Genomic DNA, 226,769 nt, shown 5'->3' with positions numbered 1-226,769 from the left:
CAAAACCTCAAAGGTTCGAGGGTGATTCACACTGTCGCTCATAGGATTCTCCGCATGATTCATGCAGAAAATCGCCGATCAGCAGTCCTAAAGATACGTGGGATGGCCTACGCGCTTACAGTCGAATGCCTTTCTCCGCATCTGATCCCTGCCGCGTAACCGGCTGCGTCGGCGCCATTTTTGGGGTCATCCAATCCTTGCGAATAATCGATCTTGATCGGCCGTTTCACCTTCGCAAGATCAGCCGGACAGATGCACGGCACAGGGAGAAGAACGAAATGTCGAACTGGAAACGCAATGCCAAAGCGGCGATATCGGCTTTGGCTTTCCTCGGCGCCAGCGTCGCGATGGCCCATGCCGACAGTTTCGGGGCGATCTCGCTGTCACCCGAGACGGGGGCCACCGGCTGGTCGCACGACTACAGCTCACGCTGGGAGGCTGAAGAGGTTGCACGGTCGCATTGCGACAGGAATGCCGACGATTGCCGCACCGCCATCTGGTTCAAGAATGGCTGCGGAGCGGTCGCACGCGGGGCAGACGGCGGCTGGGGTGCCAACTGGGCAGCGGGGCGCAGGCAGGCGCAACGCGCAGCACTCGCATCCTGTTCGAATCATTCCGACAGCTGCCGGGTGATCCGCTGGCAATGCTCCGGTGCGAACTGACACTTCAGAGCAGCCACCCCTGGCGGATCACGAACGGCTGCAGAACACCGCAGTCCAGGGAATGCGCGGAATAGGCCTTGAGACCCTGTCCGCCCGCGGTGCGAAGCGACAGGGCAAACCGCTCGCCCTCGAACACGCAGGATGTCACCTGCAGCAGGATGCCTGCGGGATGGGCAATCACGTGTTCGGGGCGCACGAGCACGGGACGGCTCGGCCCATCTGTTTGCCGGAAGGCAATTTCCAGCACTGGCCATGGAACCTGGCGCGGCCCGTGAGCAGGCAGTGGCAGATCAAGAATGGCACCCTGCCCGACCAGCCCGCCGACGACCCGGCCTTCAGGCCGTGCATAAATCTCCTGCGGCGATGCGACTTGCATCAACCGCCCCTCCGACATCACGGCAATGTCGGTCGCCAGTGCCATCGCCTCACCTTGGTCATGGGTGACGTAGATCATCGTCGCTCCGGACCGGGCATGGAACGCGCGAAACGTTTCCTCCATCGCCGACTTCAGGTGACGGTCAAGATTGGCCAGTGGTTCGTCCAGAAGTACCACGTCCGGTGACGTCACGAGGCAGCGGGCTAGCGCCACACGCTGCCTCTGGCCGCCGGAAAGATCGGCGGGACGGCGATCGGCGAATTCTTCGAGTTGGACGACCGAAAGCGCATCCTTGACGCGGCCCTCCCACGCGGCGCCTTTGATGCCACGCACCTTCAGGGGATAGCCGACATTCTCAGCCACAGTCATATGCGGCCAAAGCGCATAGGACTGAAAAACCATCGCCATGTTGCGCTTTTCCGGCGGCAGCGCGCCGCCGGCATCGGCCAGCGTGCGCTCACCCAGCATGATCGACCCATCGCTCGGCTGCTCGAAACCGGCGATCATGCGAAGCACCGTCGTCTTGCCGCAGCCGGATGGTCCGAGCAGCGCCAGGAAGCCGCCTTCGCGCACCGTCAGCGACACGTCGGATACGGCGGCGCGTCCGGTACCAAAATCCTTGCTGAGATGATTGAGGATCAGTTGCGCCATGGCAGCACGCCTATCGGAAGGTGTTTCGCCAGCAGTTCCAAGAGCAGCATCAGGATGACGACCATGATGACAACAAGCACGGACAGCGCGGACGCCAGATCGGAACTGCCGCTGTCGTCGAGATTGAAGATCGCCACCCCGAGCGTCTGGGTGCCCGCCGACCAGAGCAGCGCCGAAACGGTCAATTCGCTGCAGGCGATAAGAAAAACGAGAATGACTGAAGCACCCGCCGCCGGTGCGATGAGCGGAACGAGAATGTCACGCATGCGACGGCCAAAGCCTGCGCCGGAAAGACGGGCTGCTTCTTCCAGCGACGGATCGAGTTGCAGGAAGGCACTTGCCACCGGCTTCAGGCTGATGACAAAGAAACTGGAAAAATAGGCGATCAGGATGATCCAGATCGTCCCGTAGATCGACACGTTCACGAACGGCAACGGTGCTGCAAACAACAGGATGAAAGCGACGGCCAGCACGATGCCCGGAAGCGCATAGGGAATTTCGATCAGGCCGGTGATGATGTTGGCGAGCTTTCCTGGGCGTCGGGTCAGCAGATAGGCGGTGAGAACGGTGAACAGCAGCAGTCCGCAGGCCGTGGTCCCGGCCAGGAACAGCGAATTGGCAAACGCCGTCAACGTGACGGACTGGCGAAACAGGATTTCGCTGTAGGCACCGAGCGACATGGTCTGGAAGTTCAACGGCACGCCATAGGTCGGTACCAGCGAACTGGCGGCGAGAGCCGCCAGTGGTGCAACGAGAACAAAGAACAGCACCAGCGAAAACCCCGCCTCGGCGATCAGGCCCCAGGGGCCGAGCGAAAAGGCCGCATTTTGTCCCGACAGCCCGATAATGCGGTAATCCCTGCCCCTCAGCGCCCTTTGCTGGATCACAAGGCCAAGCCCGGCGATGACGGCGATCACCATCGAAAGCTGTGACATCTCGGCAAACGTACCCGCGCCAAAACTTGAAAGGCGGCTGTAGATCAGCGTCGGCAAAACAAAGATCGACGCGGGGATTCCGAGAATGGCCGGAATGCCGAAATTACCGACGCCGGAAACGAAGGCAATCGCCGCACCGGCGATCAGGCCCGGCACCGCCAGCGGAAAAATGATATCGCGAAAAACCCGCATCGGTGCGGCACCGGCCAGACGCGCCGCCTCGACACCATCGCGCGGCAAGGAAGCAAGACCGGCCTTCAGCGCCAGATACACCAGCGGTGCGTGCTGGACACCCAAAAGCAGCGCGATACCAGCAAGCGAATAGAGCGGCTGTGGACTGCCGAGCGGCGGCGCGAGGCCGAGCGTCTTCAACAAAGGGCTGGCCGGACCCGACATCTGCACCCAGGCCAGCGCCGTCACCTGCGGCGGGATCATCATCGGCAGCACGAAGGCGAAGCTGAAAAAGCCTTTTGCGCGGATATCGGTGAGCGTCACGACAAAGGCAAAGGTTGCGCCGAGCAGAACGGAAATCACCATTCCTGCGGTCGCGGTCATCAGCGTGTTGCGGATGGCAAACCAGGTGGAAGGCTCCGAGAAGAGGCCGGTGGCACCGCCCTCAAGCGAAAATCGCAATCCCGCATACAGCAGCCGTGCGAGCGGCAGCCCGCTCAGCAGGCAGACGGCGATGATGACGAAAGGAAGCAGCCAGGCGGGCTGGCTGCTTCGATTGGCAGAAAGTCTGGGCATGGCAACCGATCAGTTGGTACCGAAGATGCCGGAGAACGTCTTCAGATCGCCTTCGGAGTTCTTGACGGCTGCGGCCGCATCGATCGGCAGAACCTTGATGCTGTCACGCGCCGGAAAACCTTCCGGAAGGGCTACGCCATTGCGGGCCGGAATGTAGCCGAGCTTGACGGAAACCTGCTGGCCCTGTTCGGACAAAAGGAAATCGACGAATTTCTTCGCCGTATCGACGTTCTTGGCAGTCTTCAGGATGGCTACCGGTTCGGTCACCGCGCTGACACCCTCGGCCGGGAAGACGAACTCGACCGGTGCACCCTTGGCCTTTTCGCGGATCGCCATGAAATCGACGACCATGCCATAGGCCTTTTCGCCGGTGGCAACCGCCTTCAGCACGCCGCCATTACCGCCCGAAGCCGTCGCACCGTTTTCGGCCAGAGACTTGTAGTAGTCCCAGCCGAAACCATCGATGCCGGTCAGTGTCTGCGCGTGGATCAGCGCGGCACCCGAGGTCAGCGGGCTCGGCATCGTCACCAAGCCCTTGGCTTCCGGCTTGGTCAGATCCTTCCAGCCTGTCGGCTTCATCGTGGCGGAGGTGTTGTAGATGATGCCGGTGGTGATCATCTTGGTGGAATAGTAGGCACCATCGGCATCGAAGAGCGCTGCGTCGTATTTGGCAGCCTCCGGCGACTTGTAAGCCAAGAGCTGGCCGGCTTCCTTCATCCGCTGCAGCGTCACGGTGTCGGCGATCAGCAGAACGTCGGCGACCGGATTGCCGGCCTCGATCTCGGCCATCAGCTTGGCCATGATCTTGGTGGTGCCATCGCGCACCCACTCGACATCCACGCCCGGATTGGCGGCCTTGAAGGCATCGACGGTCGCCTGCGCGTCTTCGTTCGGCTGGCTGGTATAGAGCACCAGGTTTTCGGCATGCGCCGAAACGGCGATCAGGCTGGCGGCAACAAGTGCGGTAAACGCACCAAGCAACGTCTTCATCGTTCTTCATCCCAAGTGAACAGATGGACCGATGGATAGTGGCGGCAATTGACAGGCATATGACACTGCCGGCGCAGCACGCCGAGAATAAACAGTGTCGGACAAAACAATTGCGATTCAGCCAACTAAATGAAATCACATGTTCCCACTAAATTGTTCGATTCTTCAGTGGGCTCTAGCACCGATTTGTTGGGCTTGGCCGCTCGTACCCTAGGAAGTGTGGACAGTTATTTGAGCCATAGTATTGTTGCTGCCAGAGCGATCATCGCTCGATAGTTTCGGGCGGTTTTCTCGTATCGGGTGGCTATGCGCCGAAATTGTTTGAGCTTGGCGAAGCAGCACTCGATCAGATGCCGCTGGGCGTAGAGCTGTTTATCGAGCGGATATTTCCGGGCGCGAGACGGATTGTTTGGGATGACGGCTTTCGCGCCTTTGCCGGTGATCGTCTTGCGGAACCGGTCACTGTCGTAGGCTGTATCGGCCATGACGACCTCGGCTGGAAGCTCTTCGATCAAGGCATCGGCTTGCGGTGCATCGCCTTTCTGACCAGCGGTGAGCACGAAGCGCACAGGGCATCCCAGACCACGCACCGCCAGATGGATTTTGGTGCTCAGGCCACCGCGAGAGCGGCCAAGGGCTTGATCTTCAGCCCCTTTTTTGCACCGGAGGCGTGTTGGTGAGCGCGAATGATAGTGCTATCGACGATCAGGTATTCGAAGTCGGTATCATCCGACATCGCCTCGAAGAGACGCCACCAGACCCCCTTTTGGCTCCAGCGGCTGAAGCGGCGAAAGACGCTGTTCCAATCACCGAACACATCCGGAAGATCACGCCAGGGCGAGCCTGTTCGCACGATCCACAGCACCGCTTCAACGAACATGCGATTGTCACGGCCTGAAGAACCGCGTGTGCGATCGTCACCGATAATGTGTCGCGACATCCGCTCCCATTGATCATCACGAAGAATCAAACGGTCGAGAACACCCATGACGGTCTCCAAAAGACAGCCTTGAATCATATCTGCGCTAATTTGGGAATCCTAAGAGTCCACACTTCCTAGAGCTTTAAAGCAAGTTCCCATCGCGTCACGCTCCCGCACCGATGGACGCGAAGGGACAGGTTGAATACCCGCATCCAAAATCGCGGAGAAATTTACAGCCACAAGCGATCTCTTCTTCTGCTCGATACCGCCCAAGGCGGCGCTGGTGAGCGCCTCTATAGACGCCTGGGATGGCAAGAAATGGGTGTGGTTCCGCACCATTTCGTTGACCCGTGGGGCAGTCCGACGGCCTCGGTGTACATGATGCGCTTTATCGAGTGACGGTACCGTCGCCCGAATAGCGGCTGCCGAGTTCCAACCTGACACCGCGCCTGAGAACCAAAGGGATCGCGAGAAAAGCAGCCGCTCCAATGAGAGCGATACAGGCCACGACCCACAACGACGGAACGACCCCCATTTCCGCCATCGACGCCGACATTGCGAACGGCGCTGTTGCCGACGTGAACTGCTTTGCAGACGTGCACCATCCAAGCCGTCTACCGTAGCCCGCCTTGCCGAATAGTTCCAAAGGAAGCGTTCCCGCGACGATGCTCGTCAGGCCAGACCCCAGTCCTGTGAGGAGCGCGAACAGAACTGCACCCACCATCCAGGGCGACGTCGGCAGTAGAACCATCAGGCCTGCGGGAAGCAAGAGAGCTGCAATTACCGCCAACCAGGTCTGCGAAAGCCCGCCCCCGAACAACAGGTTTATGAAACGACTGGCGACCTGCGCCGGCCCGAACAGAGCGGCGACGTAGAGGCCAAACCCGCCGAGGCCGAGTGCCAGCGTCAGCGGGACCATATGAACCAGCACCGCAGACAGCGCATATCCTTCGACCGCAAATCCGATGAGCATCAAGGCGAATACAAGTTGCCCTGCCCGCCCCCGAGCGGCCGAGATCGGTTCGCTTACCGCTGCCGTGACAGCGACGTCGACGGCAGTGTTTCCCCGGGACAGCCTGGCGAGCCAGAGATGGATCGGAACACAGACCAAAACGTTCAGCAACACATAGAGCAGGAAGACCTGACGCCATGTCATCCATTCGTGTAGCCATGATGTGAGGGGCCAGAACAGGGTCGAAGCAAAACCTGCGATCAGAGTGAGGTGGACGATCGATTTTTGCGCAGAGCCTCCTCCCAGCTGGACGATGGCAACGAACGCAGTGCTGTAGAGGACCGTGGCAGAGACAACCTGCATCAGGGCAAGCGCAAGGAAAAAGGTGATCGGACCAGGTGCTAAGGCGGTCAGAAGGAGCGAAACGGCCGCGGCGGCAGACCCTGCCGCCATCAGCCTGCCGGCACCAATGTGGTCCGCCAGCCGTCCGGCGGTGGGTGCGGCCAAGCTACCCGTCAGGAGGGATGCGGAAAACGCACCGAATACCCATTGTTCGGTCCAGCCGAACTCGCGGGCGATATCCGGCACGAGGATGCTGAAGGCGTAGTACAGCGTGCCGTAGCCGACAATCTGCGTCAGCCCCAGTCCCCAGATAGCAGACGCGGGCATTCTCCGGTCATCCATGTTTCAAGCGCCTTCTGTCACACGAATGGACCTGTCTATTTCGGGACCACATCCGCATCCCGCCTGGCCTCCAACCTTGGCGACGGCGTCAGCAACACAGCATGCGTCAACCGTCGCGGGGGCAGGACCGCCGCAGCAGGCGCTCGACGGCTTGCCGCCAGGATCGGCGCTACACACGCCTGTCTCAGGAAGCACAAGCTGCACTTGGCGCGCGGCAACATGGTCCCCCGCGATTTCAGCCACGACCGAGCGAACCTGTTCATAGCCAGTCTTCATCAGGAAGGTCGGCGCGCGACCATATGACTTCGAGCCGACGATGAAGAAGTCCTTCTCGGGGTGCTTGAGTTCCTCGACACCATGAGGCGGCACGGTCCCACAGGAATGGAAGTTGGGGTCAATGAGCGGTGCCAAAGCTGGCGGAGCTTCGACGGTGGGGTCGATGTCGACCCTCAGTTCGCGCAGGAACGAGAAATCCGCCCGAAACCCCGTGGTCACCACCACGCGATTGACTTCGACGTCTCGCGGTGTACCGTTAACAATCGAACTGACCACAAGGCGGTCCCCGTCGCGCACGATGGTTCGTGCCGAGAACGATGTCAGCATCTGCAGCCGCCCGTCGTCCATAGCCTTTTTGGCGGCGAGGCCAAGCGCGCCGCGTTCCGGCAACTGATCATTCAGGCCGCCGCCGAGAAGCCGCTCGACGCCGTGGTGGCGGAGCGCCCACAGGACTTCGGTCTTCGGGTCCGATGCTTGAAGCTCCATGAGCGCCAACGCGACGTTGATCGCCGAATGTCCGCTACCGACCACCAATGTCCGTTTACCCAGATAGTCGGCACGACGGGAGCCGATGACATCGGGAATCCCATAGGAGACGAGGTCGGATGACGTGACCTCGCCAGGCACCGCAAGGCCATTGAGGCCGATCGGATTGGGTTGGCTCCACGTGCCGCTGGCATCGATGACGGCCTGGACGACGACGTCATGTTCTCCTTCCGCATCGGCATATCGGACCACGAACGGAGTATTATCCCTCTTGTCGGAGGAAACCTTGTCGAGGCCATCGCGGGCGACCGCCAACACCGTCGCGCCCAGTTTCAGACCGGAAGCGATCTCTGCCACTGATGCCAGCGGCAGAAGGTAGTCCTCGACGATCTCGCGACCGTTCGGCAGGTAGTCAGGCGCAGGTGCTTTCCAGCCGCCGCGCTCGAGCAGCGCGCAGGCCGCATCATCGATGTTGTATTTCCATGGAGAGAAAACCCGTACATGCCCCCAGGAGAGCAAGGCGGAGCCAACGCTTTCGCCCTTCTCGAAGACAATCGGGTGGAGATTTCGGGCGACGAGGTGCGCGGCGGCGGCAAGTCCGACTGGTCCTGCTCCGATGACTGCGACGGGCAATTCATTCTTCGATATCATCATGCATTCCTTCGGTATTTCCAGAATGATAGAACTTTAAAGTCAAAAAAAGGGTCAGGCAGCGACCTCGTCCGCCTTCGCCACACACTTGGCATCCGCGCAGCATTCGTTCACGAGGTAGCCGATGAGCGTATTCATGTTGCCATAGTTGGCCGTGCAGATGAGCGTGGTCGCCTGCCGTTCCTGTATGACCAGGCCCGTATCGACGAGCTTCTTCAGGTGATGGGAGAGCGTCGAAGCCGCGATGTCGATCTTCTCCTGAAGTCGACCGACAGGCATGCCCTCTTCACCCGCTCGAACCAGTGCACGGTAAATCCGCAGGCGGGTTACGTTGCCGAGCGCTTCAAGCTGGGATGCTGCTTTTTCGATAATCATGGAAATAAGTTAACGCCTCTTTCGGCTACGGGTCAACAGTGTATTTCGACTATCTTCGAATTACAGGAGACGGGGAAATGAAAACAACTCCGCCGGAATGTTGACAACATCATCATTTCCACTATTCTCGACACATGGATACAAATGACGCTATCGCGGCGCTGGCCGCCCTCGCCCAGTCAACAAGGCTCGACACCTTTCGTCTACTGGTTAAGAACGAACCCGATGGAGTGCCTGCGGGCGACCTGGCTCGCGCTCTGAACGTGCCGCACAACACGATGTCATCGCACCTCGCGACGCTATCGCGCGCCGGACTGATCAAGAGTGAACGCCAGAGTCGATCGATCATCTACAGGGCAGATGTCGATGTCCTTCGCGACCTCACGCTATTCCTTGTCAAGGATTGCTGCGGCGGTAGCCCTGAACTCTGCGGCCCGCTGATCGCAGACCTGACGCCTTGTTGCACTCCAGAACCGCTACGGTCGTGAGCCACAGGTCCCACTTTCCACTCACCAGCGTCGGGGTATCTCCCCGTCACAGGCGAACATGATGAAACTCGTCAACCCTCCGATCTAACCAACGGACAACGCGCCATGACCGATAAGACCTACAACGTGCTGTTCCTCTGCACGGGCAACTCCGCACGCTCTATTCTCGCCGAATCCATCCTCAACCAGGAAGGCAAAGGACGCTTCCGCGCCTTCTCCGCGGGCAGCTATCCCAAGGGCGAGGTGAACCCTCACGCTCTCAAGGAACTGGCCGCCCTCGGCTATCCGACTACGGGCTTCTCGTCGAAAAGCTGGGATGTCTTCGCAGGACCAGAAGCGCCGCAGATGGACTTCATCTTCACCGTCTGCGACAGCGCCGCCGGCGAAGCCTGCCCCGTCTGGCTGGGCCATCCGATGACCGCCCACTGGGGTGTCGAAGACCCGGCAGCTGTTGAAGGCACCGAAATAGAGGTGCAACGCGCCTTCGCCCAGGCCGCGCGTTTTCTCAAGAATCGCATATCCGCATTTCTCAGCCTGCCGCTTTCATCGATCGACAAGCTGGCCCTCGAACAGCACCTTCGCCAGATCGGCAAGATGGCTGGCTCCACAACTCCCCACGGGAAGGCAAGCTGATGTCCGCGTTTGAACGATACCTTACCATATGGGTCTTCCTCTGCATCGTCGTCGGGATCGCACTCGGCCATCTGATGCCGGGCGTGTTCCAGGTGATCGGCGCGGCCGAGGTCGCCAAGGTGAACATTCCCGTTGCCATCCTGATCTGGCTGATGGTTATCCCGATGCTCCTCAAAATCGATTTCGGATCGCTGTCCAAGGTAGGAAGATACTGGCGTGGGATTGGCGTAACCCTGTTTATCAACTGGGCGGTCAAGCCGTTTTCCATGGCCCTCCTCGGCTGGCTGTTCATTGGCTGGCTCTTCAGGCCCTTGCTGCCAGCCGGCCAGATCGATTCCTACATAGCTGGCCTGATCATCCTCGCCGCCGCCCCGTGCACCGCAATGGTTTTCGTCTGGTCGAACCTGACGAAAGGCGAGCCTCACTTCACATTGAGCCAGGTCGCGCTCAACGACGCGATCATGATCGTCGCCTTCGCCCCGATCGTCGGCCTTCTCCTCGGCCTTTCGGCGATCACGGTGCCATGGGATACGTTAATGATCTCGGTGGCGCTCTACATCCTGATCCCGGTGGTCATCGCCCAGGTTTTGCGAGGCAGGCTAACGGCAGGCGGAAAGACAGCGACCCTCGACGGCCTCTTGGCCAAGCTCCAGCCGTTGTCCCTCGTTGCCCTGCTGGCGACGTTGATCCTGCTGTTCGGCTTTCAAGGTGAGCAGATCATCGCACAGCCTACCATCATCGCATTGCTGGCCGTCCCGATCCTGATCCAGGTCTACTTCAACTCGGGCCTCGCCTACGTCCTCAACCGCATGTCAGGCGAACAGCACTGCGTCGCTGGCCCGTCGGCGCTCATCGGAGCGAGCAACTTCTTCGAGCTTGCAGTCGCCGCTGCCATCAGCCTGTTCGGCTTCCAGTCCGGAGCGGCGCTTGCCACTGTCGTCGGGGTCCTCATTGAGGTTCCGGTGATGCTCTCGGTCGTCTGGATCGTGAACCGTTCCAAGGGCTGGTACGAGAGCAGCCCTTCCGTTGCCAGAAATACCGTCACTCCAGACATCGCCACCGAAAGGGCATGACCATGGACGTTACCATCTACCATAACCCAGACTGCGGCACGTCGCGCAACACCCTCGAGATGATCCGAAACGCTGGCATCGAACCGACGGTGATCGAGTATCTGAAGGAACCGCCGTCGCGTGATACTCTCGTGAGGATGATCAACGACGCCGGAATGTCGGTCCGCGAAGCCATCCGTGAAAAGGGCACGCCCTATTCCGATCTCGGCCTCGATAACAAGGCCCTCTCTGACGAACAGCTTCTCGACGCCATGTTGGAGCATCCGATCCTGATTAACCGTCCCTTCGTCGTGACACCCTTGGGCACCCGTCTCAGCCGTCCGTCTGAGGTCGTCCTCCATATCCTGCCGGATACACACAAGGGCGCATTTGCGAAGGAGGACGGCGAGCAGGTCCTCGATGCGGAAGGAAACCGTATTGTCTGAGCTTTCTGCGGCTAGCCTCCGCCACCTCCGCGTGCCTGATGTCGAAGCAATTCGTCCGGCGTTTTCGACGCACAAGCCACGCATCCTCGTTCTATATGGGTCGTTGCGCGAGGTCTCGTACAGCCGCCTCCTCGCCCACGAGGCCCGTCGTCTGCTCGAGCATTTCGGTTGTGAAGTTCGTCTATTCGATCCAAGGGGCCTCCCGCTCCCGGATGAAGCCCCGCCGGGCCACCCAAAGGTTCGGGACGAGACCAGTACCCGCAAGTATGGGGACGACGACTTCAGTTGCGCGCTGTGGCCTTCAACAGGAGTTCCAGCGTCCGCGCATCGGCTTTACCGCCAAAGTAGCGCTCGATCGCTGTCCGGAACGGCCCGGGGTCGTTGGCCGTCTCTCGAAACAGCGTCATCGACGAGTGTAGCTTCAGATCGTCGGGCGAGCCGAATATCTCATGGGCGGTGCGATTGCGCGCGGCGTTAATCGTGCGTGTACACTGGACAAGGCGGTCGCCGAGCAACGGGTGGGCAAGATAAGCATAGGCCTCGTCCAGCCCGGAAATGGCAAACCGGATCGCGGTTGGAGAATGGCCGAGGCCAGCGAGCTGCGGGAAGATGAACCACATCCAGTGGCTTTGTTTGCGTCCCTGCTCTAGCTCGCGAAGGGCAGTGTCATAGACGGATGCCTGCGCGTCGATGAAGCGTAAGAGGTGGTAGGGGTCGCTCATGGCTGTACTCCAAGCCCGAGAATGAGCCTTGCGGTGCTACGGCGCGGTCCGCAGATATTACCACTTCTGATGTGTATGTCAGAGAGTTGAATCAAGGAATCATCCAAGTGCATCGCGACCCGCAGCTTGTTTAGCCACCAAAAGCCTTCCGCGTTCAGCGAAGCCGACGGAATCGCTTCTTGGAAAGCTATAGTTTCATAAAGCGCGATCTACTCCTGAAGCCCGACGCAAACCGCCGCCATTGTCGTCCTCGTCTAGCTTGGCGTCGTTTCTGGCACTGAGACGCTTATCGGTTGAAGGGGAACGGCCGAATGCTTTAAGCCGTGGCTTGTATTGCTCGCGTAAGGTTCTCAACCTTGCCACCTGGCTCCACGAAAAGCAGCGGACCGGACACCACTGGTGGGCGTCAAAATTCTTGATCGTGGAGTTGAAAAGCTTATCGGGACCTCTAGCTCTTGAGCATTCTGAAATGGCATCGGGAATGATGGATATGACGGAACAAAAGAAACCCCGCAGACCCAGGGGATCATCTCCCCATGGAGATATTGCCACATCGAAGGCGGTGGCGACGGAATTGATCGCAACCCAACTCGAGGCTCGGAACAATAAAACTGCACGGCTGCGGGCATTGCGTCTTGGGCAGCCCACAAAAATCGATGAATTGCACCGTAAGGGCGATCCCACCGAAGAGTAGCGATCCGGCGGGGCCTACAGTGACAGACGGTTCCCGTTGAGACGCAGGGTTATCAGCGCGCCACTGCTCGACCATTCGTAGGTTATCGTGCCCCCGAGATGCCCGGACATGGTGCGGTCCAAAAGCTTGCTGCCATAACCGCTTTTACCTTCCGGGGCGCTGACTTCGGGTCCACCTTGCTCAGTCCACACGACCTGCACGTCTTCGCCAATCATAATGCCAGAGACGTCCAAAGTTCCTTCCCGGACAGAGAGCGCGCCGTATTTCAACGAGTTGGTGGCGAGTTCGTGGATTACAAGCGCTAATCCCGTGGCCGCGCCTTCTCCCACACCCATCCGCGGGACGGCAACCCGGATGCGGCCTGCGAAGGCCGCCTCGTCATCGTAAGGAGCGAGCAGTACTGTAAAGAGATCGCCGAGTAACGCGGCGTTTCCCTGCTTGCCAGGGAGTGGCCGAACCAGGTCGTGAGCGCGCCCGAGCGCTGTAAGACGCTGCGTCAGTTTCGTTGCCATGTCGTCGATCGACTTCGACGATCGTGAAGTGATCTGCGTCAAACCCGCCGCTATCGCCAGCAGGTTTTTGACCCGGTGGCTCATTTCGCCTGCCAGCAGTTCATGCCCCTCTTCGGCTTGCTTTCGTCCTGTGACGTCCAGAAAAATACCCGTCATGGCTCGTTGCGCAATATCGGCATCGTTTCCTTGACCACGGGCGGAAACCCACCTGACGTCAGGACCAACCATTATTCGGAAGTCTATTTCGTAGGGACCGACCACCGCGCGTGTGGCTGAGAACGCCGCCCTTACACGATCACGGTCCGCAGGATGAATTTTCTCCGACAGATGTTCGAACGTAAGCGGCTTTTCCCTCGTCACGTCCCAAAGCTTGTAACCCTGCTTGTCCATCACAAGCATGTCGGTGTCGACGTTCCAGGACCACAACGCCACTCCGGCTGCCTCAATCGCACGTCGAAGCTGCTCTGGTCTCCATTCGGGATGATCAATATCCTTGTCGGTCACGTTACCTCGGCCCTTTTATCGAGATCAGAAGGGTGAAAAGCGCGCTTTCGGATTAGGCCTTCTTAGCACGCTTCGTCGTCGGAGCTTGGATAGCGTCAGCACGTTCCTGTTCTTCTTTGGCAAGTCGGGCTTCACGCAGTCGTGCTGTCTTTGCCTCTCGGGCATCAATGATCGATTCCAATTCTTCGACGGCGTGACCGCGCGCGAAGAATTGCGACTGAGAATGACTAAACGCGATTTCAGCCTGCTGCCGTGAGTGCAAGATGGTGTGAGTCATGAACTATACCTTAAAAACTTCGACAGAATGAACAAAAAAAGGCCAGGCTATTCGCCCGGCCTCGCAACAACATGATTTCGACAGAGCCAGTACATCCGTGGTCAAAGACGAAACTACGTCTCGTTTAGGCAGCCTGGAGATTGGTAGCGGACATTTTGCCCGACTTCTTATCGCGCTCAAGTTCGTAGCTGACCTTCTGGCCTTCTACGATTTCGCGCATGCCGGCGCGCTCGACAGCGGAAACATGAACGAATGCGTCTTCGCCGCCGTTGTCGGGCTGGATAAAGCCGAAGCCTTTAGTGGCGTTAAACCATTTAACTGTGCCTGTGGTCATGATGAACCCTTTCAAAGCATATTGGACGACCGCGAAAGCCGAAGCGCCGCGGATGGTGAAAGCGATTGTTTTGAAGGGGAAGTTCGTCAGGCGCGGTGCTAATCGCGCAGTAACCAAAGCTCAGCAAGCAAAATATCGATAAACCACTGATAGAGGTTCACTCACGTTTGGTCAACCTTTAGTTTTCGCGCGCCAGCTCCTACCTTGTAATAGTGCAGTGCAGCATTACGTTTAGATTGGGACGTCATTTGGCTTTCCGGGATAACCAGAGAGCCTACCATGAAAACCATTTCCGATACAATCGAGAGACTGTCCCGCTACCGTTCAAACCCGTCGGGGCGTGCTAGCCAGCCAAGCGAGCTGAAGAAACGGGAAGACCGAGGTCGCAACCCCGGACAGTTGACTGGTTGGTACAAGACGCCGAAGGACCCGGAAAATCACCCTGCCCTTGTCGTCGTCCTACACGGATGCACGCAGACGGCGGCGGGGTATGATCATGGATCGGGATGGTCGCGGCTCGCCGATGACTATGGCTTCGCCGTCCTTTTCCCCGAGCAGTCCCGACAGAATAATGCCAATCTGTGTTTCAATTGGTTTCAGGCCGATGATGTGACCCGCGACCGGGGCGACGTCCTTTCTATCCGCGAGATGGTGGACGGAATGATCACCGAGTGCGGTATCGATCCCAAGCGTGTCTACGTGACTGGACTTTCGGCGGGAGGCGCGATGGCGAACGCCCTTTTGGCGACATATCCCGATGTCTTTGCTGGCGGCGCGATCATCGCTGGCCTTCCTTTTGGAGCAGCCTCGACCGTGCCCGAAGCATTTGACCGGATGCGTGGACATGGACTTCCTTCCCCGACAGCTCTTGATAATGCGGTTCGCACGGCCTCTCAGCACAAGGGTCCATGGCCGACCGTCTCCATCTGGCATGGAACGACGGACACTACGGTCGTGGAGGCTAACGCCCGAGCCATCATCGAGCAGTGGTGCGGCGTGCACGGGGTCGGGGCGAGAGCGAACACAACACAAGTCGTGGACGGTCAAGCGCTCGAGACATGGAAGGACGCGTCCGGCCGTGATGTGATCGAACATTATCGAATTTCTGGAATGGGCCACGGAACGCCGCTCGACACAAGAACGGGCTATGGCCACTCCGCGCCGTACATGCTCGACGTGGGTATTTCATCGACTGTGCACATTGCTCGCAGTTGGGGACTGACACCATCGTTTGAGCGGAGGGCGGCTTTGGACAGCTCGGACGCTGCGCACTCATCCTCGGCTGAGCAGTCTCGACCAGTAGGTCAGGGAGGAATTCAGGACGTCATCGAACGGGCTTTACGGTCAGCTGGTCTTATGAAGTGAGTCAACGGCGTGGGTATGCCGGGACCTCTCGCAGTCTATTGCTCTACTTTCTGATTGAAGGCTCATTCGCTAGCATCGCCGCCACTGAGAGTGCGATTGCCTTTGCTTCGCGACGTGCCTCGAGTAAGTAACTTGTCAGGCTTGGCTTCATCCCCACAAACCAGAGGCCTGCAACGTTATGAGGATTTGTCTGGGCAATATCAGAGGGGTAGACGTTTTCATCTGTCATTCCCAGCGAAGCCGTGTTTGTCTTGAAACTCTCGAAGGTGCGCGACAACGCTATCCCGCTTGGGGAACGCGCCCGTCCCAACCGGATACTTCAGCCCGGGTAGCGAGGAAAGAACACGGTGTGTGTTGAGGGTGAGCTGAGGATGCCGTCGCTCCCGGCGCCCCCCCAAGTCGCTCTCTTTCTCAAGTATCAGCGTGTCGATCCCGTGCATCTTCAATACGTGGGCTGCTGTGAGACCCGATAGTCCGGACCCAATCACCACGACGTCGCGAACTGAAGTATCGATGGTCATTATTTCCCATTCGCTGGAGAATTCGCTTTATCTCTATCCATTAGCTGTCAATTTAAAAGCCAAATACTACCTAGCCCTGATCTACCCGGTCGATGGGTTTATATAGGCAAGCACGTAGATATCACCACGGGAACCGCAGTGCATGCCAAGTCTGAGGAAGATGTTGGACGCGTTTCTCGATGCGCGCCTCCCCAAAACGCCAAACTTCGAACCCAATCTGGCATCGAAGCTTGAACTCTGTCGACGGCATGGAGATTTCACCCTCGCCTATTCGACGGCCGTCCAACCCGATCTTCAGTACTTTGGTGACGGAGAGATGGGACATACCTTTGTGCTCGGTGACCCCGTCGCTAGCGCGGAGCTCAGGGCGGACTACATCCGACGTTTCGTCGCGTCCTCGGACCGCCCCTGCTTCGTGCAGATTGGTCACGAGACAGCGCGCGTACTCTCAGGAATGGGTTATCGCATCAATCAAATGGGTGTGGACACCCGGCTCTCGCCGGACACACACACTCCTTCTCCGGCAAACGTAACGAGACCGTCCGCTATTCTGAAAAATGGCTGCTGAAAAAGGATTATCGGATCGTGGAATGCGACGGCACGATCGCTCACTCCGATCAGGTCCGCCATATTTCGACAAACTGGCGGAACGGCCGTATCGTCAACCGACGCGAGATGCGTTTCCTGAACCGTCCCTTTGAACCTGAGCTCGCGCCGCACATGCGGCGGTTTCTGATCATCGATCCGGGCGGGGTGCCAACGGCAATACTCGATTTTGATCCCATCTTCCGGAACGGAGATGTCATCGGCTACACGGCGGCGTTTAAGCGAAAGCTGACAGGAACGACCCCGCATGCGGAGATCGGCCTTACAAAGTTCGCCACAGACCGTTTCAGGGAAGAAGGCCGCTCCCATGTGACGTTTGGGCTTTCACCGTTGGCGGCCATCGCGGCCATTGGGTTTTCAGAGAGCAGGGTCTGGCGAAGCTTTTTCGAGCGGGCTACCGTTCCAAACGCATCAACGAGAAAATTTTCAACCTTCAGGGCCAGGCGGCCTTCAAGCGTCGATTTCACGGCGAGGAACTTGCCACCTATATCGCGTTCAAGCGTCGCAGTCCCTTGAGATGCTGGCTCTCCTGCGTCTTCTGAAGACGTTGTGAAGGTCTGTGAGGGCAGAAAAGGAAGGGAGTTTGAAGTTTATCGTCGGTGATTGGCGGACGGCTACCGGGCCGTCGAACTTTCATCCTGTTGCCGCGTTCTACAGTAGTACTCCGTACATAAAAGTGAGGTTCTCATGGCTGCCACTACCATTATTGCAATCGGGGCGTCGGCTGGGGGTGTTGGAGCCTTACGTTCATTGGTCGCGGGACTACCACCGTCATTTTCAGCGCCCATTTTGATCGTGTTGCACATCGGCGCACATCGGAGCGAATTGGCTGCCATCTTGACTGCCGCCGGCCCTGTGGCAGCTAAGCAGGCCCATGACGGCGAAAAGATCGCGCCCGGTCAAATCTACCTTGCACCACCTGATCGACACATGATTGTAGTTGACGGAGTGATCCGCCTCTTGCGCGGTCCGAAGGAAAACTGTTCTCGACCAGCCATCGACCCGTTGTTTCGAAGCGTCGCGGAAAATTATGGTCCGGACGCTATCGGCGTCGTCCTGACGGGGAATTTGAACGACGGGACCGCTGGCCTCTATGATATTAAGCGCCGCGGTGGGATCGCCGTAGCCCAGGCCGCGCACGATGCGGCTTATCCCGAAATGCCGACAAGCGCCGCTGCCCATGTTCAACTGGATTATTGTCTGCCTCTGGCGGAGTTAGCGGGTCTGCTTGTCAAATTGGTAGGAGGGAAAACAGCAAAGGAGCCTGTAATGGCGAACCCTATTTCTCCAAGAGAGCACGGACAGGGGCCAGAGATCGTACCCAGCGGGTTCGAGCGCCCATTCACCGTGACCTGTCCGGACTGCGGCGGGGCGCTCAAAAAGTTCGAACACGGATCGATCATAAAGTTTGGCTGCCATATTGGGCATACATATACAGCCCAGATCATGGCCTCGGCTCAGTTTGAGGAAATGGAGAAAGTCATGCGCGCGGCCGTGAGGTTCTTAAATGAGCGCGCTGAATTCTGCCTGCAGATGGCCGAGTACTCCCATCGATCGGAGCCTGACATTTCTTCTCAGTGGCATGAGGCCAGCAAGCAAGCGCTAGACCGCGCCTACAAGCTTCGCGATCTGGTGGAGCAGGACTGGCTTACGCCCGAGGCTTCGACGACGGGCCGTTCGGCTACGGATAAGCGTTTACACCCGAACTGAAGAGTTCAAACAGGAGAAGCTAGCGCCCTTTCGATCGCCCGTTGCAACTCGCGAGGTTCGTACGGCTTACGAAGTGTTGGATGGTCGCGATATCTATCAAGGAAACCCTCTGCACCATAACCCGTCGCGAACACAAACGGTATGGCTCGGGCAAGGAGAACATCCGCAACAGGAAAGGATTGGCTTCCGGCCACATTGACATCGAGCACGGCAAAGTCGAGATCGGCCTGCCGTGCGAACTTTAACGCTTCGACAATGCGGATCGCAGGCCCCACGACTTCGTGCCCCATTTCGATGAGCAAGTCTTCTAGGTGCATTGCGAGCAAAACCTCGTCCTCTACGACGAGAATCCTCTTCATTTTCGATTCGCTCACCTGTTGTATCATCTTCCCCTCAACGCATTGGCGCGTCGATTGTACATACGACGCCGGCCGGCTCGTATGTAACGTTCACCGTGCCGCCAAGTTCCTGCGCCAGCGCACGCTCGATCAGGCGGGAGCCAAAACCCTTGCGCTTTGGAGCGTCAACAAGCGGCCCGCCACTTTCCGTCCAGGTAAGTTTCAAACGACGATCCTCACCAACGCCTTCCAGTCGCCAGACGATGGCGACCTTCCCTGCCTCCGTGGATAGGGCTCCGTACTTCGCTGCGTTGGTGCACAGCTCATGCATTGCCATAGAAATTGCCAGCGATGCGCTTGGCCCCAAACGGACGCGTTCACCCACGATCTGGAATCGATTACCTTCTGCATGGGGTTCGACAGTGTCGGTGACGATATTGACAAGGTCCGCTCCATCCCAGTTTTCGCGGGTCAGCACGTCGTGCGCATTCGCGAGGTTGATCAGTCGCGCGCTAAACGCGGTGCGCGCTCCCTCGATAGTGGAAGCTTGGCCGAGAGTCTGGCTTGCGATCGACTGGATGACCGCCAAGGTGTTCTTGACCCGGTGATTTAGCTCGCCGACGAGGATTTCCCGATGTTCCTCCGCGCGTCTGCGCTCGGTGATGTCTTCGATCGCCACCAGGATCAATTCATCCCGCCCCCCATCCTGTGGCAATCGACATGCGGTGAGCAACATAGTGCGCCTTCCGGACAGGCGGAACTCCTGTTCAATCTCGAAATTGTGGATTTCATCACCGGCCGAAAGGACTTTGTCCAAAAGCCCGCGAAGCGGCGGATTATTCCATTCACCTGTCCCAAGTTCAAAGATCAGACGTCCCTTTGGTTCTTCCTCGAATACCGCAAACAATTCTCGAAATGCGGTGTTAGCGGTTCGCACCCGCATGTCGCGGTTCAGTACGAGCAACGGGTGTTGAACAGTACGCACGATGGTTTCGGAATAAACGCGAGCGTCGTTGATCGCGTCGGCGTCACGCTTGCGGTCCGTAATATTGTGAAAGGTGATCACTACGCCCGCAATCCGATTATCCTGCGTGCGGTAGGGAAGCATTCGCCGCAGATACCAGCGACCGGAATCGCTTGGAACCTCTGCCTCAATGGTCGATAGCTTCTTCAATACCGTCTCGGCATCCCGTAGCAGGTGTTCATCTGAAAATTTCTGTGCGAAAGCTGAAATCGGACGACCGATGTCTGAAGGGGCCAGATCGAACAGGTCTTTGGTGGCCGGCGCGAACCATCGAATGCGGAACTTGTCGTCCAGAAACACTGTCGCGGTTTCCGAGCCCGCCAGGAGATTGTTGAGATCGTTGGTGGTGCTTTCCAGTTCGCTAATCTTGTACTGAAGCTGACTGTTGACTGTGTTCAACTCTTCATTGAATGACTGCAACTCCTCCTTCGAGGTCTCGAGTTCCTCGTTGGTGGACTGAAGCTCCTCGTTCATGGAGGTCGCTTCCTCGTTGGATGCCTTCAGTTCCTCATTCGTGGTTTCCTGATGCTCGATCGTGCTCTGCAACTCGGCTCTGGTCGCGCGCAACTCATCAAGTAGCGCTTGTTCGCGCGCAGACGCATCGTCAGTGTTGTCGCGGATCGGTATGCGGGGAAGATCGGGGTGCAGCTCAGCAGTTGTAAAACTGACGAGGAGGTAGGTGCCGCCCTGCCCCGAGGCGGGCACGGGTGCAACCGTGATCGTGACAGAAACACCTGGCTTTCCTTCTCGTCGCAAAGCGTTGACGGTCACGCTGCTGTTTGCTTTGGACGCCTCCCGTATTGCGGCGCGTAGGGCCGGGGCGAGGCCCTCGCGGGCCATCATGAGCAAATCTCGGGTCGGCTCGCCAGCTGGATGCTCCAGATAATCCCTTGTCGTCCCATGAAAATACAAAATACGCGCCTTTTCGTCGATAAGCACGGAGGCTGGCGCGTAGCGATCGAGGAGCGCACGACGCGCCAGTTCTGCAGTCGGGAGATTTGGTTCAACAGACGGCGGAGTAGATTTATCCATGGTTTGTGATCCCGTTGGCGGTCGCGTCGTCGGATACTCGAGGGAATTATGCCGACTGGAACCGCGCTTCCGGTAAATTCGCCATTTCTTCGATTCAGTTATGAATAACTCGTCATGCCGTCCAATCGTTTCGGCATTGCCGAGAAAAAGATGCCCACCTGGCCGCAACGCGAAATGACACAGGGAAATGATCTGCTGTTGGGCTTCCGTTTCAAGGTAAATCAGAACATTGCGGCAGGTGACCAGGTCGAGACGCGAGAACGGCGGATCGCGCAACAGGTTCTGGGAAGCGAACACGACCATGTCGCGTAGCTCCTTGCTGACCTGAAACGTGCTGTCGTGCTTTTCGAAAAAGCGGTTCACGCGATCCGGTGGAAGCGCCGACAGCGCAGCCGCCGGATAAATACCCTCCCGTGCCTTCCGCAAATTCTCGTCCTGGGCATCTGTTGCGAACACTTTAAGTTCGAAACGCTTTTCTGCCGCTGCGGCTAGTTCCGTCACCAGCATGGCAATGGAATAGGCTTCCTCCCCCGTCGAGCAGGCAGGCGTCCAGATACGAACCGAAGCGCCTGTCTCGCGCTCCGCGATGATCGGGGCGACGACAAGTTCGGCCAGAGCCTTCCACGCCTCCGCGTCTCGAAAAAATCCTGTAACGCTGATCATCAAGTCACTAGCCAGCGTTGTCAGCTCATGGGGATTGGTTCTGAGTTCCTCGACGTAGCTATCCAGCGTGTCGAAGTTTCTCAGACCGAGGCGACGGTGGACACGCCGACCGAGCGTCGCATGCTTGTAACCACGGAAATCATATCCGCCGCGAGTGCGAAGAAGCTCAAGGACATTTCCCAGTGTGGCTCGACTATCAGAGACCGCGTTTAGTTCGGAGGGATGGGCGACATATCCATGCGTTACAAAGGCAAGCAAGGCCTCCGGCATTTTTTCGGGAGCGAGGACGTGATCGGCCATACCAGCGGAAATTGCGCTCCTCGGCATGCCGTCGAACTCCGCGGTCTCGGGCGCTTGTACCAAGCTCATTCCGCCTTCAGCCCTGATGGTCCTCAGCCCCTCTGTACCGTTGCTTCCCGTGCCGGAAAGAACGATTGCAATCGCCCGCTCACCCTGATCCCGTGCAAGTGAATTGAAGAGCACATCAACCGGGTGGCCATGCGAGGCGGAAGGTTCGGCGACGTGCAGCCTTCCGTCTCGAACCAGCAGATCGGTGTCAGGAGCAATCACGTATACGTGGTCGGGAGCTAGTACCATCCCGTCCATAACCTGGCGGACGGGCATAGTTGTGTGTGAGCTCAAAACGTGGGCGAGTTCGCTTTCACGCTTTGGATCGAGATGTAGCACGACAACGAACGCGCAACCATTGTCACAGGGCGTGGCATCAAAAAATCGGCCGAGCGCTTTGATCCCGCCAGCCGATGCACCAATCCCGATCACTGGAATCTTCGAGATTTCAAGCGGCCGGATATCTGACCCCGTAGCCTGCACGCTCGAAGGGCCGGCGGCCTTCTGTTTCGACTTGCTACCGTTAGGCATATGGCTGTCCGATCGTTCTTCAATCATAGCGCGATTCGCAAATTCCCCCGTCGAGCCGACGGGTCACCATTTCTGGTATATCGGACGGTGTCGGCGAAGCCGGATTTACATTCGCACACACCCACTTAGCCCGCAATTCAATCCTGCAACTAGTGGGCCATGCTTCGCAGAGCATGTAGGTGTTCGCCCAGTTACTTTTTTTGGTTGAATTTACCTGGCGATAGGATCGCTCCGGCTTGGAAAAGCAGCGGGATGTGATTTCTTCCTCGGTGATCGGTCGGCTAAACATATACCCCTGAAGCAGGTCGCATCCGCAGAGATGGGCGACGGTCGCTTGCGTTTCCGTTTCTATGCCTTCCGCGGTAACGGGTATTTCCAGGGCCGTCGCAAGCGAGACGGTAGCCTGGAGAACTCTGGGAGCCTTCTTGTCGCCGTCAAGGCCCAACACAAGGGACTTATCGATCTTCAGACGGTCGAAACCGAATTCGCGCATCGCTTCAATACTCGCAAATCCAGCACCGAAGTCGTCGAGTGCGATTTTTACGCCAAGCCGCTTTAACTCGACGGTCAACCTGGCAGGATCAAAACGGGCTTCCTCAATTGCCAAGGCCACCTCCCTGACGAAACCCTGATCCTAAAGCTGCACCGGGGATACGTTGACGCACACTCCTATTCCAGGCCACCTACTTGTCGCAGCAATTGCCTTGCGCAAAACCTGGAGGCCAAGCGCGTCGAGAATGCCGACCTTCTCCGCAAGCGGGATGAACATGTCCGGCGCACATTCCCAGCTGTGGGGCTTGTCCATCTCGCCAATGCTTCGACGGCGCAGATTTAATGGAGACCACCCGTCACGAGCGGTTGATAGAAAACATCCATCTCGTTCTTGGAGATCGACCGGCGCAGTTGGCCTTCCAGAATCGCGTCCTCTCACCGTTTCACGGCCTTCAATTGGAACCGTCTTCTGTGCCGTTGCCCGGCACCTCCGCCAAAGCACTCTCAAGGCAACTCTTCAGCCCCGTCGCGACCTGCCGCCGGATGAACCAACAAGTTTGGCAGGTATGTTCCGCTGATCTCGCTCGGCACAACGCAGGCTTTCTCACCGTCGTCGCAAAGTTAATGCTTGATGGTATGATCGACGCTGACAGCCGCGAGCACCTTCACACGTTATGCGGACAGGCGCGCCTCGAGAACCATGTTGAACGGGCCGGTGAAGGCCCTTCTGACCTGGTCGAAGCCACCTGAGCGGATAACCTCCGTGAGCTTCGCCTCGCCCGCCTGCGCACCCAATCCTTCGCCCACTTCCTGATCGAGCGAGGTGGGCACGCATATCATGGTCGACGCGTTGTAGTAGAGGCGGCCGACGGGGTTCATGTTGTCTTCTGGACGGTCGCCAGCAATCGGCTCCACGATCATCCATGTGCCGTCCTTCTTGAGCATGCGGCGCATATTGTCGGCGCAGCCTCGCGGATCGCCCATGTCATGCAAGCAGTCGAAACTGGTCACCAGGTCGAAGTCCGTATCCCTGATGTCTTTTGCGGTTGCCGCGACGAACCTGACCCGGTCTCCGACTCCGTGAGCTTTGGCATGGCTATTCGCCTCTTCAATCGACGGCTCGTGGAAGTCGTAGCCTATGAAGCTTGCATTGGGGTACGCCTGCGCCATCAGGATCGTCGAGAATCCGACGCCGCATCCGACGTCGGCAACCTTCGCGCCTGCCTCAAGTTTTTCCTCGACGCCTTGAAGAGCCGGCAGCCACGTCTGGACGATATTGTTCACGTAGCCCGGACGGAAGAACGCTCCGGTCGCGCAGAACAGGCATCCGGCAGAATCCCCCCAACGAACTCCAGCGCCAGTCCTGAAGGCCCGCTCGACCTTCGGTTCTCCCTCGATCATCGCCGCTACGAGATCGAAAGCGCCTTCGAGGTACACGGGACTGTCCTTGTTGACGAACACCATGGCCTGTTCAGGCGATAGGGTGAACATCTGAGAGCCGCTGTCGTAGTCGATGTATCCGTTGGCGGCCTGCGCCAACGCCCACTCCCTGACGTACCGCTCATTCAGTCCGCCTGCCGCCACCGCCAGGTCCGCGGGCGTAACCGGACCGACGCGATGCAGAGCGTCAAACAGCCCCAGTCTCAAGCCGACCCTGACAGTCGGGACGCTAAACGCTCCGCCGAGGTCGCCCAGCATTTTCCCGACAAATGAATGAAGTTTATCTTCATCAAGCTGTACCATGTCAGTCCCTCCCAAGACCTATTCATTGGCGAGCAAAATGGCTGGGCGCGCATGGCGCTCCGGTGAACGCTCAAACAGCCGGGAATGTAGCAGATTGAGGGTTTCGTGTCACGTCAGCACCCATGGGACAAGGCTTGCGCGAAGCCAGGAATGATCAGAGGCAGAGCCTGAGGTCAGGTTTGCAGGTCACCCGTGCTTGGACACTTTGTCGATGCAGACTGTCGCCGGTTCCGGAGCCACGATCATTCCGGTTACGCGACGGCTCAAAGCATCCGTATCCAAGGCATTGACCCGCGGAGCGATGATAGCGATGGGACGCGCTACTCGACGGGCGGCGGACCAATCCACACGCCTGGAGGTACTACGGGAATACTATTCGCCAATCCCTCGAGCATACCTTGCATCACGCTTTCGCTCAGTTCGTCGGCCTTGTCAGCGGGTCCGACAAGGCGGTCGACAAGCAATAACGTAAGACCGTGCATCTGTGACCAAAACACGAGGATCGCGCCATTGACCGTCGGCGCACTTGCGGTTCCGGAAACGACGGGTCCGAGTGCACCGTCGCTGATCGCGTCGACCAGCAGCGCTTTCATGTCCTCCGCAGCGGTTCTTTCGATAGCGGGACGCCCGCTGACCTGTCCTGAGAGATAGCCGCCGAACATCAATCTGTAGAGCGCAGGATTGTCGACACCGCCGCGCACATAGGCGCGCGCCATGGCCGCAAGGCGCTCGCGCGGGTTCTCCAGTTGCTGCATCGCCTCGGACATCCGTTTCGCAAGAAGCTCGAACCCCACAGCCGATACGGCCGCCAGCAAATCGCGCTTGTCGGCGAAGTGCTTGTAAGGCGCGTTGTGGCTGACACCCGCCCGACGCGCGAGTTCGCGAAGCGAGAATTCGGTGCTCTGGGATTCGCTGAGCACGTCGAGTGCGGCAACTACAATCGCCCTTTGCAGGTCACCGTGGTGATAAGGGCGCTGTTCTGTCGTGGAAGTGGCTCTGGTCATGATTGTCCATTTAGGTGCTGATGTTGCGCATGTCAACTTTTCCCCATCAGGCATATTGACAATGCCCACACTAACCTTTAAGTGGGCGATGTCAACATCGAGTTTCGGCTCGTTGGACGTATCGGATTGAGCGCCGCCGCTTGAACGGCGCGGCCCCGTACAAAGCTACCGGAGAAGAACGCATCGAAAAGAAGCTGCAGGAACTCGATAACCTGGAACATACAAGAAGCATCACGACCGCTGGTGAGACGATCGTTTTCGTCGATCTGCTTCCGAGTACGGATGCGCGGGATGTGAAGCCCACCTGGTCACGCGTCCGCAATTTGATCGACGACATCAAGCACGAGTTCCCCCAAGGCGTCGTCGGTCCGTTCTTCGACGACCAGTTCGGCGATGTATATGGCAATATTTTTGCCCTTACCGGAAACGGTCTTAGTCAACGGGAACTGCGCGATTTCGCCGAGAGCGCGCGCACGAAGGTTCCCAAGATTCAAGACGTCGGCAAGATCGACATCGTCGGTGCGCAGGACGAGGTGATCTTCCTCGAGTTCTCCACCCGCTAAATCGCGGCCCTCGGCATCAACCGCGCCGACATCATATTCACGCTACAGGCGCAAAACGCCGTCACCCAGTCCGGGTTCGTCGAGGCGGGCCCGGAACGCATTGCCCTGCGCGTCGGCGGACGCTTCATCTCCGAAGACACCCTGCGTGGAATCAATCTCAAGGTGGACGATCGCTTCTTTCCGCTGACCGACGTCGCCAACATCAGCCGCGGCTATGTCGATCCGCCCTCCTCGCTCTTCCGCTTCAACGGCAAGCCTTCGATCGGGCTCGCGATTGGCATGAAGACGGGCGGCAACCTGCTCGCCTTCGGCGAGAAACTCGAAGAGACGATGACCGAAATCATCCAGGACCTCCCCCTCGGCGTTTCGGTCGAACGGGTATCCGCGGTATGCTCGGCTGGATCAGTGTCCCCTTTCAACGAAGTAGCGAGACCCTCAAAATGGCGGCGTGAATTCTACTGACGAGTCCCATTAACAACGGGGGGATTACCACTTGTCCCGATAAACAGCCCGCCACAAGCGTGATGTGGATAGATAACCGGATGACCAGATGAACATTACTGGGTGCATTGGCACTCAGCCACGTAAACCTGTTGAATATATTGGTAATATCTGCGATCCGCAGCGAAACGCATATGGCGCGGCCAAGGGAAAATCGATGAGCAAGAGTACGACATGGAGCGCACGGCTGCGTTATGAATTCGACAAGAGCATGGCCGGGGGAGCAATCGCGCTGATCGGCTGGCTGACAGTCATTTCGCTCATCGTCATCGTTGTCGCCGGCGCCTTTCTCGCCATCACCCAGATCGCGCCGGAAGGTGGCGAGCCCGTCAGCTTCATCGAAGGCACATGGGAATCCCTGATGCGGACCTTTGACGCCGGCACAATGGGCGGCGATACTGGCTGGGGTTTTCGCGGCGTGTCCCTGTTCGTCACGCTCGCCGGCATCTTCGTGTTCTCGGCTCTGATCGGCGTGCTCAGTTCCGGCCTGGAAAACAAGCTTGATGAACTGCGCAAGGGCCGCTCCCAGGTACTTGAGAACGATCATACGATCATTCTCAACTGGTCGCCCTCGATTTTCGACGTCATTTCCGAACTGGTCATCGCCAATGCCAGCCGCAAGAAGCCGCGCATCGTCATCATGGCCAGCAAGGACAAGGTGGAGATGGAGGACGAAATCGCCACAAAGGTGGCCGACCTCAAGAACACCAAGATCATCTGCCGCAGCGGCGACCCGACTGATCTCTACGACCTGAACATCGTCAATCCGGAAACCTCGCGCTCCGTCATTGTGCTGTCGCCCGAAGGCGACGATCCGGACTCGCAGGTGATCAAGAGCGTGCTGGCACTGGTGAACGCCCCCAACCGCCGCGCCAAGCCATACCAGATCGCCGCGGAAATCCGCGACAGCAAGAACGCCGAGGTTGCCCGCATCGTCGGCGGCAAGGAGCTGCAGCTGATTCTGGCCGATGACCTGATTTCCCGCATCGTCGTGCATTCCAGCCGCCAGTCTGGCTTGAGCGCCGTCTATTCCGAACTTCTCGATTTCGATGGCTGCGAGATCTACACGCTGGAACAGCCTGATATTACCGGCAAGAGCTTTGCCGCAGCCGTGATGGCCTACGAAACATCGACGCTGATCGGCCTTTGCGAGGAGGACGGCAAGGTGCATCTCAATCCACCGCCTGGTCGTATCTTCAAGCCGGGCGAACGTGCCGTCATCATCGCCGAGGACGATGCCGCGATCAAAGCCGGCGGCAACGACATCCATATCGAGAAGGACGCCATCCTTCCGGCGGAGGTGCGCGAGCAAGGCCCCGAACGGACGTTGTTGCTTGGCTGGAACCGCCGTGGACCGATCATCACCTTCGAACTGTCGCGTTACGTCGCGCCCGGTTCGCTACTGACGATTGCGGCCGATACGCCGGAGCTTGAGGATGAAATCGAAGCCCTCAAGGTGGCCAACGGCAACATGGCCGTCGATTACCGCGTCATCGACACCAGCAATCGCGCCGAGCTCGATGCGCTCGACATTCCAAGTTACGATCACGTGCTCGTTCTCGGCTACAGCGACCATATGGCGCCGCAGCCCGCCGACACCCGCACGCTGGTCACCCTGTTGCAGCTGCGCAAGATCGCCGAACAGGCAGGCCGCCATATCAGCGTCGTCAGCGAGATGACCGACGTGCGCAACCGGGAACTGGCGGAAGTCACCCGCGCCGACGATTTCGTCGTCAGCAACAAATTGGTCAGCCTGATGCTGGCACAGGCATCCGAAAACGAACGCATGGCCGCAATCTTCGACGAGCTTCTCGACGAGGATGGATCGGAAATCTACATGCGGCCGGTCAGCGACTATGTCGCCATCGGCGAGCCTGTCACATTCTACACGATCTGCCTTGCCGCCCTGCGGCGCGGCGAGGTGGCGATCGGCTACCGCCGCCAGCGCGACGAGGGCCCGGACCAGCGCCGGCTTGGTGGCGTCACGGTCAATCCGGCGAAGTCCGAGAAGCTGCTCTATAGCGCGGCCGACCGGGTCATCGTGCTGGCAAAGGATTGAACGAAGATTGCAAAATCGGCGTGCGGCCATCCGGCCGCCCCTTTCCTTTTGATGGCCCACGACTAGCTTAGCTTGCGCTGCGCACGTCAAACGAATCGGAAAATCGTCATGGAATATCGTCTTCTCGGCCGCTCCGGCCTCAAGGTTTCGACATTGACCGTCGGCACCATGACCTTTGGCGGCAAGGGCTGGGCGAAGACTGTAGGCGACCTCGGCGTCAATGAGGCCAAAAAACTTGTCGACATGTCTCTCGACGCCGGCGTCAACCTGATCGATACGGCGGATGTCTATTCGCAGGGCGTGTCCGAGGAAATCGTCGGCGAGATCATCGACGGCAAGCGCAAGAACGGCGTCCTGATCGCAACCAAGGCCCGCTTCCCGATGAGCGATGGCCCGAACGATGCGGGGTCCTCACGCCATCATCTGGTGCGCGCCTGCGAGGCAAGCCTGAAGCGCCTGAAGACCGATGTCATCGACCTCTACCAGCTGCATGAATGGGATGGCCAGACGCCGCTGGAAGAAACGATGGAAGCGCTTGATATGCTCGTGCGCCAGGGCAAGGTTCGCTATATCGGCTGCTCGAACTTTTCCGGCTGGCACATCATGAAGGCGCTCGGCGTCAGTGCGACTGAGCATCGCCAGCGCTTCGTCAGCCAGCAGATCCACTACACGCTCGAAGCCCGCGAAGCCGAATACGAGCTTTTGCCGATCTCCATAGATCAGGGTCTCGGCGTGCTCGTCTGGAGCCCGCTGGCCGGCGGCCTGCTTTCCGGCAAGCACCGCCGCAACAAGACGGCGGAAGGATCGCGGCAGCTGGCGGGCTGGGACGAGCCGCCGATCCGCGACGAGGACCGCCTGTGGAACATCGTCGATACCCTCGTCGATATCGCCGAAAGCCGTAATGTCTCGGGCGCGCAGGTGGCGCTGGCCTGGCTGATCGGCCGCAAGGCCGTAACTTCCGTCATCATCGGCGGCCGTACCAAAGCGCAGTTCAAGGACAATCTCGCCAGCACCGACCTGGTCCTGACGTCCGAAGAGCGCCAGCGCCTCGACGAGGTCAGCGCGCCACCGATCCTCTACCCCTACTGGCATCAGGTCCGCACAGCCAAGGACCGGCTGGGCGAAGCCGACCTGTCGCTGCTCGGGCCGCATACTTAGGCGAGAGACCAGCCTCAAATCGTCGTCAGCAACAAGCTCGTTTCCGATTTGGACACCCCTTCCAGCGCCCGGACATAGCGTAGGACGCGGTCGAACTCGGCGAGATTCTCCGTTTCGATTTCGGCAACGAGATCCCAGGCACCATTGGTCGTGTGCAGCGCCCGGATCTCCGGAATACCGCGCAATGTCTTCACCACCGAGACAGTCTTTTGACCGGTGATCTCGATCAGCATGACGGCGCGAACGGCATGCGGGTCCTCCGCTGCGGCGATACGGACGGTGAAGCCGGCAATAACGCCATCGGCGGTTAGCCGGTCGATCCGGTTTTGTACTGTGCCGCGCGATATTTTCAAGAGTTCAGCCAGTTTCGAAATCGAGGCCCGGCCATCGGCTCTCAGAATTGCCAGCAAACGGCGGTCGGTATTGTCCATGACATCAACCTTTGATCATTATGCCAACATACCCTGCCATTTCGTCAAAAATATCAAGCAAATTTCCATATTATTGCCATTTCGCTTTATGGAGCCGGGGGCTAGAGTTCGCCAGCCTCGTCACAGGGGTCCATTCGAATCGTTAGAGGATCGCCCGAAATGCCGTCTGCCGACCGCCCATCTCTCCGCAATTCCCTGTCGCGCACCGGCGAGCTTTCCATCGAAATGACCCGGTGGCCAAGTGTCACGGAAAGCGACAGCGAAGCGGCATTCTCTGGCCGTTTGATGGAGCTTCTTGGCGGCACACCCTATTTTCATAAGCACCCGGAAAATCTGCTGGCGCTCGACAGCCACGGCACGCCCGCCCGGCAAAATGTGCTGGGGCTGGTACGCGGCAAGGGCCGGCGTTGCCTGGTTCTGGCGGGGCATTTCGATACCGTCTCAATTGCCAATTACAGTTCACTGGTATCACTTGCCTGTGAACCGGAAGCCCTCACTGCGGCGCTGATCGACGAGCTCACGGCCAAAAGCCGCAATCCGGCTGAGGATAAGGCACTGACCGACCTCATGACCGGCGATTTCCTTGCGGGCCGCGGCCTGCTCGACATGAAGAGCGGCCTTGCCGCCGGTATCGCGGCGCTGGAGCGCTTTGCCGAACTCGCTGAGCCGCCAGGTAATCTCCTGTTCGTCGCCACACCGGACGAAGAGAACCGCTCGCGTGGCATGCGGGCCTTACGTGACGCCCTACCCGCCATCGCCGAGAAATTCGACCTCGACATTATCGCCGGCATCAATCTCGATGCCAGCGGCGATGATGGCGATGGCGAGGAAGGCCGGGCTGTCTATCTCGGCTCGGTCGGCAAATTCTCGCCGTTCGCCTTCGTCGCCGGCCGCCCCACCCATGCCGGCTATGCCTTCGACGGCGTCAGCGCCCACCTGATCGGTGCCGAGATCATGCGCGCCATGGAGATGAACAGCGCTCTTTGCGACGAGGCGCATGGCGAGGTTTCGCCGGCACCGGTCTGCCTCGAAGCCAAGGATGTGCGCCACGGATATGAAGTGACGACACCGGCGCATGTCTGGCTGTCGTTCAACTGGCTGACGCACAGGCGCACACCGGAAGACGTGCTCACCGAGTTCAGCGCGCTTGCGGCAACCGCCATGCAAGCAGCGCTCGACACTCAGGCACAGAATGCAAAGGCCTTCTTCGAGCGCCAGGGCTCAGGCCGTGCAGAATCCCATGCGGGACAGGTCCTCACCTACGCCGAATTGTACGCGCTTGCCGTCTCCCATGGCGGACAGGCTGCAGCCGAACGTCTGAAGGCGCTCGATCAGTCCCTGTCGAACGGCGAAGATCCTCTGTTGATTACCCGCCAGATCGTCGCGGCCACGCTCGCAGAGGCCGGTCTCGAAGGCCCGCTGGTGATCGTCGGTTTTTCGACCCTGCACTACCCGCGCGTCCACCTGGACAGTGCCGGAGATATGGGAAAAACCTTCGAACGAAACATCATGGCCGCCGCCGAAACCTGCGCAAAACGGCATGGGACAAGCATCAAGGCAAAACAGTTCTTCGCCGGTATTTCGGACATGAGCTTCTTCGGCCATCGCCCGGCCATCGGACAGACGCAGCTTCTATCCGACAACACGCCCTGCTCGGCCTTTGTCGACAAGGCACCGAACGGCCTTCTGTCCTATCCGGTGGTCAATATCGGGCCATGGGGGCGCGACTACCATCAAAAATGGGAACGCGTTCACATGCCCTACACCTTCGAAGTCCTACCCGACGTGATCTACGAAGCCGCCCTCGCCAGCCTTTCAGAGGAAGGATAGGCGGCCATAGAAGCTTCACGCCCCGTTGAGCACGAGCCCATCAGAGCACAAAGAATTTGGTCGATTGCAATCAGCATACCCGGCCGGGCAAGGCTATCCATCGGGTCTGCCGTATGAAGGCCTGGGATGCGCGCAATACCTTTTTTTAACTACCCTTCCAGCGAGGCAATATCGCCGACCGTAAGTCAACCTGTCGTTAGGGATCGCCTTATACACCTCTGTAACCTTGGTACTGCGCCAAATTGCGGAGAATTTCAGTATGCTCAAACTGTGGAGATCCGATCGCGCCGAACCGACACGTCCTTACTGGATGATTTGGGCTGCAGTTTTTGCAATCACCCTCCTGAACATCGCCGTGAAGGTCACCGACGAAGACCCGACGCTGATCCTTTTTGGGTTCCCACCGCTTTTCTTGATGCTTCTCGCGCTGGGCTTTGGCCGCCACTTCGCCAGCGGACGGCCGGCCATGGGATGGTGGCTTCCGCTCATCCCAATGGTGATGCTGATGATCTGGTGCGTGTTCATCCAGGTTTTCGGTCAGTTCTCCCTGGCACCCATTCTGTTTCACTTTCAATATGAAATGGAATCAAACGGCGTGATGAGTTTTGTTGCTCTCCAAGTCGCGGTGGAATTGCTTCCGTTCCTTCTGCTTTTTGTCTGCTGGCGGCAGGCCGCGCGTAGACATCGGCGGATGCAGACGCTTGGCGCGCTGTTGACCGTTCCGCTTCTTGTCTTCAATCCCTTTACCTACGGCATTGGCAACCATGTGATGCGGGCATACGCCTCGGATCAACTGGACCTCACACGCCATTTCAGCGATCCGGCGGTGGCGCTGAAGCCGGAAGACCGGCAACCGAATCTGATCCATATCTACTTGGAAAGTACCGAGCGAACTCTTTGGGACGAAAGCCTTTTTGGAAAGACCGCAGCGCCCTTGAAACGTCTGGAAGCCCGCGGGTTCTCAGCGGCCGGCATCGCTGAATCGGAGAAAACGAACTGGACGCTCGCTGGCCAAATCGCCAGCAATTGTGGAGTGCCGCTGCTCGGCTTGGGCATGACCGGCCGCTATGATTTCGCCCATGTCAAAGCCCTGCTACCAAAGGCGGTCTGCCTCAGCGATATTCTCGCCCGAGACGGCTACACGCTGACATTCATGCAAGGCGCCATGCTTGGGTTCGCCGGTACCGATGGTTTTGTGGCTGCACACAACTACCAAAAGGGTGTTGGATACGCAGAAATCGGCGCGAATTATCCAGCCCCGGTTACCGCATTCGGAACCCGGGCCAATCCGTGGGGTATCGACGACGAGGATCTGTTCGATGCCGCATTCAAGGAAATCGTCGCTCTTTCGAGCGGCGAAAAGCCCTTTGGCCTAACGGTATCGGCAATTGGCGGGCATAGCCCTCACGGCTTCGTCTCGCGCAGTTGTCTTGCCGATGCCGATGTCATGTCGCTTCCAAATCAAACATTGCAAGCATTTTACTGCACGAACAAGCTGGCTGAAGCCTTCATCAAGAAAGTAGAGGAGGCCGGCCTTCTTGAAAATACCGTTGTCGTTGTGCAGAGTGACCATCTTGCCATGCGCAACCAGATTTATCGTCAGTTGAAGAGTAAAGAGCGTCGAAATACCTTCATTATCCTTAAGGATGGGCTTTCCCCGAGATTGAGTACAACCGCAGCGACAATGGTCGATACATATCCGACGATTCTCGAGGCTCTGGGCTACACACTTCCGGACAGGAAGGCGGGGCTCGGTGTTTCGCTGCTGTCAGGCAACATCACACTTGCCGGTGAAGTGGGGCTCGACCGCCTGAACGATGCAATTCTGTCGGATTCCACCTTGCGTGACAAGCTGTGGGGTATCCACCCCGGTACATAGGAAGGGTCGCGCGGCTCAAAACGGTCGCGCGACGCCTCTTATGCTTGTACAATTACCGTCTCTGCTTCCCCCGCAGAAACCCTTTGGACAACTAAGCAGCAATCGCCGCCGCCTCCTGACCAATGAGGTTACCGAGGCGGGAAATCCCCTCCTTGATCATCGCCTCGTCGGCGCAGGAGAAGCTGACGCGAAGCGTGTTGGCGCCGGAACCGTCGGCGAAGAAGGCCTTGCCCGGTACGAAAGCGACCTTTGCCGAGACCAGCGATTTTGCAAGGAGATCGGCTCCGTCCATGCCGGCCGGCAAGGTCAGCCAGACGAACATGCCGCCTTCCGGAACCGTCCAGCTGACGCCCTTCGGCATGTATTTCCCGAGCGCTGCCAGCATGGCATCGCGGCGCTTGCTGTAGACGGCACGGATCTTGTTGACCTGCGCGTCGAAACCGCGCTCGGCGACATGGCAGATCGCCATCTGGTTGATGGTCGACGAATGCAGGTCGGCCGCCTGCTTCATCAGCACCAACTTGCGGATGATCGGCATGGCCGCAACCACGAAACCGACGCGAAGGCCGGGCGCCAGCGTCTTGGAGAAGCTGCCGCAATAGATCGTCCGGGTGTCGTTGATCGAACCCTTGCGGGCAATCTCGAGCGCCAGCATCGGCGGAACGGCTTGCCCGTCATACCGCAGCGACTGATAGGCGGCGTCCTCGATAACGGCGATATCGAGTTCCTCGGCCAGATCGAGAACCTTTTCACGCGCCGCCAGATCCAGCGTTTCGCCGGTCGGATTGGCGAATTCCGCCGACATATAGGCAAACTTCACCCGGCCGCCAGCTTCCGCCGCGACATCGCGATAGGTCTGCGGCGTACGGTTGCCGGCTGGCGACAGCTGATCATAGGACGGCTCATAGGCATTGAAGGCTTGCAGCGCGCCAAGATAGGTCGGCCAGGTGACCAGAGCCGTATCGTTGGGCGACAGGAACAGCTTGCCGAGATAATCGAGCGCCTGCTGCGAGCCCGAGGTGATCAGGATGTTTTCCGGCTCGCACGGGATGCCGATGGCGGCCATGCGGCCGGCAAGCCATTGGCGCAGCGGCAGGTAGCCTTCGCTGACCGAATATTGTAGCGCGGCACTGACCGTCGGGCCGCCGAAGATATCGGCATAGGCGGCCTTGAATTCCTCATCCGGAAACAGCGCCGGATCCGGAATGCCACCGGCAAACGAGATAATGTCCGGCCGGTCCAAAAGTTTCAGCAGTTCGCGGATTTCCGAGGCGCGCATCCGTGAAGACCGCGTCGCGAAGATATTTTCCCAATCGAGCATGGACGTTTCCTCAGATTATGCTTTTTCCGGAGCACATCACGCCGTGCTTATTAAGTCAACAATGCTGACCTATACTTCGGTGCAAAGATGCATTTTCTGCGATCATCCGGCCACCGGCATCGACTTCAGGCGTTCGACGATAGCTGTCCCCAGACTATTCTCCGTATAACGCGTAAGCAACTGCTTGCCCTGCGACAGGCTGATATCCGCATCAGAATGCCCACGACGCAGCCAGATTCCGTCGAGCATAGCGGCAAAACCGAGCACGAACGGATCGATTGCGGCCCCTTCAACAGCCGGCACAAGCGCCGACGCCAGATTGGAATGAAGCCGCCGGTAGAACAGCCGCTGCAGCCGGGCGTAGCGCTGATTATGCGCCGCCTCGGCGTAGAACGACACCCAGGCATTGGCCGTATTGCGCTCGAAGCGGCTCTCCGGAAAATTGCCGTCGATCACCGCGATGATCCGGTCCCAGCGGCTAGCGGCGGCGCGTAGCCGCACGACCACATCGTCCATCAGGATACGGTTTGCGTGGCGGACCATCTCGAATAGGACCTCGTCCTTATCCTCGAAATAATAGGTAAGAATCCCCTGCGACATGCCAGCCTCCTGGCATATGCGCGTGGTCGTCAGCCCCTTCAGCCCATCCTTGATGAAAATCCGGTAAGCCGCCTCGATCAGCTCGATGCGGCGGATTTCCTCGATGCGTTTCTTCTGTTTTTTCGGTTGTACGTTCATGTATTTTTAATACCTGAAAGATTTTTTGTACGCTCTAACAAATTTTTATTTTGACAAAAAATATTGTTGACCTATCGTTTCCCTCAATACCTAAAAAAGGGGAATGGATATGAACGCATGCAAGCTTGCTCTCGCCGCGCTCGGCGTTACCCTGTTGCCGCTTACGGCCAATGCCACGGATGCGGAATCCTGTCGTACTGTTCGCATGTCGGATCTTGGCTGGACGGATATCTCGCTGACCAACACCACAGCGGCGGTGATGTTGACCGCACTCGGCTACCAGCCAACCCAGACGCTTCTTGGCCTCAACGTCACCTATGAAATGCTCAAGGGCAAGCAGCTGGATATCTTCCTCGGCAACTGGCGGCCGGTCCAGGACGAACAGTTCAAGGCCTATTTCGACGACAAGTCGGTCGAGCCGCTGGTAACCAATCTCGAAGGCGCCAAGTTCACACTCGCCGTGCCGAAATACGTCGCCGACGCCGGCGTGACATCCTATGACGATCTCGCCGCCCATGCCGAAAAATTCGACCGGAAAATCTACGGTATCGAGCCGGGGTCGAACCAGCCGCTGCTCGACATGATCACCGCCGGAAACCATCAGCTTGCCGGCTGGGAAGTCGTCGAATCGAGCGAAGCAGCGATGCTGATGCAGGTTGCCAAGACCACCAAGACCAAGGACTGGGTGGTGTTTCTCGGCTGGGAACCACACCCGATGAACCTGATGTACGACCTCACCTATCTTTCCGGCGGTGACAAGGAATATGGCCCGAATTTCGGCGGCGCGACGGTGCGCACCATTGCCCGCGGCGGTTATGCGGCGGAATGCCCGAATGCAGCCAAACTGTTTACCAATCTGGTGTTCGACCTGAAGTACGAGAATATCGGCATGGACATGATTTCCAACAAGGGACTGTCTGCCGAAGACGCCGCCAAACAGATGATCAAGGACCATCCGGACAAACTCGACCGCTGGCTTTCAGGCGTCACCACGTTCGACGGCGCGCCCGCCCTTTCCGCTGTTCAGTCCGCTCTGGGACTTCAACCGTGAGCATCATTCAGGATTTCATGAACGCGGCGGTGGTTGAAACATATGACGCGCCGCTGCAACAGCGCAAAGTCCCTGTCCCAAAACCCGGCCCCGGCCAGATCCTCGTCAGGCTGAAGGCGTGCGGCGTCTGCCACTCGGATGTACATATCTGGAAGGGACATGTCCGCCCGCCGTCGGATCCCGTCCCCTTCATCCTCGGCCATGAGGGTGTCGGCACCGTCGTCGCCACCGGGCCGGATGTGACAAGCTGGGAAATCGGTGCCAGTGCCGGCGTGCCCTGGCTGCACGACACCTGCCGCCATTGCGACGAATGCGCAGATGGCATGGAATCTTTCTGCCAGAACCAGCGCGCGCATGGACTGAACGTGCCCGGCGCCTTTGCCGAATACGTGGTGGCTGATGCCGCCTACGCCGTGCCGCTGGCCGATGGTCTTGATCCGATTGCCCTCGCACCGATCATGTGTGCCGGTGTTACCGCCTATGGCGCCGTCAAGCGCTCTGCCCTGCGCGCGGGGGAAACATGCGCCATTTTAGGCTGTGGCGGAGTTGGTCTCTATGCGATCCAGATTGCCGCCCGGCTTGGCGCCCGCGTTATCGCCATTGACCGCGACCCCGCCAAACTCGAGCTTGCTTGCCGCTACGGCGCCGCAGCAACGCTCCTGGCCGATGACACACTCACGGAAACGCTCGGAACCGAACCCTACAGAAGCCATGTCTGCATCAACTTTGCCCCCACCACCGCCACATGGGCACCGATGATCGCCGCCATCCGGCCGAGGGGCCGTATCGTCGCGGCAGCGCTGGTGCCGGACCCGGTTCCCGTCAGCCAGGAATGGCTAACCGCAACCGGCGTCGTCATCACGGGAACAAGCGTGGGAACGCGGCAAGAGATGCGCGAAGTCGTGGAGCTTCATGCGGCAAAACCGCTGGAGAATGACATCGTGCCGATTACGCTCGACGGCGTGTCCGGCGCACTGCGTGAACTCGACCAGGGCAAGGCCGCCGGCCGCTTCGTCATCGCCTACTAACTTTCCGGAATTGCGTCAATTCCGAAAGCAGGGTGTCAGGCTTCGTGATGTCCGAACATGCTCAAACCAACGAGGAGCACAATGGCACCGACGATGAAAGCATCGAAAATGGCGAAATGATAGAAGAACGTTGTCATTGCAGTATCCTCCTGACGAATAGAATACGCCAAAAACGGCAATGTTCCAAATATTACTTGCCAAAACGAAAAAGACCGGGAGATATCTCCCGGTCCTTCAGTATTACGCTAGTGCAATATACTAATTTTGCTCTGCAGCAATATTAGTTCTTGGCCTTGTCGACCAGCTGGTTCTTGGCGATCCACGGCATCATGCCGCGCAGCTTGGCGCCGACTTCTTCGATCTGGTGGTTATCGTTCATGCGGCGGATACCCTTGAAGCGGGCAGCACCCGAACGGTATTCCTGCATCCAATCGGAGGTGAACTTGCCAGTCTGAATGTCGGTGAGGACGCGCTTCATTTCAGCCTTCGTTTCAGCCGTAATGATGCGCGGACCCGAGACGTATTCGCCCCACTCGGCCGTGTTCGAGATCGAGTAGTTCATGTTGGCGATGCCGCCTTCATAGATCAGGTCGACGATCAGCTTGACTTCGTGCAGGCACTCGAAATAGGCCATTTCCGGCGCATAGCCGCCTTCGACCAGCGTTTCGAAACCGGCGCGGATCAGCTCGACGAGACCGCCGCACAAAACAACCTGTTCGCCGAAGAGGTCGGTTTCGCACTCCTCTTTGAAGTTGGTTTCGATGATGCCCGAACGGCCACCGCCGACGCCGCAGGCGTAGGACAGAGCGAGATCAAGCGCGTTGCCGGACGCATTCTTGTCAACGGCAACGAGGCAGGGAACGCCGCCGCCCTTCTGGTATTCGCCGCGAACCGTATGGCCGGGGCCTTTCGGTGCGATCATGACGACGTCGAGTGTCGACTTCGGCTCGATCAGGCCGAAATGCACATTGAGGCCGTGTGCGAAAGCGATCGCAGCGCCGTCGCGGATGTTGCCGGCGATTTCGTCCCGATAGATGTCGGCCTGGAGTTCGTCCGGCGTCGCCATCATCAACAGGTCGCCCCACTTGGCAGCTTCTGCAACGGTCATGACCTTGAAGCCATCGGCTTCGGCCTTCTTGATGGTTGCGGAACCGGCCTTGAGCGCGATGACGACGTTGGTGGCGCCCGAATCCTTAAGGTTCAGCGCATGGGCGCGGCCCTGCGAACCGTAACCGACGATAACGACGTTCTTGGACTTGATGAGGTTGAGATCAGCATCACGATCGTAATAGACGCGCATTGTAATTTCCTTCCCTTTGCTTGTCTTATAAAACTCTTCCGGCCGCCCTCAGGACTGTGCCGAACTCTTTTCACTGCCGTAGAGACGGAGGAAAGCAGACACCGCCTTTTCTCCCCTACGGCCGAAATCCTTGACCAAACGGCCACTGTCCTCGCCGAGCAGCATCCGCAGATGCAGGTCGGATACGATCAGGCCGTACAGCGTATCATAGGCGTCGTCGCGGTCGCCGAATACCAAAAGCCCGGCTTCGCGCCCCGCTTCCAGCAACGCGCCAGCGCGTTTGCCGATCTGCCGGCGGCCGCGTTCCTGCAGCATCGATCCGAGCTTGGAGCCGTCGCGGCTCGCCTGTCCGATCGCCAGACGGTTCAGCGCCAGCGAAACATCGCCGGCCAGAACCTCCAGCAGGTCGCGGGCGAACAACACCAGGTGCTCCTGCAGCGTCGCCGCCGTCAGCGTTTCGGCGGCATCGTCGAAGGTGCGGACCTTGCTCGCCTGGAAGCCGATCATCGCCGACAGCAGACCGTCGCGATCGCCGAACCATTTATACAGGCTTTCCTTCGAGCAGTTAGCGGCTCGCGCCACCCCCGCCGTCGTCAGCGCCTTCTCGCCACCATCAACCAGCAGGCGCAGCGCGCTGTCCAGAACATCGTTCTGGCGCGGCGAATAGTCCGGCTGGTGTGGGTGGGCGGCAAGCTGCAAGAAATCATCTCCATTCACAGTACCGTACGGTACGGTTCGCCGCTTATGCCGCAAAGCGGGGAAGCGGTCAAGCCTGTTGGCGAAGGATTTTGAGGCACCACATGGAGCGCAAACAAACCTTCGTCATCGCGAATATAAGCAGCCCGCCAAACGTAGAGAGAATAATGGCCACCAGCACCAAAAATGGACACCTCCACGCCATCCGATCCCGTTCCGTTTCAAGATGTGGTCAGCTAGTGTGCGGCTTCAGACACCCCATATCCCGGAGTTTTCATGCCCCGCCTGCGTACCCTTGCCCTTCTCCTGTTCGCCACGCTTGCTTTTTTCCCCATGACTGTTGCCGCTCAATCCGATGAGGAAGTCTACAACCGGATTGAGTCCCTGCATGGCAATGCCGGGGACCTCAGTGAGCCGTTGCTCAGCCTGGTGGAAGCGATGGGCAACAGCGATGCGGCCACGATCGCCGGACTTGCCAAATATCCTCTGCCGGTGGCGGCCAATGGCGAAAGCTTTGAGATTCAGAGCGCTGACGATTTCATCGAGAATTTCGACACGCTGGTGACGCAAGACACACGGGATGCCGTTGCCGGCCAGACCTTCGGCCAGCTATTCGTCAACAGCGACGGCGTGATGTTGGCGGATGGCGCGGTGTGGATGAGCAATGTCTGCGACAACGGCGATTGCAGTTCATCCCACTGGGCAGTGATCAGCATCAACAACTAATCGGCAGAGGGGAAATCATGCGTCTTGACGTCATTGTGGTTACAGCTGTGATTGCAGTTGCAACAGTAACACCAGGCGCAGCTGCCGACGAAGTGCCCTACGTAGGCAGCTGGGATTGTGGTGTTGCCACCTTCAGCTTCACCAAGGACACCTATGATGCCGGCGAAGGGCCGATGCCGATCCGCAAGGTCGAAAAGGAGGATGGCAACTACATCCTGTCGTTCGACGACAACTACCAGATCGGCCTGTCGAGCGTGACGCAAACGTCGATGCAATGGTTGTCGATGGCAAGCGGCGACACGTTCGATTGCAAGCGCCTGAAACCCTGATTTTTCGTCGCCTGCCTGGCGAAGGACGTACCCATGAAGCTCGCCATCGCAACATTCTTGATTGGTATTGCCGCCGCCTCGCCGCTGCTGGCTGCCGAAACCCGTTGCGGCTGGCTGCAGAACCCGACACCAGCCAACTGGTGGCTGGATGATGCCGATGGCAGCTGGACGATCATGTCGCAAGGCGGCCGCGAAGGGCCTCCCGGCATGGATCTGATCCCGGATATTTCCGGGCGCGACTATGTCCAGACCAACGGCAATTACGGCTATGCCTGCGCCTGCCTTTCGGTCGAGACCGACGACAACGAAGGGTCGATCACCGAGATCCTGTCGTTCCGGCAGCTGGCGCTGTCGAAATGCAAAAACGATGGCAACCTGTCGGCACCGCAATAGTGTCAACTGACCCGGCAGCGCTCGGCGAGGAAATCGAGGAACACCCGCACCCGCGCCGGCATATGGCCGCCCTGGCCGAGAAAGATCGCGTGAACCTCCTCGCTATCTGACACCGTGAAGCTCTCCAACACCGGCACCAGCGCGCCGCGGGTTAAATCGCCTCGCACCTGAAAATCTGCCAGCCGCGCCAGCCCCGCACCCGCCAACGCCAGTTCCCGCAACGCTTCCCCATCGCTTGCCTGAATACTGCCCACCGGCTTGATCGTCCTATCCACACCATCAACACTGAACGGCCAGCCGCCGCTGGCGCGGACATAGTTCGGGCCGAGCATATTGTGCCCGGCCAGATCATCCGGATGTTTTGGCATGCCCTTGCGCTGAATATAGGAGGGAGCCGCCGCGATATGCAGTTTCACCGTGCCCAGTTTTCGCGCCATCAGTGCCGAACTCTTCAATGGTCCCGCCCGTACGGCGACATCGGTGCGATCTTCCAGCAGATCGACGACATGATCGGTGAGCGACAGGTCGAGCGACACATCCGGAAACAGCGCTAAAAAGTCCGGCAGGACCGGCAAAAGCAGGTGCCGGCCGAAAGGGACGTTGGCGCTGACGCGAATGCGCCCGCTCGGGCTGTCGGCCGCCGCGGCCGCCCGTTCCGCCTCGTCGAGATTGGCGAGAACCTGCACGCCATGTTCGTAATAGCGGCAACCCTCCGGCGTCAGCTGCAGCTTGCGCGTCGAGCGATTGACCAGCCGCGCATTCAGCCGGCTTTCCAGCCTGGTCACCAGTTTGCTCACCGCCGAGGGCGTCATGGCGAAATCACGGGCGGCGGCCGAGAAGCCGCCGAGATCGACAACCCGCACGAACACTTCCATCTCGCCGGAGCGATTGATATCCAGCCGTGCCATCGTGCCCTCACCTCACAAATCCTGTGCCTTATCGTTGTCTAGTTCTCAAATCGGCGCGCGTCCATATCTGATCCATCGACACATAGGAGACTGTCATGGACAAGCACAAAACCGCCCTCATCGTCGGCGCTCAAGGCGTCATCGGCGGCAATCTCGCCCGCCATCTTGAAACATTGGAGGATTGGTCGGTCATCGGCCTCTCCCGGCGCGGCGGCACCCCGACGGACAAAATCCGGCATATATCCGTTGACCTGCTCGACCCGGCAGATTGCTTCAACAAACTCGCCGATCTCACCGAAGTGACACACATTTTCTACGCTGCCTATCAGGACCGCCCGACCTGGGCCGAGCTGGTCGAGCCCAACCTGGCCATGCTGGTCAATGTCGTCACCGCCATCGAGCGGGTAGCGCCAAACCTTGCCCATGTCAGCCTGATGCAGGGCTACAAGGTCTATGGCGCCCATCTCGGGCCCTTCAAGACACCGGCGCGCGAGGACGAAGACAATCATATGCCGCCGGAATTCAACATGGACCAGCAGGCGTTTCTGCAAAGCCAGCAGCAAGGTAAAGCCTGGACGTGGTCGGCGCTACGGCCCTCCGTCGTCATCGGCGTTGCTACCGGCAATCCGATGAACCTGGCGATGGTCATCGGCCTCTATGCCTCGATGTCGAAGGAGCTCGGCCTGCCGTTGCGGTTCCCCGGCAAACCAGGCTCCTACGACACGCTGCTCGAAATGACCGACGCCGACCTTCTGGCAAGGGCAACCGTCTGGGCGGCCACCCATCCGCAATGCGCCAACCAGGCTTTCAACATCGCCAATGGCGACCTGTTCCGCTGGAACGAGATGTGGCCGAAGATCGCCCGCTTCTTCGAGATGGAAACGGCTGCACCACTGCCGATGTCGCTCAACGTGGTGATGGCCGACAAGGCAGCCCTCTGGTCGAAAATGAAGGAGAAATACGGACTTGCCGACCACCCGTATGAAACCGTCTCCTCCTGGGGTTTTGGCGATGCGGTGTTCAGCTGGAACTATGATTTCTTCGCCGATGGCACCAAGGCACGGCGGCTGGGGTTCCATGATTATGTGCAGACCGACGAGATGTTCCTGTCGGTGTTCCGCGAGATGCGCGCACAACGGATCATTCCGTAATCGAACGATTGGCTTCGACTAAGTGGTACCGGATGGCCCAGACTGCTGACAAACCCTGATTACCCTTATCTGACGAGAGCGGCGCCCCACTCTCCGTCATGTCAGACCTTGTGGCGGGGATCCAGCGACCCGACGTCCGTCGGGTCAAAAGACTCTTTCAGCTCAATGACTTGAGCTGGGTGGATTCCTGTGACAAGCACAGGAATGACCGAGGATTTGGCAATCGCACAGTTTCTGAAATACTGCAAAATGGTGAGAAAATGACTGGTGTCAGCAAGCTGAACCATCTGGTACCGGATAGCTGAAAATGCTGCAGCCCATCAGTGATGCGGTTACGCGGCCTTGTCACCTTCGGTCGGACTAGCCTGCAGCGTTTCCTTCTGGGTGATCAGCCGTGCGGTATGCTGACCGCTCAGATAGATCCACAGCCAGCTCCAGGCGACGACGAAGCGGCTGCGCGTGCCGATCAGGAAGTAGATATGGGCAATGCCCCAGATCCACCAGGCCAAAGCGCCTTTCAGCTTGAACCGGCCGAAATCGATGATGGCCGACCGCCGGCCGATCGTCGCAAGGCTGCCGTGATGACGATAACGGAAGGGCAGCAACGCCGGCTTCTGCGCCAACCGCGCCTTGATGACCTTGGCCACATAGGCGCCCTGCTGCTTGGCGGCAGGTGCGATGCCCGGCACCGGCTTGCCATCCTCTTGGATCACGGATGCCGTATCGCCGACAACAAAGACATTTGGCAGGCCCGGCGCGCTCAGGTCCTTTTCGACGATGACCCGACCTGCCCTATCAGCCGCAACGCCCAGCCACGCGGCAGCCGGAGAGGCCTGGACACCAGCTGCCCAGACGATCGTCCGGCTGCCGATGAAGCGCTCGCCGATCATCACGCCTTGCGCTGTGCATTCCGTCACCCGCTCGCCGATGTGAACCTCGACGCCAAGCTTCTCGAGCGCCTTCTGCGCATAGGCTGACAGTTCCTCGGCAAAGCCTGCCAGCACCCGCGGCCCAGCCTCGACGAGGATCACCCGGGTCTTGCGGGTGTCGATGTTGCGGAATTCCTGCGGTAGGGTGACATGCGCCAGTTCGGCGATGATCCCGGCCAGCTCGACGCCGGTCGGCCCAGCACCGACGATGGTGAAGGTCAAAAGTGCGGCCCGCGCCTTGGCATCGGTTTCCATCTCGGCCTGCTCGAAGGCGAGCAGCAAGCGACGGCGAATGGTGGTGGCATCCTCCAGCGTCTTCAAGCCCGGCGCCACCGGCTCCCATTCGTCACGGCCGAAATAGGCATGCGTCGCCCCCGTCGCCAGCACCAGTGTATCATAACTGATGGTCTCGCCGCCCCGGAGCGCCAGTGTCCTGGCCGCGGGATCGACGGTATCGACCTCTGCCAGGAGCGTGGTGACCTCCGGCCGATCGCGGAACACCCGCCGGATCGGCCAGGCGATTTCCGATGTCGCCAAAAGGGTCGTTGCCACCTGATAGAGCAGCGGCTGGAAGAGATGATGATTGCGCCGGTCGATCAGGGTGATTCTAACGGGCGCGCCCTTGAGATCCTTGACCAGTTGCAGGCCACCAAATCCGCCACCGACGACGACAACATGGTGTAGGTTATCCTGCGGCATAATCGTATCTCCTGTTTTGAGTACAACTTCTACGTTTCGGCACCGATAGACAACTGCGCTTTCGGCATGGCACCCGTGCACAGGCCGGCAGGGGATTTAGAACGTCACCTACCGCGCATATTCCACCGGCACTGACATGCCGCTCTTGAGGATTTCCATCGAGATCGAGGCCGAGACATCAAACAGTTCAACCTTGCGGACGATCTGCTTGTAGATGACGTCGTAATGCTCGACGCGCGGCAACACGACCTTGAGGATATAGTCGTAATTGCCCGTCAGCCGGTGCGCCTCGACGATTTCGGGAATATCGGCAACCACCTTGCGAAAGACGTCGATCCAGTCGTCGGAATGGTGCGCCGTCTTGATCAGAGCAAAGACCGTGGTCGGCACGCCCATCCTGTCGCGGTCGAGAACCGCGATCCGCCGGGCAACATAGCCCGTCTCCTCCAGCCGCTGGATGCGTCGCGAACAGGCGGAGATCGACAGGCTGACCTTGTCGGCGAGATCCCCAACCGACAAGCTGGCATCCTCCTGCAGCAACGACAGAATCTTCCGGTCCCTTTCGTCCAGCACGCCTTGTTCTCCCCGACACCTTTGCCCACTCAAGAAATATTTGCGCACAAATTTAAAATCATGCAAAAAATACGCGCAAATGATCGCAATGTCACCCAACAAAGCGAACTCTTTCCGCCATACATCGGTGACAATTACCGCATCAAAAAACACAGCGGAACAGGAACGGCATCATGCGCAAGATCGGTCTCATCGGTGGAATGAGCTTTGAAAGCTCGGCAGTCTATTACCGGATGATCAACGAGGCCGTACGCGAGCGGCTGGGCGGCCTGCATTCGGCCGAAGTCATGCTGCATTCGGTCGATTTCCAGACCATTGTCGATCTGCAGAAGGCCGGCCGCTGGGATGACGCCGCCAAGCGCCTGTCCGAGGTTGCCCAAGGGCTCGAAGCCGCTGGCGCGGGCTGCGTGCTGATCTGCACCAACACGATGCACCTGATCGCCGACGAAGTTCAGGCGTCGATTGCCGTACCGCTGATCAACATCATCGACGAAACGGCCGCCTCGATGAAGGGCGCCGGCATCAAGCGCCCGCTGCTGCTCGCCACGCGCTACACCATGGAACACGGCTTTTATACCAACCGCATGGCTGCCGATGGCGTCGATGTCCTGGTGCCGAGTGCCGAGGATCGTACCCTCGTGCACGACATCATCTTCAATGAACTCTGCGCCGGCGTCATCCTCGACAGCTCGCGGCAGGCACTGATGGCCGTCATCGAGCGCGCGAAAAACCAGGGCGCCGATGCCATCATCCTCGGCTGCACCGAAATCTGCCTGATTCTCGATCCGAAGAACCTGCCACTGCCCGGCTTCGATTCCACCGCGATCCATGCGGATGCTGCCGTCGAATTTGCGCTTGAAGGCGTATCGCAGAGCGGCAAGCAGGCTGCCTGAGGCCACCTCAACAATACTTGACTCAGTCAAATAAATTGCGATCATGGCATTCGAAGGAGAATGCCATGTCACACTCAACTTTGTCTCAGCCAGCCTTTGCCGAAATCGGCGATGACGAGATAGAGAAGATTCGCGCCTTCAACCGGTTCTACACCAATCGGATCGGCGTGCTCGACCGCGCCTTCATGGACACGCCCTATACGCTGACCGAAGCGCGCGTCATCTATGAGCTGGCGGCGCACGGCACCACATCGGCATCCCATCTCACGGAAGAGCTTTCGCTCGATCCGGCCTATCTCAGCCGCCTGCTCAAATCCTTCACCGATGCCGGCCTGCTCGAAACCACGAGAGACCCGGCCGATGGCCGTGGCCGCCTGCTGCAGTTGACGCTGCGCGGCCGTGGCGTCGCCACCGATCTGGCGCAGCGCTCGCGTCAGCGTATCGCCGCGCTGCTGGAACCGATCAGCGAAAACGATCGCTGCGATCTCGGCGCGGCCATGGCATCTGTGCAGACGCTATTGTCCGGCGGCAAAAGCGCCGCAGCGTCCCTCACCATCCGGCCGCACCGGATCGGCGACATGGGTATGGTCATCTCCAGCCAGGCAAAGGCCTATGCCGAAACCTATGGCTGGAACGGCGAGTATGAAGCGCTGGTCGCGGAAATCTGCGCTGCCTTCATCCGCAATTTCGACCCCGCCCGTGAACATTGCTGGATCGCAGAACGCAATGGCACATTCCTCGGCAGCATTTTTCTCGTCAAGGGCAGCAGCGAAGGGACGGCAAAACTGCGCCTTCTCCACATCGATAGCGCCGCACGCGGACAAGGCCTTGGTTCACGGCTGGTCACCGAATGTATCAATTTTGCCAAAAGCGCCGGTTACCGGCGGCTGGAACTCTGGACCAACGACATCCTCGTCTCTGCCCGCCGTATCTACATCGCGGCCGGATTCACGCTGGAAAATGAAGAGACGCACCACTCGTTCGGCAAGGATCTGACCGGTCAGATCTGGGCACTGGATCTGACGGCAGCAACCTCCGGCGACGCCCTGTCGGCTTGAGAAGGCGGCGAAAGCCAGTCATGTTCCGTCAAACCGGCGGATTTGAAGGGATTGATCACGGTGCCTGCGACAATCGCAGCCAAAAAACCCGGCATCGGCGGCACTTTGGCGATGGTGGAGACCAGCCGGTCACGCACCCAGGCAATCGCGGCTGAATCCGACTGGTAGAACGGCGTGAAGGCGAGCGACAGTATCTGGAACAGCCGCACGTGATTGCGCCGGGCATGTGCATAGGCCGCCAGAGCAGAGGCAAGCTCGGAGTGATTGGCCAGCGCATGGCTGAGCGCTGCCGCATCGAGCAGGGCCATGTTGGCGCCCTGCCCCAGTTGCGGGCTGGTTGAATGGGCACTGTCGCCGATGAAGACCACATTGCCGCAATAGGGCGGCATTGCCGTCCGGTGCGCATAGCGTGCCAGTGTCAGCTGGCCCCAATCACCGATCTGGTCGAGAAACGGCTGACAGTCCGGCCAGTAGTCGCGAATGACAGACTTCCACCGCTCAAGCCCGGCCGCCTTGACCGCCTCGACATCGGCAATCTTCAGGCTCCAGAAGAACGCCACCTTGTCCGGATCGCCCACGGTGGCGCGACCGGCCGGCAACAGTCCGATCATCACCTTCGCCTTGTCGTAACGTTGCGACAGTGCAGTCCGGTCATAGGCAGCACCCGTACCATCAAGCGTCGCCCAGAAGGCGCCATAAGTGAGGTCGCGAACCGCTGGCGCGGAGGTGGAACCGGCAGCCAGCAGCGAGCGTGCACCACTCGCATCGATGACCAAGTCGTAATCACCGGCATCGTGTAATGCCTGATCCTTCAACACAACACGGTCTCTGTTTTGCGCTGTCGAGACCAGATTGATCCCGGTGCGAATGGTGATGCCATCGGCCACCGCCGCATCATGCAACGTGTTGAACAGAGCCGCCCGCTGCACCGCCAGCCCGTAGCGCCCGCCGGGTGCCGCATCATAGCGCACGTCCAGAACGGTCCGGCCACTGACAGCATCGGCGCCATGCAGCCGGTCGATGCGGTTTCCAAGTGTTTGAATGGTGTCGAACAGGCCGAGTGCGGCAAGCACCGTCAACCCGGTCGGCTGCATCAACAGGCCCGAGCCAACGGGTGCCGGCGTATCGAAACGTTCAAGGATTTCGACGCGATGACCGGCCCGCGACAGGAAAAGGGCAACCGCCAGTCCCGCGGGCCCCGCTCCCACCACGCCAATATCGATCTGTTTCATCAATGCCTATCCGGATATTGCCCCAGCCGCATCTCTACCAGCGGGCGCAACGAACCGTCCAGCCGATAAAAGCCTGCACAGTGTCAGGCGGCTGCGTCATACTCGACGCGGGCAGCCCGGATCGCCTGATGATGCTCAACCGACCAGTCAACCAACCCCTTGACCAGGACGAGAAAGGACTGGCCAAGCGGGGTCAGGCTGTATTCGACGCTGGGCGGCTGCGTCGGAAAGACCTGACGGCCGATATAGCCGTCGCGCTGCAGGTCGCGCAGCGTCTGGGTCAGCATGCGCTGGGAAATATCCGGGATCAGCCGCCGCAACGCCGAAAACCGCATGGGTCCATCGGCCAAGGCCAGGATCATCAGCGTATTCCACTTGCCACCGATATTGTCGATGACGTCGCGGACCGGGCATTGCTCGCGTGAAAAGGCCATGCCCATCACGACGATCACGCGCTCGCCCTCGGTCTTTCCGGTCATCTTATTCATGGAGCTCGGTATCCTTTACGTAACCACCGCAGAAAAAACTGCCTCCTTTACATCCGCCGGCAGATGACGAAATAAGAGAAGGTCTCATTTAGGAACCATATCTCAAACGGGATGCTTCGGCAACAAACCGGCATCGTTTGACACACAAAGGAACCATCATGTCCGAAACCCTCCTCGTCACCGGTGGCACCGGCAAACTCGGCCGCCTCGTGCTCGATGAACTGCTGGCCTCCGGCAAGGTCGCGCCTTCCGATATCATCGCCACCAGCCGCGATACTGAAAAGCTCGCAGACTATGCGGCAAAGGGTGTGCAGACCCGGGCCGCCGATTTCGACGATGCCGCATCTTTGGATGCCGCCTTCACGGGCGCCGACCGTATCCTGATCATCTCCACCGACGCCCTCGATGAACCGGGCAAGCGTCTGCGCCAGCACCTCTCAGCCGTTGCCGCCGCCAAAAAGGCCGGTGCCAAGCACCTCCTCTATACATCGATGCCAAACCCGGAAACTTCGGTCATCCCCTTCGCGCCGGACCATCTCGGCACCGAAAATGCGATCAAGGCAACCGGCATCGCCTACACGATCCTGCGCAATGGCTGGTACATGGAAAACCTGTTCATGGCCCTGCCGCACGCGCTTACCGAAGGCAAATGGTACAGCGCATCCGGACAGGGAAGGCTGGCCCACATCGCCCGCGCTGACATCGCCAAGGCGACGGCGAACGCCCTTGCGTCAGGCGCAACCGAAAGCAAGACCTACACGCTGACCGGCGAAACGAAGCATACGACGGACGAGGTCGCAGCCCTTGCCGCAAAAGTCACCGGCAAGCCGCTGGAAGTCGTCCATGTCTCCGACGAGCAGCTCGCAGGCGGCCTGAAAGCGGCTGACCTCCCCGACTTCATCATCCCTGTGGTCGTCTCGTTCGACACCAACACCCGCGAGGGCCATATCGATCTGGTGACGGCCGATGCAGGCAAGCTTTCGGGTCAGAAACTGACTTCGCTCGAAGATTTCCTGGCCGCCAGCAAATCAGTACTGCTCGGTTAAACGACAAAGGGCTCCGCTAAACGGAGCCCTTTTTTATGTGCTCATGTGATATCAGATATCCTGCCCGCAGGCGCGGCAGAAGCGGCGGACGGTTTCCGCCATGCCGAACTCCAGTGCATCCGCAGTCAGACCGTGGCCGATCGAGACTTCGGCAAGATTGGAAATCCGCGCCGCAAGCGCCGGCAGGTTGGCGACGGTCAGGTCATGACCGGCATTGACCCCGAGCCCCAGGGTCGCGGCAAGATCGGCGGTCTGGCCCAATTCCTCCAGCAGCACCGCGCCGCGCTCGGGATCGTCGTAGCAGCCGCCATAGGGGCCGGTGTAGAGCTCGATCCGGTCGGCACCGGTTTCCCTGGCGATCGTCAGTGCCTCAAGGTCCGGATCGCCGTCGGCAAACACCGACACGCGAAAACCGCCCTTCTTCAATCGTCCAACGACATTGCCGAGCAGATTATGGTTCTTGCGAAAATCCCATCCGTGGTCCGAGGTCGCCTGCGCCGGATCGTCAGGCACCAACGTTACCTGCTCCGGCTGATGGCGCGCGACAAGCTGCAGGAATTCCTCGTTCGGAAACCCTTCCATGTTGAATTCAGTCTCGGGATAGAGGTCGTCGATCAGCGCGCGGATCGGCGCCAGATCGGAAAAACGGATATGCCGCTGATCGGGCCGCGGATGCACGGTGAGGCCGCTCGCACCTGCCTCTAGCGCAATCTGCCCAAGTCCGGTAACGGACGGCCAGGGGAGATCGCGGCGGTTCCGCAGCATCGCGATCGCATTCAGGTTCACGGAGAGTTTCGCAGCCATTTCAGCACCTTCCAAGGATACCGCCGTCGTTACGGCGCCCTTTCTAGCGATAACTCCGCCAGCCCGCAACAAACCTGCGCAAGCGAAAGTGTCTCCGTGACAATAAACCATAAGATCATGCCACCCGGCTTTATTTCAGACAAATCTCACGGTTAATGCTACCAAGACCTGACAAATCAAAAAAACTTCGATTTAATAGAGACTCAAGTACAATGATGCGCTCCCAAACAGTGAGCGGCTGTGCTGGACCTCACGAAACGACCGAACTGGAACCAATGAACCCTCGTTTTTGCCTCGACTTCATCGAATCGCCCCTTGCTCGCGCCGCCGCGATGCAGGCTTCGAGAGATTTTTCGGGTAAGGCACATTGATGCAAAACTGCGACAGACCTGACGACCACGCAATCCATCAGTCCCTCAACAGCATTTTGTCGAGCGCTCTTTTCTCGCGTTCCGAAAGGCTGCGTGCTTTTCTGAAATATGTCGTCGACAAGGAAATCGAAGGCACCGGTCACCAGTTGAAGGGCTATACGATCGGCATCGACGTCTTTGACCGGCCGCAGGCATTCAACGCCGACAGCGATCCATTGGTCCGCGTCCATGCCGGCAAGCTGAGAAAGCTGCTGGCAACGTACTATGCGACCGAAGGCGCCTTGGACGAATGGCGCATCGACATACCGAAAGGCACCTATGTGCCGGAATACCGGCGCCAGCGTGTCTCTTCCGAAACGACAACGTCGGCGCGGCCACCAGTGCAGCCGCGCCGCGCCGGAAACAGGCGCTTCTCCTGGTTGCCGGCGCCCCTTTCCTCGCCGCTAGCCGTGCTCTCAGTCCTGCCGTTGCTGATCTTCGTGCCCCTGACATCGACTGCGATGAGCGTCAACATACCGGCGCAAACGCGCCTGCATGGCGCCGTTCTGGAGCGCCGGTTCGCCGACGACCTGCCGAAGATAACGGTGCGCGCGCAGTGGCCACGCACCGGCAAGGCAGCACAATTTGCCGATGCGCTACGCACCGCCTCCTCGCACTACCCGACCGTTGCAGCAATGCCCGGCAAGGTAAGCAAATTACAGGCGTCGCCAACGACAACGTATCCGCTGGCTTTCACCATTTCCGTGGTGGAACAGGAATCACCCGCCGGCCTACGGGTACTGATCTCCAACGATGTGTCTTCGGACACGCTCTACGATCGCTTCATCGACGGATCGAAATTGGCAAGCGAAGCCGATGTCCTTTACGAAAGCCTGTCCTTCGCCACAAAGATCCTGTCGACGGACGGCGATATCTTTCGCTATGCGAGCGAAGCCGACATCGATAGCCCGCTCATGAAATGCATGACGATGACGGATGCCTACCGGTACCAGCAGACCCGCGAGACGTTTCAGAAGGCCAAGTCCTGCCAGGAGAAACTGTCGGTCGAACATAGGCAGAAGTTGAAATTCGTTATCAGCGCTGGGGCGTTACCGCTGACACTTATCCGGTAACCTGTTTCGGAATTTTTGGCCTCAATGGCCAGAATGGCAAGAAATCGCTGCTAAGAACACTATATTTCGGCCGGAAACCTGTGATTTAGCAGGGATTTCCCAAGTTTTATCCCTAATATTACTAGCTATTCAGCATGAAGCGCGGCGTGTATTCTCAGTTTGCAAGTGGAAAAGGCTTGGTCGCTCATCAAGCCGGCACAATAGTCTTGAGTATCCGTCCCTTTTGGATGGCGTGCATGGCATTGAAGAGCAGCCCTAGGGAGACGAGCGCCGCGTTTTAGAGCGTAAGCAGCGGATGCCGTCTCCAGGTCTTCTTAGCGACGGCCAAACAGCGGGGGGCTATTTCGCAAAATGCCAGAACAGGGAAAGACACATCCTTCTCAACCGGGTCACCGGCAATCGTCCGGTTTTATTCCCCACCTACCCTTGCCGGGAACCATAGCCGACAATCATGTCGGCATCGCCGACATGGCGGATGCCTTCGGCGTCACCCACCGGACCCTGCACTTCTACGAGGAAAAGGGCCTGCTTTCGGCGGATAGAATGGGGCCGATGCGGGTCTACGGATTGGAAGACATCCGGCGCATGACCGTCATCAATGCCTGCCGCGAGATCGACATGCCGATCGCCGCCATCCAGGATCTGATGGCGGCCCTCAGCGCGGCCATCAGCCAGCAGGATGCAGCGCGGATTTTCGAAGATGCCCTGCATGCGCGAAAACGGGAACTCGCGGCCCAGCAATCCATCCTGCGGCGCCAGATGCAGCGGATCAGCGAACTCCTGGAATCAGCGGCCGAAGGCGACAACCCGGAGCGCATCGCCCTGCCGCCCATCCATCTTTCACCAATCGAGACGAAGTGTCTCGTCTTCATGGCTGAAGGCTACCCGGCGAACCGGATCGCCACGATGATGGATATGGATCTCACCGCCGTCCTGACGCTTGAATCCGACATCATCCGCAAATTCAACGGCCACAACCGCTTCCAGGCGGTTGCCAAGGCCGTGCTCTTGGGATTTGTATCTGCGGAATAGGCGTCAGCGCACGATCGTCAGCGTCTCGGCCGCGCGTGTGATCGCGGTATAGAGCCAGCGCTCGCGGGTATCGCGGAACGCCCAGCTTTCATCGAACAGAACCACATTGTTCCATTGCGAGCCCTGCGCCTTGTGCACCGTCAGCGCGTAGCCATAGTCGAACTCGTCATAACGCTTGCGCGTCGACCAGGGAATTTCGCCTTCGACGTCCTCGAACGCGGTTTTCAGCAGCTTGATCTTGGCTGCACCCCGATCCATGTCGTCATCTTCCGGCCGGATCATCAGGTTGATGCCGGGCTTCACCGTTTCCTTGGACGACGTCATCACCTGCCAGAGCGAGCCGTTGAGCAGACCCTTGGCCGGGTCGTTGCGCAGGCAGACGAGTTTGTCGCCAGCCTGCGGATACTCGGTGGTAAAGCCCTTCAGTTCACGCAGGCGCGTATTGTAGCGGCGGCGGGTCTTGTTGGTGCCAACCAGCACCTGATCGGCGCCGAGCACCAGGTCCTGCGTCACCTCGTTCTTGGAGATGATCCTGGCCGTCGAGCCATAGTCGCCGTGCATGATCTCCTTGCCCTCGCGTACATGCATGGCAAGCTGGATGATCGGATTGTCGCGCGCCTGACGGTGAATATCCGTCAAAAGGTAGTCGGGCTCCTCGTTGGTGAAATAGCCCCCGCCCGAGACCGGCGGAAGCTGGCCCGGATCGCCAAGCACCAGGATCGGCGTGCCAAAGCTCATCAGGTCCCGGCCGAGCGCTTCGTCGACCATCGAGCACTCGTCGATGATGATCAGCGCCGCCTTGGCGACGGGTGACTGCCGGTTGATCGAAAACATTGGGGCGATCGAGGTCTTGCCGGTCTCTTCGTCCGACACCTCTTCTTCGCCACGCGGCCGGTAGATCAGCGAATGGATGGTCCGGGCGTTCTTTGCGCCCTTGGAGCGCAGGACCTGTGCGGCCTTGCCGGTAAAGGCGGCAAACAGCACGTCGCCCTCGACATGCTCGGCGAAATGCCGGGCAAGCGTCGTTTTTCCGGTCCCTGCATAGCCGAACAGCCGGAACAGCGGCGAACGCCCTTCCTTCAACCAGCGCGAAACGGCCTTGAGGGCCTCATCCTGTTGCGGTGCGAATTCCATGTTTGTTCTATTGCCCGATTCGGGGCGGCCTGTCGCGTCTTGCAGCGCTGATCGACGGTTCGCGGTGCCGTCGTCCGCATCACATTTTCGCTCGCAAGTGCTGGATACCGCAAGAAACTGCCACACCCTATCGCATATCGCGGGGCTACAACCCGTGATAATAATCTCTCCGCCCGCCTCCCAAGCGCTGCCCCTTCTGCAATTCGAAAGTGCCCCACGTGACGCCTGAACCTTCCGAAGACCCGTCCGCTCCCGTGGCCTCGGGCATCGGCCGCTGGTCTGCCCCGATGCAATGGGGCTTCCTCATCCTCATCTCCGCAATCCTTGCCGGCGGGCTCGAACTCACCGGCATTCCGGCAGCCCTTTTGATGGGGCCGATGGTGGCCGGCGCCATCGTCGGCATGAATGGCGGTACCATCCGGCTACCGCGCCCGGCCTTTCTCTGTGCCCAGGCGCTGATCGGCACAATAATCGCCGAAACCATCCGCCCCGGCATTCTGACGACCTTCTTTTCAAACTGGCCGCTGTTCCTCGCCATCGTGTTGTCGGTCATCGCCATGAGCACGTTCAGCGGCTTTGTCATCAGCAAGCTCAACATCCTGCCCGGTACGACGGCGATCTGGGGCTCCTCGGCAGGGGCTGCGACCTCGATGCTGGTGATGGCCGACGCCTATGGCGCCGATGTCAGGCTGGTTGCCTTCATGCAATATCTGCGCGTCGTGTTCGTCGCCGCCGCCGCTTCTATCGTGGCGCGCTATTGGGCCGGGATCGATGGACCCGGACCAGAAATCGTCTGGTTCGGGCCGATCCACCTTGTTCCGTTCCTCGAGACCCTCTTACTTGCGCTTGTGGGCGGCTGTCTCGGCAAATGGCTGCGCATACCGGCGGGCGTATTTCTAGTGCCGTTTCTGCTGGGCTCAGCGCTCAGCGTCAGCGGCATGCTGGTGATCGAAATCCCCGAATGGCTGCTGGCGCTGAGCTATGCCATGCTCGGCTGGAACATCGGGCTCGGCTTCACCCGTCCGATCCTGGCCCATGCCCGCCGTGCGCTCGTACCGACGATCATTTCCATCCTCGTGCTGATCGGCTTTTCCGGACTGCTTGCCTATATCCTTGTACACGCCGCCGGTATCGATCCGTTAACGGCCTATCTTGCCACCAGCCCCGGCGGCATGGATTCAATCGCCATCATCGCCGCCTCCAGCAATGTCGACGTGCCCTTCGTGATGGCGCTGCAGACGGCCCGGTTGCTGATGATCATGGCGATCGGTCCCTCGCTTGCCCGCTTCGTCGCCTCAAAAGCGATACCGCCGCAATAAGTTTTTGCACGAACCGGGAATAAGAAGCGCCCCTCATGTGTCTTACGTTCGAACCGGCTGAAACAACGGTTCGTTCAAACAATTCCAGAGAGGACACATCCCATGAGATTTCTTCCGCTCGTTACCGCATTCTCCCTGATATCCGCCGCCTCCGCTTTCGCCGCCCCGGCAGTTCAGACCGTCGAGACCGACAAGGGCAAGGTCGTCGCTGCCGAAAACGGCATGACGCTCTACACCTACAAGAAGGATGAAAAGGGCGAATCCTACTGCTATGATAAATGCGCCACCAACTGGCCGCCTTATCTCGGCGATGCATCCGCCAAAGCCGAAGGCGACTACACGCTTGTCGATCGCAAGGATGGCAAGAAACAATGGGCTCTCAAGGGCATGCCGCTCTACTTCTGGGTCAAGGACACCAAAAAGGGCGACGCCACCGGCGACGGTGTAGGAAAGGTCTGGGATGCCGCACGCCCCTGATCAGGACACCCGCGTGAAGGGGGCACATCCCCCTTCCGCGGATACGTTCGAAAACCAGATCCTCTCGCTGGTACCGTCACTGCGGCGTTATTCCCGCAGCCTGGCCAAATCCGACAGCGACGGCGAAGACCTCCTGCAGGACTGCGTCGAAAAGGTGCTTGTGCGCCGCGGCCAATGGCGCGGCGTCAACCTGCGTGCCTGGGCGTTCACCATCATGACCAATCTCTACCGCGACCGGCACCGCCGCTCTGCCCAGCATCCGTCCGTGGAACTCAACGACACGCTCGGCTTGATGGCCGAAGACGTTTCGGGCGACCCATTGGAAAAGACCCGGCTCCAAAAGGCGCTGAATGCGCTAAGCCCGGACCATCGTTCGGTGCTGATGCTCGTCGTCATCGAGGGCTATGGCTATCAGGATGTCGCCGACATGCTGGCGATCCCGATCGGCACCGTCATGTCCCGCCTGTCGCGCGCGCGCCGTCAAATGGCAGCGCATCTTGCCGAGAACAACATCGTGACACTGCGGAGACCGAAATGACAGACGACCACAAACCGGTCACCGAAGCTGATCTGCACGCCTATGTCGATGGTTTTCTCGACGAGGTACGCCGGCGCGACGTCGAACTCTGGCTGAGCGTCCACCCGGAGCAAGAAGCCGAAGTCCGCCAATGGCAGGCACAGGCAGCCGAGCTGCATGCCTCGTTCGCAGGTTATGCGCAGGCGAGCGAAAGCGACCGTGCACTTTTGAACACTCAGGGTGCCGCCGCAACATCATCGCCCTCGTGGTGGCGCAAGGCCGCCCTCATCGCCGCCTCATTGACGCTCTTCCTGTCGGGTGCGGCTGCAGGCATCTATGGCGAGAAATTGCGGGGTAACCCAGCGACGATCGAAACAGCCGCTGCAATCGACAGCCTGCCTGGGCAATCCAAGACAGCATTCCTCGTTTATGCCAGCGAAAAGCGCCACCCGGTCGAGGTCGGCGCCGATCAGGAGGATCATCTGGTCACCTGGCTCGGCAAGCGCCTGGACTACAAGCTGGTAGCGCCTGACCTTAAAAGCCTCGGGTTCTCCCTCGTCGGCGGCAGGCTCTTACCCGTCAACGGCAAGGCCGGGGCGATGCTGATGTATCAGGATACGGCCGGCCAGCGGCTAACGGTTCTTCTCGGTAAAAACCCGGAAAACGCCGAAACCAGCTTCCGCTTCGAATCCGCAGGCTCTCTCGAAACCTTCTACTGGATCGACGGCACCATCGGATACGCCGTCACCGGCGAAGTCAGCCGCGCCAAACTGCAGCAAATCGCCGAGGAATGTTATCGGCAGTTCGAAACCTGACGCGAGGCCGTTATCGGAAAATGCTCAGCGCTGCGGGTCGTTTTCCAAAAGGATGGGCTTGCCGTGAGGCGTCGCTTCCGCGGCCCTCTGCCAGCTTCGCGTCAGGTGATCGAGATGGTCCCGCGAGGTGATCAACAGTTCGGTGACGAGGCGTGACAGAGCCGCGACCCAGCAATCGAAATAGTCGCTCGCATCCGCGCGCCGGCCCGGTTTGTAGAGCTCATGCGACAAGGCCTCGGCCCATTCGCTCCACGAAAACACGCCCTTCTCATGCAGACGCACTGTCATGGCAAAGGCCTCCGCCTGCCAGGGCTCCGAAAAGACTGGATCGCCTTCTTTTGATTTCGGTAGCCCCGGAGATCCGCTGAGGGTCGGTTCAAACGCGTTCAAGATAGCTCTCCCAGGCATCGATCGAGACGGTCAGCGTTGGATCGGCGCCCTCGCCCCAGATCTCTTCCCCGTCGAAAACCACGGTGTAGACCCATTGCGGATTTTCGCCCTTGCCATGGGCATTGTCGTCGGGAAACACGAACGAGCCCTGCACCGCCTCGATCATGCCTTGCTTGGCGCGCGCATAACGCGGCAGCCGCGTGTGGGTCTCGGGATTGAAGTTTTTGGTGCATACCCGGTCACCAGCTGCAAAGACCGGCGGGTCAGTGACCGGCCGGTCACACGGCCCACCCTTGGCCAAAACACCCGGCACCATGTCCGCCGTCAGGATGCGCTTCGGCTCCCTGCCCTTATCCAGCATGTGGCCTGCCGCCAGTTCGGCAGCCGAAACGAAGCCATGCCGTTTCAACAGGATCTCCAGCCCGCGGGTCCAGATTTCGTAATAGCTGGCCGACAGATAGGTGGCCGGCGCCAGGCTTTCGCGCGCGTGCCGGCTCTCGTCGATCGTCCAGGCACCGAAGGCACCGCAGGAAAGCGTTAGGCCGAGCGCTCGCTTCTCCCATTCGGCATGGAAATACGGCTCATCCTTCTCGGGCGCCACCGGTCCCATGCCATGCTGCCCACCGAGATCCTGCGCGCCGTTCATGGTGCTTCTCCAGCCGGTTTTGCCAGGCCCGTGCCGATCATCGAATCGCGTGTGACGAGATCGGCGAGCGCCTGCTGATCGAGCCCTTCGGTGCCGGTGGGGCGTTCAGGAATGACGATATAGCGAAGCTCCGCGGTGGAATCCCAAACGCGGATTTTCTTGGTGTCGGGGAGAGTTACGCCGAATTCGCCCAGCACGTCGCGCGGATCGATCACCGCGCGCGAGCGATAGGGCGGCGCCTTGTACCAGATGGGCGGCAGACCGAGCACGGACCACGGGTAGCAGGAGCACAGCGTGCAGACGACGAGATTGTGGGTTTCCGGCGTATTGAACACCGCGCGCATATGCTCGCCCTGACGGCCAGTATAGCCAAGGCTCCCAATCGCTGCCGTCGCATCACTGCGCAACCAGTCAGCAAAGTCCGGCTCGCTCCACGCCTTGGCAACGACACGGGCACCGTTGCGCGGGCCGATCTTTGTCTCATAGGTATCGACGATCACATCGATCGCCGCCGGATCGATCAGGCCCTTCTGGGTCAGCACGGTTTCGAGCGCCTTCACCCGGGCCTGCATCTCCGAGAAATGGTTGTCGTGGTCATGATCGTGGCCGTGATGATCGTCGTCGTTGGAGTGGGAAGTCATGTTTCTGATCCCTTTGTCCTGATCATTTCAACATCGGCCAAAGACTGAGAACGAGCAAGACCGCCATGGTGATATTGAACCATTTGAGCCGCACCGGTTCGGACAACCATTGCCTGAGCGCCGAGCCAAAACCCGCCCAGGTCGAGACACTGGGAACGTTGACGATCGCAAAGATGGCACCGACGATGAACACGCTCGTCAGATAGCTCTGCTCGGTCGTATAGGTCGCCATCGCCGTCACGGCCATGACCCAGGCTTTCGGATTGATCCACTGAAACGCCGCCGCCTGCAGGAAGGACATTGGAACAGCCCCCGCCTTGCCCTCCGACAGCGTCCGCGATGTGCCGATCTTCCAGGCGATCCAGACGAGATAGGCACCGCCCGCGAATTTCAGCGCGATGTAGAGCATCGGCACGGAATGCAGCAGCGCGCCGAGCCCAAGGCCGACGGCAATCAGCAGAGACAGAAATCCTGCCCCGATACCGAACATATGCGGAATGGTGCGTGCAAAACCGAAATTCACCCCCGATGCGAACAGCATCATGTTGTTCGGTCCCGGCGTGATCGATGTCGTGAACGCAAAAAGAAACAGCGCCAGAAGCGTGTCGGCCTGCATTGGAGTCCTCCCGATACTTAGGTCAGGTTAATTGACCTATCTCCAAAGACCACCCGAAACTTGTCAGGGTGACAAGAAGCACTCAGCGTGCATGCGGTGGAACGTCGAGTTCGAGCAAGCGGCCGACATAGCTGCGAACGATTGTGACGAAATCGGCCGGAACGGTTTCGACATGCCGAAGAAGTCTTTCGCTTTTGTCCACTGCCCGGATCTGATCGGCCAGAACCATGCCCAACGTCTTCAATTCACCCGGCAATGCCACCTTTGTTGCCCAGACCTGCATATTGCTCGTGATTGGGCAGACGATCACCCGCCGTGATTTCTCATGCATGAGATTGGACGAGATGATCAGGATCGGCCGAATGCCGGACTGCTCTATCCCCCTTATCGGGTCGAGATCGGCAAGGTAGATGTCGCCGGCGACAGGAATCCTGTCAGTCATGATCTGAAATGCGTTCGGACCCAACATCAGGTCCCCAATCGACAGTCTTGGGCTCGTTTTCCCACCCGATACGGTCCATGTCCGCAACCATTTCCGCCAGCGGCGGAGCAAGTTTGAGCCGTTTTTTTTCAATGATGGCCTGACCATTCCGAACGGTGAGATCGAGGATATCGCCATCCGCAAGGCCGAGCTCATCCATCGCCGCCTTCGGCAACCGGATAGCGGAACTGTTACCCCACTTGGAGATTGTGACCTTGGTCATGCCCGCGCCTCAATGATATACTGTGTATATCATGACACGGACATACAAACAATGTAGCTGTCATCGGCAAGTGAGAGGTCTGGCATGCAAGTCCACATTCCCACCACATCCCTCCCTTCGGGCAAGACCATTCCCGTGATCGGCCAGGGCACCTGGCACATGGGCGAGCGCAAGGCGAGCGCCGCTGAGGAAGTAAAATGCCTGCGCCATGCCCTTGATCTCGGCATGACACTCATCGACACCGCCGAAATGTATGCCGATGGTGGCGCCGAACGGATTGTCGGCGAAGCCATCAAGGGCCGCAGGAATGATGCCTTCGTCGTCAGCAAGGTGCTCCCCACCAACGCCAGCCTGAACGGCACGATCAAAGCCTGCGAAGCCAGCCTGAAACGGCTCGGCACGGATCATATCGACCTCTATCTCCTCCATTGGCGCGGCCGCTACCGCCTGGCGGAAACTGTCGAAGCCTTCGAGGCTTTGCGCCAATCCGGCAAGATCGGCGCCTGGGGCGTCTCCAATTTCGATGCCGACGATATGGAAGAGCTCCTCGGTGTACCGGATGGCGGCAAAGTTGCAGCCAACCAGGTGCTCTACAATCTCGCCCGCCGTGGTATCGAATACGACCTCTTGAAGGACAGCCAGGCCCGCGGCATCCCACTCATGGCCTATTCGCCACTCGACGAGGGCCGGCTAATGCGCCACCCCGATCTCATCCATATCGCCAAGGCCCATCAGGCAACCGTCGCACAGGTCGCCCTCGCCTTCCTGATTCGCAACCCCGGCGTCATCGTCATCCCCAAGACCGCAATGCCGGAGCGGGTGCGCGAAAACCGGGCAACCGTCGAGGTTCAGCTGACCGACGACGATCTCGCAATCCTCGACAAAGCCTTCCCGCCGCCGGGCAGAAAAATGCCGCTGGAAATGATCTGAGCGGACAGTCCGTTTGACATGAAAAAGGGCGCCAATGGCGCCCTTTTTCATTCTGATCGACGGCGAACTCACATCCCCTGCGGGCCACGGTTCATTGCCGCGATGCCGGTGCGGCAGACTTCGAGAACGCCGAGCGGCTTCAGGATCGCCACGAACTGGTCGATCTTGGAGGACTTGCCGGTGATTTCAAGGATGAAGTGCTCGAGCGTCGCGTCGATCACCTTGGCGTGGAAGGCGTCGGCAAGACGCAGCGTTTCCGCCCGGGTTTCGCCCTGGCCCGAAACCTTAACCAGTGCCACTTCACGCTCGATCGGCCGGTCATGGCCAAGTTCGGCAGCCCGTACCGTCAGGTCGACGACGCGGTGCACCGGAACGATGCGTTCCAGCTGCGCCTTGATCTGTTCCAGCACGTGCGGCGTACCACGCGTGACGATAGTGATGCGCGACAGGTGCGACTGGTGCTCGGTCTCGGAAACCGTCAGGCTTTCGATATTGTAGCCACGGCCGGAAAACAGGCCGATGACGCGGGCTAGGACGCCTGGCTCGTTGTCGACGAGAACCGAAAGCGTGTGGTTTTCTGCCTTCTCGGTTTCCTTGGCGATGAAATAGGCGGAGCCGGTCGGCTGAAGATGTGCGTTCATGATCGTGTCCTTTTCCTATTCCATCAAACCAGTGCGCGGCCCTTGGCGTCGATCGCATTGGCGACCGCTTCGTCCGTGGCCTCGTCCGGCAGCAACATCTCGTTATGCGCCTTGCCCGACGGGATCATCGGGAAGCAGTTGGCGAGATTGGCAACGCGGCAATCGAAGATTACCGGCGCCGGGCTGTCGATCATCCGCTGGATTGCAGCATCGAGATCGGCCGGCTTGTCGCAGCGGATGCCGACACCGCCATAGGCCTCGGCCAGCTTGACGAAATCAGGCATGGCTTCGGTGTAGGAGTTGGACAGGCGGTTGCCGTGCAGCAGCTGCTGCCACTGGCGCACCATGCCCATGTACTGGTTGTTGAGGATGAATATCTTGACCGGCAGGTTATGCTGCACGGCGCAGGACATTTCCTGGATGCACATCTGGATCGACGCATCGCCGGCAATGTCGATGACGAGCGCATCGGGATGGGCGACCTGAACGCCGATCGCCGCCGGAAAGCCGTAGCCCATGGTGCCGAGGCCACCCGAGGTCATCCAGCGGTTCGGATGCTCGAAACCATAGAACTGGGCTGCCCACATCTGGTGCTGGCCGACTTCAGTGGTGATGTAGGTGTCGCGGTGCTTGGTAAGCTCGTAAAGGCGCTGGATGGCATATTGCGGCATGATGACGTCGTCGTTCATCTTGTAGGCGAGCGAGTTGCGGCCGCGCCAGCGGATGATGCCTTCCCACCATTCGGCCATGCGTGTCTTGTCAGCATCCTTGCCGGAAGCCCGCCAGACACGAACCATGTCTTCCAGAACATTACCGATATCGCCGATGATCGGAACATCGACGCGAACGGTCTTGTTGATCGACGACGGATCGATGTCGATATGGATCTTCTTCGAATTCGGCGAAAAGGCATTCAGGCGGCCGGTGATGCGGTCGTCGAAGCGGGCGCCGATGCAGACCATGACGTCGCAGTCGTGCATCGCCATATTGGCCTCGTAAGTACCATGCATGCCCAGCATGCCGAGCCAGTTCTTGCCGGATGCCGGATAGGCGCCCAGTCCCATCAGTGTCGAGGTGATCGGGAAATTGGTCAGCTCGACCAGTTCGCGCAGCAGTTTTGACGCTTCCGGACCGGAGTTGATGACGCCGCCGCCGGAATAGATGACCGGACGGCGGGCGGTCTTCATCAGCTCGATCGCCTGCTCGATCTGGCGCATGTCGCCCTGCAGCTTCGGCTGATAGCTTTTTTGAACCTTCGCAGCCGAAGGTGGCGTATAGGTGCCGGTGGCGAACTGAACGTCCTTCGGAATATCGACGACAACCGGGCCCGGACGGCCGGACTGGGCGATGCGGAACGCTTCATGAATGATGCTGGCGAGCTCGTTGACGTCCTTGACCAGCCAGTTGTGCTTGGTGCAGGGCCGCGTGATGCCGACAGTGTCGCATTCCTGGAAAGCGTCGGAGCCGATCAGCGATGTCGGAACCTGGCCAGTCAGGCAGACCAGCGGAATTGAGTCCATCAGCGCATCCTGCAACGGCGTGACGGCGTTGGTCGCACCCGGACCGGAGGTCACCAGCATGACACCGACCTTACCGGTCGAGCGGGCATAACCTTCAGCCATGTGGCCGGCGCCCTGCTCGTGGCGAACGAGGATGTGCTGGATATCGTCCTGCTGGAAGATTTCGTCATAGATCGGCAGAACGGCACCGCCCGGATAACCGAAAATATGCTCCACACCATTGTCCCTCAGTGCCTGAAGAACAATTTCCGCCCCAGTCATGCGATTGTCCTGCATCTGGTTTGCTTCCGTCTGGTTGTCTGTACCGCTCATTGGCCTGTTTCCGTCCATGTTCGCGTTTTGGCTGTGAGTATCGTGTTTGAAGGCATAAAAAAAGGCCCCTTGAGGGCCTGATGTTTTGCGCATGGGTGGCTATCGCCGGATGGTTACACCATCCTGCCCATGCGCCGTCCCACCACAAGAATAACTGCGATATTGATCATGGGCGGGATTGATAAACAGAAATATCCGCTCCGTCAACGTCTTTCCCGAAAACAACCATAACGCGTTTTAATTCAACAAAACACGCTCAAGTCCGCGAAACAACTTGTTAAATCCCTTCCGATAATATGGCGCATTCGTGATCAGAGGTTTCCTATTGCTGAACAATGAGCTCCATTCTTCGATCAGCGCCGGAGAGCAGGATCGACGGGATACCCTGAAACGGGGCAACCGTTTCCTCGGCCGCGTCGTTGCGTGCAGTGGTTCGCGGGCAACGATTGCAGCCATTGCCGAAAACGGCGAAACCTCGCTCACCGAACTCTGGTCGGTCGGCCGGCTGATTTCCATCACGGTCGGCGAAAACCGTGTCGTTGCTCTTGTCTATTCAATGCAGACAGCCACCAACGAATGGGGCGAAGAAGTCGACAATACGTTCCGCATCGAAGTGGAACTGATGGGGGAAGTTCATCTGAGCCCGAACGGCCGCGAAGAATTCTCCGCCGGCATTACCCAATACCCCTATCTCGGCGCCATTGCCCACCGCATCCGCTCGGCCGACCTTGCCCGCATCTATGATACCGGCAAGAATGACACATGCGTCATTGGCAAGCTGACCCAGGATGAAAGCCTAGACGCCGCCATTCATGTGCCCTCGATGCTGTCGAAGCATTTTGCCATCGTTGGCACCACCGGCGTCGGTAAATCAACGGCTGTCAGCCTGCTGCTGCACAAGGCCATCGCCTCGGATCCGAAGCTGCGGGTGCTGATCCTCGATCCGCACAATGAATTCGCCGCTGCCTTTCCCGATATCGCCGTGGTCATCGACACCGACAATCTCGATCTGCCCTTCTGGCTGATGAAGCTTGAGGAATTCGCCGAGGTGGTTTTCCGCGGCCGGCCGCCTGTTCCTGAAGAACTCGATATTCTGCGCGATGTCATTCCGGAAGCAAAGCGGGCCTTTAAAGGCTCGGCAGACTCAGGATTGGCACGCCGCACCAGTGAAAAGAGTTCGATCACTGCTGATACGCCGGTTCCCTACCGCATGGCCGATCTCTTGGCGATGATCGACGAGCGCATCGGGCGGCTGGAAGGCCGCACCGACAAGCCGCATCTGCGGTCTCTGAAGGTGAAGGTGATCGGTGCGATCAACGATCCGCGCTACAATTTCATGTTCTCGTCGAACACGATCACCGATACGATTCTGGAAACAATCGCGAAGATTTTCCGTATTCCGGGAGATGGCCGGCCTATCACCACGTTCCAGCTTGCCGGAATTCCGTCCGAGGTCGTCAATTCGGTCGCCTCCGTGCTCTGCCGCATGGCCTTTGAAATTGCGCTCTGGAGCAATGGCGGCGTTCACATGCTGGTCGTTTGCGAAGAAGCACACCGCTATGTTCCGGCCGATGCCAGCCTTGGTTTCGTGCCAACCCGCCAGGCCATCGCCCGCATCGCCAAGGAAGGCCGTAAATACGGCGTTTCGCTGGGCATCATCACCCAGCGTCCGGGTGAGCTTGATCCGACCATCCTGTCGCAGTGCTCGACCGTCTTTGCCATGCGGCTGTCCAACGATCGCGACCAGGAGATCATCCGCTCGGCGATCCCCAATTCGTCGATCTCGACAACCAGTTTCATTTCCTCGATCGGCAATGGCGAGGCGATCGCCTTCGGTGAGGCCGTAGCGGTGCCGATGCGCATGCGCTTTACCCGCGTCGATGAAAAGAGCCTGCCGAAAGCCAACGGCGTCGCCGTCAAGGTCACGGAAGAAACCCCGGATACCGTCGATCTGCGCAACGTCGTCTCGCGCATGCGCGCAATGAATGGGCCGGATATTTCCGGCTTCCAGAACGCCTATACGGCAAGCCTCGGCGGGTTCGACAGCAACAACGCGCCGATGGAAGAAGCATTCGGCGACCCGAGCATGTTTGACCGACCCGCTCCCGAGCGAGCAGACGAAACCTCTGAATCGGCCGTCGAGCCGTACAATCCCGCTATGCTGCCACGCATGGAACCGGCCAATCCACAACTTGAGCGGTTCAATCAGATCCGCAATCAGCTGTTGTCGGACGACCCGCCCACCCCACCACGGCCCGATCCATACCGAACCCCGGCCCGCACCGCGCCGAGTTTTGCCCAGCCCAATCCGGACCAACCCCGGCCGTCGCTACGAGAGAGCCTGCTGAAAAAGCCGCTAAGCAGCATCATTCGCAAGTAGGTCGGAATACCGGCATCTCAGGCGCTCGCCGGGTCTAAGCGCAGCCAGCTATCGTCCAGTTGATTGCGAAACCAAGTCATCTGCCGCTTGGCATATTGCCGTGTGGCAGCCGACGACGTTTTGATCACCTCAGCCTTGTTCATCGTGCCAGACAGCATAGCGGCAATCTGTGGCACGCCGATCGCCTTCATCGCCGGCATGTCCGGCTTGAGGTCAAGCGACAGAAGCACCTTCACCTCCTCGACAGCACCGCTTTCGAGCATCCCGGCAAAGCGCAGGTCGATCCGCTGGCGCAGCAATGCCCGATCCGGCAGAACGACGATCTTCATGGCGCGGTCGGGATCGATGGCGACAGGCCCTTGGCGCGCCTGAAAGACGCGAATGGACTGGCCGGTAGCCTCAAACATCTCCAGTGCACGTGCGATACGCTGCCCGTCGCCCGGCCGCAGCGTTGCCGCCGTTTCGGGGTCCTTCTGCAACAGGACCAGGTGCAGGGCTTCCGCCCCTTCCGTAAGCAACCGTCCCCGCACATCGTCGCGTATCGCGGCAGGCACGGCCGGCATATCCGACAGGCCACCGGTCAGCGCCTTGAAGTAGAGCCCGGTACCGCCGACGAAGACAGGAATCTTGCCCTCGCTGCGAACCATCTGCAACACCTCGACGGCGTCGCGGAACCACTCACCGGTGGAGTAGTGCTGCGATGCCGGGACATGGCCATAAAGATGATGCGCAACGCCCTGCATGTCCGCTTCGAACGGACGCGCGGTCAGCACATGCAAGGTGTCGTAGACCTGCATGCTGTCGGCATTCACAACCACACCATTATGCTGTTTCGCCAGCGCGACGGCGAGAGCGGACTTGCCGCTGGCAGTCGGCCCGGTTATCAGGATTGCATCCTGTCCAATCTCAAGGTTTTTCATCATGGCCTTCGTTGCCACGCTTGTTGCCAATCCGTCAAATCCCGTCCTGACCACAGCGCTCGCCGAGGTGGCTGCAGCCGCAGTCGACGCATCCGGTCTCTATTGGCTGGCTGACGGCGTCGCCTGCGATATCGCCCTGAAGGACGGCGCCAATCCGGACTGGCAGGAGGCGCTGCTGCGTGGCGTCATCGGCGATGCCCCCATCGATGTGATCGTCCAGAACGCCGAGACACGCCGCAAGAAACTGCTGATCGCCGATATGGACTCCACCATGATCGGCCAGGAATGCATTGACGAGCTTGCCGCCGAAGTCGGCCTGAAGGACAAGGTCGCAGCGATCACGGCCCGGGCGATGAACGGCGAGATCGCCTTCGAGCCTGCCCTGACGGAGCGCGTCGCCCTGCTCGAGGGCCTGCCGCTGAGCGTCGTCGGCGACGTCATCGAAAAGCGTATCACGCTCACCCCCGGCGGCCCTGAACTGGTCGCGACGATGAAAGCCAAAGGTTATTATACCGCGCTGGTCTCCGGCGGCTTTACCGTCTTTACCGGTCCGATCGCGGCGACACTCGGCTTCGATGAAAACCGCGCCAACATCCTGCTGGAAAAAGACGGCCTTCTCACGGGCGCTGTCGCAGAACCGATCCTCGGCAAGCAGGCCAAGGTCGACGCGCTCGTTGAGATCACCACACGGCTCGGCATTTCCACCGCTGATGCCCTTGCTGTCGGCGACGGTGCCAACGATCTTGGCATGCTGCATCTGGCTGGCGCAGGCGTTGCGCTGCATGCCAAGCCTATGGTCTCCGCGCAGGTCAAAATCCGCATCGATCACGCCGACCTCACCGCCCTTCTCTATATTCAGGGCTACCGCAAGACGGATTTCGTCCGGTGATCGTTCTGGAAACGGAACGACTGCGTGTTCGCAACTGGCTGGAGACAGACCGGCCATTATTTGCCGAAATCAATGCAGATCCGAAAGTGATGGAATTCTTTCCACGCCGGCGCCCCCGCGAAGAATCGGATGCGCTGATGAACGAGGCCCGTCGGCGGATCAGCGAAACCGGACTTGGTTTTTTCGCGCTGGCATTGAAGGACACCGATGAACCGATCGGTTTTCTCGGCCTCGCCCGAACCGACCTTGAGCCCTTCCTGCCGGATGGCACGGTCGAGATCGGCTGGCGGCTGGCCGTCCGTTTCTGGCGTCAGGGGTTTGTTACCGAGGCTGGGCAAGCAATGCTCCGGCATGGCTTCGAAAAGCACGGCCTTGCGGAAATCGTGTCCTTCGCAGTGGAGAACAACGTGCGCTCGACGGCCGTGATGACACGAATCGGGCTGCGCCCCGATCCTTCCCGCGACTTCGAGCATCCACGCGTGCCGGATACGGCTCCACATCTCAAACATCACGTCATCTATGCGCTCAGCCGCGAGGAATGGCTGACACGATAAAGGCGGACTTTTCAGCCCGCCTCCAAATCCATTATCATCTGCCGATGACCACTATTCCATACGCACGGTAACAAACCGCAATTCGCCGGTCTTGTTGGCGATCATCAGCAGCGCATTGCGCCGGCCGTCCGCCTTCAACTCCTCAATCCGAGCCGCGACATCTTCCGGCGTCTTCATCGCTTCCTGGCCGATCTCGACGATTACGTCGCCGGAGGCGATCCGCCGTTCGGCGGCGGCCGATTGTGGCTGAACCTCGGCGATGACAACGCCTTCGACATCCTCGGAAATTCCATAGGTCTTGCGGCTATCAGCATCGAGCACGGCAAGCTTCATGCCGAGCACTACGTCGGATGCCGGCAATTCGGCAGCCGGCGGCTCGGCCTGATCGGTTCCTTCGTCAGCCGGCGGGGTCTTTGCTGCCTCTGCCTCGGCCAGGTTTTCACCGTCTTCGAGACGGCCGAGCGTCACCTTGACGGTCATTTCCTTGCCATCGCGCACGATCACGACGTCGACGGCCTTGCCGACCGGGCTTTCGGCGACAACACGCGGCAGATCGCGCATCTCGACGACGTCACGGCCATCGAACTTGAGGATCACGTCGCCCGTCTTGATCTCACCGCCATCGACCGGCCCCCCCTTGATGATCCCGGCGACGAGCGCGCCCTTCGGCGTGTCCATCTTCAGGCTTTCGGCAATATCGCCCGTCACCGGCTGAATGCGCACGCCAAGCCAGCCGCGATGGGTTTCGCCGAATTCCCTCAGCTGGGAAATGACGTTGGCGGCAAGCTCTGTTGGAACCGAAAACCCGATGCCGATCGAGCCGCCGGTGGGCGAAATGATCGCCGTGTTGATGCCGATGACCTCGCCCTTCATGTTGAAGAGCGGGCCGCCGGAATTGCCCTTGTTGATCGCAGCATCGGTCTGGATGAAATTGTCGTAGGGACCGGCATTGATGTTGCGGCCGCGCGCCGAAATGATGCCGACCGTCACCGTGCCGCCGAGCCCGAACGGATTGCCGATCGCCATCACCCAGTCGCCGATCCGCATCTGCCTGGAATCACCGATCGGAACCGCCGTCAAAGGCTTCTTCGGTTCGACCTTCAGGACAGCAAGGTCGGTCTTGGTATCTGTGCCGATCAGCTTGGCCTTGAGTTTGGAGCCATTGGCGAAATTGATTTCGATATCGTCGGCGCCCTCGATCACGTGATTGTTGGTGACGATGATGCCCGAGGGATCGATGACGAAGCCGGAACCGAGGGAATCGACGGTGCGCTGGCGACTACCGCCCTCGCCACCCTGCCCCTTGAAGAACTCATCGAAGAAATCCTGGAAAGGCGATCCCTCCGGCACCTGCGGCATCGGTGCCTCGTCGTCGTTCTTCACCTTCTGCGAGGTCGAGATATTGACGACCGCATCGAGCAGGCCGGCGGCGAGATCGGCAACTGATTCCGGCCCCTGCTGGGTCGGCACCGGCGCCTTGATCTGCGCATGCGCCACGGACAGGACCGGCACGGAATTCATCAGCAGCGCAGCACTTGCAGCGAACGTGACAGACCGGAAGAAGGAAGCGCGGATGGACAAGCCCATGGGGTCCTCTCGATTGGGAAGGCAGGCCGCTGCAAAACGGCCGGCAAAAAATGTTCGTCCTGCGGACGGACGTCACGGCTTCGAGATTAACTTTCTGTCAACCTCTCTGCCGTGCAAGATGGCGTAGTATCTGTTCGAAGATAAGGCGGATTTGGGACGCGTCCAGTCATCTTTTCGTCAGCGTCTCAGGGGCCTGCCTCAGCCAGCCCTCAATTCATCAGGTCGTGACCGTGCGCCTTCAATGCCGCTACGGCCTTGTCGAGGTCGGAGCCGATGATGAAGATATAATCGGTGCTGAAGGTGGAATTGGCAAATATGCCGACGCCGGCCTCGGAAAGCGGGTTCAGCACGGAGGCAAGAATGCCGGGGACATCGAAGGTGAAATGCTGTTCGATGCGGAAACAGCGCCAGCCGCCGGACGACTGGACATTGGAAGGAATGCGCGCTGCACGGCAAACCAGCGTCATCTCCTCGCGCGAACTCGAGACAGCCCAGAAACCTGCGCCCGGCAGCCAATCTGGCAGCGGCGTTCCGATGTTGAGCCTTGTGATCGCATATTCCGCGTCGACCAGTCGAATGAGCAATTTCTGTGTCATGTCTTATCCTCGCACTATCCAGACAAGTGCGACGCCAATGACGACGGAAACGAGCCCGAACAGCCGCAACTGTTGCTCTGGTATATGGGGCAAACGCTTTGCCATTTCCACCAAAACCAAAGGGGCCAGTGCGTACACTAGCCCCTCGATGATCAGGAAAAAAGCAATCCCCGTCAGAAAGTCACTCATTTCGCGGATCAGTTTCCTGCAGCGGGCTGAGTGTCGGACGGAGCGGGTGCACCATCCGAGCTGTTGAAGTAACGGAAGAATTCCGAGTCCGGAGACAAGACAAGCGTCGTGTCCGGGCTGCCGATTGCCTGATCATAAGCGGTCATCGAGCGGTAGAACTCGAAGAACTTTGGATCACGGGAAAAAGCATCGGCAAACACGGCAGTCCGTTCGGCTTCGCCTTCACCGCGCAGGATTTCCGAATCGCGCTGCGCTTCGGCAACGAACTCGACAACCTGACGATCGGCAACGGCGCGGCGGGTCTGGCCCTTTTCGTTACCACGGGCGCGGATCAGTTCGGCTTCCGCCAGACGTTCCGCTTTCATCCGCTCGAAAGTCTGCTGCGAGACTTCCTGCGTCAGGTCCGTGCGCTGGATGCGGACGTCCTCGATGTTGAGGCCGAGCGATTCGGCGTCGGTCTTCAGGTCGGAGCGGACTTCGCGCATCATCGATGCACGCTCTTCCGATAGAGCCGATTCAAAACCACGCAGACCGTAGACCCGGCGCAGCGAGGCATCGAGACGGGTGCGAAGACGCGATTCGGCAGATGCACGATCACCGGAAACCGTTTCGCGGAAGCGGCGGGCGTCGGCGATCTTGTAGACGACGAAGGCATCGACTTCATAGAACTTGCCGCCAGAGACCTGGACGCGGATGTTGTCGAGGTCGAAGCGCAGGGCCTGCTTTTCGACATACTGAACGCGGTCGGCATCCATGAAGGCGAATGGAAGCTTGAAATAAAGGCCCGGCTCGGTCTTGACGTCCTTGATCTGACCGAAGCGCACGACGATTGCCTGTTGGCGCTGGTTGACGATGAACACGGAGGAATAGACCGCCATCAGCACGAGCGCCAAGCCAATGAGGATGTAAGGAAGACGATTGGTCATTACTGGGCCCCTCCCGACTGCGCGGGCTTGCCGATTTCATTGAGCGGCAGATAAGGCATGACGCCCTGGCCGTTCTTCTCGTCGAGAATAACCTTCTTGGACTTGCCGAGAACGCTCTGCATCGTTTCGAGATAGAGACGCTTGCGCGTCACGTCAGGCGCTTTCGCATACGCGTCGTAGACCGAGATAAAGCGCTGCGCCTCACCCTGCGCTTCCTTGACGACACGGCCCTTGTAGGCGGCCGCCTCTTCGCGGAGCTGCGCTGCCTGACCACGGGCCTTACCCAGCACCTGGTTGGCATACTGGTTGGCTTCTTCGACGAAACGGTCTTCGTCCTGCTCGGCGCGCTGCACTTCGTCGAACGCATCGGCCACTTCGCGCGGCGGTGCCGCATCTTCGATGGCGACCGTGTTGACGGAGACGCCGGCGCCATAGCTGTCCATGGTTGCCTGGATCGTCGTTTTCACATCGGCTGCGATGGCCTGACGGTTATCGCGGAAGATGTCCTGTGCCGGACGGCGGCCGACGACTTCGCGCATGGCGCTTTCGGCAACCTGCTGCAGCGTGTCGGACGGATCCTCGACGTTGAAGAGATAGGCCTTAGGATCGGTCACCGAAAACAGCACGGAGAACTGGACGTTGACGATATTCTGGTCGCCAGACAGCATCAGGCCACTGCCGGCCTGGTCGCCGACGCCTGCCCTGTTGCCGATATTCTGCTGCTGCTCGGTGATCTTGACCATTTCGACCGTTTCAAGCGGCCAGAAATGGTAGTGCAGACCCGGCATGGAAATCTCGTCCTTCGGCTTGCCGAAACGCATTTCGACGCCGCGCTCGTCCGGCTGGACGGTGTAGATCGAATTCATCAGGACAAAGCCGACGATCAGAAGGCCGATGATCGCAACGACACCGCCGTTAAATCCACCGGGAACCACACTTTTCAGCTGATCCTGCCCCCGGCGGAAAATTTCCTCAAGATCCGGAGGGCCGCCATTGCCACGGCCACCGCCGCCGCCACGCGGCCGGTTTGGCCCCTGGCCCCAGGGGCCCTTATTTCCACCGCCGCCGCCGCCCCAAGGACCACCGCCGCCGCCGTTCTGATTGCTCCAGGGCATTCATACCTCTTCCATAGAAAAAATTCCGAGATCAATGCCCCGCGGACACGCCACAGGCCATGATGTGAACCCGTTATAGGTATCTCCAGAACGCCTTTCAACGCGGCGTATCCAACTTCACCGTAAATCCGGCAAAATAGTTAGCATTGCTCAGCTTTTCCGCCGCCAAGTCGAGAAATGCATGGCATGGCTATCCTTCTCGCCCCGCGGCAGGGGGGCATCGGCGATCTTTTCGAAGATAGCAGCATCGATCACAGGAAAACGGGTATCGCCATCAACCTCGGCCGCGACCGTGGTGATATGCAAGATATCGGCGCTGTCGATCGCCTGGCGGTAGATCTCGCCGCCGCCGATGACGCAGACCTCATCGACGCCGAGCTCGGCGGCCAATTTTCGCGCCTCGACCATCGCCGCCTCCAGCGACTGAACGGAAATTGCACCATCAGCCGCGAAATGCGGGTCACGGCTGATGACGATGTTGGGGCGGCCCGGAAGCGGCCTTCCGATCGAAGCCCAGGTCTTTCGCCCCATGATCACCGGCTTTCCGAGCGTCAACGCCTTGAAGCGCTTGAGGTCGCTGGGCAGATGCCACGGCAGGCCGCCGTCCCTGCCGATCACGCCATTGGCGGACACCGCGACAACGATACTGACTTTCGGCTCAGTCATGAAATCCATCCGGTTTGACATCGACCGCGCGGGCACGGGCAAGCGCCGGGCGCGCAATCATCGACTGAATATATTGATCGACGACCGGACTGTCCGGCAACAGCTTGCGCATCCATGTCAGCGCGCTCACCAGCAGGAGATCGACGGCGCTCACCGTGTTGCCCAGCAGAAAAGGCTGTTTTGTCAGCGTCTCGACCACATTCATGCACATGTCCTCGTACACCTTCAAAAGCGCTGGATTGCCGGCCGCAACGCCAGACAGGAAGGCACTTCCGGACGGCTCTATCACGCCGGCATAATAGGCAAGCCACGACAGATAGGCACCGCGTTCCGGATGCCCCGGCGGACGGCCGAGTTCCGACTGCGGATAGAGCTCGACCAGATACTGGGTAACGGCGGTCGATTCGGTGATCAGCGCGCCATTGTGCAGAAGCGCCGGAACCTGTTTGTGCGGATGCGGATTGTTGTCGTCAGGCCCGCCCGAGCCATCCCAGCGGCGGATGGAGACATAGCGGATCTCATACTCCGCCCCCAGTTCCTCAAGCAGCCAGATGATGCGCGACGAACGCGACTGTGGCGCATGGATCAACGTCAGCATGGGGTCCTCCTCGACCGTTCAACCTCAGGTCATCCTGTCTGGCGACAGTGTCATCATTACGATCACACAGCAACCGGTGCCTTGATATGTGAATAAGGTTCGTAGCCGACAAGCTCAAAGTCTTCAAAACGAAAGGAAAACAGGTCCTTCACATCCGGATTGATGACCATCTTCGGCAAGACCTTCGGCGTGCGGGCCAGTTGCTCGCGAACCTGATCGAAATGGTTGTGATAGATATGCGTATCGCCGAACGTATGAACGAAATCGCCCGGCTGCAGGCCGCAGACCTGCGCCACCATCAGGGTCAGAAGAGCGTATGAGGCGATGTTGAAGGGCACCCCGAGGAAGACATCGCCGGACCGCTGATAGAGCTGGCAGGACAGTTTGCCGTCGGACACATAGAACTGGAACAGGCAGTGGCAGGGCGGCAGCGCCATGTCCTCGATCAGCGCCGGGTTCCAGGCGGAGACGATATGGCGGCGCGAATTCGGGTTTTTCTTCAGACCTTCAACGAGCGTGACGATCTGGTCGAGATGACGGCCGTCATGGGTCGGCCAGGAGCGCCACTGGTAGCCGTAGACCGGACCGAGATCGCCGTTTTTGTCGGCCCATTCGTCCCAGATATGGACGCCGTTTTCCTTCAGATAGGCGATGTTCGTGTCGCCCTTCAGGAACCAGAGCAGCTCATGGATGATCGATTTGAGATGCAGCTTCTTCGTCGTCAGGACCGGAAAGCCATCGGCCAGATTGAAACGCATCTGATGACCGAAGACCGATCGTGTGCCGGTGCCTGTCCGGTCGCCGCGGTCCGAGCCGGTCTCCATCACATGACGCAAAAGGTCGAGATACTGTTTCATAGGGTCCGCCGCCGATTCGTTTTACGCTAAAATAGGCGCAAGGCAGCGGCGAACCAATCGGTAAATCCCGGGTTTCCCCAAGCTCGACTTCAAAAGGCGCGAACGATCAAAGTGTCGCGAGCTTGCCGAGGTGTTTTGCCACCAGATAGTAGAAGGTCACACGGGACTTCGAACGGTCGCCGGCCATCGTCTTGGCAACGGCATCAACGGCTGCGTCGGCGTCTGAACCGGTGACACCAAGCTTCTTGCCGCACCATTTCTCCTTGACCCGGTCGAGTTCTGTCTGATCGGAGGCGGAGACGAGCGCGGAATCCTTGTTGCGCAATGCTATGCCCAGATGCTTGACTATTTTGTTCACAGCGGCCTCATCGGCGGCGCTATCGTATTTTTTCACATCTGCGAGATAATCCGTCATGGTGTCTCCTCACACGGTTTGGCTTCACGCCGCGCATCTTTCCTGATGAAAGATGCGCAACACGAGTTTTTTCACGCTTGGCGAGCATGTCAAGGGCCATCCGGCGCGGATGCGCGCGAAGCCCCGATTGTATTTTTGAAACGGCCCTTTTCTTGGCGCAGTTTAGGACCTATATGACAGTTGCCGTCTTCGGGCGGCTATGGCGATAAACAGGCGATGGAATAAGCCTATTGGACCCGGGGGCGATATACGATCGCCTTAGGCTTTTTCGCCCACACAATGGTATCCTCTCATTTGTTCCCTGTTCGATCCCCCAGAGGGGAGCGAACCCGCCCGTAGGGCGCCTAGATGTTCCCCGTCCCGATAGCAATCGAACGACATGTAAGGAGGAGCTTGTCACCCGAAGGGCCGCAACGAAGTGGAGGACGCAAGTTGACTTGCGTTGACTAGCTTCTCTGTCATGTCATGCTTGAGCACTGGGCGGATAAAAACTTTCTCAGAATCCGGTTGTCATGCGAAACCGGCACGTGGTTGATTGGGTACTTGGCTCCGGGCCGGTCACCTTAGGTCCTGCCAAAGGACGGGCTGCGCCGCGCCCGACACCTATTTTTTCTTCGACAACGAAGCCTTTGACTGTCGCACCCCCTCGGTGAACTTCTCGGTTTCCGGCATGAACTCAATGCCCGCCGTCTCCAAGACGCCTTGAACGCGGTTGACGGTTTCGACGCTGACGCCTTTTTGGTCGGTCTCTATCCGCCGTATGGTCGGCGTTGATACCTTCGCGAGTTCGGCTAGGTCTGCCTGACTCATCCCAAGAAGCGCCCTACCCGCTCGTATCGCACCTGCCGAAACTGTCGCCATTTGTTTGGAGAAACACGCGCGAGGTCAAAAATGTCAACATTATTGCATTTTAGAAAAGATACTTTGCATTTTGCAAAAAATTCTTTCTAAAATGCAAACTCTCCTGTAGATCAAAGTCACACCAACTCGAATCATTAGGAGTGCAGATGACCGCTGACCTGCCCAATCTGGTTGCAAGACTTCGCGATCTTGCCGACGACCTCGAAGGCTTTCACGTACACGGTCATATTCCCGAGATCGCGGTAGAGATTGAAGACTGGGTTCTTCTCCGCCGTGCGGTTCCCTGTCTGGCTGGAAGGATGTCAGGGCACCCGACGGTTAGGAATGGTCACGCTGGCGCGACAACTGAACTTTTCGTTTTTGAGCCCGAGGCGGGGATAGCGAGGACATTCAACCGTTGGTACCGCCTTGGCCGTCCGCAGTCGGGCAAGCGTCACCCTGGCCATTGACTTCGGTCTTGCTACCCAGACTGCCGAGTCATCGCCGAAGAGTTCGCCGCCCCGCCAAGTCCCTTCGAAGGAAATCTCCATGAACAATAAATTCCTTGGCACATTGCCGGAGATCATAATTCCAAAACTCCAATCGCTACTGGGCGATCTTGAAGGTCTCGCCTATTCCGACCGTGCTGCCGGGATTGATGAAGCTGTCCTCATTCGGAAATGCATTCTCGCCTCTCGAAAAGTGCCGTGCCTCATTGGCGAGATGATTGGACACCCAAAGCTCGCGGACGGGCGCCCTGCGGTCACGAGTGAACTCTTCTACCTCGACCGAAAACGGAGGCTGGGGCGAACGCTGAGCCGCTGGTACCACTTTGACGAAGGTCTGTTGGACATTTAGCCGCCTTCTGGAGAAGACATTATGGATACGGCACTCCACGATAATCTCGATACATACATTCGCAAACTACAGCGGATGTCGAAGGATTTGACCCCGCAACGCTCAGGTCACCCATTCAAAGTTAAGCGTGACATTGCTGCAATTGCATTGAAATCTCCACGGGTTTTTCTAGCCTACTGCGCACTGACAGGCCTTTTTCGACGCAACTTCGTTTCAATTTTTGAGCCCTCGTGCCTGGCGATAATCAGCATCCCAGTCACCTGGAATCTAGTCGATGTCCAAGAAGCCGCCAAAATCATCTTCAAAGACAATCTCAGCTACTGCTTGCACCCAGACAAGAAAGGCAAGCGTGGCTACGACATTGATGTCTGCGAGTACCTAGAAGCCCGAAAGCTGATCGTTTTCGTTCACGAAGGCACGGAGGTTCACCAAGATTTTGAGCTGGCTGCAACAATGCGAGATCAGCTTCGACTCAGCGACGCCCGCCACTACCGAGCGCTAGGAAGGCTTCGAAAATGCGGTGATGTCACCAACGCTCAGATCGAGATGATCGCTCGGCAGCCATCCGAAAGACTTGATGCGATCTATAGAATTGGCCAGCCCGCCCATCGAGCAGTCTCACAGCTTTTAAAGGAAAAGCCTGGGTCGTCCGACGCTCAGACTACTAGACATCTCGATGTCTCGATAGGATTTGGCGACGCCAGCACCTGGGCGAGTGAACTTGTGCAGGATATCCGAGATTGGCGCGACAAGCGCATCTCATGGTCTGACATTGATACCGGATGCCTATTATATGGTCTGCCCGGCACCGGGAAAACTCGTTTCGCGTCCGGACTTGCTCTCGCCTGCAACCTGCGCCTTGAAGTTTCCTCTGTTTCACAATGGCAGGCCAGTGGCGGCGGGTTTCTCGGTGATACCCTCAAGGCTATGTATTCGGCATTCGAGGTGGCCAAACAAAACGCTCCTTGCCTCCTGTTTATTGACGAGTTCGATTCCATTGGCAATCGAGAGACATTTTCAGCTACGCATGCCAGCTACTCGACCCAAGTCGTGAACGCCCTGCTCGAATGTCTAGACGGGATCAGTGGGCGTGAGGGCGTCATCGTTCTGGGCGCATGTAATCATCCCGAGAAAGTCGACCCCGCTCTTCTTCGAAGCGGGCGGCTGGAGAAGCACGTCCACTTTCCCATGCCAGATGCCGAAGCTCGTGCTCAAATACTGGCGTTTCACTTGCCCTCTCTTTCTAGCGAAGGCCTCCTCGGTGAATTCGCGGCACGAATGCCGGGCTACACTGGGGCCGATATCGAACGCTTGGCGCGTGAAGCGAGACGAATTGCTCGTCGCCAGAGCAGAGATGTTTCCATTGACGACGTTCGGTCACTCTTGACGGTACCCTTGCCACTCGACGAGGAGGCGCTACACAGGGTCGCGGTTCACGAAGCTGGGCATGCAGTGATCGCCCATGCTCTAAGGCTTGGACAAATTGAGCGTGTGGAAATTTTCGACAACATCCGCAGCTTTCCGAACGTCAAGGACGCGATGGGAGAGACGGTCATCAATTCACCGCCCCCACAGGTTACGACTGCATGGGACGCAAAGAAAATGATCACGATGCATGTTGCCGGTGCGGCTGCGGAGGAATTGATTTTCGGTCTTCGATCTGACTGGTCTTCTGGGTCACCGGATAGCGATTTCGCGAAAGCGACCACCCTTGCGATCCGAATGCTCACCGAACAAGGGTTTGGCACTTCCTTATATTTCCTACCACGGTCGGTGGACCTGACAAGACCCTCCGACGTCTGGAAAGAGACAGAGTTGCGGGACGAAGTCGGTGAAATCCTTCGGGAGCAGTTTCAGAGAGCAAGAGATATCCTCGATGGTCTTCGGGGGAACCTCGTAGTTTTGGCCGAGGTTTTGATGAAAGAAAGGCGCCTAAACGCGGATCAGTTGGAGGACTTTCTGCGTATCGGTCCCAAGAAGAAATCGAGCCTACGGACACACTGAGAGATCGCACCGAGAGCAGAAAGCCGTTTGATCTTATTCCGGCACCGTCCTCGCAGCAGCAAACGCACGATCGGATGGTTTCGCTCGACATGAAAATCGAGCGTCAACGACCGCTTGTGCGCTTCGACTGGTCGTAACGACCAAGGAATTTCATAAGAATCAGCGGCACGCGTGATGAGGGCCGCCTGCACTCTTACCGAAGGTCATCAATATGAGAGCTTGGATCATCAGTGATATCCATACGTCGTTACTCGCCGAGTTCTGGACGGCGCCACTTCAAATTCCAGATGCGGACGTCTGCATTTGCGCCGGTGACATCTCAGACTTTAGCTCGACGAGTATCGATTACCTGCGAAGGAACATCGAGCGACACATGCCCGTCGTTCTCGTGTTCGGAAATCATGATTTTTTTAATTCTTCAATCGATTTCGCGCTCCAAAAGGCGCGGCGTGAAATCCAGGGTACTAGAATCCATCTCCTTGAGAACCAGACTGTGGAAATGGACGGCTGCCGTTTTGTCGGCGCCACGCTATGGACGGATTTCGCGGTTTCCGTCGGCGATGACGAGCATATTCCGCCAGAGGAGCGCAGGCATAAAGCATTCGGCTTAGCACCGTCACAGGTTGCCGACTTCTACTACATTAACCGATCAGATCCGCGACGCCCCGGTGAAAATGGCTTTGTGACGGTGCGCGAAATCGTAGGACGCCACAGAGTTAGTCGGAACTTCATCGACGAAGAACTCTCAAAACCGTTCGATGGACCCTCGGTAGTCGTTACACATCACGCGCCGCTCACAGATAGCCTCGACCCGCATTTTTATGGTGAGATCACCAATGCAGCTTTCGCGAGCGACCTTTCGGACCTGATTGCCAGGCGGCGGCCGTCGGTTTGGATACACGGACACATTCACAAGGCCAGAGATTATATGGCGGACCGTACCCGGGTTATCTGCAATCCACGCGGATATTCGCTAGAGCGGAACGTATCAGGGTTCAACCCCGGGCTCGTCATCGATCTGTAGATTGATGCGAGAAGTTAGTAGATTTTGGAACGGGAGAGCCACTCTCGCGCATACTCTGCTATCAATAGAGCTTCTTCGTCCGTCATCGCAGCAAAATTACCACCCAGTGGAACCAGAATATTTTTCAATCGATGGGCTGCACTCTCGACACCCAAACGGTCAGTAGCGTCGCGAAGCGCTGCCTCGGGTTCGTAGCTCAGGAAGCATGTCATTGAGAAATTCCGTTTACCGTTCGCGGCGCGGTCGAGTGTGGTGCCACCTTAAAGGGCGTCACGGACGCCTACTGAAATACTTCGAAGGCATCGGGCCACGCAGGGTTCCGTATAATGTTCACCTCTATGGGCACGCGCTTTCCATCGGCACCCCGCCTATAGAGCGTTTCAGGCCAAGCACGGTATAGCGCACATTCTGTTGAGCGCCCGCTTACGTGCAACGCAGACGACAGAGCTAGAGGTGGAGCGGTTTCCGGGTCGCCAACGAAGTGTTCGCCTGGCTTCGCGAACCAACGCCAGTATTGCATCTCAAGATCGATATGGGTGCCCTTGAAAGTCTTCAATATCCTTTCTGCCTGCTGAAGGTTTTCCGCACGAATGAAGGCTTTGGTGGTTAGATCGAGATCGGTTGAGTAGACTGGCATGTCTTCAAATTCGGCTATAACCTCGGCACTGGGGACGAGGGTGTCTCGCCATCCGAGTACGAAGCTGCGCTGGGCGAGCTCAACCGCTCTTTCCGACACCGCGACAAGTTGCGCCCCGGCAACAGGTTCGTCTGGCGTAAAAGAAGTGCCGAAACTGACCATCGGAAGATATTGAGGTTCAATCTCCGAAAACCAAACCCGGTCCCGCGCATCAATCGTCTTGGTGCAAAGTCGGTCCAGTATGCGGTCCGCCGTCTGCTGATCTGGTGCCTTTATATAAACCGTTCCAAAAATCCGTACTTCGATAGCGTAAAAGCTCATTTTACAATTTCCAAACTCGATAACCAAAATGGTCAGTCGAGTTTGAGACGGTGTCAACCACCTTTATTGGAACCAACCTGGGCTCCGAAGACGATCTTCATATCAGTTCGTGTCAGGGATTGACGCCCAGGATTTTGTGCTCAACTCTATTGTTCATCGAATTCGGAATACCGCGAATGAACATCTACGCCATCGAAGTGCTTCTTCAAGGAACGCTACACATCAAAGCTACTAGCCAAGCGCAAGCAGATCGAGTCCTGGAAAAGGTGCGCTCGAATACAATCGACGGAGAGGATGAAGACTGGTACTCCGACGTGCCTTCGCCTTACCGTTCCAGGGCTAGTTTTTCGACAGAGTTTGCGGTTCGGGGTCCAATCGAAGGCTCGAAATTAATCGAGGTTCCTAGCCACTCAGTGATTGCGGCTCATCAACACTGGGCTTACCGCTGGAAGGGGTTGCGGGAGCCCTATGCCGCGCTTTCAAAAGGACATGAACAAGTCCCCGTCTTTAGTAGCAGTGTGGATTTGACGGCGACCGTCTTTATCCAGGCCGAGACAAGCACGTTGGCAAAGCAGGTCGTTGATAGGTTCTATGAGGCAAAATTGGATCTGCTTTCGGGCAATTCGAGATGGTTTTCCAAGCAGGCCGTGAACTTCGATAATGAGGCACGCTCTCCCGTGGCGTTGTCCTCTGCCCTTTACATTCTGGGTAAGTCCATGGGGTGCGAGCTGACCCAGGTGTGGCCAGATCACCCATATCAAGGCCCAGAAATCATCACAATAGCTGACGGATATCTGTAGCCATAACGCGATCCAACAGACTCTGCGGCAAAAATCCTGCGGCCGCATACGGATATACCCGCAAGTTCGAACGATAGCCTGCGTAGGCGTCGAGTAAGTCTGAGCGCGGGTCGAAGACGACGAGATATAGCGGTCAATGCCCCTCGCCTCCGCCTTTGAAGTTTAATCCTTCGTGTCGTGCTGTCCAAGGTAGGCCAGCACAGTTTGAAATCCGTTCAATTGGGCTCGAAACGTCTCAATCCGCTCCTCCAGGTGTTGAAGGTCCAGTTTGGGCTCACCTTCGTCTGCCTTGATCAAATTCGCGAAAAGGTTGTTGTGCACTGTTGCGAGAAGTTTCGTGATGCTGGCGAAGGCATCCTCCGCATCGGCGACGGCTTTGGGAGGCGAGCGGCAACCGAGTGACCGTTGTCTCGCCGCCTGCCATTCGAGGCTGCCCTCGTAGAGCACGTCGTATTCTGTGTCCAAATCTCGATAGACAGGCAAACCATCTATCGCGTCCTCAATGTCATAGAACAGAATGACGCTGTAGCCACGCTCGGCGGCAAAACGGAATGCGTCGTAAAGATCTTGAAAGGCTGGTTGATCGGTCAAACCGGCTACACCGGTGTCGACGTGAAAAACCCAGCCAACATCGCGGTACGGGCCGCCTAACGCAGGCCAGTCCATGCAATCTGTAACAGCCAGGAAAGATGCGGTGGCTTCTGATAGGTGGGCGGTACTCAAGGACAGTAGTTTGATGTCACGCATGCACTGGAATTTCCAACTAACTTCCACAAGGCTGCTGTCGATGTTAATCGGCGTCAAGGGCAACCTTGGCTCGTCGGAGCCATAACGCTCCCCGTGTCGCAGTCTCCGTCCGCTTGCGGTCTCAATTGTTAGCTCGTTGTCGACTGATCAATTACTGAAATCCAAACGTAGCGCATGTTTGAAATCTTGCATCGGTACCGCCGTTGACCGGCAATAGTGAGCGGCTCTCATACCGCCGTATGATCCGCTAAGACCCGCGTTCAATTCCGCAAAAATGCAAGAAAAGCTACCACACTTGTAGCTGAACCGGCTTCGAGCCAAGTCACCCAGCCATTCGAAGTTGAGGAATTGGATCGCTCAATGCGCTCCGTTCCATACGTGACAATGACTAGTGGCACGCTCGCGTCACCGACGCTGATTGCAACCTTCAACTCGGAAAGACGGAGTATGACCATGACCGCCTATTCAATCGAACATAAGCGTGCGCTCTGCAATGGGGTGAACCTCCACTACATCAAAGCGGGATCAGGGCCTGTTGTCCTGAGCATGCACGGTTGGCCGGAGAATAGCCGCGAATATCTCCCGATCATTGAACGGCTAGGGGATCGATACACCTTCATCTCGCCCGACCTGCGGGGCTTTGGCGATAGCGACAAGCCATACGGTGGTTACGAGCCAAAGACGATGGCGCAAGACATGATCGACCTCATGGACGCGGAAAAAGTCGACCGGTTCCATATCTTGAGCCATGACCTGGGTGGCCCTGCATCCGTTGCGACAGCCTATCTGGCGGAAAACCGTGCATTGTCGCTGTCCACGATTGAGACTCCGTTCTTCGGGCTCGATTACCCCGGTTACGTAGATCCCCGCCTCACCTATTGGCACCTCAATTTCCATATGAACATGGATATCGCTCGGTTCCTGATCGAAGGCCGTGAGGAGCGTTACCTCAAGCATTTCTTCCGCGACTTTGCGTACAACCCGACAGCCATGCCTGAAGAAGAGGTCAAGGCGTATGCGGCACAGATGATGCAGCCGGGAAATCTGCGCTCCAGCCTGAATTTGTACGGCTACATTCCCCAGATGGCCAAAGATACCGCTGAGCTTACGAAGAAGAAGCTCGCCGTCCCGATGCTGGCCTACGGCGGCCGAGTATCCTTCGCTGAACATTGCTTCGAGAGCGCAAAGGCCATTGCCGTGTCCGCAAAGGGTGGTGTCATCGAGGAATGCGGTCATTGGGCTTTCCAGGAAAAGACGGATTTCATCTGCGAAGAGCTGCTGAAGTTTTGGGAAGAGAACCGCGCTTAGCGGCTCACTCCTCATCGCACCTCTCCGAATAATGAAATTGGGCCAAATGGCCACGACATAAGGAAAACCCGATGGAAAAAACGATCGCTGAAAAGCACCGCACCGCACCCTTGGTCACACCAACAGACCTTGGTTCCAACGCCGTGCAAGATCTGCCGCCGTCCTTGACCGCGCTTCTTGCTGACGTCTTCGCGCTCTACCTGAAGACCAAGAATTTTCACTGGCACATGTCGGGTCCCCATTTTCCTGAGTACCATGTGCTGTTGGATGATCATGCCAATCAGTTGTTTGCAATGGTCGACCCGCTGGCTGAGCGAGTCCGCAAGATCGGCGGAACAACCCTCAGGTCAATTGCACACATCGGCCGCTTGCAGCGGTTGCTCGACAACGATGCGGACTATGTGACGCCCAGCGACATGCTGGCCGAGCTGCGCGAAGACAACAAGCAACTCACGGCTTTCCTACGGGAGACCCATAGCCTCTGTGACGAGCACAAAGACGTCGCAACCGCCAGCCTTATCGAAAGCTGGATCGATGAAGCCGAGCGCCGGACCTGGTTTCTGTTCGAGACGACCCGTTCTCCTCGATAAGCTGGACATCGATCGATAAGGAAAATGTAATGGATACCGCCGAACCGTTACTGAGTCATCTGATCCGGTCAGTCGATCATACGGGCATCACCGTATCATCGCTGAAGCGTTCACTCGATTTTTGGGTTGGCGTACTGGGGTTTGAGCATCTCTATACGACCGAATACCCGAACAGCACGCTTGTGGAGGGTCTGCTTGGGGTACCGGGCGCGGCTTTGACATTAGCAATGGTCCGTGGACCAGGGCACGACATCGAGTTGCTTGAATACTCGGCGCCTTCTGAACGGCAACACCTGCTTCCGAGAGCATGTGATGTTGGATCAGTGCATATCGCCTTTGAGGTCGATGACATCGAGAAAGTTCTTGGTCTCATCGCGCAGCACCGCTGGGCACCACCTGGAAGTCTTCAAACGGTGACTGAAGGTGCTCGTAAGGGGCTGAAACTCACATACGTGCGCGGCCCAGACGGAGTCACCCTAGAGTTTCTCCAACCTGCAAAAAATTGAAACTTCGATATATCAAACAAAGGATTGTCGTTATGAAAAAGACACTCGCAGCTGCACTGTTTTTGATCCCATTCGCGGCTTTCGCTGCCGACGCTCCGGCAATCCCAAATTATTCGAAGACTTTCGAGGAGTTGGATTCATTAGGCAGCACCGGTGGCGTTGGTGGATCTGGCAATGCGAAAGTCCAGGTCGTTACCATCTTGGGTGACCCGTCAAAGCCCGGTCCCTACTCGCAGCTTCTCAAAGTTCAAGCAGGGGCAAAGATTCCGGCGCATCACCACGAGGGTGATCGCGTTGGCACTGTCCTGAAGGGCACCTGGCACTTCGGTTATGGATCAAAGTTCAACGAAAGTGCTCTGCACACGTTGAAAGCTGGATCTGTGTACACCGAGCCATCCAACGCGCCCCATTTTGCTATGACGGCTGAAACTTCGGTGGTGGTGTTGCTCACGGGGTTTGGTCCAACAGACACCGTCTACGAGAACCCTTTGGACGAGCCGAAAAAGTGAAGTGACCCATATGAAGCTATATATTCTGTCTCTTTTGGTCGGCATATTGGTCGGGACAATTTACGCCCTCCTGAATGTGCGGTCCCCTGCTCCGCCGATCGTTGCTCTGATCGGTCTTCTAGGGATACTCGTCGGTGAACAGCTGGTCCCGGTCGCCATAAACTTTTGGAAGCGGGAGACTGGCGCGACATCTTGGAGCGAGCATGTGAAACCCCACATGTTCGGTGAGCTAGCGAAGGGTGCGCGGGCATCCAAGGAGCGCACGAACACACCCGATGCTTCCAACGCGAGCTAATACATGTGCCCGGGCGCTACAAGCGTCCGGGCACAGTTCATTTCTACCGATAGCGGACCATGTTGAAAATAACTGGATCGACTGCTTTCGGTGAACAGAGCTTCCTCGAAACATCCAGATATCAGAGCTCGCTGCAGTTCATCTGCCGATCTTGCGTCGTTGCGATGCCTCCAAATGGCTTCCATTCTCCAGGTTCCTTCGCATTCATTGGCGGCAGCTATCGCATGCCTGCGCATAGCCAAGACCGAAAACTATCCAATCGCCAAGAAGTCACAAAAATAAGGACCGTCTCCATGGGGAAGAGACGGTCCTTGGCGGATTAGATCCGCTAGCCTGCGACGGAGGGGGAAATCATCGCGGCGATCACCACGCGCTTGGGAGGGGATACATGGTGACATGTAAGGTTTAGGCCGTTTTCCGTTTCGATCATATCGTACGTGAGTATAGGTGACAGTACGTGAGAATGATTTACTAGGGAATTTTAAACACAGAGGCACGGATTTTCCCGATCTCGCGGCTCGGTGTAGATCGTCGTGCGGAGCAGTTGCCCACACAACGATGGGGCAACGCTGGAAGCCGCTCGCCCAATAATTCTATTGATTTTTGTGTCAGACGCGCGGCACGAGTGGCATTCGCCAACCTCTTATGCCAGTTCGCCGCCACCTCGTTTGGAAACTGCCCGCTCCACATACGATATCAGGTTTTCGGCGTCGAAAGGCTTCTTGAGAAGGACCATAGCGCCCATCAATTTTGCCGTCTCGGCCATTTTTGGAGTGGTATACGCTGAGATCAGAATGGTTGGTGGCAGGCGCTCTCCAGCTGCATCTACAGTTAGCTTGGAGACCATTTCAAACCCATCCATGCCCCCCATATTCACATCCGAGATCAAGCAATGGCATTCGCTCATGATCGCAGAGGAAAGAAAATCCTCGGCAGATGAAAATAGGGCCGTGCGGTAGTCGAGGCTGCGTATAAGAGCGTCCACAGCCCATCGCATACCTGGATCATCGTCGACGACAACGACTAACGGCGACGCAGTCAATTGGGCATCCCTTTCCTGGAGTAATCTTCGAACTACCATATGCCTTGCACCTAAACCTAACAACTATACCTGAGGATGAGTAGCGCACAGCGACATCGTTTCGTGGTGACGTTCTGAGTGCCCCGCCCACCGCGCCGAACCGATATTCGCATTGGTGAAGCCGAGTTGTCCTCATGCCTCTGGCGTTAAAAAAAGAGACAACGTTCCTGTCCATTTTCAGAAAGAAACTCGACACCGCGATGAGGAATACGCCGCTTCTTCTCGTTCATCCACCATCACATAGGAACAGATAGTTCGAAATAGTGCACGAGGATCGCGGTCTCATACTTGGGTATAACGCACGCTGGCCTGCTCTCAGGGATATAGTTGGCTGCTTGGGTTTCTCTTCTGGACATCAGAATGTTCGATCGAACTTTGTCTCGACACCGGGGCAACACGGCGTGAGGCCTGCATCTGATGATCTCACCGAACCCTGCGTGCTATCATACCCTCGTATGATTTCACGTTTTCAACCACTCAATATGCTTTCCAAACAAGTGACAGGGACACTCGCTCCCTCAAACCAAACCCGTGAAACCAGAAGGAACCAATGTCGAATGACCCAACCGGTGTGGCCAATACTTACTCGGCCATTGGAACGCCAATCGCATCAATGATGCGCTTGCGATGCTCACTGCCGATGTTCTCTACGACAACATTCCCCTCCCCGACGTAATTGGCCGCGAGAATGGCCGGAAGTTTCATGGAGACTTCGGCATTAGCTCCGCGTTCACCGTGGACTGGCAGGTGATCAACATCGCTGCATCGGCAACGTCGTCTTAAAGAGCGGATCGATGTGTTTATCCACCAGGCTGGCGGACAGATCAGCTTGCGTGCCATGGGAAGTTTGACGGCAAAAAATGGAATGATCTCAGTCTGGAGCAACTATTTTGATCCAGCCGAATTCGAGAAACCGCTTTCGCTGATCAAAACTTAAAGTCAACGTCGCGCAGTCGGCTACAAGCGACGCGGCCGTTTGGCCACCGCGTCGTCACTTGGCGGCAAATCATAATATTCCGGATAAGCGGTGGTGGTGGCCTCACCCCGCATTTTCAAGTTTAAGACCCTCAGCCAGCTTGATGAACTCGGTTAGGCTACGAGCACCCAATTTCTTCATGCCGTTGCCTCGGTGAATTTTCACGGTGATCTCGCTTATTCCGAGCGAAAACGCTATCTGTTTGTTCATTTGACCACGGGCAACTTCGCTCATCACTTCCTTTTCTCTCGACGACAAGGTTTCGTAACGCCCTTGGAGCTCTTGCTCCTGATGTCGTCTCTCCCTCTGAAGAAGATCCCTTTCCAGCGCGGAAGCTACAGCGTCTAACATGTCTTGTTCTCGGAAGGGCTTTGGCAAGAAATCAACCGCACCAGCCTTCATCCCCCTTACAGACATGGGGATATCACCATGGCCGGTCATGAAAACGATCGGCATCGTCCACTCAGACTCCGCCAGATGTTGCTGAAAATCCAAACCGTTCATTCCGGGAAGCCTGACATCCAGGACAAGGCAGCCCGAAGCATTTACACGCCCCGAATTCAAGAACTCGTGAGTGTTGGCATATTTGTGAACTTCATAGCCAACTGAGCGAAACAGGCTATCTAGGGCGTCCCGCATAGCAGCGTCATCATCAATTACATGTACAGCGGGCGTACTGGCCGTCGTGGCCGCCCCAGTCTTAGTTGCAGCGCTGATCACCGACCTCTTCCCTTGTTTCGATTTGCTGGGTAATGGAATCCCATCCGACCATCATTGTTTTGACCATGGAGATTAGGGAAGCTCGGGAGGCGCCATCTCGCGCCTGGATCGAAATCCCTTGTAGGATGGTGAGGTAACCTCTTGCGAGGGAATCCACCTCTGCATGTTTCGGAAGTTCCCCACACTGGACCGCGCTCGCGAATTTCTCTCGCAGCATTTGGTAGGTGGACTCGCGACCTTGTTTTACCAAGGCGGCAAGTTTGGGCGAGTCGTTATGATCCACCATCGCGAGGGTCGACATGCAGCCCTGCGGTTGGTTCGTCTTGGTGTACCCATCGATAGTGCACAGAAATAGCGCTTCGACCATATCCCGAGCGGTGGCCGCCTCCATGACATTAAGCCATATTGGCATTCCGCGCGTGCGAGAAAAGTGGGCCAATGCCTCCTCGTAAAGCGCTTCCTTGTTTCCAAAAGCGGCATACATGCTTGGAGATGCAATTCCCATGGCAGCGCACAACTCAGCGACGGACGTTCCTGTGTAACCCTTCAACCAAAACAATCGCATTGCAGTTTCGAGAGCTTCGTCGCGATCGAAGCCCCTTGCTCTCCCTCTTGCCACGACCGCCCCCCATGCATGCCGTCTTGAGAATTGACGCTCGACATATTCTTTGACGATCACTATAGAATAAACGGAAGGCGCTGTGAAGTCAGCCGTTTGCACTCGGTTTTCTCCCACCCCGTCGCAAATCCGAGCAGATCTCTCGAACGGGAGGCGCGACGGAGTTGGCGCAATAACAGGTTCAATGCCGTGCTTAAAACGAGCCTCAATCAAGTCCTACACGGGGATCTATCCCAGCCCGAAGGTCCCGTCGTTCAACGGGACGGCTCGCTGGTCGTCGTGGAGATGAGCGAAGAGCGTGCATGCCTAACCGGCTTCGATCTGGAAGGCAATCGCGTCGAGATCGTTCGCCCAGGCGGGCGCCCAACCGGTCTGGCGGTCGATGGTGATGGTTGCTTTTGGGTGGCGGGTGGGGCCGAAAACTCGTTGGTAAAGCTATCGCCCCGTGGCGACCTCCTGCTCTCGATTTTTGGTGATGAGCAAGGCCCGTTCTTGTTTCCAAATGATCTTGCGTTCGGACCGGATGGCCTTCTGTACATGACAGACTCGGGAATGAAACCTGATGAGTTCATCAAGGGCTTCGTTATAAGATCGGACTTTGCCACCGCCTCGTATGATGGCCGAGTGTTCCAAATCGAACCGAAATCGGGAAAAGTTCTCAAGCGTGTCGCAGGCGGGTTATTGTTCACGAACGGAATTGCGTTCGATGCAGCTGGCGTCCTGCACTACGCGGAGACACTGACGGGTAAAATTTTCCGGCACGAGGACGGGCGCTCCCCAGAATTGTTCTCGCAAACCCCCGCTATGGCGATAAACACGTTTTGGGGGCCAGATGGAATGGCATTTGGTGCTTCAGGGAGACTGTACTGCGCGAACTATGGAGCTGCGCATGTCTCTGTTTTCGCGCCCGATGGGGAGCCACTTGAGCCACTGCCAACAAATGGCAATCGCCCGACAAACGTCGTGTTCGGAAACAACCCGGGGGAGCTGCTGGTGACGGAAGTGGAACACGGCTGCGTTGAAATAGTCGAGGTCGGTGAAAGCGGGCTACCCCTTATCAGACCGAAACTTGGGTTGTACGCATGACAGACGATCTCTCGAATGGCTACGCTGACTGCCGAGACAACGCGCATTCTATTGCGTCGATGAGGGTCTCGCCTACAAACGGTTTCTTTAAGATGATAAATGCCCCTACCTCTTCTGCGGCAGCACGAACCTTATCGTTAACAAACGCGGATATGAGGATGACTGGCCGATTTGGCCACAATTCTAAAAGCTTCGAAGCGAGCTCGATGCCGTCAATCCCGCCCGGCATTTCAATGTCGCTAATGATGCAGGCGGCAGTGGCCGCGTGATCCGATGCCAAAAGTCCTTCGGCGGCGCTGAAGATCGCTGTTCGATAACCTAAGCTCCTCACGAGGCCATCAAGCGACATGCGCATTCCAAAATCATCGTCAACCACGGCGATAAGGGGCTCGGAAATCAAATGAAAACGTCCTTCTCTTCGACCCCAACTCAGGCCACCTACCCTCATATAGGCGCACGGTATAAACCAACAACGGTGTACGGCAGGATAATCAATGGCCGCTGATAGCATAAAGACGGTTTTACCGAAGCAGAATTTCACATCGTTGACCGCTGATACTGTTCCGGTTCTTATTTCGTTTTTTGACGCCGACCACATATGCCGCTTCGCAAACGAGCATCATTGCAACTGGTATGGGCGGACGCCGGTTGATCTTGTGGGTCTACATATGCGCGATTTCTTGGGACCAGACGCCTACAGCGAAAGGCTTCATCATCTGGAGCGTGTTGCCTCGGGACATGAGGTGTTTTTCGAAGCTCCGGTTCCGTATCTCGACGGTACCTGGCATGACGCTGAGATTCGATACATTCCTCAGATGGGAAGAAGCGGCTTTGAGGGTTTCCATATTCTCGTTGTTGATATCGAGCGGCAGAAACACAGGTTCCGGAGTGTATTTGACGGCACAGCGGTCGGGTTCTTTGAGATTGATCTCTTAAATTTGCATTCCATGCTTTCGGATTTATCCAAAGCGGGTGTCGACGATTTGATTGGCCATGTGGCCGGAAATCAGCAGTTCATCCGACAGGTTCTTGATGCGACCAGAGTCGTCGATCTCAACAAGAAGGCGATCGAGATGTTTCGCGTGGAGCGGCAGGCGGCGACTGGCAGACCACTCGGTGACTGGTGCGCGAATGACGGGCTGGGAACATGGAATAAAGCGCTCTTGGGCTACCTCTCCGGAGATGCCAGTTATGAGGGCGAAACGGTTATGAAACGCGAAGATGGCGAGCATGTCGACGTTCTCGTGAATTGCGCATTCCCTAAGCGAATGGAAGGTCAGGTTATCGTCGTCGTGGGTGTCGTTGACATCACCCACAGACTTGAGAGCGAACGGGCCTTGACCAAGGCTCAGCAGGAGCTGGCTCATGCCGCGCGTGTCGCGACGCTAGGTGAAATGACCGCGTCTATCGCACACGAAGTCAACCAACCTTTAGGAGCCATCGTTGCGAACGGTCATGCGGCGCTTCGCTGGCTGAATAGGCCGGTCCCCAATGCGGACGAAGCCAAGCTTGCAATCCGACGTATCATTGATGAAGCCACACGGGCGTCTGATATCATCGCTCGCATTCGAAAGATGGCTAAGAACAGCGCCAGCGAACACACCGCGTTTGAAATCTCCACGGTGATCGAGGAAGCTCTGGAAATCACTGGTCGCCAGCTGAGATCACAAGGCGCAAGCCTTGTGGTGTCCTTGGAGTCCAATCCAGCACACGTTTCGGCAGATCGCATCCAGATCCAGCAGGTTATCATCAATCTGCTTGTAAACGCCGCTCAAGCGATGTCCGAGGTTCGCGCCAAGGAAAGAACGATCTTCATCAAATCGAGCCATCAAAATGGCTTTGTTGAAATAGAAATCGCTGACACAGGCCCTGGCATCGAATCCAGTAAGGCGGAACAACTGTTCAATGCCTTCTATACAACCAAGTTGACCGGCATGGGGATGGGGTTGTCCATATCGAAGACCATCGTGGAAGCGCACGGCGGCAAAATAAGCGCCAGTTCTCGCGACGGAGGAGGCGCGAGATTCACATTTACCCTGCCTGAAGTTCCGGAAGGGCTAGGTCGATTGATTGGATAAATCCAAACGCCCTACGTCGACCAGGAGAGCAATTTCCGTCAAAACATCTGCAATCGAATATCGAGAGTCGGTTATAAGCTTCCAATGTTGAAACTCGGCCCACACGATGTTTACAAGCCGCAGTGCGCCAAGCCCCTCTTGCGACTGGTAGAATGTTGCGATGTCAGAAGCTTTTAGTGCGCCCAAATCCGAGGCATCCCGGGAAGCCAGTACCACGAACCGTGGCAGTTTAGTTCGCCCCGTCTTGACGCCCTCATACAGGTCATTGACCGAGCATAAGACCGAATCCATCCCGGGTCTGACAAGGGAATTGGAGCGGGGTGTACTCCGTTGAAACAAGATCAGCCTCGCCTTGGTCACGGCCTGAAGGAGTTTCGCGACCATTGTTCCGGTCGGGGTATCAGACACATCAATGAGGATTGGCTGATCGTCGATGTCAATTGGAAGCTCTAGACACTCGAAAAGGACCAGCCAAGCCACTACGGCCGATGCTGCAAGGTCTGCTGATTGAATCGGGTTCAAGCCATGGGGCTTCCGGGCCAGTCTGTTGGAATCGAGGTCATAAACTGCGCCTTCAAGGAAAGGATCAGATCCGCTTGCAACGCCATAGACTTCATCGCCTACACAAAACGGAACGGAAGCAGGGTCAGCGTGTTGGATAATCGCACTGAGTCCAACTACCCCGGCAGAGTTCCCCTTCCCTTGAGAAATGGCGGAAATCTTCGCCGCGATCGGTTCTTGACCGCTCGGCGAGATATTATGAGGGGGTCGATCAATGGTCGACATGGCATCACTCCTGGCACGGCCTCCCAATATACGTCGTTGTCACAAACCAAGCGATACGCGCTAGTGAATGGCGCCTATTCAAATTTGACTGCAGTCACGGTTGACGCGCTCATTTGGCAAAAATGGAGTTTCGGCGTACGTGAAAGCAAGTATTGGATGGAGGGTGTTGCCTAGATGGACTGGAACGATGTCAGGCTTTTTCTCTCCATCGCTCGCACGAAAACGCTGAGTGCGGCCGCACCGGAACTCGGGATCAGCCAGCCCACCGCAGGAAGGCGACTAAGAGCGTTCGAAGAAGCGATGGGCACAACCTTGTTTCAGAGGACGCCCATCGGACTGCAACTAACCGGAGACGGTGAAGTAATTTTGAAGCAGGCCGAACGCGTGGAGTCCGAGATGCTCGGACTGATGAGAAGCGCCTCTTCTGACAGTAAGGAACTGGAGGGGGAGCTGCGGCTGTCTACGTCGGAGTGGTTTGCGAGCGCGGTCCTGGTTCGCCCCTTGACCGCATTCACGACCAATAACCCGTCGGTGACAATTGAGCTGTTGGGTGAAACGCGCCTTTTCGATCTTGGACGCCGTGAAGCTGACATGGTCTTCCGTTTCCAAAAGTTCGACGGACCCGACGTTGTGCAGCGGCAGTTCGCCAAGGTGAGCTACGGCGTATACGCCTCACCGGCGTACGTGCAACGGCTTGGAACACCGGTCCTGCGTGATCGTGGCGAAGGGCATCAGATCATCGCAATGGACCGTGGCCATGAGCGTCTTGCGGACGTGGCGTGGTTGTTGCAGCGCTTCCCTCTTGCAAAATACGGTTTCCGGAGCAATAGCCGCGACATGCAAGCGTTGTGCTGTGCTCATGGTGGAGGCGTTGCTGTCTTGCCAAAAATCATCGCTAAGGATTTCGACCTAATTGAGCTCCACCTCGACGAGGCGGCCCCCGGCCGAGACGTCTGGTTAGGCTATCACAGTGATCTTCGGCGGGTCGCTCGTCTTCGCGCCGTTATCGACCACCTTATTGAAAGCGTCCCAAGGGAGTTTTGACCCCGCGCATTCACCGTTGAATAGCGAGCATTCACAGGTGGCAATGGACCGTCGACTTTTGTTGCGGCATCTTCGAAGCATCGGAGGTACCCAGAATGCGCAATTGTAAACTGACAATTTCGGCTTTGATCGGCCTCGACAGAATGAAGGCGGATGGCGAGAAACTGACTGACCTCGCTGACCCATTGACAGCAGTCGCATTGCACGTTGAAGCCGCATTAAGGTTTCTGGACCGTGAGAACAAGGACCTGTCTTTTGTACGAGAGCAATTGGGGCTGGCTTTAGAGCGAGTGAGGATTTCCCACCTCATCTTTTCTTCACTGGAACAGCAGCGGTAAGGGCCACCTGTAAAAGCAAGTTCGTTTAGGCAAGCATAGCCCGGCCTGTTTCAGCCATCGCCTTCAAAACGGTCATCGCGATATTTCCCCGGAGATATTCCATATATTCTCTTGAATGCCGCACCAAAGGCCGCCTCCGATTGAGACGTCAAGGAAATCGCGGATCAGGGAAAAACAGATTTGATACTCGTTTCAGTTTCCTGCGACCTAACGAGTGAAATAAGGGCTCCCATACCTGCGTATAATTTCCGATCCATCAGTATTTAGGTACCCTTCCTCCAGTCAACATATGGAGGTTACAATGCGCCAAACGACAAAAACCGCCGAAATGTCTATGTTTCCGCTCTTCGTCATCGGCACGACTATGCTCGGGATACTTTTGTATTTTGTGGCGGCCGAGGCGCTTTCATCCAAACCCCGAGGTGCACAGGTGTATTTGCCGTCTGCCTACGGCGTTAACGAGCTGTCGTGGCCCAGATCTCTCTAGATGGTTGAAAAATCGCTTATCGATAGACTGCGGCGCAACACAGAAAGAACTTCACAATGTCGGGGTCAGTGGACGTAAGTCAGACTACTGAGCGTATTCCGTTCAACATCCGGCACCCAGTTCGCTGGCTTGCGCAGATTGCGATCTGCTCGACCTTTCTGAGTCATGCGGTAGTGCGATTTCTCAACTTTGACCTCGCCATTGCCGAAATAGAGCGGCTCGGTTTACTACCCGCATCGCCAATTGCCGCAGCCGCGATCGCAGTCGAGGTCATTTGCTCACTTTTGATTGTATCGGGATTTTTGCGATGGATTGGAGCATTGACGCTGGGCGGCTTCATGGTGATCACCACGGTACTCACCCAGCCCGTTTGGGCGATCAAACCCGGCGTGGACCGGATTATGGCAACTGACGCCTTCATGCTCCATCTGGGCGTAGCCGGTGGCTTGCTCTTGATCGCTTGGTACGACCTCCACATCTGGAGAATACGCGGAAGCGATTGATTGCGAGTGGACCGGTAACGAGGCAGCAATCGGTTAGTGAGCGCCTCGGGCCTACTCCTACATGCTGAAGTCAAAACCGTCCGGCGCCCGCTCCCCTGGCTTTTGACCTTCTCCGATTGCGGAGTTTAGGCCCATTGTTAAGCCACGAGTAGTTCTGGCTGCGTGCTGCATGGCCATACAAAGATTCTAACTCTTGATATTGGATCGCTCTAACATTCCGGTACCTTGAAATGGTAATTCCCCCGTTTTTAACGGGGCTCGTCAGTATAATTCACGCCGCCCTTTTCAGTTTCTGTGCGGGCGTTATACAGCCGATGCCCATATTGGGCCGTTCGTTGTTGTACGTCCATAGCCACTGCGTGGCGAATTCCTGCGCCTACTCGCTTTCGATGATGTATTGGTCGAGCCATTCATGTCGGACGGTGCGGTTGTAGCGCTCGACATAGGCATTCTGTTGCGGCTTTCCGGGCTGGATATGGCTCAAGGCAATTCCTTGCGTTTCGGCCCATCCCATCAATTTGCCACTGACATATTCAGGTCCATTATCCACACGATTGTCGAACGGTTTACCGCGCCACTTGATGATCTGGTTCAGTATGCGGATGACGCGTTCAGCAGGCAGCGAAAAATCCACCTCGATGCCCAACCCCTCGCGGTTGAAGTCGTCCAGGACGTTCAACAGCCGGAATTGCCTACCGTCTTCCAAATGATCCGTTATGAAATCCATTGACCAGACCACCAGGTTCGGCGCATCTCGGAGCAGTCAAGGCAGGGTTTGTCCCGCTTCAAACGCTTGCGAGGCTTGATCCTAAGGCTCAACTCCAGCTCGCGGTAGATGCGGTACACGCGCTTGTGGTTCCAGCGATGTCCCCGGACATTCCGCAGATAAAGAAAACACAAGCCGAAGCCCCAGGTCTTCTTTGCCCGCGTTAAGCCTATGAGAAGATCGGCGATCTGCTCGTTCTCGTCGTTCAGCTTGGCGCTGTAACGATAGCAGGTCTCGCTGACATCGAAGGTGCGGCAGGCAAGTGCAATGCTGACGCCGTGTAACGCCACTGCTTTTCCGGCCATCTCTCGGCGTTGAGACGGCCGTGTTATTTTTTTCCCAAAGCCTCCTTCGGCAGTTCTGCCTGCATGCTCATCTCGGCATACATCTTCTTCAGCCGACGGTTCTCGTACTCCAGGCCCTTCATCGGGCTAATCATCGAGGCGTCCATGCCGCCATACTTCGAACGCCACTTGTAAAAGGAGGCGGCGCTCAACCGTGTTCCCGGCACAGCTCCGGCACAGGAACGCCGCCTTCTGCTTGGCGCAGGATGGCAAGGATTTGTGGTTCGCTAAATCTGCTCGCCTTCATCAAAAATCTCCTCGATCATTAAGCCCGAGAAAAATTCTACTTTTGAAGCCCGTTAATTAGCGGGGGGATTACCTCTTGAATGCAGCCCAGCGCATCCGGACGATTATGCAGGCAGCGTAATGTAGCTTATTGCATGGAAGGTCACTGGGAGGTGGCCTCAATTTGACGAAGTGGAGGATGTAAATTTTGTAGTTCTAACGTTCTATCGCGGAAGGCGATCAGCCACTGGCTTTCGCAGGTCGCGGCCGGACACGTGATGTATCATGTGCCAGAGGTCACCAGTGAACAGTCTGCCGACCGGTTCCTCACGCAGGAATTGCGTTTCCGTCACCGCACCGGCTCTTTCGAACCATACGTCAGTATAATTGATCGGTGGTTGACAGCTGCTTAGTTCTTCGACCTACAAATCGGAGGCTTCTATGTACAGTGATACGATCGCAACCCTCGTCGAAGCGGGAGAGCACAAGGTTTCTGCAATTCAGAAAAATTTGCTTGGCTTCTTTATTGGAGCGATGATGGCTGGGGCCTACATCGGCTTCGGCAATATCGTCATGTACTCTGTAAACGCGCACGTCGACCCTGCCTGGGTGCGGCTAGTATCGGGTGCAGTGTTCTCTGCTGCCCTGACCATCGTCATTTTCGCCGGGTCGGAGCTATTTACCGGGACGGCAATGTATATGCCGATGGCAGTCATGTCGCGAAGAGCTACCGTTTCCCAGATGATTGCTGTCTGGGCGGTCACATGGATCGGAAACCTCGCTGGCGCGGTCTTGCTGGCGGCACTCTATAAAGCTTCCGGTGGCGGGGTAATCCTTGGTGACGGTCGGGAGCACTTCCTCGCCGCCGTGGATGCAAAACAATCAGCGCCCAGCTCTCAGTTGTTCTTCCGGGGGATCCTTTGCAACTGGCTCGTTTGTCTGGCGATCTGGATGTGTAATCGGACGAGCGACGCAAGCGCCAAGCTCATGTTGATATTTTGGCCCATAACTATCTTTGTATCGGCCGGGTTCGAACACTCAGTGGCCAACATGTTCACCTTCAGCATTGCGCTGATGGCAGGCGCCGATACGGCAATCAATGTTTTGGAAGTCGGACGAAACCTATTGTGGGTAACGCTCGGAAACCTCGCGGGGGGTGCAATATTCGTAGCTTGTGGATATTGGTTACAGGAATATGGTATCGGCCACGAAGGGCACGCCAAAGTCTCTCCTCAGTCCCAGCAAAGTGACGGCAATGACCGCCGACGTGACGTAGCATTGGTTAAAGTAGGGCACTAACAATGGCCTTTTGCAGCAGAAGTCGCAGCACTTACCTGCGGATCGCATTTCGAGATGGGCAGCGGTAAACTGTCGAGGCGCTTCGCCGCCTGAAAAACAAGAACGACGTCCTCCTCTAGGAGAATTGCTATGCTGGAAAAACGGACGCTGGGATCGCAAGGACTGGAAGTTTCATCTATCGGCCTTGGTTGCATGGGGATGACATTCGCGTACGGGCCATCTGATGAAGGCGACGCGATCGCCACTATTCACCGAGCCATAGATATGGACTGCACGTTCCTAGACACAGTTTACGGACCCTACTCGAACGAGCAGCTCTTGGGGCAAAGCTCTGGTGGGCATGCGGGACCGTGTGACCATCGCAACCAAGTTTGGCTTTAAAATTGGTGAGGACAAGCCAACTGCGGACAGCCGTCCAGAGCACATTCGCGAGGTCGTTGACGCTTCACTCAAGCGCTTGAGAACGGACCATATAGATTTGCTCTACCAGCACCGGGTAGATCCAGAGGTGCCAATCGAAGATGTTGCTGGGACCGTCGGAGACTTGGTACGTTTAGGCAAAGTCAAGTTCTTTGGCCTCTCAGAGGCCGGAACCGAAGTGATCCGGCGAGCTCACAAAGTCCACCCCGTCAGTGCGTTGCAAAGCGAATACTCTCTATGGGAGCGGAATCTTGAAACCGATATTATCCCAACCCTCCGCGAACTTGGCATCGGTTTGGTTCCGTTCAGTCCGCTCGGGCGCGGCTTCCTGACGGGAAATGCAAAACCAGCTGCCGATTTTGCTGAAGGCGACTACCGTCGATCTGCCGATCCTCGTCTTCAAAGCGAGCATTTCGATTCAAATTTGAAAGCCACCACATTCTTCCGTGAGCTTGCTCAAAGGAAGGGCGTGACGGCGGCTCAGGTAGCGTTAGCTTGGCTGCTACACAAGGGAGCCGACATCGTCCCGATCCCGGGTACCAAGCGAACGAAATACCTCGAAGAGAATCTTGGGGCAATTTACGTGCATCTCGATGCGGACGAAATGGAAGCCCTCGACAAGGCACTTCCACCAGGAGGGACAAGCGGGGGTCGTTACAGCGAGATACAGCAATCCCTAATCAATCGCTGACAGATAGAGTTGGGACCCAACAGTAACCCGACTAAAGCTCGATAATCCCGCGCTTTATACCTATTGCTAGCGCGTGTGCGCGACCGTTGGCTCTCAGTTTCAACAGGATGTTCTTCACATGGCCTTTAACCGTCTCCTCAGTGATCGAAAGCCGATCGCCTATCGACCGATTTGAGAGCCCTTCGGCGATCAGGGCGAGCACCGCAACTTCTCGCTTTGTGAGTGTGTCGTCGATCGCGTGTATATCAAGCGTTGCCGCAACGGTTGGGTCAACATGGTTGCGACCGGAATGAACCGCGCGGATTGTGTTGATGAGTTCCCGCCGAACCGAACTCTTGAGCAAATATCCCTTGGCTCCGGCCGCCAGCGCCTGTGAAGCTAGATGCTCGGTGTCGTAGGTCGTCAAAACCACGATCCGAGCGTGAGGGTCCCTGCTCCTGATTTCGATCAAGGCTTCGATGCCGTTCATTCGAGGCATCTGCAGGTCCAAAAGCAGAATGTCCGGTCTCAAGGTTCCGAAAAGTTCGACTGCTTCGACCCCGTCGGCAGCCTCGCCAACGATCACGATGTCGTCGTTACCAACAAAAAGGGCAGATAATCCCTCTCGAATTAACGGATGATCATCCGCCGTCAAAACGCGTATTGGGCCGGTCATCGCCTAAACATCCAGCCAACGATTGTCGATCTACGACCCTTGGCAGGCAGTTTAACACTCACCCGAGTACCGAGGCCCTTGAGGCTGTCCACACTGAGTATGGCTCCAATGTGTTCGGCTCGCTCCCGCATGCCAGTGACACCCCAACCTCGCCGACCACTATTGTCTGCACCGATCGCCAAGTGCCCGGCGCCGTTGTCTTTTATAGAGATTTCGATGCCGTCCAACGAGGAGTCGAGACGGCAATCGATCTCTGATGCTCCTGAATGACTGAACGCATTCTGCAAAGCCTCGGAAGCTATACGATAAAGGTCGTCGCGAGTATCCGGGTCAATTTCGAGCGGATCTCCCGTCACCATCATTTCGAAGTGTGGCCTTTTGGAACCATTGAAGGATGCAGCGAGTTCCCGCCCCTTGATGCCAAGTGCGTGACCGAGATTTTGTCTGAGAGCGCCAGGATCACGAAGGGCGTGGATCGCACCACGACCCTCAACGAGAGCATCATCGCCCTTTTCAAGTACGTCCTCCAAAATCGCGGCCGCCTTTTCGGGCTCGGAAAATAAAATATTACGAACAGCCTGGAGCCTGAAATTCAATCCCTGAAAGCTTTGCAGGAGCGTGTCGTGCAACTCCCGAGCAAGTCGCGTGCGTTCCGACAAGCGCTCTTCCAATCTCATTCGAAAAACTGCCCGAACCTGCTCGGTTCGATAGCGCATATAAAGTGAGGCAAGGCCGATCAACGAAGCCGCAGCGAGCCCGTAGCTCCACCAGGTTTGCCACCAGGCAGGAACAACGATGAGAGACAGCTTGGTACTTTCTGATGGCCAATTTCCGCGCTGCAGCGCCGCTTGGACGATAAGTTCATAACTTCCACTCGGCAGATAAGGGAAGTTCAAAGTACGTGCCGCGTTCGGCACGGAATGCCAATCCTCATCGAGGCCATCAAGCCTATAGCGATAACGTGTTCGCCTTGGATCGCGAAAGTTTATGGCTGCGAATGAAACTTCCAGATTCTCATCGTGCGCCAGGGAAAGTCGAGGCCGATCCCGAGCCATCACCACCTGCCGTCCGCCAGCACGGATGCTGGTGAAAATGACCGGCGGTGCATCGTGTGGCGGCTGGGCCCCTTTTCCAGTTGTTATTGTAGCCCCAGAAAAACCCCCAAAGTATAAAGTATCTCCCACTCCTTGGGCACAGGCATTCCATCCAGTTAGATCGTCGCCTGGGATCCCGTCCTGGGTCGAAAAAGCTTCGACATTCATGGTTTTACGGTCCACCCTTGCTACACCATGGTTTGTGCTCAACCACAGATCGCCCGTAGACCTGGTGAGAATGCAACTGACCACGTTTCCAGGAAGTCCATCCTTAGTGAAGAAGGTATCGAAGCCTTTTCCAGTGGATCGGAGTTTGTTCAGGCCGTTCTGCGTGCCAACCCAGAGCACGCCATCGCTATCGACCAGCACGCTATTGATCGTGTTATTACTAATAGTCGTTCCATCATTTGGATCGTGCGCAAACGTCTCGAATGTGCTCTCTTGAGATCGAAATCTTAGCAGGCCACTCGTCGAGCCGATCCAGAAACCATCGCCTTCTGGTGTTGGAACCAGCGAGAAAAATGCGTTGCTGGCAGGCTGCGGGCGCGTGAATTTCACGAAACGAGCGTTTTGACGATCGTATCTGTTGAGACCATTCCAGGTTGTGAGCCACATTGTCCCGTCGCTCGTGAAGAAGATTCTTGTGATTACATCGCTACTTGGTCCCCGATCCGATGCAATCTCATGTCGATAGTTGCGTATTGCTCGCGATATTGGATCGATCGAAAATAGTCCGGCCCCAAGTGTACCGACCCATACCGTCCCGAAGCTATCCTGATTGATCGACAGAACTTCAAGTCTCTCATTTGGCCCGCCTGGTGTGAAATTCTCGACAGCGCCCAAGCGATCAACGCGGTTGAGCATCCCGCCTGCCCCAAGCCAAGCGTTCCCGTCACGGTCCTCGAAGACAGCGTTGACCAATGCCTCACCTGTCTCATTTGACATTTTTGGCGGAGGCCACACTTTTCGGAAAGCTGTACCTGCGGTCGAAAAGACATTAGGCGGCATCGCGTGTAAGCCGACCCAGATGTTGGTTTCTCTGTCTTGAAACAGCGCGATTGCTCGATTTTCAGCTATGCTTTGATCATCGTGGGGGTCGTTAATGTACCGCTCGAAAGCAAACTTTTCTCGATTGAATTTCAGCAAGCCGAATCCCATTGTGGCGAGCCAAATGTCACCCTCAGACGTTTCTATGAGCGAGTAGACACCCCGCAGATTTGCTTCGTCGGCGCTTGAGTCAAACGAAAGACGTCTTACAGAGTTTGTAGCCTTGTCAAAAATGGCCAGACCGTTGCCTGCCCCATAAAAGATCCAGAAGGTGCCTCGTGAATCTTCGTGAAAGCCCAATTCTCTCACCTTCTGAGGAAGAGGAATTCGATATGTCACTTGCCCAGTGGATCGATCGAACCTTTCGAGGCCAAAGCTGCTGGCCACCCAGAATTGCCCGGCCCTGTCTTCGCCCGTTGATTTGATGTCGTCGCTCATCAGAGAATTGGGGTTCGCTCGATCGTGTCCATAGCGGGAAATCTTCTTGGTACTGGGATCAAGGGTGAAAAGGCCCTGAGCAGTCGAAAGCCATAGCAATCCATCACTATCCTGGCTTATATGGATTACGGTAGGGTTATTCGCAGCGATCGGGTAGTGACGAAACGTCTCTGTGTCACGGTCATAGGCATCAAGATATTGGTCGCTTCCGACCCATACGGTTCCCGCCCGGTCTTTAAACAGGGCGTAGACAAAGACACCGCTGAGGCTGCCTTGGTCGGTACTGCTGTGTGAGAAGTTTCGAAATTCGTACCCATCAAACTGACTGATGCCGTACTGCGATCCGAACCAGATGTAACCCTCGTCGTCCTGAACGATTTGGGAGACCCGGGTCTGAGATAGACCTTCCGACACCGAGAGCCTTCTGAACCGTAAGCCACTTTTGTCGTCGACTGGAACTGTGATGATCTGATCGATGATCTTCGCAACGGGGATGTTAGAGCCGATTTGAGCACCGGGGGTCGAGACGACGCTGAACATGGAGAGCAACACGATCGCCAATACATTCGCTGCAACCGATTTGCCAAACCACCTGACCATTACGTATTCCATATAGTGCGCTGCGCGAATTTCACGCTGTCGGAGTTAAAGGCGTTTGACAAGCGTTTCGAGATAATCGGCACGCTCAACTAGTCCCTCAGCAAGTTGCCTAACGGCCTCAAGATCAGGTGTCTGTTTCGCTAGGAACCGTCTGTTTGCATCAAGTCCTAGCTGAATAACATTCAGCGCCAGGATGATTTCAAGCATTTCGGATCGCTCAGGGAATTGAATGGCCCTTAACGAGATATCGAACGTCGCGTCCTTGGAAAGGCATCTTGCGCTTCCATCGTATATCTCGCCCACATCAACTCTCCGCAGGGTTTGGCTTCGATGGTAAAGCTGGATGATACGCGGGTCGAGATTTCAGCCCACCCCCTTTCGGGGGGTATCCTACCGTTTCGGAAAGGGTGTCGGTGGATTTACGGCGGTGGAGCCGGGTTAATACGCGCGTATAGGTATGTCCACTCGCCTTCTCGGTTATGGTGAAGCGCCTTGCCGATGTTCTGCACACGAAACGAAACCTCGATTTCAACAGCGTCCCGATCGACACTAAGGATGTTTGCGGAAGGCAAGGCATTTTCAGGATCGAATTGCTGCTGAACTTCCTCCATCGCATCCAGGATGACGCCGCAGCGGCCTGTTTGGCGCCAATCTTGCACAGATGCGGCCCGGAGATTGCAGCCTTGAGAGGCTGCGGCCACGGAGGGCGAAGGCGCGGCAAGATTGAAACTAGCTGACCATCCAATCGAGCGATGTCATACACGAGTGTTACTACGAGATGCCGGAGTGCAGGCCGCTTTGGGATTAATTTCAATCAATCCAGGCTCAGCGGAGCCGCGACAACAGACGTCTCGCCTTCGCGTGAGAGAACTCCTATCGGTCCCATAGCTGTCTTCAGCAGCGAGTTTGGATCGGCTGCCGCACGTACACGGGATATCTACCTTTCGCTGCTGCGGATAGCGGTTGGTCGAGTTCGATGGCGATCGCACGATCCCGTGACGACGTCATACCGAATTCGACACCTTCGCAATCGACGATGATGCCGCCCCCGCCGAAACGCGGAGAGGCGGCGTCCTGTTGTCCCTGCCTGTTCGAACTGACAACATATGCGCCACTTACGATCGCTGCCATTGCCGCTGCAGTTCGCCACATGCGGTGGTCTGCCCCGGTTGCCCGGGGCACCGCAATCAGATCAGCGCCAAGTGTTCCGAGCCACCTCGCCTTTTCCGAGAACATTAGTTCAGTACAAAGAAGTACCCCCACTTTAATGCCTCCAATCTCAGCCACATCGAACCCCATCCTCTGGGATTCAAACCAAGCCTCCTCTTGCCAGCCGTTCTCCGCTGGAAAGTATTGCTTGTGATGCAGAACTTGATATCGGCCATCAACGAGTGCGAAGGCCTCGTTGACGAGCTTTGTTCCCAACAGGATTGGTCGCGAGGAAATTACCGCCCGAACGGCAAGCTTTGAAAGCGCTTCCAAACCGCGTTCGTGCAGGTCTGCCCATTCTCGCGCACGCTCCAGGCTGAACATTTGCCGCGTTGGTTGCCAAAAACCAAAAGGCATCTCATTGGTGATCAAAATGTCATCGGAAGATGCGAAACGGCTGGTCGCGTCCTCCCAGCCCTCCCCGTTTGGAACCAAGCCCTCTGGCCACTCGACGGACCACACCTTAACCATTAAAACCCCTATTTTTTAGTCGGACCCCTATCGCCCGCTTTACGCAGCTTCCAATCCCAACAGGAGAAAGAACGCCGAACAATCATACGAGGGTATAAGCATTGTAGACCCGTGTAGGATTCCGGCATTCCACAATTTTCGGCACTTTCCAAGATGAAATCACTCTTGGAGGGACTACAATGATGGCGTCTATCGGACACGGCCAGCAAGAAGATCAGATGGGGCAATATTCCATCCGATTTAAACACTACATGGCGGGGGCGATATTTTTCGCACTCCTGTCGCCAACCGCAGCATTCGCGCAAGAGCAAGCCCCGCCGCCTGTGACTGTAGCGAAACCCATTATTCGCGATGTGGTCGATAACGACGAATTTATCGGCCGATTCGAGGCCGTGGACGAGGTAACTGTTCGTGCCCGAGTTGGCGGGTATCTGCAGGAAGTCCGGTTTCAGGACGGTACGATCGTCCACAAGGGCGATGTTCTCTTCGTGGTCGATCAACGCCCATTCATCACTGCGCAAAACGAGGCAAGTGCGGCCTTGGACGTTGCAAAGTCGAACCTGATTTTCGCTGAAGCGCAATTCAAACGATCTGAGGCACTCACGCAAAGCGGTAGCCAGTCGATCTCGATCCTCGATGATCGGCGGCGCGAATGGGTTTCGGCCCAAGCGAGTGTCCGAGGGGCCCAGGCTGCGGCCGACCGTGCCGCACTGGATCTGGACTATACTCAGATTACGGCTCCGATCAGCGGTCGAATTGATCGGCGCCTGGTTTCCGTAGGAAACCTCGTACAGGCGGATCAGTCGGTCCTGACGACCATTGTCTCTATGGACCCCATCGATTTCTATTTCGACGTGGACGAACGTCGTCTTCTCAACTTCGCAAGTACGGCTCGATCACGCGGGGCCGACTTACAGCAGGGGGGCGGAGGGCTCGACATCAATGTCACGATCTCCGATCCAAACCAAAAACCGATGATCGGGAAATTGGACTTTGCTGAAAATCGTTTCGACAGCGAAACGGGCACGATGCGCATTCGCGCTCGGTTCCAAAATAAGAATCTGGTGCTGCAGCCGGGCTTGTTCGGCCGCGCCCAGATCGAAGCATCGAATAGCTACAGGGCTGTTTTAGTCCCGGACGAGGCGATCGGGTCCGATCAAAACCAGCGTGTGGTCTATGTGGTCGCTGACGATGGCTTAATTACCACTAAGCCGGTGCGGCCAGGACCACGTCTGTTCGGCTACCGTGCGATACGCGAGGGATTGTCAGGGGACGAAACCATCGTCGTTAACGGCCTGATGCGTGCGCGGCCAGGCAGCAAGGTCACTCCTCATATGACTGAGCTCCCCCAGACCAGAGTCGAAGGTAATCCCGACGATGCGGCGAAGGAGTCGGGACAATGAGATTTGCCCACTTCTTCATTGATCGACCGATCTTCGCGTCGGTGGTATCTATCCTTTTGCTGATCGTGGGTGGGATTTCCTACTTCCAGCTTCCAGTCTCTCAATATCCAGAAATCGCGCCCCCCACGATTGTCATTCGCACGTCCTATCCAGGTGCGGACTCGGAGACGATCGCCAACGTCGTAGCGACGCCAATTGAGCAGGAAATTAACGGCGTCGAAAACATGCTTTACATGTCTTCCTACTCAAGCGCCGACGGGCAGATGACGCTTACCGTCACCTTCAAACTCGGTACTGACCTCGACAAAGCGCAGGTACTTGTGCAAAACCGTGTCGCGATCGCCGAGCCAAGGCTTCCTGAGGAAGTCAGGCGCATCGGCATCACTACGGCAAAGAGCTCCCCCGACATTATGATGGTTGTTCATCTGCTATCGCCGAATGCGCGATACGACCAACTCTACGTCTCCAACTATGCCCGTAATCGCATTCGTGACAGTCTGGTTCGTCTTGACGGTGTCGGCGACGTCATCCTTTTCGGCGAACGTGAGTATTCTTTGCGCATTTGGCTCGATCCCGAGAAGCTTTCGGCTCTCGGAATGGCGGCTTCTGATGTCGTGCAAGCACTCCGCGACCAGAACGTTCAGGTTTCCGGTGGATCAATCGGCGCTCCACCAACAACGAACGCCAACGCATTTCAGTACACCGTTACCACCCAAGGACGGTTCTCGGACGCGCGACAATTTCGATATGTAATCGTCAAGTCGTCTGCGGCTGGTCGCCTTGTTCAGTTGCAGGATGTCGCTCGGATCGAATTGGGCGCCAAGGACTACGTCAACAACAGCTACCTTGATGGGGACGCTGCCGTGGCTATCGCAGTCTTCGCTCGCCCAGGCACGAACGCCCTTGCTGCTGCTGATCAGATCAGGGCGACGATGACGGCTGCGGCCAAGGACTTTCCACCCGGTCTGGAATATAAGATTGTCTACAACCCGACCGAATTCATTTCGGCGTCAATCGAGGAGGTTTATCGGACGATTATTGAAGCGGCGCTTCTGGTTGCGATTGTCGTCCTCGTGTTTCTGCAGTCATGGCGTACTGCGCTCATTCCGATTATCGCCATACCGGTATCGCTTGTTGGCACCTTCGCCTTCTTGCTTGCGTTCGGTTTCTCACTCAACATGCTAACGCTTTTCGGACTTGTCCTCGCCATCGGCATCGTCGTCGATGACGCGATCGTTGTGGTCGAGAACGTTGAACGTAATCTAGCTGCAGGAATGACACCGCGTGAAGCGTCTCATGCAACAATGAACGAAGTGGGGACGGCTGTCATTGCCATCTCCCTTGTACTCATCGCAGTGTTTGTGCCGACCGCGTTCATCCCGGGCATTTCGGGGCAATTCTACCGGCAGTTCGCTGTAACGATCTCAGTCGCTACCGCGATCTCTGCGCTCAACTCACTGACCCTTTCGCCCGCCCTTGCAGCGCTTCTATTGAAACCTCACGAGCACGCGCTGGCCCGCCGTAACGTGATAAGCAAGCTATTCGGATGGCTCGCCGACGGCTTCAATAAAGGTTTCGACCAACTGAGCCACGGCTATTCATGGGTGGTGCGGCATCTTGTGCAGACCGCCACGGGCCTTTCCGCAGCGATGATGGTCTTCGTCGGTTTGCTCGGTGCGACCTACTACGTCGGCAGCACCGTGCCGCGAGGATTTATTCCGGCGGGTGACCAAGGCTACGCAATTATCGTGGTTCAGCTGCCTGACGGGGCGTCACTAGGCCGGACAGATGCTGCGATGGCCAAAGCCGACAAGATCATCAGAGCCGTACCCGGCGTAGCTCATACCGTGTCGTTTGCGGGTTTCAACGGCGCGACATTCACAAACGCTTCGAACGCAGGCGTAATATTCGCGACCTTCGATCCCTTCGAGACGCGTGTTGAAAAGCACCAGGCGGCCAGCGGTATCATCGGCGATATGTATGGCAAACTGCAGTCGATCCAGGAAGCTTTCATTATCGCAATACCACCGCCGTCGGTTCGCGGCATCGGTAATGGGGGTGGCTTTAAGATGCAGCTCGTTGACCGTGGCACTTCGGATATGAGGCAGGCCCTTGGACTAGCCTACCAGTTGATGGGCAAGGCTAACCAAACGGCAGGACTCACAGGCGTGTTCACAACGTTCTCAGCCAACAGCCCACAATACTTTCTTGAGATCGACCGCGATAAGGCGCGTATGCTGAACGTTCCGATCCCGAATATCTTCGACACGCTCTCGATCAACCTTGGGACGTCCTATGTTAACGATTTCAATGCCTTTGGTCGCGTCTACCAAGTTCGCGCTCAGGCCGATCAACAGTTCCGCCTGGACCGGGAGGACATCCTGGGGCTCAAGGTAAAATCGACCACCGGTGCGCTCGTCCCGCTCGGAACACTGATAGACATCAAAGACACTAACGGTCCGTCGCTAGTCCAGCACTACAACATGTTTGTCTCAGTGCCCGTGCAGGGCACTCCCGGCCCGGGTGTCGCGACTGGAGAAGCACTGGCGAAAATGGAGAGCCTCGCCAACGAGATACTCCCCGCCGGAACAGGATTTGAATGGACCGAACTCGCTTATCAGGAGAGCAACACCGGAAATACCGCGATTTACATTTTCGCGCTGTCTGTGATCTTCGTCTTCCTGGCACTTGCCGCACAGTATGAAAGCTGGACTCTTCCTCTTGCGATCATCCTGATCGTACCCCTGGCGATCCTCGCTGCCCTGCTAGGCGTCCAGTTCCGAGGTCTCGACAACAACATCCTAACTCAGATCGGGCTTATCGTGTTGATCGGACTTGCTGCTAAAAACGCCATCCTAATTGTCGAATTCGCGCGACAGGCCCAGGACCAAGGCAAAACGGCTGTCGAAGCAGCCGTCGAAGCGACCCGACTGCGCCTTCGTCCAATTCTCATGACCGCTTTCGCATTCATCTTCGGCGTTCTGCCGCTTATGATCGCAACGGGACCTGGCGCTGAGATGCGCCAGTCATTGGGAACCGCCGTGTTCTTCGGCATGCTTGGAGTGACAGTGTTCGGCCTCTTCCTGACACCGGTATTCTACGTGATCTTGCGATCTAGGACCCGTCCAAAACCACAGCAGATTGAAACGCCGCAGCCGTCGTTGACTGTTGTTTCGTGATCTGAATAGAAATATTGCCGCCGGGGGTCTTCAAGCCCCCGGCCTTTTTCGTCGAAACAAGACTGCCGTGTCGCAGCAATTTCCCTTCACGAAGGCACGCGCATATCAAGAAGTGCGTTCAGTTCGGAGGCTAACGGCTTTTTCGATGTAACCTGCGAGCACGTCCCCGTCGAACGGCTTCTTCAGAAGCACCAAAGCGTTATCTTTCGCGAGCACTGCCATGCGTTCGTCAGCGAAAACAGAAACCAAGATGACCGGACAAGCAGTAGCATCGCTCGGTGTCCCCTTGAGTTTTTCCGCAAGTTCCAGGCCACTCATGCCCCGCATTCGGACGTCTGCCACAACACAAGAAGATCTTTCAAGGAAGCCGGATGTGGGAAAATCCTCAGCCGACGCGAACGTCTTGCATTCAAAATCCAAGCTACGCACCAACGCGTCCAGAGCCCACCGCATGCCGGGATCATCATCAATGACGATAACCAGTGGCGCACTCATTCTGGGGCCTTTCTACTTGCCATTCCAAGGCATCCTACACGGCCGGTTGGGTTCGATAAACCAGATGCACGGGTAAGTAGAAATCAAAATTATGACACCTTATCGCTTGTGAATAGTTTCACAGGCAATGCCCCCTAGACGGCTGTTCCAAAGCTGAAGGCAGGCCGCGATCCTCAGTATCATACCCGCGTATGAGAGAACCGAAACCCTCGTAGGATTCTTAAACACAAGGTCGGTGGGTACTAATATTCTACCGGACGTCTTCCGGGTCACCTCGGCTAACTGGAAAGGCTCCGGTCATGATCAACCCCCTCTTCTCCGCAATAAGTCGTCGCGACGTCCTCATGGTTGCCGGTACTGCTGCTGCAGCGATCGCGCTTGCCGGACCATCGGAAGCAAAGACAAGGCACAACTCAAAAGGAACCACTCAGATGAATTTCATCACCACCAAGGACGGAACGAAAATCGCTTACAAAGACTGGGGTAAAGGCCAGCCCATCCTCTTCTCACATGGATGGCCGCTTGCTGGGGATGCCTGGGACGCGCAGATGCTGTTTTTCGGTATGAACGGCTTCCGAGTGATCGCCCACGACCGACGCGGACACGGTTTTTCTGATCAGCCTTGGAACGGCAACACCATGGACCAGTACGCTGACGATCTTGCCGAGTTGATCGAAAAACTTGACCTCAAGGACATGGTCATGATCGGTCATTCGACCGGTGGCGGCGAAGTGGCACACTACATCGGCCGTCACGGCTCAAAGCGGGTTGCCAAGGTCGTGCTCACCAGCGCGGTCCCTCCTCTGATGCTCAAAACCGAAGCGAACCCCGAAGGCACGCCGCTCGAAGTGTTCGACAGCATCCGTAAAGGCACTGCCTCAAACCGTGCCCAGTTCTTCAAGGACCTTTCGATGCCTTTCTACGGCTTCAATCGAGACGGCGCTACAATCAAGGAAGGCCTGCGGGATTCCTTCTGGGCCATGGGCATGCAGGGCGGCATCAAGGGCGAGTATGATTGCATCCATGAGTTCTCCGAAGTCGACTACACGGCGGACCTCAAGAAGATCGACAAGCCAACTCTGGTAATCCATGGCGACGACGACCAGATCGTTCCCATCGCTGCGGCGGCGGAAAAGACAGCAAAGATCGTAAAGGGCGCTGAATTGAAGGTTTACAAGGGCGGATCGCATGGTCTTGCCCAGGTAGACCCGGACACATTCAACGCCGACGTCCTCAAGTTCATCAAAGCCTGAGGTCGAATTGATGACATACTCAATTATCGGCTCCGGTGCGATCGGCTCAGCGATCGCCCGGCACTTCGCAAGCGCTGGCATTCCTGTTGCTGTCGCCAACACCCGTGGTCCCGACTCATTGAGAGACTTCGCCGACCGATTTGGGGGGGCCGTCAAGCCTACTGAGCTGGCTTCCGCCCTAGAAGCAGACATCGTGATATTGGCGATCCCTCACGATGCTGTCAAAGGCGTTCTCGCGAAGTCATCGGGGTGGAAAGGGCGCATCATCATCGACGCTACAAACGCGATCGATCCAGCAACCTTCGGCCCCGCTGACCTTGGCGGCGAACCTTCCTCTTTCATAGTGGCCAAACTCGCTCCAGGTTCAAAGCTGGTCAAGGGATTCAACCATATCCTTGCAAAGATATTGACCCGCGACCCCGACGACGGGCGAGGCTACGGAAAGCGCACACTATTCATCTCTGGGGATGTGCCCGACGCGAAGCAAGTTGTATCCGAGCTTATGCAGAAATTTGGGTTCGCCGTGATCGATCTCGGCACGCTCTCGGAGGGAGGACTGCTACAACAGTACGGGGCTCCTCTCACCGGACACAGCCTCGTCACGCAAGAGCTTAAGGGTTCGAGCTTCGCGGATATGGATGTCGTCGTACACTAAAAAGCAAAGAAGCAGCCGATCCGCAGGGGTCGGCTGCCGATTCAACGAGAAAAATGCCTGGGATAGCCAATGTCCGGGCCCAAGGATGACTCTTATTCAAGGGAATGGCACTAGGAGCTTTCATAAATGGCTTGGCAAATGACGGCCAAATCTTCATCGGTGGTTCACTCGACTGCTTTACGCCTTTCAGCATCTTTACGGGCATTAATGTCGTCGTGGCCTACGCGCTGCTCGGATCGACGTGGTTAGTCATGAAGACATCTGACGGGATGAAACGACTTATGCGAGATTTGTCAGTCTGGATATCGATCGCCCGTTATTTGCCGCCTTGCATCTCCGTCGGCTTCAAACAAAAATCAGCGGCGCTAAAATCCGCCCACGAGACGAACCACCGGTCGTTGGACAACATCCGCTTACGCCCGTTCTAATGTAACGCAGCCCCGTTAGGCAGCGATCGGACTAATCCGCACGGGGACGCCCTTGTACGCGGGTGTTCCCGAGAGCTTGTCGATGAAGGAAAGCGGTATAACGACGTTTAATTCCGGATAGTACCCCGCCACTGTGCCGCGTGGTATCGGGTATTCTACAGCCGTAAAGCCCGATAGTTCACGAACGCCGTCACCCACCCCGGCGGCGATATGCAGCTTATCACCTTCAGCAAGGCCCCTCGCCGCCAAGTCATCTTTGTTCATCAAGAGAATGTCACGCCTACCAAAGACTCCGCGATAGCGGTCGTCCAGATTATAGACGGTGGTGTTGTACTGCCCGTGGCTTCGCAAAGTGGTCAATACAAGCAGATCTTTGTCTGCAAGCGCTGGATCTTCGTCGAGCCCGGAAGCGGTCAAGAACTGTGCTTTGCCACTCGCCGTGTTCCATACCCGGTGAGACGCGCTGACTTCTAGGCGGAAGCCACCTGGTTGGCGAACCCGCTGGTTGAATTCGTGGAAAGGCGGAAAAACAACCTCGATCTTGTCCCGGATACGATCGTAGTTTGCGATCATTCCATCCCAATCGATACCGTATTTGTCTCCGAGTGTTGCCTTTGCGATCCCGGCGACGATTGCGGGTTCGGACTTCAGCACGTCACTCGGCGGCTTCAGGAAACCCTTTGACGCATGGACCATGGACATGGAGTCCTCCACAGTTACGGACTGCACTCCGCCAGCCTGTATGTCGACATCGGTCCTCCCTAAACACGGCAGGACGATCGTAGTGTGGCCAGTCAACAGGTGTGATCGGTTGAGTTTCGTTGCTATATGGACGGAGAGATCGAGCTTACGCATTCCCTCGAATACATAGTTAGGGTCTGACATTGCCACGGCCAGATTGCCGCCAAGGCAGATCAACGCCTTGGAGTGGCCTTCAGCGATTGCCTCCATAGTCTCGACCGCGTTATGCCCCTTGTCTTGTTTGGGTCGAAATCCAAACGCACGCTCCATTCCGTCAATGAGTGCCTTGTTGGGGATCTCAGTGATCCCAACAGTCCGGTCTCCCTGGACGTTCGAATGGCCCCGCAGCGGACAGATACCCGCACCTTGTCGGCCGAGGTTTCCCCGCAACATAAGGAAGTTTGCCAGCTGTTGAACGTTGGCTGTACCGTTGCTGTGTTGAGTTATGCCCATCCCGTAGCAAAGAATGACCCTTTTGGCTTTCATGTAGATATTTGCCGCCGCCTCAATATCGGCACGGCTCAGCCCAGAGATTTGAACAATATCATCCCACTCGGTGGCGATAATATCTGCACGCAGGCCGTCAATTCCTTGGGTATGTTCAGCAATAAACTCGCGGTCGAGAACGCCGGGACGTCCCTCTGACATCTCAGCTGCGTCCCTCTCGAAGATTGCCTTCATCATGCCCTTCAAGGCCGCCAAGTCACCACCTGCCCGCACCTGATAGTAGGACGTAGCAATTTCTGTCGAACTGAAGGTCGCCATCTCAACTGGGCTCTGAGGAGCAGCAAAACGCTCAAGGGCACGCTCTTTCAGCGGATTGAAAACAACGATTGGACAGCCGCGCCTTGCTGCATCGTGAAGTGTTGTCATCATGCGTGGATGGTTGGTACCCGGATTGTGGCCGAAGCTAAAAATCGCATCGGCATAGTCGAAATCTTCTAGGGTAACAGTGCCTTTGCCAACGCCAATCGACAGCGGCAGCCCGACGCTTGTCGCCTCATGGCACATGTTCGAGCAGTCAGGGAAGTTGTTCGTGCCGTAGGCCCGAACCAAAAGCTGGTAGAGGAAAGCCGCTTCGTTCGAAGTACGCCCTGACGTGTAAAATTCCGCCTGATCAGGATGATCGAGCGCTTTGAGCCCGTCACCGATGATCTTGAACGCTGCAGTCCACTCGATAATCTCGTACCGATCATCCTGTGCGTTATACATCATTGGAAAGGACAGACGGCCAGCATCCTCTAGCTGGTGGTCGCTCCACTTCCAAAGTTCGCTTACAGTGTGCCTCGCAAAGAACTCAGGCCCAGCCCTTTTTGCGGTAGACTCCCAGGTGATAGCTTTCGCGCCATTTTCGCAAAACTCAAACGACGACGTATGTTTGGGATCGGGCCACGCGCATCCGGGGCAGTCAAATCCGTCGGCCTGGTTAGCTTTAAGGAGAGTAGCGGCGCCTTGAGCGACAATTTGCTGGTGCTTCAATGTGTCGGCAACCGCCTTGAGGGCGCCCCAACCACCGGCCGGGTGATCGTAATCGCGAATTCCTTCGGGCCGCTTCTTGGACATTTTCAGCTCCTTCTTGATGGCGCAGACTTGAAACACACGACTGCCATGAACCCCAAAGGGTGTCACCTATACTGGGGTATGAGGGGACGCATCGCAGACCAATGTTAACTTGCTCCGATCTTCAGTTTTGAGATTTTATCATGGTCACTGCCACCTCTCTGCGCATTCGGATCGTCGGCGGGTCCTTGGCTGGGCTATTCTGCGGCGCATTGCTCCACCGCGCGGGTCATGACGTCCTAATATTCGAACGGTCCGGCTCAGACCTCGCCACACGCGGCGCAGGTCTTGTTGGCGGCGCGGACCTATTCAACGTCTTGCGTCTTCTGCGCTGCGAGCATGTTACAAAGCTTGCGGTGACCGCAACCTCACAAGTGCTGGTCAATCTAGACGGAAGCATTGTCAGCGAGAGACAGGTTGGGATTTCGCGGTTCTCCTGGGACCTCCTGTACAAATCAGCCAGAAGAAAGATCCCCGACGCGCTCTATGTTCAATCACGGCGCGTCGTGGCGGTCGAGGACGGAAAAGACGCCGCTAAACTTTATTTTGAAGGCGGTGATACCGAGACCGCCGATGTTATCATCGGTGCGGACGGCATAGCGTCCATTGCGAGGAAGTCAGTCAACCCTGTCGACTATCTCAACTCGTTTGCGGGTTATGTTGCCTGGCGGGCAGTGATTTCCGAGGCGGACCTTCCTCACGCTATTTTGGCTCTCAAGGAGAAAATGGTCGCCTACTCCGCACCTGGCATTCAGTCTGTTGGATACCTGATACCAGGGCGCTCTGGCGAAATTGGCGTTGGATTGCGCCGATACAATTGGGGCTGGTATCGGCCTGTCAAGGAATCCGACTTGCCTGAACTATTTACAGACAACCAAGGGCGGTTGAACCATTTCTCGCTTCCACGGGGAAAACTGCAGGACCCTGCGAGGCTTTCATTTGCCGCTGATGCAAGACGGCTATTGCCTCCTCAATTCGCGGAGATTGCGGCAGCCACTCCGGATCCATGGATCCAAGGCATTTTCGACTATGCGCCCAACCGCATAACCGGGAAACGAATTGCCCTTGTCGGTGACGCTGCATTCCTCATTCGCCCCCATACAGCGATGGGAACATCAAAGGCGGCGGGAGACGCGATCGCCTTGACGGAGGCGATCGCGTTGGCCGGAACGGTCGGTGAGGCGTTGGAGAAATATGCCAAAAGCCGATTGCCCGTTGGACAGTGGCTTGCTGAGCGAGGCCGGGACATCGGGGGCTCACTCGGTCTGTCGCCGCAGGTTTCGATTACCGATGACGACGGCAACTTTTCGCATCAGCGAGCGCACTAAGCTCGCTTGGAATATGCTGCTGGGTGCAGCATCAGTAAAATCGTGATCGCTGAGGCGATGCCGCTGAAAACCATGGCTCCTGATAAGCCTGCATAGTCCACGATTGATCCACCTATGAGTGCACCTGTTCCAATAGCGATTTGCCCGACTGTAACGAACAGCGCCTGCATGTCTTCCAGAGCATCCTTGGCGGCGCTCTGGAGGAACGATTGCATACCAATAGGGAGCATTCCAAACCCAAGTCCCCAAACGATGACCAATGTCACGGCGGCGAACTGGTTGCTGCCAACGACCAGCAAAATAAGTGCGGAGCCCCCGATCAGGAGCGATGCGCTGATGACCGCAGCATTCACTTGCTTCCCGGCAACCCAACCGCCAAGCATATTGCCGAAAAACCCCGCCACGCCGTTTGCCAGAAGCACGGTTGTTAGAAGCGGCCCGGAAATGCCCGATCTCTCATTCAGGAACGCCGCGACATATGTGTAGGCGGCGAACTGTGCCAAGAAAATTGCCAGGACAGCCAGCAAGCCAATTCGAGCTTTCGGTCTCGCCAGAACCTTGGGTAGCCCCGCAATCCCCCTTCGATTTGCAGAAGGAAGCATTGGCAAAAGTGCAGCCACAAACAGGACGGACACCACGGACAACGCGGCACCCGCCCAGAACGATGCTCTCCAGTCGAACATGTCGCCAATTAGAGCCCCCGCAGGCACGCCCGCGACGGTTCCGAAGGAAATTCCAGACAAGATCAATGCATTGGCGCGTACGCCCTCGGCACCTGGACGAAGGCGCGGTCCCAAAGACCCCGCGATTGTCCAGAAAGAACCAACTGCAAGACCCAGCATGAACCGACCGATTAGAAGCTGTGGTAGCCCCGTGGCGACGGCAGCCATGATATTGGAAGCCACCAGCAGTACCAGGAGGGAAACCAACAGTTTCTTCCTGTCGATACCGCCCGCGAACGCGATAGTGAAAGGCGCCGCGACAGCCGCCACCAGTCCTGGCATTGTCACCAGGAGCCCGGCCTGACCGGTGGTGATCTCAAGGCTGGACGCAATATCTGGCAATAGCCCAACCGGCAAGAACTCGGATGTGACCAGCGCGAACGAACCAATGGCGAGGGAGACGACCCCTAGCCAAGAGGTCGGCAGGCCAACCTGCCCCCTTTCAACTATCGTGCTCATGGTTTCCTCTACGCGCTTTTCGCGATCTTGATGTCACCGGCCGCCGGATAATCGTTGTAGCCTTCCGTGCCCTGGGTGAACCAAGTGTTCGGATCACCCGTGGCTAAGTCGAAACCTTCAGCTAAACGACGTACAAGATCCGGGTTGGCAATGAAGGGCCGACCAAATGCAATTGCGTCACCAATGCCAGCATCCAGTTCAGCTTGGGCCCGTTTCGCGTTAAAGTCAGAGTTAAGGATCAGTGGTCCCTTGAATGCCCCGCGCAGTTCCCGAGCAAGTGGATCCATATCCCCAACGCCGAACGTTCCGTCAATCGGCGGCTCCCGAAGCTCAAGGTGAGCGATCCCGATGTTCGACAGAGCTTCCGCTGCAGCAGTAAATACAGGGAGCGGGTCACTGTCCTTCACGCCTTGCGACTCGCCATTTGGCGAAAGTCGGATGCCCGTCCGATCAGCTCCAATCGTATCAACAACGGCTTGCGTCGCCTCAACGAGGAAGCGGATACGATTTTCGATCGATCCACCGTAGCGGTCATCACGCAGGTTGGAGCTGTTTCGCAAAAATTGGTCGATCAGATATCCGTTGGCGGCGTGCAACTGAACGCCATCGAATCCGGCGGCCATGGCATTGCGAGCGCCATCGCGAAAATGCTGGACGATATCGGCAATCTCATCGATCGAAAGAGGCCGCGCCTCCGCGTATGCCTGCTTGCCGTCATAGGTATGCGCCTGGCTCGGCGCCGTGGTCGCAGAAGCCGAAACAGGTTTATCGCCATTTAGAAAGCTTGGATGTACCACCCTTCCCATCTGCCAGAGCTGGGCGATAATTCGACCACCGTTTTCGTGAACGGCATCAGTGATCTTTCGCCATCCTGTGATTTGCTCCGGAGACCAGATGCCGGTGGCGTAGGGCCATCCGAGACCAAGCTGGTTGATGCCGATCGCTTCGGTGATGATCAAGCCAGCGGAGGCACGCTCCGCATAGTAGTCGATCATCATTGGGGTTGGGACGTGTTCACGAGTACCGCGAGCACGTGTCATCGGAGCCATAAAGATCCGATTGGGAGCTTTGATAGCTCCCAATTCAATTGGGTCAAACAAAGTAGGCATTGTGTTTATCCTTCAGTTGGAATCGGAGCCATCGCGTCAAACGAGGCGCGAACCGCCATCGATGTTGAGAACAGCGCCGTTCATCCAGCCATTGGCCATAAGGAAAACAACTGCTGCACCGGCTTCATCGGCAGTTCCCAGACGGTGAAGCGGAAGTGACTGCTTGAGGGATTCAACGTATGCGTCGCGGCCGTCGCCAAGGGCCTTGGCAAGAATCGGAGTGTCGATCGGGCCAGGCGAAAGGGTGTTCACACGACGCGGAGCGAGTTCAAGTGCAAGACCACGGCCCAGTGCTTCCATCGCAGCCGAGGCGGCGCCAAGAATTGCTACGCCATAAGCGTTCGGACGGTCAGCCAACGCACCCGAAATGAGGGTGACGGAAGCGTCCTTTGCGAGATTGTCTCCGAGAGCCCTCAGCGTGTGAACAGCTGCCCAGACGCGCTCGTCGAATGCCCGCTGCAGATGTGCGGTATCAGCTTCAAGGACCTTGCCAGCCACAAACGTACCAGCGAGCAGAACGAGGTGATCGACGCGACCGATGTCTGAAAGCGCGGCGTAAATCGTATCGGGTTGCGTAACGTCTGCTACCAGAAACCCCGCGAACTGTTGTTCTTTCGCGAGCCGTTCCGCGCGGACACGGTCCATACCAAGGATGGTCACATTTGCGCCCGCTGCTTTTGCCTGGATTGCAGCTGAAAGTCCGATGCCGGAAGTGCCGCCTGAAATCAGGACGTTTTTACCTTGGAGGCTGGAAGTAATATACTGTGCGGCCGGAGCCGATACGATCTGGTTCATTTCACTCTCTCCATATGTGCGCACCACCTTGGTGCGTTGACAAAATAAATAATTCATGGCGCTGCGGTTGATAATCAGGCCAACTTTCGCTTTAATAGTTCCATGACGGAACAAGTCGGAATAGATCGCCTCACTGGCATTATTGCTTTCGCAAGATCAGCCTCGTTAGGGAGCTACACAGCTGCGGCGCGGTCTCTTTCTGTATCGCCTTCTGCGATCAGCAAGAGTGTTCAGAGATTGGAAGACCATCTCGGAATCTCGTTGTTCACCAGGACAACCCGTTCGTTGACGCTTACGCCCGAAGGACGAGATCTGCATGAGCGAGCACTGCGGCTGCTTCACGAGGCCGAGGAGATCGAGCAGGCTGCTTTCGCCGCTCGCGCTGAACCTGCGGGTCTCCTCAAGGTTACAGCCCCGCTGCCCGTCGGCGTCCACCTTATCGCCCCAGTGCTTCCGGCGTTCCGAGAGCGCTTTCCGAAGGTCGCCGTCGATTTGCGTCTCAGCGACAAATACGTCGACATTGTTGAGGAAGGCATTGATGTGGCCATCCGCGTGGGAGAGCTGGGCGACTCCAGGCTTATCGCACGCAAGCTTGCTCCAAATCGCATCTGTGCTTTCGCGGCCCCCTCGTACATCGAGCGGCGTGGCGCTCCCATTCGACCGGAGGACCTCGTTGGACATGACTGCGTAAATTTTCGTTATCAGAGTTCCGGCCAGGCTCTGCGATGGCCTTTCCTTATCGGCGAACGTGTTCTTGAGATTGTCCCACCAGCCACCATCGTGGTCGACAACAGTGATGCCGTGGCATCGGTGATTGCCGCTGGTGGTGGCGTCGGGATTACCCCTACTTACATCGCTGCTCCATTCCTGGGGCGAGGCGAAATGGCGCCCGTGCTTAAGGACTTTGCAATCGACCGCTTCGATATCATTGCATTTTGGCCGGAGAGCAGGCGTGGAAATCCGAACGTGAAAGCTTTCGTGTCGTTCATGACCGAGATGTGCCCTAGCCCGACGCCTTGGGATGTCATTTTTGCAAATGCTGCGGTGCTTCCGCATACGGCTATCGGCGGTACAGTGAGCTGAGTTCTCTTGGTCGCGTTCGTTTTTCATAAGAGCAGACAACCAGAGTCCGCTGTCTTGGAGAATTATACCCGCGTATGAAATGGCTAAACCTTTGCAACGGTCTCAGGTCATTGATCCGGCTCGGCCTTCCGGCACTGGTGTCATTAGGGCAGTGCTGAAATAGAAGGCTACCCGTAGATCGGGTGCATTCCCGGCCATGATGCGCCCACCACCGTCAGATGATCTCATCCCTGGGTATAGTTTCAGCCCCTTAGGTCCAATGTTAGAAAGACGGGGTTCGCGGGTTCGAAAGTAAGCCAGCAGACACAATCTTTGCTGGATGCGCTTTGCGATGTTTGAAACGCGTCGAGAACTGGTTGCGGGACCGCCGAATTTCAAAACAAACGATCTCCCCACTTGGCTCCTGGACATTCGTGCACCAGCCATAATTTATCTTTGTGTACGCGGAGTTTGCGGATGCCACTTAAAGCACAATATGAATTTCTAGTTTTCTTGCTACTTGCAGTGCTGGTTCTCGAATACGTCGGACGGCGGCTGAGGCTTCCACCGGCAGCGTCCTTCATTACCGGCGGTATGTTGCTGGCCTTCCTTCCTGGTGTCCCGAAGATTGAAATCGACCCTGACCTAATAATGGTGGTATTTCTTCCACCGCTTCTCATGAGTGGGGCCTACTTCACGCACTGGCGAGACTTCAAAGCGCAAATCAGGGGGATCATATCCTTGGCGCTTGGCGCGGTCCTTTTCACAACGGCTGCAGTTGGCTTGGTTCTGCATGCCTTGCTACCCAATCTTCCGCTGGCAATTTGCTTTGCGATCGGAGCGATTGTGTCTCCTCCCGATGCTGTCGCCGCAACAGCCGTGTTAAGGAAGCTCAAACTTCCAAACAAGGTGATCTCGTTGCTTGAAGGCGAAAGCCTCATCAATGACGCGACCGGGCTCGTACTGTTTGGTATAGCGGTCACTGCAGCATTGACCGGCGCGTTCAGCGCATCCCATGCCGTCGAGTGGTTTCTCTGGCTAGCGATCGTCGGAGCAGCTGTAGGTTTTGGCACCGGGTGGCTAGGCATGTTTGTCATACGACGGCTTGGGGAAACCGAGCTGGTCATCACAGCTACATTGTTGCTTTCGACCGCGTCCTACATATGCGCGGAGGCCGTTGGCGGTTCGGGCGTCCTTTCTACTGTCGCTTCCGGCTTGGTTGTGAGCTGGCACCAGCATGACGCCGTATACGCTGCTACGCGGGTTAGAGCCCACTCGTTTTGGAAGTCGCTCGTGTTCATGATGGAATCCCTGCTTTTTATATTGATTGGCTTGTCGCTCCGAGACGTGGTGACCCGCCTCAGCGGCGATTCCGATGCTCTGTATGCCAATGTGATCCCTGTGGTGGCAGTGGTTTTCACGGTTGTCGTCGCGCGTTTTATTTGGGTCGCATTGTGCGCTCTAACATTCTGGCCGGGTGGCAAGGGCAACCGCTCTTCAAAGGGAACGAGCACCTTTAAAAACATTGCAATCATCGGCTGGTCGGGGATGCGAGGCGTCGTGACTTTGGCGGCAGCGCTGTCATTTCCTGCCGAGCTACCGGGACGAGACCTCGTGCTGTTATCAGCTTTCGTGGTCATCGTAGTTACCGTCTTTATCCAAGGTAGCACCCAGGCGCCGTTAGCTCGGATGCTGGGCATTGCGAGCGCCGATGAGAAGGAAGAACTTGAAGTGAGGAAAACTGCGATCCGCAAGCACCTTGCTGAGGTCCGTCAAAAGGCAGCCCTGACAAAGCCGATGCGGCCAAGCGATCACTCAAAGGCCGCCAGACTGGCCGAACCGAACGCAGCCGGGCGACCAGTTAAAATCATGCCGAGCGACCAGGAGGACTTCAAGCTAGCCCTACAGCTCGTTCGGGATGCTCGCGTTGAACTTCTACGGCTTTATCGAAAGGGAGAAATACACGACCATGTTCTCAGGGAGATCGAGTACGAGCTCGACCTTGAGGAAATGGCAGTGGAGAACCGCCTTTCGTAGATTCCTGTTGGCTGACGCCCCCGGAAAAAGTCGACCGGATGCCGGAAATATCATTACAGGCGGACCGGTTGCCTAAACCAAGATTCTGGATGTTTGTGAAAGCAGCGTTCGGTTGGCAAAATTATGCTGCGGCTCGGCTCCACAGGTTCGTTGAGCCACTGTTGCAAATTTCTTGATGTTTAATATTTGTCTCTATACAAGAGACATATTGAAACAAGAGGAAGACATAATGACCGATGACGAAGACAACAATGAGGGCCTGTTTTTGGCTCGGGAGTGGACGCCGGAAGAGCTTTCCTCCGAATTCAACAAACTGCTTGCCGATCTGAATTGGACAGCGGTCGAGCTGACAGACCGGATGATGTCTCTCGGCGACTACCGCGAATACAAGACGATCCTTCGGGGCGTTCATCGCGCAATTGAGGGTCAGGTGAAGCCGTCGGGCGAAATGATGGCTCTGCTCAATCAGATGGTCCGCGTCAAACGCCGCCTCACTCGCACTTACGCTGGGACGGTTTGGTCTACACTCCCGGACGGTTCGAAAACTGCGAAGTTCGACAACTTCACTATCACCTTGCTGCCGAAGAGCCGCAACCGCTGGAAGGTCCATATGACCCACGAGGGCGGTTATTCGCCGGAATGGCCACGCTGGCAAGACGGCCTTGAAACGGCCAAAGCAACCGCCCTCCTGACGCTCGATAATGCCCAAAATACGATGTTCGAGTTCGAGGAAGAAGAGGCGCGAAAGACAGCGAAAAATACAGTTCGTGCTGTAAAGCTCGACTAAGCGATGCAAGACCACAAGGTATAGAGAGGGGGACCGAGGAACCTATAGCCTCCTCTTCTACTCCCTACATATGCCGTCGCTTGACGATATCCAAAACCCGTTTGATTTGTTCGGTCTGGCTCGCCCTTACCTGGAGGGTGACCGCACTTTTCAATCCGGAGGCCATTTCCTCATAAGAGGGCTTTGCGGCTGGTGTCGTCTGAGCCTCATTCCGGGCATAGTCGAAAAGCCCGTTGACGTAGGCTTGGAGAAGCGCAGCGTCATAAAGCATGTCGTCCACCTCAACAGCTTTCGGTTTGTCCGCGTGCATAAGCCTGACATGCTGGACCTGATACCATGAAACCAGCTGGAAGTTTTGTTGGCTTCCTGATCATCGATATGCTCGATGACACCTTTCAATGTATTGATCGCGGTCAACGGGGCTGCAGGCTTGGCCTCCGTCGACAGCAAATGGGCACAACTATCCCTCACGTATTTGCTCATCTCGCTCAAGGCATCTGGCATCTCAGCCCGAGAGGCCAGCTTTTTGCGCGACAACTGGTGTTCGTGCCGCGTTTCCTCGCCTCGAATTTGGCGATGCAGAAACCAGATCGTGGCACCAGCAGCTATGACAGCAAGAAGCGAGCCTATGAGATTGCCAGTCGAATAAGAATTTATAGAGCGTCATCGGTTCTGTTGGCATGGGGTATCCAATTTCGAGGGGGACGAACGCTGAAAGGCGTGAAACCGAAAAAAGGGGACCTTTTGGGCCCCCCTTCTTGTATCCACTATTTGACTGCAGGTCAGATGGAAAGCCCGCCGTCAATCGTCAACGAAGCGCCCGTGATGTACCCAGCCTCTGGCCCTGCCAAAAACGCCACGGCCGCAGCCACTTCCTCAGGCTCTCCATAACGGCCAACGGCCGACAGTGACTTCAAAATGTCGGCTACTTCCCCCTCCGTGGGGGCCATGCCGGTGTTGATAGGACCGGGTTCGACGATATTTACGGTGATTTTCCGACCGCCCAGCTCTCTTGCCCACACCCGGGAGTATGCCGCGACGGCTGCTTTCGATGCCACATAGTCGCCAATTCCGGGAAACGCTCCCCGGACGCTAGCTCCGGCAGTCCCAATCGAGATGATCCGACCACCATCGGCGATCAAGGATACTGCAGCCCGCACCGCAGCTACGACCCCTTTGACATTGATATCGAGCTGACGATCAAAGCCAGAGACATCGGCTATTGGATCGGACACAATACCTGTGACAAATACGCCAGCCGAATTCACTAGGATATCCAACCCTCCGAGCGCGGCGTGTGCGTCTTCCACCAGCTTGGCGACTTCTGACGGCGTCCCTTGATCTGCCTGAAAAGCGAGCCCGCGACGTCCGTGAGACTCTATCTCTGCAACAACGGCTTCGGCCGCTGTTGAATTGGCGGAGTAGCTGAAAGCAACGTCCGCTCCGTCCCTTGCAAGGCGTTTCGCGATTGCGGCGCCGATGCCGCGTGACCCGCCTGTAACCAGCGCCTTCTTGCCCTCCAGGGGCAACTTCTCTGTCATCTAAATCTCCGGAGTTTGTGTGATTGACAGTGTCTGACTGTCCAAATCTTTAGTCGAAGGGACATGGGCGGACACTTATACGTGCGTATGAGAGGCGAACCCTTCACTTGGACGCCCGCGCTCTGACTCAGGCGAGAAAACCGCCATCTACGGTGAGCGCAGCGCCGGTGATGAACGAACTTTCCGGATTGGCGAGGTAAGCCACCATCGACGCAATCTCAGAGCCCTTCCCCAGCCGTCCAACAGCCACGTATGGTTCGACCAGTTCCTCCAATCCTTCGGTCATCGAGCTGACAACTGGACCAGGTTGAATTGTATTGACAGTGATGCCTCGTTTTCCAAGGTCTCGCGCGACTCCCTTCGTAAGGGCTGCGACAGCTGCCTTCGTCATTGCGTATACTGAATACCCAGGAAAGCCCGCCCGTTCTGCAATAACGCTGCCGATGTTGATGATCCGAGACCCCTCGCCCATATGGCGTGAGGCCTCCTGCAGTGCGACGAAAACCCCGCGCACGTTGATGGCAAACTGTTTCTCGAAGTCTTCCATCGGAATTTCGCCGACTACCCCGGAAATGGAGACCCCAGCGTTGTTCACGAGGATATCAATCCTACCAAAACGGTCTCGAACAGCCGTGACCGCTTTTACGATCGATTCAACGTTACCACTGTCGGCTTCGATCGCCAGAACGTCAGCGCCTCCAGAACGCAATTCCGTTTCAAGCGTTTGGGCCTGTTCGGCCGATTTTGAATAGGTAAAGGCGACACTAGCGCCCTCTGAGACGAGCCGTCTGACGATCGCCTCTCCAATGCCTCGGGCACCGCCGGTGACGATCGCCACCCTGCCTTCTAGCGTTCTTGTCATTTTGGCATCCTTGTTAGGGAGCTGAAAAGCAGCTCTAAACCGGATGTGCGCTTTCGACCGTGGTTTCGGTAGTCTGCAGCCTGTCCATTCAATAATGCCTCGATGGCACAAGTTCGGAAGGTTGCTCGTCGCTATTTGAAGTCTCTAGTCACGATTACCCCACGACAGGCTGGCCTCATTCGGAAGGGCGGGCTGCCAATTACTCGTCGCCATATCTGTTTAGCTGTGCCCACTGATGCGCTGCCGTTCGAAATCTACGAACAATCACTCCTAGAACGTCGGATAATTCGACAGTTACGAATTATAACTAATTCGAACTTCGAACTAATTCCGAATTTGGTTCGCGTCAAAACTTAGGGGATTGCGTTGAAAAGTTAGGGGATTGAGTCGATCGGCCCTACGAGTCGTCCTGCAAAAACAACTAGTTACGATGGCTCCAAAACCCCTGAATCTATAGAATAGCGGAAGCTGGCCTTAGCGCTGCAAAGCGGGGGGAAAGACGTAGCGTCTTCGGTTGTGTAATGAAGACGACCGCCCTGGCAGAGACAACTGAATCAGAGTGCGGTCGTCTATGACAATAGCCACTCTCATAGGCTTAAGCCGTCGATTTTGCGTGCGGCTGGCCCGTCTCAACGACCGGCTGATACCGATCGGGGTTCGAGATACTGGACAGCGTCTGGAGCCGCCAGGAACATTTCAACGATCCCAAAGGCATGCGCTTACCCCAAACGTTGCAAAAGAACGCATAACCTTCCGCTAGTTGTGGAAAGCCGCTGTCCTCATTGAACTTCAGATATCCGCTGCTCCACGATGTGTGCCAAGCTGTTCAAACATCTGATGGCGTGGCGACGCCGTCGCTAGTTGGGATAAGTAAGCCATGACGTCGTATTGGGAACATCGCAAAGGCGAAGCTAGCAACCTTCGGCTTTTGACACCGAATGGGCAGTGGCGCGACTGGGCGGATGCTCCCCTTGAGGAAGGTGGGGGGCCGCAAGTTCAAAGGCCGGGTGCCAAAAAACAGATTGAAGATGCTCTTCAGCAAGGTTTGCACTCAACGAATGTGATGGTGTTGCTTGGCTCCGGCGCGTCGTTTAGTGCGACAAACGCAGTAGGCGCCAGCGCTCCAAGCATGAAGGACCTCTGGATTGCGGTTCGCGATGCGTATGAGGCAATTTTGCCTGGCGCATTCAATGGCATTGTTAAAGGTCTGTTCGGTGTCGAGCCAGGCATCGGCATCGATGGAAATCCGAAGACAGGCAATATCGAAGCGCTGTTGAGCCATTGCAAGATGATGCTGGAAATGCTTGAGGCGAAACGTAAAGCGATAGATGAAGAGAGCAAACTCCCAGGAATTCCCGATCCCCAAATTGTCAATCTACGGGACTTTGTCGGCACGGCTGAGAAAACGATCCTGGCCAGTGTAAATTTCGTCGCGGACGAAACCAATCTCGAAGCGCACACTAAGCTACTGATGAAATTGGCCCGTAGGAGCCCAGAAAAGCCGAGAGTACGCATCTTTACCACGAATTACGACCTTTGCATCGAAGAGGCGGCGCTCCGCTTGAACGCGGTCTTGATCGATGGTTTTTCGCACAGCGCCAAGCAGCGCTATAATCGTGACAACTTCGAACATGATATCGTTCGTCGACGTCCTTCGGCATCGCAAGCCGATTATATTGACGGCGTTTTTCACCTGCACAAAATGCACGGGTCGGTCGATTGGCGCAGGCAGGGTGAAAAAGTCATTCGGAGCATGGACACTGACCTCGATACTTTTAAGCCGGTCCTAATATATCCTCGTTCCTCAAAGTATCAGGAAGCTTTTGACGCCCCTTATCTTGATCAGTTTGCCTCATTTCAGGCTGCTCTTCGTGAGCCGGATACGACGATCATAATTTCAGGATTTGGCTTCGCTGATGACCATATCAGTGCTCCTATCTGGGCTGCCCTTCAATCCAACTTGAGCCTTCGACTAATATTATGCGACGTTGCCTTCATCGCCGAGCCCCAACTCGATGGCGGGGAGCACGAAATCCCGGTTGATCTCACGCGCCGGAATACCCACCAGAAACGCATTCTCAATCTTGCTCTTCTTGGTGATCGGCGAGTGACCATTCTAAACGGCCGGTTTGAGGACCTCGCCGCTGCTATTCCCATGATCGAAGGACGAACAGATCGACAGCGCATAGAAGAGCTGATCGCGGCGGTAAATGGAGCAGTTAAGTCGTGACAGAGTTCGCCTCATTGATTGATGCGGACAGACGCATCGGCACCATAACCAGGTTGACCGCCATAATGGCCGAGGTGACGCTGCCCTTGGCATTGGCCGCGACTGGCCGACGAGGGCTTTCGCGTGGCACTGTCGGCGATTTTGTATTTATCGATTGCGACCTTGAAACGATTCTTGGCCGAATTGTCGAGGTTGGCATTCCGGGATCGGACAGGACCGGTTTAGATCGTCAAATCGAGAACCAGCCCATCGTTCATCCCGACGGCAAGATCCAGATGCTGGCAACCGTGGACAAAACAAGTCTGAAGGTAACCCGTGGGATCATGGTTCAACCCCGAATTGGTGATAGCGTTTATCTGGCGGAAGGAAGGTCACTTTCGAAGACGATCCAGGACGCTCTGGTCGGAACTATCAAGAATCCAATTCTTATTGAGCTTGGACAACTGGCGGGCCTCGAAGATGCGACGATTAGCATTCCCCCTGAAAAGCTGTTTGGACGTCACTGCGGCATATTTGGTGCAACTGGCGGCGGCAAAAGCTGGACGTTGTCGAGGCTTGTGAACGAAGCGGTTCGTTTGGGAGGTAAGTGCATTCTCCTGGATCCGACTGGTGAGTTCGCTGGAAGAATACCTGGGGCGAAAGAGTTTTCGTTCGCGAGGGCGGCAAATGGTCAGGAACTCGCTCGATTCCCATACCGAAATCTTGCTGAAGAGGATTTGCGGGCCCTCCTAACGCCGACCGGACAAGTGCAGATACCCACTCTGAGAAACGCGGTACGCACTCTCCGAATGGTCGACGTGTTTTCAGGCCCTTCTTCGCCTTTCGGCTCTGAGATCGAAGACGATCGCATGAAAGTCGATGTGACCATCGGTGAAAGAAAGCTGGGGCATATCTGGGTTCAACAAGACGGTACAATCAAGAAGGCGGACACATCTCGCATGGTGTTCGGTAAAGCTGAAATCCATCTCTCTCAAGCCGTAGGCTCAGACGTATGCGACTTTAACATTCACGCGTTACCAGCCCAGATCCGAAACGAATGCGTATATCCTGCCGGGAACGGGGGCAATTTCGGAATCCTCGATCCAAAGACCATTGGATTCTGCAGCTCTTTGATTGTCAGAACCGAGACGTATCTCAGCGCTCCCGAGCTGGGTTGCATCTTTTCGGAGAATGGCGCCGACATTTGCGCGGAAATTGACAAGTTTGTAGCAAGCCCAACAGACAACGCGATGATCCTTTCCTTCAAGGACGTAACCTTCAAGTACAACACCCGTGAGCTCTTGCTGAATGCCTTAGGACGGTATCTTCTTCGGAAGGCGCGAACGGATATGTTCAAAAGCCGCCCCGTCATTTGTTTCCTTGATGAAGCGCACCAATTCATCGGACAGTCAGTAGGGGACGAAGCGAACCGCGTATCACTTGATTCTTTCGGCCTCATCGCGAAAGAAGGCCGGAAATACGGGCTGACAGTGACTATAGCCACTCAGAGGCCGAGAGATGTCCCTCAGGATGTCCTTAGTCAGCTTGGTACTCTGATCGTTCATAGGTTGACGAATGAACGTGATCGCGAAACGATTGAAAAGGCGTGCGGCGACATGGATCGCAGCGCAGCGGCTTTCATTCCGTCGCTCGCCCAAGGAGAGGCGATATTCGTCGGCCCAGATCTCCCAGCTCCGATGCCAATTCAGATGATGATACCTCCGCCCTCACAGCAGCCGCAGTCCGCTGGACCAGATTACCAGACCGCATGGGCAGTCCACTCTGGTCTAAACGCAACATGAAGCAACATATAGCCCCAAAAAATTGAGATCCAGAGTTCAATCGATCGCCCCTGACCGGCGACCAGATAAGCATGAAATGATTAGGGTCAAAGTAGTTGATTCAATTGAGCGCACAGAGCATGGCGCGAAGGAACGGCTAGTCGTGACCGCTAGGGGCTCCCAATGACGCAACCGTCGCGGTCATCGAGTCAGTAGGCGCGAGTAAAACCACCATCATGAAGGATATTCAGCCCCGTCATGTGGTCAGAAAACGAGGACAACAGACCTTCGACAGCAGCGGCCACCTCTTCAGGCGTGGCATACTTTTTCAGTGGTACATTGTCGGTCTCGTTCGCCAGACGCTCATCGAATGTCATGCTTGAGGCATCCGCGCGTTTGTTGATAGCTTCCCTGTACCAAGGGGACAAAGTTCCTCCGAGCGAGAGGGTATTGACGTGAATGCCTTTGTCACCAAGCGCGAAAGCCAGCGTTTTTGCTTCGCCCACCCAAGCGGTCCGGATCACGTTCGCGGTGGCGTAATTGCTAAGAACCTGGGCAGACGAAATGCCTGATATGATGACGATCTTGCAGCGTTTACCCTGCGTGGGACTGGGATGCATCACCGATATCGCAGCCTTTAGGACGGACAGTGGACCGATGAAGCTGCTCTCGAACAATGTTCGGAAAACCGCAGGATCGGGCATCGGATCGTTGGCCGCGTGCGGTTGGGGAGGCATCAGAACGGCTCCCTCCAAAGAAACGCTCAGTGAACTGAGTTCGGTAGCGAACGCCGAGATAGAGGTTTCCGAAGACATGTCGACAACCAGGGGCGCATGTGAGCCGTTTGCCGTAGGCAATTTGGACGTCAATTCCTCCAGCTTTTGGCTATCTCGCGACGCTAGAATAAGGCGAGCACCGTTCGCCGCAAGCCGCTGACAAAGCGCCCGACCGATACCACCTGTCGCACCCGTGACGAGAATGCTCATTTCCACCCTCCTATCAGCTGTAAAGCTTACATAGAGAAAGTGATGCCGTCATTAGCATTCTAAGACAGGGTTTTTGGAAGAAAGCGCGGTTGTGGCCGTCAGGATGCATGTGAAAGCCGCCACTGCTTCGCCCCTGAAACATCAGCGAAAGTCTTCCCTAACGCAGAAAAATCCCTCAAGCTCGAGAGGCTTCGCCTCCTTGTCCTGCCAAGACATCACGCAAGCCCTCTGAATTCTAAAGACTTTTGCGAAGTCTTGCGTTGGCGATCGACTACGATGAGTGTTTAAAATGACCCACCTGCGGTACCAAGTCAGAAAAAATACGACCGACCAATACTGGTCGGTCGTAGACATATTCACCGGGTGGGCCGTCGAATTTCACGGCGTTATTCTCGAAGCACTCGAAGCAGACGAAGTCGACCAAATGGTCGATATTTTGAACATCGGTGACCTATCGCAACGAGGGCAACTGAGGCACCTCCGCTAGTGCCTCCGGGATTATCCCCGCTTAAGTTATTGAGGCACTCGCTTAACCGGTCTACGTGTCTGCCGGACTACAAGTTCCTCAGTTTCCCAGCCATTTAAATTCCTCGATAGCGGCCTTCCCGGATTTTTTGTCGTACAGGCAGATGAGATTCACTTTGGATTTCGACTTCCCTACCGTACCGCGCAATAACACCGCGACTTTTCCAATGGAGTCATTGAAGACGACTGGGGCGCTAGCTTCAGGCGTATCCATGCGCGACTGACCGATGCAGGTCCCATTCGCCTTGGCATACAATGCGTCCCAAGCAGCTCCGCTGGACGCGTTTGCGAGTTGTGTCGAGGCCAGCAACAAAGCAGCAACCATCGTAATTTTATTGTACATTTTGCACCTTTTCATGAATTACCCTCGCGGGATGGGTGTTCTGGAACCGAGGAAGGGCGAAAGAAAGGCACAATGCGGCCGGTACAAAACGAGATCCGCCAGTCTTACCTGCACGATTAGAATGGGATGATTGAGCGAACGGATCAAATCGCTAGCGGAGCGCTTCAGATAAAGTGGGATCGCGGCGATTTTGACACGATCCCGTAAAGCTCATTCAGACGGCTTACGCTCGGCAATCAGGCTCGAAACAGCCACAATGTCGGCTGCACCGTCGGCAAGAAGGCGTTTTCGAACTAAAACTCGCATGATGCGGGCGGCGGTAGAGAAGCTCATCTGATCGAGCGGCCCTTCGCCTTCCCACGGCTTCGTCAATCGTTCGGTGATTGCCGTGGACAGGTTCATTGGCACGATGTCATCGCATTCGCGCATCGCCTCGAAGACGAGGCTGATCGGTGTGATCCGACCTTCGAAGGTTAAGAGCGGTTCTGTCAGTCCCGTGTCCCATTCTTCAAAGGCGTAAAGCGCCTCACGGAACAACTGTTGAAGGGTGATCGGCGCATGTCCGTTATAAAGTGGCGGCAAGGCATTCGTCATGTCTGTCTCCTCTTGTGGATTAAGCCAGTTCCTTCTAGTCGGCGGGAAATGCGTAAACGCGAAAACTACTGGTCCTCCCAAACCGAATACCTGACAGCTTTTATAGTGTATTGCGCATGCATACGAGCAAAAACTTTCTGTGCTCGTATGGTTACAGGACGAGAGACGAAAAAACCCGGCTGTATGGCCGGGTTCTGACACGTGGGCCCTCAGACCGCCTAATGCGTCGCTCCGCTGATGAGAGCATCAATCAGTTCGATCTGCGAGCGCTTGCCGCGCTTGTATTCGCTGATCAATATTTTCGCTTCCGCAGTTGCGTCGCGGCGTAAGATGCGATGCTGCGTGCACCATGCATCCAGAACTGTCTGTAGCATGGTCAGGTCTTTTGGCGGTATTGCGGTATCGGAAATATGCATCATTTTCCTCCCAAGGAATTGACACCGTCCCACAGAAATCGCCTCCTCGCGACCTCTGTCAAAGGCATCCTTAGCCAAAATTACCAGTCCCGCAAGATGAAAACATGACAGTCTTGATGAGGTACGTACCCGTTCTTCCCCAGGTAGCAGACGGGGTTACAGCACCAGAATCTGGGCCTTCATCGCGGTTTGGAACCAAGGAGCGATTTTCGAGTTCTTCGACGCAGCGGATCAAACCAATACCTCGGAGAATCCCATGTCGAAGCGCGAACTCATCGATACTGGCACTGACAAACGATATGTCCGGCGCGACGAAGACGGAAAATTTAAAGAGTCGGTCGACGTCGGGAAATCACTTGCCGCCGACCGGCGTACGAAGGCCAAGACAGCGGCCAAGTCCGGCGAAGGCGATAAGGGCGATCACAAGCGCAAATGAAGATTGCTAGCTATAATGTGAACGGTGTGAACGGGCGGTTGCCCGTTCTTTTGCGCTGGTTGGAGGAATCCCAGCCAGACGTAGTGTGCTTGCAAGAACTGAAAGCGCCGGAAGAGAAGTTCCCTATAAAAGCAATCGAAGACGCAGGGTACGGCGCGATCTGGAATGGACAGAAATCTTGGAACGGAGTTGCCATCCTCACCAGGGCCAAGACCCCCATCAGACGCGACGCGGCCTACTAGGCGAGCCAGACGACGTTCAAAGCCGTTACATCGAAGCAGCGATAGATGGCGTTATCATCGGCTGCCTCTATATGCCCAACGGCAACCCCGCACCCGGGCCGAAGCTCGAATACAAGCTTCGGTGGTTTAAGAGGCTCCATGATTACGCTGCGGAATTACTGGAACTCGATGTTCCTGTCGTCCTCGCAGGCGACTACAACGTCATGCCAACAGAACTCGACGTTTACAAACCCGAACGTTGGGTCGATGACGCCCTATTCAGGCCGGAAGTGCGCCAGGCGTTTCACGACCTCGTTGGCCAGGGATGGACCGACGCGATCCGCAAGCTCTACCCTGACGAGGTGATCTACACCTTCTGGGACTACTTTCGGAATGCGTATGGCCGAAATGCCGGACTGCGCATCGATCATTTTCTGCTGAGCCCGGCAATCGCCGACGATCTTAAAAAGGCTGGGGTAGACAGGAACGTCCGCGGATGGGACCATTCGAGCGATCACGCTCCTGTCTGGATCGAAACTGCCACATAAACCGGAGGACACAAAATGATCCGACACCCAGAGCGACCCGTCGATGACCCGGAACGCGAACTTGAGCTAAGGCTCATCGTTGATCCCCTCCTCCAGAACCTTATCGCAGACGTCGTTGCCGAAGGTTGGGGAACGGTAGAGACCATGGCTGCGATCAAGCAGGCGATGGGACATCTGGAAACAAGCTATTCGCAGGACCCCGATCCAGCAGAAGACCCGGTCTCATGAGGCGGCACTCCGCGGACGCGCTCAATAGAGAGTTGCTGCTACGAGATGGCACTACGGGATCTAACGACGGCCCCTCCGTTCGCGGAGCAATGCAGACTTTGTCCCCGAGCAGGCAAGCGATGAAGCCCCTCGAATCAATTAATCAGAGGATCTGACCCACCCGGCGACTCGAACCCTGACGAAGCTCCCGGCGCAGGTTAATCGAAACGCTCATGTCGCAAAACCCTCTCGGCAAACATCTCAAGTCCCGCAGGCTGGAATACTCAATGCCCTGTTGTCTTAGAGACTGACCGAGACTACCGGAGACCGCAATGGGCTGGACTGATTTCACCCGTCAGCAATATGCGCGACGCGCTATGCGGTATGCAAGCCATCTGACGGAAGGGAATCGGGATCGATGCACTGAAAGACAGAATTCAAAGGCGGCGCGAGATTTTCGGTGAAGCGGTTTTCGCCCTACATGGCTGAGGAGACGTTAAGCCGACAACACATCCACAGCATTCAGGCGTTTTGGCATCCCTGGGGAAGAGCGAGCGCCGTCTTGCTGGTGTTATCTGGGTCAACAATGTCGTTTAGACTTTCCTGAAGAGCCAGGAAGAGCTTAAACGCCTTCCGCGCGGCCTTTCCGTTCATAACACCATTGCTGGTCTTGCACTTGTACGATAGCTCAGCAACCGAAGGCTTGGCGGTTGGGTCGGTGAAGCACCATAAACTCAACGTAAACTCCCCTACAGTATCAGCGTCAAATTTTGCACTGCCCTCCTTGAAGGCATATTCATAAACGGTTTGCCCCGTCTGCAGCCGGGAAAGCCTTTCCGGATAGGAGGCTCGAAGGATGTCAGGCACCCCGGGAAAAATCCTGAAAACGCCCTCTAAATCGAGAGGCACCTCTTCTGTCCTGGTTGTTATCGTCGATGATAAAGAGAAACGGTTCCTGCTGGACAGCTTGCGAGGCAAAACAACCCGGGGTTCTAGCGAGTTCAGCGAAGCCTTGATTTCCAGGGGACCGATATCCTCTTCAAATTCCGTCTTGATATCCCCGTCCTCCGCCAGTGTAGTAGAGGCGACCACGAACTGATCGGGCATGCGCAGTTTCAGAGTGACGCCGGATTGACCGTTGGAAATAAAGCCCGCGTTAGTCTCTTCCCGCGTACGCAAGATGAGATCGTTTTTTGACAGATTACAGTTTGCGTCATCCCAAAACCGAATGACCCTGTGGACCACTTGTTTGAACGGTCGGACGTTGTCGAGATGCTCAACAATTTTACTGACCCGACGTGCCCAAAAGTCATTCGCTGACGTGAGCGAGGGTCTCGCTTCGAAAACGCCTGGATTAAGCAACAGCTTATATTCGCGTGCCTTGAGCTGGTGTCGCATAACTTGATCTCCACAGAATGCCGACAACCCACGGATTTTTACGGAGGCTTACCTCGCTTAGATTGAGACCGGTCCTGCGATTTCGCAAGCTGAAACGAGGTGTGGGCCCCGTTTATTCCTTGTGCACCATTTAACACCAGAGGCTGAACCAACTGGGGCCGAATAGAGTAAGCTGCAAAGCAAGCTACTCCGAGGATCCCGATCCGGCGGACGATCCTGAAATCGCCCACGGAAATTTTCACACGCTCTTTATTCGTAGGCGAATGGGAAGAAAGCGTCCTTAAACCAATGTCTCACGCCACTCCTCGGAAACCCTCAAGCTCCGACATATACGTGACCGCGTCCCAAATAGAATGTTTTCAGTATATTGGTTTTCGCTTGAATATAGGTTTTCGAATGCGTCGATAAACGGATCAAGCGCTTCCCCAAGCCTTCGAAATGCTGCGTCTGAGGCAGACCAGTCAGCATCGGTCCTGAGTTTTACGTGCTCCACGCCGCAGGCCAGCGCATATGCCTGGTCGATGGCCTTCTTTAATTCCCACAAGTTTGCCATGTCAGTTTCAAGTTCGCAGAGCTTTATCGCGCAGATATTTGCCTCACTCTCGAAACTGGAAGGTGAGCTATCGAATTCGTTTTCGTCGCATAGAACCATGTAGCCTTTTTCAGCGAACTCGCTGTCGTTCCAAAACTTTGCGAAAGGCGGGTTTTCATAGGCATCCGCCACGTCCTGCTTGCTGAACAACGGTAAGGACAGGATCGGGCCGTCAAAATGAAAATAGATGTGCGTAGTTTCTGGCGGGGCGATTTTGAAAATTGTATCTGTCCCCAAAGGTAACTCGGCCTTACCACCGCGGCGACCGTCAACGCACTGTATAAGAATGCCGCCCTTATAGGGAGTATGCGCAATACACATACGGTAGGTGTCGTGACGAAGAAGCCATCCAATAGCGACGGGAGACAGGTGGAGCATACTAGCGTGGAAGACATTGCGGGGCATGTTGACGGAAACTCGATTACGACGTTTAAAATGGTTGCCCACAATCACCGACGCCGCAAGCCCGATTTTTCGCCGAACGCCCGTCTCAAGATTCGACATCGGGATGGCTCGACCGCGAAGACGATATTGAACTCGATCGCAGCTTCACTCCGGTTCAATTCGGCGCCCGGGTCGAGACGATATCCCCTCGCCCAATCCTCCGTCACCTAGCTTCGCATTGATGTCGCGGAGATGATCGTTGATCGAGATCAACACGGATATCGATCCGAAAATCGCGACATAAACTAAGAATACAAGCGCCTTGCCGAACCATACCGATGGCATGTAGCTCAGGCCTACAAAACGTTCGATTGGAAACAGCGCTATGACTACAACGGCAACGACGTGCAGTGCCCCAATCACCCAGCCAAAGACTTCTGCAATCGCCTTGTTCATTTAAACCTTCGTATCGTCGTATCGAAGTTACTCGGATGTGAAAAAGTGCGGAATTTGGTGGGCCCGGCAGGACTCGAACCTGCAACCAGTCGGTTATGAGCCGACGGCTCTAACCATTGAGCTACAGGCCCGCCACAACCTGTTTAAGGCTGTCCGCGAAGTATCGCAACCGCGTTTTGACCGGAGAGGTTCCGAAACCGAATCCTGCATTCTGCCGTCAGATAAAACTTGCGGCCGATGAAAAAATGCCCGGAAATATAGGGAACGCAATCGAGCATCACGGCAATGGATTCATCAAACATCTTTCTGTCACCGAACGGCAAGCAGATTATAGGCACGGCGGAAACGGTTCTGGCGACGGCGAGGATCGCTGGCATCGACCCAGATACTCAAGAGCCCGAATATGAAGGCGGAACGGAGATCCACTGGGACAGGAAACCGTTGAGAGAGACGGCAAAATAGTCTTTGTCTGCGTGGACGGCGACGAGTGGACGTTCAACCAGTTCGTGCCTACTAGCCCGGAACTCGAGACTGACAATATTTTACAATTCCAAAGTCGCTCTGCAGCATCTGCGATCTTCGGTTCAGAGCCGGGTCTTTCACCTCATTGATACTGACCCAGTTGCGGAACCCAGGCAATTTTGCAGCAACTCGCTGCAAAATTGCACCGAGGCACAAGCGGGAGCCAGAGTTCTCAGCAGTTACGGAGGGCCCCGGAGTGGTCCCAGAGTCCGCTGGCGTCATCCATGCGTAAAAATAAATGGAAGTTGAACTGAACTCCGCTAGCCATGCGCGGCGCATACCTGAGATGCAAAAATGTCCATGGTAAGACTCATGGCCCGTCGCTACATCCCCCTTTGACAGCGACGGCCTGCCGACTTTTCGGCTTTTGCCGTCAGTTGCAACACACGGGCGCTCCCCTTCTAGGGTCGAGCGCCCGTGTGTTTCTAGGGAAGCGCAAATATCTCCCTCGAACGGGGCTTGGAAGTGATGCCCCCGGTTATTGGCCGCCCGAGCCAGCAGGGCATGCCGGGAAGACTTCTCCGTTTTCTGTGGCCTCAGAGATGTCATATTGCCACCTGGCCACGCGAAGGCCGTCTGAATTTTTCGAGAACATGTATGTTTCAAAGGTGAACGAGCCCTCCCCGGAACATAACGCCGACGCAACGGATGTCGAACCGATCGTGACAGCCTTCTCGATATCGCACCCCATTTCATACCCGGTGAAAGAAGCCAGGCCGTCGTCGTTTGCTTTAAAGCGGTAAGCTCCCATTTCGCACGAGAGTTCGCTCTCGTTTCCGGGGACTCCAAATCCTGGTGCTGCCGCCAGTTCCTTGAAGAAAGCCTTGCTCTTATCGTCCAACGAGTTCTTCACGGGGTATCCCCAACGACCAAATCGATCCGCGATCATCTCGTAGAGCGAGTTAAAGCGGCGCTCTGGTGAGCAATCCGGCGGATAACAGGTATCGAACCCCTCAGCTGGCTTGCCCAACACTTTGGATGCAAACTCGTTTCTCAGGGTCGAGAAGAGCCCCAGCTTGCTTGCTGAAGCGAGTAGACCTGCTATCGTCGCAGCCTCGCCACCTGAACTATTCTTGCTCTCGAAGTCCGCACGCTGGGCCAGAAAACGGCTTCGCAGGTAAGGACGGTATTGAGGCGAGTCGGTTACGTCTGCGAACTTCCCGTCGTTGAGAGCGAAGATCTGAGCAGGCGGGTTTGAGACAACATATGGCCCAAACGCGTACAGAAATCTTTGATCGACTGTTACCAGTTCGTAGCTTCCGTCGAGATCAAGATCGTCGAAACTGCCCCCACTGCCATCAAATTCTCCGATTGGCACCTCGGCAGGATATCCATTCACGTCCACAACGGCCGTCATCACCGTGCAGCAATGGGCGCCACCGTTGAATGCACTGAAAACGAGAGCCGGTTGATTGTAGTGCAGTGTCGTGACTTCCAGTTCTCCCGACTGGCCCTCAAGTTTTAAAGTGATCGGTCGCTTCTTCTCATCGGTTACCTGCAGGTATGACGTGGAGGTTCCGTCAACATTATCCTGACCTTTCAATATCGCGGTCCAGCCCCTTCCCTGAAAGGTCTTCCCATAATCAGCGGAGGTCCAGGAAACCGATCCCTTCCATGGTAGAACCACTGGCTCGGGAGCTTTGAACTGGCCGTCTTTCGCCGCGCGGATGCATGAATATATCGTCTCAAGGGTCTGGCTGGAACCGCTAAGTGAATGGGGACCGAGTGTCACGCCTTCAACCTCCAAGCTCATTTTAGAGGCTGCCTTGAGGGCAACCAAAAATGGATCGACCGCACCGACCAGCATCAGTCCTGGAGGGGACTGAACGCCGCGCATCGTTCCACTCCACCTCTTTCGATCGGTGTAGAAGTTGATTTCATAGTCTTGGCCACCCTTCACCCACGCCAGCTTCGGCGTCGAAAACACCAAGCTGATGTCGCCTTGCGGCGATCCAATGAAAATCAGACCGTCTTCCGCCTTTGGGTTGGCAAAGCAAATATTTTTGCCGCTGTCGTAAGAAGTCACCCAGCCACTATTTTCTGCAACCTGAACCACGGATTCCTGTGCTGATGCAGTGGCGACAAACAACACCGAAAAGGCAAATGTTAGAAGGTGACAGATGTGCATATCGACCCTGCGTTCAAATATGAAATTATGAGCTTACCGGAGATGGCTCAGGAGTGTGGAGAAGTTGGAAAACCGGTTAGACAATCCAAATTTTCTATATGAATTCAGTGGACTTGCACAACCATAAATTTAGAGTGTAACCCAATGGCGCGGCGCCTGCGCGATCGAACAGTGTCTCATGGAGGGTTGTGTTGCGTTTCATTCAAGCGTTCTTTCTGATTTCAGGCACTCTGGTAGCCATTAATTCTCCGCTTGATGCTGTTGGACAGACTAAGGTTGGCGACGTGCAGATGGTCGTGCTCAATGGCAGCTGCGACAAACTCACGTTGGGCAAGAAGAAGTACGGCGATGTCTGTTCGTCCAAAATCTTGAGCACCTCGTACCCCGACGGTCGCGTCGGCTTCTATTTCGTCATGGAGGACGGTCGGAGTATCACCTTCAGTGGGATGGATGGTGAAAACCCCACGCCGGATACAGACATCACCAATATCGACAAGGTTATCGCTAACCTCAACGTGAAAACGCCCGACAAGCCGAATGTCTTTGCGGCAACAGGAAAATGCAGTTTCGGGAATCCATATAAAGGGGAGTCAACTATCTCATGCAAAGGCAAACTCTCAGACGGCCGGGCGTTCGCGGGGGTTTTCACCACAGATGGCTCCCCACCAAACTGAGCTCATTCGAATGTCTCGCCCCGATACGGTTTTTCGCAATCGTATGTGCTTCAATCAGTGTCGCGACGGGTTCCGCTCTAGCAGCGCCTGCGAATTGCATTGCTATCGAGAAGGTCCAGGAGTTGCGACTGAGCGGCGAGTTAACTCGACCGATATTTCCAGGATCACCCAATTTCGAGGATGTGACAAACGGTGACGAGCCCGAACCCGCGTACATTCTCACCCTAAATGACCCTCTCTGCACGACGGGCGATGAATTCTTGGACGCTGGCGAGGTTTTAGAGACCATCCATCTCATCCCGACGGAAGATGAACGCTGGTTCGACGAGATGAACCGGTTTCTTGGCCAGCAGGTCACCGTGACCGGGAAAGATTTTTTTGGTGCCCATACGGGACATCACCATGCGCGTTTGTTGATGACGGCCACGGCCATTACCAAGTCCGACATCGGACCGGAGGCTGAAACTCAGGCAACAACTGTACGAGCTTTCTACTTAGCCCTTGGGATGGGCGATGGACAATCGGCTTCACAGTACGTCCGAGCCGACAAGCGGCGAAAGGGCCCTTTCTCTCCCGAGGCGCTAACCGCATTCTACGGGAAGTTGACGGAACCGTTGAAGCTGGCCTCGGTCGCCCCAATCGGACCAAACAGATTTCGTGCCCAATACCGATTTAAAGCTTCCAGATCATCTGTCTGCAATGGATCCGCAATCGTGCAAGTGGGCCGAGAGAACGGACGTAATCTCATATCGTCGATACAAACAGTGACGGGTTGCTGACGTTTCCTGTCGGTGGCAGCTGTCGCACGCTGTTCGACGCCGACAGCCTCAAAGGTTCTTGCATTTGTAACCGGCAGCTATACGTCACCTGAATGACCCACCTGCGCTACCAAGTCAGAAAAAACACGAGGGACCAATATTGGTCGGTTGTGGACGTGTTTACCGGGTGGCCAGCCGAATATCACGGCGTGTTCCTTGAAGCGTTTGAAGCTGACGAGGTCGACCGGATGGTCGATGTTTTGAACGTCAGTGACCTAGCGCGACGAGGGCAACTCAGACATTTGCGCTGATGCCCAATAATTGCGCGGCCGCTTAAAATGTTTCCCGGTCATTGCAGAGGAACAGAGAGCCGTAGCTTCAATCCCGTTTCATTCCACTCGCGCTCGACGCTGCCTCCCAGTTGCGTCTCGACCATCGCGGCAACGAGCATGGTTCCAAAGCCAGGCTTTGATTTACCTATCGGCACGCTGGCTCCACTTTCTGACCATACGAGGTTAAACCCGTTCATACCTGGCAAAACGTTTCCACTTGACGGTAACCTCGCCTCCCCCAGAAACTAGGCACCTTAGCAACCACGATAGACTGGTCGGCCGCCCTGGCGTGGGAAACGACCATGGGCATCCGCGTCCGCTCAAAAGCGAACGACGCTAGTTCTTTTCGATTTGCAAATCCATTGCTGGAAGATGCACACGGGCGTTCTCCGTGGATTTGGGATGTCGGTATGAACTCTTTGAACACGGACCCTCCTCCAGTTCGGTGTCCCTGGAACGCGTCATTGCACGATTTGTACAAAGGGTTCATCGGCGGACCCCTTGGTTTTGTTCTGAAGTGGAACTTCTGCATGAGGGTTTAGTTTCTACGGACCAACAGGGACATGCGACATGCAACAGAAATCACCTAAACCCGGCATACCAGGTACGACCGACCAGTCCCCCAGATGGGAAGGCCCGGAAGAAACGCGCCCGCGGGGCTACCTTCCCGCAGTTGACGATCCGGATACGGATCGCGATGCAGCAAGTGAAAATCTCAAGGATCCTGATCGCAACAAAGCTACGGATGCGGGCAAGACAAAGGGAGATAAGTGATGCCTTCTGAGAAGAACGAGACGCCGCTTTCGACAGTACGGGGCGACGCGAAAGGTCAATACGCCCGCGGGCTCACGAGCAGCGACAATAACGGGGTCGCCAGCGCGAAGCCGCGAGTGATTACAGGTTCGGACGATGCGACCCTGAACAAGACGCCTCCCGGTCAAAAACCTGCGGCCAAGGATTGGGACATCAACAGTAAAGACCGAGACATTAATGACGGTGAGTTCCAAGGTTAGTCGCGTGGATTTCACAAAATTAGCGATAGTTGAAGGAAGATTCCTATGACCGAACAAAAAAACGATGACCTCAAGGACCAGCACCCGACTTCACCGACATGGAAGCCAGAACCGCCAAGTGTTGATTTAGATCCGCAACCACTGCCTGACCAGGGAAGCGTCGAAAGTCAGGACGGAAGCTTCCCCCCGGCACGTTCTGGACAGTCCGCTAATAACGAGGACCCAGTACAAGCAGAAGGAGGCGATAATCCGATCCATCACAGCGGTCGAGTCCCTAACAGCCCGCTGACGAAATGAGCGACTGGGACAGGTGTCCTTATTAGGAACCGCAGTGGCGGGCGCCGATGCCCCCACCTTTCGGTTGGCCGATTTGACCAGCGTATTTTTGAATTTTCAGACTATACTAACCGAGCCCCTGTGAGACTTGGAGGTTGAATTGAAGATACAGGATGGCACCGCAGCCTGCCGTGAGGACGAAGACCGCCATGTGTAACTTGTATAATGTGACGTCCAATCAGCAAGCCATCAGGGATTTTATCGACATCACCCGATATCGCGAGGGCAATCTGCCGCCTACGGTGAACGTTCACCCGGATAGACCCGGTCCCATAGTTCGTATCGACACGGAAGGCGAACGTGAGTTTGTGATGTCGACTTGGGGAATGCCGACCCCTGATGTCCATCTCGACGGCAAGCCCGATCGCGGCGTGACGAACGTCAGGAAGACGTTCATTCCGCACTGGCAGCAATGGCTCGGCGTTGCAAACCGATGCCTCGTCCCGGCAACTGCGTTCTCGGAGTACGAACAAGACGCCGATCCAGAAACCGGAAAGAAACCTCTGCGGTGGTTCGTCGTGAATGAAAATCAACCGGTCTTCGCGCTTGCTGGTATCCACACGAAATGGATTGGCGCACGTGGACCGATCAAGGCGCCTCGGGAGGGCGAACACGACCTCTATGGTTTTTTGACCACCAGCCCGAATGACATCGTGCAGCCAATTCACCCCAAAGCAATGCCGGTGCTGCTGACAACTAGGGAAGAATGTGAAATCTGGATGACCGCCCCTTGGAAAGAGGCCAAGAAGCTTCAGCGGCCGCTCCCTGTCGATCGGATGACGGTTCTTCCTCGCTATACAGAAGTTGGTGGGCTTGGCAGTCATCCAAGCAAGACGAACGATCTGTTCGCCGTCTAATCGAGAGGATTACGTTCTCGCCTTCCGCCAGCCTGCTGCTAGAGCTTCCGCTTCCGAAGAGAACCACCGCTCTCCATACTCCTGGCTAATTTTCGTGGACAAATAATCCACTTGCCCCGGAACATGGAATATTTTTTCCCGGCTGTTGATCAAGATGTTGCCCTTCACGACGCAACCACTTGCCGTCGCGGTCAGGGCATGAACACCGCCGAGGCTGTAAACTGCAGCTACGCCTACAGCTGCAAGGCCCACGATCAAGGCAGGGCTTGCCAGAAAAATCTTACGTTCCGACCTAGTCTGAAACTTTCGATAACGCATCAACTGATCCTCCTCGCGCTTAAATAGCAGGAAAGAATTTTCGAGCGTTTCAGAAAAACGGTTAAAACTTCCTGATCAGATGGAGATCGAAGCGCCAGATATCTCTGGTTGGCCAATCCCCGCCCCCAAGTAGCATGCGTATTTTTCTCTACAATTCTGTAGATATTTATGTGCACATTGATCGATCGGGCGGGAATAGCAGCCCCGTCAGTTTGCTTGGCAATCGAATGAGCGGCTCAATTTCGCCGCCGATGCATTGAAGCTCCCCCGTCGATAGCAATCGATGGGCGCTTTGGCCGGTGCATATTGAAAGTGGTCTACGGCAACACGATCTCAGGGTGACGATCGGAGTTCGAATATGCTGTACCTGTCCATTTCGCTGTCCATTATCATCTGCACGTTTTTCATCGCTCGCTTCCTTGCCGCGACAACGCGTCTTGTGGAAAAGGATATCAACGCGACGATTGCTCGCAAACTATCGACCTCCCCTGTCAGCGCTGATATGCGTCGTCTGACGGAAGAAAACGGAGTGCTCCGAAATCTGCTCATTGATATGGTGGAGAACGAGGCATCAGTCCCACGGCAGACGTCGGAAACCGCAAACGAAGTCAAACTGGCAATCGAAGCGCGGACGCGAAGGCGCCGCGAGATTTTTGGTGAAGCAGTCTTCACTCTCCAGCAAGCCGGAAAGTCCAGAATCGCGGCTCGCACTTTCAAGATCAACGGCTAACCTACATAAGGGCGGAAGCTACCTAATGCCGCGTTCGTGCTTCTGCGCGAGGACGGCCAATTGACCGGAATCGCAGTCAAATCTCGGTGAAACCAGTTGCGCCAGGCCCCGGACGATTGCATGTTGTCGGGTAGTCCAAGCTCAGGGGGGATTATGACGAGCGGCACAGTAAAGTTTTTCAATGGTGAGAAGGGCTTCGGTTTCATCACACCAGACGATGGAGCGAAGGACATCTTCGTTCACGTCTCCGCGTTGCAGGCGTCTGGGGTCGAGGCGCTCCGTGAGGGCCAAAAAATCTCGTTAGACACCGAACCGGATCGGACGGGCAAAGGTCCGAGAGCTGTCAACATTCACCTCCTATCGGCTTGAGCCAACCGCCAGGTCAATGATCGCGTGTGCGAGCAGCTCGAAACCACGTGTATCGGGAAACCGTTACTTTTAGCACTGATACAGCGTGCGTGATCCCCTTCCTAATAAGACTTATGAAGCGTTTATGCCGGGAAGGCATGAATCATGCAGCGGGAACGCCAGATGAATGTCAAAACAATCACCCGCCAGGAGCTGGCGGAAACAGTATTCCGTAAGGTAGGCCTGTCGCGGACCGAATCCGCTGAGCTTGTCGCGTTGGTCTTAGACGAGATTTCCAGCGCTCTCGACCGCGACGAAACGGTGAAGCTCTCCTCTTTCGGCACATTTAACGTGCGAGACAAGCACGAGCGGATTGGCCGGAATCCAAAGACAGGAGAGGAAGCGCCGATATCGCGTCGCCGCGTCGTGACGTTTAAGGCATCCAATGTGCTCAAAGATAGAATCTTCGTGGCCCATAAGACGAGAACTCAAAAACCCGGAGAAAAGGGTTTGGGTGAGTGAAGCCGCCATATGGATTGCTGTCGTCAATATTCCGCATGCCGAACACTTGTCGTGTAAATCCACCTCCGCGGTCTTTCTCAAGGAAAAACAGATTTGGTCGCTAGACCAGCCAAGACATTGCTAAGTATATTAATGTTTTGAGACAGAGAAGCGAATCCAGCTCTCAACATGTTGAATCGATCTTTGAGGCGACGGCCCTCCTTACCCGCGACTGTAGCGCCGAAAGAAGGGAAAACAGGACGGCGCGAAGAGCGTTGGACGAGGATGTCAATTCCCTTTGGCGTCGGCCGCTAGCTTTATCGTCGGAAACTGCGGAACCCACCGCCCCTTAGGTTCAAAAGCCTCGGATTTAGGATTTTGGGCTCAGGTGTCCGATAACATTCATTATCGGACCTGGCCAGGCGAGGCAGATCATGAGAGGTGCAGTTTTCACGAATTCAAACACATTCTCATGTCGAGTGCCCACCCATTTTTACCAATGACTCACATCAGATCCTGAACCTCACAAGCCAAATTCAGTTAGCTGAAGTACGTTTCAAGACTTGCATTTCATTTGCATCGGTCGAGCTGAGGCGCGTCCACTACGCCCCAGAGAAAGGTATCGTCGGCATATTGGTAGCCAGTTATCGCTTTCAATTGAACAATTTCACCTTGCCGCAGAATCCGAACACTGCAGTCATAGTGTGCCTTCTTCCCTTCTACCTTCGGTGGAGACCGCCGAATATTCACATCATAAATAGCCCGGGGTGCTCGATTGAAAACTTCTGCGGCCCCTTGGCCCGACACCGTCGACATCGCCTGTTTCAAGAATTCACACCCAAACGGAACATCGTTACTTGCCGAATTCGCTGAGCATCCCCGTTCAGACAATTTTCCGAGAAAAACTACATTTCCCAATTTTTTTATAGCATCGTTAATCATTGTGTCCGAACTAATTCCGGCAGAGATATTTTTTATGTCTGTTTGTTGGCTTACAATTCGTCTTGTTTCTTCCCGTCCCGCCGAGCGAGAAAGGGGCGCAATGACAATCTGTTGACCAGGCACACCTTTGCATTCAGCGAAACACCAATTCGGCGGAACCATCCCCTGCATAGTCGGAAGCTGATCTTCCGGCTCCACAGCCTCTTGAACAGCCGCGCTTACAAGCTGAAAAAAAGCCATGAGAGATAGGTGCTTGCCGTCCTTGTAAAGTTTCGCAAACATTAATGCGAATGGCGAACCACCATTCACATCCCCATTGGGCATGCTATCGCGAGCCTCTTGATTGAATTCAGCCGAGAACAACACAATCAAATAACCTCCAAAGCGCTCAATCGCTTCGGGACGTAGCCCTTTGCGCGACAGTCCGGCTCCTCTGCTCGCGTATGGGTTAGTTCTGCATGCGTCCAACAAGAATACGGATAACCTCGGGTCCCGATTTTGCACTTCTTCTATCAACGTTCGCAATAAAATAAAGTCATCTTTCAGGTATTCCAACTTTATATTACTTGAGTTTGGTGCTTCTGAATCTAATGGAATTAGAAAATTCGCCCCATCCACATCAATTCCATGCCCAGAGTAGTAAACAACCACATCATCTTGCGGCATAATAGTCTCAACAAAAGCAAACCAAGCCCGTCGAAACTCCTTTTTTGACCTAAGATTGTCACCGAATAGGGTTACTTTAAAGTCTTCCTCAAGTATGGGCATAATGATATTGCGATCTGCCCTTACACCCGGTAGGTCTGCCCACGGGTATTGGGAAAAGCTGATTATAGCAGCATGACGGACTGCAGCGGCCGGACCGGGATGCACCAAAATTGCAGAGAGTGCAGCTAAAAAGATATATAACGATCGCGCTTTCATGCCCTTCCTTCTTCGAACAGCAACGCCTCAAGGTGACGCCGAGTTGCTACACCGATTACGTCGGGCGCTTGCCAGAGCACCTTCATCTCCTCAAATTCTTTAGAAATATTTTGATACTGCTTATGGGTCATGTGGTTTTTTATGTTCCGCATATGACGGTATCTTTTACCGGTCTTTGTGAAACTTGGGCCTCGATTGTATACAAGCGAGACAAGCGCTCCGAGCGAATCGTCACTTAACTCTCCAGTATTTGCCAGTGCGCCAGTCGTGGCAGCCATGTAAACTGGAACAACGTTTTTTAAAAATTGCTCATGCGCGACGTCAAAAGGGATAGATATTCCACTCAATTGACCCAATATTGCGGTAGCCGCCGTCTTGGTTTTACCGCAGGCTGATGAGAGTTTAAGTAGGTCGGCCTCAGAAAGGTAGGCCTGCCAATCCTCCCGGAAAATCTTCTCCGTTACATACCCTAGATCGTAGCCAATACCTATTGTCGGGCCGGAGGCACCTCCGGGCTTGATAACGCCGCGGTACTTCTTCTCATAAACGCTTTCACTGCTAACTTCGAACGTGACTATTAGCTTTAAGGCCTTTGGCGAGAGTTCGCGAGTTGTGTCTCTTTTGCGAGAGTTTACCGTACCTCGTGCCTGGACCGCCGTTTCCCTTTCGAGACCAGCCATCTTGATGGTTTCCAGCAAGCTTTCGTTCCTTTGAAGAGCACTAAAAGCCTGATCGAAATTTTCCACTTGGGCGAGTAATGTAGTTGGAGTGCTATATAATAACGGAAACGTTGAAATTGTCCCAAGAAGCGTCCTGCGGGATATGCGCATAGGTGTTCCTCCTATATATCAGTTAAAAAATATAAGTATCAAATCTGTGATTTTACGGGTTTCCTAGTACTTTGTATTGATTGCGACAAATGTAACGTTCGCTCACAGACACTCATTACAGGTCTTACATTCCAACTGAACTTCTAAATGAAAATGTATTCGGATGCTCTAATACGCTGGGCAGGCGGCTGCCCTTACCATCAGTTTAGCCACGCGTAACGAACGCTGAAATATTTGGCGAACAGGCGATAAGCGGGAAAGAGGGATGTATTTTTGCCCGAATTCTGTAAAATAGGTTCGCTACAGCTTGGTAATCGCTTGGAGATACAAATATGGCCCTCAAGAAGTTCGTACGCAGGCTAATGGTAACAACGCTGTTAATTAGTCCTTCTATTTTCCATAGTTCGTTAGCTGTTGCTTGCCCAGATCCAGGCTGCAGCTTTAATCACGACGGCGGCGGTCCGAAGTAAACTGTCTTCCGGCTGATTATAAAAATTTAGGGTTTTGTTTGGATCGTTTTATTCGCAGCGAGAGCTTTTAACTTGAGACACTGAACCGCGTCACCTGGTTTTTCATTTTTCACTAATTCTGCGTCAAGCAATTTCGTCAAATAGGAACTTGGATCAGTTCTGTACTGATAATGATCCGATGAAACCGCTTGCCAAGCATTCGAAATAAAAGTTTTAGCACCTGCACTGTCTCCCCTGAAAGCTTTTATGCAAGCCAGATGGTACCACGCAAGATATCGCGGTAATGTACCCGTTTGAAGATATTTTATAAAGTCTTCTTCTGAGTGATCTAAATAATTATCTGCGTGTTTTGTTTCGGGAAATTGCATCGCGATGCGCAGACGGATTTGACCTAATGAGAAAAGTGCGTTTTTAGCGATGAAGCGATCAGAAGGCACGCTTTCTATAATCCTTTGATAATCCTGCTCTGCGCCTACGAAATCCTTGTTGCCTTCTTTTGCGAGCGCGGAACCAATATACATGGTGATATCAGTGGGATGGTGTTTAATAGCGAGGCCAATAAGGTCTTGAGCTGTCCGATAGTCTCCTTGATCGAACGCAATCCTTGCCAAATTGTAGTTTGCCCTCCAAGACGATTGGTCGAGGACTTTAGCTTCTTCAAATTTATCTTTTGCTGTCGCTGGATCACGGCCGATCGACATCTCCCCCTCGCGCAGCAACTCTTCTAGTTTGGCTTGATCTTCTTTGTTAGGCTCTAATTGTGTAGCTGAGTTGCTACTGCAATCCATCGTTGCTTCACCAGAAGTCGCTTGCTCGGAAAGGAAACGAATAGGAACCCCGTAGTTTTTATCATTAAAATTGCCCTTTAGACCCGGTACCGCAATCGCGAAAACCGCCCCCTCCTCATTCAAGATGGGAGCCCCCCCCATCCCGACTTCAAGAGTTTCGTCGAATGGCAATCTCTTTCCAACGAGATTAGAGGTTCGCTTGATGCGGAAAAATGCGGGGCCGTCGGCTTTAGGAAACCCGACTACCGTTATCAATGCTGCGCCAGCGGGAGTGGAATCGCAGATGTTTAGGAATTGTTGATTGGTCACGGGTCCAAGCAAGCGGATTAATGCAATGTCCCTCTTTTCATCCAACTCTACAAGCGTGAAAGCTTTGGGACTGTCACCCGCCGAACCAATTGCCCCAGCAATATGTTGGGTTCCATCGGGAGCAAACAGCTCGTCAACTTTTACAAGGGGGTCATTATTGCTGAAGAAAAGGTGAGCTGCAGTCAACGCGAAGCCGGTCTTCGAGATGAAGAATGCAGTTCCCTGCTTAGAATCAACCTGTCCGTCGCCCGTTTGGCCTCGAACAGTGATCATAACTAGAGCTTTCCCTTGCGGACTGGCAAGGAAAGCATCATCGTCAACCTGAGATCTAGACTGTCCGACCTGTAAAGTTAGGAAAGCCAGCACTGCGACTGAAACTTTATGCAAGGATAGCCTAACAAAACGGACCATTTGCTCTTTCCTTCTTTGAACCTACGTTAACAAGTTTCTATGAGTCAGTGAATTGGTCTTGTGCGTTGATATTGTATTGCATGTGGGCTATTTTGGACAAGATGACAACCTCAGGTCTCTCGTTAGCAATTCGCCGCGTTCTAAAATGAGATTTCCCAAATTGAATTTCTTCAGGTTACCATCGAGACCTTTTATAGAACTAAGCGGGGCGCAGTGGCGGTGGATTATATCAGCACCGAAGATGGGAAACTTGATCGGGTCACGAGACCGGAATGCACAAGTCAAGCAAGTATGACACCTTCACAAAAATTGCATCCCACCGGATCGTCGACCCAGAAAACGCTTGGGTAATAGTTGCCACTTCATTAACCCGCACCTCTCGATTGGTGGCGGGTTGCGTGGCAGGAATGATTGCAGATGAAGTTCGTCCGCCCGACCGTTTGGTCGCCTTTATAGAGGGAGTTGTCGCGGCGTACGCGTTCACCCTCGAAATTGAAAGAGACGTCATCAGTACGAAAACCCGAAGCCAGCGGTCTCAATCCGAAAGCCTTTAACGACGAGTTCCTAATTTGCCTCGAAGACGGAAGGAGGTATCGGTCCCTCAACCGGCATCAGCTCTCACTACGGACTCTAACCCGACGAGTATCGGGCGAAGTGGGATCTTCCGGAAAACTATCTGATGGTCGCTCCGGAATATGCAGCCGCCAAGCGTTCAAAGTTGGCTTGGAGGCACGGCCTTGGTCAAATTCGGACGAAGTAGGTGGCGGCCCCTCGGAAACGAACCGCGGTTCTATAAGCATAGGCCCCGCGACCCCTCCTTTCGCTCACGCATGTCTGTGCATCTTTTTACCGTGCCATTCCAACTGTATGATCTGGTACAACAAAAAATCCAATGCTAAGGACGAGATGAATTAACAAGCATCTCGGAGAGCACCGATGGCGACACTCATTGACTTCAGCACGGTCACACATAAGGTCGATGAGTGGTTAAGTGATGAGCTTGGAATTGACGTTTCAAGTAAAGCGTTTATGCCTTTGATGGTCTCGACCATCCTCGACCTTACCGAGGAAGAGGCCTACGACGCCATCACTGACGGTTCCAATGATCGGGGTGTCGATGCCCTTTACGTTGATGAAAGAGATGGAAAAAATATCATCCATATCTTTCAGTTCAAGTACACGACGGACTTCGCAAAATCGAAGAACAATTTCCCGGGGAGCGAGATCGACAAAATCCTTTCTTTTGTCAGTGACCTGTTAGACCAAGACGAGGCAATGGCGAAAACCTGCAATCCTGTCCTCTGGGAGAAAGTTAAGGAAGCCTGGCAAGCACTACAAAAAAAGAACCCTTCTATTGAGATTCACTTTTGCTCCAACACCGCAACTATAATTTCGGATGAACAAAAGCGGTTGCGCAAGGCTCTAGAAAAATACAATGGAGTTCGAGAGCATCACTATGGTCTGGATGAAGTTATCGACCTCTTCGTATCTTCACAAAAGCCGTCGATTGACCGCGACATAAAGATTATCGACAAGGACTATTACGAACGCACGGATGGAAATGTCCGTGCTTTAATATGCAGTATTGATGCTTCGGAGTTGGTTAAGCTCATAAGTAAGCCCGACGATGAGACTGCCGTGTACACTCCAATTTTTGATGAGAATGTTCGAATTTACCTGTCCAGCAAGAATGCTATCAACAAAGAAATCATCTCCACTGCGCTTTCTGATGATAGGCACCTTTTTTGGTACCTGAACAACGGCCTGACGATCACATGCTCCTCGTTCTCATACGCGAAGGGCAGCCGTGGCCCAGTCGTGTCGCTGAAGGGAATTCAAATTGTGAATGGCGGTCAAACGTCAAACGCTCTTTTCGAAGCCTATAGGCAGGATCCCGAGAAAGTGTCCGACGTTCTCCTGCTTGCCCGGATAATAGAGGCAAAAGAGCAGTCGGTCGGTCACAAGGTCTCTGAGACGACGAACAGCCAAACCCCAATCAAAAGCCGCGACCTTCGCGCGAACACGCTTATCCAGCGAAAAATCGAGCAAGCTCTTCTGGCGAAAGGCTATTTCTACGAGCGGAAAACCAATCAATTCGCTGACGAACCGAAGGAAAAGCGCATTGATGCTCAAAGCGCTGGTCAGGCTTACGTTGCATATGCACTTGATATGCCTGAGGTGGCGAAAAAAGACAGAGGTCGTGTCTTCGGCGATCTGTTTGATACCGTATTTTCGGACGACCTTGTCCCAGAAACGCTGCTTATCCCGCTTGAGGTGCTAAAAAAAATCGATGTGGTAAAGAAAGACATTCAAAGACGTCTTAGGAAAGACGAACACGTCAATCCAGAAGATCTGTTCATCACCGAGGGCGCTTATCATGTGTTGTTCGCGGTCAGACGGATATGTGTGCGAGAGGGTATCAACGAATTTTCGGCTGCCGCGCTCGGCAAAGTTGATGAGGCGTTTGAGGCAGTGCGGCAGTGCGTGGAAAAAGTTCGCAACGAGACCTTTTCCTCCAGTCGCTTCTTTAAGGACGCTGGTACCCGAACGAAGATTGAGTCTCAGATCGCATCCGGCGGAGCTAATGGTCCGTAAAAGCTGATAACGCGTTGGCTCTGGTTTCGTATGCGCTCCCGAGCAAAGTTCTATTTTTTGGAACCGGACGGACATCTGTGGCTCCGATTCATAAAACCGGGAGATGACGATGACTCTGGATATTTGCGATGGCCGAGCTCCTGAAGCGCCTCCTGACTATACGCAACTTTAAGTTTCATTCAAGGAAAGAGACTTTACTTAACGGCACGCACGTCAACCCTCGTCAGCACCTCCATAAATATCCAGCAGAAGCTCGGGGTTCGACCCCTCGCCCCGCAGCTCTTCAAGAACCTGCTCAAGAATACGCCCAAACTTGGTCAACGGCCTTGAACGGTCTCGATGACGGAGATCGGCGATCGTTTTCTCGACCGCTTTTACCAATTTGTCGGCCGTCGGGTCTTGGCCTTCAACTAACGCGAACGGCTCCACGACACGCCAGCGCAACAAACCCACCAACAACATCGGGGCGTATTGGAACTTGGTGTAGGTGGACCCCAGATTTTCTTCGAATTCGCGGAGGACGCGTTTGGCGATACGTTCGACGTCCTTTCTAGAAAGGAGCTTCGGCGCCGTTTCCGATCGTGATAGGAGAAACGCCATTGCAGCGGTTTCCTTCTGCCATTTCCATGTGTCGATAGTTTTGCCCAGAACCTTGTGAATTGCCTGAAGCTCTAAGTTTCTGTTGCTGGCCACACGTCCGAGGCCTTGATACGCGAGCTTCCAGTGAGACCCGTGCGTGAAGATAGGGTGTCCCCGCACCTCTTTATCCCAAGCCTCCATGAGCCAACCAGAAACCTCAACTGGGCATCGCCGGAATTGCCAAGTAAGAAACCTGAATGACTGTGTGCCAACATCTTGACCCTTCAACCCACGCCGGACTTCGTCAACGGCCCTCTCGACCAGCTGATCCAGCTGTGCGATCGCGGTAGCACCGACTTCTGGTGGGATCGCTCCGTCACTTGATATTGCGTATTTGCCGCCGGGACGAGCCGAAAGGCGATTTGCCAGGGACGTCCAGTCAACGACATCTCGATCCACATTCCTTTCAAGGAGGGTAAGCATACCTTCGCCACGGGGGCTGTCGTTCCAGGCATCCATCCCACACGGAAGCACGAGCCGCCCTGGGATAGTCGGGGCAGGTCGCTGGAACCCCGCCAGCAGGCTATCCCAACTCTGATTAAGCTCTGTCGCACCATCCCAATTTACGTGAAAGTGGTGCCCTAGCTTATTTGAGTGGACCAGGATTTGGGCACGACCCGAGGCTGGGCTTTGCTCGACCCAAAGCTCAACAGGAACGGTCTGATCAACTTTTACGCCTATATTCACCTCGGCTTTTCGAGGAAATTCGGCGTTTTCCTTTCTCAGGAAAATCGAAACCCGATCTTGCCCCGCCTGGATCGCAAGCCGGGCTGGCTTAGGGCTTCGATAGACTTCGCCCGCTGGAAGAGTCTCCTCGGGATCAACAAGATCAAAACTCTCAACAGCATCACGGCCTTGAACGATCGTCGATATCTGCGGCAGGAAGTCGAAGTAGATGGGATCGCGTCTGCTGAGGCGCCGCGCTGCGAACAGAGCCCCCTCCGCCACCGCCCCTCCGGCCAAAATTTTCACAGCGCGGCCTGCACTTTTCAAAACCGCCGAATGGAACGCGGCACTTACGGCATTTTCAGATAAAGTTTCAACCAAAACGATATCGCAGCCTGCGACATCGTCACTCAGGTCCGGAAGTTCAGACAAACCGTCAAACTTCAGCGACGCGGGCGGTCTGAGCACCTCCCAGTCCCCGTTGCTTTGGCGAAGAACCTCAGCTTCAGCAGGGATGCCAAGCGCAAGCCGACCGTTGGCATGCGCCCAAGTCAGGTGATCGGTGCGACCTTTGGATGACGCAGCCAAAACCGCTTGCTCCGCTCGTCGTGCCAATCCGCGATAGCCCCAATCGGATTCTATCAGTCTACCCACAGATCTGCGTTCCGGGGCCAACACCGTATCCCCATGACTTTTCTCCCGTCGGATACGAAGCCGCTGGACGGTCACACCGTCGGCAACGTGCGAAATCACGCCGACCGTCTGCCCTTCCAGGATGGAGCCGTCCTCAATTGCGGAAAGTGTCGCCAACACCGATCGCCAGACAAGCAGGGGTGTTGAAATTTTCGATTTTCGTAGGGCAGTGAGAAGGTGTTCTTGCAGCAGTTCTCCGGTTTCGGCGTGGTCATCCAAGCTCGCAACACCAAAGCCCGCCAAGGATGACATTCCCTTGAAGGCCGCTGTCAAATAGCCAACAGATGGATTATCCGTAAGAAGTTCAGTGACTCTGATCCGCTTATCCGAACCTCCGATTTCTCCCCAACCTGTGCCAAGGCCATGAGGAGAAATGGCGGCTTGGGCGCCACCCACAAGTCCGCCATCGGACTTCGCTCCAGTCTGAACGACCACACCGAAAACGCCACCCTCGACGATTGCCGACGCTGTTTCCTGTTCCTCGCCGTCAGGAAGTATGACCCAGTTCCTAGCAGCTCTATCGCGCCAGCCGTTCAGATCGTAGCCGCAAAGCTTCCTCATGCTGACTTCGCGTATATTTCGCCCCGAGCGAAAGCTCGTATGGCGTCCAAGCCCTGTCGCAACCCCTCACCCGATGCCTCAAACGCGATGCCGTCAACACGTGTGCGTGGACCCGTCGCAAGTCGGGATTCGAACTCGCCGTGAGAGGGTGTAAGGATCAGGCCGTTTCGTAAGACCTCGGTCTGACCAAATGGCTGCACCTCGATCAAACGTTCATTGGCCTTCTGAACCGCATCGCCGAGGTCCAATCGCGCCATCGAATGCGGCGTCCAGACCGCGACGCGTCGTGGCATCCCCCCTGTTTGGATGTCGGAGATACGCAATGAGACATGAGCACGAGTCAAAGCCAGCAACCGCCCGGGGGCCACTGGCCGGGACTGCACCTCGACGATGCGTCCCGTATTCCTAAGCCAAAAAACCGCAATGGGGCGATCCTGCTCAAACCATCTGCCAAGAGAAGCTTCAGACCGCCAGACGATCGGCGATTGAGCGACGAGTTCGGCTTCCTCCAACTCGCTTAAAGCCAACACAACAGCGAGAACCGAAAAATCCGTCCAAGTTTCAGCCTGCCACGCCCAAAGGTCATCAAGGACCTTGTCTTCTTCGAGAAGACGACGCCACGCTTCATAAATCGCGTGGTAGCTTGGTTCCTGCATCAGAACGTAGTTCGGAACGACACTCGCATCCGCCGTACTCACCTCGAGATCAGCCAGCATCACCGCGAAGGTCTTACAAAAACGCCCAAAATTCTCGACCTCGGCGTATCGGCGACTTGTCTTGGCTCGCGGATGCTCCTGCATCCATTCACGCGCAACCTGAAAAGCCAGCTTGGAATACGAATGCAATACCCTGTTCTCGGGTGTGTCGAAATTCTCCCGCCGCACAGTCGCGAGGATACGTTGGCTTGTACCAGCCCTCTCAGCAATCGTTCGACCAGGTTGGCGAACCAGCCATCGCATGGACGCACGGTCCATTTCCTGGACGCGATCCAATGACGTCAGTTCGCGTGAGCGACGCAGAACACGCCTGATCCGTGGCTCCAGTGCCTTCAAACGAGGCAGAACGTCCTGCGCTTGGCGGACGATCTCCGCCATTCGAGGGTCCGCCTCATTCTCTGCCCGCCCCCACGCATCGCGCAACCTTGGCCATACATGCAGCGGATCCTCGAGTGCTTCACCAAGCTCCTGCACTCTCGCCAGGACTTCGTTCATGCGGCGAAGAAGTTCTCTCGCCCTTATGTCGTCCTCAGTCTCAATGTCCTTCACGGATCTCGGGCGCACCGGAAAGCCAATCCGGTCCGGGCGTTGACCGTTTGCACCCTTGGGGTATGGATGAAGGATCAACTCCATTGGCCCGTCATGGAGCGTAGCCGACATAAGCCGGGAGTGCCCTCCATTCTTCGGCGCCACGCCCCGAACCTCGCTGACCAAGCAATCGTTTGGCCCGAACTTGGCGTCAACGACAGCTTTGCGGTCCCAAGGCCTACCGAGGTGGAGCATTAGCGTGACACCCCGTTCCAAACGAACTGGCCCGATCCTTCTTTCGCTGAACGGATCGAGTCACCGATCGCCTGCGCGAGCTGGTCGTCTCTCAACTTGTCATCAACGAAGCTCATGAGTTCTGAAAAGGCGTGGTCGTTGCCATCCTCAACCTCGATACCGCGCAATTTTGGCAACAAGCGCATCTCGACCTGATCGGCTAGGGGCACACGCACATCCCCGGCTTGGTCGAAGGCGGAATAGTTGGCGACGTAAGCCATGATGGCGCGACCAAGGCGGTGGCCGAAGGGTCGTTTGAAGCCCTTCATTACGCTGACCATGCGATCAACGCCGTCTACAACGGCCGTCTCGTTTTCTACCGACGCCACGGGCTTAATCCATGAACGCCAGCGCTTGGCAGACAGTGCTTCGGGTTCCGCAATCGTACCCTTCTGCGATGTTGTCCGGATTGTTTTGGGAGCTGGAAAACGCAGGACGTTAGCGCGGTCTACGACCTTGTCGGAAAGCGACTGGGTGCTTTCATCCTCGTTCATCGTTCCTGCGAACAGCAGATTGTATCCTGGAAAAATCCTGGGAGCGTCCATTCCGCGCGGCATCGGGATTTCGAGCTCAATTTCCGCATCCTTACGCAGAGATTTGTCTGACACGCGATTGATGGAAGGACGGCTTTCCAGTCGACTCAAGAAGTCAGAGAAATAGTATTCGACCCGAGCTAGGTTCATCTCGTCCAGCAGGACCATCATCATCTGATCCTCAAATTCGCTGGTCGGATTGTTCAGCACATCCAAATGGTAGAGGGCGCGGGCCATATCGGTCGGGCGATATCGTTTCTCAATATAATTGTAGAAACCCATCAAATCCTGAGGACTGTCCCAGCGAGGCTGGACCGGAACTTGCAGGAACCCGATCCCCATCCCCGCCGCATATTGTCTGGGGAGCTGGCTTTTGCCTGTGCCAGAGATGCCCGCTAAGACGGCCATCTGAGTGGTGTCGTTGGTCTTCATCGCCGTGTGGAAGGCATAAACAATGCGTCGATCGTAGTGCAGGCCATTCTGATCCAGTCGCTGCAATACCCGTTGCACCGCCTCGGCTTCGTTCTCGGCAGCCCGCTTCTTCCAGGTCTGCATGTGCGCAAGGACCGGCGGTAGAGTGGTCAGTTCCTTGAGACGCTCTGCAACCGCCTCCTCGCGGCTTGGCGCATCCGTGCCCCCCGCTTCGGCGACGTCTTCGTCCATTCGAGCAACCTGAGCCATTAGCGACGAGCGGCGATGCTCCAATGTCGTGATATCGTTCTCGATGGACCGTTCACGCTCTTCGGCAGCGGCAATCCTCGCGGAAGTCTGCGTAAACTCCGAATGCGCGACTGCCGTGGCCTGTCGTTCGGCGGCGAGTGTTTCCTGCACCTGAGCAAGCTGTGCCGCTGCGGCCTGCTGAAGGCCCTCGGTACGGGTGACTTCCCGCCCAAGTTCTTGTGACAAAACTTCCAAGCGCTGCACGCGCTCCTGAGCTTCCTTCAATTCCATAGCCTCAGATCGCATTTCGGCAATCTTGGCTTCCAATGCTGCTTGCTCGCGCTTCATCTCATCATTAAGAGCAAACAAGCGTTCTGCGGCTGCAAGGCGATCATGCACGGCGTCCAAGTCGGCCCTGGCCGAAGCGAGTTCCGCGTCAATCGCCTGCTTCTCGATTATCTCAGCTTCAATCTGCTCCCGTATCGCTCGGATTTCGTCTCGGCGCTCGTCCTTCTGGAGCCACTCTGCATTGAGCTCGTCCAGTTGCCGTCTTGTGGCATCGTAGTCCGCCTGCACATCAGCGATGTTGGCGAGGGCTTTTCGGCGCTCGCTCAATTCATTATCGATATCGCTGAGAGCCATACGTTTATCGGTTAGAGCGGTCTCCAGGGACTCCAGCGACCGCATCGGACCAGCGGCGGTCACCACGCGGTCGTGAAGCACGGCAAAGCTCGTCTGCACACCGATCAAGATGACCACGGCAAAAGCAGCGAAAAGCAGTATCAACATATTTGCAGTCAGCATTGCGAGACTCTCTGATTACGGCTTTGCAGGCAGTTCTGTTTTATTCGATTGGGCTTCCGGGCTTTTTTGATCAGGAGCCGCCTCAACAGGGTTTAGCGTTTTTTCATCGGGGGCCGCCTCGACAAGCTTTGGTGTTTTAATCTCGGAAAGTGCAGCGATCTCCTGTAGGAGCGCCCCCTTCCGCCCGTTCAAGTCAGCCAATTCGGCTTTGAGCGTGTTCAAGTCGCTCTGACCCAATTCAAGCTCTTTGCGTACCTCCGCATGGCGGTCGGAAAGTCCACGAACGGCCTCAAGCAGGATTGTCTTCTCGGAAGACGCCCGATCAACATCCGCTCGATCTACACCAAGCTTCGATTGGGTGACTTGCAACGTGACCAGTTCAGACTTCGCCGCATCACGCTGTGTCGTCGTAACCGCGATATCCGATTGAAGTTCGCGCAACTGGGCCCTGAGGGTCGGTAACTCTTTCTCTGCCTCCGCGAGAGCGTCCTGGGCGGCCTTGGTCCGTCCCTCCGCCGCTGCAGCTTCGGACCGTGCGCGTTCTGCAGCAGACGTCGAACTGGTGACATCACCGATCAAGCTGGCTTTCTGGCTCTCAAGTTTTTGCACTTCCTTAGAAAGATCAGCTCTACTGGTTTCCAAAAGAGCCGCATCTGCGTCCGCCTTCGCCGCAGAGGCCTTTGCCTTTGAAACCTGATCTTGCAACTTCGAGAGGTCAGTATCTAATTCACGAGAACTGGCTTGCTTGTCAGCTACCTCAGTTGTCAGTTTTGCGATCTGCGCCGCCAACTCTGTTTGCCTGGCATCGAGGCCCGAAACCTCCCGCCGCTTTTCATCCAGGCCATCAATCTCACTGTTCAGACGAGCGACATCGACGTCGCGGTCTCGAACGCTCTTCTGAGCAGATGAAAGTGCTTCCTCGGCGGTCCGTTTTCTAGTCTCCCCTTGCAAGATATCGGCATTCGTCTGGTCAATCTTCGATTGGTTGGTCGAAATCTGGCGCTCGCCTTCAGCGATTCCTGCCCGCACGCGTGCCAATTTTGTCTCGGCTTGTGCCGCCGCCGCAATTGTGTCCGACGCCGCCTTGGCCTGCTCTTGTTCGGTGCGCATCCTCTCGGCGCTTTCGGCCAAGGATGCTTCCTTCTGCTTGATTTCGGCGACCAGGCGATCACGGGCGGCTGTTAGGTTTGCGATCGACTTGCGGATGCCGTCAGCCTCTACGCCACGCTGAGAAATTTCGGAGAGCAATCCATCACGTCGCCCCATCGCTTCCGTGTGCTCGTCGTTGAACCGCTGAATATCAGTACGGATTCCACCGTATTCACGCTCCAATGCATCGATTTGGACCAGCGCCACGCACACTGCTGCGACTGAGATTACTCCCAGCGCCAAGGCGATGTAAGTGTACCGCCGCGATCTACGAAAGTTGTTCTGCGACGCGCTCAATGCATTTCTCCAAGTCTCTTTCCAGTTCATCCACCCAAAAACGCTGGACCGTCCAGCCAAGGGCTCTTAGTTGGCTGTCACGCCAGTGATCACCGAGTTTTCTTTTGCCGTCGGTGTCAGTGTGCCAATGGCGGCCATCGACTTCCAAATCCAGCTTGATGTTGCCATCCCCAAAAAGTGCGAAATCCAGCCTACGCCCAGCGACCTCGTATTGAGGGATTGGGTTCAAGCCGCGCTTCCTGAGGGCGGCATCGACAATTCGCTCCCAGTGACTGTCGAAGGTACCCTCACCCACCCGACCTTTCGGCTCCGTGGCCGCTGCGGCAAGTCGTTGAAGGCTTCGGACCTTCCCAGATCGGGCATAGGAGAGATCGCCGAACACATATGCGACAGCCCTCGCCCGGCTAATGGCAACATTCAAACGACGCCAGTCCTTTTGGACGAAGGAGACCGCGCTCATGGCGCTGGAATGCCCTAGACACGGTGAAAAGAGGATAAGGTCCCGTTCCTGACCCTGGAAACTATCGACGGTCCCAACACGAAGCTCAGCCTTCATTCGAAGGTCCAGACCGATCTCCGCATGGATTGCTTGCTCAAGCGCGTAAACCTGAGGCCTGAACGGCGCGATCACGCCAATTGATCCGGCATAAGATTGCTCTTCCAGAAGCACTCGAAGGTGCCTGGTGATTGCATTCACCTCCGACGCATTCACATTGCCAACCATCGGAGCCGTCGGTGCGGGTACGTCGGTCCAGGCAATTCCGGGCTTCGTACCCTTAGGAACCTTCAGTCCATCCTGGTCACCAGCCACACGAAGCTGGCCACCGTAGAACTGTTCGTTGATGTATCCCACGATATCAGCCGCTGACCGATACTGGTCACGCAGCATTACTTTTGCGGCGCCGGGTGTCAGGTCTGCCAGATCAAAGAGTGACCGACGGCTCTGCGCGAACCGTCCCATCTTCGCGATTGGCAAACCCTGCGCCTGCATCAGGTTTCGGTCGTGAGCGATCCCAAGCTGGCTGATGAATGATAGCTGTCGATTGTCGCCGACAACGACGGCGCGTTTCGCCCGAGCCAAGATCGGAAGCGCCGATGCAATATCGCACTGACTAGCCTCGTCGAAAATCGCGAGATCGAACAGACTATCGGAAAGCGGGATGCGTTTGGCTGCGCTAAGTACCGAAACCAACCAAAGCGGACGATGTCCCACAACGTCGCCCGCGAGCGACGGAGACAAAGGTCCAGAGCTTTGGGCAAGTTGAAGGTTGGCGAGTTCTTCTCCGAGCCGAAGCCTGTCGCTTTCGGCAAGTTTGACCTTAGAAGCAAGAACCGTCGGCAAAAATTCTCGGGCAAGCGTTCCGATCTCCCGAGTTAAGGCGACGGGATCTCCTTTGATATCTGTAGTAGCTAGCTCAGCACGAAGCTTCCCCAAGCGTTGCTTCAGCGTCGCAAGCGTTGCATCCTCTCCTGCGAGGCCATCGTTGCCTACGTTCTCGCGCAATCCCAACAATCGATTCAAGGCGTCTAAGAGACGGCTAAACAATCCGGGCGTTGGATCGGTCTCGATCTCCGGTGGGCTTTCTGCAGCGGTAGCCGTCTCCTGGGCCTCAATCCGCTCCAATAGCTCAGCAATGGCAACGTGTAGACGTGACTGCTCATCGATCTGATCAAGAACACGCGTCCGGTTCTGCGCGAGCGACGAAAGCCTTGAACGCGTGACGAGATCGGGATCAGCGGCGCCCCTCGTGGGCTCGCCAACCAACTGCCCGAGCACCTGATCGAACGATTGGTCAATATCCCTATTTGGATCCAGAGTTCTAACCAAAAATGGCGATTGGGGAGCAATCCCACCAAGTCGACTTTCGACGGCATCAAGAGCCTGATGGTTCTTAGATGCGACCAGGACACTGCCGCCGTCAGCGAGAACCGAGGCAGCAATGGACACAATTGCTTGGCTTTTGCCGGTACCTGGGGGACCTGTAACGACCGTGAGGGCGGCCGTGAGAGATTTTCGGACGGCCTCGATCTGCTCTTTGTTCAGATCGCCGGTATTAATCACCGGTGTCGCCCTCACCGGCGCTGGTGCGTCTAGTCCAAGAATGGTCGCAAGCGCGGTGCTCGCCAGCTTTTCATGAGACCAAGTGGCGATCGTATCAAGATCGCGAACTGCACCAGCGGTGAAGGTGGTGTCAGTCGGTAGGAAGAGACCTGCGATATCATGAACGCCGACGCTATTGGGATCGAGCTCGATCCGCATCTGCTGTCCCAAGATGCTTCCTCGAAACGTACCAGCTACCGCCTCTTTCAATCGGGACAGGAACTCATCCCGACGAAAACCAAGCCCCTCGGCTTGGGTGAGGACGTCGCGGAGGCCCGCCTCTTTCCAATTCGCGCTTCGGGCAGCACCCTTGATCCAATCAGGGTTGGTGACGATGTCGTCGGTGTCGATCGAAATCTCAAGATGTGTCGTCGAGCGCTTCCATTCCGCACCAATTAGCCCTACGGGCCAAATCACGGGAACACCTTGCTTCTTTCCAACTCCAATCGGCCATCCAACAGCCAACGTCTGCTCATTTGCTTCACGTTTCACGAGCGCTTTACGGAATTCGTCAGGCAGATCCTCCAGCAAGATCGAAATAGTCAGGATCTGGCCGTCTTCCGGCGTCAGTGGACCTAGCCCGGTAAACAGTTGCCACGCCACCGCGTGTCGGTCCTCAACTTGGGATATAGCTCCCCTTGGATCCGACCTTAGGGCGGACCGATAGTATCGCAGAAGAGCGTTGGGATCGAAGGAAACAGCGCTTTCTGTCGCATCGACTGCGATCTCATTCGCAGCTGCGCTTCGAAAGATCGCGTGGACGGGACGAAGCACCTGATCCTCGGCAACCGTACTATCGCGCTCTTTCGTCCTTAATGGTGCACCGTCATGCTTTTTCGCCGTCGCAATTGGTCGCCAGCGCCCGTCACGTCCTTTGCTCACCTTGCCAGCGTCACTGAGCGCCGACAGTTCAGCATATATCGACGTGCGCTTACGCGGGTCGAAGTCGATGTCGAGCAACGCGAACAGCTCACTCGTTGTTCGACCTGTCGGAAACGCCGAAATTGTCCGTAGCAGTACCGACATGAATGAAATACGCCCACCGCGTTCGGAAACGCAGCCCCAAGATGAATCTTCCCCAAAATTGAGATTGCAATTGCGGATGGCTAAGTCAACTGGCCGCAATCTCGAATAGTCGTCCTTTTTTGAAGCATACACGATTGTCCCCATAGAAATTCGTGTGCGGTGTTTGCCATAACGGTGGGTACAGCGGCGGAACAATGCCGTGCCAGCGCAGTTCAGGGTCTTGATGCCTGATAGTTGGGGGTGCTGAAGTAGTATATCGTACTGCACAGCCTGCAACGAGGCAGGTTATCGAGCAAACCGGCTTCTGGAGAATTTGGCATGCAATCGAAGCTCGAACAGCTCCGCGAAATGTCGACAGTTGTCGCCGACACCGGAGATATGGACGCCGTTGTGCGTCTGAAGCCAATTGACTGCACGACCAACCCTAGCATTGTCCTTAAGGCACTTGGGACACCAGCCTTCGCCGACGTGTTCGACGAGGCACTCAGTTGGGGAAGACACAGGACGGGCAACGGTAAGGCTGTCGCCACTGCGATCGCTGATAGGCTAGCAATTTCAGTTGGAGAAGCGCTGTCGAAACTCGTGCCTGGACGCGTGTCCACGGAGGTGGACGCTGATCTCTCCTTTGACACTGAGGCTTCGATCAACAAAGCGAACCAAATCATTGCTGGCTACAGCGAGCGAGGAATTAACCGCGATCGCATCCTGATCAAACTCGCGGCGACGTGGGAAGGGATAAGAGCTGCAGAGTATCTTCAAAGTGTGGGTATTGACTGCAACCTGACGCTCTGTTCAACAAGGCGCAAGCTGCTGCATGTGCCGACGCACACGTTTACCTGATATCCCCCTTTGTCGGTCGAATTCTGGACTGGCATAAAAAATCGACCGGCAAGGACTATGGGCCAGAGGAGGATCCGGGAGTCTTGTCGGTGCGTGAGATTTACAACTATTATAAGTCGAACGGGATCGCGACAATCGTTATGGGGGCGTCGTTCCGTAGCACCGCGGAGGTGGAAGCTCTCGCTGGCTGCGACCGCCTCACGGTTAGCCCTGCACTCCTAGATGAGCTCGCCCAAGACAACCGCGAACTTACTCGCAAACTCTATCCAGACAATCCCGTTTCCGACATGCACCGAACAATCGACGAGAAGCGTTTTCGTTGGCTGATGAATGCGGATGCAATGGCCACGGAGAAGCTCGCTGAAGGCATCAGAGGGTTCGCGCAGGACATGGATACTTTGCTAGCTATGATCAACCGCAAGCTTGAGACCCAGTAGGTCTGCAAACTCGTCAGCCCGCCAAAGCAGACGGTGGATATCGGATTGCCAACATCCGGCCCTCCAGTTCAATCAGAATGGTTTCCATCCGGTAGGGCTTTGCCAGAAAACAGACCCTTTCTCCCTCGATTTCGGCAGCCGTATGGCCACCCGAGGTTACAATGACGGCGACCCCTGACCCATAGCTGGCAACCAATCTCACAAGATCGAATCCGTTTAGGGCCCCGGGCATGTCGACGTCGGTAATCAGCGCGTCGATCCGATGCCGACCGAGCACTGCGACAGCCTCCAAGACATTCGATGCCTCCAGCACAGCGTAACCTTCGTCCGTAAGGCAATCCGCTAGGGTCATCCGAATTAAAGGCTCATCATCTACGACTAGAACGGTACGCTGGTACATGCTCGCCTCCGTGGTTCGTTGGATTGTCAACGCGCTCCCCACGATTTGGGTCGGACACGAATAAGGAGTCTTTGCCAACAAACTTAATAAAATGCCCACAATCGACACCTACCCCTCTGCCGGTCTTTCCTTAAGGTATTCGTGATGTGATCCGCGGATGGCAAAAGCATCGTCAGACAAACGTCGATCAATCGCTTTGGACGTCTTGCAGGTTCCTGTTCGCGGACAGCGACGGAAATCGCGCGATCCCGCGCAGCCCCAGCTTCCACTTGACCCCATGCCAGCCCGAGTCGAACCCTGTCTCGCCCTTTTGACCAGCAAGCCACCTGAAGGTCCAGAGTGGGCTTACGAGGTGAAATGGGATGGCTATAGAGTTCACGTTCATTGCGAACTGGGCGGTATAGTGCGAGTGCTAACCCGTGGCGGCCATGACTGGACCGACCGGTTTCCTGGCATCGCAAAATCCGCGCTCGAACTTGGGCCCGCGACGATGATCTTGGACGGAGAAGCCGTGATCCTCGACACACAAGGGAGGAGTGATTTCAATCTGCTCGTTGCATCCCTCGGTGGACGAGGCGGCAAGAAAATATCCACAGACACCGTGCTATACGCATTCGACTTGCTCTACCTCGACGGCCACGACATCTCAATCTTGTCCCTGGAAGAGCGTCGTATGCTTCTCGACCCCCTTCTGGAGCACGTCTCTGGAGCGATCAGGCTCTCAGAGATGTTCCACTCTGACGGCGCTTCCTTGTTCGCCAGCGCGGTCGAGCTTGGTCTGGAAGGCATAATTGCCAAGCGATTGGATGCTCCTTATCGGCCTGGCAGGGGCGGCGAGTGGCGCAAGATCAAGTGCGTTCAGTCCGACACTTTCGTAGTCATTGGGTACGAGCTGTCCACCTCGGCTCCAGGCGCCATCGCCAGTCTCCTATTAGGCGCACGAAAAGGGGACGATCTCGTCTACGTCGGCAGTGTGGGAACAGGTTTTACAGGTAAAGTCGCTCGAGAACTGCGGATAAAACTCGATGCGATTGTGACGAAGCGTCCCTTATTGCGCGTGAAAGCAAAGTCGGTCGTATATGTCGAGCCGATCTTGCTCGCAGAGATTGAGTATCGCGCGTGGACGGGCGACGGCAAACTTCGACACGCATCCTTCAAGGGACTGAGAGATGCTGAAGAAGCGCCGGAAATTTACAGCATTCGGGCCGAGGGACAAACGGATTAGCGCGACAACCGGTCTCCATCGATCCGCATTTTGACAAGCAGGCCTTCTTTCGACCAGTCGTATTCAAGATTGCCACCCAGATGCCCAGCTAGTGTTCGGTGAAGAAGCTTGCTTCCGTAGCCGCCCGGACCGTCCGGCTTGCTCACCTCAGGTCCACCGCGTTCCGTCCACTGGATTTCCACAATGTCACTGACGATCGCGCCAGATACGTCAAGTGTCCCTTCAGGCCACGATAGTGCACCATATTTTAGGGCGTTCGTTGCAAGCTCATGGATAACCAGCGCGAGCCCCGTAGCGGCGGTCTCTCCAACACCCAGACGCGGGACCGCGACCCTGATTCGCCCCGCGAACGCTCCATCATCGTCGTATGGTGCCAACAGAACTGTAAAGATGTCGCCGAGCAGTGCGGCATTGCCCTGCCCGTTTTGCAAAGGCCGGACGAGGTCATGAGCACGACCAAGTGCTGTTAGGCGACCGGTAAGCTGTTTTGTCATGATCTCGACGGAATCCGAGGTTCGCGAGGTGATCTGCGTCAGGCCTGAGGCGATAGCCAAAAGGTTCTTCACCCGATGGCTCATTTCGCCCGCAAGAAGCTCATGGCTTTCCTCGGCGTTTTTCCGGCCCGTCACGTCCAGAAAGATACCCGTCATCTTTCGGTCTTTGATCCCTGCATCATTTCCTCGTCCTCGTGCGGATATCCAGCGGACATCCGTGCCAACGATAATGCGGAAATCAATCTCGTAAGGGCCGACCACGGCTCTGGTGGCCGTGAATGCCGCGCGAACCCTGTCCCGGTCTGCGGGATGGATTTTCTCTGACAGTCGCTCAAAGGTCAGAGGCTGCTCTTTGGTGACGTCCCATAGTGTGTAGCCATGGCTGTCCATATGAAGATCATCGGTATCAACCTGCCAGGACCAGAGCGCGACTCCTGCCGCCTCGAGCGCACCGCGAAGTTCCTCGGGCGACCAATCGGAATGATCGAAACTGTGGTCCTTAGTCATGATCAGGCCCCCTTACGAGTTTTCAAATCTGGCTTCGTCGAGGCGCTCAGGAGATCCTGTTCCTCCTTGGCAACCCTAGCCACTCTTATGCGGGATGTCTTCTCCTCACGAGGCCCTTTTGACGTGATTCATCTCCTCGACGGCGTTTCGCGCACCAGGCGAGTAATCGGGTTGCTCCGATGATTTTCAAGCCTTCTTGAGCGCTTCCGCTTTATGGGCGGCACGCTTACCTGCCGTGTCGCTTCCCAAAATCAGTTGCGAGATTTCGACGCCTTGACTGTGTGGCCATCGATCTTGTTATCGAACGTCCTCTATTACGCCTACACTCCCCCCTGGCTCGCGCTGCTGCTGCTCTTTGTCTTCCAGGGGCCGACCCTCCTTTTGGGGGCAGACCTAAAATTCTTCGGTAGGCCGTTATTCCCTCCGAGGGCGTGAAAATGAGCTTGATGAAAACCTCCGCAGTCTCGGCCGCTCCGCACGTGCTGTTAGGGTCGGTATTTGCGTCCTCGCTTCGATATAATGCCGTCATATGAGCACATTATGCTGCGGGTAACGCGCGAGATCGCAGACATGCTCTACACTCGGAGTTCCGACGGGAAGTTCTAGCTGATCCCGCAAAATATTGGCGGAACCGACAAATGCAAGAAAAGAAGCTCGTGAGATCGAAGCTATGGCAGTGACAATCCGGGAACTCGCGATTCCAGGAATGAAGCCCAAGGCCTTAATCGATGCCGTCAAAGAGCGACACCCAAAGGCGACGAAGAAGGAGATTGCGAGAGCTGCATTCTTGAGCGTTATCCACTCGGCCGAATACGATCCCGATGACACGCAGGCGCTTCACGACCTCGCGCTCGAAACACGGGACGATACAGGCACTTGAGTATCGTATTCCGGCTATCGAGACTTTTCTGGCATGGAGACTCCACTTCATGCTCGACGATAATGGGTTCAGGAACACAGCGGGTGGATGCGGTCCGCAAATAGCTGGTTCCGCCCTCAAGGAGCAAAGGGCTGGATTCCTACCGATCGAGGCTCGGTTTCCAGCCACGCGTCATACCTTTGCTCATGCAGAGGCTGGCAATATCGAGTTGCTCGCGAAGGTACCGGCAATCCTCGATGAGGGTGGCGATGGTGTTACGCATGTCACCGTCGTGCCACTCGATGGCTTGGTCGACCGGATTCTGGTGTTTGACTTGCTTTGCCGCGGACATGGCTCTTCCTTGTCGTCTTCAGAGTTAAAATGGACAGGATCGTGAAGGTCGCCGAGAAAAGGAGTCGGCGACGCGTGCGCGTCATGCAGCTCTCAGAGAGTGCCGAACCTCTCCGATTCTCGCAACAGACTGATCAGTGAAAGTTTCGGCTTTTCACCCTCAGCGTATCTATGTGAAGGTCGGGTATGAATATGTCTCTGGGTTTGGGTGGCGGCGCTCGATCCCTGGAATCGCCGCCTCCTGGCGATCCATGGGCAAACTCGTCGCCCTGGCCCGTTGGCAGTTTGAAGCTAACGTCGCGGTCAGCCAGCCCTGACAGGTCACCCGACAGATCGAACAGTTGCTGGGCGACCAAGTGGACTACGTCCCCTTCCCGTTGAATGCGACCGTTGATCGCCATCATGCTGGCGCCAAGAACGACCCGGCGGCGCTTCTCGAACAGCTTTGGCCACACTACGATGTTCGCGGGGCCAGTTTCATCTTCGATTGTGATGAACATGACGCCCTTGGCCGATCCCGGCTTTTGCCTGACAAGGACCAGACCAGCCGCCATCAACCACCGACCATCGCGGGCGTTCATAGCTTCCTCGCAAGTCACGATGCTTCGGCTGGTTAGATCACGGCGGAGAAACGCGATCGGATGCTCACGGAGCGTCAAACCTGTGTGGCCGTAGTCCTCCACGACATTGTGGCCCTCGGTCATCTGCCGCAACTCGACCTCTGGCTCCTGCTGCTCGGCAATTGTTCGCATTTCCCGATCTGCAGCCGCCGAAAACAACGGCAAAGGCTCATCTCGCAAAGCCTTGATAGCCCAAAGGGCATCACGCCGCTCCTGTTTCAGTGACGGACGAAAGGCATCAGCCTCGGCAAGCTGCACCAGCGCCTCGGACGGGACGCCTGACCGGCGCCACATGTCATCTACGCTCTCGAAATCGGTGTCCGCCCGCGCGGCGACGATCCTCGCAGCATCGGACGCCGCTAATCCCCTGATAAGCCGCATACCAAGCCGTACGGCGTGGCGACCGGTATTGCCGATACGTTCAAGGGTGGCGTCCCAACGTGAGTTGTTGACGCAGACTGGACGAACTTCCACCCCATGTTTCTGCGCACATCCCACAATCTGCGCAACCGCATAGAACCCCATAGGCTGACTGTTTATGAGCGCTGCACAGAACGCATCGGGAAAATGGCACTTCACGTAACTGCTGGCGTAAGCGATCAGAGCGAACGACGCCGCATGCGATTCCGGAAATCCGTAAGAGCCGAAGCCTTCAAGCTGGGAGAAAGTCTTTTCAGCGAACTCCGGGGTGTAGCCATTCTTGATCATACCGCTGACGAGCTTGTCCTTGAACCTACTAACACCGCCGGTGAATTTGAAAGTCGCCATCGATTTTCGAAGCTGATCGGCCTCGCCGCCAGTGAAACCAGCACAGACCATTGCGACGCGCATTGCCGACTCCTGAAAGAGCGGCACGCCCAGGGTCTTGCCCAAAGCGGCTTCCAGCTCCGGCGTCGGATATTCCACAGGCTCCTTGCCTTCGCGTCGCCTGAGATACGGATGAACCATGTCCCCCTGGATCGGCCCCGGTCGAACGATCGCCACCTGGACGACCAAGTCGTAAAAGGTTTGGGGTTTGAGCCGAGGGAGCATCGACATCTGGGCGCGGCTTTCAATCTGGAAAGTACCAAGCGTGTCCGCCTTACGGATCATCGCATAGGTCGCGCTGTCTTCCTGCCGAATAGATGCCAGGTCCATATCCTCATCCTTGTGCTCCTTGATGAGGGCGAACGCTTTGCTCATGCAGGTCAGCATCCCTAGAGCCAGGACGTCCACTTTCATGAACTTCAGCGCCTCGACGTCGTCCTTGTCCCATTCGATGATTTGTCGGTCGGCCATCGACGCGGGTTCAATCGGTACAAGATCGTCCAGGCGATCATGCGTGAGAACGAAGCCTCCTGGATGCTGACCCAAGTGCCGTGGGGCACCCATCAGTTGCTGTGCAAGCTTTAACGTCAGCACGAGGCGGCGATCGTCGGGATTGAGGTTCAGCTCCTTGACGTTCCGATCACTGACTTCCTCCGACCACGACCACATGCCGGATGACAGCGCCTTGATCAGATCTTCTGGCAGCCCGAGCGCTTTGCCGACGTCACGGAGGGCGCCCTTGGCTCGATACCTGGTCACGGTCGCACAGAGGGCGGCTTTCTCCTTGCCATATGTCTTATATATCCACTGGATCACCTCTTCGCGCCGTTCGTGCTCGAAGTCGACGTCGATGTCCGGTGGCTCATCTCGCTCCTGCGAAACGAAACGCTCGAACAGCAGGTCGTTCGTGGCCGGGTCAATACTGGTGACGCCCAGGATGTAGCAGACGGCGGAATTGGCCGCAGACCCACGCCCTTGGCAAAGGATGCCCTGCGAGCGAGCGAACCGTACGATCGAAAACACGGTCAGAAAGTATGGCGCGTATTTCATCGTCCGGATCAAATCCAGCTCATGACGAACGACGTTGAGAACGTCAGGCGGTAAGCCCTCTGGATACCGATTGGGAATGCAGTCCCAGACATAGTGCTCAAGCGACTCCTGAGCGGTCTTGCCAGGGACGATGGCCTCCTCCGGATACTGGTAGGTAAGCTCCTCGAGTGAGAACTTGCATCGATCGACGATTTCCATAGTCCGCCGCAAGGCTTCGGGATACCGCGGGAACAGGCGTTCCATCTCCTCCGGAGGCTTGAGATAACGATCCGCATGGCGCTCGCGGTCAAATCCGACTTCGTCAATGGTGGTGTTGTGTCGAATGCAGGTCACAATATCCTGGAGCTGCCGTCTGCCGGGCTCGTGGAACAGGACGTCGTTGGTGATCACCGTCCTGACCTTGTGCCGCAATGCCATGTTGGAAAGCTCGTAAAGCCGCATCTGGTCGTTAGGCCGTCGGCGAAGCGATAGGGAGCAGTACGCCCGGTCACCGAAAACCTCCGACATCCTCCTGAGCTGGACCGCGCAGGCGTCATCGGCCAGATCAGGCACCAAAATTCCTATCATCCCCTCGGCATACATCGCGACGTCGTCAAGATGTAGGATGCAGTTGTTTTTGCCACCCCGGCTCTTCCCGAGCGTGATGAGTCTGGTCAACCGGGAGTAAGCCAGTCGGTCTGTCGGATAAGCGAGTATCGACATTCCGTCTTGGAGATCGAGACGGCACCCGACGACCAAGCGAATACCTGTGGCCCGGGAGGCTTCAAGCGCCCTCACTATTCCGGCAAGTGAGTTGCGATCAACGACGCCGACGGCCTCGATGCCCAGCTCCTTGGCGGTCGCAAACAGCTCCTCTGCGGACGACGCCCCCCGCAGGAAGGTGAAATGGGTCGTAACCTGAAGTTCTGCGTATCTCATGCGAATATCCCGTGCACGAACCATTTATGAGAACCGGTTTCAGCGTCGACGCCGTCACCGGAGCGGAAAACCCAGAGCCGCTCGCCGGTCTCATCCTCGATTACGAAATAGTCCCTGACCGCTACCCACTCGGACGACCGATCCCACCACTCGCCGAAGATCCGCTCTGGGCCGTCGGCGTTTTTCACCTTTCGGCGCTTGCCTCGCCAAGTCACGCTGACGGGCGGATGGTCGGGCATCAGGGCGATAACGTCGACAAATTCAGGTCGAGCGAGCAAACGCACTGGCCTGCGCCAACGGGCGGTCCATGTGAACGCAACGTCCTCAGCCGTCGCCGCGATACGTCGGACGCTGCGCTCTGGAACATCCGATGCGACCGGAGCCAAACGGTAAACGCGTTGCCCGCGATTACCGAAAATATCGATCAGCGGTGTGATGTCCTCGTCTTCTTCCTCGATAAGCGATGAGGACCGCTGGCTTTCTTCGAGAACCTGGGACATGACCGCGACGAGCGAGAGCTTCTCGATCCCAAAGCCGGGCTCGATTTTCTCGGTTCGATCCTTGAAGAGTTTGGTCAACCAGGTAACGTCACGCGCGGGTTTGGCGGTTCCCGCCCTGATGCTTTGGACAGCGTTGTCGACCGTATGGACGATCAGGTCGGTTCGGCGAACGCCAAGCCCACGCCGTTCAAGGTCCTCGCAAAGCTCCACTACCAGTCGGCCAACATATTTGTTGATGGTCTCAGCCGCACCGATAGGCTCCGCGAACGACCGGCTCACCTCGATATGGTCTGGCGTACGAATGGGGTCGATGGGGTCTGGCGTTCGACCAAACATCTGATCCAACCGCCGCCCTATTTCGGGGCCAAAGCGAAGCGCCAGCGGAGCACGCGGCGTGGCCGACAGTTCTCCAACGGTCTTGAAACCCAGTACACGGAGATCACCCACAATTTTCTCCGGGATGCGGAGAAGTGAGAGTGGAAGTCGTTCAACCGCTTTAACCACTTCCCCGCGCGGTACAATAATAACCTCACGCTTGGTCGCGCGTGCGCAGGCATGAGCGGCACCCCAAGTATCAGCGATGGCCACCCTAGCCGTAAGCCCCTTCGCGTGGAAAAGGTTGACGATGCCGGTGAGCAACGGCAGCTCTCCGCCCCGCAAATGGTCGGCGCCCTCTGTGTCCATGATGATGCCGTCCGGCGCGTCCATCGCGACGATGGGCGAATACTGAGTGAGCGCCCAAACCGAAAGGCGCTCCAAGGCCAAACCATCAGCGACCGGATCGGCGTCGATCAGCATGAGCCCTTGGAAGAGAGCCTGAGCCTTAGCGGCGGGCATCCCTACCCGCACTCCGGCTGCCCGGGCGGCGGCGTCGATGGCTGACACCCAGCGCTTAGAACCGCTTTTTGCTATAACGGCCATCGCCTTCTCAACCGGAATTGAGGGATCGGCGCGTCGAATTCGATCCGTAGCCAGGTCCGGTAGATAAATGGATACGACCCTTGTCATCACATGCTCCAACGCAAAACTCAGCACACTCACCCGCCTTCACGCGCATCAACTCCAGGAGCCAGCGAGGTCGCCCAACGCCCGGTACCGGCAGGTCTTCGCTCACGGCGACACTGACGCGCCACCGTGTCGTTGACGCCGTGGGCTGGCCAAAGTCGTTCGCCTCTGTCTGCCTACGCCACCGACGAACAACGAGGCCCATCGTCCCCTTCTTCTCCGCCGCCAGCTGCAGACGGCGCGATGCCTTCATTGGAAGGCGAACGAGTTCAGCGACAACGGCTCCTAGTCCGCCGTATGAGAGCGCCTCCTCCATGCTCGCCAGGACATCTTCCTCACGGTCCGACTCCACGAAGATGACACGGTTCGGATCCAAGCCCGCTTGCGCTATTGCTGGGAAGAACAGGTCTGGACGCGTCAGGCACCAAACGATCTTTCCCTTAGTTCGCGCCGCGACCCCTGCCGCGAACAACGCGGCGGCCGCGCCATCCACAGTGCCACCACCGCCTCCCGCGAATTCATGCAGTGCGCCATGCGCCAGCCCGCCACCCGGAAGGACGGCGTCGATCTCCGGCACACCAAAAGGAAGACAGCCGACTTTCCTCGCGGAGCTCCCTTGCAGGGAAGCGATACGCTCACGCAGATCGGATATGACGTGCTCGCGGACAGCCGTCATCGCTCACGGAATCCCATGGGTTTATGTCGCCAGTTCTTGTTACGACTTCATGCCGTGATTAATGCTGATGTTCTTGTTCTGTTCCCAAGAAGAGACAGAGTCAAGCGAGTGTTTTGACAGGTGTTCGCCTGCTGTATGGGGGTAGCTCGGGATTCCCTGAATTGAATCAGTTCGCTAGGGAACGGGCGTAAGCCTCTGGAGCATTGGAAAAAAATTATTGGGGGCCACGATTGGTTGGAAAACATGTGGCACCTAGCTGGTCAGGGCCTGTCTTCCTCCATAGCAGACGTCTCCTCGTCTGCGAGCTCACCCATCTCCGTTGGGAAGATGCCGAAACGGCCCGCCACGTCAGGTGCATATCGAAGCAAATCCGGGCGCAGTAGAACAAGGGCGAGGTCTTTCGCCTTCGCTTCCAGCATCACGTCGAAGTCAAAGTTCGCGACCAATCGCATGGACGTAGCGAACTCAAACGGATCGCTAAATCCGCATAGCCCGTGAAAACTGGAGCGACGGGCTTGATGATCTTCTTTCTGGTCGCCTTGTCGACGGTCAACTTTTCCCGCATTTCCGTGCGCGGTGATTTCGGATGGCCAGGTAGACATGACCTTCTTAAGCAAACTGCGCGGGGCGGAGGAACAAGTTTAACGAATTTCGTTCATCACACGACAACAAAAAGGGAGATGCTGATGACGGTTCGAGTATTGCCGCGACAAAAAATAGTCGAGCCCTATACGCTTGAGCGGTTTCGCCAAAAATACGCCTTGAGCACGAACGAAGCTCGCGACCTGTTCAAGCGGTCCGGGCCGTCTAGTGTTGAACTAGACCAGCTTATGTTTGCAAAAGGAAAACTTCCAGTCGAGTGACTGGAACTGTTACGCTTGTGCATTACGCTAATGTCAAACCATCCCCCGGTTTCGCCCCATCGACGCGAAGCATCAACAGCGCACCGATCAAAGCCAGTCAGCCCACCCCAGGCGACTGGCTTTTATTATTTAGAGCTCTTCTGCTACGGGAACTGCTGACGGTTTGCGTAGTCTCGCCGACGAGCACCCATGCTGAGGACAGATTAGCCGATCATCGGGCGCATGGCACGAAGGGGCCCACTTCTCGCAGACGGTTTCAACGAATTCGACGTTCATCCGCTGGGCGAGACCGTCGACAGGGCACGACATACGTCACAATGCAGTTCTGCCGCCCCCGCTCTGTTCCCTCGGTAACGCCGCACTAACCCGCTCTCGATTATTGATGCTCCAACACCTTTAGGAGCCGATCCCATGGAATCCCGCCCACTCTTTAAACACCCCGAACAGATGATAGCGATTGCCGCGATCCTCATTTGGATTCTGTCGATCGTTCAGGCAGTCGCGCTATCGCAGGCTTAAATCGACATCCTTGATGCGAAGAGCATCAGCGGCTGCCCTCACCTGCCCGCTTGAGGCGACGAACAACGATGGCGTGATTTACGTTAGCGACATGATGGGCGGAGATCGCAGCTTGGACAGGTGGGGTGCTCGCCTGGCTTTTCGTTGCCCGCAGCGAGAAACCGGAAAAATCACTGCGTCCACCATCCCTATCGCGTCCGGTTGACACAAGCCGCGACCTCTCCTGCTAACGCGGTGCTTCAGAGGAGGTTCCTAAAAATGCATCGATCGGTGACGTGCTGCCACCTGTGGATGAAAAGCTAAATTTTCCGCTCGAACGGAACTCAACCACGCGTCTCCGATGCATGATCAACTGGTGAAGGCGCTGATTTTATCGCTCGAACGGCGGGCGGCGGATCGTTTCTCGGATAAAAACGCGTATGTTGACCTAAGGCACAAATTTTTAGGACAAAACGATGGTCGACAAAATTACAAGAGTGTCTTCCTCCGCTCCATCCGTTCCGACCCGTGTGGAAACAAGCCTTTCCCTCGCGGAACCGGAATCCGCCTGGGTCGCGCACCGCCAATCTGCGATCAATGCAGCCAATGAGCAGCGCAAACGACATAAAGATGCCGCGCACGACCGAGAAAGTCCTGAGAGATCTGATGGCGACTGTGTTCCTGATCCTGAAGATGAACGTGATGGATCTATTCGGCCTCCTTCTGAAGAGGAGGACGCCCAAGGCCTTTCCGGTGAAAGCGAGCGTATCGGTTCCGGAAACCTCGACGAGGAAGTCCCGTTCGGTCAACATGTCGGCTATGTGTAGAGCCGAGGCACAAACGATCTGTCATCGAGACGCAGCTCACTGGACATAAGTATGGCCGCGTTCAATCAGTCCTCACCTCAACAAACTAAAGTTGTTAAGTCAAACTTCCACCCCCTAGAGATGAAAATACATATCTGATACGCGTTCAGCAGCAGCGAAACGGTGGGGGCAGCATGAGCCAGAATGCACATTTCTCGGTAAATACTCGCCTTACGCGTCTTCTCGGCGAGACCTACCGTTCGAGCGAGGTTGCGCTCAAAGAATTGGTCGATAATGCTTGGGACGCGGACGCGAACAATGTTTGGATCACGCTTCCTACGATGATCACAGGTGAAGCGATCATTGTTAAGGACGACGGCTCAGGTATGACGGCACCTGAAATGCTGGGCGAATACCTTAACATCGCTAGCGACAAACGAGTGCGCTCGGGGGATAGAACAGCCAAACTTAAACGTAAAGTGAAAGGCAGGAAGGGAATTGGAAAGTTTGCGGGGCTGATTCTTGCGGGCCGAATGGAAATATCGGCAATTGCACGCGGTCGTATATGTTCACTGACCATCGACAAAAAAGAACTGATCGAAAATCAGAATGATTTGGAAGCGGTGCCCCTTCCGTTTTCAGAGGCCCCCTTCGACCAAGCTGAATCTGGGACCACAATCACACTTTCTCAACTTGACACCAGGTTGAACTTCCCAGTCTCTGAGCGACTTCGAGAGGTTTTGGTCCAAGAGTATGGTCGCGAAGCCGATTTCAACGTCTTTGTCGATGGAATCCGCGTCTCGCTCGAGGATGTGCCGGGTACAACGAAGCGTACTGAACACAAGCTTCCGATTGTCGGAGACATAAATCTGCACTTTACGATCGCCGAGGGCAAGAAACTCCCGAAATCGCCAGGTATCGTACTGAAAGTCGATGGCAAGGTTGTCGGAAAGCCAATGTTTTTTGGATTGGATGACGATGATGAAATCCCTGAAAAACTCGTCAAACGCGTTTATGGCGAGGTCGAGATTTCTGGACTAGACGACTTCGTCACGGCGGATTGGGGAAGCGTCATTGAAAACAGCAAAGCGTACCAAGAAGTACAGGAGCACGTTCGTTCAGTAGTCAAGGTTGGCCTACAGGAAACGCACGTCCGCGATATGTCGCTTCAAAAGGCACGCCTTAAAAAGCAGATTGATCAACGACTTCAAAAGCTACCGGAACATAGGCGCCAATATGCCCAGGAAGCTCTGAACCGTATTCTGCGGCGGTTTTATATGGAAAGTGAAGAGCGCATCGCAACAATCGCGGACGTTGCGCTAGACGCCATCGAGCACGACGCATACTGGGCTGTGCTTGATCGCATCGGTCAATCAAGTCACGGAGATATTAGTTCCTTTGCAGAGTCATTAGAACAATTCGGGCTTGTGGAGCTATCTACCATTGCAGCACAGACTGCACGTCGCCTTCAGTTTCTCGACTACCTAGATCAGTTGGTAAACAACCAGCAAACACTCGAGAAGGACGCACATAAAGCCTTAGAGACGAACCTCTGGGTCCTGGGTCGTAAATACTCGACAATGTCTTCGAACAACACTTGACGGAGCGTGATTGAACTTTACGCGAAGGAGCACTTTAGCGGTCCTCGCGCGGCAAAAAGGCCTGACCTCCTGCTGTCGCAAGACTACGGCGGCGCCTACTTGCTAATTGAGTTCAAACGACCGAGCCACCCCATCACACGAGATGATATTGCTCAGGCAGAGAAATATCGAGACGATTTGTCCGCGAAACTACCGTCTCAACCAATCGAGGTGTTGCTGATTGGCAAGGGCCGGGCACAAGGCTTGGATACCCGCCACATCGCGCCAATGCTCACGATTGAATCCTACGTCGGATTGAACTCAGCGGCCCGCGCCCAGCTTGATTGGTTGATGGCCTCCTTATCTCGCTGAGGCTCTGAGTTCTGCAGTAGGAACAGTGCGCGTGCTGGCTCGAAGTTCGGTACGCCAGTTAGTATCCGGTCATCTCCAAGTACCCTACCCCCGTCGCAGTACCTTTAAACGAAAGGGGTCCCTCCCAATATGGCGTGGAGGTTCCCATAAATCTCGTATCGTTTTTTTAAGCCGCGAAATCCGCCAATCTGATCGCTTCGTGCCCGGTTTTAACCAACCTTCTGGCCGTGGTGTTGTTCCCTCCGGCCTCCCGCCGGTAACGTGTCAGCACATTGACGGTGCCCGGCCGTTATCGTGCCTTAAATGGCAGCCCTCTTCATGCTTGGCCGGAACGTATCATGGAACTCATTTGTGATCGGTCCGTTGTGTCGCGAACAGCTGGCTGCAAGATCGAACATAGGAGCTTAGTTTGGAAAACCAATCGAAAAGTCTAGCCGACGAATATCGGCGCCTTGGTGGCCGCCGCGTTGCCGTGATCGACGACAATCTCGGTTCGACGCGGGACCGGGAAAACGACCCACCCGAAGCGGCCGATTTTTGGGAGAAGCGCGTCGCCTTTCTATCAGATCGGGAACAGCGGGACGTCGAGACGTTTCTCCCGTCACTGAATGACGTTGACGGCGACGCTGCTGACAAATGACAGGGGCAGCTTTAACAAGAAGCTCGCCGGTAGGGAGGGAACCCACGTGGATCAGCACAAGATTCTATTTCCCCCAAGCGGGTGGATCCCCAACAACCAACGGCTCCCGGTGTTGATTTACAAGCGAGTCCTACCCGACGGTGCGTCGTCGAAAGAACTTGAATCCATGTTCGCCGCGAACGGATGGACGGGTATCTGGAGAAACGGTGTTTTTGACTACCAGCACTACCATTCTGGAGCACACGAAGTTCTCGGCGTCGGCCGTGGCTCGGGTACCCTCCTAATTGGAGGGCCTGAAGGCCAGTCAATGGAAGTCGAGACCGGGGACTGCCTGATACTGCCAGCGGGAACGGGACACCAGAATTTGGGCTGCAGTCGCAATTTCGAGGTTGTCGGCGCTTATCCTGTCGGACAACATGCTGACATACAGACCTCGGCCCCCTCTAGCGAGATGAAGGCAAGAATATCGTCACTGCCGATCCCGGAGTCAGACCCGGTGCAAGGGACGTCAGGATATCTTATTGAATGTTGGCGCTAGCCGACCTCGTAGAGATTGAGAACTTTTCGCATACGCTCAATAGGAGCGTAATGTTGCTGTGCCTTTCGTGGCCGACGAAGACTCAACAAGGCGATTGTTCAGCACAGGCCGATTGAATTATCCCACTTGCGCTGGCCGGTTTTTCAGCGAACCATATCTCTATCGCATCATTCCGGTTCATTCACCTATGCAATCACCTGCCGAACTTATTTCGGGGCTACAACACGACAACGAATTCTGCGGCTCGTTAAGAGAGAACGCCGAAGAAGAGCTGGGGCAGACGCATTCGCCCGATATCGCGACACAACACCGGTGGTTCTGTAAGCTCTACATCTCCCGCTTGGTAGAGGATTTCGCTGACCCGAAGAAGGCTGCGAGGCTCTTAGGCCAGACAAACACTGAAGCTGCCTATAACGAGGTTCTACTCGCTACCTCCTCCTTCCTTGCCAACTCCCCTTCGCCCCAAAATCCGATAGATCTCACCGCGATTGCTGACAAGGAAGCTGCGCTGAAAGCTTTGATTGTGGCCCAGAGCCGTTGCATGAGCCTGTTTCGCATTCACTTCGAAAATCGAGATTCGTTTGTTGATCAGGTGGCTTTGCTGCAGTTGCGCTCATTTTCCAGGCTGAACATATTTCTCGCAGGGTTCATCGACGAGACCGCGCACCTCATCGCGCCATCTGCAAAATGAACCTATGGGCTCCTCCCACGAGAATCCAAGCAGTCAGCCAGCATGCGGAAACATTTTGCTGTTGACCCCACCCGATTTCGCACTCGCGATTCTACGAGACGCATCAGAGCAACAAAGAATGCCCAACCACGAATTTCAACAGCGCCAGCTCTTTCCACGCCTTATCCAGATCAGTTCGGCCCACCTCTCCGAGAGAGCGGCTCGATCTCTGCAGAAAAGCGATGCAGCGGACTTCCCTTGCCTTGGCGGCCACTGGGGATCGCACGGTTGGATCATGTGGGTCGACGCAGTCTTTGACGCTCAACCCAGTTGCCCGCCTGATCTCCGCGACGTCTTTTAATTTGCTGGACAACAAGAAGCCCTGATCGTTCTCTTCGATGAATGCGGTCCGATCATACCGGAGTTGAAAAACTACCGTGAGGAGGTCGCTGACACCGGGATGGACGAGTATGCGGCGCGAGAGCGGAAATCCGACAGGCAGTTGGAAGACGAGGCCGGTGAAGCTGCCCTGGCTGCCTTGGCGACAAACCGGCGCTTTGAGGAGTGTCCGGAATGTTTCGTTATCGAAATAAGCAGGATTGTAAAATCTCTCGACAAGCACTGCGAGCGTAAACCGGTCGCGGTCTTTTCGTTCAAACGGCTCCAGACGCTTTCCGATTTATCTCGCGCCTTCAGTTTATGTGCCCGCCGAGCACCCCGCCGGTACGCAGTCGCGAGCGCCGCTATTGCTCCGCTGCGGGTCACGATTGGTGGCATCGCTGCGAATGGGTCACTGCACGACGAGGCCTCGAGCGAACGATTTCTGATACCCTGGACGATATCCTTTTCCGGTTTGACGCCGCAGGACTGCCGGAAATGTAGCCACTGACATTTGCCCCGCTGCTGTCTAAAGGGACGGAAGACCAATCGAGTCGTCTTCCTCACGGCACTGCAGCCCGGCCTTCTCATTCGAAACCCACGACCAAGTCATAACGAACGCGCCGTTTTCACCTCGGATACAATCGCGTCGGGGTCCATCTCCAACTCGTCGTCCACCTCCACCGCGTCCATGAAGGCACCAGCGTACTCATCCGGCGCCTCCCTGAGTTTCTCCGACAATGGGCCGTTCGGCACCAAGGCCAAAAGCTGGGTCCGTTCGGCGTCATCAAGTCTGATCCACATTGTCATTTTCCCGGTTCCGTTTCCAGGATCGTCCGTGAAGCCGAAGCAAGCCACAACAGAACCTGTCCCTGATGATCAGGAGGTCGGGTTATGTAGCGCGGATCAGTCAACCCACCGAAAGCTGCGGATGGTCGCTCAGGTCTCACAGAAAAATTAAAGCTGGCCGCATTTTCTGGCTTGCAGGACAATAATTCTCGGTCAACACTTTCCATATCGAGGCGTGGAGAAGCGACCAGATCGCTGCCTGAACCACATTGACCAAGCACAGGACCAACCCAATACGCTGACGGCTTTGCCGGGCGATGGCGTGCGCATGAGAGCTACATGTTTGCAAGAGATGCACTTTATCAATTGAATGTCTACCGGCTGCTTTTCGGCGAACTAGTCCATACGTGTTTTGCCAACCGGGAAAGCCATTAACATGGATTTCTTTCAAGCGGACATCTGCATACCCGATGTGTCCATAGCCAGGGAGATTTATGGGCCAACCCTACCAATTGCTTTAGCTCATGAGCTTCCACTTTTGGCGTTCAAGCTTGGAAAGCCCAACAGGGTTCTCGGAATCCGTCCGCCCCCAGAACCCGGCGTCACCTCCGATGGTTTTCGGATGCTGATCAAGCCCAACGAACCACCGGAGCATCGCGAGCGTTCCTATTACGAAACCAGGGAAGCGGATATCGCCGATGAAATGGAGGTGTTCGATGTGCACGAGGAACTGGAAGCAGCCGAGATACTCTTACGAGAAGCGGCTCACAACAGGTTATTCGCATTGAGGCACTGCAGCCGCCTGACAGAGGCAGGTTCCAAGTACATGGATGCGATCAATGACGTCCTGATTTACGATCCCGGTGCCCAGATACCCCTTGAGGAGAACCTCGAAGATATTTTTCGCGGTGTGGACTGGCGTGGTTTGATGCCGCCGATGTGGACAATCCCGGTCGTTGACATTCGCAATGTCGAGATCGTTGATCGAGGCGATGACGAAGTTCTCCTCCGGTTCGAATACTATTTCGATAACCCTGGGGGCCAATCTGTTCACGGGAGAGCACTTGAATTTGTCGATATCGATGACGACCATTGGCGGGTCCGCCATAATCAGTATAGCGCGTTGAGGGGGGTCGACCCACCGTTCAAAGGCGTCCAGTTGCGGCAAGTCTACCAATCACTGCAAACCGCCCTGGACACGGGTCGTTACGATGGCGAGCTGTGGGCCAAAGATGTTCTATATGCTTAGCCATAGACCGAAGCGAACCGGGGCAATCTGTACACCGTCCTGATGCCACCGCTACATCAAGCATCTTGCCTAGCTTCCTTCCCCGCCCACTCAAGCAAACCGTTGGTACCGCCACCTTCGGCGAAGACAAAGTAGGTACCGAGATAGCGCTCAAAACCGCCAACGACCGCCTTGAGTTCACGGACACCGAATTCAAAGTTCGTTTCGTCGACGATGAAGGTGACGGTGAAACCCTCCAAGCTGCTGGTTTTGAGATTTTCGTAGATCGATTTGATCTCGAAGCAATGGCCCTCTTCAAGTTCGGCCAAAACTTCCCTAACGGCAGCGTCGCCGAAGTCGATAATTTCGTGGCCAGATGCAAAGGTGGCATAGACGTGAATTTCGCCTTCAATGTCGTCAAACTGAACCTGCGCCATCGAGTCAAAGCGTCCTTTCGCTGAAAATTCTAAGGGCCGACATCGCAGCCCGACCCGGGATTATTTTCGGCTAAAGTGAAATATAATTTCCCACAGTGATAGCAAATACATTCCATGATACCTGTTAAATCAGAACTAAAGTGAAATTGTCATCGCAATTTACTGCTTGAGACAACTGAGATTTACTTTGGTTAACGCGACTTATTTGTTATAACGAAGGAAATAGTAAAAAAAAGTCAAACGTACTCTACTTATGTCGATCGATTTATTTCCTTATGCGGAGCGCGTTCGCAAGGAAATTTCTTGGGGCGTGACAAGTAATCGATATCCACGGGACATCGATGGCGTCGTCGGTTGCAAAGTATTCCCGAAGCGCTTCAGTCCCGCGCTGATGGAGACTGAAATATCATACCTCGCTTCCAGCGAACAAATGTTTCAATTTCTCCCTGGGAGCGCGGTTTCCCATACCCAAAAGTCGCCTGGCGACATCCGCACCGGAAGGAGGCCCCTGGGAAGGCGTCCAACCAAAAGCGGCAGCCTGGAGTCGTGCTGTTCACAGACTTGCGAAGCCTCCGCATCCAAATGAAATAACCCGGTGGGCCCCTCGTGAACTGGATAAGGGCGGCCGGGCACAACTTTCCCAACATAAATAAGGGTTCTAAATGAGCGATAACGAAATGGACGATGACGTAGGTGATGATCCCGATAAAAGGGCGATTTGTAGGATTATTACATTTATCCAGACAAACACTCAGAGCGCGGGCGACGTCCCCGTCAGGAACTTCAGCGAGGGCCAGTGAATATGGCGTCGTTGCGATATCCAGAAGCCACAAACCTACCATACGGCTCTGTTGTAGATTTACGAATACCGTATCTACTTACTGAAGACAACGACTATCCCGAAGGATTGAATTTCTTCCTCCAGGAAGGTCTTAACCGGGTAGCTGCGACACCTCAGAACGATGTACTACGAAAATATGAAGTAAGCAGCTCTCTTATCAGAGGTGCATCTTACACTTTACTTAACTTCATTAATTTCCAGGAACATATCTCGCAATTTCCTGAGCTTGCATGCGGAACATGGCGAAACGTTCAACCTCTTCATACCCGCCTATATTCAATGTGCATGAGGAAGGGATACTGGACTGATGAATTTTTTGCGACGGGCAACGCCATTCCTTTGAGTTACGCAAGTACAATTCGCCCAAGGATATCATTAATATTTCGCGCTTGGTCGTGGATGGAGAAAGAAGGCATTGTCTCCCCTTGGAGCGACAACGTCGATGAACATACTGCCAGGAAATACTACCAACTGTTGCGCCTAGATTTTGAAGCTCGAAAAAGATCTTACTTCGGTAAAAATGCGCTCCCAACTCGATATAAGAAACGTGGATCTCCCGGGGATATCCTCCCGCTATCAAAGCGGCAATTAAGGACTTTACTCGGCGAGGTTCGTCCTGGCGGTGCTCACCTCGCAATCCTAGCGATGTACATGATGGGGATGAGGCTGTCGGAAATCGTAGGCAACAGTCTGATGCCTGGGGAAAACTACGTTCGCCCGGAACATCTCCTGAATATCACGCCGCACCGTTTTCTGCCAGGCAAGTACAAGCTAAGGCACGATTTACGGGACGACAGCATGATTGGCGTTATGCCATCAGCAGATATCGCTTTTTCCGGAAACGACGTTGCAGCCCGAGACTGTCGCTACCGCATCGTCGGTAAGGGACCGAAGGTGCGCCTTGTTTACATTCCTCCGTCTCTAATGAGACTATTTTGGCATTATGCGTCAAGGGAGCGGGAACAAATCTTATCGTTCAATAAAATTCTACAGCATAACCGTCCCGCGCAATTCCTTTTGAACCGTTTCGGGGCCGCCCTCAGCGCAAATGCGATTTACAGGGAGCTTAAACGCGCCAAAAAACGTGCCGAGATTAAGCTTGGTGTAACAATTGATGTTGATGCACACACGCTACGCCACACATACGCATGCACCTATCTTGAGGCCGCAATAGCTGGGAACGCAGCTAAGGACGGAGTTGATCCGTCCAACCTTACTCTTGAGCAGATCGAAAACTACGGCCAAGCTGCACTCGTGATACTTCAAGAAAACCTCGGCCACGCCGAACTCGCGACTACGATGCGGTACCTGAAACAATTGGCAGCGGGCGAAATTGGATTCCAGTTTCAGACCCTGTTCAACAACTACATCGAAGATTTTTTGGGTGTGGACGCGGCATGAGTAAAGGTCGGCGGATAGGGAAATTTGGTGCCGGATCGCTCGTGCCCCTCGAACAAATAGACATCAAAAATATTGAACAAGATGTAGTATATCATGGCGTGGCTGACCCCGTAGAATCGTTGATTCCTCGCGATTTCAAGAGTTGTGACCTGTTGTGGAACAACAGAGAAGTTATTTTCGACAACATCGCGGAAGATAGAAGTGAGGGGACAATCAAGTCTTATCGAAATCTGTTACGGGCGATTTCGGCTTATATTGGCCATACGCGCTCTAACGGGGCACTTGTGCCAACACAAGCTGGGGAAATTGACACACCCTTTGTTGTTGGCTTTCTCATGTTCATCGACAGGGAGAAAAACAGAGCGGGTAAGGTCAGATTCTTCTACCGGATTTTGGGAGTAATTGGAGTACCCGCCAGTGTTCTCCCTCCAAATCCCTTCGACGATGAAGACCCCGAGCCATTGAGTATCCCGTCGGTTGATCAGATTAGAATGACCGTGAAGATGCTCAAGGCGGATTGTCAGCTCGTCATCGCTAGATCTAATCGGGTCGCAGCCCTCGAAAACGAGGCGAGGGACCCAAGACGAGTAGGTGGCGGAAAAAAAGGGGAATGGAAAAAACCGCAAAGTGGCTATTTTGCAGTAAGCCGCATTGTCGGCATTCATCTCAAACCGTGGCATTTGATGCGAAACGAGGCTTGGTTCTCCACAGTAATGCGGGGCCTTGAAACATGTCCTGGCCCTACTGTAGTTGACGGCAGTGGGACAGTTTCAGTCCAATTTGGATGGAATGGACATATTCGTTGGTTTCATCCGTTCCACGACGATCTCATACCAATCATGTCGCTCGTTATGGTGCGAACGGGTTTCAATTTCTCTAGCGTCGTTCGATTAAAATGCGGCGAGTGGGAAGAGCCCTATCCTTTCAATCACAATTTAAGAGACGATTTTTGTTTTATCCGAGGCTTGAAAAGTCGCGGGAAACAGGATGCGCTCGATCCTCCCAAAGTCGTGCGATGCGTATCATCGAAACGGCCTTGGTCACATCCCTACAGGCTTTTGAAATTCGTGGAAGAGTTAACTGCCAAGTTGCGCACCTCGATCAATGACAGAATCTCGGAACTAGAGTGCAGAGCCACCACACCAAAGGAACAAGATGAATTCCTACATTTAAAGAAGATTAAAGACGATTTGTTTATCTATCGCACGCAGTCGGGGAAGCATGCTGTCAACTCCCTCGCAACTTACGCTGGAAATGGGCTAGCAGATACCGCCATGCGTTTCTTGAAAAGATACGGTTTGAGCGACGGCGTTAGATCAATGCGAAACTTCCGCCTGAGCTACGCGTTTGAGATGTCTAGTCACCATCTCGCGTTTGTACAGATACTTGCTGGCCATGCAACAGGCCGTACTTCGCTGATCTATGCTAAACGCGAAGCTGCGTTGGACCGCATATACAAAGTTTTTCAAGAGATCTTCACGCTTAGCATCTCGCTGATTAATGCAGGCCGCTATACACTAGAAAATGTAAGGGCGCTTCTGGAAGCTCAAGGCCTGTCCAACGACGGGATATTGAACGTCACGAATCCTAACTACTTAACGCGATGGGGAAACGGATGCGCGACGCCAACCAACCCACCGCGTGGCTTCGATGCTGACACCCCACCAAATCATTATTGTCGTCATCAAAACTGTATAGATGGCTGCCCGAGCGCCCGCTGGTTTCCGAGCGCACTGGCAGTCGTGAAAAACAAAATTGCAGAGCTAGAAGAACGAAGAAGCAGGCTTGGATTGCAATCCCTTCTCGCCAGCTCGCTGGACAATCGGATTCGCCGTTGTCGCGATATTTTGAATGAGCTTGAGCGCGGACAACCGCACACAGGAAATCCATGAAAGCCGCAACGCTAAGCGATCATAGGGTGGGCTGGCTTGCACTCGCGTGGCAAAAGAGGCCTGCATTGGCGCCATATTCGCAAGATATTGCAGTGACCCCCCTCTCGCTTTTCGGCGACGACTATTGGCGATTCCCTGAAAACTGGCTGCCCCCAGGCTCGGAAGATCGTAACCAGCTTAGGTTTTTGGGAGAGTCGCGGCAATTTCCTGGTTTGCTGCGAGGTGAAGACGATGTGCTTATTAAACAACTGAAAGAGATAACTTTTTCGTTAATGTATCACCGAGCCGCAATAAGAGGGGCAAATCGCAAATCACTCGTGCGACCGGGAACTATAGACACAGAATTCTTAACACTACGAAGCATTTTTCATGAACTCAAGCAGATGGGTGTTAAATGCATATCCCAACTCACCCCTGCTTCAGCTTCCGGCGCACTCGAAAGAAGTTCCGGCAACTCTTACTACTCAAGGCTCTTCATTATCGACAAGATGGAAGTGATGATCCATGCCAGCCGCTTGGGTTACATGTCAGCATCAGTTCCTAGCGGTAAGTTTATCTTTAACGTAGGTGGCAAAATCGACGACACTAGCGTGCCGAGAGGCGTTCAACCATTAACAGAGTTAGAGACCGCCCACATTCTATCGGCATCCCTCTTTCTCATTGCCAACGCGTTTGAACTTATCGGACTTGTTGAAGAATTTGAAAGGGTAGACCGCAAGGCGAAAAAAGTCATCGTCGCATCATGTATAATAAAATATCCCATGTTCGCAGGCATACAAATTCGTTTCTTCAGATTCTACATCATCGTGTTCCTTCAGGTTTCAGCATTTCACCTAACAGGATTCTATCTTGGCATGCGTACGTCTGAATTTCTCTCTGCAAAGTCCGGTTGCGTGAGAGGTGACACTGGATCAACTGTAATGATCTGCGAGCGACTACGTTTGGTGACCACAACCGTGAAAGCCAGTCAAAAAATATATGGGCACACGAGATTTTTCCCTGTTCATCCATATCTCGCATGTGTTTATCGAGTGATGGAGGTGCTGCGGGAGAAATTTTACTCCCATACAGATCGACTTTTCACAAATCCGCTGCGCGGTCGGGTGTGGAATGGGAGCAACTTCAATGCAATTTTAAATAACTTCAACGGTCGCCACGGCATTGAGCGTCGAGTAAGTTCGTACGTCTGGAGAAAAACTCTCGTCGCTGTCGTCATGCATGTTCGTGACAAGCCCCTCGATCTCCTGAGCGAAATCATGGGACACGCGAGTGTTACGGAAGCCGCTGGCTACGCCCTATCCTCTCCATTCATTAAACGCGATCTTGAGGACGCAAACCGCTCCGCTTCATCGGAAGCAATAGCCAACGTTGTGGATGCGTCTAAGGCCCTCGGCGGACCTGGTATCGGAGGTCGACAGGGAAAACGGGCTGAACATAATATAGCCGCGATGGGGATCGCTCAAGAGGATCGCCACGACATCCGGGATCAAATTGCTTTGGCAGCAACTGATGTCAGCATATCACCTGTAAAAGTAAGTGAGCACGTGCAGTGCTTTAAACCCGCCAATCAGGTAGGCATGTGTGCAATCGCAGCCAACGACTTATTAGCCGACATCGAGAATTGCTCAGCGAAATGTGCCTTCCGTGTTGAGCTTATTCATGAATTTAATGCGGTTTTACGACAGATCAGTCACGCACCGACCTGGTTGAGTGATGAGACGGTGTCGGTTCTGGAAAGGGCTAGGCTCGCTAGAGATTTGCAAGATCAGTTAATGAGTTGGCCTGAACTATCGCCTGAGTTTGACAAAATGCTAGAATCAAATCCTGATCTAAAGAGATGGTTCATACTATGAAAAACGGGATCAACGCATCACTTCGCGCTTCGTGCGCGGCTAAGACAAAAGATGCTTTGATCGCTATCGACGAAGTCATAGCCTCCCTTGAGAACGAAATTACTGACGGTACATTCGAGATGAGAGTTTCAACGACTGGCAAGCTACTGATCTCGCACAGGAATATTTCCCAGATGGCAGGGAGGAACCCGAATTTCCTGTACAAACATCCGGCGACCCTCGACTATGTGGAAGCTGCGTTGTTGGCCATGTTGGAAACGCACCTGTCCCGAGCTACGCGAAGCTTACCGGCAAACCCGTCCGGCCCCGATCTGCTGATGCAGTATCAGAAATTGGCCGATAGAGCCCATACTTGGTGGATGGAACTAAGGGCGGTTCGGGGTGAGCTGCGGCAGGTGAAAGCAACCATGGCTCCGAAGATCGTCCCATTAAAAGGGAAATGATCGCATGCTCCCTTGATTATACCGACGAAAATCTTTATCTGTCCTAGTGCTCCCTCGGGAGACATGGTGCTAAACCTTTTGTGCAATAGGCATGCAGGACGCGGCTTCGATGCCGCCGCCTCCACCAAGCAACTTGATGATCGTTTCGTCTGCAATTGGGGGCGACATGGGATCGACTGGTGTTGAAAGACAAAAGCTGTACTCGGCATGATACCGCCGTTATCGGGTCACAATAGTAGTTGCAAACGACAACTATGCGGAAGCTCGTCTCGCTGCTTAATCGCAGTGTGACACTTCAAATCAAGTCCTAAGGGGTCGCACCTTTAGGCGGGGTTCGGAGGTACCTGGCAACAGAAACCTCCACTTTCACCCTCAACGCTCGTTCCTTCCAATTGAATTTTGTGTGAGCTAAGTTTCGCCCACACGCACCTGATTAGAGCGCCTTATTTCCGCTTGGACGAAGTGGGCGAAAGTTTGGATAGTCGTATAAGGTTCAGTACCCGGCGCCTCCACCAAAAACCGGTCAGACGTGACTTACATGTCAAGAATGGCTGACCGGCTTTTGATGGGGGCGAAATAGGATCGACAAGGGTGTAAAGATCGACTTTTTGCTCGGCATTGTACCACCGTTATCGGGCTAAAATTGTAGTTGCAAACGACAACTATGCGGAAGCTCGTCTCGCTGCTTAATCGCAGTGTGACACTTCAAATCAAGTCCTTCCGGTTCGCACCGTAAGGCGGGGTTCGGAGGTACCTGGCAACAGAAACCTCCACTTCTCCCATCTCTCCCCAACCGTCTCACCGTCTACGCCGCCTTCTCGGTTGCCTTGAAATGGTCTATAGATGATGCAAATGACTCGTATGTCAGGACTTTCCTGCGTACAGAGCAAATGGCATAAGTGTGACAGAGTTGAGTTACAAGAAAGACGGGGATCTTATGGGCCAAGACCATATCCGCTACGACATTCTGGCGCAGGATGCGCTTCGCAGCGTCATTCGCAAGGTCCTGATCGAAGTCGCAGCCACGGGGGCTCTTCCCGGAGATCATCATTTCTTCATCACCTTTCTCACCGGTGCACCCGGCGTGCGCATTTCCCAGCACCTGAAGGCCAAATATGCCGAGCAGATGACGATCGTCGTGCAGCATCAGTTCTGGGATCTGAAGGTGACCGAGACGCTGTTCGAAATCGGCCTGTCCTTCTCCGACACCCCGGAAAAACTGGTGATCCCGTTCAACGCTATCCGCGGCTTCTACGACCCGTCCGTCAATTTCGAGCTTGAGTTCGATGTGGCTGCCGTCGAAGAGGAAGAAAGCGCCGAAATCACTGCCTATCCGGCCGCAACGGCTGAACAGTCCGGCGACCAGGACACCGAAGCCAAAACCGGCGACAATGGCAAGACCGGCGATGACGGCAAGAAGGAAGGCGGCTCGGTGGTTTCGCTGGATTCTTTCCGCAAGAAGAACTGAAACCCCAACTTCGAACAGGTTCATCATGACCGGCGACGTCGTCAATCTCCGTCAGTTCCGCAAGCAGAAGGCGCGGACGGAGAAGGACAAGACGGCGGAGCAGAACCGTGTTTCCTTCGGCCGGACAAAGGTCGAAAAACAGCTGACCAAGGCGCTCAACGACAAGGCCAGCAAAGCCCTCGACCAAGGCAAGCGCGAAACGCCACAGGACAAGAGCACCTGAGGTCCTCAGGCGCGCGCTCAATCTCCAACGAAATCAATAGATAAGCCCAATCTCCGGAATCGCTTTCAAAGAAAGGTGATTCACTTTCTGAGGCGACATCGTGATCCGCAAGCATTCAGCGACCCTGCACGGCCACCGCACCAGCTTTTCGCTGGAGGAACCGTTCTGGCAGGAGCTGAAGATAATTGCAGAAAGCCGGCAAATGCCGCTCGCCCAGCTGATCGCCGAGATCGATGACGCCCGCCCGGCCGACAGCAACCTGTCCTCGGCGCTCAGGGTGCACGTGCTGAACTGGATCAAGTCCTACAGGCATTGATCAAAGTGGCGGCGAGGCCGGATCAACGGCACCTGTTGTGACCGCTACGGGTCGACGCCCGGCAGAACTTCAAAATTCAGCGGCCGTTGCGGGACAACTGTTGTGCCAGGCGACTGGTCGGCCGGTTGCTGTATGACACCGCCTTGCGGCGCGGTCAGGTTTCCACCTCCAATCACGCCGCCGGTCGGATCGAACGGCAGGAGGCTCTGGTTCTTTTGCTCTTCAGCCTTTCGGGCCGCGTCTTCGGCTGCCTTGGCGGCTGCCGCTTCCTCCGCTGCCTTCTTATCGGCGAGCGCCTGTGCATCGGCCTCTGCCTTCTGCCGTGCAGCCGCCTCGGCTGCCAGTTGACGCCGGCGCTGCTCCTCGACTGCCCGCAGACGTGCCGCCTCGCGCTCCACCGCATTGGCCTTGTAGAGCGCCACCTCTCGCCGCAGCCGCTGCTTTTCAAGCACGTTGGCCTGCAGCGCCTCGACACGGCGGCGTTCACGCTCGAAGGCCCTGAGCGAAAGGAAATTTGACAGATCGGTGGCGTCGAAGGTCATGCCCGGCGAATGCAGGAGGCCGGCATAAGCAAGGTTCACCTTGGCCTCGGCTCCCGTCAGCGCCTCTTCTCCCGGGCGAAAATCGACACCGAGGTCAGCCGTCATCCGCTCGTCGGGAAAGCTGATTTCCAGATTTCCGGAAAGCCCCGCCGCCGCATCGCCTGCCGTCACGTTCTGTGCCCTGAGCGTGCCACCTGCGATGCTGAACGGCACGGACACCGCGCCGAGCGCCGCCTGCCCCGTCAGCACTTGCTTCTCCGCCAAGGGCTTGATCGTGTCAGGGGTAATTTCGCCTTGCATGCCGTCCGCCGCAACCATGATGTCAGGCAGCGCACCGGTATTGAGACCATGCACGACAGCATCGCGCAGCGTCAGCGTACCGGAGCCGCTGGCGGATTCAGCCATGGCCCTTGCCGTCTTGCCGGAGGCTTCCATGGCAAGCGTCAGGTCGAATTTTCCCTCCGCCACTGCAGCGCCGCCGGTCTTCCATGCGGCCGCCGCCAAATCGCCGTCCTTCAGATCAAGCCGCGTCTGCAGGAAACCGGAGGCGTCGCCGTTGCCCAGCAATATCCGTCCCTCGACCTTGCCGCCCAGCCAACCACCAGCAAGCGGTTCGATGGTCACCTGATCGCCTTTCCACACGAGCTTGCCGGACATGTCCGAGATCGCACCATAGACGCCTGGCCAGAATTGTTTGGCGGAGAGGTCGATGGCCACGTCGAAGCCGCTCCAGGGCGGCTGAATAACCGGCGCACTCGACAGATCGCCGTTTGTCGAATCCTGGACAGCACCCAAAATACCCTCGCCCATCCAGGCAAGGTCCAGTGTATCGAGTGCGATCTGCCCCGTCGCCTTGCCCGGTGTTTTCCGGTCGATCGCAAAAGTGCCGGAAAAGGCATTTCCGTCCGCCTTGCCCTCGATAGACGAAAGGCTGATGGCATCAGGCGTTGTCGCTATATCCGCCTTCAGCGCCAGCGGCAGGCCGGTCCCCATCTGCGGCAGACCGATCCCCTGCAAAAGCAGGAACGGCTCGAAATCCTGGCTTTCCAGCGAGATCTTCGATTGGCCGGATAGAAAATTCTCGCGCGACAGGTTGATGTCGCCGTTGGCCGAAAATGCCGTGCGCGCCGTCGTGAAGGTCAGGCCGGCATTGGCCTTCTGGCCATCGGTGCCCTGGAGCTTTACCGACAGGATGGCATTCTCATCCGCATCGAACGGCAACGGATCAAAGCCGACCTGGCCGAGCAGTACCGGCGTCGACGGGTTTTCCATCGTGGCTTCCAAAAGAATGCCCTGCCCGGCAAGCGCTTGCGCGATATCAGGTGCCTGATAGTTGGCAGCGATCTTGGTGCCGTTGGCCGAGCCGATAATACCGAATGTTACCGGCGCCTTGCCGTCCTGGCTGCCGGCGGACAGCGTCAGGTCGAGTGCCGCATTGCTGTAATAAGGGCCGCTCTTCACCAGCCGCTCCAGCGCCGGGTGCGCTTCGGCGTGGCGCTCGATCATTTTCAGGAACGGGGTCAGGTCCGGTGATGCCAGCTTCATCTTGGCCGAAATCACCGGCGCGGTCATTTCGCCGCTCATCCGGCCTGACAAAGCAAGCTGCGTGCCTGCAATATTGCCGACAGATACGCGCTCGGCCTGCAGCTGCCCATTTTTCAGTGTTGCCACCATCTGCACGTCGCTGGCATCCTCGCCGAACGCGGAGAACTTATCCGCGGAAAGGTCTGCCGCGATCGTGTGCGACAGAAGCGTCGCGGCGGAGGCGTCGCCGGCCACCAGTCCGGCCAGCGCCTGCAGCGCTTCCAGATCGATACTGTTGCCGTTGAGCTGCAACGACAGGTTCGGCGGCGTGCCCTCCAGCGCCTGCCGTTCAATACGGCCGCGCAGCACGGCGGGACCGGCTGCCGCCTCCAGCCGCTCGAACTGCTGCAACGTATCCGTCAGGTTCACCGTCGCCGAAAACCCGGCGGTCTTCAATTTGCGGATTGCCGGATCGACAGAGCCTGCAAGCCAGGTCGCCAGCCCCGAAGGCTGATTGGACGCAACCAGCATCTCGCCGCGAAACGCACGCAGCCCGGTCAGCTGCAGCCGCCCCTTGGCCTCGAATTGCGTGCGGCCAGGCAGTTGAGCAACGGCATTGTCAACCATCCAGCCTGCCCCGTCGGGCCGCAGATCAAGCCGAACGTCGCGCACGGTGGTATCGCCGATGACGATTGCCGGCAGTTTCAGGCTCGCCCGTCCCGGCACCTGCGGGATCGGAATATCGGCTGCGATCGCCATGATTGCCGCAAGTCTCTGCCGCACCGAAATAGCCGGGTCGCGGCCGGTCTTGCCTGCCGCACCCGCATTGCCGATGCGGCTGACGTCGATCTGCTGGCCATCGGCCAAAAGCAGGAATTCCTGCTCCTTGCCGGTATCGAGCGTCGCCTCACCGGTTACCAGATACGGATCGTCCTTGGGGCCGATCTCCAGCCGGTAGTCGGGCACGCGAATGCGTTCATTGGTCAGCTCGAACCCGCCGGTCACCCGCAATGCTGCCGATTTGTCCTGCGTCTTTTGCGCTTCAGCCGGCTTGTTTTCCGTCAGGGTGAACTTGCCCTGATAGACCGGCTTGAAATCGACGATCTTGAGGTCACCGTCGAGCTCGACGCCAAAGGGCCGCTTGTCCGGCGTCAGCCGCGAACGAAGACCGAGCGTGCCGGTTTCATCGGCCGCGCTGCTAGAAAAGGCAAAGCTGCCGACTTCGCCGTCGAGCGCCGCGCGGCCTTCCATCTTCCAGGGGCCAGCAAGCGAGCGGGCCGAAAGATCGGCTTCAAGCCCGGTGACGCGCCGGGTGCGGCCCGTCTGCTCGTCGATGAAGTCGATCTGGCCGCCGGTAATGGCGACATTTTCAAGGATCACGGTCTTCGCCGGAATGGAGGCCTTGCGACCCCGCGCCCAATCGAGCGTGCCATCCGGCAGCAGCCGGATTTTCGCCTTGGGTTGCTCCAGCCGCATGTCGAAGATCAGGGCTTCGCCGGACAGGAAGGGCGCCAGCTCGGCATCCATCGAGAAATGCTCAACCTGGATCAGTGGTTCGCCGGTTTCAGACTGGCCGACACGCACGTCATTGAGCGTCACCGAGGGAAAGGGAATGAGGCGGGCATCGACGCTGCCGTGAACGACCACGGGCTTCCCCATGATCCGGGTTGCCTCGCGCTCGAAATCCTTGCGGAAATCCGTCCAGTCCACGAACAGCGGCGCAATCAGCGCGGCAAACAGTACCACGACCAGAAGACCACCGACAAAAACCAGAATTCGCGAAAGCACCAGTTGAAAGCCCTATCCCATTCGACCGCCGAAGATAGCGCCCTTATGGGCGTCTACCACTCCTTACCATCCACCCATCATTTTCACATGGCAAAAATCTTGCCGGGATTGAAGATATTACCGGGATCGAGCGCCCGCTTGACCTGCCGCATCAGATCCAGCGCATCGCCGAGTTCATCCTGAAGAAACGGCATCTTGCCCTGGCCGATGCCGTGCTCGCCGGTGCAGGTACCATCCATATCCAGCGCCCGCCTGTTGAGCCGCGCCACAAAGGCCTCCGCCTTGCCAATATCGGCGTCGTCCTTGTCATCGAACAGTAAGCCGACATGGAAATTGCCGTCCCCCGCATGCCCGACGATCGGCGCGATCAGGCCGTGTGCGGCGATATCCTCATGCGTCGCCTCGACACAATCGGCAAGCCGCGAAATCGGCACGCAGACATCGGTGGATAGAATGGCGAGGCCCGGCGCCAGGCTCTTCTGAGCCCAATAGGCGTTGTGCCGCGCCTTCCACAGCGCATTGCGTTCCTCGGTATTGGCGGTCCACTCGAATTCGGAACTACCGAACTCCGCCGCGATCTCGGCAAACTGCTTCGATTGCAGCGCGACGCTCTCGGCATTTCCATGGAACTCGACGAACAATGTCGGTGCTTCCGCAAAGGTCAGACCAGAATAGGCGTTGCTCGCCTTCATCTGCACAGCGTCGAGCAGTTCGATGCGCGCCACCGGAATGCCCGACTGGATGGTCAGAATCACCGTATTGCAGGCATCGCCGACCGATGGAAACGAGCAGACACCGCCGGCGATCAGTTCCGGAATGCCCTGCAGTTTCAGCGTGACCGAGGTCAGGATGCCGAGCGTGCCTTCCGCCCCGACGAACAGACGGGTGAGATCATAACCGGCCGATGACTTCTTGGCACGGTGCGCGGTGCGGATTTCCTTGGCGCTGGCCGTCACTGCGGTTACCGCCAGCACGTTGTCCTTCATCGTGCCATAGCGCACTGCGTTGGTGCCCGAAGCCCGGGTAGAGGCCATGCCGCCGATCGAGGCGTTGGCGCCGGGATCGATCGGAAAGAACAGGCCGGTATCGCGCAGATAGACGTTCAGCGCTTCCCGGGTGATCCCCGGCTGGACGGTACAATCGAAATCGCTGGCATTGACCTCCAGCACCTTGTCCATACGGCTCATATCGACGCTGATGCCGCCATGCGGCGCGTTGATATGACCTTCCAGCGATGAGCCGGTACCAAAGGCAATCAGCGGAACTTGGTGCTCGCTGGCAATCGCGACGATCGCCTCGACCTCGGCTGAACTCTCCGGAAAAACGACGCCATCGGGCAGCTGAGCCGGAATATAGGTGGTCGTATGCGCGTGCTGGGCGCGAATGGCCGGGCCGGTCTGGAATCGATCGCCGAACCGCTCCCGCATCAGCTTCAACGCTGCTTCAATACCGGTTTCGTTGCGGATGCCCGCCTTGATCGCCTTCAGTGCCATGCCTCTCCCCCGAACCTCCGCTCAGCATCGCGGAAATTCTTAGATTTCAACGCTCTACTGTGCAAATCGGAATCACTTTGTCCAGAAACCTCATCCGGTAGGTGACGGGTTTAGCAAAGAATTGCGACAAAGTGAGACAGTCTGGACACAGGGGAGAAATAGCTTCTGCACCGGTATGGGGGAGGACAGAGAAAATGGCGGCGACGCTTGGTCCGCCGCCGACCCTCTATTCGGCGGCTTCCGCCAGTTGCAGCGTTTCGGCATGCTGCATTTCGCGCTGCAACCGCCGCTCCTCGTCGACATGCGGCTTGGTGAATCGGGCAATGACGAGATAGGCGACGGGCGTCAGGTAGAGCGTCACGACGGTGGCAAGACCAAGGCCGCCAACCAGCACCCAGCCGAGTGCAACGCGGGCTTCGGCACCAGCGCCACTTGCCAACACCAGCGGTACAGCACCGACGATGGTGGCGATCATCGTCATCATCACCGGACGCAGCCGGATGTTCGCCGCGTTCTCGATTGCCGAGCGCAGGTCCTCGCCACGGTCGCGCAGCTGATTGGCGAACTCGACGATCAGGATGCCGTTCTTCGCCATGATACCGACCAACAGCACAAGCCCGATCTGGCTGTAGATGTTGAGCGTATTGCCGGTGAGCAGCATGGCAAACACGGCGCAGGCAAGGCCCAGCGGCACGGTCGACATGATGATCAGGCCGCTGATCAGGCTTTCGAACTGCGCGGCCAGCACCAGGAAGATGATAACCAGCGCAAACCCGAAGGTGACGAACATGCCATTGGCATTCTCGTCCAGGGTCGCGGCTTCTGCCAGCGGCACGACGCGCGAGCCCGGCGGCAAGAGCGGTTCGGCCATCTGTTCGACCATGGTCAATGCATCACCGAGGGCGATACCGGAGGTCAGACCCGCCGACAGCGACACGGAACGAAGCTGCTGCTCGCGCGACAATTGCGGTGCAACGGCCTTTTCCTCGACCGTGGCAATGGTCGACATAGGCACGATCTTGCCGTCGCCGGTCTTCAGGAATATATTCTGCAGGTCGGTCGGATCGTTGACGGGATTGGTCGTCGACAACAGTTTGACCGGATAGGATTCCCCCTCGACATAGACGTCGAGCACGCTGTTGCCATCAAGCATGGCCTGCAGCGCTGCCGACAGGCCGACAATATCGATACCCAAATCGGATGCCCGTTCGCGGTCGATCGTCACCGACAACTGCGCCTGATTGGCCTCATAGTTCAGGCGGACGTTTTCAAAGCGGCCGCTGTCTTCCATCTGCCGCACCAGCTTGGACGCGGCATCGCCGAGTTTGGCATAATCGTTTCCGACCAGCGCCACCTGCAGGCCGTTGCCCGCACCGCGGATGCCGAGGCTGTTCGGCTGGATCGGGAAAGCACGGATCGACGGAATATTCGCCGTTATCTTGGTGATATCGGCCGAAATCTGCTGCTGCGTGCGGTCGCGGTCGCTCCAGGGCGCCAGCGTCAGCACCATGAAGCCGGTATTGACCGACCCACCCTGACCGGACACGGAGAAGACATTGGCAATCTCGCCATTGTCGACCAACGGCTTCAGGCCATCCTCGACGCGGCGCATCTGGGCCTGGGTATATTCCAGCGACACGCCCTGTGGCGCCTGGATCCGCACCATGATGCGCGAGCGATCCTCCGTCGGTGTCAACTCGGACTTCAAAAGCGTGAAGGCACCGCCACCGGCAGCCGTCACCATGATAGCGACCATGAAGACGATCAGCGGTGAATTGAGGCAGGCCCGCAGCGTGCGCTTGTAAAACGCGGCCGCGAAGGCGCCGATCCGGCCCATAAAGCCGGTATGGCCATGGTTCTCGGCATGGGGTTTCAGCATGCGCGACGCCAGCATCGGGCAGAGCGTCAGCGACACGAAGGCGGACAAGAGAATGGCGAAGGCCAGCACGAAACCAAACTCGCGGAACAGCCCACCCGTCTGCCCCGGCAGGAACGACAGCGGCACGAAAACGGCCGCAAGCGTCGCCGTGGTGGCGATAACGGCAAAGAAAACCTCAAGCGTACCGAGCACGGCGGCAGCACGCGGCCCCATGCCCTCGCCTCGCCGTCGCACGATGTTTTCCAGGACCACGATCGCGTCGTCCACCACCAGCCCCGTCGCCAGAACAATGGCGAGAAGCGTAAGGATATTGATCGAGAACCCGGCCATGTAGATCGCAGCACAGGTGCCGATCAGGGCGATCGGCATGGTCAGCGTTGGGATAAGCGTTGCCCGCCAGTCGAGCAGGAACATGTAGATGACCAACGTGACGATGATGACCGAAGCGGCCAGAGCGATCTCAACCTCGTGGATCGCGCCTTCGATGAACACGGCGTCATCGCTGGTGACCTTCAGCTGCGTTCCCTTCGGTAGGATTTCGGCGATGGTGGTCACGGCCTTCTTCACGCCCACGGAAATATCGAGCGTATTGGATTGCGCCTGCCGGATGATGCCAAGGCCAATGCCCTGGCGGCCGTCCGAGCGCAGCGACGACGTGCCGATATCCGGGCCGAGCGTCACCGTAGCGATATCGCCGAGGCGGACATTGTTGCCGAGAATGAGGTTTTCGAACTGTTCCGGCGTCTGCAGGTCGGCGGTGGCGCGCACCGAAATATCCTGGTCGGCGCTGGTCAGCGACCCCGCCGGCACGTCCATCGATGCGCTGGCAAGGCCTGCGCGCAGATTGGCGACCGTCAGGCCGCGGCTGGCCAGCTTCGACTGGTTGATGTCGATGCGGAAAATCTTTTCCTGGTCGCCGTTGATCTGCACGTCGGCGACGCCCTCGACGGCGGCCAACCGGTCGGTGACCTCGTTTTCAGCCAGCAGCGTCAGGTCTTCCATCGACAGGGTATCAGACGTCAGCGCCAGCCGCATGATCGGCTGACTGTCGGCATCGGCTTTCACGATACGCGGCTCGTCGGCGTCGTCAGGCAACTGATTGGAGACACGGCCCAGCGCATCGCGGATATCGTTGGAGGCCTGGCCGATATCGGTGGTGTCGGAAAACTGCAGCGTAACGCGGCTCTGCGCGTATTGCGAGGTCGAGGATATATCCTTGATACCCTGCACGCGCGAAACGGCACCCTCGATCACCGAGGTCAGTTCGCGGTCGACCGTTTCCGGCGAAGCGCCGTCGAACTGTGTGTTGACCGAAACCACCGGCTGGTCCACCTGCGGCAGTTCGCGGATCTCGATACCGTTCAGAGCAGCAAGACCCGCAACGATGATCAGCGTATTGACGACAAGCGCAAAGATCGGCCGACGGATGAAAAGCGCTGTGAAGCCAGCTGTGCTGCCAGCACCCTTGTGCCCGGATCCGCCGCTCATTTCGCCGCCTCCGCCTCGGAAACCTTCTGTTCCTGGTCGCTCTGCAGCGGTTTCTGTTTTTGTTGCCGCTGCTCTCCGGCGATGCGGACGGCCCCGCCATCACGCAGCCGCTGCACGCCTTCGATCACCACAGCATCGCCCTTGGCCAGCGTTGCATCGACCAGCACCTTGTCGGAATTACGCTGGATGATCTTGACCGGAACCCGCTGCGACTTCTGATCTTCGACACGCCAGACGAAAGACCCGTCGGCACTCCACTGGATCGCCAGCGGGTTGACCGTCGGATAGGTGTCACCGGCAAACCGCACCGAAACGGAAAACGACATGCCGGCCCGCAGCGTATCATCCGGATTGTCGATCCGCGCGCGGACCCGAAGCGTCCGGCTGGCCTGGTCCACACGGTTGTCGATGGCGTCGATGACGCCGGAAAGCTCCGAGGTCGGCAGCGCGATGGCAGTGGCCGAAATATCCTGGCCGACCGAGACCTTGGTCGAAAACCGCTCCGGCACCCAGAAATCGACGAGGATTTGCGAGCGGTCGTCGACCACGGCGATGGACGTCGAGGTGGTGACGTAGTCGCCCGGATGGGCCGTGATGATGCCGACGATGCCACCGGACGGAGCCGCGATATCGCGGCGCTTCAGGTCCAGTTCCGCCGTCTGCAGCGCCAGTTCGGCGGCCTGCATGGCAAATTCGGCTTCGCGCAGGATGGCGACCGAGACGGCATTGCCGAGCTTGCGGTTGCGATCGACCTTTTCACGGGCGCTGTCGAGAGCGACCTTGGCCTGGGCGGCGGCAATCTTCTGCTCGTCGCTGTCAAGCCTGGCAATAACTTGTCCCTTTTCGATGCGGTCGCCGGATTTTACCAGAATTTCCGTCAAATTGCCGGTCGCAAGCGGCGTGACGCTGACCGACAGGATGGCCTCGCCGGTGCCGATGGCATTCAGCCGGTCGTTGACAACAGCGGTATCGGCCGGCTGCGTGACGACAAGCGGCGCACCGCTGCCTTGGCCGCGTCCACCTTGGTTCTGGCCGCCCTGCCCTTGTGCTTCACCTTGTTTGGCGGCATCCACCGGTTTCGCAACATAGGCCAACAGCTTCTCCGGCACACCGGCTTTGGCCAGCATCGCACCCGCCCCCGGCACGAAGCGAACCCAGATGCCAAGGCCGACGGCAAGAATGACCAGACAGATCAAAAGCTGCTTCCAAAGCCGCATGCAAAACTCCAAATTGATTAGGCGTGTTTCGGCCACTATGGCGCGCGAAACCCGTTATTGCGGCAACTATCTCTTTTTGCTGCACTGCAGGCAATGCTAGAATGCCATCATTACGCAATTGTAACAAAAGCCCTTTTCGGTCCCTCGGGCCCTTCACGGCGCTCGACAAGACGCCTCACGGTTCTAGCCTGGGCCGATCGGAGGACCCCCATGAGCACCATCGCAAAACACCCGGACCCGGAATCCAATCCGCGCGTCAAAGCCGTCTTTGACGACATCCGCGCGACCCGTAAATCCGACTTCATCAACAATATGTGGCACTATCTCGCCTTCGATGCCGATCTGCTCGAAAAGACCTGGGCGGAAGTGAGAGCCGTGATGGCAACGCCGTCGGCGCTCGATCCGCTCGTCAAGGAAATGCTCTATATCGCCGTTTCCGTCACCAATGGCTGCGGCTACTGCGCCCATTCCCATACGGCAGCCGCCAAAGCCAAGGGCATGTCGGGTGAACAACACGCCGATCTGCTGCGCGTCATCGCGCTTGCCGCCAAGACCAACCAGCTGGCGACAACCCTGCAGCTTCCCATCGATCCCGTCTTCAATGCCGATCATCAGCCCTGATCGCGGCCAAAAAGCGGTTGTCTCCACAAGCAAGCTGGACATTCTGGAATAAAAGCAGAACGGAATTCTGGCCTTTCGGCTCCGAATCACTACATTGAGCCGCATGAGCAATGGTTTTGACGATATTCCCTTCTTCGATGAGGAACCGGCGCCGCGCCCGCAGCGTGGCGTGAGCCCGCAGCCGGCCCCGCCTGCGCCCACAGGCGGCATCGCCGCGCGCGCCATGGCAGCCCGCGACCAGCACCGTGTTCCCGACTATCTCTCCGGCCTCAACCCGGAACAGCGCGAAGCTGTGGAAGCGCTGGATGGCCCGGTTCTGGTGCTTGCCGGCGCCGGCACCGGCAAGACCCGCGTGCTCACCACCCGCATCGCCCATATCCTTGCGTCGGGCCGCGCCTTCCCTTCACAAATCCTCGCCGTCACCTTCACCAACAAGGCAGCCCGCGAGATGAAAGAGCGCGTCGGCGTTCTCGTCGGTGGCGCCGTCGAAGGCATGCCGTGGATGGGCACGTTCCATTCGATCGGCGTCAAACTTTTGCGCCGCCATGCCGAACTGGTCGGGCTGAAATCCTCCTTCACCATTCTCGACACCGACGACGTCGTGCGTCTCGTCAAGCAGTTGATCCAAGCCGACGGTATCGACGACAAGCGCTGGCCGGCCAAACAGTTTGCCCAGATGATCGACGGCTGGAAGAACAAGGGTCTTGGCCCCGCCGACATCCCCGAGGGCGACGCCCGCTCGTTCGCCAACGGAAAAGGCCGCGAGCTCTACGCCGCCTACCAAGCCCGGCTGATGACGCTGAATGCCTGCGATTTCGGCGATCTGCTCTTGCACCCGATCCGCATGTTCCGCGCTCATCCCGATGTCTTGCGCGAGTATCACGACAAGTTCCGCTATATCCTTGTCGACGAATATCAGGACACCAACACCGCCCAGTATATGTGGCTGCGCCTGCTTGCCCAGCGGCCGAAGGGCGTTCCTCAGAACGTCTGCTGCGTTGGGGACGACGACCAGTCGATCTATGGCTGGCGCGGAGCCGAGGTCGACAACATCCTGCGGTTCGAGAAGGATTTCCCCGGCGCCAAGGTGGTCAAGCTTGAGCGCAACTACCGCTCCACCGCGCACATTTTGGGTGCCGCCGGCCACCTCATCGCCCATAATGAAGGCCGTCTCGGCAAGACGCTGTTCACAGACCGCACCGACCCCAATGACGACAAGGTGCAGGTCCACGCCGCCTGGGATTCGGAAGAGGAAGCCCGCGCCGTCGGCGAGGAGATCGAACAGCTGCAACGCACGCAGCACCCGCTCAACAATATGGCGATCTTGGTGCGCGCCTCCTTCCAGATGCGCGAGTTCGAAGACCGCTTTGTCACCCTCGGCCTGAACTACCGCGTTATCGGCGGCCCGCGCTTCTACGAGCGCCTCGAAATCCGCGATGCGCTCGCCTATTTCCGCCTCGTCTGCCAGCCAGCCGACGACCTCGCTTTCGAACGCATCGTCAATACGCCCAAGCGCGGCCTCGGCGACACTACGGTGCGTGCCCTGCACGACTATGCCCGCAAGCGCGATATCCCGATGCTTGCAGCCTCAGCCGATATCATCGAAACCGACGAGATGAAGCCAAAACCGCGCAAGTCGCTGTTCGATGTCGTCTCGATGTTCCAGCGTTGGCAGGGCCTGCTTGAAAATACACCGCATACCGAGCTTGCCGAGACCATCCTTGAGGAGTCCGGCTATACGGATATGTGGAAGAACGACAAATCGGCCGAAGCCCCCGGGCGGCTGGAAAACCTGAAGGAACTGATCCGCTCGATGGAACAGTTCGAAAGTATGCGCGGCTTTCTCGAACACATCGCGCTGGTGATGGATGTCGAGCAGAATGCCGAGCTCGACGCCGTCTCGATCATGACCCTGCATTCGGCCAAGGGCCTTGAATTCGAGACCGTCTTCCTGCCCGGCTGGGAAGAAGGCCTGTTTCCGCACCAGCGTGCGCTCGATGAAGGCGGCCGCTCGGGGCTGGAGGAAGAACGCCGCCTTGCCTATGTCGGCCTGACGCGCGCCAAGCGCCGCTGCCACATCTGGTTCGTCTCCAACCGCCGCATCCACGGCCTGTGGCAATCGACCCTGCCGTCGCGCTTCCTCGACGAACTGCCGACCACCCACGTCGAAGTCTCGGAGGCCGAACAGTCCTATGGCGGCTATAATCGCGGCGGCTACGGCCAGTCTCGCTTCGACAAGCAGGAACCGTTCGCCAACACCTATTCCACCCCCGGCTGGAAACGCGCCCAGGCCAACAAGACCGACGCCACCCGCGACAATTGGGGCAACCGCTCCGGCGTCTCGATCGAGCGCATCGGTTATGGCGAAAGCGGCCCAAAGGCCCGCACCATCGACGGCGAACTGATCGCCAAGTCAAAGATCGACGAGCCCTCGAAATTTGTCGTCGGCGACCGGGTGTTCCACATCAAGTTCGGCAACGGCAATATTGCCGTGATCGAAGGCAACAAGCTGACGATCGACTTTGACCGGGCGGGACAGAAGCGGGTGCTGGACGGGTTTGTGGAGAAGGTGTGAAGTCAGAATAAACCTGAACGGCGAATTAGCGCCATTTACTAGGCTGGGCGAATGTTCTGCTTGCTACCCCTAGGTGTCATCCAGATCAGCGTTAACCAGCACATTCGCTCCTTGCCCGGCGTGCGCAGGTTTCCATCCGAGGAGAGCTGGGTCTGCACAATCACGCAGGCAGACCCAAGAGATGCGGTTCAGAGGAGGTTGGTCGCAACTTCGATATTGCCGTGCGTCGCCTTGGAGTACGGGCAAATGCTGTGTGCGGCAACGAGCAGTTCGCGGGCGACCGCAGGGTCGACGCCCGGTACGCTGACGTTGAGGCGTGCCCGCAGGAAATAGGCGCCTTCGTCTGAGTTCAGATCGATCTCGGCATCGACCGCTGTACCCGGCGGAAGCTTGATGTTTCTCTGGGAGGCGGCGACCTCGATCGCACCCATGTAGCAGGCCGACCAGGCGGCACCGAAGAGATTTTCGGCGGCCGGATGCGGCTGCTTCATCTTGATGTCCAGCAGGCCGTCGCTGCTGCGTGCCCCTCCATCGCGACCGCTGGTATTAGGAGTCTTGCCAGTGAAAAGAACTTTCTCAGTCATAACGAAGTCCTTCCTGTTATTGTTGCCGCATGCCGATGAACGGGTTCCGCTGCACCCCGGCATATGGTGCAGCGCTGCTCGAGACTGCTGCACTCGCAAATTCTGCCGGGCCGAGATCACGGGGCATTCCAACGGTTACTTAGGTGCATCATCGCGATGGTCCCTTCTCAGATTGCCGTCGTTAACTCAGCCGACACCACTTTGGCGCGGCCAATCTCGAAGCGCGGTCCTGAGCGACGCTGTGATCAACGCCGGTTCCGAGGCCGCGAAGTATCCGTCTCTGTCGAGCTTGTTGTAATGGATGCGTTTAGGATAGGCCCGCTCGGCCCATTACGTTACCCGCCTTCGCAACAGCTAGGCCCTTCGTCTCCACGGTCGAAAAATACGCCCGAGAAATTTAAGCGTCAACTAATATTTGGCTTCAATCCTGGGGTCTGACTGGCGCCGTTAGACGACCGGTCAGAAATATTCACCCATCTGGTTGACTATCGACCGCACAAGATATACTCAACCACAAGGGTGAATGAATGGACGATGATGCTCTTTCACGGCTTCTGAAGGCCGCTGGCGATACCACGCGGCGGCATATTCTGACGTTGCTCGTGCAGGAGGGACCGTTGAGGGTGACCGCGCTCGCTGCCCATTTCGACATGTCGCTGAATTCCGTTTCCAAACATATCAAGGTTCTGGAGGAAGCAGGGCTTGTCACGCGCCGCACACTCGGCCGCGAACATTTCATCGCGGCGGAGCTCGACCCGCTCACGCTTACCGAGAACTGGTTCTCGCAATTGAAATCCATCTGGGACCTGCGCCTTTCGGCGCTTGAAAAACTACTCGTTTCAAAGGATCAGGACGATGAAAGAGCTTGAACTGACAGTGAGCCGCAAGATCGCCGCCTCGCGCGAAAGAGTGTTCAACGCCTGGCTTTCGCCGCAGATGCTGGCAAAATTCATGATGACGCCTTTGCCGGGCTCCAAGCCGGCCAAAGTCAGCAATGATCCGATTAAGGGCGGACGCTTCTCGATCGTCATGGTCACGCCCGAGAAGGAAATCCCGCATGGCGGTACCTATCTGGAGATCGATCCCTTTGCCCATCTATCCTTCACCTGGGAATCTCCCTACTCGCTTGATGACAGCGTGGTGACCATAGACCTTGCGGAACTTGGCCCGGAGAGCACGGAGATCATCGTGCGGCATGTGAAATTCAAAAGCGAGGAAGCACGCCAAGGGCACGAACAGGGCTGGACAGCGATCCTCGGCAATCTGGCGGCACAATTCGGCTGAAGCCAAACGCCGGGGCCAACGGGTGATGCCGGACGCCCCGGCTTCGGATCGGGGTGTTGGGAGAGGAGCCTACTATCCGGGTTCAGACCAGATCCCGGGCCTCGCTCAGGATCAGTTTCGACGCTGACACGGTCATGTTTCGTCCACCCGCCTTTGCGTTCAGCAGTGCCGCATCGGCCCGCGTCAGCAATGTCGGCACGGTTCCACCAGCGGGCGCTGACGCCACGCCGATCGAAACAGCCACCGAGCCCAGGATCCGGCCGCGATGCGACAGCGGCGCGGTGCCGATCCTGGTCCTCAGCTGTTCGGCAAAGTCGAACCCTGCCGCCTCGGTCATGCCCGGCAGAAGTACCGTAAACTCCTCGCCGCCGAAGCGGTAGGCGCTGCCGGCCTCGCCCACCGTGTCGATGACGATCTGCGCCACATATTGCATGACCACATCACCCGCGTCATGGCCGAACTCGTCGTTGAAACGCTTGAAATGGTCGATGTCGACCATCAGGCAGACCAGTGGATTGGCCACTTCTTCGCGGGCATGCCGGTTGAGGGTTTCATCCAGCCAGCGCCGGTTGAACAATCCGGTCAGCGCGTCGCGCACAGCAAGTTGGGTCAGCTTTTCGCGCAACTGCAGATTGGCAACGGCCAGACCAATATTTTCGGCGATCAGTTCCAGATAAAGCCGCGACGTCTCGACCTGCGCCACAGCATCGGACCGTTCCTCGAAATAGAGCAGCCCGATCGTATCGCCCTGCGCCGTCAGCGGCACGCAGAGCCCGGCGAGATTGCTCTCATCGAGATGCTGGCAGGCAATGTCACTATGGCCGCGATTGCTCAGATGCGGCCGCCCACGGCGCAGTCCCCAGCAGGCGCTGGACGCAAAGGAAGCTGCCGATTGATGCGGATCAAGCCAGCTTCCGGCCGTCGTCAGCAATGTCCTGCTTTCATTGAAAATGTAGAGATGTCCGGCAAGATTGGGGAATATCTGCGGCGCGAACCGTGCGACGACATCCGCCAGTTCACCCTGCGTTTGACAGGCCTGCAGCCGGTGCATCATCTGCAGGATCAGATCCTTGGTCTGCTGATCGAGCCGCCGTTCCGCATCCAGGCGGTCGCGCTCAAGGCCGTTGGTGCGGAAAATGTGGATGGCGTCATTCATCTCGCCGATTTCGTCACGCCGGTGGTCCAACGGAACTTCCACCGCATAATCCTGCTTTGCCAGCCGCGCGACGATACCCGTCATGCGCATCAGCGGCATGGCGATGCGGCGCCTGAGCACGAAGTAGAGAACGCCGAGAAATAGCACTGCCGTCAGTCCCAGCATGGTCTTGGCGACAATGCCGAACCAATCGCTCCTCAACCGGGCATCGTTCAGTGCGGCACCGGTCCGGGCGCTGGTCAGATCGCGAAATCGCGCCACACTTTCCAGCAGATCCGTCTGCAGACGTTCATGTTCAGCGCCAAAGAGTGCCTCCTGTGCAGCCGCCCGGTCGCCGTTGCGATAGGCGTCGATTGCGGCAACCTCGATCTTGTCCAGCGCCTCGGCATTCTGCTCGATCTCTTGAAGTTCTGCCAGTTCCGCAGATGAAGCGCCCTGTGCCCTGACATTCTTGATAGCCACCTCCCGGCGGCGCTCCTCACCCTCCTTGACATGGAACGCTTCCAGATGGCGTTCATCACCGCGCATCACGTATAGACGGGCTTCGTCGCTTCGCTCTTCGGCCCCGAGCGCCAATTCTTCCGCAAGCGTATCCAACGCCAGATGCTCTTCGACCGCCAGCCGCTCCTCATTGGCGCTGTTGGCCGACAGGATGAACGCACCGCCGGAAAGCACGGTCAGGACGAATGTCACGCCATAGGCCCAATTCGTGATCGCATTGATTCGCATGAAAGCCGCCCCCAAAGAGTGCAGATGGGATTAGAGCACGGTGCTGACGGTGGCAATTCCCCAACCTTGCGGGCACATCCCGTGCTGCCCTCCGGCTCCCACCGCTGTATCAGAAAAAGGCACGCACACCGCCGGACATGCCTTTTTCCCATTGACGTCGCACGTGTTAAGCTCCGGGACCTTGGGGGCGGATGGCGTAGATGACACGCGCGCAGCAAATTGGCGTCATTGTCGGTCTGGTGATCGTAGCAGTCCTGACGATCCTGCGAGCAAGCGATCCGCAGGTGATGAGACAGGCCCGCGAAGTGGCGTTTGATGAATATCAGCGCATCGTGCCCCGTGCCTTTCAGGATATGCCGGTTCGCGTGGTCGATATAGACGAGGCCTCGCTGAAGGAATTCGGTCAGTGGCCGTGGCCAAGGGACCGCATGGCCAAGCTGGTTGACCGGCTTTCCGGCATGGGTGCATCTGCCATCGCCTTTGACATCCTCTTTTCGGAGCCCGACCGGCTTTCCCCCCGCACAGTCGTTCGTGACATCGCAGGGATAGATCCGTCGCTCCTGGCACGGCTGCCGGATAATGACGAAACTTTCGCGCACGCGATTGCCGGAAAACCCGTGGTGCTCGGCTTTGCACTCTCGAATGAAGGAAACAGCCGTCCCGGGATGAAGGCCGGCTTTGCCTTTACCGGCGAACCGCCATTCAACGCGCCGCCCCGCATCCTCAGCGCAACGCCGCTGCGGCCGCAGCTTGAGGCCAATGCCGCAGGTATCGGGCATATCAGCCTCAACCCCGGCGATCCATCAGCCGTCGTGCGCACCGTGCCATTGTTGTTGAGCGACGGTAAACAGCTCTACCCCAACCTTGCGCTGGAAGCATTGCGCGTCGCCCAGGGAGCATCCACCTATCTGCTCGCGGACGCCCCCGATGTACCGGACACGATAACCCAGATCAAGATTGGCGAATTCATCGTCCCGGTAACAGCAGCGGGAGAATTGTGGCTCTATGTCACGCCTGACAATGCCGGCAGGTATGTTTCCGCAACCAACATCCTCACGGACAGTGATATCCCGGCCGGGACAGCAGCGAAGATAGACGGCAGTATCGTGTTCGTCGGCACATCCGCCGCCGGCCTTCAGGATATCCGCACGACCGCCCTCGGCCAAAACGTACCCGGTGTTTCGCTACAGGCCCAGATCGTCGAGCAAATTCTGTCGGGCCGTTTTTTGTCGCGGCCGGATTGGGCCGACGGGCTTGAAATCCTCGGCATCGCGCTGGTCGGCACGGTGCTCGTCGTCCTGACAACGTTCGTCAGCCCGGCGATGGCGCTTGCCTGCGGCCTGCTGATCACGGCGCTCGCTCTTGCCGCCTCCTGGCTCGCTTTCCTCTATGGCGGCCTTCTCGTCGACCCTTTGGCGCCGATCATCAGCGGGTCGATCACGCATTTTTCCGCGACCGCATTTCGCTTCCTGGTGATCGACCGGGAGCGCAGGGCAGTCCGGGCCGCCTTTGGCCACTATCTTTCTCCCTCCCTGCTCTATCGCATCGAACATACGCAGAATGCCCTGCGCCTCGGCGGCGACGATCGGGAGTTGACGGTGATGTTCGTCGATGTCCGAAACTTTACCGAGATCAGCGAGCGGCTGACGCCCGCCGCGGTCGTCGGGTTTTTGAACACCTTCCTTGACGCACTCAGCCGCCACGTCATCGCCAATGAGGGAACACTCGATAAGTTCATCGGCGATTCGATCATGGCCTTCTGGAATGCGCCTGTTGACGTTAACGACCATGCGTCCAAGGCTGTCCATGCGGCGCTGGCTATGCGGCAAACGCTTGCCCGCCTCAACGCCGAGGATGCGTTCGGCTTCGGCGGCGGCCAAACCGTCGGCATCGGTATCGGTGTCCATACCGGGCTTGCCTGCGTCGGCAACATGGGCGCCGAAACCCATTTCAACTACTCGGCTGTGGGCGACACGGTCAACATTGCCGCGCGCATCGAAACGGCATGCAAGGACGTTTGCTTCGATATTCTGGTATCGGAAAACACCGCCAGCCTCGCCCCGCAATACGCCGTGCTCGAAGCCGGAGCCCTGCCCCTGAAAGGAAAGAGCACGCGAACCCGCACCTTCGCCGTGCTAGGAGATGAAAGTCTCGCCCAATCGGCCGAGTTTATCGAACTGAAACACGCTCACGCACGAATGATCGAAGCGTTGGCGGCGCGGTCGCCAGCCGCGCGGGAAACGGTGCGTGCTGCCACGCGCAAAGCCGCAGTGTTCCAGACAGATATGGTGGAATTCTATCGCCGAATCTCGCGCAGGACCGAGCATTTTTCGCACAAGGCGCCCCAAGGGGATGACACGCCGGCGAAATAAACTGCGCGACGTCGAGGAATGAAGAACAAGCTTTCCCTCCACACATTTAAGGCCGATCGCTAATCGTGATTCGCCTTGTCGCGGTCGCCCTTGTGACCATGGTGGGAGCGTCCGTCGTTATGGTCCCTTCCCCCATGTTTGCCACGATCATTGTTGTCTCCATCATGCTTGTCGTTGTTGCTGTCTCCCCCATCATGCTGACCATGACCACCGGGCTTGTCATCGCCATCATCGTGATGTTCGTGATGTTCGTGATGTTCGTGATGCTGCTTATCGTTGCCGGGTCTGTCACGATGGGGTTTATCGGGCTTGTTATCGCTCCGCTTGTCAGGCTTGTCGTCATTGGGCTTCTGTTCTTCCGGCGTATCAATTTTGCCAGGACTGTTCGGGGTAGGACGCACTTCCCTTTCATTGCGGGGCGCACGGTCATCACGCTGGACATCAACCGCCGAAGCAAGACCACAGCCGCCATAGCCACTGCTACCCGAAAGCTTCTGATTGCCTGACAGGAACGGCAGTGCCCTGGCATTACCCAATGTCTTGAAAACGGTTCGATTGACGCGGCGAACATCGGTCATGTTGCCGTTGCGCTTGGCAATGATGCAATCGCAGCGCCGGGTCAGTTGCTTGCAGCCACCCGCACCGCAAAAACTAGCCGCGCCTCCGAGCATGACCACTGCCGTTGTGCCATCGGCACCGACGTAGAAATCGAAGGCAGTGCCGCGCACGCCGATCGTCCCGGCCGGCGTCAAAATTTCATAGGCCGTGTGTTTGGATTTTCCGCTCACCCAGCGAAACGTTCCCTTGGCAGCCTTGATTGTCAGCTTCTTCACGGAGTTGGTGTCGTCGAAAACGAACTTGTCGACAACCACTGACGAGCCCCAGCCGACAGCAAGCTTGGTACCATCCCGGAACACGAACTGACCAAGGCCTGATTTGGACGTCCGAATACGCTCGTCCCGGTGCACCGGATCGTTGATCGAAAAATCTCCGCCAGCCCCTGTTACCGCAGTCCTGATCTCGACGGCCTTGCCGATCGGCTCGGCCGCCATGATCAATGTCGCGCTACAGTACAGGAATCCAAACGCAACAGCGCTCACCCTATAAGGAGTTAACATGTCCCCCTCCTGATGCCCGTACATTAGCATATTATGAAGGAGCGTGTCTTCTGATCTGCGAGTGATCTGCGAGCAGCATATGGGAGTATGGGAAACAGGCGGCTGAGATCACCGTGTGTAGCCCCTACAGGGCACATTGTGGCGGCAAGGATCGTGGAGCGATCCCTATCGGCATCACCCACCGTCTCACGGCCGCGGGATCAGACCGCCCAGACGCGAAGAACCGGTCAGGCGCCCTTGGAAAACAGCGATGCAAAGGTGCGCTTCGGCGCGGAAAAGCCCTTCATGCTCTTGACGATGACCATATGGCTGATCTCGCCACGCTTGAAGGCCTTCAGGAAGCGGGGATATTCTTCGAAGGCGACGCATCCATGCGAGTCGCCCCGGTTTCTAAGAAGATAGCTGTGCGCCAGCAGGCCGTCGCGGCCATGTGGCGCGACGCCATCCACCGGCGTCAGCCGCACGGCGGCAACGCCATGGAAGAGCGATTCGCGCATCGTCACTTTATAGGTGCCGGGCGGCGTCGGGCCTTTCATTTTGACATGAACATAGTTCGGATTGTCACGCATCTTACCGATGCCGGAATGCGCTTCCAGCTTCTCGCCGTTCGGCATATAAACCACGCCAGCCGAGATATCGTAGTAGGCAACCCCCTTCTTGCCACTGAAGGACGGACGAACTTCGTTGTCGTCATCCATGGGGAAGTCCGGCTTGGCGTAGGCAAGTTCTTTGGCTGCCGGCTTTTTAGCCCGTTCGTCAGGCCTTCCGGCCACATCTGCAAGGCTTCGCGGCTTGGCGAGCGGCAGCGGCCCCAGATCGGGAAGCGTGCCGTCGAGAGCCGACGATTGCTCCGGCATAACCAGACTGAATGGCTTGGCAAGACCCTGATCCTTGAGCGAGACGGTTTCGACCAGCGCGTTGGCCGAAACCGGGGTCGAGCCGGTGATCACAGCATCGCCCCTTGCTGCCGCAGCATTCGCCAGCGCCAGAACCTGTGTCTTTTCGACGAAGTCCACGGCTGGCTTGACCATGGCGATCGCGGCCAGGCTCTTTTGCGGTGCGGCATGGGCGACGAGGTTCATGCGCGGCAGAACGGTGAGCCGCGAAAACTTGGAAAGACGTACAATACGCTGCTGGGGAGCATCGTGCATGATCGGGTTAAGTCCGAGCGACGCCTCCAGCCGCGGCCCTTTGCTGGACGGCAGCGAAGGCCCCATGCTTTGCATCGCTGCAAATGTCGCGACCATCCAAACCGAGGCTGCAATGCCGATGCCGACAACGGTGGCGCCGGAGAGAAACCGCGACGATTGCCTGGAACGCCCCCCTGCCTTGCCGGAAGGGGTAACGTGACTGAACTTTTCGACCGCAAACGCCATGATACTCGTTACCCGAAACGCATTACTCAATCGGAGAGCAACAAGACACATTGCCGCCGAGGCCGGTCCAAAGCCCACGATGCGCCGAACTGCGCGCTTGCCGGGGCCTGCCGGTCGATCAAAAGAATGACAAAGTATGGTAACCAATTCCTTTACACGGGCTCCAAGAATATCAGGGAGCAAGGTGGACATCGGAGAAACGGAACAGCCGCAGGCAAAAGCGGTGAAGGCATTCTTCCCGCCCAGAAATAACGGTATCGCGAGCCGTAACAACGCGGGAATATCCCCGCGCATTGAACTTGAAGCTCAAAAAAACTGCATTTGCGTCCGGTCTCAGACCCTTTATTTTTGGCGAGAATAAGGAGACGCTCAGATGAGCCATGTTTTTCTCGACATCAGCCTGTCGCTCGACGGCTTTGCCGCAGGCCCGGATATCTCCCATGAACACCCGCTCGGCAGGAATGGCGAGGCGTTGCATGCCTGGCTGTTCGGCACTGAAGCGACGCCACCTGATGCATTGGACCGGCAGGCAGCAGAGGATATGTTTTCGCAGACCGGCGCCTTCATTATCGGCCGGACCACCTATGATGTCGGCGTACCAGAATGGGGCGAAGATGGAGCCTTCGGTATGCCATGTTTCGTCATGACGCACCGTTTGCGCGACAAGCATGTGATGGGCCCGACGACTTTCACCTTCGTCAATGAGGAGCCCGCGGCTGTACTCCGGATGGCCAAGGCAGCGGCGGGTGATAAGTCCGTCTGTGTCATGGGTGGTGCGACAACCGCCCGGCAGTTCGTCGAAGCGGGTCTGCTGGATGAATTGTGCATTCACATCGCCCCTGTCCTGCTCGGCCGGGGCACACGATTGTTTGATACACTCCCCGGCGTAACCTATTTTCAGGCAACATCCATGGCATCAACCCCTCTGGCGACCCACTTCCGGTTTCGGCGCAAAAGCCACCCCTTCCCCCTGCCACCACAACAAACGGCAGAATGAAACTCGGGGTCGCGGAAATACTGCACGTGCATATCGGTACTCCCAAAATCATAGGTAGATATCGATTGCACTGATGTCGCGGAAAAATAGTGGTGAAAACCCATAAACGCGGGCGGATTGGCTAAAATTGCAGCGAATTTCGGCGGAAAAAATTAAAACGGCGGCACTACGAATTCGGGCTTATCCGCATGAACGGACCTGAACCTTTTTAAGCACTCATTCGGCAGGAATTCGCATCTATGAGCTTTCTTTCCGCCATCGCAGCCATCTCTCTCGCGGTCATGTTTCCAGTGCTTCTGTCCCTGCGCAAATCAAGTGTGCCGGGTACCGCCAGTTTCGGCGCCGCCTGCGGCATTGAAATGCTGGCAACAGCCTTCGATCTGACTGCAAATATTACTCCCGCGTGGTCCCACGCAGGGTTGGGCTCGATATCGACAGTGATAGCCTGTCTGCTGATCCTGAACGGCTTCAGGGTGTTCCTTGGCAGGCCGTCGCCCAGCGGCTGGCCACTCGCCGTTGCGCTTGCCGTCCTTGGTGCCGTTCTGCTGTTCCTCAGCCGTGCTGCCGGCCACGTTTCGGCACAGACCGCCATTGGCACCGGCCTTTCCAGCCTTGTCTGCCTCTTCATCGGAATGACGATCGTCCGCCATTGGCCGAAAGAGCAGGCGATCGCGCCCTATATGCTATTCTGCTGCATGGCTGCATTCGCCGTCGCCGCCCTTCATGCCCTGCAGCTTGCAAGCCTCACCACCGGTTTCGGAATGTTTGGAAATGTCATGGATCCGCACATTGGGGCAACGGCGCTACTGGCTGCACAAGTTCTCAGCATGCCATTGTTTTTCCTTGGTATCACCCTGATGCTGCATGGGCGGATGATCGCCAATCTCCGCCATTTGATCGCCCATGACGACCTGACCGGTGCGCTGTCGCGCCGCGCTTTCATGGCGAAGTTCGAGCGGATGCTCGCAATTGCCGCGGCATCCGGCCGACAGACCGCATTCATGCTGCTCGACCTTGACCGCTTCAAGCAAATCAACGACGCCCATGGCCACCCCGGTGGTGATGCAGCTCTCAGGCATTTTACCCGGACCATCTGCGAAACTCTTGCCGGGCGCGGCATCCTTGGGCGGCTGGGGGGCGAAGAATTCGGCGTCGCGCTGAGCGGCATTGGCAGGCTCGAAGCAGCCGAACTTGCCGACGCGCTGTGCACCGCCGTCAGAACGGCACCGGCAGGAACGGATCGAGGCTCAGATATTGCGCTGACTGTCAGCATCGGCATGGCAATGGCCGATCCGGGCGGGTCCCTGGCACAGGTTATGGTTCAAGCCGATATCGCGCTTTATGAGGCCAAGGCACTGGGACGCGACAGGTTGAGCATCGCCGGATCCCTGCATGCAACCTCTACCGCGAGTGCCCGGGCGCTGGCAGGGGCAGCAGCCCAGATGCGAGCGGCCGCAGATGGAAGCATGGAATCGGCCCGGCCACTATCCAATACCGGCTAAAACGCCTATCGAACGGCGTTGGCCATCCTTCGGCCTGCGGCACCAACACCGATGCGCCATCCACGCGCGCGCCGCTTGCATTGCCCGCCGCCCATCCTATGTCTGTGGCATCGCATCCGGAGAACCAACAATGCCGCTTCCCATCCGTTTCATCAGTGCCTGCGCCTTTCTTGCGACAAGCCTTGCCGGGTTTTCCACGCAAGCCGAAACGGTCGGCGAAGTCGGCGTCGACTGGCTCGGCAACGACATTACCATCGATGCCGTGAGCGATCCGAAGGTCTCGGGCGTCACCTGCCATGTCACCTACTTCGACCGCAGCGTCATTGACCGCCTGAAGAACGGCAACTGGTTCGAGGACCCGTCAAACAATTCAATCTCCTGCCGCCAGACCGGACCGGTGACGATCGGCGATATCGAGCTTGGCCAGGAAGGCGAGGAAGTGTTTCGCGAGGGGCTTTCCCTCATCTGGAAGAAGCTTGTCGTCACCCGCGTTTACGACAAAAAGAACAATACGCTGATCTACCTCGCCCATTCGCGCGAACTGACCGACGGTTCCGCCAAGATGTCGATCTCGACCATTCCACTGTTCGAACAGCCGGTTACCTGGGAAAAAGGCGCTCCGAAGTAGAAACACCGTCCTTGGCTTCAGCCATCACGCCGGCAGACGTGACGATGGTTGCCCCCGCAGCCGACATACCGGCGATAGCCGCTGTAACACCTTGCGGATCAATGCCTCGGCACGCATCGACGACGAGCCGAACGGAAATACCGGGGATCAGCAGAATTGCGTCAAGGACCGAATCCCTGACGCAATAGTCTGTTGCAAGACCGCAGACATCGAGTTGATCGACGCCACGGTCGACCAGGTAAACGGACAGCCCAGTCAGCGCCTCGTGATCATTGTCACGAAAAGCCGAATAGCTGTCGACGTTACGGTTTTCCCCCTTGGGCTGAACGTGGTCTATGCGAGCCCTATCCAGTGCCGGATGGAAATCGGCGTCAGGCGTCCCCTGCACACAATGATCCGGCCAGAGCATCTGGGGCTTGCCGTGAAGCATACCCATTTCGAATGGGTGGCGGCCCGGATGCTGCGAGGCAAAGCTGCCATGGTCAGCCGGATGCCAGTCTTGCGATGCAACGACCAGATCATAGCCGCCCTCAGCCATCAGCCGGTTGGCGACAACAACGACCGCTTCGCCATCCGGGACAGCGAGGTTTCCGCCGGAGCAAAAGCCGTTCTGGATATCGACGAGCAGCAAGCATTTCACGGGCAATCTCCTGGGGTTACGCATCGCACAGGAATGCTATTCGCAACTGCTGCAACGCACAATGCGGGCGACACATTTCGCAAGCATCCAACTGCCCAAACTCCAAAAGACGCCAACCGGTTCACCGATGGCGTCTTTTTCTGCTCAAGGCGGCTGAATTAAGCAGCCTGCGCCAGTTCGTCGGCGATGACGGTATCGAGATTGAGGAAGCAGACCATGGTCTTTTCCAGGGCAACGATGCCGCGGCAGAAGGCGCGCTGCGCTTCCGGAATGATTTCCGGAGCCGGCTGCAGTGCTTCGCTCTTGATCGTCATCATGTCGGAAACCTGCTCGACCAGCAGACCGACCAGCTTGCCGGCGATGTCGGTGACGATGATCGCCGAACGTTCCGACGGCTCCGTCATCTTCATGCCGAGGCGGCAGGCCATGTCGATGACCGGGATAACGGCACCGCGCAGGTTGATCAGGCCCAGCACGTAAGGCGGCGTGTGCGGCATCGGCGTCACCGGCGCCCAGCCGCGGATTTCGCGGATCGCCATGATGTCGATGCAGAATTCCTGATCGCCCAGATGGAACGACACGATCTCCAGATAGGCACCGGACTGCTTGATTGCGTTTGACATGATCAGAACTCTTCCCAATTTTCGGCGGAACCCGATGCCTTTGGCACGGATGACGCGGGGCTGTTGAAGGCGCCCGCCAGCTTGCCCATCAGGGCTTTGGCGGGGGATGGTGCGGGACGCGTGGTCGCTGGCGTGGCGACGCGAATAGGCTGATGGATGGGGCGGGCAGACGCGCCACTGAGCTGGAACTGGCCGATCAGTGCGGTCAACCCCTCGGCATCCTGCGCCAAAGTATGGCTTGCGGCATTGGTCTGTTCGACCATGGCGGCATTCTGCTGGGTCATCTGGTCCAGCTGACCGATCGCGGTGTTGATTTCCTGGAGGCCAACCGACTGTTCGCGCGCGGCACTGACGATCGACGTCATGTGTTCGTTGATCCGCACCACATCCGTGCCGATCCGGCCGAGCGCTTCGCCGGTTGCCTGCACCAGCTTGACGCCCGTTCCGACTTCGCTGCTGGAACGGCCGACAAGCACCTTGATATCCTTCGCTGCACCGGCAGCCCGCTGGGCAAGCTCGCGCACTTCCTGTGCCACAACTGCAAAGCCCTTGCCCGCCTCACCGGCGCGGGCGGCCTCGACACCGGCATTCAGCGCGAGCAGATTGGTTTGGAAGGCGATCTCGTCGATCACATTGATGATCTTGCCGATTTCCGCGGATGCGTTTTCGATCCGGGCCATGGCTTCGACGGCTTCGCCGACGATACGGCCGGATTCCTCGGCATTGTTGCGGGTTTCGCCAACCATCCGGCTGGCTTCCTCGGCGCGCTGTGTGGCGGTACGCACAGTGACGGTGATCTGATCGAGAGCGGCAGAGGTTTCCTCGAGCGAGGCCGCCTGCTGTTCGGTGCGCTTGGCAAGATCGTCGGCGGCACCACGCATCTGGCGGCTGTTCGACTGGATCGAACTGCTGTTTTCCTGAACGTTGGATAGGACGCCCTGCAGCTTCTCGACGGTGTGGTTGAAGTCCTGACGCAGCGTTTCCAGGTCCTGCCGGAACGGCTGATCGATCGTCGCAGTCAGATTGCCGTCGGACAGGCGGTTAAGCCCCTGCCCGAGGGCAACAACTGCGCGCTGAACCTGCCGGGCCTCTTCAGCACTTGCCGCATCGCGCGCTTCGCGCTCCGCCTCATGCTCATTGCGGTTGGCAGCGACCGACAATTCAATGCTCTGCTTTTCAATCGCAGCCATCCGGAACATTTCGACTGCGCGGGCCATCTCGCCGAGTTCGTCGCCTCGGGCCACACCATCAACGGATGCCTGATCGTCACCCTTGAGAATGCGCTGCATGCTGTCGCGCACCGAAAAGATGCCGCGACGTAAAACGTTGCCATGAAAATAGAGCAGGCCCAGCAGCGAGGCCATAGCAGCCAGGCCAAGCCCGATTTGCAGCAGGATGGATTGGGCGGAAAGACCGGTTGCTTCGTTGAGACGCGAAACCAGCAGTTGACCAGCCTCGTCGGAGAGCTTGTCCAGGGAAACAGTCATCCGCTCGCCAGCACCGTCGATCGCGTCGTCGATGGCGCCGAAGGCCTCGGGCGCCGCGCCCTCCTCCACCATCCGCTTCAGGTCGATTTGCGCGGCCTGCGTCAGTTCGGCAAGGTCGGCGTCGAACGTCGCCATGATCTCCGGCTTGCTAACCGAGGCAGCCAGGGCAACAGCGTCTGCCTTGCTGGCGTTCAGCGCGGCAATCGAATCGGCGATGATCTTCAATCGTTCGGGTGAAACCTTGCGCTCATCCCGGTCGACAATTGTATCCATGGCCGCCAGAACGATCTCGATGCCGGTCAGCCGCATGCCGCTGGCATTTTTGATGGCGCTCTGCGCGACGGCGGCCTTGTCCAGAGCCTCGTTTACTTTCGAATTCTGATACCAGCCAACCGCCAGCATCGCACCGAAACCGACAAAGGCCGCAAGGCCAAGCGTTCCCAGGCGCTGACCGACAGACAGTTTGCGATCGAACTTTTCAAATGACGTCATGCAGCATGTATCCAGTTCTTGAATGCAGCAAAAGATTTGCAGACATGGGGAAGGAGCGATGATGCGGAAGACCGGACTGGATAAAAACCGGCGACGTCATGTCAGCAAGGGGACAGGCACCCCTTCACGCGCCTAGAACATGGCAAACAGAAATTAAACTTTTGCTAAAATGATCGCCGAATTCTTGTGCGGGGACAGGCTAGAGAGGCCTTCCGCCGCACCATAGCCGGTGCGAAACGGCTTTCAATGTCGAAGCCCACAGGATATCATTGCTTCATGCACGACGATGATGGAAGAAAGCCGCGTTCCCTGATGATCTCTGCCCTTGGCGGTGTCGGCCTGCTTCTGTGCGTTGCCGGTTTTCTCGGGTGGATCGTCCAGGGTCCGGAAATGCTGCTGACGATGGCTGAAAACGGCATATCCTGGTGTTTTTGACGAAGCCTGCCGCATTTTGACGCTGGCAGCGTAATGTTTTGCAACGTCCGAACCAAACCGCTATCTGAACAGCGATATTTGGCAGGTTTGAGCGGACATCATCATGAAAACACTTCGCATCGTTCTTTGGGCGGCCGTTGCCGTCGTCGCAGCTGCACTTGGCTGGATCAGCTTCCAGATGACCACGGGCAAGGAAGAGATCGCAGCCGGTCCGTTCGGTGTCCCCTTTGAATTGGTTTCACAGACCGGACAGCCGATCACGCAGGCCGCTTTCACCGGCAAACCATCGGCCTTGTTCTTCGGCTTCACCCATTGCCCGGAAGTCTGCCCGACCACCCTGTTCGAACTGAATGGCTGGCTGGAAAAGGTCGATCCCGACGGCACCAAGCTGCAGGCCTATTTCATCAGCGTCGATCCGGAACGCGACACGCCGGAAGTCCTCGGGCAATACGTCTCCAACGTCTCCAAGCGCATCACCGGCATTTCCGGCCCGCCGGACAAGGTCATGGAGATGGTCAAGGGTTTTCGCGTCTATGCCAAGAAGGTGCCGCTGGACGAAAAGAATCCTGGCGGCGACTACACGATGGATCATACTGCATCGGTGTTCCTGCTCGACTCCAAGGGCAAGTTCAGCGGCACGATCGCCTATGAGGAAAATCCGGAGACCGCAGTCAAGAAACTGGAAAACCTGACCAAGAAATAAACGGTCATCGCGAGGGGCTAATGGGTGAAGGCAGCGGAAAGTCCATCCTGATTGCTGGAGCCGGGCCAACCGGACTTGCCTTGGCACTCGAACTGGCGCGGCGGGGTTTCAAATCCCGCCTCGTGGCAAGGGCCGCCGGACCGACACCCATCCACGAAAGCCGGGCACTCGGCGTCAATGCCAGAACCCTGACCCTGCTGGAAGCTTCCGGCGTCAGCGCTTTGATCCTTGCCAAGGCCCGGCGGCTGACGAAATTCAAAATATCGGCGGGCGGAAGATCGCTGGTAACGCTGGAGACCGAAACCTTCCGCAGCCACTATTGCCCGATCCAGATCCTGGCCCAGGGCGAAACGGAACGGCTGCTGCTGCAAAAGCTGTCGGCGTTCGGCATCGTTCCGGAATGGTCGACCGAACTCACCGCGTTATCCGGCGATGTCAAAAAGCCGATGGTCACGCTCCAATATACCGATGGCCGCATCGAAACGGTGGAGCCGGACATGCTGATCGGTGCGGACGGAGCCCATTCCGCCGTGCGCAAGGCCTTTGGGTTTGCCTTCCTGGGCAATGCCATCGAGAGCCGTTTCTTCCTCGCCGACTACCGCTATGCCCAGCCGGTCGATACCGGCTTCATCGAGATGAACTTCCTCAATCCCGGCGTTCTGGGCCGGTTGCCGGTGAATGAGGATACGCTGCGCTACCTTTCAACGGACGAGGATTTCGAAACTCGCATCGACCATCCAGCCATGGTGCTGGAGCCGACCTGGAGCTCGGAATTCCGCATCAGCTTCCGCCATGTCGAGACCATGAGCCGCGGCAATGTGTTTCTGGCCGGAGATGCCGCCCATGTGCATTCACCAGCCGGTGCGCGCGGCATGAATCTCGGCATCGAGGATGCCTGCTGGTTGGCCTTTCTGATATCGGAAGGCCGCGAGCAGGATTATTCCAGCCTGCGGATGCCAGCGGTCAAAACCGTGCTCAGGGATACCCGGCGAAACACGGCTTTCATCAATCTAAAAAATCCGGTGCTGACAAAGTTGCGCTCGCTCCTGCTGCCGCTGGTCAATCATATCCCCAGCGTCTCGACGGCCTTTCTGCGCAATGCTGCCGGTCAGGACACCCCGCCACCGCCCTGGATTCCCGGCGCGCAATAGGCGCTGCGCTTTACCTCGCATCGCCCGGCATGCTAGAGCGCCGCAAGCCGTCCCGACGGCAAGCACTTGCCGACAAGGACAAAGACATGGCCGACCTGCGCCTCTTCATCACCACGACCGAAAAGCTCTCCGAAGTCGTTTTGGACCTGATGACCGATGCTTTCGAGGACGAAGGCTATGCCATCGCCACGATGGAAATGGACGAGAAGAAGGACATCTGGGAAGCGTCGCTCTATCTCGACTTCGACGAAGAAGAAGAGATGCGGGTGCGGTTCGCCGAGGTTGTCGCCGCCCGGTTTCCGGATGCGACGATCGAGCGGGAAGTCATTCCGGATGTCGACTGGATTGCCAAATCGCTGGAGGGCCTGTCGCCGGTGCGCGCCGGACGTTTCCTGGTGCACGGCTCGCATGACCGCGACAAGGTCAGGCTGAACGATATCGCCATCGAGATCGACGCCGGTCAGGCATTCGGCACCGGCCATCACGGCACGACGGCAGGCTGCCTTGAAGTCATCGAAACCGTCATGCGCGCCCGCAAGGTTCGCAATGCGCTCGATCTCGGCACCGGCAGTGGCGTGCTGGCTATTGCGGCGCGCAAGATCAAGCCGGTTCCGGTTCTGGCAACGGATATCGACCCGATCGCCACGCGCGTTGCCGCCGAAAATGTCAAACGCAATGGCATCGCCACCGGCATCACCACGGTGACGGCGCCCGGCTTTCACTCCCCGGCTTTTGCGGCGCATGGCCCATTCGACCTGATCATTGCCAACATCCTGGCACGGCCGCTGATCAAGATGGCACCGCAGCTCGCCAGCCATCTGGCACCGGGCGGCTCGGTCATTCTGTCGGGCATTCTTGCGTCACAGCGCTGGAAGGTGCTCTCGGCCTATAATGGCCAGCACCTGCGCCATGTCCGTACCATCTGGCGCAACGGCTGGGTGACGATCCATCTCGACCGGCCATAGGCCGGCGGCAATTGCAAAGACTATAAAAGGAAAACCCGCCTGTCCGTCATGGACAAGCGGGTTTTTCAATACAGAGGCGATGCCGAAGCATCGCCCGCTGACCGGCAAGCCGGTCATGTCCGCGAGCTTGAGGAGGAGGAGCGCTCAAGCGGACTCTTCACAGTCTGAAATCGGCCACCCGGGAGGGAGGAGGAGAAGGATGACCAACCATGTTCAGACCGTGCAGCTCTTGCCTTCCGGCATTCGCGTGAACAACAGATTTGCGTCCGTGTTCGTTGACCGGGTTTATAGACTATTCTGAAAACTGGTCCAGATGCATTGCAACATGGGTGCCATGCGCATGATGCATACGTTCGACAACACGAAAAGATCGTTCAACAAACTGCAGGCCATAAAGACGGGCTTTCGCAGCGCCGGTTGTTTCCGTTAGACTGCCCGCATCTTTTGAGGAATCGATCTGCCTCGCACCGCGCGATCCCGGTCCGGTTCTTCCCATCGCAGGAAAAATCCATGTTCCAGTCTTTTGCAGTCACCTCCACTCCGCAATTCGGAAAAGAGCGCGTCCATGCGCTGCGCGTTGCGCTCGCCGCCCTGGATGTCGATGGCTTTCTCGTCCCCCGCGCTGACGAGTTCCAGGGAGAATACGTGCCGGCGTCGGCCGAGCGCCTGTCCTGGCTCACCGGCTTTACAGGTTCCGCCGGTATCGCCCTCATCACGCTGCAACAGGCGGTTGTCTTTGTCGATGGCCGCTACGTCACCCAGCTCAAGGAACAGGTCGATGGCACGGTTTTCACCGGCGGCGACCTCGTCGGCGAGCCGCCGCATCTGTGGCTGGAGCACAATGGTAAAAAAGGCTTCCGCCTCGGCATCGATCCTTGGCTGCACACGGGCGCCGAGGTTCGTAAGCTGGAAAAGGCTCTGGAAGGGCTTGGCGGTTCGCTGGTCTTCCTCGACCACAATCCGCTCGACCGCCAATGGAAGGATCGGCCAGCCGCACCACTCGGCCGCGTCAAGATCCAGCCGCTCGATCATTCCGGCATTCTCGCCAAGGACAAGCTTGCAACGATGGCCACAGAGATCGCCAAGGCCGGTGCCGATGCCGTCGTTCTGACCGACCCGTCGTCGATCGCCTGGACCTTCAACATCCGCGGCCGCGATGTTCCACACACCCCCCACCCCCTCGCCCGCGCCGTTGTCCATGCCGACGGCACGGCCGAACTGTTCCTCGACAAGCGCAAGGCCGGGATCGAGGAGGAAGCCTACCTCACCCAGCTCTCCAACCTCGAGGCACCATCCTCCTTCGACGACAAGATTGCAGCCCTTGCCGCGACTGGCAAAAAGATCATGATCGATCCTGACCATGCGCCTTTTGCGCTGGCCGAACGCATTCGCGTCGGCGGCGGCACGATCATCGAGGCCATCGATCCCGCCCGCCTGCCCCGCGCCTGCAAGAATGCCGCCGAGCTAGAAGGCTCAGCCCGCGCCCATCTGCAGGATGGCGCCGCCATGGTCGAATTCCTCGCCTGGCTAGACCAGACACAGCCCGGGACGATCAGCGAGATTGCCGCCGTCGAAAAGCTGGAGGCCTGCCGCGCCGCTGTTGGCCAGCGGATGCAGAACCCTTTGAAGGACATTTCCTTCGATACCATCTCGGGTGCTGGCGAACATGCCGCGATCATGCATTACCGGGTCACCACCGAAAGCGACCTCACTATCGCCGATGGCACCATGTTCCTGATCGATTCCGGCGGCCAGTACATCAATGGCACCACCGACATTACCCGCACCGTCGCGATCGGCACCGTGCCCGAGGAACAGCGCCGCTTCTTCACGCTGGTCCTGAAGGGCATGATCGCCATCAGCGTTGCCCGCTTCCCGAAAGGTTCGCGCGGCATCGATCTCGATCCCTTGGCGCGCATCGCGCTGTGGAAGGCAGGCGCCGATTTCGCCCATGGCACCGGCCACGGCGTCGGCTCCTATCTATCGGTGCATGAAGGCCCGCAACGCATTTCCCGTGCTTCCATGCAGGAACTGCTTCCCGGCATGATTCTCTCCAACGAGCCCGGCTACTACCGCCCCGGTGCATTCGGCATCCGCATTGAAAATCTGGTTCATGTATTTGCGGCCAGCGAAATCGATGGCGGCGACTTGCCGATGCTGGGCTTCGAGACGCTGACCTTCTGCCCGATCGACCGCCGCCTGGTGGTCACAGCCCTGCTGACGGACGAAGAACTGTCCTGGCTGAACAGCTATCATCAGGAAACGCAGGAAAAGCTGTTGCCGCTGATTTCGGATGAAGCGGTGCAAACCTGGCTGAAAGCGGCGACAGCGCCGCTCAGCCGCTAAAAAATCAGGCCCGCTTCGCAGGGAGCGGGCCTTTTTACTAAAGCGTGTCGCGTTTAACCTGCCTCGCATCCTGCGGCTTTGAAGTAGTTTCTGCATTCTGTGACGGAGAAGAGATTGCAGATTTCGCCGAGGGCTTGCGTGATGGCATCGAAGCTGCGGGCAGCCCGCTTTCGCAGCAGTGTCTTGAGTTTTGAGAAGGCCATCTCTATGGGATTGAGGTCGGGACGATAGGGCGGCAGAAACAGCAGCCAGGCTCCCTTTGCCCTGACCAGTTCGTCGGCCCGTTCGCTCTTATGAAAGGCGACATTGTCGAGAATGACGACGTCTCCAGGCGACAGGGTCGGCGCGAGTTGGGTCTCTATCCACGCCTCGAAGATGCGGGCATTCATCGGCCTGTCGACGATCCAGGGGGCGACCATGCCAAGCGATCGCAGCCCGGGGATGAAGGTTTGGGATTTCCACGAACCGAAGGGTGAATGCGTTCGATAGCGCTGGCCTCGCGCAGACCATCCCGACCGCTTCGTCAGCTTTGTGTTCGTTGATGTCTCGTCGATAAAAACCAGCCGGGCCAACCCTTTGTTGAAGAAAGGCTTGCGCCGTGCGGTCCACAGTTCACGCGCCCGCGCGATCTCCGGGCGCAGCTGCTCGGCCGCCTGCAGGCTTTTTTTTATGGCTCAACCCAAGCCGATGCAGAAGCCGTCCGACACTGGAGCGATGGACGATGACGCCACGTCCGCAGAGTTCCACGCAAAGCTCGTCCAGCGTCAGTTCGCCATTCTGTGCCAGCCGCTCTCCAACCCACCCGTGCTGTGCCGAAAGCTTGCCGCCGCCAAGGTGCCCCTGCCGGCGGGGGAGAAGCGAACCTGTCTCGCGCTTCAGGATCACCAGATCGTTCACAAAACGCGGCGACACCCGAAAATGCCGGGCGGCCTCCCGATGGCCATGGCCTTCTTCAACAAACGCTACGACACGCTCACGCAACGCAATCGGATGTGACTTGCCCAGGGTGATCTCCCTTCACATCAAAGGGAATCACGGATGGACTGATTTAAGAACCATGAATCGCAAAAACAGCGACACGCTAGACCAGCAGATGCCGGATCGCCATCACGACAAGCCAGCCGGCCAGCAGCATCCAGAGCGACGAATAGCGCAGGCCGATGACCAGCGCGACAAGCATGGCCACACCCACGTCCCAGCCACCGGAGAGGAAGGCTGGCGCAACCAGCGTCGACAGCACGGCTGCAGGCACGGCATTCAAAGCCGCCTCCATGCGCGGCGGGATGCGCTTCATCTGCGTGATCATCACATAGCCGCCGATGCGGGTAAGGAATGTCGCGACGGCGGCA

At 56.8% G+C, this 226,769-nt stretch carries 209 protein-coding genes, 1 tRNA gene, 2 other RNA genes and 9 pseudogenes (1 of these 221 only partly in view); 108 read left to right on the top strand and 113 right to left on the bottom strand.

Annotated features, from left to right (window positions below; genetic code table 11):
• Positions 1-278: 278 nt before the first annotated feature.
• Positions 279-662 (top strand): DUF4189 domain-containing protein, encoded by a 384-nt coding sequence (locus tag ACP7E0_RS03540; protein WP_426122994.1) that lies wholly within the window; start codon positions 279-281, stop codon positions 660-662.
• Positions 663-666: 4 nt separating this feature from the next.
• Here the strand turns inward: ACP7E0_RS03540 and ACP7E0_RS03535 are convergent, their stop codons facing one another.
• The 7 genes from ACP7E0_RS03535 to ACP7E0_RS03505 all read right to left on the bottom strand — a co-directional run bounded on the left by ACP7E0_RS03535 (position 667) and on the right by ACP7E0_RS03505 (position 8,707).
• On the bottom strand, positions 667-1,689 hold the full coding sequence (locus tag ACP7E0_RS03535) for an ABC transporter ATP-binding protein (RefSeq protein ID WP_426122993.1): 1,023 nt from the start codon (positions 1,687-1,689) through the stop codon (positions 667-669).
• Positions 1,677-3,371 (bottom strand): ABC transporter permease, encoded by a 1,695-nt coding sequence (locus tag ACP7E0_RS03530; RefSeq protein WP_426122992.1) that lies wholly within the window; start codon positions 3,369-3,371, stop codon positions 1,677-1,679. Before ACP7E0_RS03530 ends, ACP7E0_RS03535 begins: the two co-directional genes overlap by 13 nt.
• Positions 3,372-3,380: 9 nt before the next feature.
• Complete coding sequence (locus ACP7E0_RS03525; RefSeq protein ID WP_426122990.1) at positions 3,381-4,361, bottom strand: ABC transporter substrate-binding protein; 981 nt, start codon at positions 4,359-4,361, stop codon at positions 3,381-3,383.
• Positions 4,362-4,588: 227 nt separating this feature from the next.
• Positions 4,589-5,349 (bottom strand): IS5 family transposase gene (locus tag ACP7E0_RS03520; RefSeq protein WP_426122989.1). Its coding sequence is split into 2 segments (ribosomal slippage): positions 4,589-5,022 and positions 5,022-5,349, totalling 762 coding nucleotides; the frame shifts between segments, so codons are not numbered across the junction.
• Between the two features lie 322 nt (positions 5,350-5,671).
• Positions 5,672-6,904, bottom strand: a complete 1,233-nt coding sequence (gene arsK / locus ACP7E0_RS03515) for an arsenite efflux MFS transporter ArsK (RefSeq protein WP_426122987.1) — start codon at positions 6,902-6,904, stop codon at positions 5,672-5,674.
• Between the two features lie 18 nt (positions 6,905-6,922).
• On the bottom strand, positions 6,923-8,335 hold the full coding sequence (locus tag ACP7E0_RS03510) for an FAD-dependent oxidoreductase (protein ID WP_426122986.1): 1,413 nt from the start codon (positions 8,333-8,335) through the stop codon (positions 6,923-6,925).
• A gap of 51 nt (positions 8,336-8,386) precedes the next feature.
• Positions 8,387-8,707, bottom strand: a complete 321-nt coding sequence (locus tag ACP7E0_RS03505) for an ArsR/SmtB family transcription factor (RefSeq protein WP_426122985.1) — start codon at positions 8,705-8,707, stop codon at positions 8,387-8,389.
• A gap of 134 nt (positions 8,708-8,841) precedes the next feature.
• On the opposite strand from ACP7E0_RS03505, the gene ACP7E0_RS03500 reads away from it, so the two are divergent.
• From ACP7E0_RS03500 to ACP7E0_RS03480, 5 genes and pseudogenes are all read left to right on the top strand, one after another.
• Positions 8,842-9,195: an ArsR/SmtB family transcription factor gene (locus tag ACP7E0_RS03500; RefSeq protein ID WP_426122984.1), complete on the top strand. Its 354-nt coding sequence runs from the start codon at positions 8,842-8,844 to the stop codon at positions 9,193-9,195.
• Between the two features lie 105 nt (positions 9,196-9,300).
• Positions 9,301-9,828 carry an arsenate reductase ArsC gene (locus tag ACP7E0_RS03495; protein WP_426122983.1) on the top strand — a complete coding sequence of 176 codons (528 nt, stop codon included), beginning with the start codon at positions 9,301-9,303 and terminating at the stop codon, positions 9,826-9,828.
• A complete protein-coding gene (gene arsB / locus ACP7E0_RS03490) occupies positions 9,828-10,901 on the top strand; it encodes an ACR3 family arsenite efflux transporter (RefSeq protein WP_426122982.1) in 1,074 nt (357 codons plus the stop codon). Before ACP7E0_RS03495 ends, arsB begins: the two co-directional genes overlap by 1 nt.
• The gene (gene arsC, locus ACP7E0_RS03485; protein ID WP_426122980.1) at positions 10,898-11,326 is read left to right on the top strand and encodes an arsenate reductase (glutaredoxin); all 429 of its coding nucleotides are present in this window, start codon (positions 10,898-10,900) and stop codon (positions 11,324-11,326) included. Before arsB ends, arsC begins: the two co-directional genes overlap by 4 nt.
• Positions 11,301-11,573, top strand: a pseudogene (locus ACP7E0_RS03480) (NADPH-dependent FMN reductase); the annotation flags it as partial. The gene arsC and the pseudogene ACP7E0_RS03480, both read left to right, overlap by 26 nt.
• Positions 11,574-11,607: 34 nt before the next feature.
• On the opposite strand, the gene ACP7E0_RS03475 reads toward ACP7E0_RS03480, so the two are convergent.
• The 4 genes from ACP7E0_RS03475 to ACP7E0_RS03460 all read right to left on the bottom strand — a co-directional run bounded on the left by ACP7E0_RS03475 (position 11,608) and on the right by ACP7E0_RS03460 (position 14,369).
• On the bottom strand, positions 11,608-12,048 hold the full coding sequence (locus ACP7E0_RS03475; protein ID WP_426122979.1) for a DUF1810 domain-containing protein: 441 nt from the start codon (positions 12,046-12,048) through the stop codon (positions 11,608-11,610).
• Positions 12,049-12,756: 708 nt separating this feature from the next.
• On the bottom strand, positions 12,757-13,758 hold the full coding sequence (locus ACP7E0_RS03470) for a sensor histidine kinase (protein WP_426122977.1): 1,002 nt from the start codon (positions 13,756-13,758) through the stop codon (positions 12,757-12,759).
• 52 nt (positions 13,759-13,810) lie between these two features.
• The gene (locus ACP7E0_RS03465; RefSeq protein WP_426122976.1) at positions 13,811-14,035 is read right to left on the bottom strand and encodes a hypothetical protein; all 225 of its coding nucleotides are present in this window, start codon (positions 14,033-14,035) and stop codon (positions 13,811-13,813) included.
• Between the two features lie 124 nt (positions 14,036-14,159).
• Positions 14,160-14,369, bottom strand: coding sequence for a cold-shock protein (locus ACP7E0_RS03460; RefSeq protein WP_426122974.1), 210 nt, complete (start codon positions 14,367-14,369; stop codon positions 14,160-14,162).
• 279 nt (positions 14,370-14,648) lie between these two features.
• Here ACP7E0_RS03460 and ACP7E0_RS03455 point away from each other — a divergent pair, with 279 nt between their 5' ends.
• Complete coding sequence (locus ACP7E0_RS03455) at positions 14,649-15,734, top strand: extracellular catalytic domain type 1 short-chain-length polyhydroxyalkanoate depolymerase (RefSeq protein ID WP_426122972.1); 1,086 nt, start codon at positions 14,649-14,651, stop codon at positions 15,732-15,734.
• Positions 15,735-15,952: 218 nt separating this feature from the next.
• On the opposite strand, the gene ACP7E0_RS03450 is transcribed toward ACP7E0_RS03455, so the two are convergent.
• Together ACP7E0_RS03450 and ACP7E0_RS03445 are read right to left on the bottom strand one after the other, a co-directional pair.
• Positions 15,953-16,255, bottom strand: coding sequence for an FAD-dependent oxidoreductase (locus tag ACP7E0_RS03450; RefSeq protein ID WP_426122971.1), 303 nt, complete (start codon positions 16,253-16,255; stop codon positions 15,953-15,955).
• An 809-nt stretch (positions 16,256-17,064) separates the two neighbouring features.
• Entirely contained in the window at positions 17,065-17,328 is a 264-nt protein-coding gene (locus ACP7E0_RS03445) for a hypothetical protein (protein ID WP_426122970.1), read from the bottom strand.
• Positions 17,329-17,548: 220 nt separating this feature from the next.
• Here ACP7E0_RS03445 and ACP7E0_RS03440 point away from each other — a divergent pair, with 220 nt between their 5' ends.
• The gene (locus tag ACP7E0_RS03440; protein ID WP_426122969.1) at positions 17,549-18,571 is read left to right on the top strand and encodes a chemotaxis protein CheB; all 1,023 of its coding nucleotides are present in this window, start codon (positions 17,549-17,551) and stop codon (positions 18,569-18,571) included.
• A 5-nt stretch (positions 18,572-18,576) separates the two neighbouring features.
• On the opposite strand, the gene ACP7E0_RS03435 is transcribed toward ACP7E0_RS03440, so the two are convergent.
• The 5 genes from ACP7E0_RS03435 to ACP7E0_RS03415 form a co-directional block, all read right to left on the bottom strand.
• The gene (locus ACP7E0_RS03435) at positions 18,577-18,930 is read right to left on the bottom strand and encodes a response regulator (protein WP_426123041.1); all 354 of its coding nucleotides are present in this window, start codon (positions 18,928-18,930) and stop codon (positions 18,577-18,579) included.
• A 34-nt stretch (positions 18,931-18,964) separates the two neighbouring features.
• Positions 18,965-22,534 carry a chemotaxis protein CheB gene (locus ACP7E0_RS03430; RefSeq protein ID WP_426122967.1) on the bottom strand — a complete coding sequence of 1,190 codons (3,570 nt, stop codon included), beginning with the start codon at positions 22,532-22,534 and terminating at the stop codon, positions 18,965-18,967.
• On the bottom strand, positions 22,527-23,114 hold the full coding sequence (locus ACP7E0_RS03425; RefSeq protein ID WP_426122966.1) for an EAL domain-containing protein: 588 nt from the start codon (positions 23,112-23,114) through the stop codon (positions 22,527-22,529). The genes ACP7E0_RS03430 and ACP7E0_RS03425 overlap by 8 nt, the downstream gene beginning before the upstream one ends.
• A 557-nt stretch (positions 23,115-23,671) precedes the next feature.
• Positions 23,672-24,742, bottom strand: coding sequence for a class I SAM-dependent methyltransferase (locus ACP7E0_RS03420; protein ID WP_426122964.1), 1,071 nt, complete (start codon positions 24,740-24,742; stop codon positions 23,672-23,674).
• A 320-nt stretch (positions 24,743-25,062) separates the two neighbouring features.
• Positions 25,063-25,746 carry a TetR/AcrR family transcriptional regulator gene (locus tag ACP7E0_RS03415; protein WP_426122962.1) on the bottom strand — a complete coding sequence of 228 codons (684 nt, stop codon included), beginning with the start codon at positions 25,744-25,746 and terminating at the stop codon, positions 25,063-25,065.
• A 176-nt stretch (positions 25,747-25,922) separates the two neighbouring features.
• On the opposite strand from ACP7E0_RS03415, the pseudogene ACP7E0_RS03410 reads away from it, so the two are divergent.
• The 3 genes and pseudogenes from ACP7E0_RS03410 to ACP7E0_RS03400 form a co-directional block, all read left to right on the top strand.
• A pseudogene (locus tag ACP7E0_RS03410) lies at positions 25,923-26,693 on the top strand (efflux RND transporter permease subunit); the annotation flags it as partial.
• 274 nt (positions 26,694-26,967) lie between these two features.
• A complete protein-coding gene (locus ACP7E0_RS03405) occupies positions 26,968-28,869 on the top strand; it encodes a CASTOR/POLLUX-related putative ion channel (RefSeq protein ID WP_426122960.1) in 1,902 nt (633 codons plus the stop codon).
• A gap of 108 nt (positions 28,870-28,977) precedes the next feature.
• Positions 28,978-30,027, top strand: a complete 1,050-nt coding sequence (locus tag ACP7E0_RS03400; protein ID WP_426122958.1) for an aldo/keto reductase — start codon at positions 28,978-28,980, stop codon at positions 30,025-30,027.
• Positions 30,028-30,041: 14 nt separating this feature from the next.
• On the opposite strand, the gene ACP7E0_RS03395 is transcribed toward ACP7E0_RS03400, so the two are convergent.
• A complete protein-coding gene (locus tag ACP7E0_RS03395; protein ID WP_426122956.1) occupies positions 30,042-30,458 on the bottom strand; it encodes an Lrp/AsnC family transcriptional regulator in 417 nt (138 codons plus the stop codon).
• Positions 30,459-30,617: 159 nt separating this feature from the next.
• Here ACP7E0_RS03395 and ACP7E0_RS03390 point away from each other — a divergent pair, with 159 nt between their 5' ends.
• Both ACP7E0_RS03390 and ACP7E0_RS03385 read left to right on the top strand, forming a co-directional pair.
• On the top strand, positions 30,618-32,288 hold the full coding sequence (locus ACP7E0_RS03390) for a M20/M25/M40 family metallo-hydrolase (protein WP_426122955.1): 1,671 nt from the start codon (positions 30,618-30,620) through the stop codon (positions 32,286-32,288).
• Positions 32,289-32,547: 259 nt separating this feature from the next.
• Positions 32,548-34,167, top strand: a complete 1,620-nt coding sequence (locus ACP7E0_RS03385; RefSeq protein WP_426122953.1) for a sulfatase-like hydrolase/transferase — start codon at positions 32,548-32,550, stop codon at positions 34,165-34,167.
• Positions 34,168-34,258: 91 nt separating this feature from the next.
• On the opposite strand, the gene ACP7E0_RS03380 is transcribed toward ACP7E0_RS03385, so the two are convergent.
• On the bottom strand, positions 34,259-35,488 hold the full coding sequence (locus tag ACP7E0_RS03380; RefSeq protein WP_426122951.1) for a PLP-dependent aminotransferase family protein: 1,230 nt from the start codon (positions 35,486-35,488) through the stop codon (positions 34,259-34,261).
• Positions 35,489-35,590: 102 nt separating this feature from the next.
• Positions 35,591-36,226 carry a transcriptional regulator BetI gene (gene betI / locus ACP7E0_RS03375; protein ID WP_426122950.1) on the bottom strand — a complete coding sequence of 212 codons (636 nt, stop codon included), beginning with the start codon at positions 36,224-36,226 and terminating at the stop codon, positions 35,591-35,593.
• Between the two features lie 109 nt (positions 36,227-36,335).
• Between betI and choX the strand changes: the two genes are divergently transcribed.
• Together choX and ACP7E0_RS03365 are read left to right on the top strand one after the other, a co-directional pair.
• Positions 36,336-37,277 (top strand): choline ABC transporter substrate-binding protein, encoded by a 942-nt coding sequence (gene choX / locus ACP7E0_RS03370; protein ID WP_426122949.1) that lies wholly within the window; start codon positions 36,336-36,338, stop codon positions 37,275-37,277.
• A complete protein-coding gene (locus tag ACP7E0_RS03365; protein ID WP_426122948.1) occupies positions 37,274-38,305 on the top strand; it encodes an alcohol dehydrogenase catalytic domain-containing protein in 1,032 nt (343 codons plus the stop codon). The genes choX and ACP7E0_RS03365 overlap by 4 nt, the downstream gene beginning before the upstream one ends.
• Before the next feature lie 280 nt (positions 38,306-38,585).
• Here the strand turns inward: ACP7E0_RS03365 and ilvC are convergent, their stop codons facing one another.
• Together ilvC and ACP7E0_RS03355 are read right to left on the bottom strand one after the other, a co-directional pair.
• Positions 38,586-39,605: a ketol-acid reductoisomerase gene (gene ilvC / locus ACP7E0_RS03360; protein WP_113316701.1), complete on the bottom strand. Its 1,020-nt coding sequence runs from the start codon at positions 39,603-39,605 to the stop codon at positions 38,586-38,588.
• Between the two features lie 48 nt (positions 39,606-39,653).
• Complete coding sequence (locus ACP7E0_RS03355) at positions 39,654-40,304, bottom strand: TetR/AcrR family transcriptional regulator (protein WP_426122946.1); 651 nt, start codon at positions 40,302-40,304, stop codon at positions 39,654-39,656.
• A 273-nt stretch (positions 40,305-40,577) separates the two neighbouring features.
• Between ACP7E0_RS03355 and ACP7E0_RS03350 the strand changes: the two genes are divergently transcribed.
• The 3 genes from ACP7E0_RS03350 to ACP7E0_RS03340 are packed head-to-tail and all read left to right on the top strand — an operon-like array spanning position 40,578 to position 41,749.
• Positions 40,578-41,027: a hypothetical protein gene (locus ACP7E0_RS03350; RefSeq protein ID WP_426122945.1), complete on the top strand. Its 450-nt coding sequence runs from the start codon at positions 40,578-40,580 to the stop codon at positions 41,025-41,027.
• Positions 41,028-41,044: 17 nt separating this feature from the next.
• Positions 41,045-41,356, top strand: a complete 312-nt coding sequence (locus tag ACP7E0_RS03345) for a hypothetical protein (protein WP_426122943.1) — start codon at positions 41,045-41,047, stop codon at positions 41,354-41,356.
• Between the two features lie 33 nt (positions 41,357-41,389).
• A complete protein-coding gene (locus ACP7E0_RS03340) occupies positions 41,390-41,749 on the top strand; it encodes a DUF4087 domain-containing protein (RefSeq protein ID WP_426122942.1) in 360 nt (119 codons plus the stop codon).
• A 2-nt stretch (positions 41,750-41,751) separates the two neighbouring features.
• Here ACP7E0_RS03340 and ACP7E0_RS03335 read toward each other — a convergent pair whose 3' ends face one another.
• Complete coding sequence (locus ACP7E0_RS03335) at positions 41,752-42,657, bottom strand: LysR family transcriptional regulator (RefSeq protein WP_426122941.1); 906 nt, start codon at positions 42,655-42,657, stop codon at positions 41,752-41,754.
• Between the two features lie 95 nt (positions 42,658-42,752).
• Here ACP7E0_RS03335 and ACP7E0_RS03330 point away from each other — a divergent pair, with 95 nt between their 5' ends.
• A complete protein-coding gene (locus ACP7E0_RS03330; protein ID WP_426122940.1) occupies positions 42,753-43,808 on the top strand; it encodes an SDR family oxidoreductase in 1,056 nt (351 codons plus the stop codon).
• A 332-nt stretch (positions 43,809-44,140) separates the two neighbouring features.
• Here the strand turns inward: ACP7E0_RS03330 and ACP7E0_RS03325 are convergent, their stop codons facing one another.
• On the bottom strand, positions 44,141-45,436 hold the full coding sequence (locus tag ACP7E0_RS03325) for an NAD(P)/FAD-dependent oxidoreductase (RefSeq protein ID WP_426122938.1): 1,296 nt from the start codon (positions 45,434-45,436) through the stop codon (positions 44,141-44,143).
• Positions 45,437-45,544: 108 nt separating this feature from the next.
• Complete coding sequence (locus tag ACP7E0_RS03320; RefSeq protein WP_426122937.1) at positions 45,545-46,009, bottom strand: Lrp/AsnC family transcriptional regulator; 465 nt, start codon at positions 46,007-46,009, stop codon at positions 45,545-45,547.
• Between the two features lie 173 nt (positions 46,010-46,182).
• On the opposite strand from ACP7E0_RS03320, the gene ACP7E0_RS03315 reads away from it, so the two are divergent.
• Both ACP7E0_RS03315 and ACP7E0_RS03310 read left to right on the top strand, forming a co-directional pair.
• Positions 46,183-46,902, top strand: coding sequence for an aspartate/glutamate racemase family protein (locus ACP7E0_RS03315; RefSeq protein WP_426122936.1), 720 nt, complete (start codon positions 46,183-46,185; stop codon positions 46,900-46,902).
• Between the two features lie 65 nt (positions 46,903-46,967).
• Positions 46,968-47,960, top strand: a complete 993-nt coding sequence (locus ACP7E0_RS03310; protein ID WP_426122935.1) for a bifunctional helix-turn-helix transcriptional regulator/GNAT family N-acetyltransferase — start codon at positions 46,968-46,970, stop codon at positions 47,958-47,960.
• Here ACP7E0_RS03310 and ACP7E0_RS03305 read toward each other — a convergent pair.
• Both ACP7E0_RS03305 and ACP7E0_RS03300 read right to left on the bottom strand, forming a co-directional pair.
• Positions 47,903-49,192 (bottom strand): FAD-dependent oxidoreductase, encoded by a 1,290-nt coding sequence (locus ACP7E0_RS03305; RefSeq protein ID WP_426122934.1) that lies wholly within the window; start codon positions 49,190-49,192, stop codon positions 47,903-47,905. The genes ACP7E0_RS03310 and ACP7E0_RS03305 overlap by 58 nt on opposite strands.
• Positions 49,193-49,275: 83 nt before the next feature.
• Positions 49,276-49,680 carry a winged helix-turn-helix transcriptional regulator gene (locus ACP7E0_RS03300; protein ID WP_426122932.1) on the bottom strand — a complete coding sequence of 135 codons (405 nt, stop codon included), beginning with the start codon at positions 49,678-49,680 and terminating at the stop codon, positions 49,276-49,278.
• Between the two features lie 158 nt (positions 49,681-49,838).
• Between ACP7E0_RS03300 and ACP7E0_RS03295 the strand changes: the two genes are divergently transcribed.
• Positions 49,839-50,726, top strand: a complete 888-nt coding sequence (locus ACP7E0_RS03295) for an SDR family oxidoreductase (protein ID WP_426122930.1) — start codon at positions 49,839-49,841, stop codon at positions 50,724-50,726.
• Positions 50,727-50,777: 51 nt separating this feature from the next.
• On the opposite strand, the gene ACP7E0_RS03290 is transcribed toward ACP7E0_RS03295, so the two are convergent.
• Positions 50,778-51,530, bottom strand: a complete 753-nt coding sequence (locus ACP7E0_RS03290) for a pyridoxine 5'-phosphate synthase (protein ID WP_426122929.1) — start codon at positions 51,528-51,530, stop codon at positions 50,778-50,780.
• Positions 51,531-51,900: 370 nt separating this feature from the next.
• Between ACP7E0_RS03290 and ACP7E0_RS03285 the strand changes: the two genes are divergently transcribed.
• Together ACP7E0_RS03285 and ACP7E0_RS03280 are read left to right on the top strand one after the other, a co-directional pair.
• Positions 51,901-53,013 carry a hypothetical protein gene (locus ACP7E0_RS03285; RefSeq protein WP_426122928.1) on the top strand — a complete coding sequence of 371 codons (1,113 nt, stop codon included), beginning with the start codon at positions 51,901-51,903 and terminating at the stop codon, positions 53,011-53,013.
• A gap of 351 nt (positions 53,014-53,364) precedes the next feature.
• Entirely contained in the window at positions 53,365-54,045 is a 681-nt protein-coding gene (locus tag ACP7E0_RS03280) for a MerR family transcriptional regulator (RefSeq protein ID WP_426122927.1), read from the top strand.
• A 3-nt stretch (positions 54,046-54,048) separates the two neighbouring features.
• On the opposite strand, the gene ACP7E0_RS03275 is transcribed toward ACP7E0_RS03280, so the two are convergent.
• Positions 54,049-55,179 (bottom strand): ATP-dependent DNA helicase, encoded by a 1,131-nt coding sequence (locus ACP7E0_RS03275; RefSeq protein WP_426122926.1) that lies wholly within the window; start codon positions 55,177-55,179, stop codon positions 54,049-54,051.
• Positions 55,180-55,397: 218 nt separating this feature from the next.
• On the opposite strand from ACP7E0_RS03275, the gene ACP7E0_RS03270 reads away from it, so the two are divergent.
• The 4 genes from ACP7E0_RS03270 to ACP7E0_RS03255 all read left to right on the top strand — a co-directional run bounded on the left by ACP7E0_RS03270 (position 55,398) and on the right by ACP7E0_RS03255 (position 58,307).
• On the top strand, positions 55,398-56,498 hold the full coding sequence (locus ACP7E0_RS03270) for an AbrB family transcriptional regulator (protein ID WP_426122925.1): 1,101 nt from the start codon (positions 55,398-55,400) through the stop codon (positions 56,496-56,498).
• Positions 56,499-56,600: 102 nt separating this feature from the next.
• Positions 56,601-56,975 carry a COG4315 family predicted lipoprotein gene (locus tag ACP7E0_RS03265; RefSeq protein WP_426122923.1) on the top strand — a complete coding sequence of 125 codons (375 nt, stop codon included), beginning with the start codon at positions 56,601-56,603 and terminating at the stop codon, positions 56,973-56,975.
• Entirely contained in the window at positions 56,959-57,513 is a 555-nt protein-coding gene (locus tag ACP7E0_RS03260) for an RNA polymerase sigma factor (RefSeq protein ID WP_426122922.1), read from the top strand. The genes ACP7E0_RS03265 and ACP7E0_RS03260 overlap by 17 nt, the downstream gene beginning before the upstream one ends.
• Positions 57,510-58,307 carry an anti-sigma factor family protein gene (locus tag ACP7E0_RS03255; RefSeq protein WP_426122920.1) on the top strand — a complete coding sequence of 266 codons (798 nt, stop codon included), beginning with the start codon at positions 57,510-57,512 and terminating at the stop codon, positions 58,305-58,307. Before ACP7E0_RS03260 ends, ACP7E0_RS03255 begins: the two co-directional genes overlap by 4 nt.
• 24 nt (positions 58,308-58,331) lie before the next feature.
• On the opposite strand, the gene ACP7E0_RS03250 is transcribed toward ACP7E0_RS03255, so the two are convergent.
• The 6 genes from ACP7E0_RS03250 to ACP7E0_RS03225 form a co-directional block, all read right to left on the bottom strand.
• Complete coding sequence (locus ACP7E0_RS03250) at positions 58,332-58,715, bottom strand: nitrile hydratase accessory protein (protein ID WP_426122919.1); 384 nt, start codon at positions 58,713-58,715, stop codon at positions 58,332-58,334.
• On the bottom strand, positions 58,684-59,343 hold the full coding sequence (gene nthB / locus ACP7E0_RS03245) for a nitrile hydratase subunit beta (protein WP_426122918.1): 660 nt from the start codon (positions 59,341-59,343) through the stop codon (positions 58,684-58,686). The genes ACP7E0_RS03250 and nthB overlap by 32 nt, the downstream gene beginning before the upstream one ends.
• Entirely contained in the window at positions 59,340-59,984 is a 645-nt protein-coding gene (gene nthA, locus ACP7E0_RS03240; protein WP_426122917.1) for a nitrile hydratase subunit alpha, read from the bottom strand. The genes nthB and nthA overlap by 4 nt, the downstream gene beginning before the upstream one ends.
• A gap of 22 nt (positions 59,985-60,006) precedes the next feature.
• Positions 60,007-60,600: a LysE family translocator gene (locus ACP7E0_RS03235; RefSeq protein WP_426122916.1), complete on the bottom strand. Its 594-nt coding sequence runs from the start codon at positions 60,598-60,600 to the stop codon at positions 60,007-60,009.
• 82 nt (positions 60,601-60,682) lie between these two features.
• Positions 60,683-61,042 carry a type II toxin-antitoxin system PemK/MazF family toxin gene (locus tag ACP7E0_RS03230; protein WP_426122914.1) on the bottom strand — a complete coding sequence of 120 codons (360 nt, stop codon included), beginning with the start codon at positions 61,040-61,042 and terminating at the stop codon, positions 60,683-60,685.
• Positions 61,035-61,304: an AbrB/MazE/SpoVT family DNA-binding domain-containing protein gene (locus ACP7E0_RS03225; protein ID WP_426122913.1), complete on the bottom strand. Its 270-nt coding sequence runs from the start codon at positions 61,302-61,304 to the stop codon at positions 61,035-61,037. The genes ACP7E0_RS03230 and ACP7E0_RS03225 overlap by 8 nt, the downstream gene beginning before the upstream one ends.
• A gap of 84 nt (positions 61,305-61,388) precedes the next feature.
• Here ACP7E0_RS03225 and ACP7E0_RS03220 point away from each other — a divergent pair, with 84 nt between their 5' ends.
• The gene (locus tag ACP7E0_RS03220; RefSeq protein WP_426122912.1) at positions 61,389-62,234 is read left to right on the top strand and encodes an aldo/keto reductase; all 846 of its coding nucleotides are present in this window, start codon (positions 61,389-61,391) and stop codon (positions 62,232-62,234) included.
• Between the two features lie 68 nt (positions 62,235-62,302).
• Here the strand turns inward: ACP7E0_RS03220 and ilvN are convergent, their stop codons facing one another.
• Positions 62,303-62,875, bottom strand: coding sequence for an acetolactate synthase small subunit (gene ilvN / locus ACP7E0_RS03215; protein WP_113549800.1), 573 nt, complete (start codon positions 62,873-62,875; stop codon positions 62,303-62,305).
• Positions 62,876-62,898: 23 nt separating this feature from the next.
• On the bottom strand, positions 62,899-64,707 hold the full coding sequence (locus tag ACP7E0_RS03210; RefSeq protein ID WP_426122910.1) for an acetolactate synthase 3 large subunit: 1,809 nt from the start codon (positions 64,705-64,707) through the stop codon (positions 62,899-62,901).
• Between the two features lie 325 nt (positions 64,708-65,032).
• On the opposite strand from ACP7E0_RS03210, the gene ACP7E0_RS03205 reads away from it, so the two are divergent.
• Positions 65,033-67,087: an ATP-binding protein gene (locus ACP7E0_RS03205; RefSeq protein WP_426122909.1), complete on the top strand. Its 2,055-nt coding sequence runs from the start codon at positions 65,033-65,035 to the stop codon at positions 67,085-67,087.
• A 17-nt stretch (positions 67,088-67,104) separates the two neighbouring features.
• Here the strand turns inward: ACP7E0_RS03205 and miaA are convergent, their stop codons facing one another.
• Positions 67,105-68,010: a tRNA (adenosine(37)-N6)-dimethylallyltransferase MiaA gene (gene miaA, locus ACP7E0_RS03200; protein WP_426122908.1), complete on the bottom strand. Its 906-nt coding sequence runs from the start codon at positions 68,008-68,010 to the stop codon at positions 67,105-67,107.
• Between miaA and serB the strand changes: the two genes are divergently transcribed.
• Together serB and ACP7E0_RS03190 are read left to right on the top strand one after the other, a co-directional pair.
• A complete protein-coding gene (gene serB / locus ACP7E0_RS03195; RefSeq protein ID WP_426122907.1) occupies positions 68,009-68,896 on the top strand; it encodes a phosphoserine phosphatase SerB in 888 nt (295 codons plus the stop codon). The two genes, miaA and serB, sit on opposite strands and share 2 nt — an antisense overlap.
• The gene (locus tag ACP7E0_RS03190; RefSeq protein WP_426122905.1) at positions 68,893-69,450 is read left to right on the top strand and encodes a GNAT family N-acetyltransferase; all 558 of its coding nucleotides are present in this window, start codon (positions 68,893-68,895) and stop codon (positions 69,448-69,450) included. Before serB ends, ACP7E0_RS03190 begins: the two co-directional genes overlap by 4 nt.
• 51 nt (positions 69,451-69,501) lie before the next feature.
• Here ACP7E0_RS03190 and ACP7E0_RS03185 read toward each other — a convergent pair whose 3' ends face one another.
• From ACP7E0_RS03185 to ACP7E0_RS03140, 10 genes are all read right to left on the bottom strand, one after another.
• Positions 69,502-71,037 carry a DegQ family serine endoprotease gene (locus ACP7E0_RS03185; protein WP_426122904.1) on the bottom strand — a complete coding sequence of 512 codons (1,536 nt, stop codon included), beginning with the start codon at positions 71,035-71,037 and terminating at the stop codon, positions 69,502-69,504.
• A 209-nt stretch (positions 71,038-71,246) separates the two neighbouring features.
• A complete protein-coding gene (locus ACP7E0_RS03180; RefSeq protein WP_426122902.1) occupies positions 71,247-71,633 on the bottom strand; it encodes an ACT domain-containing protein in 387 nt (128 codons plus the stop codon).
• 3 nt (positions 71,634-71,636) lie between these two features.
• Positions 71,637-71,822, bottom strand: coding sequence for a DUF2065 domain-containing protein (locus tag ACP7E0_RS03175; protein ID WP_113243281.1), 186 nt, complete (start codon positions 71,820-71,822; stop codon positions 71,637-71,639).
• 8 nt (positions 71,823-71,830) lie between these two features.
• Positions 71,831-72,748 carry a protease modulator HflC gene (gene hflC, locus ACP7E0_RS03170; RefSeq protein WP_426122901.1) on the bottom strand — a complete coding sequence of 306 codons (918 nt, stop codon included), beginning with the start codon at positions 72,746-72,748 and terminating at the stop codon, positions 71,831-71,833.
• The gene (hflK, locus tag ACP7E0_RS03165) at positions 72,748-73,863 is read right to left on the bottom strand and encodes an FtsH protease activity modulator HflK (RefSeq protein ID WP_426122899.1); all 1,116 of its coding nucleotides are present in this window, start codon (positions 73,861-73,863) and stop codon (positions 72,748-72,750) included. Before hflK ends, hflC begins: the two co-directional genes overlap by 1 nt.
• A gap of 150 nt (positions 73,864-74,013) precedes the next feature.
• A complete protein-coding gene (locus ACP7E0_RS03160) occupies positions 74,014-74,529 on the bottom strand; it encodes a dihydrofolate reductase (protein WP_426122897.1) in 516 nt (171 codons plus the stop codon).
• A complete protein-coding gene (locus ACP7E0_RS03155; protein WP_426122895.1) occupies positions 74,522-75,127 on the bottom strand; it encodes a glutathione S-transferase family protein in 606 nt (201 codons plus the stop codon). The genes ACP7E0_RS03160 and ACP7E0_RS03155 overlap by 8 nt, the downstream gene beginning before the upstream one ends.
• A 62-nt stretch (positions 75,128-75,189) precedes the next feature.
• Positions 75,190-75,984, bottom strand: coding sequence for a thymidylate synthase (locus tag ACP7E0_RS03150; RefSeq protein WP_426122894.1), 795 nt, complete (start codon positions 75,982-75,984; stop codon positions 75,190-75,192).
• A gap of 106 nt (positions 75,985-76,090) precedes the next feature.
• Positions 76,091-76,399, bottom strand: coding sequence for a DUF2853 family protein (locus ACP7E0_RS03145; RefSeq protein WP_426122893.1), 309 nt, complete (start codon positions 76,397-76,399; stop codon positions 76,091-76,093).
• A gap of 603 nt (positions 76,400-77,002) precedes the next feature.
• On the bottom strand, positions 77,003-77,260 hold the full coding sequence (locus ACP7E0_RS03140; RefSeq protein ID WP_426122892.1) for a helix-turn-helix transcriptional regulator: 258 nt from the start codon (positions 77,258-77,260) through the stop codon (positions 77,003-77,005).
• 146 nt (positions 77,261-77,406) lie between these two features.
• Here ACP7E0_RS03140 and ACP7E0_RS03135 point away from each other — a divergent pair, with 146 nt between their 5' ends.
• From ACP7E0_RS03135 to ACP7E0_RS03120, 4 genes are all read left to right on the top strand, one after another.
• Positions 77,407-77,709 carry a hypothetical protein gene (locus ACP7E0_RS03135; RefSeq protein ID WP_426122891.1) on the top strand — a complete coding sequence of 101 codons (303 nt, stop codon included), beginning with the start codon at positions 77,407-77,409 and terminating at the stop codon, positions 77,707-77,709.
• A gap of 79 nt (positions 77,710-77,788) precedes the next feature.
• A complete protein-coding gene (locus tag ACP7E0_RS03130; protein ID WP_426122889.1) occupies positions 77,789-78,097 on the top strand; it encodes a hypothetical protein in 309 nt (102 codons plus the stop codon).
• Between the two features lie 21 nt (positions 78,098-78,118).
• Positions 78,119-80,101 (top strand): AAA family ATPase, encoded by a 1,983-nt coding sequence (locus tag ACP7E0_RS03125; protein ID WP_426122887.1) that lies wholly within the window; start codon positions 78,119-78,121, stop codon positions 80,099-80,101.
• A gap of 211 nt (positions 80,102-80,312) precedes the next feature.
• Entirely contained in the window at positions 80,313-81,125 is an 813-nt protein-coding gene (locus ACP7E0_RS03120) for a metallophosphoesterase (protein ID WP_426122886.1), read from the top strand.
• A gap of 280 nt (positions 81,126-81,405) precedes the next feature.
• On the opposite strand, the gene ACP7E0_RS03115 is transcribed toward ACP7E0_RS03120, so the two are convergent.
• Complete coding sequence (locus tag ACP7E0_RS03115; protein ID WP_426122885.1) at positions 81,406-82,083, bottom strand: hypothetical protein; 678 nt, start codon at positions 82,081-82,083, stop codon at positions 81,406-81,408.
• A gap of 176 nt (positions 82,084-82,259) precedes the next feature.
• Between ACP7E0_RS03115 and ACP7E0_RS03110 the strand changes: the two genes are divergently transcribed.
• On the top strand, positions 82,260-82,883 hold the full coding sequence (locus tag ACP7E0_RS03110) for a hypothetical protein (RefSeq protein WP_426122883.1): 624 nt from the start codon (positions 82,260-82,262) through the stop codon (positions 82,881-82,883).
• Between the two features lie 162 nt (positions 82,884-83,045).
• Here the strand turns inward: ACP7E0_RS03110 and ACP7E0_RS03105 are convergent, their stop codons facing one another.
• Positions 83,046-83,630 carry a hypothetical protein gene (locus ACP7E0_RS03105; RefSeq protein ID WP_426122882.1) on the bottom strand — a complete coding sequence of 195 codons (585 nt, stop codon included), beginning with the start codon at positions 83,628-83,630 and terminating at the stop codon, positions 83,046-83,048.
• A 447-nt stretch (positions 83,631-84,077) separates the two neighbouring features.
• Here ACP7E0_RS03105 and ACP7E0_RS03100 point away from each other — a divergent pair, with 447 nt between their 5' ends.
• From ACP7E0_RS03100 to ACP7E0_RS03080, 5 genes are all read left to right on the top strand, one after another.
• Complete coding sequence (locus tag ACP7E0_RS03100; protein WP_426122881.1) at positions 84,078-84,938, top strand: alpha/beta fold hydrolase; 861 nt, start codon at positions 84,078-84,080, stop codon at positions 84,936-84,938.
• 71 nt (positions 84,939-85,009) lie between these two features.
• Positions 85,010-85,528, top strand: a complete 519-nt coding sequence (locus tag ACP7E0_RS03095) for a Dps family protein (protein WP_426122880.1) — start codon at positions 85,010-85,012, stop codon at positions 85,526-85,528.
• Positions 85,529-85,557: 29 nt separating this feature from the next.
• On the top strand, positions 85,558-86,034 hold the full coding sequence (locus ACP7E0_RS03090; protein WP_426122879.1) for a VOC family protein: 477 nt from the start codon (positions 85,558-85,560) through the stop codon (positions 86,032-86,034).
• Between the two features lie 32 nt (positions 86,035-86,066).
• Positions 86,067-86,543: a cupin domain-containing protein gene (locus tag ACP7E0_RS03085; protein ID WP_426122878.1), complete on the top strand. Its 477-nt coding sequence runs from the start codon at positions 86,067-86,069 to the stop codon at positions 86,541-86,543.
• Between the two features lie 10 nt (positions 86,544-86,553).
• Complete coding sequence (locus tag ACP7E0_RS03080) at positions 86,554-86,838, top strand: XapX domain-containing protein (protein WP_426122877.1); 285 nt, start codon at positions 86,554-86,556, stop codon at positions 86,836-86,838.
• A gap of 643 nt (positions 86,839-87,481) precedes the next feature.
• Here ACP7E0_RS03080 and ACP7E0_RS03075 read toward each other — a convergent pair.
• From ACP7E0_RS03075 to ACP7E0_RS03060, 4 genes are all read right to left on the bottom strand, one after another.
• Positions 87,482-87,880 (bottom strand): response regulator, encoded by a 399-nt coding sequence (locus tag ACP7E0_RS03075; RefSeq protein WP_426122875.1) that lies wholly within the window; start codon positions 87,878-87,880, stop codon positions 87,482-87,484.
• A gap of 621 nt (positions 87,881-88,501) precedes the next feature.
• Positions 88,502-88,804, bottom strand: coding sequence for a hypothetical protein (locus tag ACP7E0_RS03070; RefSeq protein ID WP_426122874.1), 303 nt, complete (start codon positions 88,802-88,804; stop codon positions 88,502-88,504).
• Positions 88,805-88,958: 154 nt separating this feature from the next.
• Entirely contained in the window at positions 88,959-89,615 is a 657-nt protein-coding gene (locus ACP7E0_RS03065) for a response regulator transcription factor (RefSeq protein WP_426122873.1), read from the bottom strand.
• The gene (locus tag ACP7E0_RS03060; RefSeq protein ID WP_426122871.1) at positions 89,596-90,336 is read right to left on the bottom strand and encodes a TetR/AcrR family transcriptional regulator; all 741 of its coding nucleotides are present in this window, start codon (positions 90,334-90,336) and stop codon (positions 89,596-89,598) included. Before ACP7E0_RS03060 ends, ACP7E0_RS03065 begins: the two co-directional genes overlap by 20 nt.
• A gap of 87 nt (positions 90,337-90,423) precedes the next feature.
• On the opposite strand from ACP7E0_RS03060, the gene ACP7E0_RS03055 reads away from it, so the two are divergent.
• The gene (locus ACP7E0_RS03055) at positions 90,424-91,320 is read left to right on the top strand and encodes an SMP-30/gluconolactonase/LRE family protein (RefSeq protein WP_426122869.1); all 897 of its coding nucleotides are present in this window, start codon (positions 90,424-90,426) and stop codon (positions 91,318-91,320) included.
• 19 nt (positions 91,321-91,339) lie between these two features.
• Here the strand turns inward: ACP7E0_RS03055 and ACP7E0_RS03050 are convergent, their stop codons facing one another.
• Positions 91,340-91,720 carry a response regulator gene (locus ACP7E0_RS03050; RefSeq protein WP_426122868.1) on the bottom strand — a complete coding sequence of 127 codons (381 nt, stop codon included), beginning with the start codon at positions 91,718-91,720 and terminating at the stop codon, positions 91,340-91,342.
• A gap of 94 nt (positions 91,721-91,814) precedes the next feature.
• Between ACP7E0_RS03050 and ACP7E0_RS03045 the strand changes: the two genes are divergently transcribed.
• Positions 91,815-93,398 (top strand): PAS domain-containing sensor histidine kinase, encoded by a 1,584-nt coding sequence (locus tag ACP7E0_RS03045; RefSeq protein WP_426122867.1) that lies wholly within the window; start codon positions 91,815-91,817, stop codon positions 93,396-93,398.
• Here the strand turns inward: ACP7E0_RS03045 and ACP7E0_RS03040 are convergent.
• Positions 93,378-94,184, bottom strand: coding sequence for a hypothetical protein (locus ACP7E0_RS03040; RefSeq protein WP_426122866.1), 807 nt, complete (start codon positions 94,182-94,184; stop codon positions 93,378-93,380). The genes ACP7E0_RS03045 and ACP7E0_RS03040 overlap by 21 nt on opposite strands.
• 174 nt (positions 94,185-94,358) lie before the next feature.
• Between ACP7E0_RS03040 and ACP7E0_RS03035 the strand changes: the two genes are divergently transcribed.
• The 3 genes from ACP7E0_RS03035 to ACP7E0_RS03025 all read left to right on the top strand — a co-directional run bounded on the left by ACP7E0_RS03035 (position 94,359) and on the right by ACP7E0_RS03025 (position 96,556).
• On the top strand, positions 94,359-95,228 hold the full coding sequence (locus tag ACP7E0_RS03035) for a LysR family transcriptional regulator (RefSeq protein WP_426122865.1): 870 nt from the start codon (positions 94,359-94,361) through the stop codon (positions 95,226-95,228).
• A 95-nt stretch (positions 95,229-95,323) separates the two neighbouring features.
• Positions 95,324-95,566, top strand: a complete 243-nt coding sequence (locus ACP7E0_RS03030) for a hypothetical protein (protein ID WP_426122864.1) — start codon at positions 95,324-95,326, stop codon at positions 95,564-95,566.
• A gap of 543 nt (positions 95,567-96,109) precedes the next feature.
• Positions 96,110-96,556 carry a DoxX family protein gene (locus ACP7E0_RS03025; RefSeq protein WP_426122863.1) on the top strand — a complete coding sequence of 149 codons (447 nt, stop codon included), beginning with the start codon at positions 96,110-96,112 and terminating at the stop codon, positions 96,554-96,556.
• 271 nt (positions 96,557-96,827) lie between these two features.
• Here the strand turns inward: ACP7E0_RS03025 and ACP7E0_RS03020 are convergent.
• Positions 96,828-97,913, bottom strand: a pseudogene (locus ACP7E0_RS03020) (IS3 family transposase).
• A 419-nt stretch (positions 97,914-98,332) separates the two neighbouring features.
• On the opposite strand from ACP7E0_RS03020, the gene ACP7E0_RS03015 reads away from it, so the two are divergent.
• The gene (locus tag ACP7E0_RS03015) at positions 98,333-99,190 is read left to right on the top strand and encodes a formate/nitrite transporter family protein (RefSeq protein WP_426122862.1); all 858 of its coding nucleotides are present in this window, start codon (positions 98,333-98,335) and stop codon (positions 99,188-99,190) included.
• A 129-nt stretch (positions 99,191-99,319) separates the two neighbouring features.
• Positions 99,320-100,301, top strand: a pseudogene (locus ACP7E0_RS03010) (aldo/keto reductase).
• A gap of 31 nt (positions 100,302-100,332) precedes the next feature.
• Here ACP7E0_RS03010 and ACP7E0_RS03005 read toward each other — a convergent pair.
• The 5 genes from ACP7E0_RS03005 to ACP7E0_RS02985 all read right to left on the bottom strand — a co-directional run bounded on the left by ACP7E0_RS03005 (position 100,333) and on the right by ACP7E0_RS02985 (position 105,716).
• On the bottom strand, positions 100,333-100,956 hold the full coding sequence (locus ACP7E0_RS03005; protein WP_426122861.1) for a response regulator: 624 nt from the start codon (positions 100,954-100,956) through the stop codon (positions 100,333-100,335).
• Positions 100,953-104,147 carry a ligand-binding sensor domain-containing protein gene (locus tag ACP7E0_RS03000; RefSeq protein ID WP_426122860.1) on the bottom strand — a complete coding sequence of 1,065 codons (3,195 nt, stop codon included), beginning with the start codon at positions 104,145-104,147 and terminating at the stop codon, positions 100,953-100,955. Before ACP7E0_RS03000 ends, ACP7E0_RS03005 begins: the two co-directional genes overlap by 4 nt.
• Positions 104,148-104,180: 33 nt before the next feature.
• Positions 104,181-104,438, bottom strand: coding sequence for a hypothetical protein (locus ACP7E0_RS02995; RefSeq protein WP_426122858.1), 258 nt, complete (start codon positions 104,436-104,438; stop codon positions 104,181-104,183).
• 116 nt (positions 104,439-104,554) lie between these two features.
• Positions 104,555-104,794: a hypothetical protein gene (locus ACP7E0_RS02990; protein WP_426122857.1), complete on the bottom strand. Its 240-nt coding sequence runs from the start codon at positions 104,792-104,794 to the stop codon at positions 104,555-104,557.
• Between the two features lie 235 nt (positions 104,795-105,029).
• Positions 105,030-105,716: a carbon-nitrogen hydrolase family protein gene (locus ACP7E0_RS02985; protein WP_426122855.1), complete on the bottom strand. Its 687-nt coding sequence runs from the start codon at positions 105,714-105,716 to the stop codon at positions 105,030-105,032.
• Positions 105,717-106,066: 350 nt separating this feature from the next.
• Between ACP7E0_RS02985 and ACP7E0_RS02980 the strand changes: the two genes are divergently transcribed.
• Complete coding sequence (locus tag ACP7E0_RS02980) at positions 106,067-107,218, top strand: efflux RND transporter periplasmic adaptor subunit (protein WP_426123040.1); 1,152 nt, start codon at positions 106,067-106,069, stop codon at positions 107,216-107,218.
• A complete protein-coding gene (locus ACP7E0_RS02975) occupies positions 107,215-110,397 on the top strand; it encodes an efflux RND transporter permease subunit (protein WP_426122854.1) in 3,183 nt (1,060 codons plus the stop codon). The genes ACP7E0_RS02980 and ACP7E0_RS02975 overlap by 4 nt, the downstream gene beginning before the upstream one ends.
• Before the next feature lie 105 nt (positions 110,398-110,502).
• Here the strand turns inward: ACP7E0_RS02975 and ACP7E0_RS02970 are convergent, their stop codons facing one another.
• The gene (locus ACP7E0_RS02970) at positions 110,503-110,892 is read right to left on the bottom strand and encodes a response regulator (protein ID WP_426122852.1); all 390 of its coding nucleotides are present in this window, start codon (positions 110,890-110,892) and stop codon (positions 110,503-110,505) included.
• A gap of 431 nt (positions 110,893-111,323) precedes the next feature.
• On the opposite strand from ACP7E0_RS02970, the gene ACP7E0_RS02965 reads away from it, so the two are divergent.
• The 3 genes from ACP7E0_RS02965 (at position 111,324) to ACP7E0_RS02955 (ending at position 113,228) form a co-directional block, all read left to right on the top strand.
• Positions 111,324-112,145, top strand: a complete 822-nt coding sequence (locus ACP7E0_RS02965; protein WP_426122851.1) for an alpha/beta fold hydrolase — start codon at positions 111,324-111,326, stop codon at positions 112,143-112,145.
• A 10-nt stretch (positions 112,146-112,155) separates the two neighbouring features.
• On the top strand, positions 112,156-112,800 hold the full coding sequence (locus tag ACP7E0_RS02960) for an NADPH-dependent F420 reductase (protein ID WP_426122850.1): 645 nt from the start codon (positions 112,156-112,158) through the stop codon (positions 112,798-112,800).
• A 104-nt stretch (positions 112,801-112,904) separates the two neighbouring features.
• Positions 112,905-113,228: a cytochrome d ubiquinol oxidase subunit II gene (locus tag ACP7E0_RS02955; protein WP_426122849.1), complete on the top strand. Its 324-nt coding sequence runs from the start codon at positions 112,905-112,907 to the stop codon at positions 113,226-113,228.
• Between the two features lie 15 nt (positions 113,229-113,243).
• On the opposite strand, the gene ACP7E0_RS02950 is transcribed toward ACP7E0_RS02955, so the two are convergent.
• Positions 113,244-115,532 (bottom strand): FdhF/YdeP family oxidoreductase, encoded by a 2,289-nt coding sequence (locus ACP7E0_RS02950; protein WP_426122847.1) that lies wholly within the window; start codon positions 115,530-115,532, stop codon positions 113,244-113,246.
• A 140-nt stretch (positions 115,533-115,672) separates the two neighbouring features.
• Here ACP7E0_RS02950 and ACP7E0_RS02945 point away from each other — a divergent pair, with 140 nt between their 5' ends.
• Positions 115,673-116,857, top strand: coding sequence for an FAD-dependent monooxygenase (locus ACP7E0_RS02945; RefSeq protein WP_426122846.1), 1,185 nt, complete (start codon positions 115,673-115,675; stop codon positions 116,855-116,857).
• Here the strand turns inward: ACP7E0_RS02945 and ACP7E0_RS02940 are convergent.
• Genes ACP7E0_RS02940 through ACP7E0_RS02930 form a run of 3 tightly spaced genes read right to left on the bottom strand, consistent with a single transcriptional unit; the run spans position 116,854 to position 120,056 of the window.
• Positions 116,854-118,038 (bottom strand): MFS transporter, encoded by a 1,185-nt coding sequence (locus ACP7E0_RS02940; protein ID WP_426122844.1) that lies wholly within the window; start codon positions 118,036-118,038, stop codon positions 116,854-116,856. The genes ACP7E0_RS02945 and ACP7E0_RS02940 overlap by 4 nt on opposite strands.
• Before the next feature lie 8 nt (positions 118,039-118,046).
• On the bottom strand, positions 118,047-119,147 hold the full coding sequence (locus tag ACP7E0_RS02935; RefSeq protein ID WP_426122843.1) for an alkene reductase: 1,101 nt from the start codon (positions 119,145-119,147) through the stop codon (positions 118,047-118,049).
• Positions 119,148-119,183: 36 nt separating this feature from the next.
• Positions 119,184-120,056, bottom strand: coding sequence for an SDR family oxidoreductase (locus tag ACP7E0_RS02930; RefSeq protein WP_426122842.1), 873 nt, complete (start codon positions 120,054-120,056; stop codon positions 119,184-119,186).
• Here ACP7E0_RS02930 and ACP7E0_RS02925 point away from each other — a divergent pair.
• The 3 genes from ACP7E0_RS02925 (at position 120,045) to ACP7E0_RS02915 (ending at position 123,828) form a co-directional block, all read left to right on the top strand.
• Complete coding sequence (locus tag ACP7E0_RS02925) at positions 120,045-121,025, top strand: LysR substrate-binding domain-containing protein (RefSeq protein WP_426122841.1); 981 nt, start codon at positions 120,045-120,047, stop codon at positions 121,023-121,025. The two genes, ACP7E0_RS02930 and ACP7E0_RS02925, sit on opposite strands and share 12 nt — an antisense overlap.
• Before the next feature lie 456 nt (positions 121,026-121,481).
• On the top strand, positions 121,482-123,041 hold the full coding sequence (locus ACP7E0_RS02920) for a cation:proton antiporter (RefSeq protein WP_426122839.1): 1,560 nt from the start codon (positions 121,482-121,484) through the stop codon (positions 123,039-123,041).
• A gap of 229 nt (positions 123,042-123,270) precedes the next feature.
• Entirely contained in the window at positions 123,271-123,828 is a 558-nt protein-coding gene (locus tag ACP7E0_RS02915) for a hypothetical protein (protein ID WP_426122838.1), read from the top strand.
• 64 nt (positions 123,829-123,892) lie between these two features.
• Here ACP7E0_RS02915 and ACP7E0_RS02910 read toward each other — a convergent pair whose 3' ends face one another.
• From ACP7E0_RS02910 to ACP7E0_RS02900, 3 genes are all read right to left on the bottom strand, one after another.
• Positions 123,893-124,099, bottom strand: coding sequence for a hypothetical protein (locus ACP7E0_RS02910; protein WP_426122837.1), 207 nt, complete (start codon positions 124,097-124,099; stop codon positions 123,893-123,895).
• A gap of 511 nt (positions 124,100-124,610) precedes the next feature.
• Positions 124,611-125,369 (bottom strand): SDR family oxidoreductase, encoded by a 759-nt coding sequence (locus ACP7E0_RS02905; RefSeq protein ID WP_426122835.1) that lies wholly within the window; start codon positions 125,367-125,369, stop codon positions 124,611-124,613.
• 127 nt (positions 125,370-125,496) lie between these two features.
• On the bottom strand, positions 125,497-126,231 hold the full coding sequence (locus ACP7E0_RS02900) for a 3-oxoacyl-ACP reductase family protein (RefSeq protein ID WP_426122833.1): 735 nt from the start codon (positions 126,229-126,231) through the stop codon (positions 125,497-125,499).
• Positions 126,232-127,108: 877 nt separating this feature from the next.
• Between ACP7E0_RS02900 and ACP7E0_RS02895 the strand changes: the two genes are divergently transcribed.
• Together ACP7E0_RS02895 and ACP7E0_RS02890 are read left to right on the top strand one after the other, a co-directional pair.
• Complete coding sequence (locus ACP7E0_RS02895) at positions 127,109-128,461, top strand: SIR2 family protein (RefSeq protein WP_426122832.1); 1,353 nt, start codon at positions 127,109-127,111, stop codon at positions 128,459-128,461.
• Positions 128,458-130,242 (top strand): ATP-binding protein, encoded by a 1,785-nt coding sequence (locus tag ACP7E0_RS02890; RefSeq protein WP_426122831.1) that lies wholly within the window; start codon positions 128,458-128,460, stop codon positions 130,240-130,242. Before ACP7E0_RS02895 ends, ACP7E0_RS02890 begins: the two co-directional genes overlap by 4 nt.
• Before the next feature lie 188 nt (positions 130,243-130,430).
• On the opposite strand, the gene ACP7E0_RS02885 is transcribed toward ACP7E0_RS02890, so the two are convergent.
• The 4 genes from ACP7E0_RS02885 to ACP7E0_RS02870 form a co-directional block, all read right to left on the bottom strand.
• Positions 130,431-131,207, bottom strand: coding sequence for an SDR family NAD(P)-dependent oxidoreductase (locus tag ACP7E0_RS02885; RefSeq protein WP_426122830.1), 777 nt, complete (start codon positions 131,205-131,207; stop codon positions 130,431-130,433).
• 565 nt (positions 131,208-131,772) lie between these two features.
• Complete coding sequence (locus ACP7E0_RS02880) at positions 131,773-132,075, bottom strand: hypothetical protein (RefSeq protein WP_426122828.1); 303 nt, start codon at positions 132,073-132,075, stop codon at positions 131,773-131,775.
• Between the two features lie 210 nt (positions 132,076-132,285).
• The gene (locus tag ACP7E0_RS02875) at positions 132,286-132,669 is read right to left on the bottom strand and encodes a hypothetical protein (RefSeq protein WP_426122827.1); all 384 of its coding nucleotides are present in this window, start codon (positions 132,667-132,669) and stop codon (positions 132,286-132,288) included.
• A gap of 218 nt (positions 132,670-132,887) precedes the next feature.
• On the bottom strand, positions 132,888-133,088 hold the full coding sequence (locus tag ACP7E0_RS02870) for a hypothetical protein (protein ID WP_426122826.1): 201 nt from the start codon (positions 133,086-133,088) through the stop codon (positions 132,888-132,890).
• Between the two features lie 253 nt (positions 133,089-133,341).
• Here ACP7E0_RS02870 and ACP7E0_RS02865 point away from each other — a divergent pair, with 253 nt between their 5' ends.
• The 3 genes and pseudogenes from ACP7E0_RS02865 to ACP7E0_RS02855 all read left to right on the top strand — a co-directional run bounded on the left by ACP7E0_RS02865 (position 133,342) and on the right by ACP7E0_RS02855 (position 134,518).
• Positions 133,342-133,521, top strand: a complete 180-nt coding sequence (locus ACP7E0_RS02865; RefSeq protein WP_426122825.1) for a hypothetical protein — start codon at positions 133,342-133,344, stop codon at positions 133,519-133,521.
• Positions 133,518-134,290: pseudogene (gene xth, locus ACP7E0_RS02860) on the top strand (exodeoxyribonuclease III). The gene ACP7E0_RS02865 and the pseudogene xth overlap by 4 nt, the downstream one beginning before the upstream one ends.
• 15 nt (positions 134,291-134,305) lie before the next feature.
• The gene (locus tag ACP7E0_RS02855; RefSeq protein ID WP_426122823.1) at positions 134,306-134,518 is read left to right on the top strand and encodes a hypothetical protein; all 213 of its coding nucleotides are present in this window, start codon (positions 134,306-134,308) and stop codon (positions 134,516-134,518) included.
• Between the two features lie 501 nt (positions 134,519-135,019).
• Here the strand turns inward: ACP7E0_RS02855 and ACP7E0_RS02850 are convergent.
• From ACP7E0_RS02850 to ACP7E0_RS02835, 4 genes are all read right to left on the bottom strand, one after another.
• A complete protein-coding gene (locus tag ACP7E0_RS02850) occupies positions 135,020-135,895 on the bottom strand; it encodes a hypothetical protein (RefSeq protein WP_426122821.1) in 876 nt (291 codons plus the stop codon).
• A gap of 280 nt (positions 135,896-136,175) precedes the next feature.
• Positions 136,176-136,991: a hypothetical protein gene (locus tag ACP7E0_RS02845; RefSeq protein ID WP_426122820.1), complete on the bottom strand. Its 816-nt coding sequence runs from the start codon at positions 136,989-136,991 to the stop codon at positions 136,176-136,178.
• Positions 136,992-137,036: 45 nt separating this feature from the next.
• A complete protein-coding gene (locus ACP7E0_RS02840) occupies positions 137,037-137,327 on the bottom strand; it encodes a hypothetical protein (RefSeq protein ID WP_426122819.1) in 291 nt (96 codons plus the stop codon).
• A 55-nt stretch (positions 137,328-137,382) separates the two neighbouring features.
• Positions 137,383-137,458: transfer RNA gene (locus tag ACP7E0_RS02835), tRNA-Ile, on the bottom strand.
• A 154-nt stretch (positions 137,459-137,612) separates the two neighbouring features.
• On the opposite strand from ACP7E0_RS02835, the gene ACP7E0_RS02830 reads away from it, so the two are divergent.
• Positions 137,613-137,789 (top strand): hypothetical protein, encoded by a 177-nt coding sequence (locus ACP7E0_RS02830; RefSeq protein ID WP_426122818.1) that lies wholly within the window; start codon positions 137,613-137,615, stop codon positions 137,787-137,789.
• A gap of 538 nt (positions 137,790-138,327) precedes the next feature.
• Here the strand turns inward: ACP7E0_RS02830 and ACP7E0_RS02825 are convergent.
• Positions 138,328-139,977 carry a hypothetical protein gene (locus tag ACP7E0_RS02825; RefSeq protein ID WP_426122816.1) on the bottom strand — a complete coding sequence of 550 codons (1,650 nt, stop codon included), beginning with the start codon at positions 139,975-139,977 and terminating at the stop codon, positions 138,328-138,330.
• Between the two features lie 191 nt (positions 139,978-140,168).
• Between ACP7E0_RS02825 and ACP7E0_RS02820 the strand changes: the two genes are divergently transcribed.
• The 5 genes from ACP7E0_RS02820 (at position 140,169) to ACP7E0_RS02800 (ending at position 143,947) form a co-directional block, all read left to right on the top strand.
• The gene (locus tag ACP7E0_RS02820) at positions 140,169-140,651 is read left to right on the top strand and encodes a hypothetical protein (protein WP_426122815.1); all 483 of its coding nucleotides are present in this window, start codon (positions 140,169-140,171) and stop codon (positions 140,649-140,651) included.
• Between the two features lie 260 nt (positions 140,652-140,911).
• Positions 140,912-141,430 (top strand): DUF4431 domain-containing protein, encoded by a 519-nt coding sequence (locus tag ACP7E0_RS02815; protein ID WP_426122813.1) that lies wholly within the window; start codon positions 140,912-140,914, stop codon positions 141,428-141,430.
• Positions 141,431-142,311: 881 nt separating this feature from the next.
• Entirely contained in the window at positions 142,312-142,515 is a 204-nt protein-coding gene (locus ACP7E0_RS02810) for a hypothetical protein (RefSeq protein ID WP_426122811.1), read from the top strand.
• Positions 142,515-142,754: a hypothetical protein gene (locus ACP7E0_RS02805; protein WP_426122809.1), complete on the top strand. Its 240-nt coding sequence runs from the start codon at positions 142,515-142,517 to the stop codon at positions 142,752-142,754. The genes ACP7E0_RS02810 and ACP7E0_RS02805 overlap by 1 nt, the downstream gene beginning before the upstream one ends.
• A gap of 449 nt (positions 142,755-143,203) precedes the next feature.
• On the top strand, positions 143,204-143,947 hold the full coding sequence (locus tag ACP7E0_RS02800) for an SOS response-associated peptidase (protein ID WP_426122807.1): 744 nt from the start codon (positions 143,204-143,206) through the stop codon (positions 143,945-143,947).
• 9 nt (positions 143,948-143,956) lie between these two features.
• Here the strand turns inward: ACP7E0_RS02800 and ACP7E0_RS02795 are convergent, their stop codons facing one another.
• Positions 143,957-144,265, bottom strand: coding sequence for a succinoglycan biosynthesis protein exoi (locus ACP7E0_RS02795; protein ID WP_426123039.1), 309 nt, complete (start codon positions 144,263-144,265; stop codon positions 143,957-143,959).
• Between the two features lie 358 nt (positions 144,266-144,623).
• On the opposite strand from ACP7E0_RS02795, the gene ACP7E0_RS02790 reads away from it, so the two are divergent.
• The 3 genes from ACP7E0_RS02790 (at position 144,624) to ACP7E0_RS02780 (ending at position 145,865) form a co-directional block, all read left to right on the top strand.
• Positions 144,624-144,995, top strand: coding sequence for a hypothetical protein (locus tag ACP7E0_RS02790; protein WP_426122806.1), 372 nt, complete (start codon positions 144,624-144,626; stop codon positions 144,993-144,995).
• Positions 144,996-145,148: 153 nt separating this feature from the next.
• A complete protein-coding gene (locus ACP7E0_RS02785; RefSeq protein WP_426122804.1) occupies positions 145,149-145,364 on the top strand; it encodes a cold-shock protein in 216 nt (71 codons plus the stop codon).
• 162 nt (positions 145,365-145,526) lie between these two features.
• Positions 145,527-145,865, top strand: coding sequence for an integration host factor subunit alpha (locus ACP7E0_RS02780; RefSeq protein WP_426123038.1), 339 nt, complete (start codon positions 145,527-145,529; stop codon positions 145,863-145,865).
• A 549-nt stretch (positions 145,866-146,414) separates the two neighbouring features.
• Here ACP7E0_RS02780 and ACP7E0_RS02775 read toward each other — a convergent pair.
• The 3 genes from ACP7E0_RS02775 to ACP7E0_RS02765 form a co-directional block, all read right to left on the bottom strand.
• Positions 146,415-147,710, bottom strand: a complete 1,296-nt coding sequence (locus ACP7E0_RS02775) for a caspase family protein (RefSeq protein WP_426122802.1) — start codon at positions 147,708-147,710, stop codon at positions 146,415-146,417.
• Positions 147,707-148,540 (bottom strand): hypothetical protein, encoded by an 834-nt coding sequence (locus ACP7E0_RS02770; protein WP_426122801.1) that lies wholly within the window; start codon positions 148,538-148,540, stop codon positions 147,707-147,709. The genes ACP7E0_RS02775 and ACP7E0_RS02770 overlap by 4 nt, the downstream gene beginning before the upstream one ends.
• A 496-nt stretch (positions 148,541-149,036) precedes the next feature.
• Positions 149,037-150,518 carry a tetratricopeptide repeat-containing S1 family peptidase gene (locus tag ACP7E0_RS02765; RefSeq protein WP_426122800.1) on the bottom strand — a complete coding sequence of 494 codons (1,482 nt, stop codon included), beginning with the start codon at positions 150,516-150,518 and terminating at the stop codon, positions 149,037-149,039.
• 272 nt (positions 150,519-150,790) lie between these two features.
• Here ACP7E0_RS02765 and ACP7E0_RS02760 point away from each other — a divergent pair, with 272 nt between their 5' ends.
• From ACP7E0_RS02760 to ACP7E0_RS02750, 3 genes and pseudogenes are all read left to right on the top strand, one after another.
• On the top strand, positions 150,791-151,072 hold the full coding sequence (locus tag ACP7E0_RS02760; protein ID WP_426122799.1) for a hypothetical protein: 282 nt from the start codon (positions 150,791-150,793) through the stop codon (positions 151,070-151,072).
• A 92-nt stretch (positions 151,073-151,164) separates the two neighbouring features.
• Positions 151,165-151,278 (top strand): annotated as a pseudogene (locus tag ACP7E0_RS02755) (MucR family transcriptional regulator); the annotation flags it as partial.
• Between the two features lie 176 nt (positions 151,279-151,454).
• A complete protein-coding gene (locus ACP7E0_RS02750) occupies positions 151,455-153,113 on the top strand; it encodes an AIPR family protein (RefSeq protein ID WP_426122798.1) in 1,659 nt (552 codons plus the stop codon).
• A gap of 213 nt (positions 153,114-153,326) precedes the next feature.
• Here the strand turns inward: ACP7E0_RS02750 and ACP7E0_RS02745 are convergent, their stop codons facing one another.
• The 5 genes from ACP7E0_RS02745 to ACP7E0_RS02725 form a co-directional block, all read right to left on the bottom strand.
• Positions 153,327-155,672, bottom strand: a complete 2,346-nt coding sequence (locus tag ACP7E0_RS02745; protein ID WP_426122797.1) for a hypothetical protein — start codon at positions 155,670-155,672, stop codon at positions 153,327-153,329.
• Entirely contained in the window at positions 155,669-157,021 is a 1,353-nt protein-coding gene (locus ACP7E0_RS02740) for a DUF2357 domain-containing protein (protein ID WP_426122795.1), read from the bottom strand. Before ACP7E0_RS02740 ends, ACP7E0_RS02745 begins: the two co-directional genes overlap by 4 nt.
• Before the next feature lie 149 nt (positions 157,022-157,170).
• On the bottom strand, positions 157,171-159,207 hold the full coding sequence (locus ACP7E0_RS02735) for a chromosome segregation ATPase-like protein (protein WP_426122794.1): 2,037 nt from the start codon (positions 159,205-159,207) through the stop codon (positions 157,171-157,173).
• Between the two features lie 15 nt (positions 159,208-159,222).
• The gene (locus ACP7E0_RS02730) at positions 159,223-160,653 is read right to left on the bottom strand and encodes a hypothetical protein (protein WP_426122793.1); all 1,431 of its coding nucleotides are present in this window, start codon (positions 160,651-160,653) and stop codon (positions 159,223-159,225) included.
• Positions 160,625-163,912, bottom strand: coding sequence for an AAA domain-containing protein (locus tag ACP7E0_RS02725; protein ID WP_426122792.1), 3,288 nt, complete (start codon positions 163,910-163,912; stop codon positions 160,625-160,627). Before ACP7E0_RS02725 ends, ACP7E0_RS02730 begins: the two co-directional genes overlap by 29 nt.
• Positions 163,913-164,098: 186 nt before the next feature.
• On the opposite strand from ACP7E0_RS02725, the pseudogene tal reads away from it, so the two are divergent.
• A pseudogene (gene tal / locus ACP7E0_RS02720) lies at positions 164,099-165,057 on the top strand (transaldolase).
• Between the two features lie 13 nt (positions 165,058-165,070).
• Here tal and ACP7E0_RS02715 read toward each other — a convergent pair.
• Positions 165,071-165,457: a response regulator gene (locus tag ACP7E0_RS02715; protein ID WP_426122791.1), complete on the bottom strand. Its 387-nt coding sequence runs from the start codon at positions 165,455-165,457 to the stop codon at positions 165,071-165,073.
• A gap of 157 nt (positions 165,458-165,614) precedes the next feature.
• On the opposite strand from ACP7E0_RS02715, the gene ligD reads away from it, so the two are divergent.
• Positions 165,615-166,682, top strand: a complete 1,068-nt coding sequence (gene ligD, locus ACP7E0_RS02710) for a non-homologous end-joining DNA ligase (RefSeq protein WP_426122789.1) — start codon at positions 165,615-165,617, stop codon at positions 166,680-166,682.
• On the opposite strand, the gene ACP7E0_RS02705 is transcribed toward ligD, so the two are convergent.
• Positions 166,679-167,683, bottom strand: coding sequence for a sensor histidine kinase (locus ACP7E0_RS02705; RefSeq protein ID WP_426122787.1), 1,005 nt, complete (start codon positions 167,681-167,683; stop codon positions 166,679-166,681). The two genes, ligD and ACP7E0_RS02705, sit on opposite strands and share 4 nt — an antisense overlap.
• Before the next feature lie 670 nt (positions 167,684-168,353).
• Between ACP7E0_RS02705 and ACP7E0_RS02700 the strand changes: the two genes are divergently transcribed.
• On the top strand, positions 168,354-168,563 hold the full coding sequence (locus tag ACP7E0_RS02700; protein ID WP_426122786.1) for a hypothetical protein: 210 nt from the start codon (positions 168,354-168,356) through the stop codon (positions 168,561-168,563).
• A 139-nt stretch (positions 168,564-168,702) separates the two neighbouring features.
• On the opposite strand, the gene ACP7E0_RS02695 is transcribed toward ACP7E0_RS02700, so the two are convergent.
• The 5 genes from ACP7E0_RS02695 to ACP7E0_RS02675 form a co-directional block, all read right to left on the bottom strand.
• Positions 168,703-168,894 carry a hypothetical protein gene (locus ACP7E0_RS02695; protein ID WP_426122785.1) on the bottom strand — a complete coding sequence of 64 codons (192 nt, stop codon included), beginning with the start codon at positions 168,892-168,894 and terminating at the stop codon, positions 168,703-168,705.
• Positions 168,895-169,027: 133 nt separating this feature from the next.
• Positions 169,028-172,288, bottom strand: a complete 3,261-nt coding sequence (locus tag ACP7E0_RS02690) for an error-prone DNA polymerase (RefSeq protein WP_426122783.1) — start codon at positions 172,286-172,288, stop codon at positions 169,028-169,030.
• A complete protein-coding gene (locus ACP7E0_RS02685; protein ID WP_426122782.1) occupies positions 172,285-173,796 on the bottom strand; it encodes a Y-family DNA polymerase in 1,512 nt (503 codons plus the stop codon). Before ACP7E0_RS02685 ends, ACP7E0_RS02690 begins: the two co-directional genes overlap by 4 nt.
• Entirely contained in the window at positions 173,717-174,469 is a 753-nt protein-coding gene (locus tag ACP7E0_RS02680) for an ImuA family protein (protein WP_426122781.1), read from the bottom strand. Before ACP7E0_RS02680 ends, ACP7E0_RS02685 begins: the two co-directional genes overlap by 80 nt.
• 260 nt (positions 174,470-174,729) lie before the next feature.
• Complete coding sequence (locus ACP7E0_RS02675) at positions 174,730-175,071, bottom strand: hypothetical protein (protein WP_426122780.1); 342 nt, start codon at positions 175,069-175,071, stop codon at positions 174,730-174,732.
• 1,235 nt (positions 175,072-176,306) lie between these two features.
• Between ACP7E0_RS02675 and ACP7E0_RS02670 the strand changes: the two genes are divergently transcribed.
• The 3 genes from ACP7E0_RS02670 (at position 176,307) to ACP7E0_RS02660 (ending at position 178,588) form a co-directional block, all read left to right on the top strand.
• Entirely contained in the window at positions 176,307-176,657 is a 351-nt protein-coding gene (locus ACP7E0_RS02670; RefSeq protein WP_426122779.1) for a hypothetical protein, read from the top strand.
• 173 nt (positions 176,658-176,830) lie between these two features.
• Positions 176,831-178,237, top strand: a complete 1,407-nt coding sequence (locus ACP7E0_RS02665) for an ATP-binding protein (RefSeq protein ID WP_426122778.1) — start codon at positions 176,831-176,833, stop codon at positions 178,235-178,237.
• 6 nt (positions 178,238-178,243) lie between these two features.
• A complete protein-coding gene (locus tag ACP7E0_RS02660) occupies positions 178,244-178,588 on the top strand; it encodes a hypothetical protein (RefSeq protein ID WP_426122777.1) in 345 nt (114 codons plus the stop codon).
• Between the two features lie 58 nt (positions 178,589-178,646).
• On the opposite strand, the pseudogene ACP7E0_RS02655 reads toward ACP7E0_RS02660, so the two are convergent.
• A pseudogene (locus ACP7E0_RS02655) lies at positions 178,647-178,751 on the bottom strand (lipocalin family protein); the annotation flags it as partial.
• Between the two features lie 246 nt (positions 178,752-178,997).
• Between ACP7E0_RS02655 and ACP7E0_RS02650 the strand changes: the two are divergent.
• From ACP7E0_RS02650 to ACP7E0_RS02640, 3 genes are all read left to right on the top strand, one after another.
• Positions 178,998-179,228, top strand: a complete 231-nt coding sequence (locus ACP7E0_RS02650; RefSeq protein ID WP_426122776.1) for a hypothetical protein — start codon at positions 178,998-179,000, stop codon at positions 179,226-179,228.
• Positions 179,229-179,274: 46 nt separating this feature from the next.
• Complete coding sequence (locus ACP7E0_RS02645) at positions 179,275-179,766, top strand: cupin (protein WP_426123037.1); 492 nt, start codon at positions 179,275-179,277, stop codon at positions 179,764-179,766.
• A 67-nt stretch (positions 179,767-179,833) separates the two neighbouring features.
• The gene (locus ACP7E0_RS02640; protein WP_426122775.1) at positions 179,834-180,457 is read left to right on the top strand and encodes a hypothetical protein; all 624 of its coding nucleotides are present in this window, start codon (positions 179,834-179,836) and stop codon (positions 180,455-180,457) included.
• A 103-nt stretch (positions 180,458-180,560) separates the two neighbouring features.
• On the opposite strand, the gene ACP7E0_RS02635 is transcribed toward ACP7E0_RS02640, so the two are convergent.
• Both ACP7E0_RS02635 and ACP7E0_RS02630 read right to left on the bottom strand, forming a co-directional pair.
• Positions 180,561-181,058 (bottom strand): hypothetical protein, encoded by a 498-nt coding sequence (locus ACP7E0_RS02635; protein ID WP_426122773.1) that lies wholly within the window; start codon positions 181,056-181,058, stop codon positions 180,561-180,563.
• 365 nt (positions 181,059-181,423) lie between these two features.
• Positions 181,424-181,618, bottom strand: coding sequence for a hypothetical protein (locus tag ACP7E0_RS02630; protein WP_426122772.1), 195 nt, complete (start codon positions 181,616-181,618; stop codon positions 181,424-181,426).
• Between the two features lie 421 nt (positions 181,619-182,039).
• Here ACP7E0_RS02630 and ACP7E0_RS02625 point away from each other — a divergent pair, with 421 nt between their 5' ends.
• Positions 182,040-182,852 (top strand): hypothetical protein, encoded by an 813-nt coding sequence (locus tag ACP7E0_RS02625; protein WP_426122770.1) that lies wholly within the window; start codon positions 182,040-182,042, stop codon positions 182,850-182,852.
• 56 nt (positions 182,853-182,908) lie between these two features.
• Here the strand turns inward: ACP7E0_RS02625 and ACP7E0_RS02620 are convergent, their stop codons facing one another.
• The gene (locus tag ACP7E0_RS02620) at positions 182,909-183,268 is read right to left on the bottom strand and encodes a hypothetical protein (protein WP_426122769.1); all 360 of its coding nucleotides are present in this window, start codon (positions 183,266-183,268) and stop codon (positions 182,909-182,911) included.
• A gap of 811 nt (positions 183,269-184,079) precedes the next feature.
• On the opposite strand from ACP7E0_RS02620, the gene ACP7E0_RS02615 reads away from it, so the two are divergent.
• From ACP7E0_RS02615 to ACP7E0_RS02575, 9 genes are all read left to right on the top strand, one after another.
• Entirely contained in the window at positions 184,080-185,510 is a 1,431-nt protein-coding gene (locus ACP7E0_RS02615) for a tyrosine-type recombinase/integrase (protein ID WP_426122768.1), read from the top strand.
• Complete coding sequence (locus tag ACP7E0_RS02610; RefSeq protein ID WP_426122767.1) at positions 185,507-187,402, top strand: hypothetical protein; 1,896 nt, start codon at positions 185,507-185,509, stop codon at positions 187,400-187,402. The genes ACP7E0_RS02615 and ACP7E0_RS02610 overlap by 4 nt, the downstream gene beginning before the upstream one ends.
• A complete protein-coding gene (locus ACP7E0_RS02605; protein ID WP_426122766.1) occupies positions 187,399-189,255 on the top strand; it encodes a hypothetical protein in 1,857 nt (618 codons plus the stop codon). Before ACP7E0_RS02610 ends, ACP7E0_RS02605 begins: the two co-directional genes overlap by 4 nt.
• On the top strand, positions 189,252-189,698 hold the full coding sequence (locus ACP7E0_RS02600; RefSeq protein ID WP_426122765.1) for a hypothetical protein: 447 nt from the start codon (positions 189,252-189,254) through the stop codon (positions 189,696-189,698). The genes ACP7E0_RS02605 and ACP7E0_RS02600 overlap by 4 nt, the downstream gene beginning before the upstream one ends.
• A gap of 8 nt (positions 189,699-189,706) precedes the next feature.
• Positions 189,707-190,063, top strand: a transfer-messenger RNA (tmRNA) gene (gene ssrA, locus ACP7E0_RS02595).
• 17 nt (positions 190,064-190,080) lie between these two features.
• Positions 190,081-190,473: a transfer-messenger RNA gene (gene ssrA / locus ACP7E0_RS02590) on the top strand.
• Between the two features lie 162 nt (positions 190,474-190,635).
• A complete protein-coding gene (locus ACP7E0_RS02585) occupies positions 190,636-191,166 on the top strand; it encodes an SspB family protein (RefSeq protein WP_426122764.1) in 531 nt (176 codons plus the stop codon).
• Positions 191,167-191,191: 25 nt separating this feature from the next.
• Entirely contained in the window at positions 191,192-191,389 is a 198-nt protein-coding gene (locus ACP7E0_RS02580; RefSeq protein WP_426122762.1) for a DUF4169 family protein, read from the top strand.
• Between the two features lie 100 nt (positions 191,390-191,489).
• The gene (locus ACP7E0_RS02575; RefSeq protein WP_113317573.1) at positions 191,490-191,705 is read left to right on the top strand and encodes a ribbon-helix-helix domain-containing protein; all 216 of its coding nucleotides are present in this window, start codon (positions 191,490-191,492) and stop codon (positions 191,703-191,705) included.
• 44 nt (positions 191,706-191,749) lie between these two features.
• Here ACP7E0_RS02575 and ACP7E0_RS02570 read toward each other — a convergent pair whose 3' ends face one another.
• The 4 genes from ACP7E0_RS02570 to ACP7E0_RS02555 form a co-directional block, all read right to left on the bottom strand.
• Positions 191,750-195,559 (bottom strand): AsmA family protein, encoded by a 3,810-nt coding sequence (locus ACP7E0_RS02570; RefSeq protein ID WP_426122760.1) that lies wholly within the window; start codon positions 195,557-195,559, stop codon positions 191,750-191,752.
• A gap of 83 nt (positions 195,560-195,642) precedes the next feature.
• Complete coding sequence (locus ACP7E0_RS02565) at positions 195,643-197,052, bottom strand: FAD-binding oxidoreductase (RefSeq protein ID WP_426122758.1); 1,410 nt, start codon at positions 197,050-197,052, stop codon at positions 195,643-195,645.
• A gap of 226 nt (positions 197,053-197,278) precedes the next feature.
• Positions 197,279-200,419 carry an efflux RND transporter permease subunit gene (locus ACP7E0_RS02560; RefSeq protein WP_426122757.1) on the bottom strand — a complete coding sequence of 1,047 codons (3,141 nt, stop codon included), beginning with the start codon at positions 200,417-200,419 and terminating at the stop codon, positions 197,279-197,281.
• Positions 200,416-201,636: an efflux RND transporter periplasmic adaptor subunit gene (locus tag ACP7E0_RS02555; RefSeq protein WP_426122755.1), complete on the bottom strand. Its 1,221-nt coding sequence runs from the start codon at positions 201,634-201,636 to the stop codon at positions 200,416-200,418. The genes ACP7E0_RS02560 and ACP7E0_RS02555 overlap by 4 nt, the downstream gene beginning before the upstream one ends.
• 210 nt (positions 201,637-201,846) lie before the next feature.
• On the opposite strand from ACP7E0_RS02555, the gene ACP7E0_RS02550 reads away from it, so the two are divergent.
• Positions 201,847-202,257: a carboxymuconolactone decarboxylase family protein gene (locus tag ACP7E0_RS02550; protein WP_426122754.1), complete on the top strand. Its 411-nt coding sequence runs from the start codon at positions 201,847-201,849 to the stop codon at positions 202,255-202,257.
• A gap of 103 nt (positions 202,258-202,360) precedes the next feature.
• Positions 202,361-204,832: an ATP-dependent helicase gene (locus ACP7E0_RS02545; protein WP_426122753.1), complete on the top strand. Its 2,472-nt coding sequence runs from the start codon at positions 202,361-202,363 to the stop codon at positions 204,830-204,832.
• 188 nt (positions 204,833-205,020) lie between these two features.
• On the opposite strand, the gene ACP7E0_RS02540 is transcribed toward ACP7E0_RS02545, so the two are convergent.
• The gene (locus ACP7E0_RS02540; protein ID WP_426122751.1) at positions 205,021-205,416 is read right to left on the bottom strand and encodes an Ohr family peroxiredoxin; all 396 of its coding nucleotides are present in this window, start codon (positions 205,414-205,416) and stop codon (positions 205,021-205,023) included.
• Between the two features lie 527 nt (positions 205,417-205,943).
• Between ACP7E0_RS02540 and ACP7E0_RS02535 the strand changes: the two genes are divergently transcribed.
• Both ACP7E0_RS02535 and ACP7E0_RS02530 read left to right on the top strand, forming a co-directional pair.
• The gene (locus ACP7E0_RS02535; protein ID WP_426122750.1) at positions 205,944-206,285 is read left to right on the top strand and encodes an ArsR/SmtB family transcription factor; all 342 of its coding nucleotides are present in this window, start codon (positions 205,944-205,946) and stop codon (positions 206,283-206,285) included.
• Positions 206,272-206,700, top strand: coding sequence for an SRPBCC family protein (locus tag ACP7E0_RS02530; RefSeq protein WP_426122749.1), 429 nt, complete (start codon positions 206,272-206,274; stop codon positions 206,698-206,700). Before ACP7E0_RS02535 ends, ACP7E0_RS02530 begins: the two co-directional genes overlap by 14 nt.
• An 82-nt stretch (positions 206,701-206,782) precedes the next feature.
• On the opposite strand, the gene ACP7E0_RS02525 is transcribed toward ACP7E0_RS02530, so the two are convergent.
• The gene (locus ACP7E0_RS02525) at positions 206,783-208,585 is read right to left on the bottom strand and encodes a diguanylate cyclase (RefSeq protein ID WP_426122748.1); all 1,803 of its coding nucleotides are present in this window, start codon (positions 208,583-208,585) and stop codon (positions 206,783-206,785) included.
• A 200-nt stretch (positions 208,586-208,785) separates the two neighbouring features.
• Between ACP7E0_RS02525 and ACP7E0_RS02520 the strand changes: the two genes are divergently transcribed.
• Complete coding sequence (locus ACP7E0_RS02520; protein ID WP_426122746.1) at positions 208,786-210,957, top strand: CHASE2 domain-containing protein; 2,172 nt, start codon at positions 208,786-208,788, stop codon at positions 210,955-210,957.
• A gap of 59 nt (positions 210,958-211,016) precedes the next feature.
• Here the strand turns inward: ACP7E0_RS02520 and ACP7E0_RS02515 are convergent, their stop codons facing one another.
• Together ACP7E0_RS02515 and ACP7E0_RS02510 are read right to left on the bottom strand one after the other, a co-directional pair.
• Positions 211,017-212,075 carry a FecR domain-containing protein gene (locus ACP7E0_RS02515; RefSeq protein ID WP_426122744.1) on the bottom strand — a complete coding sequence of 353 codons (1,059 nt, stop codon included), beginning with the start codon at positions 212,073-212,075 and terminating at the stop codon, positions 211,017-211,019.
• A 227-nt stretch (positions 212,076-212,302) separates the two neighbouring features.
• A complete protein-coding gene (locus tag ACP7E0_RS02510) occupies positions 212,303-213,451 on the bottom strand; it encodes a DUF2778 domain-containing protein (protein WP_426122743.1) in 1,149 nt (382 codons plus the stop codon).
• Positions 213,452-213,824: 373 nt separating this feature from the next.
• Here ACP7E0_RS02510 and ACP7E0_RS02505 point away from each other — a divergent pair, with 373 nt between their 5' ends.
• The 3 genes from ACP7E0_RS02505 to ACP7E0_RS02495 all read left to right on the top strand — a co-directional run bounded on the left by ACP7E0_RS02505 (position 213,825) and on the right by ACP7E0_RS02495 (position 216,578).
• Complete coding sequence (locus tag ACP7E0_RS02505) at positions 213,825-214,448, top strand: dihydrofolate reductase family protein (RefSeq protein WP_426122741.1); 624 nt, start codon at positions 213,825-213,827, stop codon at positions 214,446-214,448.
• 239 nt (positions 214,449-214,687) lie between these two features.
• Positions 214,688-215,950: a GGDEF domain-containing protein gene (locus tag ACP7E0_RS02500; RefSeq protein WP_426122739.1), complete on the top strand. Its 1,263-nt coding sequence runs from the start codon at positions 214,688-214,690 to the stop codon at positions 215,948-215,950.
• A gap of 130 nt (positions 215,951-216,080) precedes the next feature.
• A complete protein-coding gene (locus ACP7E0_RS02495) occupies positions 216,081-216,578 on the top strand; it encodes a CreA family protein (RefSeq protein WP_426122738.1) in 498 nt (165 codons plus the stop codon).
• Here ACP7E0_RS02495 and pncA read toward each other — a convergent pair.
• The 3 genes from pncA to ACP7E0_RS02480 form a co-directional block, all read right to left on the bottom strand.
• Positions 216,550-217,218 (bottom strand): bifunctional nicotinamidase/pyrazinamidase, encoded by a 669-nt coding sequence (pncA, locus tag ACP7E0_RS02490; protein ID WP_426122736.1) that lies wholly within the window; start codon positions 217,216-217,218, stop codon positions 216,550-216,552. The genes ACP7E0_RS02495 and pncA overlap by 29 nt on opposite strands.
• Before the next feature lie 158 nt (positions 217,219-217,376).
• Positions 217,377-217,841: a chemotaxis protein CheW gene (locus ACP7E0_RS02485; protein ID WP_037096270.1), complete on the bottom strand. Its 465-nt coding sequence runs from the start codon at positions 217,839-217,841 to the stop codon at positions 217,377-217,379.
• A gap of 2 nt (positions 217,842-217,843) precedes the next feature.
• Positions 217,844-219,820, bottom strand: coding sequence for a methyl-accepting chemotaxis protein (locus ACP7E0_RS02480; RefSeq protein WP_426122734.1), 1,977 nt, complete (start codon positions 219,818-219,820; stop codon positions 217,844-217,846).
• A 276-nt stretch (positions 219,821-220,096) separates the two neighbouring features.
• On the opposite strand from ACP7E0_RS02480, the gene ACP7E0_RS02475 reads away from it, so the two are divergent.
• The 5 genes from ACP7E0_RS02475 to ACP7E0_RS02455 all read left to right on the top strand — a co-directional run bounded on the left by ACP7E0_RS02475 (position 220,097) and on the right by ACP7E0_RS02455 (position 225,420).
• Complete coding sequence (locus ACP7E0_RS02475; protein WP_426122733.1) at positions 220,097-220,255, top strand: hypothetical protein; 159 nt, start codon at positions 220,097-220,099, stop codon at positions 220,253-220,255.
• A gap of 103 nt (positions 220,256-220,358) precedes the next feature.
• Positions 220,359-220,958, top strand: a complete 600-nt coding sequence (locus ACP7E0_RS02470; protein ID WP_426122732.1) for an SCO family protein — start codon at positions 220,359-220,361, stop codon at positions 220,956-220,958.
• A 20-nt stretch (positions 220,959-220,978) separates the two neighbouring features.
• Positions 220,979-222,109, top strand: a complete 1,131-nt coding sequence (locus ACP7E0_RS02465) for an FAD-dependent oxidoreductase (RefSeq protein ID WP_426122731.1) — start codon at positions 220,979-220,981, stop codon at positions 222,107-222,109.
• An 86-nt stretch (positions 222,110-222,195) separates the two neighbouring features.
• Entirely contained in the window at positions 222,196-223,074 is an 879-nt protein-coding gene (locus tag ACP7E0_RS02460) for a 50S ribosomal protein L11 methyltransferase (RefSeq protein WP_426122730.1), read from the top strand.
• A gap of 510 nt (positions 223,075-223,584) precedes the next feature.
• The gene (locus tag ACP7E0_RS02455) at positions 223,585-225,420 is read left to right on the top strand and encodes an aminopeptidase P family protein (RefSeq protein WP_426122729.1); all 1,836 of its coding nucleotides are present in this window, start codon (positions 223,585-223,587) and stop codon (positions 225,418-225,420) included.
• Between the two features lie 53 nt (positions 225,421-225,473).
• On the opposite strand, the pseudogene ACP7E0_RS02450 reads toward ACP7E0_RS02455, so the two are convergent.
• Positions 225,474-225,986: pseudogene (locus tag ACP7E0_RS02450) on the bottom strand (IS630 family transposase); the annotation flags it as partial.
• A gap of 25 nt (positions 225,987-226,011) precedes the next feature.
• Between ACP7E0_RS02450 and ACP7E0_RS02445 the strand changes: the two are divergent.
• A complete protein-coding gene (locus ACP7E0_RS02445) occupies positions 226,012-226,416 on the top strand; it encodes a transposase (RefSeq protein ID WP_426122728.1) in 405 nt (134 codons plus the stop codon).
• A gap of 85 nt (positions 226,417-226,501) precedes the next feature.
• Here the strand turns inward: ACP7E0_RS02445 and ACP7E0_RS02440 are convergent, their stop codons facing one another.
• Positions 226,502-226,769, bottom strand: partial view of an AzlD family protein gene (locus ACP7E0_RS02440; RefSeq protein ID WP_426122727.1) — the 3' portion only. The gene runs 44 nt beyond the window's last position; 268 of the gene's 312 nt are visible here — the last part of the coding sequence; the start codon falls outside the window, past its right edge; it ends in the stop codon at positions 226,502-226,504.

Source organism: Pararhizobium sp. PWRC1-1, from assembly GCF_049897905.1.
In the GTDB taxonomy this organism is placed as follows: Bacteria; Pseudomonadota; Alphaproteobacteria; order Rhizobiales; family Rhizobiaceae; genus Pararhizobium.
The sequence above is the reverse complement of the archived record's forward strand: the minus strand, read 5'-3'. Positions and strand labels throughout refer to the sequence as shown.

Bases quoted from the DNA above. Each gene is read 5' to 3' on its own strand.
- ACP7E0_RS03540 (WP_426122994.1), top strand. From the start codon at position 279: ATGTCGAACTGGAAACGCAATGCCAAAGCGGCGATATCGGCTTTGGCT.
- ACP7E0_RS03535 (WP_426122993.1), bottom strand. From the start codon at position 1,689: ATGGCGCAACTGATCCTCAATCATCTCAGCAAGGATTTTGGTACCGGA.
- ACP7E0_RS03530 (WP_426122992.1), bottom strand. From the start codon at position 3,371: ATGCCCAGACTTTCTGCCAATCGAAGCAGCCAGCCCGCCTGGCTGCTT.
- ACP7E0_RS03525 (WP_426122990.1), bottom strand. From the start codon at position 4,361: ATGAAGACGTTGCTTGGTGCGTTTACCGCACTTGTTGCCGCCAGCCTG.
- arsK (WP_426122987.1), bottom strand. From the start codon at position 6,904: ATGCCCGCGTCTGCTATCTGGGGACTGGGGCTGACGCAGATTGTCGGC.
- ACP7E0_RS03510 (WP_426122986.1), bottom strand. From the start codon at position 8,335: ATGATGATATCGAAGAATGAATTGCCCGTCGCAGTCATCGGAGCAGGA.
- ACP7E0_RS03505 (WP_426122985.1), bottom strand. From the start codon at position 8,707: ATGATTATCGAAAAAGCAGCATCCCAGCTTGAAGCGCTCGGCAACGTA.
- ACP7E0_RS03500 (WP_426122984.1), top strand. From the start codon at position 8,842: ATGGATACAAATGACGCTATCGCGGCGCTGGCCGCCCTCGCCCAGTCA.
- ACP7E0_RS03495 (WP_426122983.1), top strand. From the start codon at position 9,301: ATGACCGATAAGACCTACAACGTGCTGTTCCTCTGCACGGGCAACTCC.
- arsB (WP_426122982.1), top strand. From the start codon at position 9,828: ATGTCCGCGTTTGAACGATACCTTACCATATGGGTCTTCCTCTGCATC.
- arsC (WP_426122980.1), top strand. From the start codon at position 10,898: ATGACCATGGACGTTACCATCTACCATAACCCAGACTGCGGCACGTCG.
- ACP7E0_RS03475 (WP_426122979.1), bottom strand. From the start codon at position 12,048: ATGAGCGACCCCTACCACCTCTTACGCTTCATCGACGCGCAGGCATCC.
- ACP7E0_RS03465 (WP_426122976.1), bottom strand. From the start codon at position 14,035: ATGACTCACACCATCTTGCACTCACGGCAGCAGGCTGAAATCGCGTTT.
- ACP7E0_RS03460 (WP_426122974.1), bottom strand. From the start codon at position 14,369: ATGACCACAGGCACAGTTAAATGGTTTAACGCCACTAAAGGCTTCGGC.
- ACP7E0_RS03455 (WP_426122972.1), top strand. From the start codon at position 14,649: ATGAAAACCATTTCCGATACAATCGAGAGACTGTCCCGCTACCGTTCA.
- ACP7E0_RS03450 (WP_426122971.1), bottom strand. From the start codon at position 16,255: ATGACCATCGATACTTCAGTTCGCGACGTCGTGGTGATTGGGTCCGGA.
- ACP7E0_RS03440 (WP_426122969.1), top strand. From the start codon at position 17,549: ATGGCTGCCACTACCATTATTGCAATCGGGGCGTCGGCTGGGGGTGTT.
- ACP7E0_RS03435 (WP_426123041.1), bottom strand. From the start codon at position 18,930: ATGAAGAGGATTCTCGTCGTAGAGGACGAGGTTTTGCTCGCAATGCAC.
- ACP7E0_RS03430 (WP_426122967.1), bottom strand. From the start codon at position 22,534: ATGATTGAAGAACGATCGGACAGCCATATGCCTAACGGTAGCAAGTCG.
- ACP7E0_RS03420 (WP_426122964.1), bottom strand. From the start codon at position 24,742: ATGGTACAGCTTGATGAAGATAAACTTCATTCATTTGTCGGGAAAATG.
- ACP7E0_RS03415 (WP_426122962.1), bottom strand. From the start codon at position 25,746: ATGACCAGAGCCACTTCCACGACAGAACAGCGCCCTTATCACCACGGT.
- ACP7E0_RS03405 (WP_426122960.1), top strand. From the start codon at position 26,968: ATGAGCAAGAGTACGACATGGAGCGCACGGCTGCGTTATGAATTCGAC.
- ACP7E0_RS03400 (WP_426122958.1), top strand. From the start codon at position 28,978: ATGGAATATCGTCTTCTCGGCCGCTCCGGCCTCAAGGTTTCGACATTG.
- ACP7E0_RS03395 (WP_426122956.1), bottom strand. From the start codon at position 30,458: ATGGACAATACCGACCGCCGTTTGCTGGCAATTCTGAGAGCCGATGGC.
- ACP7E0_RS03390 (WP_426122955.1), top strand. From the start codon at position 30,618: ATGCCGTCTGCCGACCGCCCATCTCTCCGCAATTCCCTGTCGCGCACC.
- ACP7E0_RS03385 (WP_426122953.1), top strand. From the start codon at position 32,548: ATGCTCAAACTGTGGAGATCCGATCGCGCCGAACCGACACGTCCTTAC.
- ACP7E0_RS03380 (WP_426122951.1), bottom strand. From the start codon at position 35,488: ATGCTCGATTGGGAAAATATCTTCGCGACGCGGTCTTCACGGATGCGC.
- betI (WP_426122950.1), bottom strand. From the start codon at position 36,226: ATGAACGTACAACCGAAAAAACAGAAGAAACGCATCGAGGAAATCCGC.
- choX (WP_426122949.1), top strand. From the start codon at position 36,336: ATGAACGCATGCAAGCTTGCTCTCGCCGCGCTCGGCGTTACCCTGTTG.
- ilvC (WP_113316701.1), bottom strand. From the start codon at position 39,605: ATGCGCGTCTATTACGATCGTGATGCTGATCTCAACCTCATCAAGTCC.
- ACP7E0_RS03350 (WP_426122945.1), top strand. From the start codon at position 40,578: ATGCCCCGCCTGCGTACCCTTGCCCTTCTCCTGTTCGCCACGCTTGCT.
- ACP7E0_RS03345 (WP_426122943.1), top strand. From the start codon at position 41,045: ATGCGTCTTGACGTCATTGTGGTTACAGCTGTGATTGCAGTTGCAACA.
- ACP7E0_RS03340 (WP_426122942.1), top strand. From the start codon at position 41,390: ATGAAGCTCGCCATCGCAACATTCTTGATTGGTATTGCCGCCGCCTCG.
- ACP7E0_RS03335 (WP_426122941.1), bottom strand. From the start codon at position 42,657: ATGGCACGGCTGGATATCAATCGCTCCGGCGAGATGGAAGTGTTCGTG.
- ACP7E0_RS03330 (WP_426122940.1), top strand. From the start codon at position 42,753: ATGGACAAGCACAAAACCGCCCTCATCGTCGGCGCTCAAGGCGTCATC.
- ACP7E0_RS03325 (WP_426122938.1), bottom strand. From the start codon at position 45,436: ATGCCGCAGGATAACCTACACCATGTTGTCGTCGTCGGTGGCGGATTT.
- ACP7E0_RS03315 (WP_426122936.1), top strand. From the start codon at position 46,183: ATGCGCAAGATCGGTCTCATCGGTGGAATGAGCTTTGAAAGCTCGGCA.
- ACP7E0_RS03310 (WP_426122935.1), top strand. From the start codon at position 46,968: ATGTCACACTCAACTTTGTCTCAGCCAGCCTTTGCCGAAATCGGCGAT.
- ACP7E0_RS03305 (WP_426122934.1), bottom strand. From the start codon at position 49,192: ATGAAACAGATCGATATTGGCGTGGTGGGAGCGGGGCCCGCGGGACTG.
- ACP7E0_RS03300 (WP_426122932.1), bottom strand. From the start codon at position 49,680: ATGAATAAGATGACCGGAAAGACCGAGGGCGAGCGCGTGATCGTCGTG.
- ACP7E0_RS03295 (WP_426122930.1), top strand. From the start codon at position 49,839: ATGTCCGAAACCCTCCTCGTCACCGGTGGCACCGGCAAACTCGGCCGC.
- ACP7E0_RS03290 (WP_426122929.1), bottom strand. From the start codon at position 51,530: ATGGCTGCGAAACTCTCCGTGAACCTGAATGCGATCGCGATGCTGCGG.
- ACP7E0_RS03285 (WP_426122928.1), top strand. From the start codon at position 51,901: ATGCAAAACTGCGACAGACCTGACGACCACGCAATCCATCAGTCCCTC.
- ACP7E0_RS03280 (WP_426122927.1), top strand. From the start codon at position 53,365: ATGCCAGAACAGGGAAAGACACATCCTTCTCAACCGGGTCACCGGCAA.
- ACP7E0_RS03275 (WP_426122926.1), bottom strand. From the start codon at position 55,179: ATGGAATTCGCACCGCAACAGGATGAGGCCCTCAAGGCCGTTTCGCGC.
- ACP7E0_RS03265 (WP_426122923.1), top strand. From the start codon at position 56,601: ATGAGATTTCTTCCGCTCGTTACCGCATTCTCCCTGATATCCGCCGCC.
- ACP7E0_RS03260 (WP_426122922.1), top strand. From the start codon at position 56,959: ATGCCGCACGCCCCTGATCAGGACACCCGCGTGAAGGGGGCACATCCC.
- ACP7E0_RS03255 (WP_426122920.1), top strand. From the start codon at position 57,510: ATGACAGACGACCACAAACCGGTCACCGAAGCTGATCTGCACGCCTAT.
- ACP7E0_RS03250 (WP_426122919.1), bottom strand. From the start codon at position 58,715: ATGCCTGGGAGAGCTATCTTGAACGCGTTTGAACCGACCCTCAGCGGA.
- nthB (WP_426122918.1), bottom strand. From the start codon at position 59,343: ATGAACGGCGCGCAGGATCTCGGTGGGCAGCATGGCATGGGACCGGTG.
- nthA (WP_426122917.1), bottom strand. From the start codon at position 59,984: ATGACTTCCCACTCCAACGACGACGATCATCACGGCCACGATCATGAC.
- ACP7E0_RS03235 (WP_426122916.1), bottom strand. From the start codon at position 60,600: ATGCAGGCCGACACGCTTCTGGCGCTGTTTCTTTTTGCGTTCACGACA.
- ACP7E0_RS03230 (WP_426122914.1), bottom strand. From the start codon at position 61,042: ATGACTGACAGGATTCCTGTCGCCGGCGACATCTACCTTGCCGATCTC.
- ACP7E0_RS03225 (WP_426122913.1), bottom strand. From the start codon at position 61,304: ATGACCAAGGTCACAATCTCCAAGTGGGGTAACAGTTCCGCTATCCGG.
- ACP7E0_RS03220 (WP_426122912.1), top strand. From the start codon at position 61,389: ATGCAAGTCCACATTCCCACCACATCCCTCCCTTCGGGCAAGACCATT.
- ilvN (WP_113549800.1), bottom strand. From the start codon at position 62,875: ATGAACGCACATCTTCAGCCGACCGGCTCCGCCTATTTCATCGCCAAG.
- ACP7E0_RS03210 (WP_426122910.1), bottom strand. From the start codon at position 64,707: ATGAGCGGTACAGACAACCAGACGGAAGCAAACCAGATGCAGGACAAT.
- serB (WP_426122907.1), top strand. From the start codon at position 68,009: ATGGCCTTCGTTGCCACGCTTGTTGCCAATCCGTCAAATCCCGTCCTG.
- miaA (WP_426122908.1), bottom strand. From the start codon at position 68,010: ATGATGAAAAACCTTGAGATTGGACAGGATGCAATCCTGATAACCGGG.
- ACP7E0_RS03185 (WP_426122904.1), bottom strand. From the start codon at position 71,037: ATGGGCTTGTCCATCCGCGCTTCCTTCTTCCGGTCTGTCACGTTCGCT.
- ACP7E0_RS03180 (WP_426122902.1), bottom strand. From the start codon at position 71,633: ATGACACAGAAATTGCTCATTCGACTGGTCGACGCGGAATATGCGATC.
- ACP7E0_RS03175 (WP_113243281.1), bottom strand. From the start codon at position 71,822: ATGAGTGACTTTCTGACGGGGATTGCTTTTTTCCTGATCATCGAGGGG.
- hflC (WP_426122901.1), bottom strand. From the start codon at position 72,748: ATGACCAATCGTCTTCCTTACATCCTCATTGGCTTGGCGCTCGTGCTG.
- hflK (WP_426122899.1), bottom strand. From the start codon at position 73,863: ATGCCCTGGAGCAATCAGAACGGCGGCGGCGGTGGTCCTTGGGGCGGC.
- ACP7E0_RS03160 (WP_426122897.1), bottom strand. From the start codon at position 74,529: ATGACTGAGCCGAAAGTCAGTATCGTTGTCGCGGTGTCCGCCAATGGC.
- ACP7E0_RS03155 (WP_426122895.1), bottom strand. From the start codon at position 75,127: ATGCTGACGTTGATCCATGCGCCACAGTCGCGTTCGTCGCGCATCATC.
- ACP7E0_RS03150 (WP_426122894.1), bottom strand. From the start codon at position 75,984: ATGAAACAGTATCTCGACCTTTTGCGTCATGTGATGGAGACCGGCTCG.
- ACP7E0_RS03145 (WP_426122893.1), bottom strand. From the start codon at position 76,399: ATGACGGATTATCTCGCAGATGTGAAAAAATACGATAGCGCCGCCGAT.
- ACP7E0_RS03140 (WP_426122892.1), bottom strand. From the start codon at position 77,260: ATGGCGACAGTTTCGGCAGGTGCGATACGAGCGGGTAGGGCGCTTCTT.
- ACP7E0_RS03135 (WP_426122891.1), top strand. From the start codon at position 77,407: ATGACCGCTGACCTGCCCAATCTGGTTGCAAGACTTCGCGATCTTGCC.
- ACP7E0_RS03130 (WP_426122889.1), top strand. From the start codon at position 77,789: ATGAACAATAAATTCCTTGGCACATTGCCGGAGATCATAATTCCAAAA.
- ACP7E0_RS03125 (WP_426122887.1), top strand. From the start codon at position 78,119: ATGGATACGGCACTCCACGATAATCTCGATACATACATTCGCAAACTA.
- ACP7E0_RS03120 (WP_426122886.1), top strand. From the start codon at position 80,313: ATGAGAGCTTGGATCATCAGTGATATCCATACGTCGTTACTCGCCGAG.
- ACP7E0_RS03115 (WP_426122885.1), bottom strand. From the start codon at position 82,083: ATGAGCTTTTACGCTATCGAAGTACGGATTTTTGGAACGGTTTATATA.
- ACP7E0_RS03110 (WP_426122883.1), top strand. From the start codon at position 82,260: ATGAACATCTACGCCATCGAAGTGCTTCTTCAAGGAACGCTACACATC.
- ACP7E0_RS03105 (WP_426122882.1), bottom strand. From the start codon at position 83,630: ATGCGTGACATCAAACTACTGTCCTTGAGTACCGCCCACCTATCAGAA.
- ACP7E0_RS03100 (WP_426122881.1), top strand. From the start codon at position 84,078: ATGACCATGACCGCCTATTCAATCGAACATAAGCGTGCGCTCTGCAAT.
- ACP7E0_RS03095 (WP_426122880.1), top strand. From the start codon at position 85,010: ATGGAAAAAACGATCGCTGAAAAGCACCGCACCGCACCCTTGGTCACA.
- ACP7E0_RS03090 (WP_426122879.1), top strand. From the start codon at position 85,558: ATGGATACCGCCGAACCGTTACTGAGTCATCTGATCCGGTCAGTCGAT.
- ACP7E0_RS03085 (WP_426122878.1), top strand. From the start codon at position 86,067: ATGAAAAAGACACTCGCAGCTGCACTGTTTTTGATCCCATTCGCGGCT.
- ACP7E0_RS03080 (WP_426122877.1), top strand. From the start codon at position 86,554: ATGAAGCTATATATTCTGTCTCTTTTGGTCGGCATATTGGTCGGGACA.
- ACP7E0_RS03045 (WP_426122867.1), top strand. From the start codon at position 91,815: ATGGCCGCTGATAGCATAAAGACGGTTTTACCGAAGCAGAATTTCACA.
- ACP7E0_RS03040 (WP_426122866.1), bottom strand. From the start codon at position 94,184: ATGTCGACCATTGATCGACCCCCTCATAATATCTCGCCGAGCGGTCAA.
- ACP7E0_RS03035 (WP_426122865.1), top strand. From the start codon at position 94,359: ATGGACTGGAACGATGTCAGGCTTTTTCTCTCCATCGCTCGCACGAAA.
- ACP7E0_RS03030 (WP_426122864.1), top strand. From the start codon at position 95,324: ATGCGCAATTGTAAACTGACAATTTCGGCTTTGATCGGCCTCGACAGA.
- ACP7E0_RS03025 (WP_426122863.1), top strand. From the start codon at position 96,110: ATGTCGGGGTCAGTGGACGTAAGTCAGACTACTGAGCGTATTCCGTTC.
- ACP7E0_RS03015 (WP_426122862.1), top strand. From the start codon at position 98,333: ATGTACAGTGATACGATCGCAACCCTCGTCGAAGCGGGAGAGCACAAG.
- ACP7E0_RS03005 (WP_426122861.1), bottom strand. From the start codon at position 100,956: ATGACCGGCCCAATACGCGTTTTGACGGCGGATGATCATCCGTTAATT.
- ACP7E0_RS03000 (WP_426122860.1), bottom strand. From the start codon at position 104,147: ATGGAATACGTAATGGTCAGGTGGTTTGGCAAATCGGTTGCAGCGAAT.
- ACP7E0_RS02980 (WP_426123040.1), top strand. From the start codon at position 106,067: ATGGCGGGGGCGATATTTTTCGCACTCCTGTCGCCAACCGCAGCATTC.
- ACP7E0_RS02975 (WP_426122854.1), top strand. From the start codon at position 107,215: ATGAGATTTGCCCACTTCTTCATTGATCGACCGATCTTCGCGTCGGTG.
- ACP7E0_RS02970 (WP_426122852.1), bottom strand. From the start codon at position 110,892: ATGAGTGCGCCACTGGTTATCGTCATTGATGATGATCCCGGCATGCGG.
- ACP7E0_RS02965 (WP_426122851.1), top strand. From the start codon at position 111,324: ATGAATTTCATCACCACCAAGGACGGAACGAAAATCGCTTACAAAGAC.
- ACP7E0_RS02960 (WP_426122850.1), top strand. From the start codon at position 112,156: ATGACATACTCAATTATCGGCTCCGGTGCGATCGGCTCAGCGATCGCC.
- ACP7E0_RS02955 (WP_426122849.1), top strand. From the start codon at position 112,905: ATGGCACTAGGAGCTTTCATAAATGGCTTGGCAAATGACGGCCAAATC.
- ACP7E0_RS02950 (WP_426122847.1), bottom strand. From the start codon at position 115,532: ATGTCCAAGAAGCGGCCCGAAGGAATTCGCGATTACGATCACCCGGCC.
- ACP7E0_RS02945 (WP_426122846.1), top strand. From the start codon at position 115,673: ATGGTCACTGCCACCTCTCTGCGCATTCGGATCGTCGGCGGGTCCTTG.
- ACP7E0_RS02940 (WP_426122844.1), bottom strand. From the start codon at position 118,038: ATGAGCACGATAGTTGAAAGGGGGCAGGTTGGCCTGCCGACCTCTTGG.
- ACP7E0_RS02935 (WP_426122843.1), bottom strand. From the start codon at position 119,147: ATGCCTACTTTGTTTGACCCAATTGAATTGGGAGCTATCAAAGCTCCC.
- ACP7E0_RS02925 (WP_426122841.1), top strand. From the start codon at position 120,045: ATGACGGAACAAGTCGGAATAGATCGCCTCACTGGCATTATTGCTTTC.
- ACP7E0_RS02920 (WP_426122839.1), top strand. From the start codon at position 121,482: ATGCCACTTAAAGCACAATATGAATTTCTAGTTTTCTTGCTACTTGCA.
- ACP7E0_RS02915 (WP_426122838.1), top strand. From the start codon at position 123,271: ATGACCGATGACGAAGACAACAATGAGGGCCTGTTTTTGGCTCGGGAG.
- ACP7E0_RS02910 (WP_426122837.1), bottom strand. From the start codon at position 124,099: ATGCTTTATGACGCTGCGCTTCTCCAAGCCTACGTCAACGGGCTTTTC.
- ACP7E0_RS02905 (WP_426122835.1), bottom strand. From the start codon at position 125,369: ATGACAGAGAAGTTGCCCCTGGAGGGCAAGAAGGCGCTGGTTACAGGC.
- ACP7E0_RS02900 (WP_426122833.1), bottom strand. From the start codon at position 126,231: ATGACAAGAACGCTAGAAGGCAGGGTGGCGATCGTCACCGGCGGTGCC.
- ACP7E0_RS02895 (WP_426122832.1), top strand. From the start codon at position 127,109: ATGACGTCGTATTGGGAACATCGCAAAGGCGAAGCTAGCAACCTTCGG.
- ACP7E0_RS02885 (WP_426122830.1), bottom strand. From the start codon at position 131,207: ATGAGCATTCTCGTCACGGGTGCGACAGGTGGTATCGGTCGGGCGCTT.
- ACP7E0_RS02880 (WP_426122828.1), bottom strand. From the start codon at position 132,075: ATGTACAATAAAATTACGATGGTTGCTGCTTTGTTGCTGGCCTCGACA.
- ACP7E0_RS02875 (WP_426122827.1), bottom strand. From the start codon at position 132,669: ATGACGAATGCCTTGCCGCCACTTTATAACGGACATGCGCCGATCACC.
- ACP7E0_RS02870 (WP_426122826.1), bottom strand. From the start codon at position 133,088: ATGATGCATATTTCCGATACCGCAATACCGCCAAAAGACCTGACCATG.
- ACP7E0_RS02865 (WP_426122825.1), top strand. From the start codon at position 133,342: ATGTCGAAGCGCGAACTCATCGATACTGGCACTGACAAACGATATGTC.
- ACP7E0_RS02855 (WP_426122823.1), top strand. From the start codon at position 134,306: ATGATCCGACACCCAGAGCGACCCGTCGATGACCCGGAACGCGAACTT.
- ACP7E0_RS02850 (WP_426122821.1), bottom strand. From the start codon at position 135,895: ATGCGACACCAGCTCAAGGCACGCGAATATAAGCTGTTGCTTAATCCA.
- ACP7E0_RS02845 (WP_426122820.1), bottom strand. From the start codon at position 136,991: ATGTCGAATCTTGAGACGGGCGTTCGGCGAAAAATCGGGCTTGCGGCG.
- ACP7E0_RS02840 (WP_426122819.1), bottom strand. From the start codon at position 137,327: ATGAACAAGGCGATTGCAGAAGTCTTTGGCTGGGTGATTGGGGCACTG.
- ACP7E0_RS02830 (WP_426122818.1), top strand. From the start codon at position 137,613: ATGGATTCATCAAACATCTTTCTGTCACCGAACGGCAAGCAGATTATA.
- ACP7E0_RS02825 (WP_426122816.1), bottom strand. From the start codon at position 139,977: ATGCACATCTGTCACCTTCTAACATTTGCCTTTTCGGTGTTGTTTGTC.
- ACP7E0_RS02810 (WP_426122811.1), top strand. From the start codon at position 142,312: ATGCAACAGAAATCACCTAAACCCGGCATACCAGGTACGACCGACCAG.
- ACP7E0_RS02805 (WP_426122809.1), top strand. From the start codon at position 142,515: ATGCCTTCTGAGAAGAACGAGACGCCGCTTTCGACAGTACGGGGCGAC.
- ACP7E0_RS02800 (WP_426122807.1), top strand. From the start codon at position 143,204: ATGGCACCGCAGCCTGCCGTGAGGACGAAGACCGCCATGTGTAACTTG.
- ACP7E0_RS02795 (WP_426123039.1), bottom strand. From the start codon at position 144,265: ATGCGTTATCGAAAGTTTCAGACTAGGTCGGAACGTAAGATTTTTCTG.
- ACP7E0_RS02790 (WP_426122806.1), top strand. From the start codon at position 144,624: ATGCTGTACCTGTCCATTTCGCTGTCCATTATCATCTGCACGTTTTTC.
- ACP7E0_RS02785 (WP_426122804.1), top strand. From the start codon at position 145,149: ATGACGAGCGGCACAGTAAAGTTTTTCAATGGTGAGAAGGGCTTCGGT.
- ACP7E0_RS02780 (WP_426123038.1), top strand. From the start codon at position 145,527: ATGAATGTCAAAACAATCACCCGCCAGGAGCTGGCGGAAACAGTATTC.
- ACP7E0_RS02775 (WP_426122802.1), bottom strand. From the start codon at position 147,710: ATGAAAGCGCGATCGTTATATATCTTTTTAGCTGCACTCTCTGCAATT.
- ACP7E0_RS02770 (WP_426122801.1), bottom strand. From the start codon at position 148,540: ATGCGCATATCCCGCAGGACGCTTCTTGGGACAATTTCAACGTTTCCG.
- ACP7E0_RS02765 (WP_426122800.1), bottom strand. From the start codon at position 150,518: ATGGTCCGTTTTGTTAGGCTATCCTTGCATAAAGTTTCAGTCGCAGTG.
- ACP7E0_RS02760 (WP_426122799.1), top strand. From the start codon at position 150,791: ATGCACAAGTCAAGCAAGTATGACACCTTCACAAAAATTGCATCCCAC.
- ACP7E0_RS02750 (WP_426122798.1), top strand. From the start codon at position 151,455: ATGGCGACACTCATTGACTTCAGCACGGTCACACATAAGGTCGATGAG.
- ACP7E0_RS02745 (WP_426122797.1), bottom strand. From the start codon at position 155,672: ATGAGGAAGCTTTGCGGCTACGATCTGAACGGCTGGCGCGATAGAGCT.
- ACP7E0_RS02740 (WP_426122795.1), bottom strand. From the start codon at position 157,021: ATGGAGTTGATCCTTCATCCATACCCCAAGGGTGCAAACGGTCAACGC.
- ACP7E0_RS02735 (WP_426122794.1), bottom strand. From the start codon at position 159,207: ATGCTGACTGCAAATATGTTGATACTGCTTTTCGCTGCTTTTGCCGTG.
- ACP7E0_RS02715 (WP_426122791.1), bottom strand. From the start codon at position 165,457: ATGTACCAGCGTACCGTTCTAGTCGTAGATGATGAGCCTTTAATTCGG.
- ligD (WP_426122789.1), top strand. From the start codon at position 165,615: ATGGCAAAAGCATCGTCAGACAAACGTCGATCAATCGCTTTGGACGTC.
- ACP7E0_RS02705 (WP_426122787.1), bottom strand. From the start codon at position 167,683: ATGACTAAGGACCACAGTTTCGATCATTCCGATTGGTCGCCCGAGGAA.
- ACP7E0_RS02700 (WP_426122786.1), top strand. From the start codon at position 168,354: ATGGCAGTGACAATCCGGGAACTCGCGATTCCAGGAATGAAGCCCAAG.
- ACP7E0_RS02695 (WP_426122785.1), bottom strand. From the start codon at position 168,894: ATGTCCGCGGCAAAGCAAGTCAAACACCAGAATCCGGTCGACCAAGCC.
- ACP7E0_RS02690 (WP_426122783.1), bottom strand. From the start codon at position 172,288: ATGAGATACGCAGAACTTCAGGTTACGACCCATTTCACCTTCCTGCGG.
- ACP7E0_RS02685 (WP_426122782.1), bottom strand. From the start codon at position 173,796: ATGACAAGGGTCGTATCCATTTATCTACCGGACCTGGCTACGGATCGA.
- ACP7E0_RS02680 (WP_426122781.1), bottom strand. From the start codon at position 174,469: ATGACGGCTGTCCGCGAGCACGTCATATCCGATCTGCGTGAGCGTATC.
- ACP7E0_RS02675 (WP_426122780.1), bottom strand. From the start codon at position 175,071: ATGTCTACCTGGCCATCCGAAATCACCGCGCACGGAAATGCGGGAAAA.
- ACP7E0_RS02670 (WP_426122779.1), top strand. From the start codon at position 176,307: ATGGTCGACAAAATTACAAGAGTGTCTTCCTCCGCTCCATCCGTTCCG.
- ACP7E0_RS02665 (WP_426122778.1), top strand. From the start codon at position 176,831: ATGAGCCAGAATGCACATTTCTCGGTAAATACTCGCCTTACGCGTCTT.
- ACP7E0_RS02630 (WP_426122772.1), bottom strand. From the start codon at position 181,618: ATGTGGATCAGACTTGATGACGCCGAACGGACCCAGCTTTTGGCCTTG.
- ACP7E0_RS02625 (WP_426122770.1), top strand. From the start codon at position 182,040: ATGGATTTCTTTCAAGCGGACATCTGCATACCCGATGTGTCCATAGCC.
- ACP7E0_RS02620 (WP_426122769.1), bottom strand. From the start codon at position 183,268: ATGGCGCAGGTTCAGTTTGACGACATTGAAGGCGAAATTCACGTCTAT.
- ACP7E0_RS02610 (WP_426122767.1), top strand. From the start codon at position 185,507: ATGAGTAAAGGTCGGCGGATAGGGAAATTTGGTGCCGGATCGCTCGTG.
- ACP7E0_RS02605 (WP_426122766.1), top strand. From the start codon at position 187,399: ATGAAAGCCGCAACGCTAAGCGATCATAGGGTGGGCTGGCTTGCACTC.
- ACP7E0_RS02600 (WP_426122765.1), top strand. From the start codon at position 189,252: ATGAAAAACGGGATCAACGCATCACTTCGCGCTTCGTGCGCGGCTAAG.
- ACP7E0_RS02585 (WP_426122764.1), top strand. From the start codon at position 190,636: ATGGGCCAAGACCATATCCGCTACGACATTCTGGCGCAGGATGCGCTT.
- ACP7E0_RS02580 (WP_426122762.1), top strand. From the start codon at position 191,192: ATGACCGGCGACGTCGTCAATCTCCGTCAGTTCCGCAAGCAGAAGGCG.
- ACP7E0_RS02565 (WP_426122758.1), bottom strand. From the start codon at position 197,052: ATGGCACTGAAGGCGATCAAGGCGGGCATCCGCAACGAAACCGGTATT.
- ACP7E0_RS02560 (WP_426122757.1), bottom strand. From the start codon at position 200,419: ATGAGCGGCGGATCCGGGCACAAGGGTGCTGGCAGCACAGCTGGCTTC.
- ACP7E0_RS02555 (WP_426122755.1), bottom strand. From the start codon at position 201,636: ATGCGGCTTTGGAAGCAGCTTTTGATCTGTCTGGTCATTCTTGCCGTC.
- ACP7E0_RS02550 (WP_426122754.1), top strand. From the start codon at position 201,847: ATGAGCACCATCGCAAAACACCCGGACCCGGAATCCAATCCGCGCGTC.
- ACP7E0_RS02545 (WP_426122753.1), top strand. From the start codon at position 202,361: ATGAGCAATGGTTTTGACGATATTCCCTTCTTCGATGAGGAACCGGCG.
- ACP7E0_RS02540 (WP_426122751.1), bottom strand. From the start codon at position 205,416: ATGACTGAGAAAGTTCTTTTCACTGGCAAGACTCCTAATACCAGCGGT.
- ACP7E0_RS02535 (WP_426122750.1), top strand. From the start codon at position 205,944: ATGGACGATGATGCTCTTTCACGGCTTCTGAAGGCCGCTGGCGATACC.
- ACP7E0_RS02530 (WP_426122749.1), top strand. From the start codon at position 206,272: ATGAAAGAGCTTGAACTGACAGTGAGCCGCAAGATCGCCGCCTCGCGC.
- ACP7E0_RS02525 (WP_426122748.1), bottom strand. From the start codon at position 208,585: ATGCGAATCAATGCGATCACGAATTGGGCCTATGGCGTGACATTCGTC.
- ACP7E0_RS02520 (WP_426122746.1), top strand. From the start codon at position 208,786: ATGACACGCGCGCAGCAAATTGGCGTCATTGTCGGTCTGGTGATCGTA.
- ACP7E0_RS02515 (WP_426122744.1), bottom strand. From the start codon at position 212,075: ATGTTAACTCCTTATAGGGTGAGCGCTGTTGCGTTTGGATTCCTGTAC.
- ACP7E0_RS02510 (WP_426122743.1), bottom strand. From the start codon at position 213,451: ATGGCGTTTGCGGTCGAAAAGTTCAGTCACGTTACCCCTTCCGGCAAG.
- ACP7E0_RS02505 (WP_426122741.1), top strand. From the start codon at position 213,825: ATGAGCCATGTTTTTCTCGACATCAGCCTGTCGCTCGACGGCTTTGCC.
- ACP7E0_RS02500 (WP_426122739.1), top strand. From the start codon at position 214,688: ATGAGCTTTCTTTCCGCCATCGCAGCCATCTCTCTCGCGGTCATGTTT.
- ACP7E0_RS02495 (WP_426122738.1), top strand. From the start codon at position 216,081: ATGCCGCTTCCCATCCGTTTCATCAGTGCCTGCGCCTTTCTTGCGACA.
- ACP7E0_RS02485 (WP_037096270.1), bottom strand. From the start codon at position 217,841: ATGTCAAACGCAATCAAGCAGTCCGGTGCCTATCTGGAGATCGTGTCG.
- ACP7E0_RS02480 (WP_426122734.1), bottom strand. From the start codon at position 219,820: ATGACGTCATTTGAAAAGTTCGATCGCAAACTGTCTGTCGGTCAGCGC.
- ACP7E0_RS02475 (WP_426122733.1), top strand. From the start codon at position 220,097: ATGCACGACGATGATGGAAGAAAGCCGCGTTCCCTGATGATCTCTGCC.
- ACP7E0_RS02470 (WP_426122732.1), top strand. From the start codon at position 220,359: ATGAAAACACTTCGCATCGTTCTTTGGGCGGCCGTTGCCGTCGTCGCA.
- ACP7E0_RS02465 (WP_426122731.1), top strand. From the start codon at position 220,979: ATGGGTGAAGGCAGCGGAAAGTCCATCCTGATTGCTGGAGCCGGGCCA.
- ACP7E0_RS02460 (WP_426122730.1), top strand. From the start codon at position 222,196: ATGGCCGACCTGCGCCTCTTCATCACCACGACCGAAAAGCTCTCCGAA.
- ACP7E0_RS02455 (WP_426122729.1), top strand. From the start codon at position 223,585: ATGTTCCAGTCTTTTGCAGTCACCTCCACTCCGCAATTCGGAAAAGAG.